Origin of the sequence: Mesorhizobium sp. B263B2A (assembly GCF_020165775.1) — a bacterium.
GTDB lineage: Bacteria > Pseudomonadota > Alphaproteobacteria > Rhizobiales > Rhizobiaceae > Mesorhizobium > Mesorhizobium opportunistum.
In genome coordinates, this window is the sequence record NZ_JAIUIU010000009.1 from 57,672 (window position 1) to 224,044 (window position 166,373).

At 62.6% G+C, this 166,373-nt stretch carries 147 protein-coding genes (1 of these 147 only partly in view); 62 read left to right on the forward strand and 85 right to left on the reverse strand.

Features of this window, described 5'->3' with window-relative positions; translation table 11 throughout:
• The 4 genes from LB568_RS16255 to LB568_RS16270 form a co-directional block, all read right to left on the reverse strand.
• Positions 1-48 carry the 5' portion of an SCP2 sterol-binding domain-containing protein gene (locus LB568_RS16255; RefSeq protein WP_013529756.1) on the reverse strand. The gene continues 237 nt to the left of window position 1, outside the view, so 48 of the gene's 285 nt are visible here — the first part of the coding sequence; the start codon lies at positions 46-48; its stop codon lies off the left edge, out of view.
• Between the two features lie 208 nt (positions 49-256).
• Positions 257-772 (reverse strand): hypothetical protein, encoded by a 516-nt coding sequence (locus tag LB568_RS16260; RefSeq protein ID WP_224730617.1) that lies wholly within the window; start codon positions 770-772, stop codon positions 257-259.
• Positions 773-801: 29 nt separating this feature from the next.
• Positions 802-1,224: a hypothetical protein gene (locus tag LB568_RS16265; RefSeq protein WP_013893173.1), complete on the reverse strand. Its 423-nt coding sequence runs from the start codon at positions 1,222-1,224 to the stop codon at positions 802-804.
• A 13-nt stretch (positions 1,225-1,237) separates the two neighbouring features.
• Positions 1,238-1,849, reverse strand: a complete 612-nt coding sequence (locus LB568_RS16270) for a rod-binding protein (RefSeq protein WP_224730618.1) — start codon at positions 1,847-1,849, stop codon at positions 1,238-1,240.
• 137 nt (positions 1,850-1,986) lie between these two features.
• Between LB568_RS16270 and LB568_RS16275 the strand changes: the two genes are divergently transcribed.
• From LB568_RS16275 to LB568_RS16290, 4 genes are all read left to right on the forward strand, one after another.
• The gene (locus LB568_RS16275; RefSeq protein ID WP_224730619.1) at positions 1,987-3,564 is read left to right on the forward strand and encodes an HD domain-containing phosphohydrolase; all 1,578 of its coding nucleotides are present in this window, start codon (positions 1,987-1,989) and stop codon (positions 3,562-3,564) included.
• A 90-nt stretch (positions 3,565-3,654) separates the two neighbouring features.
• On the forward strand, positions 3,655-3,927 hold the full coding sequence (locus LB568_RS16280; protein WP_010910579.1) for a hypothetical protein: 273 nt from the start codon (positions 3,655-3,657) through the stop codon (positions 3,925-3,927).
• A gap of 72 nt (positions 3,928-3,999) precedes the next feature.
• Positions 4,000-5,133: a substrate-binding protein gene (locus LB568_RS16285; RefSeq protein WP_224730620.1), complete on the forward strand. Its 1,134-nt coding sequence runs from the start codon at positions 4,000-4,002 to the stop codon at positions 5,131-5,133.
• A gap of 328 nt (positions 5,134-5,461) precedes the next feature.
• A complete protein-coding gene (locus LB568_RS16290; RefSeq protein WP_224730621.1) occupies positions 5,462-5,953 on the forward strand; it encodes an anthrone oxygenase family protein in 492 nt (163 codons plus the stop codon).
• 182 nt (positions 5,954-6,135) lie between these two features.
• Here the strand turns inward: LB568_RS16290 and LB568_RS16295 are convergent, their stop codons facing one another.
• The 3 genes from LB568_RS16295 to LB568_RS16305 all read right to left on the reverse strand — a co-directional run bounded on the left by LB568_RS16295 (position 6,136) and on the right by LB568_RS16305 (position 9,273).
• On the reverse strand, positions 6,136-6,480 hold the full coding sequence (locus LB568_RS16295) for a hypothetical protein (protein ID WP_224730622.1): 345 nt from the start codon (positions 6,478-6,480) through the stop codon (positions 6,136-6,138).
• A 304-nt stretch (positions 6,481-6,784) separates the two neighbouring features.
• Positions 6,785-7,072 carry a hypothetical protein gene (locus LB568_RS16300; RefSeq protein ID WP_013893181.1) on the reverse strand — a complete coding sequence of 96 codons (288 nt, stop codon included), beginning with the start codon at positions 7,070-7,072 and terminating at the stop codon, positions 6,785-6,787.
• A 215-nt stretch (positions 7,073-7,287) separates the two neighbouring features.
• Positions 7,288-9,273 carry a BTAD domain-containing putative transcriptional regulator gene (locus LB568_RS16305; protein WP_224730623.1) on the reverse strand — a complete coding sequence of 662 codons (1,986 nt, stop codon included), beginning with the start codon at positions 9,271-9,273 and terminating at the stop codon, positions 7,288-7,290.
• A gap of 151 nt (positions 9,274-9,424) precedes the next feature.
• Between LB568_RS16305 and LB568_RS16310 the strand changes: the two genes are divergently transcribed.
• Genes LB568_RS16310 through LB568_RS16320 form a run of 4 tightly spaced genes read left to right on the forward strand, consistent with a single transcriptional unit; the run spans position 9,425 to position 12,115 of the window.
• Entirely contained in the window at positions 9,425-10,423 is a 999-nt protein-coding gene (locus LB568_RS16310) for a DMT family transporter (RefSeq protein ID WP_224730624.1), read from the forward strand.
• Positions 10,407-10,538 carry a hypothetical protein gene (locus LB568_RS33495; RefSeq protein ID WP_263497038.1) on the forward strand — a complete coding sequence of 44 codons (132 nt, stop codon included), beginning with the start codon at positions 10,407-10,409 and terminating at the stop codon, positions 10,536-10,538. Before LB568_RS16310 ends, LB568_RS33495 begins: the two co-directional genes overlap by 17 nt.
• The gene (locus LB568_RS16315; RefSeq protein ID WP_224730625.1) at positions 10,535-11,230 is read left to right on the forward strand and encodes a hypothetical protein; all 696 of its coding nucleotides are present in this window, start codon (positions 10,535-10,537) and stop codon (positions 11,228-11,230) included. Before LB568_RS33495 ends, LB568_RS16315 begins: the two co-directional genes overlap by 4 nt.
• A gap of 39 nt (positions 11,231-11,269) precedes the next feature.
• Positions 11,270-12,115: a DUF1194 domain-containing protein gene (locus LB568_RS16320; protein ID WP_224730626.1), complete on the forward strand. Its 846-nt coding sequence runs from the start codon at positions 11,270-11,272 to the stop codon at positions 12,113-12,115.
• Positions 12,116-12,210: 95 nt separating this feature from the next.
• Here LB568_RS16320 and LB568_RS16325 read toward each other — a convergent pair whose 3' ends face one another.
• Genes LB568_RS16325 through flhA form a run of 3 tightly spaced genes read right to left on the reverse strand, consistent with a single transcriptional unit; the run spans position 12,211 to position 15,432 of the window.
• Positions 12,211-12,594 carry a hypothetical protein gene (locus LB568_RS16325; RefSeq protein ID WP_224730627.1) on the reverse strand — a complete coding sequence of 128 codons (384 nt, stop codon included), beginning with the start codon at positions 12,592-12,594 and terminating at the stop codon, positions 12,211-12,213.
• 1 nt (position 12,595) lies between these two features.
• Positions 12,596-13,348, reverse strand: coding sequence for a flagellar biosynthetic protein FliR (fliR, locus tag LB568_RS16330; protein ID WP_023778482.1), 753 nt, complete (start codon positions 13,346-13,348; stop codon positions 12,596-12,598).
• Positions 13,345-15,432, reverse strand: a complete 2,088-nt coding sequence (gene flhA / locus LB568_RS16335; RefSeq protein WP_013893189.1) for a flagellar biosynthesis protein FlhA — start codon at positions 15,430-15,432, stop codon at positions 13,345-13,347. Before flhA ends, fliR begins: the two co-directional genes overlap by 4 nt.
• 116 nt (positions 15,433-15,548) lie before the next feature.
• Between flhA and LB568_RS16340 the strand changes: the two genes are divergently transcribed.
• Positions 15,549-15,848 carry a putative quinol monooxygenase gene (locus LB568_RS16340; protein WP_224730628.1) on the forward strand — a complete coding sequence of 100 codons (300 nt, stop codon included), beginning with the start codon at positions 15,549-15,551 and terminating at the stop codon, positions 15,846-15,848.
• A 130-nt stretch (positions 15,849-15,978) separates the two neighbouring features.
• Positions 15,979-17,760, forward strand: a complete 1,782-nt coding sequence (locus LB568_RS16345; RefSeq protein WP_224730629.1) for a chloride channel protein — start codon at positions 15,979-15,981, stop codon at positions 17,758-17,760.
• Between the two features lie 15 nt (positions 17,761-17,775).
• Here LB568_RS16345 and LB568_RS16350 read toward each other — a convergent pair whose 3' ends face one another.
• From LB568_RS16350 to LB568_RS16500, 31 genes are all read right to left on the reverse strand, one after another.
• Positions 17,776-19,419 carry an MFS transporter gene (locus LB568_RS16350; RefSeq protein WP_224730630.1) on the reverse strand — a complete coding sequence of 548 codons (1,644 nt, stop codon included), beginning with the start codon at positions 19,417-19,419 and terminating at the stop codon, positions 17,776-17,778.
• 335 nt (positions 19,420-19,754) lie between these two features.
• Positions 19,755-20,021, reverse strand: coding sequence for a flagellar biosynthesis protein FliQ (fliQ, locus tag LB568_RS16355; RefSeq protein WP_013893193.1), 267 nt, complete (start codon positions 20,019-20,021; stop codon positions 19,755-19,757).
• Positions 20,022-20,033: 12 nt separating this feature from the next.
• On the reverse strand, positions 20,034-20,429 hold the full coding sequence (gene flgD, locus LB568_RS16360) for a flagellar hook assembly protein FlgD (RefSeq protein WP_031250183.1): 396 nt from the start codon (positions 20,427-20,429) through the stop codon (positions 20,034-20,036).
• An 11-nt stretch (positions 20,430-20,440) separates the two neighbouring features.
• The gene (flbT, locus tag LB568_RS16365; protein WP_224730631.1) at positions 20,441-20,884 is read right to left on the reverse strand and encodes a flagellar biosynthesis repressor FlbT; all 444 of its coding nucleotides are present in this window, start codon (positions 20,882-20,884) and stop codon (positions 20,441-20,443) included.
• Positions 20,881-21,228: a flagellar biosynthesis regulator FlaF gene (gene flaF, locus LB568_RS16370; protein ID WP_013893196.1), complete on the reverse strand. Its 348-nt coding sequence runs from the start codon at positions 21,226-21,228 to the stop codon at positions 20,881-20,883. The genes flbT and flaF overlap by 4 nt, the downstream gene beginning before the upstream one ends.
• A 28-nt stretch (positions 21,229-21,256) precedes the next feature.
• Complete coding sequence (locus LB568_RS16375) at positions 21,257-22,300, reverse strand: flagellar hook-associated family protein (protein ID WP_013893197.1); 1,044 nt, start codon at positions 22,298-22,300, stop codon at positions 21,257-21,259.
• A 4-nt stretch (positions 22,301-22,304) separates the two neighbouring features.
• The gene (gene flgK / locus LB568_RS16380) at positions 22,305-23,759 is read right to left on the reverse strand and encodes a flagellar hook-associated protein FlgK (protein WP_224730632.1); all 1,455 of its coding nucleotides are present in this window, start codon (positions 23,757-23,759) and stop codon (positions 22,305-22,307) included.
• Between the two features lie 27 nt (positions 23,760-23,786).
• On the reverse strand, positions 23,787-25,043 hold the full coding sequence (locus LB568_RS16385; protein WP_224730633.1) for a flagellar hook protein FlgE: 1,257 nt from the start codon (positions 25,041-25,043) through the stop codon (positions 23,787-23,789).
• A gap of 79 nt (positions 25,044-25,122) precedes the next feature.
• Positions 25,123-25,791: a response regulator transcription factor gene (locus LB568_RS16390; RefSeq protein ID WP_013893200.1), complete on the reverse strand. Its 669-nt coding sequence runs from the start codon at positions 25,789-25,791 to the stop codon at positions 25,123-25,125.
• Positions 25,792-26,012: 221 nt separating this feature from the next.
• Complete coding sequence (locus LB568_RS16395; RefSeq protein ID WP_049802348.1) at positions 26,013-26,600, reverse strand: lytic transglycosylase domain-containing protein; 588 nt, start codon at positions 26,598-26,600, stop codon at positions 26,013-26,015.
• Positions 26,530-27,921, reverse strand: a complete 1,392-nt coding sequence (locus LB568_RS16400; RefSeq protein ID WP_224730634.1) for a flagellar hook-length control protein FliK — start codon at positions 27,919-27,921, stop codon at positions 26,530-26,532. Before LB568_RS16400 ends, LB568_RS16395 begins: the two co-directional genes overlap by 71 nt.
• Complete coding sequence (locus tag LB568_RS16405) at positions 27,918-29,285, reverse strand: chemotaxis protein MotC (protein WP_224730635.1); 1,368 nt, start codon at positions 29,283-29,285, stop codon at positions 27,918-27,920. The genes LB568_RS16400 and LB568_RS16405 overlap by 4 nt, the downstream gene beginning before the upstream one ends.
• The gene (locus LB568_RS16410) at positions 29,282-30,682 is read right to left on the reverse strand and encodes a MotB family protein (protein ID WP_013893203.1); all 1,401 of its coding nucleotides are present in this window, start codon (positions 30,680-30,682) and stop codon (positions 29,282-29,284) included. The genes LB568_RS16405 and LB568_RS16410 overlap by 4 nt, the downstream gene beginning before the upstream one ends.
• Positions 30,679-31,305, reverse strand: coding sequence for a hypothetical protein (locus tag LB568_RS16415; RefSeq protein WP_013893204.1), 627 nt, complete (start codon positions 31,303-31,305; stop codon positions 30,679-30,681). The genes LB568_RS16410 and LB568_RS16415 overlap by 4 nt, the downstream gene beginning before the upstream one ends.
• Before the next feature lie 3 nt (positions 31,306-31,308).
• Positions 31,309-32,958: a flagellar basal-body MS-ring/collar protein FliF gene (fliF, locus tag LB568_RS16420; protein WP_224730636.1), complete on the reverse strand. Its 1,650-nt coding sequence runs from the start codon at positions 32,956-32,958 to the stop codon at positions 31,309-31,311.
• Positions 32,959-33,089: 131 nt separating this feature from the next.
• Positions 33,090-34,163 carry a flagellin gene (locus LB568_RS16425; protein ID WP_013893206.1) on the reverse strand — a complete coding sequence of 358 codons (1,074 nt, stop codon included), beginning with the start codon at positions 34,161-34,163 and terminating at the stop codon, positions 33,090-33,092.
• A gap of 282 nt (positions 34,164-34,445) precedes the next feature.
• A complete protein-coding gene (locus tag LB568_RS16430) occupies positions 34,446-35,432 on the reverse strand; it encodes a flagellin (protein ID WP_013893207.1) in 987 nt (328 codons plus the stop codon).
• A gap of 353 nt (positions 35,433-35,785) precedes the next feature.
• On the reverse strand, positions 35,786-36,517 hold the full coding sequence (gene fliP, locus LB568_RS16435; RefSeq protein WP_013893208.1) for a flagellar type III secretion system pore protein FliP: 732 nt from the start codon (positions 36,515-36,517) through the stop codon (positions 35,786-35,788).
• On the reverse strand, positions 36,514-37,008 hold the full coding sequence (locus tag LB568_RS16440) for a flagellar basal body-associated FliL family protein (protein ID WP_041164049.1): 495 nt from the start codon (positions 37,006-37,008) through the stop codon (positions 36,514-36,516). Before LB568_RS16440 ends, fliP begins: the two co-directional genes overlap by 4 nt.
• Positions 37,009-37,024: 16 nt before the next feature.
• Positions 37,025-37,735 carry a flagellar basal body L-ring protein FlgH gene (flgH, locus tag LB568_RS16445; RefSeq protein WP_013893210.1) on the reverse strand — a complete coding sequence of 237 codons (711 nt, stop codon included), beginning with the start codon at positions 37,733-37,735 and terminating at the stop codon, positions 37,025-37,027.
• On the reverse strand, positions 37,732-38,316 hold the full coding sequence (locus LB568_RS16450) for a MotE family protein (protein WP_224730637.1): 585 nt from the start codon (positions 38,314-38,316) through the stop codon (positions 37,732-37,734). Before LB568_RS16450 ends, flgH begins: the two co-directional genes overlap by 4 nt.
• Before the next feature lie 3 nt (positions 38,317-38,319).
• Positions 38,320-39,561 (reverse strand): flagellar basal body P-ring protein FlgI, encoded by a 1,242-nt coding sequence (locus LB568_RS16455; RefSeq protein ID WP_013893212.1) that lies wholly within the window; start codon positions 39,559-39,561, stop codon positions 38,320-38,322.
• Complete coding sequence (gene flgA, locus LB568_RS16460) at positions 39,558-40,106, reverse strand: flagellar basal body P-ring formation chaperone FlgA (protein ID WP_224730638.1); 549 nt, start codon at positions 40,104-40,106, stop codon at positions 39,558-39,560. Before flgA ends, LB568_RS16455 begins: the two co-directional genes overlap by 4 nt.
• Positions 40,107-40,108: 2 nt before the next feature.
• Complete coding sequence (gene flgG / locus LB568_RS16465; RefSeq protein ID WP_224730639.1) at positions 40,109-40,897, reverse strand: flagellar basal-body rod protein FlgG; 789 nt, start codon at positions 40,895-40,897, stop codon at positions 40,109-40,111.
• Between the two features lie 10 nt (positions 40,898-40,907).
• The gene (locus LB568_RS16470; protein ID WP_224730640.1) at positions 40,908-41,231 is read right to left on the reverse strand and encodes a flagellar hook-basal body complex protein FliE; all 324 of its coding nucleotides are present in this window, start codon (positions 41,229-41,231) and stop codon (positions 40,908-40,910) included.
• Complete coding sequence (gene flgC, locus LB568_RS16475; protein ID WP_013893216.1) at positions 41,228-41,644, reverse strand: flagellar basal body rod protein FlgC; 417 nt, start codon at positions 41,642-41,644, stop codon at positions 41,228-41,230. The genes LB568_RS16470 and flgC overlap by 4 nt, the downstream gene beginning before the upstream one ends.
• Before the next feature lie 2 nt (positions 41,645-41,646).
• Complete coding sequence (gene flgB / locus LB568_RS16480) at positions 41,647-42,027, reverse strand: flagellar basal body rod protein FlgB (RefSeq protein WP_013893217.1); 381 nt, start codon at positions 42,025-42,027, stop codon at positions 41,647-41,649.
• Between the two features lie 171 nt (positions 42,028-42,198).
• Positions 42,199-43,044 (reverse strand): hypothetical protein, encoded by an 846-nt coding sequence (locus LB568_RS16485; protein WP_224730641.1) that lies wholly within the window; start codon positions 43,042-43,044, stop codon positions 42,199-42,201.
• Positions 43,025-44,425: a flagellar protein export ATPase FliI gene (fliI, locus tag LB568_RS16490; RefSeq protein WP_224730642.1), complete on the reverse strand. Its 1,401-nt coding sequence runs from the start codon at positions 44,423-44,425 to the stop codon at positions 43,025-43,027. The genes LB568_RS16485 and fliI overlap by 20 nt, the downstream gene beginning before the upstream one ends.
• Before the next feature lies 1 nt (position 44,426).
• On the reverse strand, positions 44,427-45,149 hold the full coding sequence (gene flgF, locus LB568_RS16495) for a flagellar basal-body rod protein FlgF (RefSeq protein ID WP_013893220.1): 723 nt from the start codon (positions 45,147-45,149) through the stop codon (positions 44,427-44,429).
• 2 nt (positions 45,150-45,151) lie between these two features.
• On the reverse strand, positions 45,152-46,273 hold the full coding sequence (locus LB568_RS16500; RefSeq protein WP_224730643.1) for a DUF1217 domain-containing protein: 1,122 nt from the start codon (positions 46,271-46,273) through the stop codon (positions 45,152-45,154).
• Between the two features lie 159 nt (positions 46,274-46,432).
• On the opposite strand from LB568_RS16500, the gene motA reads away from it, so the two are divergent.
• Genes motA through LB568_RS16530 form a run of 6 tightly spaced genes read left to right on the forward strand, consistent with a single transcriptional unit; the run spans position 46,433 to position 51,267 of the window.
• Positions 46,433-47,308 carry a flagellar motor stator protein MotA gene (motA, locus tag LB568_RS16505; RefSeq protein ID WP_013893222.1) on the forward strand — a complete coding sequence of 292 codons (876 nt, stop codon included), beginning with the start codon at positions 46,433-46,435 and terminating at the stop codon, positions 47,306-47,308.
• Positions 47,309-47,340: 32 nt separating this feature from the next.
• A complete protein-coding gene (locus tag LB568_RS16510; protein ID WP_224730644.1) occupies positions 47,341-48,288 on the forward strand; it encodes a FliM/FliN family flagellar motor switch protein in 948 nt (315 codons plus the stop codon).
• An 18-nt stretch (positions 48,289-48,306) separates the two neighbouring features.
• The gene (gene fliN, locus LB568_RS16515; RefSeq protein WP_013893224.1) at positions 48,307-48,693 is read left to right on the forward strand and encodes a flagellar motor switch protein FliN; all 387 of its coding nucleotides are present in this window, start codon (positions 48,307-48,309) and stop codon (positions 48,691-48,693) included.
• Positions 48,694-48,739: 46 nt separating this feature from the next.
• Positions 48,740-49,750: a flagellar motor switch protein FliG gene (locus LB568_RS16520; protein ID WP_224730645.1), complete on the forward strand. Its 1,011-nt coding sequence runs from the start codon at positions 48,740-48,742 to the stop codon at positions 49,748-49,750.
• Positions 49,751-49,753: 3 nt separating this feature from the next.
• Positions 49,754-50,836 carry a flagellar biosynthesis protein FlhB gene (flhB, locus tag LB568_RS16525; protein ID WP_013893226.1) on the forward strand — a complete coding sequence of 361 codons (1,083 nt, stop codon included), beginning with the start codon at positions 49,754-49,756 and terminating at the stop codon, positions 50,834-50,836.
• Complete coding sequence (locus LB568_RS16530) at positions 50,833-51,267, forward strand: hypothetical protein (RefSeq protein WP_013893227.1); 435 nt, start codon at positions 50,833-50,835, stop codon at positions 51,265-51,267. The genes flhB and LB568_RS16530 overlap by 4 nt, the downstream gene beginning before the upstream one ends.
• Before the next feature lie 45 nt (positions 51,268-51,312).
• Here the strand turns inward: LB568_RS16530 and LB568_RS16535 are convergent, their stop codons facing one another.
• A complete protein-coding gene (locus tag LB568_RS16535; protein WP_224730646.1) occupies positions 51,313-52,083 on the reverse strand; it encodes a helix-turn-helix transcriptional regulator in 771 nt (256 codons plus the stop codon).
• Complete coding sequence (locus LB568_RS16540; RefSeq protein WP_013893229.1) at positions 52,080-52,790, reverse strand: helix-turn-helix transcriptional regulator; 711 nt, start codon at positions 52,788-52,790, stop codon at positions 52,080-52,082. Before LB568_RS16540 ends, LB568_RS16535 begins: the two co-directional genes overlap by 4 nt.
• 497 nt (positions 52,791-53,287) lie before the next feature.
• Between LB568_RS16540 and LB568_RS16545 the strand changes: the two genes are divergently transcribed.
• Positions 53,288-54,481, forward strand: coding sequence for a TMEM43 family protein (locus LB568_RS16545; protein ID WP_224730647.1), 1,194 nt, complete (start codon positions 53,288-53,290; stop codon positions 54,479-54,481).
• 63 nt (positions 54,482-54,544) lie between these two features.
• Here LB568_RS16545 and LB568_RS16550 read toward each other — a convergent pair whose 3' ends face one another.
• Together LB568_RS16550 and LB568_RS16555 are read right to left on the reverse strand one after the other, a co-directional pair.
• Positions 54,545-55,576, reverse strand: a complete 1,032-nt coding sequence (locus LB568_RS16550) for a histone deacetylase family protein (RefSeq protein ID WP_013893231.1) — start codon at positions 55,574-55,576, stop codon at positions 54,545-54,547.
• Positions 55,577-55,599: 23 nt separating this feature from the next.
• Entirely contained in the window at positions 55,600-56,253 is a 654-nt protein-coding gene (locus LB568_RS16555) for a TetR/AcrR family transcriptional regulator (RefSeq protein WP_013893232.1), read from the reverse strand.
• Positions 56,254-56,511: 258 nt separating this feature from the next.
• Here LB568_RS16555 and LB568_RS16560 point away from each other — a divergent pair, with 258 nt between their 5' ends.
• The 8 genes from LB568_RS16560 (at position 56,512) to LB568_RS16595 (ending at position 67,118) form a co-directional block, all read left to right on the forward strand.
• Positions 56,512-58,191 carry an amidohydrolase gene (locus LB568_RS16560; protein ID WP_224730648.1) on the forward strand — a complete coding sequence of 560 codons (1,680 nt, stop codon included), beginning with the start codon at positions 56,512-56,514 and terminating at the stop codon, positions 58,189-58,191.
• 142 nt (positions 58,192-58,333) lie between these two features.
• Entirely contained in the window at positions 58,334-59,428 is a 1,095-nt protein-coding gene (locus LB568_RS16565) for an ABC transporter ATP-binding protein (protein WP_013893234.1), read from the forward strand.
• Positions 59,428-60,348, forward strand: a complete 921-nt coding sequence (locus LB568_RS16570) for an ABC transporter permease (RefSeq protein WP_013893235.1) — start codon at positions 59,428-59,430, stop codon at positions 60,346-60,348. The genes LB568_RS16565 and LB568_RS16570 overlap by 1 nt, the downstream gene beginning before the upstream one ends.
• Positions 60,341-61,141 carry an ABC transporter permease gene (locus LB568_RS16575; RefSeq protein WP_013893236.1) on the forward strand — a complete coding sequence of 267 codons (801 nt, stop codon included), beginning with the start codon at positions 60,341-60,343 and terminating at the stop codon, positions 61,139-61,141. The genes LB568_RS16570 and LB568_RS16575 overlap by 8 nt, the downstream gene beginning before the upstream one ends.
• A gap of 23 nt (positions 61,142-61,164) precedes the next feature.
• On the forward strand, positions 61,165-62,199 hold the full coding sequence (locus LB568_RS16580) for an extracellular solute-binding protein (RefSeq protein ID WP_013893237.1): 1,035 nt from the start codon (positions 61,165-61,167) through the stop codon (positions 62,197-62,199).
• Between the two features lie 66 nt (positions 62,200-62,265).
• On the forward strand, positions 62,266-63,462 hold the full coding sequence (locus LB568_RS16585; protein WP_013893238.1) for a serine hydrolase domain-containing protein: 1,197 nt from the start codon (positions 62,266-62,268) through the stop codon (positions 63,460-63,462).
• A gap of 28 nt (positions 63,463-63,490) precedes the next feature.
• Positions 63,491-64,669, forward strand: coding sequence for a serine hydrolase domain-containing protein (locus LB568_RS16590; protein WP_013893239.1), 1,179 nt, complete (start codon positions 63,491-63,493; stop codon positions 64,667-64,669).
• 127 nt (positions 64,670-64,796) lie between these two features.
• The gene (locus LB568_RS16595) at positions 64,797-67,118 is read left to right on the forward strand and encodes a Tex family protein (RefSeq protein WP_013893240.1); all 2,322 of its coding nucleotides are present in this window, start codon (positions 64,797-64,799) and stop codon (positions 67,116-67,118) included.
• Here LB568_RS16595 and LB568_RS16600 read toward each other — a convergent pair whose 3' ends face one another.
• Positions 67,119-68,030, reverse strand: coding sequence for a LysR family transcriptional regulator (locus LB568_RS16600; RefSeq protein ID WP_224730649.1), 912 nt, complete (start codon positions 68,028-68,030; stop codon positions 67,119-67,121).
• Positions 68,031-68,133: 103 nt separating this feature from the next.
• Between LB568_RS16600 and LB568_RS16605 the strand changes: the two genes are divergently transcribed.
• The 9 genes from LB568_RS16605 to LB568_RS16645 all read left to right on the forward strand — a co-directional run bounded on the left by LB568_RS16605 (position 68,134) and on the right by LB568_RS16645 (position 81,981).
• Complete coding sequence (locus tag LB568_RS16605; RefSeq protein WP_224730650.1) at positions 68,134-69,330, forward strand: acyl-CoA dehydrogenase; 1,197 nt, start codon at positions 68,134-68,136, stop codon at positions 69,328-69,330.
• Positions 69,331-69,439: 109 nt separating this feature from the next.
• Positions 69,440-72,802 (forward strand): DUF2126 domain-containing protein, encoded by a 3,363-nt coding sequence (locus tag LB568_RS16610; RefSeq protein ID WP_224730651.1) that lies wholly within the window; start codon positions 69,440-69,442, stop codon positions 72,800-72,802.
• A gap of 6 nt (positions 72,803-72,808) precedes the next feature.
• The gene (locus LB568_RS16615; protein WP_224730652.1) at positions 72,809-75,220 is read left to right on the forward strand and encodes a circularly permuted type 2 ATP-grasp protein; all 2,412 of its coding nucleotides are present in this window, start codon (positions 72,809-72,811) and stop codon (positions 75,218-75,220) included.
• 56 nt (positions 75,221-75,276) lie between these two features.
• Entirely contained in the window at positions 75,277-76,161 is an 885-nt protein-coding gene (locus LB568_RS16620; RefSeq protein ID WP_224730653.1) for a transglutaminase family protein, read from the forward strand.
• Between the two features lie 146 nt (positions 76,162-76,307).
• Positions 76,308-77,246 (forward strand): glycosyltransferase family 2 protein, encoded by a 939-nt coding sequence (locus LB568_RS16625; RefSeq protein WP_013893246.1) that lies wholly within the window; start codon positions 76,308-76,310, stop codon positions 77,244-77,246.
• Positions 77,247-77,442: 196 nt separating this feature from the next.
• Positions 77,443-78,534, forward strand: coding sequence for a DNA topoisomerase IB (locus tag LB568_RS16630; protein WP_224730654.1), 1,092 nt, complete (start codon positions 77,443-77,445; stop codon positions 78,532-78,534).
• Between the two features lie 106 nt (positions 78,535-78,640).
• Positions 78,641-79,015, forward strand: a complete 375-nt coding sequence (locus tag LB568_RS16635) for a YciI family protein (protein WP_013893248.1) — start codon at positions 78,641-78,643, stop codon at positions 79,013-79,015.
• Entirely contained in the window at positions 79,012-80,286 is a 1,275-nt protein-coding gene (locus tag LB568_RS16640) for an RNA polymerase sigma factor (protein ID WP_224730655.1), read from the forward strand. Before LB568_RS16635 ends, LB568_RS16640 begins: the two co-directional genes overlap by 4 nt.
• A 180-nt stretch (positions 80,287-80,466) precedes the next feature.
• The gene (locus tag LB568_RS16645) at positions 80,467-81,981 is read left to right on the forward strand and encodes an aldehyde dehydrogenase family protein (RefSeq protein WP_013893250.1); all 1,515 of its coding nucleotides are present in this window, start codon (positions 80,467-80,469) and stop codon (positions 81,979-81,981) included.
• Between the two features lie 374 nt (positions 81,982-82,355).
• On the opposite strand, the gene LB568_RS16650 is transcribed toward LB568_RS16645, so the two are convergent.
• From LB568_RS16650 to LB568_RS16710, 13 genes are all read right to left on the reverse strand, one after another.
• Complete coding sequence (locus tag LB568_RS16650; RefSeq protein WP_140570755.1) at positions 82,356-83,267, reverse strand: hypothetical protein; 912 nt, start codon at positions 83,265-83,267, stop codon at positions 82,356-82,358.
• A 611-nt stretch (positions 83,268-83,878) separates the two neighbouring features.
• Positions 83,879-84,193 carry a hypothetical protein gene (locus LB568_RS16655; RefSeq protein ID WP_224730656.1) on the reverse strand — a complete coding sequence of 105 codons (315 nt, stop codon included), beginning with the start codon at positions 84,191-84,193 and terminating at the stop codon, positions 83,879-83,881.
• A gap of 207 nt (positions 84,194-84,400) precedes the next feature.
• The gene (locus LB568_RS16660) at positions 84,401-87,295 is read right to left on the reverse strand and encodes a nitrate reductase (protein WP_224730657.1); all 2,895 of its coding nucleotides are present in this window, start codon (positions 87,293-87,295) and stop codon (positions 84,401-84,403) included.
• Between the two features lie 2 nt (positions 87,296-87,297).
• The gene (nirD, locus tag LB568_RS16665) at positions 87,298-87,627 is read right to left on the reverse strand and encodes a nitrite reductase small subunit NirD (RefSeq protein ID WP_013893254.1); all 330 of its coding nucleotides are present in this window, start codon (positions 87,625-87,627) and stop codon (positions 87,298-87,300) included.
• A 217-nt stretch (positions 87,628-87,844) separates the two neighbouring features.
• Positions 87,845-90,295, reverse strand: coding sequence for a nitrite reductase large subunit NirB (gene nirB / locus LB568_RS16670; protein ID WP_224730658.1), 2,451 nt, complete (start codon positions 90,293-90,295; stop codon positions 87,845-87,847).
• 4 nt (positions 90,296-90,299) lie between these two features.
• Complete coding sequence (locus tag LB568_RS16675) at positions 90,300-91,097, reverse strand: ABC transporter ATP-binding protein (RefSeq protein WP_224730659.1); 798 nt, start codon at positions 91,095-91,097, stop codon at positions 90,300-90,302.
• Between the two features lie 10 nt (positions 91,098-91,107).
• Positions 91,108-91,998 carry a nitrate ABC transporter permease gene (ntrB, locus tag LB568_RS16680; protein WP_023778436.1) on the reverse strand — a complete coding sequence of 297 codons (891 nt, stop codon included), beginning with the start codon at positions 91,996-91,998 and terminating at the stop codon, positions 91,108-91,110.
• Positions 91,999-92,101: 103 nt separating this feature from the next.
• Positions 92,102-93,418, reverse strand: a complete 1,317-nt coding sequence (locus LB568_RS16685; RefSeq protein ID WP_224730696.1) for a CmpA/NrtA family ABC transporter substrate-binding protein — start codon at positions 93,416-93,418, stop codon at positions 92,102-92,104.
• A gap of 355 nt (positions 93,419-93,773) precedes the next feature.
• Positions 93,774-95,012, reverse strand: a complete 1,239-nt coding sequence (locus tag LB568_RS16690) for a CmpA/NrtA family ABC transporter substrate-binding protein (RefSeq protein WP_224730697.1) — start codon at positions 95,010-95,012, stop codon at positions 93,774-93,776.
• A 2-nt stretch (positions 95,013-95,014) separates the two neighbouring features.
• A complete protein-coding gene (locus LB568_RS16695; protein WP_013893260.1) occupies positions 95,015-95,617 on the reverse strand; it encodes an ANTAR domain-containing response regulator in 603 nt (200 codons plus the stop codon).
• Positions 95,618-95,717: 100 nt separating this feature from the next.
• A complete protein-coding gene (locus LB568_RS16700) occupies positions 95,718-96,053 on the reverse strand; it encodes a hypothetical protein (protein WP_224730660.1) in 336 nt (111 codons plus the stop codon).
• Positions 96,054-96,129: 76 nt separating this feature from the next.
• Positions 96,130-96,984, reverse strand: a complete 855-nt coding sequence (locus tag LB568_RS16705) for an endonuclease/exonuclease/phosphatase family protein (protein WP_023778433.1) — start codon at positions 96,982-96,984, stop codon at positions 96,130-96,132.
• A 125-nt stretch (positions 96,985-97,109) separates the two neighbouring features.
• Positions 97,110-98,573, reverse strand: coding sequence for a phospholipase D-like domain-containing protein (locus LB568_RS16710; protein ID WP_023778432.1), 1,464 nt, complete (start codon positions 98,571-98,573; stop codon positions 97,110-97,112).
• A 517-nt stretch (positions 98,574-99,090) separates the two neighbouring features.
• Between LB568_RS16710 and LB568_RS16715 the strand changes: the two genes are divergently transcribed.
• From LB568_RS16715 to LB568_RS16755, 9 genes are all read left to right on the forward strand, one after another.
• On the forward strand, positions 99,091-99,285 hold the full coding sequence (locus tag LB568_RS16715; RefSeq protein WP_224730661.1) for a hypothetical protein: 195 nt from the start codon (positions 99,091-99,093) through the stop codon (positions 99,283-99,285).
• 752 nt (positions 99,286-100,037) lie between these two features.
• The gene (locus tag LB568_RS16720; protein ID WP_224730662.1) at positions 100,038-100,460 is read left to right on the forward strand and encodes a helix-turn-helix transcriptional regulator; all 423 of its coding nucleotides are present in this window, start codon (positions 100,038-100,040) and stop codon (positions 100,458-100,460) included.
• Between the two features lie 196 nt (positions 100,461-100,656).
• Positions 100,657-105,561, forward strand: coding sequence for a beta strand repeat-containing protein (locus LB568_RS16725; protein ID WP_224730663.1), 4,905 nt, complete (start codon positions 100,657-100,659; stop codon positions 105,559-105,561).
• Positions 105,562-105,568: 7 nt separating this feature from the next.
• Positions 105,569-106,126 (forward strand): invasion associated locus B family protein, encoded by a 558-nt coding sequence (locus LB568_RS16730; protein WP_224730664.1) that lies wholly within the window; start codon positions 105,569-105,571, stop codon positions 106,124-106,126.
• A 14-nt stretch (positions 106,127-106,140) separates the two neighbouring features.
• Positions 106,141-106,809 (forward strand): hypothetical protein, encoded by a 669-nt coding sequence (locus LB568_RS16735; protein WP_224730665.1) that lies wholly within the window; start codon positions 106,141-106,143, stop codon positions 106,807-106,809.
• 35 nt (positions 106,810-106,844) lie between these two features.
• Complete coding sequence (locus LB568_RS16740; protein ID WP_224730666.1) at positions 106,845-107,306, forward strand: DUF4189 domain-containing protein; 462 nt, start codon at positions 106,845-106,847, stop codon at positions 107,304-107,306.
• The gene (locus LB568_RS16745; protein WP_224730667.1) at positions 107,291-107,839 is read left to right on the forward strand and encodes an invasion associated locus B family protein; all 549 of its coding nucleotides are present in this window, start codon (positions 107,291-107,293) and stop codon (positions 107,837-107,839) included. Before LB568_RS16740 ends, LB568_RS16745 begins: the two co-directional genes overlap by 16 nt.
• Before the next feature lie 398 nt (positions 107,840-108,237).
• Entirely contained in the window at positions 108,238-108,942 is a 705-nt protein-coding gene (locus tag LB568_RS16750) for an SDR family oxidoreductase (RefSeq protein WP_224730698.1), read from the forward strand.
• Between the two features lie 15 nt (positions 108,943-108,957).
• A complete protein-coding gene (locus LB568_RS16755; protein ID WP_224730668.1) occupies positions 108,958-109,998 on the forward strand; it encodes a proline racemase family protein in 1,041 nt (346 codons plus the stop codon).
• Between the two features lie 42 nt (positions 109,999-110,040).
• Here LB568_RS16755 and LB568_RS16760 read toward each other — a convergent pair whose 3' ends face one another.
• Positions 110,041-110,832, reverse strand: a complete 792-nt coding sequence (locus tag LB568_RS16760; protein WP_140570724.1) for a helix-turn-helix domain-containing protein — start codon at positions 110,830-110,832, stop codon at positions 110,041-110,043.
• A gap of 160 nt (positions 110,833-110,992) precedes the next feature.
• Between LB568_RS16760 and LB568_RS16765 the strand changes: the two genes are divergently transcribed.
• From LB568_RS16765 to LB568_RS16795, 7 genes are all read left to right on the forward strand, one after another.
• On the forward strand, positions 110,993-113,122 hold the full coding sequence (locus tag LB568_RS16765; RefSeq protein ID WP_224730699.1) for a hydantoinase/oxoprolinase family protein: 2,130 nt from the start codon (positions 110,993-110,995) through the stop codon (positions 113,120-113,122).
• Positions 113,123-113,136: 14 nt separating this feature from the next.
• Positions 113,137-115,341: a hydantoinase B/oxoprolinase family protein gene (locus LB568_RS16770; RefSeq protein WP_224730669.1), complete on the forward strand. Its 2,205-nt coding sequence runs from the start codon at positions 113,137-113,139 to the stop codon at positions 115,339-115,341.
• Positions 115,338-115,829 carry an acetone carboxylase subunit gamma gene (locus tag LB568_RS16775; RefSeq protein ID WP_224730670.1) on the forward strand — a complete coding sequence of 164 codons (492 nt, stop codon included), beginning with the start codon at positions 115,338-115,340 and terminating at the stop codon, positions 115,827-115,829. Before LB568_RS16770 ends, LB568_RS16775 begins: the two co-directional genes overlap by 4 nt.
• 96 nt (positions 115,830-115,925) lie before the next feature.
• On the forward strand, positions 115,926-116,753 hold the full coding sequence (locus LB568_RS16780) for an SDR family NAD(P)-dependent oxidoreductase (protein ID WP_224730671.1): 828 nt from the start codon (positions 115,926-115,928) through the stop codon (positions 116,751-116,753).
• Between the two features lie 265 nt (positions 116,754-117,018).
• Entirely contained in the window at positions 117,019-117,246 is a 228-nt protein-coding gene (locus LB568_RS16785; protein WP_224730672.1) for a hypothetical protein, read from the forward strand.
• A 101-nt stretch (positions 117,247-117,347) separates the two neighbouring features.
• Positions 117,348-117,548 carry a hypothetical protein gene (locus LB568_RS16790; RefSeq protein WP_041164058.1) on the forward strand — a complete coding sequence of 67 codons (201 nt, stop codon included), beginning with the start codon at positions 117,348-117,350 and terminating at the stop codon, positions 117,546-117,548.
• Between the two features lie 229 nt (positions 117,549-117,777).
• On the forward strand, positions 117,778-118,209 hold the full coding sequence (locus tag LB568_RS16795) for a hypothetical protein (protein ID WP_013893282.1): 432 nt from the start codon (positions 117,778-117,780) through the stop codon (positions 118,207-118,209).
• Between the two features lie 69 nt (positions 118,210-118,278).
• On the opposite strand, the gene LB568_RS16800 is transcribed toward LB568_RS16795, so the two are convergent.
• Entirely contained in the window at positions 118,279-118,638 is a 360-nt protein-coding gene (locus LB568_RS16800) for a hypothetical protein (protein ID WP_224730673.1), read from the reverse strand.
• Positions 118,639-119,688: 1,050 nt separating this feature from the next.
• Between LB568_RS16800 and LB568_RS16805 the strand changes: the two genes are divergently transcribed.
• Together LB568_RS16805 and LB568_RS16810 are read left to right on the forward strand one after the other, a co-directional pair.
• Positions 119,689-119,970 (forward strand): hypothetical protein, encoded by a 282-nt coding sequence (locus tag LB568_RS16805; RefSeq protein ID WP_013893284.1) that lies wholly within the window; start codon positions 119,689-119,691, stop codon positions 119,968-119,970.
• 1,432 nt (positions 119,971-121,402) lie between these two features.
• On the forward strand, positions 121,403-121,699 hold the full coding sequence (locus LB568_RS16810; protein ID WP_013893285.1) for a hypothetical protein: 297 nt from the start codon (positions 121,403-121,405) through the stop codon (positions 121,697-121,699).
• Between the two features lie 119 nt (positions 121,700-121,818).
• Here the strand turns inward: LB568_RS16810 and LB568_RS16815 are convergent, their stop codons facing one another.
• On the reverse strand, positions 121,819-123,777 hold the full coding sequence (locus tag LB568_RS16815) for a DUF4838 domain-containing protein (RefSeq protein WP_224730674.1): 1,959 nt from the start codon (positions 123,775-123,777) through the stop codon (positions 121,819-121,821).
• An 890-nt stretch (positions 123,778-124,667) separates the two neighbouring features.
• Positions 124,668-125,288 (reverse strand): protein-serine/threonine phosphatase, encoded by a 621-nt coding sequence (locus tag LB568_RS16820; RefSeq protein ID WP_013893287.1) that lies wholly within the window; start codon positions 125,286-125,288, stop codon positions 124,668-124,670.
• Positions 125,289-125,855: 567 nt separating this feature from the next.
• Between LB568_RS16820 and LB568_RS16825 the strand changes: the two genes are divergently transcribed.
• From LB568_RS16825 to LB568_RS16840, 4 genes are all read left to right on the forward strand, one after another.
• On the forward strand, positions 125,856-126,272 hold the full coding sequence (locus LB568_RS16825; RefSeq protein WP_013893288.1) for a MucR family transcriptional regulator: 417 nt from the start codon (positions 125,856-125,858) through the stop codon (positions 126,270-126,272).
• Positions 126,273-126,328: 56 nt separating this feature from the next.
• On the forward strand, positions 126,329-127,924 hold the full coding sequence (locus LB568_RS16830) for an FAD-dependent oxidoreductase (protein ID WP_412033912.1): 1,596 nt from the start codon (positions 126,329-126,331) through the stop codon (positions 127,922-127,924).
• A gap of 484 nt (positions 127,925-128,408) precedes the next feature.
• Positions 128,409-129,182, forward strand: coding sequence for a LuxR C-terminal-related transcriptional regulator (locus tag LB568_RS16835; protein WP_013893290.1), 774 nt, complete (start codon positions 128,409-128,411; stop codon positions 129,180-129,182).
• 220 nt (positions 129,183-129,402) lie between these two features.
• Complete coding sequence (locus tag LB568_RS16840) at positions 129,403-130,077, forward strand: Crp/Fnr family transcriptional regulator (RefSeq protein WP_041164064.1); 675 nt, start codon at positions 129,403-129,405, stop codon at positions 130,075-130,077.
• A 58-nt stretch (positions 130,078-130,135) separates the two neighbouring features.
• Here the strand turns inward: LB568_RS16840 and LB568_RS16845 are convergent, their stop codons facing one another.
• Positions 130,136-131,320 (reverse strand): acyltransferase family protein, encoded by a 1,185-nt coding sequence (locus LB568_RS16845; RefSeq protein WP_224730676.1) that lies wholly within the window; start codon positions 131,318-131,320, stop codon positions 130,136-130,138.
• A 451-nt stretch (positions 131,321-131,771) separates the two neighbouring features.
• Between LB568_RS16845 and LB568_RS16850 the strand changes: the two genes are divergently transcribed.
• Complete coding sequence (locus LB568_RS16850; RefSeq protein WP_224730677.1) at positions 131,772-133,847, forward strand: acyltransferase family protein; 2,076 nt, start codon at positions 131,772-131,774, stop codon at positions 133,845-133,847.
• A 72-nt stretch (positions 133,848-133,919) separates the two neighbouring features.
• Here the strand turns inward: LB568_RS16850 and LB568_RS16855 are convergent, their stop codons facing one another.
• Genes LB568_RS16855 through LB568_RS16885 form a run of 7 tightly spaced genes read right to left on the reverse strand, consistent with a single transcriptional unit; the run spans position 133,920 to position 140,859 of the window.
• On the reverse strand, positions 133,920-135,020 hold the full coding sequence (locus tag LB568_RS16855; RefSeq protein ID WP_224730678.1) for a NeuD/PglB/VioB family sugar acetyltransferase: 1,101 nt from the start codon (positions 135,018-135,020) through the stop codon (positions 133,920-133,922).
• Positions 135,021-135,026: 6 nt separating this feature from the next.
• The gene (locus tag LB568_RS16860; RefSeq protein WP_224730679.1) at positions 135,027-135,959 is read right to left on the reverse strand and encodes an alpha-ketoacid dehydrogenase subunit beta; all 933 of its coding nucleotides are present in this window, start codon (positions 135,957-135,959) and stop codon (positions 135,027-135,029) included.
• Positions 135,960-135,962: 3 nt separating this feature from the next.
• Entirely contained in the window at positions 135,963-136,970 is a 1,008-nt protein-coding gene (locus LB568_RS16865; RefSeq protein ID WP_224730680.1) for a thiamine pyrophosphate-dependent dehydrogenase E1 component subunit alpha, read from the reverse strand.
• The gene (locus tag LB568_RS16870) at positions 136,970-138,145 is read right to left on the reverse strand and encodes a DegT/DnrJ/EryC1/StrS family aminotransferase (protein WP_140570700.1); all 1,176 of its coding nucleotides are present in this window, start codon (positions 138,143-138,145) and stop codon (positions 136,970-136,972) included. The genes LB568_RS16865 and LB568_RS16870 overlap by 1 nt, the downstream gene beginning before the upstream one ends.
• A 22-nt stretch (positions 138,146-138,167) precedes the next feature.
• The gene (locus LB568_RS16875) at positions 138,168-138,845 is read right to left on the reverse strand and encodes a PIG-L deacetylase family protein (protein ID WP_140570698.1); all 678 of its coding nucleotides are present in this window, start codon (positions 138,843-138,845) and stop codon (positions 138,168-138,170) included.
• On the reverse strand, positions 138,842-139,504 hold the full coding sequence (locus LB568_RS16880) for a sugar transferase (protein WP_140570696.1): 663 nt from the start codon (positions 139,502-139,504) through the stop codon (positions 138,842-138,844). The genes LB568_RS16875 and LB568_RS16880 overlap by 4 nt, the downstream gene beginning before the upstream one ends.
• A complete protein-coding gene (locus LB568_RS16885; protein ID WP_224730681.1) occupies positions 139,501-140,859 on the reverse strand; it encodes a polysaccharide biosynthesis/export family protein in 1,359 nt (452 codons plus the stop codon). The genes LB568_RS16880 and LB568_RS16885 overlap by 4 nt, the downstream gene beginning before the upstream one ends.
• Positions 140,860-141,077: 218 nt before the next feature.
• On the opposite strand from LB568_RS16885, the gene LB568_RS16890 reads away from it, so the two are divergent.
• Together LB568_RS16890 and LB568_RS16895 are read left to right on the forward strand one after the other, a co-directional pair.
• On the forward strand, positions 141,078-142,226 hold the full coding sequence (locus LB568_RS16890; RefSeq protein WP_224730682.1) for a glycosyltransferase: 1,149 nt from the start codon (positions 141,078-141,080) through the stop codon (positions 142,224-142,226).
• Positions 142,227-142,364: 138 nt separating this feature from the next.
• Positions 142,365-143,426: a glycosyltransferase family 4 protein gene (locus LB568_RS16895; protein ID WP_412033913.1), complete on the forward strand. Its 1,062-nt coding sequence runs from the start codon at positions 142,365-142,367 to the stop codon at positions 143,424-143,426.
• Positions 143,427-143,452: 26 nt separating this feature from the next.
• Here the strand turns inward: LB568_RS16895 and LB568_RS16900 are convergent, their stop codons facing one another.
• A complete protein-coding gene (locus tag LB568_RS16900; protein ID WP_224730683.1) occupies positions 143,453-145,693 on the reverse strand; it encodes a GumC family protein in 2,241 nt (746 codons plus the stop codon).
• Positions 145,694-145,995: 302 nt separating this feature from the next.
• On the opposite strand from LB568_RS16900, the gene LB568_RS16905 reads away from it, so the two are divergent.
• Positions 145,996-147,354, forward strand: a complete 1,359-nt coding sequence (locus LB568_RS16905; protein WP_224730684.1) for an O-antigen ligase family protein — start codon at positions 145,996-145,998, stop codon at positions 147,352-147,354.
• An 82-nt stretch (positions 147,355-147,436) separates the two neighbouring features.
• On the opposite strand, the gene LB568_RS33685 is transcribed toward LB568_RS16905, so the two are convergent.
• From LB568_RS33685 to LB568_RS16950, 9 genes are all read right to left on the reverse strand, one after another.
• On the reverse strand, positions 147,437-148,885 hold the full coding sequence (locus LB568_RS33685; RefSeq protein ID WP_224730685.1) for a pectate lyase: 1,449 nt from the start codon (positions 148,883-148,885) through the stop codon (positions 147,437-147,439).
• Between the two features lie 17 nt (positions 148,886-148,902).
• Entirely contained in the window at positions 148,903-150,924 is a 2,022-nt protein-coding gene (locus LB568_RS16915) for a nucleoside-diphosphate sugar epimerase/dehydratase (RefSeq protein WP_224730686.1), read from the reverse strand.
• A gap of 378 nt (positions 150,925-151,302) precedes the next feature.
• Entirely contained in the window at positions 151,303-152,151 is an 849-nt protein-coding gene (locus tag LB568_RS16920; RefSeq protein ID WP_013893307.1) for a sulfotransferase family protein, read from the reverse strand.
• A 17-nt stretch (positions 152,152-152,168) separates the two neighbouring features.
• Positions 152,169-153,377: a glycosyltransferase family 4 protein gene (locus tag LB568_RS16925; protein ID WP_013893308.1), complete on the reverse strand. Its 1,209-nt coding sequence runs from the start codon at positions 153,375-153,377 to the stop codon at positions 152,169-152,171.
• Positions 153,378-153,383: 6 nt separating this feature from the next.
• Positions 153,384-155,315, reverse strand: a complete 1,932-nt coding sequence (gene cysN / locus LB568_RS16930) for a sulfate adenylyltransferase subunit CysN (protein WP_224730687.1) — start codon at positions 155,313-155,315, stop codon at positions 153,384-153,386.
• Positions 155,315-156,280, reverse strand: a complete 966-nt coding sequence (gene cysD / locus LB568_RS16935) for a sulfate adenylyltransferase subunit CysD (RefSeq protein ID WP_023768899.1) — start codon at positions 156,278-156,280, stop codon at positions 155,315-155,317. Before cysD ends, cysN begins: the two co-directional genes overlap by 1 nt.
• Positions 156,281-157,654 (reverse strand): lipopolysaccharide biosynthesis protein, encoded by a 1,374-nt coding sequence (locus LB568_RS16940; protein ID WP_412033915.1) that lies wholly within the window; start codon positions 157,652-157,654, stop codon positions 156,281-156,283. It abuts the gene before it with no gap.
• A gap of 487 nt (positions 157,655-158,141) precedes the next feature.
• Entirely contained in the window at positions 158,142-158,990 is an 849-nt protein-coding gene (locus LB568_RS16945; protein ID WP_224730689.1) for a sulfotransferase domain-containing protein, read from the reverse strand.
• Positions 158,984-160,177: a glycosyltransferase family 4 protein gene (locus LB568_RS16950; protein WP_224730700.1), complete on the reverse strand. Its 1,194-nt coding sequence runs from the start codon at positions 160,175-160,177 to the stop codon at positions 158,984-158,986. The genes LB568_RS16945 and LB568_RS16950 overlap by 7 nt, the downstream gene beginning before the upstream one ends.
• A 189-nt stretch (positions 160,178-160,366) precedes the next feature.
• Between LB568_RS16950 and LB568_RS16955 the strand changes: the two genes are divergently transcribed.
• A complete protein-coding gene (locus LB568_RS16955) occupies positions 160,367-161,266 on the forward strand; it encodes a formyltransferase family protein (protein WP_224730690.1) in 900 nt (299 codons plus the stop codon).
• A gap of 39 nt (positions 161,267-161,305) precedes the next feature.
• Here the strand turns inward: LB568_RS16955 and LB568_RS16960 are convergent, their stop codons facing one another.
• The 4 genes from LB568_RS16960 to LB568_RS16975 all read right to left on the reverse strand — a co-directional run bounded on the left by LB568_RS16960 (position 161,306) and on the right by LB568_RS16975 (position 165,339).
• On the reverse strand, positions 161,306-162,334 hold the full coding sequence (locus LB568_RS16960; protein ID WP_013893315.1) for an NAD-dependent epimerase/dehydratase family protein: 1,029 nt from the start codon (positions 162,332-162,334) through the stop codon (positions 161,306-161,308).
• Entirely contained in the window at positions 162,331-163,680 is a 1,350-nt protein-coding gene (locus LB568_RS16965) for a UDP-glucose dehydrogenase family protein (RefSeq protein WP_224730691.1), read from the reverse strand. Before LB568_RS16965 ends, LB568_RS16960 begins: the two co-directional genes overlap by 4 nt.
• Positions 163,681-163,938: 258 nt before the next feature.
• Positions 163,939-164,568 carry a peptidoglycan-binding domain-containing protein gene (locus tag LB568_RS16970; RefSeq protein ID WP_224730692.1) on the reverse strand — a complete coding sequence of 210 codons (630 nt, stop codon included), beginning with the start codon at positions 164,566-164,568 and terminating at the stop codon, positions 163,939-163,941.
• Positions 164,569-164,661: 93 nt separating this feature from the next.
• The gene (locus LB568_RS16975) at positions 164,662-165,339 is read right to left on the reverse strand and encodes a hypothetical protein (protein WP_224730693.1); all 678 of its coding nucleotides are present in this window, start codon (positions 165,337-165,339) and stop codon (positions 164,662-164,664) included.
• 518 nt (positions 165,340-165,857) lie between these two features.
• Here LB568_RS16975 and LB568_RS16980 point away from each other — a divergent pair.
• The coding region (locus tag LB568_RS16980) for an ABC transporter permease (RefSeq protein WP_412033914.1) at positions 165,858-166,373 on the forward strand (516 nt) is incomplete at its 3' end.

Consider the following 166,373-nt stretch of genomic DNA (forward strand, 5'->3'; position numbering starts at 1 on the left):
GCTGGCCACGCGTGACTTGATCTTCTCGGCAATCTCCTGAACGCTCACGCTGTTCTCCTGTCTGGTTGCATCTGCTTGTCCGGTTGTATCTGTAGCGCAGGGCATTTCGGTCCGGCGGAAGCCCGTGCCGCATCTTTGGCGATCATGATCGCTGCCGCATATAGCTTTGGATTGACGTTTACGTCAACGCGGTTTGCAGGGGCTGGTTCCTATCGCCGCACATGCCGGCGTCGGCACGAGCAGCACCTTGCGGGGCTCAATGGTCCTTGAACGCCTTGGTCATCTCGCTTGCGGTCTCGCTTTTCTTGCGGCGCAGCCAGTTGTCGCGGATCTCGTCCTTCGACAGGAAGTTGACCTGATCGATCAGGACCTCATGCACCAGGTTCGCACCGACACGGGTGTTGATGGTGTCGCGGATCGCGGCGCGAAAGGCATCGAGGTCGATCGTTTGCTTGTTGGTGAAGTCGATCTGGGGGTTGGAATAGAGATAGGTGTAGACCTGATCGGTGATCAGCGCGTCGGCCGGGATCGACAGCTTCTTTATCTGCTCCGGCTCGACAGTGTAGACGAGCTTGGTCAGGAAGTAGCCGTCGATCGAGGCGTTGTGGATCAGCGGCACCGAAATGATGTCGGTCTTGACGTAGTCCAACCCGCCCAGCATCGGCTTCGGGGTTTCGCCGACACCTTTTTCACCCGCTGCCTGGAACGAATAGAACACCGCGCCGAGCGTGGCGGCGCAGATCCAGACCGCGATGGCAATGACCTTCATCATCGAGAGCCCGAGCCCGAAATCATCGCGCCCTAACCTTTCCTGCCGAATTCAACGGCGGAGTAGGTGCCGTCGGTCTCGGCACGCTGAATGGCGGTCCGCAACAGGCCGGCAACCTCGTTGACGGCGGAGAGATGCGCCAGGATCGCCGCCTCGTTCCTCGCCAGCTTCTGGCGCAGCCGGGTCAGGCCCTCGCGGTGCTGCTCGAGGAATTCGACCTCGCTGCCGCCCTTCATGGCGCGGGTCAGTTCATAGAGATAGCGGCTCTTGCGGGCGTTCGACGCCTTGAGGTCGTAGCTGGTGTCGCTACGGATGCCGGCGGTCTCTTCCTCGACCACTTCCTCGATGCGGCCGATGATGGCGGCCAGGTTTCCAGGCCGTGCGAACTGGATCGGTGTTTCCGATTCTGTCGTGCGCGCCGGCAGGTTTGGGGTGAATTCCGTAATGTCGGCCATGGCGTTTCCCAGTTTAGATCTTGATGTCTGTTTTTGTGGTTATCTCGTCGCCGGTCATCGACCTTGCGGCCTTGCGCTGCAATTCCTGGACGAGCGAAGTGGACAGACGGGTTTGCTGGTCGATCTCGGTCTTCTCCGGTCCATTTGAAACCGGGCCGATCGGCACCTTGCGCTTGCCGTCCATGTAGTGGTCGGCGAGCAGCGACTTGGCGATGCCGATGCCGCCGCGATCGGCCATGACGTCGGCGACACGCTCGGCAAGCTGTGATTTCCACATGTCGCCGGCGAGACCCGTGCCGTAGACGCCTTCGGTGTCCTTGGGCAGCATGTTCTGGATGAAGGTCTGCAAGACCATCGCTTCGAACTTCCTGAATTTCTTGGCCGGGTCGGCTGTCGCGGCCGCCTTGTCGGCCGTGGCGCGCGACAGGATCGAGCCGGCATCGACCGACGCGGCGGTATCGACCGAGAACGTGCCCGCAGCACCGCCGGCGCGCTTCGTCAGCGCGGCGCGGGCAGCCTCGATGTCCGCCGGCTCCGCGGCTCGGGCGACATCCATAACGATGTCGCTGGGTGGAGAAATTGCCAAGAAAGTCCGCCTTTTGCCGGGTTTCCTTGGCCAGACCATGCCTCAACAAGCTTGTGGCAGGCTTGCGAGGGAGAGGGGAGGCGGAATGCAGGCGCGCGTCGATACGTCAAGCTTGCGATTTTCCCTAGGTATTGACGGCCCACGGGGCTAGCATAGAGCTCACTGGGGGGTGTGCGATGACAGACGTCTCGATACGCCGCGCGGACTTCATGATGGTCCTGGCTTATGCTTCCGATCTCGCCACTGGCCATTCTCGCGACTTCGCGCTGAAATCTTGCGTGCTTGCAATGCGGATTGCCGCGCTTGGGGGTGTTTCCGATGAGGTTCGGCGCAATGCCTACCACCAGTCGATGCTGCGCTATGTCGGCTGCAATGCCGACACGGACCTTCTGTCGGCCACCTTCGGCGACGAAATCGCGCTCCGTCAGGATCTTGTCGGTCTTGACATGGGCAATCGGGCGGAACTGGGCAGGGTCTTCGTGCAGGCTTTCAAGCGGTTCTACTACGATCTCGAGCCTGACGCGCAGGCCAGGGCGATCGAGGCCGCGATGTCGCAGGCGCTCGCGGTCGCGCGCCCGGTGCTTACCGCGCATTGCGAGGTCGCGCAGCGGATCGGCCAACGGCTCGGCCTTTCCGAGGAGATTCGGCACAATCTCGGGCAGATCTACGAACGCTGGGACGGCAAGGGCCTGCCGCGTGGATTGAGCGGCGAGGATGTCCTGCCAGCCGTGCGCCTGATTACGCTGGCGCAGGATGCCATCGCGCTCAGCGAAGCCGTCGGCATCGAGGAAATGGCCGAGACCATCGCCAGTCGCGCGGATGGCCCATACGAAGCGGATCTGGCCCGGCTCGTCTCAGCCAACGCGCCGGCGCTGATGGAGGGGATCGGCGCGACGGTCGACCGTGAGACGATACTGGCGCTCGAGCCCGATCCGCCGGTGACGCTGGACGAGGCAGGCTGCGACGAGGCGTTCCTTGCCATCGCCGACATGATCGACATGCGCATGCCGCTTACCTACGGCCATTCACGGATGGTGGCGCAACTGGCCGAGGGAGCCGGGGGACAAATGAAGCTTCCCGCCACCGACCTGCGTGCGCTGCGCTGGTCGGGTTGTATCCACGACATTGGCGAACTCGTGGTGCCGGTGGCGACTTGGATGCGTAACGGCCCGCTGTCTGTCCGTGAGCGCGACGCGGCGCAGCTGCATGCCTATTACGGCGAGCGGGCGCTGGCCTCGTTCGGTCGCGAGGGCGAAGCGATGGCCGCTCTCGTGCTTCGCCATCACGAACGCCTGGACGGCTCGGGCTATCACCGCAAGGTCCACGCCTCCGACCTGTCCCCGGCGGCGAGGATCCTGGCCGCTGCCGAAGCATTCCAGACGTCGCGAGAGGAACGCCCTCACCGCCGGGCACTGTCCAGTGATGCGGCGGCAAGCCAGTTACGCGCCGCCGTTCGCGAGGGCTGCATCTGCCCTGACGCTGCCGAGGCCGTGCTGTCCTTCGCCGGGCAGCCGTCGCGCCGGACGCCGCCCCGGCCGCTGGCTGGAATGACGCCGCGCGAAATCGAGGTGCTGCGCCTGATTGCCGCCGGCCTTACGGCGAAGGAAGCGGCGCGCAAGCTGGATATCTCGCCCAAGACCGCCGACCACCATATCCAGAGCGTCTATGCCAAGATCGGCGTGACCACCCGCGCGGCAGCAGCGCTCTACGCGGTCGAGCATGGCCTTGTCCGGCCAGGCGAGACGCAGACATAGGGAATCCACCCCATGTGCGCCCGCTCCGGGGCGCTCATCGTGATCCTGTCGACGGACCAATGGTGGCCGCGACCGACAGGAGGAAATCCAATGCTTCTCGCAACGACCAAAGTGGCTGATATCGACCACTTCATCCGTATCTTTTCGACCAAGGGCGCCGACAAGCGCCGGCTGCACGGCTCGAATGGTGCGACCGTCTTCCGCGACCCAAGCGAGCCAGACCGCGTCTGGGCGATCTTCGACTGGGACGCCGAGGGCTGGAAGAATTTCGTGTCGGATCCGGAGGTGCCCGCGATCCTGCAGGAAGCCGGCCATGTCGGCAAGCCGCAGGCAGCACTCCTGCTCGGCCACTACGAGGCCTGAGGTCCCTCGCTGAGCGCCGCCTGCCCCCCGGCGGCGGCGCGCCCGACGAACCCCCAGATTTGGAGAGATCAAATGAATCCGAAACCCATCAAGATCGGACTTATCGCCGAACTCACCGGCCCGTTGTCTTTCATGGGCATCGCCAATGCGAACCTCACCACCATGCTCGTCGACGATATCAACGCCAGGGGCGGCTTGCTCGGCCGGCCACTGGAGCTTGTCATCGAGGATGGCGAAACCATCGACGGCGCCGCCAAGGCAAGGACCGCGAAACTGATCGACGTCGACAAGGTCGACCTGGTCGTCGGCGGCATCTACAGCTCAACCCGGCAGGTCATCAAGAGCGAGGCGGTTACGCGGGGCAGGACGCTCTACATCTATACCGAGCAATATGAGGGACAGGAAAACCATCCCCTGATCTTCTGCACGGGACCCGTCCCCGCGCAGCAGGTTGAGCCATTGATACCGTGGCTCATGAACAGCACCGGCGCGAAGCGGTTTTATTTGCCGTCGGCCGATTACATATGGCCCCATCTGCTGAACAAGGCGGCGAGCCGGGTGGTGCGCGCCAATGGCGGCGAGATCGTCGGCGAGGAGTATTTTCCGCTGGACACCGTCGATTTCAGGCGGACTGTGCATCAGATCATGGCGAGCGGCACCGACGTGATTTTCAATACCATTGTTCCGCCGGGCCTGACACCGTTCTTCGAAGAGCTGTACAAGGCCGGTTTCGGCAAACGCGGCGGCAAGATCGTCTGCACCTACTTCGACGAGAACTTCTTCAATCTCGTGCCGTCCGAACAGATCGAAGGCCTCTACAGCTGCCTCGACTACTATCAGGAGCTCGAGGATCCGTTTGGCCGAGCGCTCCTGCATCGCTACCAGGACCGATTCTCCGGCAGCGCCATGTTGACCGCAGGCAGCGGCTGCACTGGCCACTACCGGGCAATCAAGATGTGGGAAGCAGCAGTGAACGAAGCCGGCACGCTCGATCAGGGCGCGGTCATCCGGGCACTCGATCACGCCCGCATCAGCGAGGGCCCGGGTGGACCGGCCGAAATGGTCCCCGGCCAGCACCATGTTCGCATGAACATGTACATCGCGCAGGCGCAGGGCGGTCGCTTCCGGGTCGTCAAGAACCTGGGTCCGATCGATCCCAACGAACGTGTACTTGCCGATGAACTCCACCTCAGCAAAGCTGGCTGAGCCACGGCGTCGATCAGTGTTCCTGGAGGGTGGCGGACGGGTAGATGGTTGCCCTCGCCACCCAACGGCACAGAATTCCGCGGCTACTCCTGACTTCGCTTCTGCGCGATCAAATTCAGCCGTTCGCGGTCTGAGCGTTCGCGTTCGTCTCGGTTGCGCATGTCCTTGCAGGCGCGCTCGACCATTTTGTGCGCGCGTTTGCCATGGCAATCAGGCCGGCCTGTTGCCTGGAGCCAAAAGGTCTCAAATCCAGATGCTACAACGGAACATCGCGTGCCCATCGGCGTTCGCCCCATAGTATTGTCGATGGCGAACCCGGAGGCGAGGAATGTTCAGCCTGCTGCAAGTCGTGGCTGTCGTGATCGCCGCGCTGCCCATGGCGCTATCGGTCGCACACGCCCTGGAGCTTCCAGGCAAGATGCGCCTAGACGAGCGCACATATCGCGCCGTGCAGCACATCTATTATCCCAGCTTTACGATCGGCGGCGCGGCCGAACCGCTGAGTGTCGTCGTGACCGGTCTCCTGCTATTTCTAGTCCCGGCTGGAACCACTGCCTTCTGGGCTGTCCTGCTCGCTTTTTTTGCCCTGCTGGCAACCGTCGCGATCTATTGGCTCGCGATCCACCCGGTAAACAAATACTGGATGGAAGGCGCGCCGGTGGGCGTGCCTGGCGCAGCCTTCTTCGGGGCTGGCGGGAAGCGCGACGGTCCGCAGCCGGATTGGACCGAACTTCGTGATCGTTGGGAATATGCCCATGTAACGCGGGCCGTTCTCACCAGCATCGGCTTGCTGGCTTTGGTGATCTCACTTGTCGTTTAGTCGCAGCCTATTCAACCGTGTGCTCAATTGTGATTCGCGATACGTCATGCCCGTTGCGAACATAGATTCTCAGATTGTGGGCATAGAGTTTTGGCCAAATGCCAAACAAAAAAGCTACCCGCTCGTTCCACAAAGGATGTCTGTTCTTGCCTTTGATCACGAACGATGCGATCACCACCGCTTCAGGTGAGGGTTGTGAAAGCCAGATTTTTCAACCTTACTTCAAAACCTTGGCATTTAAGCCAAACGGAAAAGTCATTTAAGTTCCCAATGTCTGCTAACTGTTTTCTCAGGAACAGCTTTGCTTGCGCCGGATCGGCAATACCTTTCCAAACTAGATACGGATCCTGGTTGCGACCAGGGGGGCAGCGCACGTCCTGCTCTTCTGAGGAGTGAGCCACCGCCAGGCAAAACTGCATGCTGACGCTTACGGCTACAACTGCGGCTCGTTTCAATATGCAGAAGGACCGGAAGCTGTTTCGCAACGCTCCCTCGAAACTCAACAAAAGCTCACTTGGCGCGAACATTGGTCTCTACCGAGATGTTTAGGTCCCAGATATGCTGGTGCTAGGGGCGTAGAGGTGGGCCTCCTGGCCCATCGCGAACAGAGGCCAAGCGGAGAACTGACCCCACCCGCGTGAATTTCAGCAGACGCAAAGGCAACAATGCCAAGCGCAATGCCCGAAGCATTGACAACCTCGGCAGAAGGCAGCTTCGGCTGTCCCGACGTTTGATGGCAACGGATGACGCCAGGGGTGCACGCCACGGCGGCGAGCCCGACACCAGACCGCGGGCGATCGGCGCGACCAGCGCCAACGGCCGTACCTGAAGCTATGTTCCCTTCACGATTCTCGGTTTAGCCGGTCGACGGGATTGAGCCGCGCTCTCGAGGGCCAAAACCAACCGCTTCTCGTCTTCGATGGCGCGATCGACGGCCTCGATTTCCTCTTGGAGCGCCTTCAGTTCGGCTCCGTAGCTAGAGCCGTCGCTGTCTCCGATCTGAAAGCCGCTTGCCCGCATCGCGTCGCGAGTATGGTGCACGTTGCGGACTCCTTCGCGTCGAGTCGCGATCAGGATTTCCCTGAACTCTTCAAGACGTTCAACGTGATTGCGAGTCATTGCGTTCTCCTATTTCATCGTCATCGTCGCCGCCGGCGATTCAGAACGGCTAAAACTTTCGGCGCAGGAGGTTCAAGTGATTACAGGAGATACTCTCGACAAAGCGTGAGTACGGAAGCTCAAATTTGAACGTCTTGGAAGAAACTGGAGAGCGGCAGGAGGAAATTGGCTTGAGACCAACCGATCACAGACCGGCCGCGATTTCTCACCTTGCTCTAGGAACTGGGAAGGCCGGCTCTCGACAACATTTCAAGGAATCTCGAGTGCTGATGATCCTTCACATAACGTGGCACAAAACCAGGGCAGACATTGCCCAGGTTGAGATGTGGAAGTTGTGAGAGGCAATGGTGGATGGCCCGGGACGCCTCTTCGTTGTTTCCGGTTGCCGACGCGGCCGCAGCCCAATATAGGGCGCCTCGAACGAAGCCCGGCTTTGTCCTGACCACCCTGCGGGCGACTTCGAGCGCCCGCTGATCGTCTCCGCCGGCAAACAGCGCCACAACCAAGCCGTGGTGACGCCAGAAGTCGATGACGTCATGCGCCCCGAGCCGAATTGCCTCGTTGGCCTCGCGGACTGCTTCGCTGATCTGTCCGCGGAGGGCAAACAGCATCGCAATATCGCCGTGACCGCTTGGATAGTTCGGGTTGAGGCTGATTGCATGGCGGGACTCGACGACCGCCTCGTCGATACGGCCAGAACTTTCGAGTGCGAATGACAGGATACACCGGGCAATTTCATCGTCCGGCACGGCCCTCACCGCGGCTTCCGCAAGCTGAAGCGCACGCTCGATCAGCCCTTCCTCCCGAGGCAGTGCGCCAAACGCCACGCCCATGGAGGTCACGATCGAGAGCGTCCGCTTTGCACGGGCGTTGTCGGGACCTATCAAGAGGGCCTTCTCGGCAAGCTCAATCCCGACCAACAGCGAATCCTGGGTCATCTCAAAATACTTCATGAGAGCCTCGTTCACCAACCTGCGCACTTCAGGGGGGCCAGGCGGGCTTTTGTCACGGACTTTCCAGTTGGTCAGTTGAAGTTCGAGGATCACGGCCAGAACAACGGACTGCGCGATCCTGTCCTGGAATTCGAGCGCGTTCTCTGAGTTGCCGTCGAATTTCTGGGCCCAGACATGCTGGCCGCCCGCGGTATCGACAAGCTGGATGTTCACCCTCAGCCCATTGCCGGATCTCTGGACACTGCCGCTGAGCAAATATTGCGCCCGGAGCATTCCCGGCGTTTTGTCTTCTTCGCCGGGGCCTTTCTTCTCCATGGACGGAGGCGCGGACAGCACGACGTAGTCGGCTACCTCGGAGAGGGCCGTGGTGATGTCCTGGACGAGCCCCCTGGCGAAAAAATCATCGCCTTGTTTTCCGGTCAGATTGGTGAAATCGGCAACGCTGATAGACGGGCGCCCGAGGCGCTGGCCGGTCGGAATACCATTTGCCGACGGAACATTTGACGCCGTCTCGGCAGCAAGGAGCAGGGATTGCCAAAGCGCCCGCGTCTCTGGGCCAGGTTCGACACCGAACTCCTTCTTCAGCATGCTTCTGCAGGTCTCGTATGTCTTGATCGCCCTGTCGCGTTGGCCACGTGCGAGGAATAATTCCATCTTGAGCCGGTAAGATTCTTCCCGCGTCGGTTCCATGGCCAGAAGGCGATCGGCAAGGACCAGCCCGGTTTCAGAGTCGACAAGGCGAGCCAGTTTTTCGAAAGACACAAGAGCGCGGCCGAGCAGCCTGTCGCGTTCCGATGCGACCCAGTCATCGAACCCACTGCTTCCCAAATAAAGTCCGTCGAGAAATGGGCCGGTGTAGCTCGCCAAAGCCGTATCGAGTTCGTGCGCGGACCGGGCCGCGAGACCCGCTTCGAACTCCTGCACGTCGACCCGAACCAGCTCAGGCCTGAGATTGATGGACTCCGCGCTCGAGTGGATAAGATCCACTCGAGCGCGCGATAGATCCCGGCGCAAGACGCTGAGGGTTTGCCGAAGACTATTGCGCGAATGTTCGCTATCGCTGTCGCCCCATAACAGGTCCGCCAGCCTCTCCCGTGTCGCCGCCATACCCGGACTCAGGGCCAGATAAGCAATGATTGCTGGCCCCCGTTTCCCGGTCAGCCGAAGCGGACCGGCCGTTTCATTATCAATCCGGAACCCGCCGAAGAGTGAGATTCTGTTTGCAGCGCCGCTGTCCTCATTTCGCATTCGCTATCCCAGCCTGACGAAATCCTAACTCGAAACTAACGTTTCGCCGCCGTTGGCCCCCGCGCTCAAATGCTGCCGTAACGGCAAGTAACTTAGGCTTTCCTAAATTAGGTGGGCCAAGTCAACGGAAGACTTGGTTTGGGGGGGGCGAGTGTCCAGGACAAAAGCCAATTTGCTGCTGCTATTTGCAGCCGCTTTGTGGGGCTTCGGCAATGTCGCGCAAAAGACGGTGCTTGTTCATCTCGACGCGCTGAGTGCGGTAGGCCTGCGCTGTCTGATCGGTGGGCTTCTTGTGCTGCCCTTCATCATGACCGAAAGGCGGCTGCCGGTTGGGCTGGGCTATTATTCCAGCTTGGCCAGGGTGGGGGCGTTGTTTGCAATCTCCATCACGCTTCAGCAGCTTTGCTATGTCGGCGCCTCCGTCACCAATGCAAGCTTCCTTGTGAGCACGGCAACGGTAATGACGCCACTGGCCGCCTGGTTGCTCATCGGCGAACGCCCGACAGCGAGCCTCACAGTCGCTGCCGGGCTGACCGTGGTTGGAGACCTGCTTTTGTCGGATGGGATCACCGGCCTCAGCGGCGGCGATCTAACCGCCATCCTTTCGGCTGCCTGCTATGCGCTCTGGACCATCGAATTGGGCCGGCACATGCAGACCCACGCGCGACCGTTCACCGCCGCCGCGACACAGTTTCTTGGCGCCGCGGCCTTCGCCCTGCCGCTCGGGGCAACGCAAGGCAACCTGTCGCTGGCCGCTGCATTCGCAGCCGCCCCGGAGCTGGCGGTCCTCGGCCTGTTCTCCACCGCAATTGCCTTCGGCATACAGACGGCTGCCCTCCGCTTCACGCCGGCGAGCCACGCCGCCGTGATCGTCAGTGCCGAATGCGTTTTCGGGGCACTGGGCGCGGCGATCTTTCTCGGCGAGCGTAACTCATCGGCGAGCGTATTGGGTGCCGGCATCATCCTGGGTGCGATCCTGTCCGTCGCAATGTCGAACCGAACGCCGCAGGCAGGCGGGCCCTTGCGGGTCGCTTCGAATGATCCCTTGGACACGGCTTCTGCCTTTGCAGCCGTGCCTGCAACCTGGGCAGGCGATCGTCCCCCCAACAGTTCAGGTCCAGTGGAGGAACGCAATGCCCCTTGCCGTTGATGCCAACTTGTTCCAGATCCGGCTGCCGCCCGGTACGGCGCCGATGATCTTGATCGGCCAGGCGGCGTTCGCCCTGTCGATGGCGGCCGGATTTGTCGCGAGGGTGCCGTGGTGACCGCGCCGGCAAACCTTGTTCCGCTCGCACAATTGGTATCGGCGCTTCGCGCCCGCATGAGGGGACCCGGCGGCTACTACAACAGCGGCAACGCGCTCGGCCTCGTCGTCGGTTTTGCAATCCAGATCGCCGTCGCGCCTGTCGGCTTGCAGGAGGGAAGCGCTGTCATCACGGCGATGATGGATCATTTCGCTGGCAGCCGTGGCACGGTTGCGCTGACCTTGGCTACTCTGGTCTTCTTCTGCGGCGGCGAAGCCTATCACCGAGCTTGGGCAAGGCCGGATCCTCCCGATCTCGCCCTCAACCGTCTCGGCGACTTCCTGTCAGGCCTGGGCGCGATCGGGCTCGGCATCGCCCTGTTGCTGCTCGGCGATCCTCTGCTTGCGGCGACGTCCGGCCTGCTGCACGCCCTGGGCAAATTCGGCAGCACCTTCCACACACCGGGCACTCAGGTTCCGGTGTGGCCGGCCGCCTGGCCCGATCCATTCCGCAGCGCGGTGCTTGCCAGCCGGTTGCCCGCGATCTTGGCGGCGGCCGCCGCCCTGGGCTGGGCCTTGCAGGAGGTCAGGTCGGGCGGATCCTTCGCGGTACTCGCCATGCCGCTGACCTTGCTTGGTTGCTACGCTCTGTGGACCAGGGCCGATCTGCTGCTGTTCGGCGTGGGGATCCCTCGCCAAATTTCCACATGCTGAAAATGGCCGCTTTGAAACGGCTGCTCGATGGAGAATGACATGTGCGCAACTGTGCATCAGGACGTAACTGGCTTGTCTGTGACAGGCTCCTTTCACGAGCAGCCGCGGATGAGAGGGAAGGGCATTCCGGAGCCGGCGAAGCGATCGGTCAGGTGGCCGGCAAAGCGGGTTAGCTCGTACTTTGGACTGGCGGGGGCACTTGCCGCTTCGATGTTTTGGGGGCCGCAAGCACATGCCGCCGATGTCGATGTCGCCATCGTATTCGCGGTCGATTTCTCATCCTCGATCGATCCGAAGATTGCCGACCTGCAGCGCGAGGGTCATGCCGCCGCGCTCACGTCGCCAGAGATCATCGCGGCCATCGCGCGGAACTATGTTGGCTGCATCAGCGTGGCTTACTTTGAATGGTCGAGTCCCGGACACGCACGCACTGTGCTTCCGTGGACAAACATCTGCGGGCTGGAAGACGCCAGAGCGGCAGCATCGGTGATCAGCAAGAAAGGCGATACCGGAATTACCCGCAGAGGACGCAGAGGAACATCCGTTTCCTCAGCCATCGACATCGGCAGTCTTTTGCTCGACCAGTTTCCTGGAAAGGCGGCCAGGAAAGTAATCGACATCTCTTCCAATGGCGAGAACAACGATGGGCTTCCTGTTCAGCCGAGAAGGTTGAACGCCATTGCCAAGGGATACACGATCAACGCGATCGCCATCCCGATGGAAGATGAGAACCCCGACAATACGTTGGCATCCTATTTTGCCAAATCGGTCATTGGCGGTTCCCAGGCCTTCGTCATAACGCCGAAGGGGCCGGACGACTATGTCATGGCTCTTCGCCGCAAGCTGGTCACTGAAGTAAGTATGAACGTCGACCACCCGCTGTGAAGGCTAGGCGGTGCGCCGGGAGATGGCGCAGCAGCAATCTCTAGTATGGTCGCTGCCAGCGTCAGCTTGCAGGATCATAGACAGAATTCCCTCGGCTACTCCTGGCTTCGCTTCTGCGCGATCAAATCCAGCCGTTCACGGTCGGAGCGTTCGCGCTCGTCGCGGTTGCGCACGTCCTTGTAGGCGCGTTCGACCATGTTGGTGCGCGCGTTTGCCGTGGCAATCAGGCCGGCCTCTTGCCTGGCGCTTTCCAGGCTTTCTTCCTGGCGCACGACGGCCTGGGCGATGCGCCGGTGGTAGAGATCGGGGAACAGGCTGGAGAGGGAATTGTCCTGGTCGAAATGGCCGATCAGCTCCTTGGCCTCGGCCTCGGCGGCGTTTGCCGCGGCCAGGAAGGTGGCGTGGCGGGTCTCGTGCAGCGCCTTTAGCTGTTCCTGCACCTTGACCAGTTTCCGCAGGCGGTCCTTGCGCGTACTCATGTCACCTCGCCAGCGTCAGGTCGACGAAGCCGTCGACAAACAGCGACAGCATGGTGCCGATGGCGAAATAGAAGATGATCATGCCGCCAGCGATGACGAAGGGCTGCGAGATGAAGTAGATCGGGATCTGCGGGGTCAGCTTGTTGACGAAGCCGATCGTCAGGTTGACGAGAAGGGCGTAGGCGACAAAGGGACTGCCGAGGCGGATGACCAGGAAGAATGTGTCCGACACCGTGTCGGCGACATCGACGAGGGCCGCCTGCGGGTTGAAGAAGATGTTGACCGGCGCGACCGTGTAGGACGTCACCAGGGCGCGTATGATTTCGTGGTCGAAATCGAAGACGAACAGCATCAGCAGCGCCGAGAACGAGATGATGGCGGCAAGGGCTGCCTGCGGTTCGGGCTCCTCGATCGCCGGTCCGCCGGAGCCGCCATAGCCGATCAGCATGGCGATGGCCGAGCCCATGAAGCGCAGCGCTTCCATGTAAAGCCTGGTCATGGCGCCGATCAGCCCGCCGACCAGAAGTTCCGAGATGATCATCGGCACCAGGATTTGCGGGCGCGCATCGACGAAGGGAAAGATCTTGTCCCACAGGAACGCGAGCAGGCCGCCGGTGGCGGCGACTGCCACGAACAGCCTGACCTGGACCGGCACGCGGGCGCTGGACAGGCCCGGCATCAGCATGAAGCAGGCGCCGATGCGACAGAAGGCGAGGAACGCCGCGATGACGACGCTCTGCGAGAGAACGCTCACGATATGGTCCCGAGCACCCTGATCTCGACGCCCTTGGCGATTTCGACGTGGGAGAGCACCGGCAGCGTGGTGAACAGGCGCTCGATGATCATGCGCACATAGGGGCGTGCGTCGGGCGCGGTGACGAGGACGAAGCGCTCGCCGGCTTCGAGGAATTTCTTGATCGCCTTGGTGGCGTCCTGGCCGAATTCCTCGAGCTGGCGCGGATCGATGTCGAACTCGCGCACCTCGCCCTTGGCGTCGCGCTTGAGGCTCTGGTGGAAGGCGAGGTCCCAGCGGTTGCCGAGGCGCAGCACCTTGAGTACGCCGCCCTCCGAGAGATCGCCGCAGATCTGCTGCGCCATGCGGATGCGAACATGCTCGACGATCTGCTCGGTGCGGCGCACATGCGGCGCGATCTCGGCGATGGCCTCGATGATCAGATGCAGGTTGCGGATCGAGACGCGCTCGGCGAGCAGCAGCTTCAGCACCGCCTGCAGGCCGGGATAGGAGATGTGCGTGGTGCAGATCTCATCGGCGAGCTTGCGGTATTCCTGGTCCTGGCGCTCCAGCAGCGCCTTCATGTCCTTGTAGGACAGAAGCTGCGGCAGGTTGTTGCGGATGACTTCCGAGAGATGGGTGAGCAGCACCGACATGTTGTCGGCGAAGGTGTAGTTCTCGCGCTTCAAATCCTCGGCGAAGGTTTCCATGACGGAATAGGCGCGCATGCCGAAGGCAGGCTCGCGGATCTCCTCGCCAGGTATTTCAGGCACGTCGCGATTGCCGAGCAGCACCATGATCTCGCCGACCCGCATCTGGTATTCGGCGACCACTGTGCCGTGCACCTTGATCTGGTAGCTTTTCGGCGGGATGGCGAAATCGTCGGCGACGCGCACTTCCGGCACGACGAAGCCGTATTGCTGCGCGAATTTCTTGCGCATCTTGGACATGCGGAAGACCAGCTCCTGGTGCGATACCAGGAGACGGGTCGAAAGCTGCTTGCCGATGAGAAGCTCGATCTCGGCGGTGGCGAGCGAGGCCTTGACCGAGTTCTTCTCCTCCTCGACCTTGCTTGCCTTCTCCTTGTCCTTCAGCGCCTCGGCCTCGGCGAGGACCCGGTTGGCGCGCATTGGGATGATGTAGCCGAGGCCGGCCATGCCGCTGGCCAGCGCGAAGAACGGGAAGAGCGGCAGGCCGGGCATCAGGCCGAGCAGCACCAGCAGCGCCGCCGCGACATAGAGGGCTCGCGGATGGGCGCCGAGCTGGCCGAACACGGCCTGGTTGGTCGAGCCGCGGGTGCCGCCCTTGGAAACGAGCAGGCCGGCGGCGAGCGAGACGATGAGCGCCGGGATCTGGGTGACGAGGCCGTCGCCGACCGACAGCTTGATGAACACGTCGGCGGCCTGGCCCATACCCATGCCGTGCCTGATGTAGCCGATGGCGATGCCGCCGACGATGTTGATGGCGGTGATGATGAGGCCGGCGATGGCGTCGCCTCGGACGAATTTCGAGGCGCCGTCCATTGAGCCGAAGAAGGAGGACTCCTCCTCCAGTTCACGTCGCCGCAACTGCGCGGTCTTGTCGTCGATCATGCCGGCGGAAAGGTCGGCGTCGATCGACATCTGCTTGCCGGGGATGGCGTCCAGCGTGAAGCGGGCGCCGACTTCGGCGATACGGGTGGCGCCCTTGGTGATGACGATGAAGTTCACCACGATCAGGATCATGAAGACGATCAGGCCGATGACGAAGTCGCTCGCCATCACCAGCTTGGAGAAGCCGGCGATGACATAGCCGGCGGCGTGCGTGCCCTCATTGCCGTGCGACAGGATCATGCGCGTGGTGGCGATGTTGAGCGACAGCCGCAGCATTGTGGCGATGAGCAGAACGGTCGGAAACGAGGAGAAATCGAGCGGCCGCTGGATCCACAGCGCCACCATCAGGATCAGCACCGAAAGCGCGATCGAGAAAGCAAGGCCGATGTCGATGAGAAAGGCCGGGATCGGCAGGAACAGCACGGCCAGGATGACGACGATGCCGAGCGCGAAGAAGATGTCGCGGCCATTCTTGGCCACCGCGCCCGGCTGGATGCTTTCGGTGATCGCCATTGAAGTCCTCGAACCATGTGCTGCCGCGCATGCGACAACCCGGCGAGGGTAGCTGGCCAAGCTTGCGCGAGGGTGGGAGAGTGGCCCGCTCCGACGTCTCGCAAAAAGGAAGACCCATGCTCGTCATCATCGGCACGATCCGCCTGCCGCCCGACAAGTTCGAGGAGGCTAAGTCCGCGATGGAGCGCATGATATCGGGCAGCCGCGCCGAGGATGGCTGCCTCGAATATTCCTATGCACGAGATGTGCTCGATGCCGGGCTGATCCGCGTCACCGAGGTGTGGCGCGACAGGCCCGCCCTCGATGCGCATTTCCGCTCGCTGCACATCGCCGAGTGGCGCTCGACCTGGACTACGCTTGGCATTGGCGAGCGCAATCTCGTGCTCTATGAGGCCGGCGAGCCGATGCCGACCTGAGCGCTTCACGCAATGAGCGGCCTCTTGGCCACAACGGCGCCTTCCATGTCGCCATTGTGGTTGCCATGCGGTGTCGGCGGGCGTATCAGCGGCTTTCCGTTGCCTTTTCCGATATCGGCGAGCCGCCCCGGTGCTTTCCAGAAACCAACCGCAAGTCTACGCCCGCCGGCTGCGCGCGGTGCTTTTGAGGTCGATCCCGCTGCTCGAAGCACGCGGCATCGCGGTGGTCATCCTGGCCGGCATCATCGGCGTCATGGCGGGCATATTGGTCACCGCGATGAGCCAGATCGTGCAGGATATGCATGGGCTGTTGTTTGGCGTCCAACCAGGTGGCCGGCTTTCCGGCATGTTCTCGCTCGCCAACCCGATGCAGGCGCTGACCCCGGCAATCGGCGGCATCCTGCTCGGGCTGAGCGTGATCTGGCTGAGAAAGCGGAAATTCCGCACACCGGTCGATCCGATCGAGGCCAACGCGCTCTATGGCGGGCGCATGTCGCTGACCGACACCTTCATCATCGTCGGCCAGACGATGATCTCCAGCGGCTTCGGCGCTTCGGTCGGCCTGGAGGCGGGCTATACGCAGGTCGGCTCCGGCGTGGCGTCGCGGCTAGCGCGGATGTTCAGGCTGCGCCGCAACGATGTCCGCATCCTGGTCGGCTGCGGTGCCGCCGGTGCCATCGCCGCCGCCTTCGACGCGCCGCTGACGGGGGCGTTCTACGGCTTCGAACTGGTCATCGGCATCTATTCGGTCGCCAACGTCGCGCCGGTCATGACCGCCGCGATCTCGGCTTCGCTGACGGCGGAAATGTTCGGCGGCGTGCCGTTTCCGCTGGAACTTGCCGGCCTGCCGGCGCTCACCCCCAGCCAGTATGTGCCGTTCCTGATGCTTGGGCTGCTCGGGGGTGCGGCCTCGATCGCCATCATGCAACTGGTGACGCTGATCGAACGCGGGTTCAACAGGCTGTCCATCGATGCCTCGCTGCGCCCTGTCATCGGCGGCGTCATTGTCGGCCTGCTGGGACTGATCACGCCGCAGGTCCTGTCCAGCGGCCATGGCGCGCTGCATCGCGAATTCGCCATGAATTACGGTCTGGCCGTTGTCGCCAGCGTCTTCGTGCTGAAGCTCGCGGCATCAGCCGTCTCGCTAGGCTCTGGTTTTCGCGGTGGCTTGTTCTTCGCTTCGCTGTTTCTCGGCGCGCTGCTCGGCAAGGCGTTCGCCGGCGTGATGGCGCTGGTCTCGCCGGCGACCGGTATCGACCCTTCCGTGGCCGCCGTCGTCGGCATGACATCGCTGGCCGTCGGTGTCGTCGGCGGTCCGCTGACGATGACCTTCCTGGCGCTGGAATCGACCCGCGACCTGACACTCACCGGCGTGGTGCTGGCCGCCTCGATCATGGCGGCGATCCTGGTGCGCGAGACCTTCGGCTATTCGTTCTCGACATGGCGCTTCCATCTGCGCGGCGAGACGATCCGCAGCGCCCACGACGTCGGTTGGATGCGCAGCCTCACCGTCGGCTCGATGATGCGCAAGGACATCAGGACGATCGATGCCTCGACGACGCTGGACGTCTTCCGCAAGGAAATCCCGCTCGGCTCGGCCCAGCGCGTTATCGCCGTCGATCCGGGTGACGAGTATGTCGGCGTGCTGATCGTGGCCGAACTGCACAGCGATCAAGCCGGCGGCGAGGTGCCGGTGCGCGATCTTGCCCAGTACAAGGATGCCGTCCTTGTGCCCAGCATGAACGTGCAGGCCGCCGCCGAGACGTTCCAGCGTGCCGGCGCCGAAGAACTGGCCGTGGTCGAGGATTTCACCGATCACATCGTGCTCGGGCTTCTGACCGAGGGCCATTTGATGCGGCGCTACGCCGAGGAACTCGAAAAGGCGCGCCGGGACCTGTCGGGCGAGGGTTAGGGCGCAACTTAGGCGTCAGTGCTCGATCGGTCCTTTGGCCATCACGAGCGCCGTGCCGGCGGTCGTCGGACGCTCGATCACACGACGCACGCGCGGCGGCTCGTCGCCGCTGTGCAGCGCCCGCAGGCGTTCGCCGACCATGGCGTCGGCATGGGTGATGCGGCTATTGTGCCTGACATATTCGAGCCAGGTCGGCGTGTGATAGTGCTCGATCCATATCGTGGGATTTTCGAGATCGCGCGCCAGCGTCCAGTTGCGGGCGCCGTCGCGGCGGCGGATGCGTCCGCGTTCGGCCATGGTGGCGAGGAATTCCGCCTCGTCTTCGTGCCGGATCACATATTCGATCATGATGGCGATGGGGCCGCTGCGCGGCTTCAGGTCGAGTGCCAGATGTGGCTCCTTGAAGCGGTTGAGCGGGTCGAGGTTCAGCACCTGCTGCTGCGGCAGCGGCAGCACAAGGCCGATGGCGCCGCCGGCCAGCATGGCGATGGCGGCTGCGATCAGCGCCGTCTCGGCGCCATGCGCATCGGCGACGACGCCCCAGATCCAGCTGCCAAGCGCGATGCCGCCGAAGGTCGCGGTCTGGTAGACCGATAGCACCCTGCCGACCACCCAGCGCGGCGTCGCCATCTGCACGGTGACGTTGAAATGCGAGAGCGCGATCACCCAGCAGGCACCGCCAACCAGCAGGCCAAGCGATGTCTGCCAGGCATGCTGGCTGATCGCCGCATTGGAGGCACAGACGGCGAAACCGGCGAAGGCGCAGCGCACCATCGTCTCGCTGGAGAGCAATTGCCGCAGCCGCACGCTGATCAGCGCGCCGCCGACGGCGCCGATGCCGAAGGCGCCGAGCATGATGCCGTAGGTCAAGGCGTCACCCTTGACGACGTCGCGTGCCACCAGCGGCAGGAGCGCCAGGACAGCGCCAGCGCTGAAGCCGAAGGCCGCGCCCCTGACCAGCACCTTGCCGATGTTGGGCGACATGGCGACATAGCGCAGGCCAGCGCCCATGGCCGCGCCCAGCGACTCGCGCGGCAAGGTCGATACCGGGACATCAGGCTTCCAGCGCGCCATCACGACGATGAGGCCGATATAGCTCACCGCATTCGCCGCGAAGGCGGCCGCGGCGCCAGCTGCGGCGACGATGATGCCGCCGATCGCCGGGCCGACGCTGCGCGTCAGATTGAAGCCCATGGAGTTCAGCGCCACGGCGGCGGGCACCTTGTTGCGCGGAACCATGTCGCCGACGGAAGCCTGCCAGGAGGGGCTGTTGAGCGCCGTGCCGCTGTCGATCAGGAAGGTGAAGGCGAGAAGCGTCCAGGGCGTCAGCAAATTGTAGTAGGTGAATACGGTCAGAAGCACCGAGACGACCAGCATGAAGCTCTGTGCGACCAGCATCACCTTGCGCCGGTCGAAGCTGTCGGCAATGGCGCCGGCGACGAGCGCGAACAGCATGATCGGCAAGGTGGTCGAGGCCTGGACCAGCGCGACCTGATAGGGCGAGGTGGCGATCGTGGTCATCATCCAGGCAGCGCCGACGCCCTGGATCAGGCCTCCGAAATTCGAGACGAGACTCGCGGCCCATACGGCGCGGAAGATGCCATGCCGGAAGGGCGCCAGCGCCGAGACGCCTTCGCTTTCCGGTTTTTCGTCGATCATGGATGGGTTCCTGCCACGGCGTGCTGATCCTTGCGCTGATCCGTTTCCCCGGATGGTTTGCCGAAACTATGGCATCGCGCCGCAAAGGGCGAATGTCTTGCGCGGAAGATCATGGTCCAACAAGGGGATAGCAAAGGGCCACGTTTCCGCTGGCTTGCCGGATGCCTTATCTCAACGCGCCTCGCGGCATGCAGCATCTCGGGAGGTGGCCCGCGGTCTGGCCGCCGGCATGCAAGTGAAGGAAAAGCTCCATGCCGACCCTCGCAAACGCCCTCCTCAAAGCGCAGCAAGAATGGGTCCCTAAAACCCCTTGATCAAAACGGATACTTCCAGGCTCAGAACCCGTTCTGGATGCGCTCGAAGATGACGTTGGTGAAGGCCGATATCTGGCCGCCGATGAACGGGCCGGTCAGCGCCACCACAAGCATGATGGCAACGATCTTCGGGACGAAGGTCAAGGTGATTTCCTGGACCTGCGTCAGCGCCTGGATGAGGGCGATGCCGATGCCGACCGCCATGGCGACCAGCACGACCGGAGCAGACGCGGTCAGCACCGTCCACACCGCATACTGGACGATGTCGAGTGCGTCGGCCTCGTTCATGTGGCGGTTGGCCTAGCTTGCCGGCTTGATGGACACGCCTGCGCCGACGGGAACCTGGGTGCCGTCCTGCAGCACAGCGATAAGTCCGTTGCTGGCGAGCGTCACCGAAGCCACCGTTCCGGTGGTCTTGCCGTCGGCCGAGGTGATCGTGCGGCCGATGATCGCGTCGGCCTGCGACAGTGCCGAGGACTGCATGATCTGCTCGAGCTTGGTGTTTGTCTGAACCGACTGCTCGACCTGCGAGAAGGTGGCGAGCTGGGCGACGTATTGCGTCGAATCCATCGGCTTGGTCGGATCCTGGTTCTTCATCTCGGCGATCAGAAGCTTCAGGAAGGACTGGTAGTCGACCGCTGTCTTCGAGGTCGACGTGGTGGTCGAATTGGAGCCAACCGGTATCGTCGTCGTCATGTCCACGGTCATTAGCAGCGTGCTCCCACGGCAAGCGGGCGCGACGCGCCCGGAACATCGTCATTGCCGCCAAGCGCGCGGCGTTCGAGAGGATAAAGCGAACGGATCGCCTTCAATGCCTCGTAGATATGGTCCTCGCCGACCATACGGTCGATCTGCTTCAGCGTGCCACGGATCTCGGCGTCCTCGAAGCTGGCCAGGAATAGCGGCAGGGAGCGGCGGAACATCTCGCGCGCTTCGTCCGCGCCGGCCGGGTTCATCAGCATGACCTGCAGGATGAAATACAGCTGCCTGAGCGGTGTCGAGGCCTCTTCGGCCTGGATCACATGGCTCTCGAGCAGGAACTGCACATCGTTCATCAGTTCGACGGTGACCTTGCGGTCGACGCGGATGACGGCGCCGTTGATGTAGATCTTCTCGTTCGGCTTCAACGAGATCTTCAGCGTGTTGGTCATTGAATGCCGTCGCGGATGATCTGGGACACTTCGATCAGCCCTTCGAAATTGTCGGTGCGGCCCTGGCGGATATCCTCCGCCTCGCGCAGCAGCCACAGGCCGATGGAAATCAGGTTGGCGCGCAATTCCTTGGGAAGCGCGTTGTCACTGGAGCCGAGATCCTCGACGAAGGTCGTCCAGACACGGTTGGTGAAATGCAGCGCCTCCACCGCCTCCATCGAATCCTGGCCGGCGGCGGCGGCCGCCGACAGCATGTCGATCGAGCGGGTCAAAAGCTCACGCTCACGGTCCTTGGCGTCCGAGACGGAGGTGCTTTGGACGTCGGCGTAGGAGAATTGGTACATCGTTGGCTCTACCGTTCCGCTGGAGTTGTCAGGTCAGGTAATTCAACAGGCTGAGCTGCTGCAGGCGCGCTGTCAGAGCAAAGGACGTCTCGATATGCTGCGTCAGATCGGCGACGCGGGTCGCGGCTTCCGCCGGGTCGACGGCTTCGAGATCGAGAATGTGCCGTTCGAACAGGTCGACCTGCGTCTTCATGCGGTCGCTGGCGTCCGAGACGCGCTTCTGGACGATGCCGGTTTCCGACTGGACCTGGGCGATGCCGCTCAGCGCCTCGCCGACCAAGATCTGCGAGCGGCTAACGATCGTATCTTTCGCAGCCTGGCTGATGTTGGTGGACATCAGGCTGCTGACCATGGCAGCGGCCATGGCAAGCTTCTTGATGCCGTCGCTGTTGGCGCCGGTCGAGGTCTCGGTGGTTTCGTTGAGCGCGATGCGGCTGACGATCTGCTGGTCGGTGGCATTCGACATGTTGGTCTGCCAGCCAGAGCCGAGGAACTGCGGCTCGACGTCGTTGGTGATGAAGTCGTCCATCTGGGCGGCGGTGATGTTGGCCGCGAGCGGGTCATTGGGCGGGAAGCCGAAATTGGCGACGAAAGAGGCGTCGAAGGCGGCCTTGGCGGGTGAGCCGGGCGCGGTGAAATCGTTGATCGGCTTGACGTCGGTGTTGGTGCCGGCAAACAGGTATTCGCCGTTGACGCTGGTGTTGAGGATCGAGGCAAGCTGCTGGATCGTCGTCTGGCCGGTCGACTGGGTCAGGCTGTCGGAGTTGTCGCCCGACGATGCCGTGGTCAGGCTGGACAGGAAGGTCTGCGCGACGCTTGAGAGCTGGCCGAGCGAGGTCTGGGTCGATGAAAGCCGGGCCGCGACCAGTCCGTTCGAATCGACAATGACGTTGAGCCGGTCGAGATCGCGCGAAAAGGTGACGGACTGGGCGGTGCGTCCACCCAGCGCAAGTCCAACATCGGCGATCCTGCCGGTCGAGGATTCTTTCGTGGCTTTGACAAGATCGGCCTGCATGCGCATCTGCTGATAGCGCGCGGCGTTCGAAAGGGCGGCAGAAGAGACGGAAGTCATGGCTTTATCCCACCGCGCTCAACAGCGCCGTCATCATGTCGTCGACAGTCTTCATCATCCGGGCCGATGCTTGATACGTGTGTTCGAGATCGAGCATCAGCGACATTTCCTGGTCGATATTGACCCCGGTCGCGTTGGACAGCGCGTCGGCGCTGCGCTGTGCCAATGCCTCCTTGGCGTCGGCGGCGGTCGAAGCCTGCTGGCGCACGCTTTGGAGCCAGCCGATCGAATTGGCGGCGTAGTCGGAAACACTGGACGTTGCCGAAATACCTGCCGCGGAATCGAACGTCATCGGCTTGTCGAGCTGGTCGCCATAAGCGATCAGGAGGTTGGAATAGGAGGCGCCGCCCGTGGTGTTCGCGACATAGGCCAAACCGTTGGCGCCGCCATCGCGCAGCAATGTCGGATTGCCGCCGACGCTTGGATCCATCGCGGCATTGATGCTGATCGTGCCGGCAAGGCCGTTGACGAGCGTGCCTGCCGCCGGTACGGCCGGCGCGCCAGACCAGGTGAACAGGCCGGCGGCGTTGGGCATCGACGGTGCGGTCTCGGCAAAGGCGGTGATCAAGCCGCGCGCGGTTTCGTCGAGCTGGCTCTGCATGGTCGAGGCGACGCCGTCGCGCAATTGCAGCAGACCGGCAAGCGTGCCGCTGGCGGTTGTGTTGCCACCGGTTCCCGCCGAAATCGGCACGTTGTCGATATAGACGGTGTTGCCAGCGGCTCCGGCGGCATAGCCGGCCGCCGGCGTGAAGCTCACCGTGCGCGGTATCGTCTCGAATAGCGTCGTGCCGTCGCCCGTGGTGATGACCATATCGTTGTCGCCGCGCGTGAAGGTCGAGATCGGAACATAGTTCGAGATCTTCTTCAGCAGCGCGTCGCGCTGGTCGAGAGCGTCGGAAACATCGGTGCCGGAACGGGTCCCGGACATGACTGCCTGGTTGGCGTCCTGGAACTGGCCAAGCAGCGAGTTGAGGTCCTTGATCGCCGTGTCGATCTGGCCGTCCGTCTGGGTTCGAAAATCCTGAATGGCCTTGGAGCCTTCATTCAGGGAGCGCACGACCTGCTTGGCCGCGTCGATGACGCTCGAGCCGAGATTCTGATTGGACGGCGATGTGGCGTAGAGCTGCAGCGCCTGCTGCAGATTGGCGATCGCCGTCGAGGGCGAGGACGCGTTGTCGACACCGTTGACCGAAACGTCCAGCTGATCCATGCCGCTGTAGAGCGCGTTCTGACCGCTGTACGCCGACAGGGCACCGAGGTTTTGGCGGAACAGCAGGTCGTTGGCCGCACGCTGGACATCAACGAAACGAGCGCCGGGCGCCGTGCTGGTGATGACGGAGATGCGGCGCGTGTAATCCGGATTGGAAGCGTCGGCGATGTTGCGCGAGACAACGCTGGTCTGCCGCGCGGTATTCATAAGCGCCGATTGGGCGATACTCAATGCGGAGGATAGCGACATGCTGGTCTTTCACGGGCGACGCCCGGTTTATCTCTTCAGGTTGACAAGGACGTCCATCAGGTCGGAACCGGTCTGGAAGACTTTCGAATTGGCGGTGTAGCTGCGCTGCGCCGCGATCATGTCGGTGAGTTCCTCGGCGATATCGACATTGGAGTTTTCGAGCGCGCCGGAGATGATGGAACCGGCCTTGCCTTCATTGGCGAAGCCGACACGGACCGCACCGGAATCAGTGCCCTGGGCATAGACGTTGCCGGGAAGGGCCTTGAGCTGGTCCGGGCTCTGAACGTCGGCCAGCGGTATCTTGTAGAGCGGCTTGGAGGTGCCGTCCTTGTATTGGGCGTAGATGGTGCCGTCTTTGCTGATCTGGACCTTGTCGATGGTGCTCGGCGCATTGCCGTTGACCTGGGCGTCGGAAACGGTGAAGCCGGTACCGAGCTGCGTCAGCGTCGACAGGTCGAGATTGAGGCTCGCGCCGCCCGGCACGGTGAATGAAACGCTGGTGGGCGTGCCGGTGAGTTTGCCGGTGGTGGTGTCGAAGGTCAGGTTGGCCGTGCCGAGTGCGCCGCCGGTGTAGGGGAACGATGTTCCAGCCGTCGCCTTCGACTGGTCGAAAACCGCCACCTGCCAAGTGCCTGTACCCGTGTTGGTGAAATAGACATCGAGCAGCTTCTTGTTGCCGAGGTTGTCATAGGCGACCATCGACGATTTCGAGGTGTACTGTGCGGTGGCCGCGTTGGCGCCGGGCAGGTTGGCAGTGGCGACCGCTGTCGCACCTGCAGGCAGATTGCCGCTGAAGCTACCCGCGGTGCTCGGAGTCGCGGTCAATCCCTGGTCGGAGATGACAACCGGCTCCAGACCTTCGAAGCCGTTCACTGTCGCAGCCGGCGTGCCGTTGGCGTAGCTGTAGGCCATCAGCTGGAAGCCGCCCGCGTTGACCAGGCGGCCCTGCGCGTCGGGAACGAAGGCGCCGGCGCGGGTCAGATAGGGCGTACCGCTCGGGTCCTGGACGACAAAGAAGCCATCGCCGCTGACGGCAAGGTCGGAGACAGACGTGGTGTACTGGAGCACGCCCGGATCGCTGACCGCCTGCCGGATCGTCGTGGTGACGCCGCCGGAATTGTAGGCGCCACCCGTCGACGGCATGATCAGCGTCGAAAATTCGGCGGAGGACCGCTTGTAGCCGGTGGTATCGGAATTGGCGATGTTGTCGGCTGTCGTCGACAGGCGGTTGGCCTGTGCGTTCATGCCGGAAACGCCGGTCCGCATCATTCCGTAGAGGCTCATCGAGATGTCTCCGCAATATCCATGCCACTGGCGGCGAGGCTACGCGCCTTGTCTTGCGCGAAGCTGGCGCGATACGGCATCAGAACACCAGCCGGTAGCCGAGGAAACGTTTGGAATCGATCGGGTCAGTGCCCAGCTTCTCGCGCAGCTTCTTGCGCAGTTTGCTGATGTGGCTTTCGACCACGTTCTCCTCGACCTCTTCGTCGAAGATGCCATAGATGGCGTTGAACACCTGGGTCTTGGTGACGCGGCGGCCGCGGTTGCTCGCCAGATATTCGAGAATGCGGCGTTCACGGCGCGGCAAGGGCAGCGGCTGGCCGTCGATCTCCGGATCGCGGCCGTCCATGAAGATGCGCATGGCGCCGATCTCGGTGTAGGCGACATCCTCCTGGGCGCGGCGGCGGATTGCGGTGATGCGGGCTAGGATCTCTCTGATGTGGACGGGCTTGCGGACGACGTCGTCAACGCCGCTCTCGAACAACCGCAGCGTGTTTTCCAGCGAATGCTGTTCGCTGAGAGCTATGACGGGAGCTCCGGTGCGGTCGCGGATCTGGCGTGGAGAGATCGAGCCTTCGCGGCAGTCGCCGATAAGGAAGGCGCGGACCGAGCGCAGATCGGCGTCGGCGGCCGAGTTCACCCACTCGCCGAACTCGCCGGGCGCGAAACCTGCGCAGGCGACCCCCTCGCGGTCAAAAAGTGAGTTGTATCCCTCTGTTACGAGCTCTCGCTCGTCAACGATAACGATCATCGGCCCCGCCTCCGAATCAGCACATTTGCCCCGTGGAAAGAGGCGTAACCGGTGGCGGGAATCCTGAACACGGTCATTTCTTGTAACTAGTTTCTTGGGAGTCTGGAATCGTGCCGGTTGCATTAGCGTGCAGCCAGATGTGCTTGGGAGGCCAAGTCTTGTCGAAGTCAAAATGACGCCCCGGTGCGGCGCGGCGGGCATATTGGAGGTTGAAAATACGCCTATGGGTTGCAGAAGGAGCGGGCGTTGGTTGTCCATTTGCCAAAACCGGTGGCAACCATGTTGGCGATGACCCGGCAGACATAGACCTTCTGCGCCGGATCGTTGTCGGGACCGGCATGATAGCGCGCGACGGCCATCGACCAAGTCTCGTGGCGGGCATGGAGATCGGCCAGGAAACGTGCCGCGTAGTCGACATTCTGGCGGGGGTCGAGCATGTCCTCGACGCTGCGGAAATGCGAGGCGTGGTAGTGATGATTGATCTGCATGCAGCCGAGATCGATCAGCGTCTTGCCCTCGCGCTGGGCGTTGGCGAAAGTGGCAAGTGCCTCGGTACGGCTTTTCGGGAAGACTGCTTTTCCTTCTATATTCAATGCGTTAGGCTGAAGGCTGCCTTTCTTGCCGGTCTCTGTCAGGCCAACCGCGTAGAGGATGCCGGCAGGTATGCCGTAGCGGTCGGCGGCACGCAGGATCTCCGGCTCGCAGGGATTGGTGGCGGCAGCGGCGCCGCCCGCAAAGCTAGATAAAGATATCGCCGCCAGCGCGCTCGCGAGAAGGCGAAACGGCGCGGCCGTGTGCTTGCGCGTCATCGTGGTTACCCCTTGCGGATTGCTGGCCCGGTTGCTGGCCGCCGGCTCCGCCATTGCCGCCGCTGGAATTTCCGGGCTGAAAGGACGACTGGTCGCGGCCAGGCACCGCGGTCATCGACGCGGTTGCATCCGTCCGGGTTGCAGCCGCAACGGCCACCGACGGTTGCATGATGGTGACCTTATCAACCTCGAAGCCCAGGCCGCGCAGCGACTTGACGATAGCCTCGCTATCGCTGGAAAGCCGACGGTAAGCGTCGTGTGTTTCGGGCTTCAGTTCAATCGTGAGTTGTTCTCCGGAGAGGCGAAGGTGTGCCGCGACCATGCCCAGTTCGGCCGGGTGGAGTTCGATCTTCAACACATGTGTCGGAACGGCAACAGGGCTGGCCAGTTGGGTAGCCGCGGAAGCCGTCGAATGCACCTGCCGCGGGCCGCCATCGGCGGTTATGGCGCCGATCACGCTGAGCGCTGCCTGGCTCATCGGCGCCTGCGGCGGGGCAGGGAAGCTGCGCTCGGAAACCACATCGATGCGCCCCGCCGTCGAGAGCCGTTTTCCCGGTTCGGAACGCAACGAAGACTGAACGTCGGCGATAGACTTCAGCCGTGGCGTCGCCTGTTTCGGATCCACGCCCGGCACGTCGGCCGGGGTCGTCTCCGGCAATGGGCCGGCGGCGATCGCATTGGCGCGCCGCGGCGCGCCAGCAGCGGCGTCGCGCGCGGAAGGCTCGTCAAGTTTCGTCAACGGCCCGTCGACGAGCGACGCCCGCTCAGGCTTCGACATAGGTTCGACGTTGCCATTGCTGGCGGCCGACTTCGGCCGGTAGCCCTTCGGCAGAACCTGCCCCTCGACAGCGGCGTCCTGGCCGGTTTCGCCGACGTCGGCCGACTTGGTCGATGTCGAGAAATGGCGCAGGTCATGAAATGCCATCAGAAGCGGCAGATGATCGTCAAGCGGCGTTGAACCGGCATCGGACACTGGTGTTTCAGCGTCGGTGTCCTTGGCAGCCCGGGCATCCTTGCCGTCCTTCGTGGATTTCGCCGCCGTCAATCCGGTCGGTGCGGCCCGTGCGGCCCGAGCTTTGCCGTCCGGCATCGGCTTGTCCTCGCCCGCCTGCGCCGCAAGGCCAGCGGCGAGCTTGCTCCAGCGCGGATCGCGCGACCCGGCCTCTGTCGGCGGCTGCTTTTCCGGGCGGGCCGGGTTCGCGTCGGCGTGCACCATCTTGCCGAAACCGTCATCATCCTTCTTTCCCGGCGCGGCCGGCTGGTCCGCCGTGGTGCGCGCGGCGGTAAATCCTGGCAGGCCTGGGCCGAGGCTGGGTGTCATTTCGGGGCGGCTCCAAGCATCTGGTCGATCAGGTCGAGCTGTCGACGGGTTTTCATCATGGCGGCGTCGGTTGGGTCGGTCTTGTCAGGGCTGGCCGAGGCCGCGGGCGCCGAGGCCGGGAGGACGGTTGCGGTTTCGGCCGAAGGAACCGGCGCGCTTGGCGCAACGGTCGCGACGCCGCTGGCTGGCGTAACTGCGGGCTGTTCGGAGGCAGCGCCTTCGACGGGTGGCAACCCGGCGGCGTCGGCGGCCTGCGCGGCGGTAACTTCGGGTTGCGTCGGCGCAGCTGCCGCGGGCGCCGGACTTGCGGCTGGAAGAGAAGCGGGTGGCGCCACCACTTCACCGGCGATGGCCTGTGCGGCGTCGAGCAGGTCGCGGTCACCATCCGACAGCTTGCTGCGATCGATCTTGCCGAGCTTGGTGCGCACATCCTCGATGGTGTCCGAGGTCACGGTGGACAGGCTGGAATAAAGCAGGGCGCGCGGATCATCCTGATTGGTGTTGCCGTCGCGGCCCTGTTCGGCTCGCGTCGAGGCGAAGGCCGACAATTCGTTCAGGCCGTCGATCGCGGCACGGCGGGCGATGCGCAGATAGATCACCTTCTCGCGCTCGGGATCCATCATCGAGGTGATGTCGGCCAGCTTGTCCTGGCTGATCGACATGTGCAGTGCGATGACCCCGGAGACGAAAGAATCCGCGAACTGGCTGGCATAGGGCGAATAGAGGTAGCGCTCGACATACTGCGTGGAAGCAAGCGCGAAACGCGCCGCGTCGCCTTGCGCCACGGCAATGCCGACCGAGCGCCGCAAGGCCGCTTCCTCGACCAGCGTGCCGGGGCTGAGCAGCTTGGCCTCATCGAGCAATTTGAGTGCCGCCGCTGGATCGTCGCCGGCTAGAAGCGATCCCTTGACCAAGGCCAGGAATGCGCCGAGATCGCCGGGCAGCGCCATCGGATCGATCGGCCCGAGGGCTGTGATCGCGTCGCCGGGCCGGCCATTCAGATAGTCGATCACGCCCTTGGCGATGGCCAGGTCACCCGGATCGGCGGCGGCACGTGACACGGCTGCCTCGACAGTCACCGGATTGCCGCCGCTCATGCCGTAGACCAGGAGCGCGCGAAAGTTCTTTGGGTCCTCGAAATCCTGCGCATCCGCCTCGCGCAGACGCGCATCGGTCATCTCGAGCAGCTTGGCCTGCATCGGCATGGCGGCGTGATCGCCGGCGGCGATGCGGTCCTGGATGAGCTGCAGCGAGCGCACCAGCTGATAGGGCTGCAGCGCATCCTGGGCGAAGCCGGACGATGGATGTCCGGCGGCCAGCAGCAACAGGCCCATCAAGCGGCTGGTGACGGCCACCCGCCTCATCCGCCGGCCGCCATCAATATCTCGATGCGACGGTTGACCGCCGCCATGGGATCGGCCGGATCCTTTGGTTGGCGGTCGGCGAAGCCTGCGACTTCGGTGATGCGGCGTTCGTCGACGCCGCCGCGCACGAGCATGTAGTAAGCGGAATGGGCGCGCGCCGTCGACAGCCGCCAGTTGTCGTAGCTGTCACTGCGGAAGGGGCGTGCATCGGTGTGGCCGTTGATGCTGATGGTGCCCTTCTGGCTGTTGACGATGCGGCCGATCTTTTCCATCGCCAGCACCAGTTCGCGGCTCGGCAAGGCCGAGCCGACTTCGAACATGCCGAAGTCGAGCCGATCGGTGATGGAGATGACGACGCCCTTGTCCGTGGCCTCGACCGAGACGCCATCGTGCAGCTTGTCGCCGGGCTTGAAGGCATCGGCCAGCTGCCGCTTGACATCGGCCGCCGCCTTCAGCGCGGCGGCGGTCGGAGCTTTTTCCGCGGCTTCGGGCTTCGCGGCTTCGGGCTTCGCGGCTTCTCGGCTGGCAAGGGTGGCGTCCGCCTTGGCCGCTTCCGCGGCGTTGCCTTCTCCAGCCTTTGCATTGCTGGCCTTGGTATCGCTGGCCTTGGTATCGCCGGCCTTGATATCGCTGGCCTTGGCCATCGTCGCGGCCGCATCCTTGGCCAAGGGCTCGAGGGGCGCGTCCTTGAGAGGCGGTGCCGGCGGCACGGCCTTGACCTTGGCGACCTGTGTCTCGGCGGCCTTGTCGCCCGGCTTGACCGGGTCGCCTTCGATCCTGGGGCGCTGGGCACTCGCCTCGGCGCCCGGTGCCGCGACCTGCTGCGACCAGAAATCCGGCTCGAAGGGATCGCGATAGGACGCGCCACCGGAGGCGCCGGTCGCCGGGCCGGCACTTTGCGCGCCGCCGTCGCCCTTCTGGCTGACGTTCTGCATGACGCCGGTGTCGGTGGCGATCTCCGAGAGCACCGCGTAAGGGTCGGCGAAGAGATGCTCGTCGGACCTCTCCGACTGCTGTTGTTCCTGCTTGTCCTGTTTGCGTTCGGATGTGCCCGCGCCACCGGTGCCGTCCTGCCCGCTCTTGCCTGTCGCCTGTTGCGGGCTTTCGGCGGTCGCGCCGATTGCATTCGGACCGTCACCAAGGTCTTCCAGGCCCTTGCGGCTCGAGTTGCGGTCGACCAGCTTGACGGGGTTGAAATAGCTGGCGACAGCCGCCTTGGTCTGTTCGTTGGCGGCGTTGATCAGCCACATGACCAGGAAGAAACACATCATCGCCGTCATGAAGTCGGCGAAGGCGATCTTCCAGACGCCGCCGTGGTGACCTTCGTCGTGGTCGCCATGCGCATGCCGCACGATGATGATCTCGTGCCTGCCGTGATCGGCTTCAGCGACGCTCACGACAGAACCTCGGACAGAGTTTCCGACCACTCGGCCATGCGGGTCTCGAACACCGCTTCGTCGATGTTGACGGTCAGGTCGAAGCCGGGCGCCTCGGTGAAGTCGAGATTGGCAGTGCGCGGCCCGAGCGATGCCTTCAGTGTTTCGAATAGCGAGAGCGGCCCGCGCACGGCGATACGCACCGCTTCGCTGTCGCCGACAGCTTCACGAACCGCGCCGGCAAGCGCTTCAAGCGAACGCTTCTGCACGTCGTCGCTGACGACGCCGCCAAGGATGCGGGCGACCGTGGCGGCGACGAGATCGGTGACACGCGCCTCCATGGCGTCGATGCGCGACGACACGGCGTTGCCGACATCGCCGCCGAAGCTCTCCAGAAAGATTCTCGCTTCCTCGGCATTGGCCTGGCGCTCCGCTTCCAGCGCGGCTTCATGGGCGGCCGAGAAGCGTTCCGTGAGTGTGGCCTCCGCCTGGGCAACCGCCTCGGCGATCAGGGTGCCGATATCGGCCTGGGATGCCGCCGGTTCAGGGGCCCGCCGAGGGTCGACCGTGGCCTGAGGCGGGCTGACGCGCTGCGCGCGCGTACCGAAATCAGGGAGGAGATCGAAAAGGGTTGCGGAGGGCATGGTCTAGGCCGCGACTTCCTGGGCCGCCCATTTGCGCAGGATCTGCGCGGTGCGTTCCTCGTTGATGTCGACCATGCGGGCAAGCCGCTCCTGCGGCGCGGGCCTGATTTTCTGGCGAAGATCGTCGAGCGGGGTGGCGCCGGGCCTTGCACTGGGCAAGGCGCCGACGGCGGCATTGGCTGAAGCGGCTGCCTCCGGTGTCGGCAACGAGCGCTGGACCTCATCGAAGTTGGGGCCGGATATGGCGGGCGTCGGCGTCGCCTTTGCCGTCAGCGCGGCCGCCATCGGCCGCAGGCCGAAGAAGGCGACCAGGAATACCACGACGATAAAGGCACCGGCATTGATCAGCGTGCCGGCATGCTGGCCGATGGAATCGAGCATTCCAGCTTGCGGAACCGCCTCGCCGTCCAGCCCATCGATGAACTCGACCGCCGAGACGTCGATGACGTCGCCGCGCTTGTCGTCGAAACCGGTGGCCGAACTCACCATCTTCTGGATCTCGGCGACGCGCTTGGCGATCTGCTCCGGCGTTGCGTCCTTGCCCAGGATCGTTTTCAGCCGCTCCTGGTTGACGACGACGGCGATCGACATCTTGGTGACGGTGTAGCCATTTGAGACAGTGGCGATCTTCTTGGAGTTGATCTCGTAATTGGTGATCTCCTCCTTGCGGTCGTTCGCCGAAGAGGTCTGCGGACCCTCGGTGCTGGCCGCCTGGGTCTCCGGCAGGTTCTGCTCGACGCTGGCCGGGGTCGAAGCCTGCTTCTGGTTGCTGTTTTCGTTGGCCCGCACCGACTGCACGGAGCGTTCGACGCGGGAATTCGGGTCGAAAATGGTTTCTTCGGTCTGGCGGGTGTCGGTGTTGACCTCGGCCTTGACGCTGGCGCGGAAATTGTCCGGGCCGAGATAGGGGGTGAGCGCGCGGCGGATGTTGTCGCCGATCTGTGCCTCCACCGTCTGCTCGACGCCGAGCGTGCGGGCAGCACTGGTGTTGGACGGATCATCGCCCGCGGCCAGCAAATTGCCGTTGGAATCAAGCACCGTCACCTTGTCGGCCGACAGGCCCGGCACGGCGGCGGCGACGAGATGGCGGATCGACATGGCGCTTTTCTCGGCGTCGATGCCGGCATAGCGGATGACGACCGATGCCGAGGGCTGTTGCTCGTCGCGGCGGAAGTTGGCGCGTTCGGACATGACGATGTGGACGCGCGCCGCCTTGATGCCTGCGATGGACTGGATGGTGCGGGCGATCTCGCCTTCGAGCGCACGCACGCGAGTGATCTGCTGCATGAAGGAGGTGAGGCCCATCGCGCCGACATTGTCGAACAGTTCGTAGCCAGCATTGGCGCTGGTGGGCAGGCCCTTTTCGGCGAGCAGCATGCGTGCCTGCGCCGTGGTGCCGGCCGGCACCAGCACGGAGGTTCCGTCGGCACCGACGTCGAAGCCGATGCCGGCCTCGCCCAGCACCAGCCCGATCTGGTTCACGTCGGAGCGATCGAGCCCGACATAGAGCGTGTCGTAGGCAGGGCGGTTGAGATAGACCGAGGCGATGCCGATGACGCCCATCACCAGCACGGCGATGCCCGCAAGCATGGCGAGGCGCTTCACACCAAAACCGCGGAGATTCGAGATGATGCTCTGGATCTGTTCCGGCACGATAGAGCGACTCCCAGCATGACTGTTCCGCCGGAACACTAATCTCCGAAGCTTGTGCGAAAATGAAATCGGGCCGCGCTTGCGGCGCGGCCCGTGAATTGGAGGTGGGGTATCCGTCAGCTACGGCTGGATTAGCCGTTCTTGAAGAGCGACAGGATCGACTGCGAGGAGCTGTTGGCGATCGACAGCGACTGGATGCCGAGCTGCTGCTGGACCTGCAGCGCCTGGAGGCGCGTCGATTCCTTGTTCATGTCGGCATCGACGAGCTGGCCGACGCCGCGGTCGATGGAGTCCATCAGGCTTTGCGTGAAGGTCTTCTGCAGATCGATTGAGCTCTTGGCGGCGCCGAGGATGGTGGCCTGGTCGGTCAGCTGGCTCATGACATTGTCGATCTTGCCGATCATCTGGGTGATGATGTCATCGGTCACGCCGGAAGCCGTAATGTCGAGATTGAAGGCGGAAACATTGTCGATCTTGGTGGGCGTCGTGTTCGTCACGGCGGCCTGGCCGGCGGCGTTGGCGGCGATGTCGGTGCCGCCGGTGGCGAGCGCGGCCGCATAGGCGGAGTCGTACTGGGCTTGGTCGGCGGCGGTGGAGTAGACGGAGGTCTGGCGGTCGAGCGTGCCCTGGTTCTTGACGTCGGCGGCGAGGCCGGAATCGAACAGCTTGGTGCTCTCGACATTGATGTCGATCGTTCCGAGCGAGATGGCGCCCGACGAGGAGCGATTGAACGAGGACACGATATGGGCGTCGGGCTGGACGCCGTCATTATTCCCGGCGACCTGCTTCGACGTCACCGAAAGGAAATTCGAGCCCGAGAAGGTTGCGGAATCGGCAAAGGATTTCATCTGCGCCTGGAGCGCCGTGATTTCGGTCTGCGTCTTTGCCTTGGCGGCATCCGTCTGGCCAACGGTCGAAAGCAGCTTGGTCTTGATCTTGCCGATCGCATCCAGCGCATTGTTCATGCCCGTGTAGGCGGTGTCGACCTTCGAGGCGCCGAGACCGAGCGCATCCTGAACGGTCGACAGCGCCTGGTTGTCGGAGCGCATCGTCGTGGCGATCGACCAGTAGGCGGCGTTGTCGGAGGCCTCGGAGACCCTGTAGCCCGTCGAAATCCGCGACTGCGTCTGCTCGAGCGACTTGTTGGTGGCGTTAAGGCTTTGAAGTGCTGTCAACGCCGCAGCGTTTGTCATGATGCTCGCCAAGAAACTCGCTCCTTTTTCCCGAGCCGGTCTCTCAAAACCGGCATTGCCCTCGCGAGCCGCTGGCCCGCCCATGGATTGCCATCGTGCCGACCAGGCCGATTCGCCAATCCGTTGTAAGCTAATGGTTAACCATGACTAGCGCGTTATGGTTAACGGCCTGTTAATGGCTCGCTTTCGAGGGTTAAGGAACGAGCGTTGCGCGGGGCTGGAGCAAACGCAAATCGGGGGGCGCTTTTTGGCGCGGCCCGATATTCTAGTGCTGTTCGTGGTTGGTGAGAGCGATCAGCCGCGGAAGAGCGACAGGATCGACTGCGACGAACCGTTGGCGATCGACAGCGCCTGGACGCCGAGCTGCTGCTGGACCTGCAGGGCCTGGAGGCGGGTCGATTCCTTGTTCATGTCGGCGTCGACGAGCTGGCCGACACCGCGGTCGATAGAGTCCATCAGGCTCGAGGTGAAGGTCTTCTGCAGATCGATGGAGCTCTTGGCGGCGCCGAGCTTGGTGGCGGCGTTCGTCATGTCCTTGAGCGCGGCATCGACGACGGTCATCATCTGCGCGATCTGGGTGTCGCTGGCGGCCGTGGTGCCCGAGAAGATTTTCAGCGAGGCGACCGAATAGGTATCGGTGGCCGCCGCGGCAGCGCCGAGGGTCGGGGCCGAGGCCGCTGCGGCAACACCGCTGATGCCGAGGCGGTCGGTGTCGAGGATACCCTTGGCGGTCGCCGAAGCACCGGCTTCATACAGCTTGATGCTTTCCACGTTCACGTCGATCGTGGAGATCGAAACCGCGCCGGCGGAGCTGCGATTGAAGGCCGAAACGACCTTGACGTCGGCGGCCGTGGTGGCCGTGCCGCTGTTTACCGACAGCATGTTGGTACCCGAGAAGGTGGCGCCGTCGGCGTAGGCCTTCAGCTGCTTCTGAAGAGCGGCGATTTCGACCTGGGTCTTTTCCTTCGACGCATCCGTCTGGCCGTAAGATGCAGTCAGCTTCTGCTGGATCTGGTTGATGGTCGTGATCGCGCTGTCCATGCCGGTGTAGGCGGTGTCGACCTTCGAAGCGCCGAGGCCGAGCGCGTCCGAAACGGTGGACATGGCCTGGTTGTCGGAGCGCATCGTGGTAGCGATCGACCAGTAAGCGGCGTTGTCCGAAGCCTGGGAGACGCGATAACCCGTCGAGATGCGGGACTGGGTGGTGTCGAGGTTCTTCTGGGTGGCGTTCAAGCTCTGCAGCGCGGTCAACGCAGCGGCGTTCGTCATGATACTGGACATGGCTACTCGTACCTTGTTTTTACAGGTGTTTTTTTGACATACCGGCTTTCCCGGTATGACGGAGCGGCATCATGCCAATGACCGTTGTTTCGATCACCCGCCATCTGCGAGCGAATATGGCGGCAAGTCCCTACCAAAGGACTAAACCTGAGGGTTAACCGAAAATAATTTGGGAAATTTCGACGATGCCGCGCACCCCGTCCAGCCTCTTCGGCGGACGGTGCTTCTAGAGCATTTCACTGTTTCACGGAAACGGCGAACCGCTCTATCTCTTTGTTTTTACGCAATTCCGGACGGAAACCGTGTCACACTTTTTCTGGAATTGCTCTAGCGAGGCGTTACGGTGCGGACGATCAGTTGAACGAGCGCACCAGGCTGCCGACGAGCAGGTTCCAGCCGTCGATCAGCACGAAGAACAGGATCTTGAATGGCAGAGACACCACGGTGGGCGGCAGCATCATCATGCCCATCGCCATGGTGATGGTGGCGACGATCAGGTCGATGACCAGGAACGGCAGCACGATCAGGAAGCCGATCTCGAAGCCGCGCCGGATCTCGGAAATCATGAAGGCAGGCACCAGGATGCGCAGGTCGACGGTGTCGCGCGAAACGGTCTGCCCACGCTCGCGGGCGAGGTCGGCGAAAAGGTCGAAATCCTTATCGCGCACATTGTGCAGCATGAAGGTGCGGAACGGATCCGAGATCTTGTCGAAGGCCTCGGTCTGGCTGATCTGGTTGTCCATCAGCGGCTTGACGCCGGTGTTCCAGGCCTGGTCGAAGGTCGGCGCCATGACGTAGAAGGTCATGAACAGCGATAACGAGATTAGGATAAGGTTTGCGGGTGTCGATTGCAGGCCGATGCCGGCGCGCAGGATCGAGAAGGCGATGACGAAACGGGTGAAGCTGGTCACCATGATCAGCAGGCCCGGCGCCACCGACAGCACGGTCAGCAGGCCGAACATCTGGATGATGTAGCCGACGGTGGTGCCGTCGGCCTTGCCGATGCCGCCAAGGTCCAATTGCTGGGCCGCGGCAATCGATGTGGTGGCGCCGATCAGCGCCGCGGCGAGAAGGAACTTTCTCATTCGAGCAGCAATGTCCTGATGAGTACTTGCTTGGCATGTCCCTGACTGCGGATCGACGCGCGTTCGTCGAGATCTGCCTTCAGGTGCTGGTAGCCGCTGGCGCCCTCGATCTGGTGCATCTTCAAGGTGCGAACGAAGGCTAGAAGATCCTGATGGATGTCTTCCGACATGGCCGGCGGCTGCGGCGCGTCATAGACCACCGACACTTCCATCCTGAGCCAGGTTTCCGCAGGCGAGGCGATGTTGGTGGTGATCGGCGCCAGTACAACGAGCGTCGATCCCGTGCCAGGTTCATGCGTGGCGGCGGGCTCGGCCGTCTTGCCCTCATTCTCAGGCGCAGCCGGCACCGATGACGGTGCGCCGACACCCTTGAGATAGCCGCCCGACATCCAGCCCATGCCGATGGCGGCGGCCGTCACCACCAGCAGCATGGCGCCCTGGACGGCAAGGGAAGGACCCTTGCGAGGCTGAAGCTGTTCGACATTGGCCACGTTTTGCTTCCCAATCCTAGAACGGAAGAACCTGGTCGAGAACCTGCTGGCCGTAGGCGGGTTGCTGGACCTCGGTGATACGGCCGCGTCCGCCGTAGGAAATGCGCGCTTCGGCGATGCGTTCGTAGGGGATCGTGTTCTCGGCGCCGATATCGGCCGGCCGCACGATGCCGGCGATGGTCAGCACCCTGAGTTCGGCGTTGACACGCACTTCCTGCGAGCCTGTGATCATCAGATTGCCATTGGGCAGGACGTCGGTGACGATGGCCGCCACGTTGAGTTCCAACGTCTCGGATCGCTTTATCTCGCCATCGGCGGTCGTGTCGGTTTGGGAATTCAGTGCTCCAGCGCCTTTGCCGGCAGTGCTGCCGATCTTGTCCCATTGCGCGCTGATATCGAAGCCGAGCTTGCGGTTGGCGGTACGGCTCCTGTCATTCTGGTTCTTGAAGTTGGCGCGGTCGTTGATCTTGATCCTGACGGTCAGGATGTCGCCCTGCGACAGTGCCCGTGGGTCGGTGAACAGCCGGCTCTGGCGATCGTCCCACAGCGAGAATTTCTTGACCGGCGCGCGTGGCGTCTCGGGATATTTGTAAAGGGAGCCGGTATCGCCGCCGTCTATGCCCGAGCCGACCGGAGAGAGCGCCGGTTCCTTGCCGACTTCCTTGAGGTTGGTGCCGCAGCCGGACAGCGCCGCGACCGCGCACAGGACAAGCATTCTGCGGATCATGACGGATCTACCCTTCGAGCTGCGCTGGCCATGATGCCGGTGAGCGCCGCCGCCGCCTTCTGGTCCATTTCATTGAGGATGACGCTGGCCTTGCGTGAATCGAGCTTCATCAGGATGGCCGCGGCGAGGTCTGCGTTGACGATTGCCAGACGCTCGGCCGCGGCATCGGGCTTCATGCCTGCATAGATCTTGACGACGCCGTCTTCTGCCCGGGCCAGGAAGACCTCGCGCCGCTTCAGCCAGGTCTCGTATTCGGCCTTCTTTGCGTCCAGAGCCTTCATGCGCTCGTCGATGCCGGCCTGGAGCTGCTTCAGCTCCTCGGCCTGCAAGGCATAGCGGCGGTCACGGGCGGCATCGGCTATGTTTGAGCAAAAGCGCTCGATCTCGCTTTGGTCCGGTGCCTTCTGCCGTGTCAATTGCTGTGGCGCCACGGCGGGCTGCGCTCCGGGCAGAATCTGGCGAACGGTGTCCTCGCCGCGCGCGCTGCCGGCAAAGGACATGGCCGCAAGGGCAGCTGTGGCGAGCAGGATCGCGCCGGAGCGGCGTCTTTCATGGGGTGAGAGGGAAAGGATCATCGGCATCGCCTATTGGAGAACCAGATCGGCTTGCAGGGCGCCAGCCGACTTGATGCCTTGCAGGATGGCAATGATGCCGTCCGGCTTGACGCCGAGCCGGTTGAGGCCGGAGACGAGGGTCTGCAGGTCCGGCCCGTCCAGCACGGCGACACGCGCGTCCGGCCGGCTGGCATCGATGGCGGTGAATGGCTCGACGGCGGTTTCGCCCTTGGAGAAGGGTTCGGGCTGCACGACGCGCGGCGCTTCGGTAATGCGCACGGTCAGCGTGCCGTGGCTGATGGCGACACGCGAAATCTTGACGTCGTTGCCGATGACGATGGTGCCGGTGCGCTCGTCGATGACGACGCGGGCCGGCGTGTCGGACTCGACCACCAGATTCTCGATCTCGGCGTAGAAGCGCGCCGCCGAAACATTCTTCGGCCGCCTGATCTGCACGGTTCGGGAATCGCGCTCGCCCGCCACGCGCATGCCGAAGCGCTGGCTGGTGTAGTCGTTGATTGCGTCGGCGATGCGGATGGCCGTCGAAAAATCGGGATTGCGCAATTGCAGCGTGAGGATCGCCTGGTCGTCGAACTCGGCTTTCACCGAACGCTCCACGATGGCGCCGTTCGGCACCCGGCCGGCGGTCGGCACGCCTTGCGTCAATTGCTCGGCCTGCCCCTGGGCGGTGAAGCCCGAAACGATGACCGCGCCCTGGCCGACGGCGTAGATCTCCCCGTCCGCCGCTTTCAGCGGCGTCATGATCAGCGTGCCGCCGGCAAGCGAGGTCGCGTCGCCCATCGAGGAGACGTCGATGTCGATGCGCGCGCCCGACTGCACATAGGGCGGCATGTTGGCGGTGACGATGACGGCGGCGACGTTCTTGGCGCGTGCGCTGCCGCCTTCGGTGGCGATGCCGAGGTTTTCGAGCATGGCGCGGATCGATTGTTCGGTGAACGGCGAATTCCGCAGGCTGTCGCCCGATCCGGCAAGCCCGATGACCAGGCCGTAGCCGACGAGCTGGTTGTCGCGCGAACTCTGCAGCTGGGCGATATCCTTGATGCGCGAGGCGACCTGGCCAGGCGGCAGCGAGCTTGGCCCGGGCGAAACGCGGAACATGCGGGTGGTGGTGGCCGGATCATATTCGGGATCGTCGTAGACGCCGCCATTCCTGGCCGCGAGTTCGCGCTTGGCCTTGGGCGTCAGGCCGTCAGCCAGCGCCGGCTGCAGGCCGAGCAAGGCCGCCAGCAGAAGGGCAAGCGGACGCATCATGAAGCGCTGACCTGGATGGTTCCGTCGGCCATAACCGTGCCGGAGAGGATCTTGCCGCTGTCGCTGTTGCGAACCTTGATGAGGTCGCCGGCGGAACCTGGCTGCAACGTCACGGCTGTGGCCGATATCGTCAGGCCGCCCGAGATGAAGAAGACCTGCACTGCAGCGCCCTGTTCGACCAGCCACGCGTCGCGAATGGCCGTCGAAGGAATATAGCGGCCGGGCAGCAGCGTGCGCTTGGCGACCTTGCCCTGGAGTTGCTCGGCCACCGTTGCCATCGCCTCGGGCTTGTGCTTGCCCGGGATCAGGGTCACCTGTTTCAGGGCGGTGAGCTCGATGGTCTCGCCGGGATAGATGACCCGGTTGGGGATCAGCACGACCTCGCCGACGGCTTGATTGCTGGCGATCTGAGTGGCTGATTGATTTGCCGATTGACCTGCCGATTGGTTTGTCGATTCCTGGGCGAAAGCCGGCATGCCGCCGGTCACCAGCGCAAGGACGAGCGCGGTGCGGCGGAATGCGGAGCAGGAGATCGGCATGGCCATCGTTACCTGATGTTCTTGGAGACGACGGAGGCCATGTCGTCGGCGGCCTGAATGACCTTGGAGTTCATCTCATAGGCGCGCTGCGCCGAGATCAGCTCGGTGATTTCCTTGACCGGATCGACGTTGGAGGCTTCGAGGTAGCCCTGCTGGATGGTGGCGAAGCCGGGGTCGCCGGGGACGCCGACATTGGCCGGGCCGGAGGCGGTTGTTTCCTGGAACAGATTGTCGCCGAGCGGGGCGAGGCCCGCCTCGTTGGCGAAGTTCGCGATCTGAAGCTGGCCGAGGTTCTGCAGGTCGGTCTGGCCGTCGATGCGGGCGAAGACCTGGCCGGTCTTGTTGACGATGACCTCGACGGCATCGACAGGCACGTTGATGGCCGGAATGACACTGGCGCCGTCCACGGTCACCAACTGGCCGGTGGCGTTGGTGTTGAAGGCACCGGCGCGGCTGTAGAGCGTGCTGCCATCGGCGCCCTCGATCTGGAACCAGCCCCGGCCGGTGAGCGCCATGTCGAAACTGTTGCCGGTGCTGGTCAGTTCGCCCTGGGTGTGGACGTTGCGCACGGCCGTCGTCTTGACGCCGAGGCCGATCGAGACGCCTTCCGGCACCAGCGAGGCGTTGGAGCGGTTGGGCACGCCTTGCGTGCGGTCGACCTGATAGAGCAGGTCGGAGAATTCGGCGCGTGCCCGCTTGTAGCCGGTGGTGTTGATGTTGGCGATGTTGTTGGCGATGACTTCCAGATTTGTCTGCTGGGCATTCATGCCGGTGGCGGCGATGGCGAGTGCTTTCATGACCTACTCCTCAGATGCCCATACGACTGACTTCGAGATAGGCCGAAACGACCTTGTCGCGGATGGCGACGGCGGTCTGAAGCGCCTGCTGCGCGCTCATCACGGCATCGACGACCTGGCGGGTATCGGCGTCGCCCTTGAGCGCCTGCATCGACACCTGCTCGGCATTCTGCATCGTGCTGACGGTCTTGGAGGCGGCCTGGCTCAGCGCTTCGGCGAAGGACGTGCCAAGGTTACCGGGCGCCGCGGGCGCAACGCCGCCTTGAAGCAGGTCCGTCGCCGTGTCGCGCAGCCCAGGCTTCAGGTTCAGCGCGCCGATGCCGTTCACGATCATTGGTTCCTCATCAGGTCGATGGTCATGGAAATGAGGTCGCGCGCCTGCTTCACGACTTGCAGGTTGGCCTCGTAGGAGCGGTTGGCCTCGGTCATGTCGGCCATTTCGATCAGCACGTTGACATTGGGCATCTTGACGTAGCCCTTCTCATCGGCGGCTTCGTTGCCGGGCTGGAATTCGACGGGAAAGTCACTCGGGTCGCGGTCGATCGAGTTCACTTCGACGGTCGAGCTGCCCGAGGCCCTGTCGAGTTCGGAAACGAAGCTGATGGTCTTGCGGCGATACGGGTCGGAGCCGGGCGTGGTGCCGGTCGACTGGGCATTGGCGAGGTTTTCAGAAACAACGCGCAGGCGCTCGGACTGGGCGCCAAGGCCGGATGCTGCGACTTTCAGGGCTGCGGTCAGCGCGTCCATGGTCAGCTCTTAACCGCCATCATCATCATCGAGTGGAACGCCTTGACGATGGCCGTGTTGAGCTCGAAGGAACGGCGCACCTCGCCGGCCTTGAGAAGTTGGTCTTCGAGCACCACCGAATTCTTGGACGGCATGACAACACCGTCGTCTTCCTGCGGCTTGATGGCGAAGCCGGCATTGGTCGCGGCGCTGCCGAGATGGCCGGCCTGGGTGGCCTGCAGCGACACTGCGGCACGGTCGAGCACCTTTTCGAACGGCTCGACATCGTTTGCCGTGTAGCCCGGCGTGTTGGCATTGGCGATGTTGCCGGCGATCGCCGACTGGCGCACGGCCAGCCACTGCGCTTGCTTGGCGGCGAGATCGAAAAGGGAAACGGGCTCCATGGGAATCTCCGGGCAGATGCCCCAGAGACTAGGCCGCCAGTCTTGCGCGGACCTTGCGGACGACCGCTAAAGCGGGATGCTCAAAAGCGTGACTCGGTTTTCTCGGACAAACGGGCACCGTTTGTCCAGGCATCAGGCTTTACCCCTTTGATTTAGGGCAAACCGCGTCGACTACCTGGAAAGCTCGATCACCTGATTGGTGCTGGTGAGCATGACCCATTTGCCGTTGCGCTGTTCGATCGCCGACACCTTGCTGGAATCGGGCAATTTCGAGCCGCGCTGGACGAGCCACAGGCCGGTGTCGTCCTCGATCATGGCGCGGCCGTTGGCGACGTGGACCATACGGAATTTCGCGACGTCGGCCGGAAAGGGCTGATCGCCAGGCGGCGATGCCGGCCTTGAATCGTCCTGCACCGTTGCCGTGGCAAACAGGTCGAGATTGGCGTTGGGAACGTCCTTCGCCGTCAGCGGCGCACTGCGTTCGGCGACCATGCCGCCACCCTCGCGCCCCGAATTGGTGCCGGTGCCGCCGAACTTGATCGCCTGGACGCCGAACTGGTCCTGGTTGAAGAAGATGTACCAGGGAAACAGGGCGCAGGTGAGACCGAGCGCAATGCCGAGCGCGGCAATGACGACATCGCTTCGCCGGTCGGGCTTCTTGCCCACCCTGGGAAATTGCGCCTTTGGCGGCTGCGGCCACTCGGTGACGCGGAACAGGTCGTCGATCAGCAAGTTGCGGCTGGCCTGCGCCATCTCGGCAGCCTCTACATGAGGAACCTCGTGAAGGGTGGGCTCGACAACCCTGGGCGCAATAGGCTCGGCTCTGCCAGCCCGGGGCAGGATCGGCTTGACAGCCCTGGCCAGAACAGCCTCGGCCTTGGCGGCTATGGCGCGAGCGGCTTTTGTCTTGGCCGCATTCGCTTCCCGTGTCCTGGCTTCCTCCGCGGCGTTCGCGTCGGCGATCATCTCGCGCAGGACGCGCTCGGTGTACTGTCGTTCACTCTCCTGGTTCGGCATTCTGCTTTCCCTTGAGATGACGGGCAAGGTCGGAGAACGGATCGGTCGAAGGACGGTCCCTGGGCGACTGCGTCAGCGCCTCGTAGATCAGCGGCACCTGGCGCACGGCGATGTCGAGCTCGGCATCGACGCCACCCTGATAGGCGCCGAGCAGGCGAATGTCGCGTGTGTCCTCGAAGCGCGAGATCATCGACTTCAGCCGGGTCACCAGGGCGCGCTGCTCGAGGCTCCACGCCTTGCCGGCTAGACGCGATATGGACGACAGCGGATTGACCGGCGGATAGCGGCCCTGTTCGGCGATCGCGCGGTCGAGCACGACATGGCCGTCGAGGATGCCGCGCACGGAATCGGCGACCGGATCGTTGTGATCGTCGCCATCGACCAGCACGGAAATGATGGCGGTAATCGAGCCTTTTCCCTCAGCTCCTGGCCCGGCTCGCTCAAGCAGCTTCGGCAGTTCGGTGAAAACCGAGGCGGGATAGCCGCGGGCGACCGGCGGCTCGCCGGTTCCCGTCGCCACTTCACGCAACGCATGGGCGAAGCGGGTGATCGAATCCAGCACCAGGAGCACGCGGTGGCCCTGGTCGCGAAAATGCTCCGCGACCCGCATGGCGGTGTCGGGTGCGCGCCGGCGCATCATGGCGCTCTCGTCGCTGGTGGCGACCACGGCCACGGTCTTGGCCATGCTGTCGCCGATCGTATCCTCGAGGAATTCGCGGACCTCGCGGCCGCGTTCGCCGATCAGCGCCACGACGACGGTGTCGAAAGCGTCGGCACCGGCGAGCATGGCAAGCAGCGTCGACTTGCCGACGCCGGAGCCGGCAAACACCCCGAGGCGCTGGCCTAGGCACAGCGGCGTGAAGATGTCGATGACCTTGACGCCGGTCATGAACGCCGTGCCGACACGCTGCCGGGCCATGGCACCGGGCGTGGTGGCGCTGGCCGCCATGTCGTCACCCCTGACGAGCGGCGGGCCTCCGTCGATCGCCCGGGTCAGCGCATCTATGGTGCGGCCGCGCCACGAGCCGTGCGGAGCCACGGCGAGCGGGCCGCGGCGGAAGACGGCATCGCCGATACCGGCATCGGCACTGCGTTCGAAGGGGGCTACGACAACCTCGTCGCGGCTGATCTTGACGATTTCGCCGCGGCGCGCGCCGGCCAGGCCACGCTGCTCGACGATATCGCCCAACCGAGCGAAATCGGAAAGGCCGCGCACCTTGTAGTGCGTGGGCGTAACTTCGGTGACGAGGCCGCCACGCTTGACCAGCCCGTCGGCGCCGCTGAAGCGGCGCCATACACGCTCGAGCGCGGCCAGACGGTCTTCCGGCGCCGGCTGCGGCTGTCTCTCGGGTGCGCGGATGGATGGCTGTTCGAGCGACATGCTACTTCGAGCCGAGCGTCTTGATCGCCTCGTCTGTGGAGGAATCCGTCTGCCGCATCAGGGCCGCGGTGTTTTCGAAGGCACGCTGGACCATGATCAGCCGCGTCATCTCCAGCACCGGATTGACGTTGGACTCCTCGACGAAGCCCTGGGCGATGCCGACATCGGAGCGATCGGTGACCGGTTCGGGCGTGCGTGCCGGCACGATGCCCGAATTGCCGTAGCGCACGAAGTTTACGCCCGGATCGAAATTGTAGAGGCCGATCGAGCCGACAAGCTGGTCGTTCTGGCGCAGCGAGCCGTCGGCCCCTGCCTTGGGCGGGCCGTTGCGCGGGTCGAGCTGGATCGGCGCCCCGCCGGCATCGAGCACCGGATGGCCCTCGATCGACATCAGCTCACCATTCTCGTTCATGGAAAACCGGCCGTCGCGGGTCATGACGGGGCCGGCGGGCGTGTCGATGGCGAACCAGGCGTCGCCCTGGATGGCGAAATCGAATGGGTTGCCGGTCTCGTTCAGGGGGCCGTGGGCGCCGGAAAGATAGGTCTTGCCGGACGAAGCGAAGGAGACCGATTTCTGCCCGGTGCCGGACACCACGTCCTCGAATTTCACGCCCGTGGCGCGAAACCCGACGGTATTGGCGTTGGCGACATTGTCGGCGATCGTGTCGAGCCGGCGCTCGAGCGCCATTTGCGCGGAAAGGGCGACGTAGAGACTGTCCCGCATGGTCAGAACTTCAACTTCTGCATGGCCATCATCAGGTCGGTGGAGATGCCCGACGTGACCGGCTTGGCGAAGAGCACGCTGATCGACGACACCGTGGTCGAGGTCGGGTTGTTGATCTCGTACATGCTGGTGAAGCGGGTCAGGAACTTGGTGAGCTTCGCGGGATCGGTGAAATCCGTGAGGTCGAGCTTCTGCTCGAACAACTGCGCCTGCTTGTCAATATTGGCGGTGGCGAAGGAATCGGGCAGGCCGAGCGCGGTGCGCACGACGCTGGCAAGAGCCGTGTCGGCCAGCACGTCGTACCAGCTGGTTATGTCAGGCGCCTTGCGTTGGAAATAAAGGGCCAGCCGCACGCCCTGATTGGTCTGGCCGGCATCCTCTTCGAGCGTCTGGCGCAGATACTTGTCGACAGTTGGCTGCTGCGCCGGATTGATGGTGGTGGCGTTCTCGCCATTGGCTTCGAAATTGAAGGCCAAAGCCAGTCCCGCGTAAGCTGGGTTCGTCTGCTTGTTGGCGACACTGTCAGGATCGCTCACCTTGCTTTGCAGAACCTGCTTGATCAGGTCCTTGTCCTCGGTCGCGGAGTCTAGACCATATGCAGCCAGCGCGTAGGTGTAGAGCCGGCTGTTCGACATCAGATCGTCGACGGACTTCACCTTGGTGATGTTGGCGAGATAATAGGTCGTCTCGCCCTTCACATAGTCGGAATTCGGATCGAGACCGGCGATCTGCGCCTGCGTGGCGTAGTTCTTCGTCACCAGCTGCTGCGCCTTGTTGTAGATCGTCGCATCGGCGCCGTTGGCGGCAAAATTAAATGCGCTGACGAACTGGGCGTAGCGCTTGTCGGTCAGCTTGTTGGCGAAGCTGTCGGGATCGGTGACGCCTTCCTTGAGCGCCTTGACCATGAACGCCTTGGCGTAGTCCATGTCTTCAAGCCCGTAGGCCTTCATGGCATATTTGAACAACCGATCGTTTTTGACGAAATCGTCTATCGATTTCACCTTGGTGATGTTGGCGAGATAATATTGCGTGTCGCGATCGACCGTCGGCTGTTTCTCGATCCGGTCGATCGACTTCGAGATGTCTCTGGTGATCAACTGGTAGCTGGTAAAGGTATTGAGCAAGGAAGCGCCTCCGGCCGAAGCAATGCCAGCACAATAGCGCCACTTCCTTGCGCGAAACTGAATCGCCTCAATTCGGTTCCGTGACGGCTCCGATTCAAGCCTCACACAAGGCACGGGGACTATCCCTTGCACCTGATGTGAAATGCGGAAGGACCTGTCGTGGGCATTCTGATTGGACTGGTGGTAACGCTCGGCTGCGTCCTCGGCGGCTTCATGGCCATGGGCGGGCATCTGCACGTGCTGGTCCAGCCGTGGGAAGCCGTGGTCATCTGCGGCGCCGCACTGGGCACCTTCCTGGTCGCCAACCCGATGAAGACGGTCAAGGATACCGGCAAGGGCATCCTCGAGGCCTTCAAGCAGGCGGTGCCGAAGGAACAGGATTACCTGGAGACGCTCGGCGTGCTGCACAGCCTGATGCGCGAGCTGCGCTCGAAATCGCGCAGCGAGGTCGAGGCGCATATCGACAATCCGGAAGAATCGGCGATCTTCCAGGCCTTTCCGACCGTGCTCAAGAACCACGATTTGATGGCCTTCATCTGCGACTACTGCCGCATCATCATCATCGGCAATGCCCGCTCGCATGAGATCGAGGCGCTGATGGACGAGGAAATCCAGACCATCAAGTCCGACAAGATGAAGGCCTATCACGCGCTGGTCGCGGTCGGCGACGGCCTGCCGGCGCTGGGCATCGTTGCTGCTGTGCTTGGCGTGGTCAAGGCGATGGGCGCGCTCGACCAGTCGCCGGAAATCCTCGGTGGCCTGATCGGCGCCGCCCTGGTCGGCACGTTCCTCGGCATCTTCCTGTCCTACGCCGTGGTCGGGCCTGTGGCCACCAAGATCAAGACGGTGCGCGAGAAGAAGAACCGCCTCTATATCATCGTCAAGCAGACGCTGCTCGCCTACATGAACGGCGCCCTGCCGCAGGTGGCGATCGAGTTCGGCCGCAAGACCATCTCGTCCTATGAGCGGCCGACCATCGACGCCGTCGAGCAGAGCACGATGAACACCGGCGCCGCCGAGAAGAAGGCCGCCTGAGCGATGCACGACAGATCGGTGCCCACACGGTCATGACCAGTCCAGGCAGCCCCGCGCAAGCGCGCTCGCTGATCATAGAGCGTCTGGTCGGTGACAGCGGCGAGGCCGATCAGGTCATCGACGCCGGCCGTGCCATGGCCGAACGCGCCGTGCCGCTGCTGCAGAAGGGGCTGTCGAGCGGGCTTGGCGTCCCCGTCATCGTCGATCTCAAGGCGGTCGAGGTCAGCCGCGTTACCGAGGCGCGCTCGCGCGCCGGCGACAATTTCGCCATGACCGTGGTCGGCTCGCCGGCATCGTCGGACGCGATGACACTCGTCATCGACGCAGCCGCGATCGCGATCATGGTCTCCACGTTGTTCGGCGGCGACCCGGACATGCCGGTGTCGCCGATCGAGCGCGACCTGTCGCCGCTCGAGGCCGATGTCTCGACCATGGTGTTCCAGGAGGTAGCGCAGGCGCTGAACGGATCGGGGCAGCGCTCGCTCGAACTGCGACTGCCGGCCCCGCGGGCCATGTCCGGCATCGAGGCCAGGCGGCATGTTTTGCGTGACGGCGCGGCAATTCGCATCGTCCTTGGCATCTCGACGCCGGTCGACAGCGGCAGCATCACGGTGACGATGCCGCAGCGTATCGTGCTGGCCGGCCGCGACGGCATCGCCAGCGCCAGCGAGGCCGATCCCGGCACCAGTTGGCGCGCACGCTTTTCTGAAGAGGTGATGCGCTCGACGGTGGCGCTCGAAGCCACCATGCCGCTGGCGCGGCTGACGCTGGGCGACCTTGCGAAGCTGGAAGTCGGCCAGGTCATCGATTTCGAGGAAACGGCGCAATCGCGGGCTCGCCTCAGTGCGCGCGGCCAGACGCTGTTCGTATGCGAGTTCGGCAAGCTGGGGCAGAATTACACCGTCCGGATCAGGCATCCCTTCGATGCCGGGCAGGACTTTATCGATGGGTTGATGCCGGCTGGCGCCGGGCGCGCCTGAGCATTTTGGAGACGATTGATGGCCAAGACCAAGGCAGAACCAGACCTCGACCAGCCGGACGAGCAGCTCGACCGCGCCATCGAGGAATTGCGCGGGGTCCTGCATGAAGAGGAACAGCGCCCCGACGCAGCCTTCCGGGCCGCGGCAGGAGCCAATTCCAGCGTCATCATGAACATCCCCGTCGATGTCCAGATCATTCTCGGCAGCACCGAGATGGCTGTGTCCGACCTGATGGCGTTGCAGAAAGGGTCGACGGTCGCGCTCAACCGCCGCATCGGCGAACCGGTCGACGTCGTCGTCAACGGCCGCAAGATCGCGCGTGGCGAGATCACGGTGCTGGAAAGCGATCCCTCGCGCTTCGGCATCAGGCTGACCGAAATCATCGCCGGTACGAAGGGCGCCTAGACATGGTTTGCGGGGCTTGCCGGTGGCAGCGGAGGCGAGAGGCAATATGACGACGCCGGCGACCCTGACACGCGCACAGAAGGCGGCCGCCATCCTGGTGGCGATGGGCAAGCCGTCGGCCAGCCGTCTCCTGAAATTCTTCAAGCAGGAGGAGCTGAAGGCGCTGATCGAGGGTGCGCGGCTGCTCAGGACCATTCCACAGAGCGATCTGGAGCGCATCGTCGCCGAATTCGAAGCCGAGTTCACCGAGGGCGCGGGCTTGCTCGATTCCGCCGATAGGATGGACACGATCCTCAATGAATCGCTCTCGCCCGAAGAGATGAGCGCGATCATGGGCGACAAGAAATTCGAGGTCGCTCCGGAAGGCCCACCACCGATCTGGCCCGAGCTCGAGAAGCTCGAGCCGGCGCGGCTGGGTACGTTCCTGACCGGCGAACATCCGCAGACGGCGGCCATGGTGCTGTCGAAGCTGGCGCCGCAAACGGCGGCGGGGGTGCTTTTGACCCTGACCAAGCCGATGCGTGGCGAAATCATCAAGCGCATGGTGACCATGGCCAATGTTCCGGATGCCGCGGCCAGGATTGTCGAGAACCGGCTGCGCACCAGCGTGCTGGCCGAAACCTCGACCAAGGACACGTCGGTGGGGCAGGCGCGCGTCGCCAGCGTGCTCAATGAACTGGACAAGCCGCTGCTCGAGGAGGTCATGCAGGATCTGGAAGCCGCCGGTACGCCTGATCTAGACGGCGTGCGCGCGCGACTGTTCGCTTTCGACGACCTGCCGCTGCTTACGCAGAAGGCACGCGTGCTGCTGTTCGACGGACTGTCGACCGAACTTGTCACGCTGGCGTTGCGCGGCACGTCTGCGGCGCTCGCCGAGGCGGTGCTGTCGGCGATCGGCGCACGGTCGCGACGCATGATCGAGGCCGAACTCGGTGAGGGGTCGGAAGGCATCCCCGCCGCCGACATTACAGCGGCACGCAAGACCATCGTGACGACGACCATCCGTCTGTCGCGCGAAGGGGCGTTCGAGCTTCCTTCGACGCAGGACGCCGCCTAAGGCATGTCCGACGCCGTCGACAAGGATTCGAAAACCGAAGAGGCGACGGAAAAGAAGATCCGCGACACCATCGAACAGGGCAAGCTGCCCCATTCGAGGGAAACCGCGCTTCTCGCCTCCTTCGTCGCCATACTGGTGTTCACCGTCTTCTATGCCAAGGATGCCATCATCGACCTCGGCATGTTCCTGGCGACATTTCTCGAGAAGCCGGAAGCCTGGCCGATGGACACCGAGACCGATGTCATCGCGCTCTACAAACTCGTCATGCTGGAAGTGGGACGCGCCCTCGTCAGCCTGCTGGTGCTGCTGAGTGTCGCCGGCATCGGCGCCTCGGTGCTGCAGAACATGCCGCAAATCGTCGGCGAGCGCATCAGGCCGCAGTTTTCGCGCATCTCGATCGTCAAGGGCTGGAACCGCATGTTCGGTGTCCAGGGCTGGGTCGAGTTCCTGAAATCCCTGGGAAAGGTCGGCTTTGCCATTGCCGTGCTCTCCTTCACGCTGTCGGAGGATCACCGCAAGCTGCTCGCCGGGATGATCACCAATCCCGTTGCCTTCGGCCTCGTCATCCGCGGCATCGCGGTCGACATATTGGTGGCGATCGTCTTCGTCATGGGGCTGATCGCGGCGATCGACATCGTCTGGTCGCGCTTCCACTGGAAGCAGGACCTGCGCATGAGCAAGCAGGAGGTCAAGGATGAGTTCAAGCAGTCCGAGGGCGACCCGATCGTCAAGTCGCGGCTGCGCTCGCTGGCGCGCGACCGCGCGCGCAAGCGGATGATGACGGCGGTGCCGCGCGCGACGCTGATCATCGCCAACCCGACCCACTTCTCGATTGCGCTGAAATATGTGCGCGACGAGGATTCGGCGCCGCTTGTGGTGGCCAAGGGGCAGGACCTGGTGGCGCTGAAAATCCGCGAGATCGCCAGGGAACACAACATCCCGATCTTCGAGGACGTGGCGCTCGCCCGCTCCATGTACAAGCAAGTTTCGGTCGATAATGTGATCCCGTCGCAATTCTACCAGGCCGTCGCCGAACTGGTGCGGATCGTCTACTCGAAAAAGGCTGAGCGCAGACAGATTTCATGAACCGCCAACCGCACGCAAAATCCCGCGAGATCATCGTCGCCAGCGCCATCGAGCAAGTGGTGGGCGAACTGAGGCTGATCGATGTCGCCGACTATATCGCCTTCATCCGGCTGGAGCATTTCGCCTGCCTGTCGGATCTGGTCGATTCAGCGGCGGAGCTGTTCTTCATGCCCGGCACGCTCAGGCTCGGTCATGGCGGCGAGGCGCATGTCGACTGGAGCGGCAGCCCGCGCATCGTGCTCGACCTGGAACTGCGGCCACCCGGGGCGACGGTCTATTTCCAGCTGACGCTGAGCGAGAACGGCAACTCGGTCGTGGTCAACTACGTCTCGTTCGAGAAGCCGGGCGAAGATCCCGAGCACAACACGGCCTTGCTCGAGACCGTGATCGAAGAGGCGCGTATCCGCAGGGTCGAGCCGCTGGCCTTCTGATATCTACTTGAACCTCAACAGACCTCGACCGCTCTGATCGTTTCACTATTCGATCAAACCGAGCCGCAGCGCCTTGGCCACCGCCTGGTTGCGGTTGACGGCGTTGAGCTTCTGCGTCGACTGGGTCAGGTACTGGTTGGCGGTGTGCACCGACAGTTTCAGCAGCCGCGCGATCTCTTCGCTGGTGTTGCCGTTGGCGGTCAGCTTCAGGCATTCGAGTTCGCGCTTGGAGATGGCGCGCATCCTGCCGGCATCGCTCGGAAGGATCCGCGCGACAGCGGCGAACAGCGAAAAACAGCGGGCATGGATTTCGTAGAGCGTATCCTGGGGGAGGGCGATCTCCGATCCGAGGAAGACGACAAGACCGCACTGGCCGCGATCGGCATGGACGGGCAAGGCGATACCGCTGGTGCCGGGCGCCAGCGGCGCCATCTGCTCGGTCCAGGCGAGTTTACCGAACATCTCAGCCATAGCCGCGACGCCGTCATCCGCCCACCAGCGCGGCTCCGTCGAGTTTCGGGTGTGACGCACGATCTCCTCGCCATTGGCGCCCGAGATGAACTTCGTCGCCACCGCGACGCCGGGATAGTCGGAATCGAAACACGGGACCAGCCGTGCCCGCTCCGGTGACGGGCTGACGAAGAACAGGCCGAAGGCCGAGGCGTTGATGTCGACCGATATCCAGCGGCAGCGACGCACGGCATCGGGAATGGTGACCGCGTGATGCGTTTCGGAGCCGAGCGAGAAGGCGCCGAACGGGTTGCGCTGCTCGTTGAAAAGGGCTTCGGCTGCTTCCTTGATGTCGGCGTTTTTCAAATGATGCCACTCCTGATCGCCGTGGCGATGGCCATCGCGCGGTTGCTGGCGGCAAACTTCTGGATGGCGTGGGTGATGTAGCTGTTGACGGTGTTGGACGAGACGCCAAGGATGACGGCGACCTCATCTGTGGTCTTGCCCTCCGAGACCCAGAACAGGCATTCGCGCTCGCGGTCAGACAGCGGATCCTGCATGGCGGCGGCGGCGATCAGCTGCGGAATGTGCGAGAGCGCATAGCAGCACTTCAGTTGCGCCTTCATCAGTGCCGGCTGGTCGATCTTGCCGGCACTTGCCGCCGAGAACAGGGCGAACAGGCGCTGACGACCGACATTCAGCCGCAGCGAATAGATCTCGGCATGGCCGAGCACGTCGAGCAGGCGGGCCTCTTCGCCGGAGACCAGTCCATCCGCATCCGGCGCCTGCGCCGCCACCAGCGGTCTTGGACGGGTACCGGGCGCAACGGTGAGCGTGCCCTGGGCAAGGCCGGCGATCAGCCGCTTGCCGATCAATTCGATGGCGTCGAAGATCCAGTTCGAGGAGACGATGCGCGCGTCGTTGCGGTCCTGGTCATGGACCATGGCGACCAGCATGTAGCTGTCGGCGCCGATCTCGGCGGTCAATTCCATGAAAAAGCTGGTGAGATCACCGCGCGACGTCAGGCGCGAGCCTAGTGTGTCGGATTGAAGAAGCGCGGCGGGACTGCTCATCTGATGCTTTTGGCCGGAATCGATTCTGATGTCCGGATGCTGGAGAGCCAGCCGCCGAACCCGAAAACGCGTTACTTTTACGAGACACACACGAGGCGCGGGGCCGCGCCCAATCAGACGGAATCCATTCAGGGAACGCGAAGCCGTCCGCGTCTGGCGCCGGAAAATTTCCGGAACGTGAGACTTTGGGTGGTCGCCGCGCCCCCCGAGGACCGGCTGATTCGGTTCTAATCTACCCGCAGATGAATCCGACATCAAACGCGATTTGACAAAATCGAATCTGATGGACTCAGGTGCGACTCAGGAGGCGATTTTCGTAGCCTTCGAGGCGTGAAAATGTCGGGACTGTGCAAGCCGGCCATATCGGCGGCCGGCCCGTTGCGATAGATTCGAAAATGCCGAAGGGATGGGCATCTCCGGCAATCGAGCCTGTAGACGGCATGACTCACGAAGTCGTTACACAGGCTGATGGCATATTTGGGTTTCGGGGGGAAACTATGAGCGATTCATTTCGGGAAGTTACGTCCGTCTCGTGGTTCGGGCGGATCAAACGCGCGGTCGGCGGGGTCATATTCGGCCTGCTTCTCGTCGTGCTGATGGTGATCGGGCTGTTCTGGAACGAAGGCCGCGCGGTGCAGACGGCGCGCTCGCTGGCCGAGGGCGCCGGCGCCGTCGTCTCCACGGGCGCCGACAGTGTCGACGCCGCCAATGACGGCAAACTGGTGCATGTCAGCGGGCCGGTGACAGCCGATAGCGGGCTGTCGGATCCGGATTTCGGGATCGCGGCGCAAGGCCTGCGCCTGTCGCGCAGCGTCGAGATGTATCAGTGGAAGGAAGACTCCAAATCCGAGACCACCAAGAAGCTCGGCGGCGGCGAGGAGACGGAGACGACCTACAGCTATTCGAAGGTGTGGGACGACAGCCAGATCGACTCGTCGGATTTCAAGAAGCCGGATGGCCATCAGAATCCGCCGATGGCGATCCACAGCCGGACCTTCCAGATTCCGGAAGGCAAGCTCGTCGCCTTCGATCTCGATGCGCCAGTGCTGGATCGCATCGAGGGCGACAAGGATCTTTCGCTATCGCCAAGCCAGTCGGCCGCGATAAAGGCCGCCTATTCCGGGACGAAGCCGCTCAGCATCGTCGACGGCAGGATCTATCTCGGTACCGACAACACAACGCCGGCGCTCGGCGACTACCGCATCGGCTACGAGCTTGCGCCGCTCGGCGTGATCAGCATCGTCGCGCGCCAGGCCGGCAGCCGGTTCGAGCCTTACCAGACGGAAGCAGGCGATGCGCTGCTGATGGTCGATACGGGCCAGGTGCCAGCCGACAAGATGTTCGCCGAGGCGGTCAGCGCCAACACGCTGATCACCTGGCTGCTGCGTGCCGCCGGCCTGCTGCTTTTGACGATCGGGTTTGCGCTGTTCCTCAGCCCGATCGGCGTGATCCTCGACGTCATCCCGTTCCTCGGCAGCATGGCGCGGATGGGAACCGGCATCATCGCCTTCTTCCTGGCGATCCTGGTCGGCACGACGACGATCGCGATTGCCTGGTTCTGGTATCGGCCGGTTCTGGCGGTTGGCATCCTGGCCGCCGGCGTCATCGCCGCGGCGGCGGTCTATTATCTCGGGCGGTCACGCAAGCCAGTGGCGCCGATGGCCGCGCCAAGCACTGGCACCGCCGCGTAGCCTGCGAAAAGGGCGGCCACGCGCCCTTTTCTTTCGTGCCTGTCGCTGTGCTTGCGAGAAGGTCTACCGATCCTCGAAACCGGTCAGCACGCCGACGGCGTTGATGCCGATCTCCTCGACGGCATAGCCGCCTTCCATGACGAACAGCGTCGGCAGGCCGAGTTTGGCGATGCGGCGCCCGATCTTGGGATAGTCGGGGCTGGTCAGCTTGAACTGGCTGATCGGGTCCTTCTCGAAGGTGTCGACGCCGAGCGAGACGATGACGATGTCGGGCGCGTAGGCGGCGAGCTTCGCGCAGGCGTCCTCCAGCGAGGCGTTCCAGGCGTCCCAGCCGGTGCCGAAGGGCATCGGATAGTTGATGTTGAAGCCTTCGCCCGCGCCGGCGCCACGCTCGTCGGCGTGGCCGAGGAAGAACGGATACTCGACCATCGGGTCGCCATGCAGATTGAGAACCTGTACGTCGGCGCGATCATAGAAGATCTCCTGCGTACCGTTGCCGTGGTGGTAGTCGACGTCGAGGATGGAGACACGGCTTGCGCCCTGGTCGCGGAACCATTGCGCCGCGACGGCGGCGTTGTTGATGTAGCAATAGCCGCCCATGAAGCCGGCGCCGGCATGATGGCCGGGCGGACGGCAGAGCGCGAAGGCGGACCTTTCGCCGGCCTTGACCAGGCCGGCGGCGGTGAGCGCCACGTCATAGGACGACTTGATCGCCGTCCATGTGCCTTCGACGAAGGTGGCGCCGGCATCGAAGGAATAGTAGCCGAGCAGCGCATCGACACGCTTCGGCGGCACGTCGCCGCGCAGGCCGCGCGTCGGCCAGGTGAAGGGCATCGCCGTGCCCTCGTGACCGGAAGCCACCCACTGCGGCCAGACTGTCGGCAGGAAGTCGATATAGTCCGATTTGTGAATGCGTTTGGCGGCCGCAAGATCGTGCTCGAGCGGCAGGACGATCGGACCGAGCTTCTCGCTTTCGACCCGCGCCTTGATGAATTCGGCGCGCGAGGGCTTTTCAAAACCCGGCACGATCGCTGATGTGACCAGTTCCATCTGGCCGGCATGGCCGGCATGAAGCGGCGAATAGACAGTCTTCATAAAATTCCTCTCGAAATGCGAAATCAGTCAAGGTTGAGGTAGGGGGTCACCAAAGCGAGCCACATTCTTTCCACATCGTCCTCGATGAGGTCATATGTCTTGCGATCTCTTTTCAGCCCCACGAGCCGGCAGGCGTGCCCGACGTCCATCATCAGCACGCCGAGCCGGCTGGCGATCTCGTCTTCAAGGGCTGGATTCACATGCTGCAGCCATGCGGCGTACAGCGCGATGATCTGCTCGTCATATTCGTCCTGGATCGGCCTGAGGTCGGCGTTGCCGGAAATGGCCTCGATCACCGGCATCAGGGTGGCGTTGTCGCGATAGAGCGTGGACGTGTCGATGAAGAGCTTGCGCACTTCCTGGCGAAACTCGTCGCGGTTGGTGGGCGGCACGACCTCGATGCGCCTCGCGATCACCTCGGGAAAGGAGGACAGCCAGCGCCGGGCGAGGTCCAGGAGAATGGCTTCCTTGTTGGGAAAGTATTGGTAGACCGAACCGACCGACAGGCCGGCGCGCCGGGCAATGGCGAGCGTCGTCGGCGCCTTGGTTCCCTGCTCCCGCGTCAAGACCAGCGCCGCGTCGAGAATCCGGTCGACCACCTTGCTCGACCGCTGTTGCCGCGGCTGCTTGCGCGGTTCGAGCGCCATCCTGGTTTCGCGGCTGAGACTGCGCTTCACTGCTCGATGTCCTCGTTCCCTGCCGGGTCTCAATACGGGTGCAGGTGCTGTCCAATACATTCGAAATTCGGTACGTTGACAAACGCGAATAATTAGTCGCATTCTTTTATCCACGCTGTTTTCAGGGATCACAAGGGGAATTTCCAGAGACAGCGCACTGGCATCATTTTTCGTCCGATAGCGCCGCTGCGGTGACGTGGCAGGTTGTCGGACAAGAGGATTGCCGGTCTCAGTCAGTCGTCAAAGCGCGGAGTCGCGATGTCTGTCACAGGTGCGGGTCACAATGCGGATCTGATCGTCATCAATGGTCATGTGCTGACCATGGACGATGACAATCCCACCGCCGAGGCCGTTGCCGTCAAGGACGGCACCATCATCGCCATCGGCGGCCGTGCCTCCATCGAAGAGCTCAAAGGTCCGGTCACAAAGGTGATCGACGCCAAGGGCGGTTCGGTGATCCCGGGCTTCATCGAAGCCCACATGCATCTGTTCTCCGGCGGGGCCGAGCTCGCGCATCTTCAGCTTGGCGGTGTCCATGGCTTCGAGGCGTTGCAAAAGGCGATCCGCGACTATGCGCCGACACGGCCACATGCCACGATGCTGGTCGGGCAGGGCGTCGACTACACCGTGCTTGGCAGCGAGCGGGTGACGCGCCACCATCTCGACCAAATCCTGCCGGACCGGCCCTTCTGCATGGCTGCGCCCGACCATCACACGATGTGGGCCAACACCAGGGCGCTGGAGATGGCCGGCATCCTGCACGGACGCACGCTTGGTCCGGGCAACGAGATCGTCATGGGTGACGATGGGCTGGCAACGGGTGAATTGCGCGAGGGCGAGGCCTTCGGTCCGGTGCTCGACCTTGCCGGCGAGAGCCGGGTGCGGCTGGGGCTGGCGACAGGCGGCGAGCCGGACCCGATGCCGTCGGCGGAAGAACGCGCCGCCGACCGCGACATCATGCGGCGTGGGCTTGCCTGGTGCACGCGCCACGGCATCACCTCGATCCAGAACATGGACGGCAATCTCTACCAGCTCGAGCTGCTGGCCGAAATCGACGCCGCGGAAGGCTTGCCCTGCCGCGTCCAGATCCCGTTCCACTACAAGAATTTCATGACGCTCGACATGCTCGACAAGGCGTTCGTGATGAACGAGCGCTACAACAGCGAGTGGCTGTCTTCGGGCATGGTCAAGGTGTTCTACGACGGCGTGCTCGATTCCTGGACGGCGGTGATGGTCGAGCCTTATGCCGATCGCACCGACTGGGTCGGCGAGCCGCTGTTCACGCCGCAGCAGTTCATCGATCTGGCGGTTGCCGTCGACAAACGTGGACTGCAGATTGCCGTGCACTCGATCGGCGACGGCGCGGTCCGCGCCGTGCTCGACGGCTACGAGGCGGCGCAAAAAGCCAATGGCAAGCGCGACAGCCGGCATCGCGTCGAACATATCGAGGTCACAACCGCATCGGACGTGCCGCGCTTCGCCGAACTCGGTGTCATCGCCTCCATGCAGCCGCCGCATCCGCCCGGCGCCATGGATTTTCCGCTGGAGCCGACCGTGTCGCGCATCGGGCCGGCCCGTTGGCCGCTGAGCTATGCCTGGCGGACCTTGAAGAATGCCGGCGCGCATGTCGTGTTCGCATCGGACTGGCCGGTATCGCCGATCGATCCGATCCTGGGCATTCAAGCGGCAGTGATGCGCAAACCATGGGCAGAAAGCGACCCGGACCAGAGCTTCTCGCTGCATGAATCGCTTGCCGCCTACACGGTGGAGGGTGCCTATGCGGAGTTCGCCGAGCACCGCAAGGGTATGCTGAACCCAGGCTATTTGGCCGATCTGGTGGTTTTATCTGCCGATATCGAGAAGACGGCGCCGGCCAATCTGCACAGACTGCGGCCGGTGACGACGATCTGCGGCGGCAAGGTCACCTATCAGGCCTGACAATGGCATGCGGCTTGCTAGCCGAATGAATGACTACTGAACTGTGATTCAATGCCGGACTTGCCAACCTACCGGCCGTGTGGTCACATCCAACAGGGGAAAAACCTCGCCAGCAAGAGCGGGGTCAACAGTGAGGCGTATCGTGCCGGAAAAACCGGATCGGAATGCAATTGAAGTCGTAAACGTCAGTAAAATTTTCGGATCAGGGGAAGGGCAGGTCGCTGCCCTCGACACGGTCTCGGTAACCATCCGCGAAAACGAGTTCTTCACGCTGCTGGGACCATCCGGCTGCGGCAAGACCACGCTGCTGCGGCTGATCGCCGGCTTCGATTTTCCAACCGCCGGCGAGATCCTGCTTTACGGCCAGGACATCGCACCGTTGCCGCCCTTCAAGCGGCCGGTCAACACCGTCTTCCAGTCCTACGCGCTGTTTCCGCACATGACGGTGGCCGACAATATCGGCTTCGGCCTTGAAATGCTGGGCAAGCCCAAGGCCGAGATCAAGGCACGCGTCGCCGAGATGCTGAAGCTGGTCAAGATGGAAGCGCTGGCGGGCCGGCGCACCAGCCAGATCTCCGGCGGCCAGCAGCAGCGCGTGGCACTGGCCCGGGCGCTGGCGCCGCAGCCCAAAGTGCTGTTGCTCGACGAACCACTATCCGCACTCGACTACAAGCTGCGCAAGGAGATGCAGATCGAACTGAAGCGGCTGCAGCACGAGACCGGCATCACCTTCATCTTCGTCACCCACGACCAGGAAGAAGCGCTGACGATGTCGGACCGCATCGCGGTGATGTCGTCGGGCAAGATCCTGCAGGTCGGCTCGCCCTGGGACATTTACGACAAGCCGGCGGAACGCTTCGTCGCCGACTTCATCGGCGAAACCAACTTTCTCACCGCGGCGATAACGGGCATCGGCAACGGAAGGGCTCGCGCGACGCTCAAATCCGGCACGGCCATCGAGGCGACCATTGCCGAAGGCTTCCAGCCAAAGGACAACGCCACCGTGGTGGTGAGGCCCGAGCATGCCAAGCTGACGAGGGACAAGGGCGACCTCGCGGGCACGGTCGAAAACATCGTCTATTTCGGCACTGACACGCATATCCATGTCCAGCTCGACAGCGGCGAGGCCTTCACCGTGCGCCAGCAGAACACGCGCAGCGCCGGCTGCGGTTTCGAACGTGGCGACAAGGTCGGCATCATGATCGGCAACGACGCCGCGCAAGTGCTGAGGGACTGATGGCCACCGCGGAAGAAGTCGCCAAGGCAGCGGAGCGGCGCGATGTGCGTGACCGCTGGCTGTTGTCAGCACCGGCGCTGCTGGTCATTCTGTTTGCCGCGACCGGCCCGTTGCTGATCGTGCTTGTCTATTCGTTCCTGACGCCAGGCGCCTATGGCGACGTGAAATGGCAGTTCTCGTCCGACGCCTGGACATCGGTGCTGCTGGAGCGCGACATTTTCGACGATACGCTTTCGCTCGCGGCGGCGCATGTCACCATCTTTTGGCGTTCGATAAAGCTTGCGGTGGTGACGACGCTCGCGACCTTGGCGCTCGGTTTCCCGACCGCCTATTTCATGGCGACGCGCAGCGAAAAGACCAGGGATCTCTGGCTGTTCCTGATCACTATCCCGTTCTGGACCAACCTCCTGATCCGGACCTTCGCCGTGCTGCAGATCATTCGCAACGAAGGCATCATCAACACGATCCTCTTGAAGCTCGGCATCGTCTCGGCGCCGGTCCAGATCCTCTACACCGACACGGCGATCCTGGTCGGCATGGCCTATGTCTACCTGCCGCTGATGGTGCTGCCGATCTATGCCAGCATGGAGAAGCTCGATTTTCGTTTGGTCGAGGCGGGCTATGATCTCTACGCGACACGCTTCAAGGTGCTGCGCAAGATCATTTTCCCGCTGGTCAAACCCGGCGTCATCGCCGGCTCGATCCTGGTTTTCATCCCCGCACTTGGCGCCTATGTGACGCCGAGCGTGCTTGGCGGCGGCAAGAACATGATGCTGTCCAACCTGATCGAACTGCAGTTCGGCCAGGGCCGCAACTGGCCGCTCGGCTCGGCGCTGTCGATCACGGTGATGATCATCGTCATGGTGGCGCTGCTGGCGTATGTGCGCAATGCCGGCAAGTCGGGGGTGCGTCATGGCTGACAACTTCTCCATCAAGCACCAGCCGGGGTTCACGGCGATCGCCGCGACCTGCTTCGTCGTGCTCTATCTGCCCATCATGGTGCTGGTCATCTACGCCTTCAACGCGGCCAGCTCGACATCGGAATGGGGCGGGTTTTCGTTCAAATGGTTCCAGTCGGCGTACCAGAACACGCAGGTCATCGATGCGACGCTGCGATCCTTCCAGATCGGTTCCATCGCGGCGGTGCTTTCGACCATCTTCGCCACCATGGCCGCGCTCGCCACCACGCGCACGGCATCCTATCCCGGCCTCACCTTCAAATACGCGGCAATCAACCAGCCGCTGATGGTGCCCGAGATCGTCACCGGCGTGGCGCTGCTGATCTTCTTCTCGCGCATCAAGATCTTCACCGGCTATTCGGGGATAGGCTACCTGGTCGCCGCGCATACGGCGTTCTGCATTCCCTTCGCCTACCTGCCGATCCGGGCGCGGCTGGAGAATATGGACCTGACGCTGGAACGTGCCGCAGCCGACCTCTACGCGACGCCGTGGAAGACCTTCCGCCGCATCACGCTGCCGCTTTTGTGGCCCGGCATCCTGGCCGGACTGATGCTGGCCTTCGTCATCTCGCTCGATGACGTGGTCATCACCGAGTTCGTCAAATCGGGCGGCCAGGACACGCTGCCCACCTACATGCTCGGCCAGATCCGCCGCGGCATCACACCCGAGATCAACGCGATATCGACCGCTTTCCTGCTGCTTTCGGTCGCGATCGTCACGTTGTTTTTCTTCGTCAGCAGGAAACGAGACTGAAACCTGAAATGGGAGTTAGAACGATGAACTGGAAGACAACAGCGACCGCCATGGGGTTGGCGTTGCTCGCATCGACGGGGCTTGCCCGCGCCGAGGGCGTGCTCAACATCTACAATTGGGGCAACTACACCAGCCCCGACGTGATCAAGAAGTTCGAGGACAAATACAAGGTCAAGGTGACCATCACCGACTACGATTCCAACGACACCGCGCTTGCCAAGATTCGCCAGGGCGGCACCGGTTTCGACATCGCGGTTCCGTCGCAGACCTATGTGCCGATCTGGATCAAGGAAGGTCTCGTGCTGGAGACCGATCCAGGCAAGATGGAGAACTTCAAGAACGTGGCGCCGGAATGGGCCAATCCTGAATTCGACCCTGGCCGCAAATATTCCGTGCCATGGGCCTGGGGCACGATCGGCGTCGTCGTCAACACCGATGCCTACAAGGGCCCGGCCGACACGTGGGGTATTGTCTTCAACACGCCGGACGAACTGAAGGGCAAGGTCAATGTCGTCCCGGAAATGGGCGACGTCATCTTCGCGGCGATCAAATATGTCGGCGGCCAGCAGTGCACCGATGACAAGGCGGTGCTGAAGAAGGTGCGTGACCTCTTGGTGGCGGCCAAGCCGAACTGGATCGCCATGGAATACAACACCATCGAAAAGATGGGCGCCGGCGACTTCAAGGCAACCAGCGACTGGAACGGCTCGGCGCTGCGCCAGCGGCTGGCCAACCCGGCCATCCACTACAATTATCCGAAGGAAGGCTTTGGCCTGTGGAGCGACAACGTCGTCGTCCTCAAGGAAGCCAAGAACGTCGAAAACGCCAAGCTGTTCCAGAACTTCATCATGGATCCGGAAAACGCGGCTGGCCTCTCGGCCTTCCACCGCTATGCCAACGCCATCACCGGCTCGGACAAGTACATGCCGGCCGACATGAAGGACGCACCGGAAGTCGTCATTCCGGCCGACGCCAAGCCGAAAGGCGAATTCCAGAAGATGTGCCCGCCTGAAACGCAGGAACTCTACACCAAAATCTGGACCGAGCTGCAGAAGTAATCGCGACGCGACGGACCCGGCGGTACACGCCTCCGGGTCTTTTTTTTTGTTCCGGGAATGGCTTTCATGGACTCCTATCGCAACAGCGATCCGCGGCCGCCGATCATGCAAGGCTCGCCGCCGGCCATGGTGCCGCCGAAGCTCGACTGGGACAGGCCGCCATGGAACCGCTGGGCGTTCCAGCACATCAGGGAAATTCTGCCGACCGCCGAAGTCTGGCGCGGCAATGGGCATCGCCACCGCCTCGAACGCGCCGAGGTCGATCTCGACGGGCTGCCGGTCGAGGGCAGCGAGGGTCTGCCTTCGACGCTCGCCGGGCTGCTCGACGAGACCTACACGGATGGCATCCTGGTGCTCAAAAACGGCAAGGTCGCCTATGAGCGCTATTTCAACGGCATGGACGAGCGCACGCTGCATCTGTCGCAGTCGATGGCGAAGTCCGTCACCGGATCGGTGTTCGGCATATTGGCCGACCGTGGCCTGATCGATCCAGCCAAGGCGGTGACCGACTACCTGCCAGAGCTGAGGGCAACGGGATGGGCCGGGGCCAGCGTCCAGCATGTGCTGGACATGACCACGGGCGTGCGCTTCTCCGAGGAATACACCGACCGCTATTCCGACATCGGCCAGGTCGATGTCGCGACCGGCTGGAAGCCGGTGCCGCCAGGCAGCGATCCGGATTTTCGCTGGCCTTCGCACATGTTCGAACTGATCCTGGGCTTGAAGGACACAATCCGTCCGCACGGAGCGAAATTCGAGTACCGCTCGATCGAGACCGACGTGCTCGCCTTCATCATGGAACGGGTGACGGGCAAGCGGCTGGCGCAGCTGGTCTCGGAAGAACTTTGGCAAAAGCTCGGCGCCGACGAAAGCGCCTGCTTCACCGTCGACAGCGCCGGCTATGCGCTCGCCGATGGTGGTTTCAATGCAACGTTGCGCGACTATGGCCGCTTCGGCCAGATGATCCTCGGCAATGGCAGCGGCATCGTGCCGGCCGAATGGATCGAGACGACACGCAATGGCAGGCATGGCCCCGATTTTTCCGCCAGCCTGCCGGAAGGCAGCTACCGCAACCAGTTCTGGATCGAGGATCCCAGCTCGCGCGCGCTGATGTGCCGGGGCGTGTTCGGGCAGATGATCCATATCGACTGGAACACGGGAATGGTCGTGGTGAAGCTGTCGAGCTATCCGGACTTCAACAACCTCGCCTACTCCATGGCGACATTGAAGGCCGTGCATGCCATCGCCGCCGCGTTGAGCTGAGCCCCCCTAGACTCCAAGAGGAAACGCCATGACCGGTACGACCGTGTTCGAGACCCGCTACGGCTTCCGTCGCAACGAGGTGCTGCTCGCCAACTGGCGCGAGAGCCCGTTCAACCGATGGTCGTTCCAGAACCTCGGCGAACTGGTGCCGACGGCGCGCGTCACGGCGGCCGGGGGCATCGAGGCCCCGATGCAGGATCTCGGTGGCCTGCTTGGCGAAAAGGTCTCGGTCGCCAGCGCGCCGGAAACGGTGGCCGAATTTCTCGTCCGCTCCAGCACCGATGCGCTGACGGTGATGAAAGGCGGCAGGACCATTGGCGACTGGTTCGCGCCGCACATGGATTTCGGCGCCCGCCACATCATCTTCTCGATCAGCAAGTCGGTGACCGCCATCGTTGCCGGCATACTGGAAGCCGAGGGGGTGTTCGATCCGGAAGCGCCGGTGACGCACTACATTCCGGAAGCCGCCGGTTCGGCCTATGGCGATGCCAGCGCACGGCATGTGCTCGATATGAGCGTCAGTCTCGATTTCGAGGAAGCCTATCTCGATCCGGAAAGCGCCTTTGCCCGCTATCGCCGGGCGACGCTGTGGAACCCGGGCGGCGGCACCGAAAGCCTGCGCGAATTCATCCTGACCTTGCAGCGGCTGGCCGAGCCGCATGGCCAGACCTTCCGCTACCGTTCGCCCAATTCCGACCTGCTCGGCCTGCTGCTGGAGCGCGCCTCGGGCCAGCGCTTCAACGATCTGATGCGTGAGAAGCTCTGGCTGCCGCTCGGCGCCGTCAGCGAGGCTTCTATCGGCGTCGACATGGAAGGCACGGCACGCACCGCCGGCGGCATTTCGGTGACGCCGCGCGATCTGGCGCGCATCGGCGAATTGATGCGTCAGGGCGGGGTGGCCAATGGCCGGCGCATCGTGCCGGAGGCCTGGGTGCGCGACACGACCAGCACCGGCGGCAGTGCGGAAGCCTGGCAGCGCGGCGCCATGCTGCCACTGTTCCCTAGGGGGCGCTATCGCAACAAATGGTACCAGACCGGACACGAGAACGGCGCCTATTGCGGCATCGGCATCCATGGCCAGTGGCTCTATATCGACCCCAGGACCGAAGTGGTGATCGCCAAGATGTCGTCGCAGCCGGAGCCGGTCGACGATGCGCTCGATCTCGAGCTTGTGGCGTTTTTCGAAGCGCTGAGCCGGATGGTCTAAGCGCCTCCTGCCACCAAATTAGCGTGCGCTTTCCTGTGGACCCGCCGGGCTGACGAAAGCGCGGCGGTTGGCGGACCGGATGTCAGCGCCTATGGTCGCCGCTCTTTTCGAAGCGAGTGGGAATGACATGGCATCCGACATCAAGCGCATCGCAGCCATCATCGCGACCGAGATCGCCGCGCGGCCCGAGCAGGCGGCAGCGGCGATCGAACTGCTCGATGAGGGCGCTACTGTGCCGTTCGTTGCGCGCTACCGCAAGGAAGTGACCGGCGGGTTGGACGATACGCAGCTACGCGACCTTGCCGAGCGGCTCGCCTATCTGCGCGAACTCGATGCACGGCGTGACACGATCCTGGGCTCCATCCGAGAGCAGGGCAAGCTGACCGACGAACTCGAGGGCAAGATCATCGCCGCCGCCACCAAGGCGGAGCTGGAAGACATCTACCTGCCCTACAAGCCCAAGCGCCGCACCAAGGCCGAGATCGCCCGGGAGCGCGGGCTGGGGCCGCTGGCGGAGGCCATCCTCGCCGATCGTTCGCTCGTGCCTGCCGAACTGGCGCTGGCCTATGTCAGCCAAGAGGTGGCCGATGCCAAGACCGCATTGGAAGGCGCGCGCGACATCCTGTCGGAACAGTTCGCCGAAAATGCCGATCTGGTCGGCAAATTGCGGACCTACATGAAGGAACGCGCCTTTATGCGCGCCAGGGTGGTCGACGGCAAGCAGGAGGCCGGCGCGAAATTCTCCGACTATTTCGACCATGTCGAACGCTGGGCTAATGTGCCGAGCCACCGCGCGCTGGCCATGCTGCGTGGGCGCAATGAGGAGGTGCTGTCGCTCGATATCGAGGTCGATGCCGATGACACCTCGCCGGTGAAGCCGGTCGAGCGAATGGTCGCCAATGCCTATGCCATCGGCGGCAGCCTGCCGGGCGACCGCTGGCTGATGGAGGTCGCGGGCTGGACGTGGCGGATCAAGCTTTCGCTGCACCTGACGCTCGATCTGATGCGCGACCTGCGCGAACGGGCCGAGGAAGAGGCGATCCATGTCTTTGCCCGCAATCTGAAGGATTTGCTGCTCGCCGCGCCGGCTGGCTCACGGCCGACGATGGGGCTCGACCCCGGCATCCGCACCGGCGTCAAGGTGGCGGTGGTCGACGGCACCGGCAAGGTGCTGACGACGATGACCGTCTACCCGTTCCCGCCGAAGAACGATGTGAGGGGCACGCAGGCGGAACTCGCCAGGCTCGTTCGCCTGCACAAGGTCGAGCTGATTTCCATCGGTAACGGCACCGGCAGCCGCGAGACGGAGAAGCTGGTGGCGGATATGCTGTCCGACATGCCGTCGGATGGCGGGCCAAAGCCGCTCAAGGTGATCGTCAGCGAGGCGGGCGCCTCGGTCTATTCTGCATCGGCGACGGCGGCGGCTGAATTCCCCGGCCTCGACGTGTCGCTGCGCGGCGCGGTGTCGATCGCACGGCGGCTGCAGGATCCGCTCGCCGAACTGGTCAAGATCGAGCCGAAGTCGATCGGCGTCGGCCAGTACCAGCACGATGTCGACCAGTACCGGCTTGGCCGGTCGCTGGAAGCGGTGGTTGAGGACGCGGTCAACGCGGTCGGCGTCGATCTCAACACGGCTTCGGCGCCATTGCTGGCGCGGGTTTCGGGCCTTGGCGCATCGCTGGCCGATGCCATCGTCGCGCATCGCGACGCGACCGGCCCCTTTGCCAGCCGCAAGGATCTGCTGAAAGTGCCGCGGCTCGGACCTCGCGCGTTCGAACAGTCCGCCGGCTTCCTGCGTATTGCCAATGGCAGCGAGCCGCTCGATGCCTCCTCGGTGCATCCGGAAGCCTATGGCGTGGCCAAGAAGATCGTCGCCGCCTGTGGGCGGGATGTCCGCGCGCTGATGGGCGACAGCGCGGCGCTCAAGGCGCTCGACCCACGCGTCTTCGTCGACGAGCGTTTCGGCCTGCCGACGGTGCGCGACATCCTGGCCGAGCTGGAAAAGCCCGGCCGCGATCCGCGTCCCGGCTTCAAGACGGCGACCTTCGCCGAGGGCGTCGACGACATCAAGGATCTGAAGCCCGGCATGCTGCTGGAAGGCACCGTCACCAATGTCGCCGCCTTCGGCGCCTTCATCGATATCGGTGTCCACCAGGACGGGCTGGTGCATGTCTCGCAACTGGCCGACCGCTTCATCAAGGACGCGCATGAGGTGGTCAAGGCCGGCGACGTGGTCAAGGTGCGCGTCGTCGATGTCGACATCAAGCGCAAGCGCATCGCGCTCTCCATGCGCAAGGATGGCGGCGAGGGCGGCGCATCGAGAGGGCCACGCGACAATGGTGGCGGCAAGCCGGCGCCACGTTCGCCGCTGCCGCAGCGCCAGCCGGAACGGCCGGCCCAGCAAGGCGCGTTTGGCGCCGCGCTGGCGGATGCGCTGAAGCGGAAGTAGCTACCACGCCAGAACAGGCGGCTCCTTTTCGAGCTGGCCCAGCAGCCAGTCGCGGAAACTAGCGACGGGCATGTGGCCGCGCTTGCCGTGCGGGACGACGAGATAATAGGCGCTGCGGCTTTGCATGGGCTGGCCGGGCGCCGGCACGAGCTGGCCGCGCTGCAATTCGCCGGCGATGAGGATCAGCGGCAACAACGCGACGCCGAGCCCTGCCATGCACGCCTGGGCGGCCGTGCCGAACTGTTCGAACTGCATGCCGGGTCCGGTCGGGGCGCTCAGGCCCTGGTGCTCGAACCATTCGGTCCAGGCGCCGGGTCGCGTCGCCATGTGCAGCAGCGGCAAGCGGCCAATATCGGCCGGCGTGGCAATGGCTCGGCCGGCGAGGAATTCCGGCGACACCACCGGCGCCACCGTCTCGCGCACCAGGAGCGTCGAGTCCGCCTCCGGCCAATCCGGCAGGCCGTAGTGGATGGCGGCGTCCAGCCTCTCCCGGGCGAAGTCGAAGCGGCCGACGCGGGTGACGAAGTTGATGGTGATATCGGGATTGTTCTCGACGAAATCCGGGATCATCGGCATCAGCCAGCGCGTGCCGAACGTCGGCAGAATCGCCAGGTTCAGGATACCACTATGCCGGTTGCTCATCAATCCAAGGGCTGCGTCGCGCAACTGGCCGAGGGCCGAACGCACCGCGTCGGCATAGATTTCGCCCGCTGTCGACAGCCTGACGTTGCGGCTGTCGCGCTCGAACAGCCGGCGGCCGAACTGATCTTCGAGTAGCTTGATCTGCCTGCTGACCGCGCCCTGCGTCAGATCAAGCTCCTGCGCGGCGGCGGTGAAACTGCCAAGCCGGGCCACCGCCTCGAAGGCGGCAAGGGCGCTGATGTTGGGCAAAAGGCGGCGCTGGGCACTCATGATCCATTCCTAACGCTCATTGATCGGTGAAGCAATTTCGTTTGATTTTTTGGGATCACGGGCCGATAAGCCGGACTTCACCCGTTTTGAGGATCGAGACGCCATGGCCGCCGACAAGAATGCATTCGTCTGGGAAGACCCCTTCCTGATCGAGGGCCAGCTTTCGGAAGACGAGCGCATGGTGCGGGACGGCGCGGCGGCCTTTGCCGCTGACAAACTCGCGCCACGCATCGAGGAGGCGTATCTCGAGGAAAAGACCGATGCCGGCATCTTTCGCGAGATGGGCGAGGCGGGTCTGCTCGGCATCACCATCCCAGAGGAATATGGCGGGCTCGGCGCCAACTATGTCACCTACGGGTTGGTCGCGCGGGAAGTCGAGCGTGTCGATTCCGGCTATCGTTCGATGATGTCGGTGCAGTCGTCGCTGGTGATGTATCCGATCCATGCCTATGGCTCGGAGGCGCAGCGCAAGAAATACCTGCCGAAGCTGGCGTCGGGTGAATGGATCGGCTGCTTTGGCCTTACCGAGCCTGATGCCGGCTCGGACCCGGGCGGCATGAAGACGCGCGCCGAGAGGACCGCCAATGGTTACAAGCTCACCGGCTCCAAAATGTGGATTTCCAACGCGCCGATCGCAGACGTGTTCGTCGTCTGGGCGAAGTTGAAGGGTGACAACGGCAAGGACGAGATCCGCGGCTTCGTGCTGGAAAAGGGCATGAAGGGGCTGTCGGCGCCGAAGATCGGCGGCAAGCTGTCGCTGCGCGCGTCGATCACCGGCGAGGTGGTGATGGAAGGCGTCGAGGTCGGCGAGGACGCCTTGCTGCCCAACGCCAAGGGCCTTGGTGGCCCGTTCGGCTGCCTCAACCGGGCGCGCTACGGCATTTCCTGGGGCGCCATGGGTGCCGCCGAGGATTGCTGGCACCGGGCGCGCCAATACGGCCTCGACCGCAAGCAGTTCGGCAAGCCGCTCGCCGGCACGCAGCTGTTCCAGAAGAAGCTCGCCGACATGCAGACCGAGATCGCGCTTGGCCTGCAGGGCTCGCTCAGGGTTGGGCGGCTAATGGACGAGGGCAAGATGGCGCCGGAGATGATCTCGATCGTCAAGCGCAACAATTGCGGCAAGGCGCTCGACATCGCCCGCCAGGCCCGCGACATGCACGGCGGCAATGGCATCCAGATCGGCTACCACGTCATGCGCCACGCGCAGAATTTGGAGACGGTCAACACCTATGAGGGCACGCATGACGTGCATGCGCTCATCCTGGGACGGGCGCAGACCGGGATACAGGCGTTTTTCTGAGCCGGGACCGTTGCTTAAATTAGGTGCACCGCAACATCTCTGCTTGGAGAATGGCCGCCTGATGTGTCAGGGTCTAGCGTTCGTTTGAAACGCTGAATTCCGGGGCCCTATGGCAATTCTGGCAGCCGTCTATCACCTGACCCATTACAAATACGACCGGCCGGTGGTGCTCGGTCCTCAGATCATCAGGCTGCAACCGGCGCCGCATTCCCGCACCAAGGTGCTGAGCCATTCGCTGAAGATCGAGCCGGCGAACCACTTCGTCAACCTGCAGCAGGATCCCTACGGCAACTTCCTCGCTCGCTTCGTGTTTCCGGAACCGGTGAGCGAACTGAAGATCGAGGTCGATCTCGTCGCCGACATGACGATCTACAATCCGTTCGATTTCTTCGTCGAGCCGTCCGCCGAGGCATTTCCGTTCGAATATCCGGAAGAGATCCGCGACGACCTCGCCATTTACTGCACGCCGGAGCCAGCGGGACCGCTGCTCTCGGCCTTCCTCAACACCATCGACCGCAGCGCGGAAAATACGGTCAATTTCCTCGTCGATCTCAATGCCAGGCTGCAGCGCGAGATCGCCTATATCGTGCGCATGGAGACCGGCGTGTTCTCGCCGGAGGAGACGCTGGCCGCGGCCAAGGGATCGTGCCGCGATTCGAGCTGGCTGCTGGTGCAGATCCTGCGCAATCTGGGCATCGCCGCGCGCTTCGTTTCGGGCTATCTGATCCAACTGAAGCCGGATCTGGTGGCGCTCGATGGGCCGGCCGGCACCGCTGTCGATTTCACAGACCTGCACGCCTGGTGCGAAGTCTATCTTCCCGGCGCCGGCTGGATCGGCTTCGATCCTACCTCGGGCCTGCTCACCGGCGAGAGCCATGTGCCGTTGGCGGCAACGCCACATTTCCGCAATGCAGCACCGATTTCCGGCATGGCGAGTTTCGCCAATGTCGAGTTCGGCTTTGACATGCGGGTCGACCGCATCGCCGAGCATCCGCGCATCACCAAGCCGTTCTCCGATGAAAGCTGGCAGGCGCTCGACGCTCTCGGCAACAAGGTCGATGCCGCACTGGCGACGGGGGACGTACGGCTGACCATGGGCGGCGAGCCGACCTTCGTGTCGATCGACGATTTTGAATCCGCCGAGTGGAACACCGCCGCCGTCGGGCCGACCAAGCGCGAAAAGGCCGATGCGCTGATCCGAAGGCTGCGCGAACGCTTTGCGCCCGGCGGCTTCCTGCATTATGGCCAGGGCAAATGGTATCCCGGCGAAAGCCTGCCGCGCTGGACCTTTTCGCTCTACTGGCGCACCGACGGTCAGCCGGTATGGAGCGACCCATCGCTGATCGCGCACGAAAAGAGCGCGGCCGATAATGTCGGCCCGCAGCAGGCGGAAAACCTGCTGACGGCGATCGCCGATGAGCTTGGCATCGACACGTCCATGGTCAGCGAAGCCTATGAGGACCCGGCCGAATGGCTGCTCAAGGAAGGCAAGCTGCCCGAGAATGTCGATCCGTCGAACTCCAAGCTGGAAGACCCGGAAGAACGCAGCCGCATGGCAAAGGTGTTCGAGCGCGGGCTGACCAAGCCGTCTGGCTACGTGCTGCCGGTGCAGCGGTGGAACAGCCAGGCCTCGGACCCTCGCTGGCGATCCGAAAAATGGACGACGCGGCGCGGCCGGCTGTTCCTGGTGCCAGGCGATTCACCGGTCGGCTATCGGCTGCCGCTCGGCACGCTTCCTCACGTGCCGCCGGCGCAGTTCCCCTACATCGTGCCGGTCGATCCGTCGCTGCCGCGTGGACCGTTGCCGACGCGTGAAGCCATGTTGCCAGGGCCCGCGCCAGCCGAGCTTGAAGGCGCCGACGAGATGGCGCGGCGCCAGCAGGCTGCCTCATTTACCGCCGCGACCGGACAGCAGGACCGGGTCGAGCAGGAGATCACCGAGATCGGCGGCGCGGTGCGCACGGCGCTCTCGGTCGAGCCGCGCGATGGACGGTTGTGCGTCTTCATGCCGCCGGTCGAGGCGCTGGAGGACTATCTCGAACTGGTCGCCGCAGCCGAGAATGCAGCAAAGGCGATTGGTCTTCCCGTGCATATAGAGGGCTATGGCCCGCCGCATGATCCTCGCCTCAACGTCATCCGCGTGGCACCCGATCCGGGCGTCATCGAGGTCAACATCCATCCAGCTGCCAATTGGCAGGACTGCGTGGCGACAACTACGGCGATCTATGACGAAGCGCGGCTGACGCGGCTTGGCGCCGACAAGTTCATGATCGACGGCCGCCATACCGGCACCGGCGGCGGCAACCATGTGGTGGTCGGCGGCGCGACGCCCAATGACAGTCCGTTCCTGCGCCGGCCCGATTTGCTGAAGAGCCTGGTGTTGCAATGGCAGCGGCATCCCTCGCTGTCCTATCTGTTCTCCGGCCTCTTCATCGGTCCGACCAGCCAGGCGCCGCGCTTCGATGAAGCGCGTCACGATTCGCTCTACGAGCTCGAGATCGCCATGGCGCAGGTGCCGCATCCGGACACCGGCTCCGCACCTCTGCCGTGGCTGGTCGACCGGCTGTTCCGCAATTTGTTGACCGACGTCACCGGCAACACGCACCGCTCGGAAATCTGCATCGACAAGCTGTTTTCGCCGGACGGTCCGACAGGGCGTCTTGGGCTGGTCGAATTCCGCGGCTTCGAGATGCCGCCCAACGCGCGTATGTCGCTGGCACAGCAATTGCTGGTCAGGGCGATCATTGCTCGCGCGTGGAAAAACCCGCTCGACGGGCGCTTCGTGCGCTGGGGCACCTCGCTGCATGACCGTTTCATGCTGCCGCATCATGTCTGGGCGGATTTTCTCGACGTGCTGGACGACCTCAACCTCAATGGCTTCGAATTCCGTCCCGAATGGTTCGACGCCCAGCTTGAATTCCGCTTTCCCTTCTGCGGCGAGGTCCAGCATGCTGGCATCAAGCTGGAGCTGCGGCAGGCGCTGGAGCCGTGGCATGTGATGGGCGAGCAGGGCGCCATCGGCGGCACCGTGCGCTTCGTCGATTCCTCGGTCGAGCGGCTGCAGGTCAAGACCGAGGGTCTCAACCCCGAGCGTCATGCGATCGTCTGCAATGGCCGCATCGTGCCGATGAAGGTTACCGACAACCGCGAGATCGCGGTGGCGGGCGTCCGCTTCAAGGCCTGGCAGCCGGCCTCCGGCCTGCATCCGGCGCTGCCGGTCAACACGCCGCTGGTGTTCGACATCTATGACCGCTGGTCCGGCCGGGCGGTCGGCGGTTGCGTCTACCACGTCGCCCATCCCGGCGGGCGCAATTACGACACCTTCCCGGTCAACGGCAATGAGGCGGAGGCACGGCGGCTCGCCCGCTTCGAACCGCGCGGCCACACGCCATCGGGCTATGTGCTGCGCGAGGAACAACCGGCGGAAGATTTCCCGATGACCCTTGACCTTCGGCGGCCGGCAAGACTCTGATCAGCGATGGCAAAGGGGAATCACAGAAGGGTACGCGGCAAGCCGCAGACCCACAGCTTGCTGGAGCACTACCAGCCGATTGACGGCGTCGTCGACGAGATGGTCGATGCGTCGGGCAATCCCCGCCCGGTCTGGAAGCATTTCATCGAGGCGCTCGACGAGCTCGGCGCCGAAAAGCTCGGCCAGCGGTTCGCCCGCGCCGACCAGTATCTGCGCGATGCCGGCGTCTACTACCGCGTCTATGACAAGGCCGGCGCCAATGAACGCGAATGGCCGCTGGCGCATGTGCCGCTGCTCATCGAAGACGCCGAATGGGCCGACATCAGCGCCGGCCTTGTCCAGCGCGCCGAGCTGTTCGAGGAAACCATCGCCGATATCTATGGGCCGAACCGGCTCGTCGAAAAGGGCATCCTGCCGGCGGGACTGATTGCCGCCAGCCCGGAATATTTGCGGCCGGTGGTCGGCACCAGGCCGGCCGGCGGCCATTTCCTGCATTTCTGCGCCTTCGAGCTTGGCCGTGGACCAGACGGAAGCTGGTGGGTGCTGGGCGACCGCACGCAGGCGCCGTCCGGCGCCGGTTTCGCGCTGGAGAACCGCGTCGCCACCACGCGCGCGCTGTCCGACATCTATGGCGAGATGCATGTGCACCGGCTCGCGGGCTTCTTCCGCCGCTTCCGCGATGCGCTGATCGGCATGGCCAAGGAAACCGACGGCCGCGTCGCCATCCTGACGCCGGGGCCGCTCAATGAAACCTATTACGAACACGCCTATATCGCCCGCTACCTCGGTATCATGCTGCTCGAAGGCGAGGACCTGACCGTTTCGGGCGGCAGGCTGATGGTCCGCACCGTGTCGGGCCTGATGCCGATCAGCGTGTTGTGGCGACGGCTCGATGCCGCTTTCGCCGATCCGCTGGAACTGAGATCGGATTCGCAGATCGGGACGCCGGGGCTGGTCGAGGCGATCCGCCAGGGTGCGGTTGCGACGGTCAATGCGCTCGGCTCGGGGCTGATGGAAACGCGGGCGCTGCTCGGCTTCCTGCCCAAGATCGCGCGCGAGCTGCGCGGGGAGGAACTCAAGTTGCCCAGCGTGGCGACATGGTGGTGTGGGCAACAATCGGAACGCGCCCATGTGCTTGCCAATATCGACCGCATGGTGATCGGCCCGGCACTGTCGACGAGGCTTGCCTTCGAGGATGACGGCCAGACCAGGCTCGGCTCGGCGCTGTCGGCCGGCGAGCGGGCGGAGCTGGTGGCGCACATCGAACGCGAGGGCGCCGCCTTCGTCGGCCAGGAAGCGGTGACGCTTTCGACGACACCGGTCTATGTCGGCGGCTGGCTGGAGCCGCGGCCGGCGAGCCTGCGCGTCTATCTGGCCCGCACGCCCGAGGGCTGGACGGTGATGCCGGGCGGTTTTGCCCGCATCGGCCTGTCGCTCGACCCGACGGCGATAGCCATGCAGCGCGGCGGCCAGGCGGCCGACGTCTGGGTGGTCAGCGACCGGCCGGTGGAGCGCGAAACGCTGCTGCCGCAGGAGGGCGACAGCTTCAACCGCACCAGGCCAGGCAGCCTGCCCAGCCGCGCGGCGGAAAACCTGACCTGGCTCGGCCGCTACATCGAACGCTCGGAAGACACGGTGCGCATCCTGCGCGCCTATCATGTGCGGCTCGCCGAGACTTCCGATCCGGACATGCCGCTGCTGGCCGACATCAGGGATTATCTCGAACCGTTCGGCATCGACGTCGAAACGGCTATACCGTCGGGACTGATCGGCACGCTGGACAGCGCCGTCTATAGCGCCGGGCAGATCCGCGACCGCTTCTCGCCGGATGGCTGGCTGGCGCTCAAGGACCTGTCGAAGACCATCCATCAGTTCGCAACGACGGTGTCGCCGGGCGACGACGCGACGCGGGCAATGACCGTCATCCTGCGCAAGCTTGCCGGCTTCTCCGGCCTGCTGCACGAGAACATGTACCGCTTCGCCGGCTGGCGCTTCCTCGAGATCGGCCGGCGGCTGGAGCGCGGCATCCAGATCGCCCGCACGCTCGCCCGGCTGACCAGCACCAAGGCGCCGGACGGCGCGCTCGACATGATGCTGGAGATCGGCGACAGCGTGATGACCCATCGCCGGCAATATCCGGTGCAGGCCGGCCGGCGCACGGTGATCGATCTTCTGGCGCTCGATCCGCTCAATCCGCGCTCGATCCTGTTCCAGCTCGAAAGGCTGAAGGCCGAGATCGGCCTGTTGCCCTCGGTTGGCGGCGAGGGGCATATGTCGCCGGCGGCGAAGGAGATCCTGCAGCTCAACACGGCCATCGCCATCAAGGAGCCGTCGGACATGACGGCAAAGGCTCTGGATGATCTCGCCAGCGAGATAGGCGGCCTCTACAGCAGCCTTTCGAAGGCCTATTTCGGCTAGGCCCGGATCGCACGGTTTTGCGACCGGAACCCGAGCCAAGACAAGAAAAGTAGGGCATGCTTTACGACATCAGGCTTCATCTCCATTACGACTACGCAGCGGCGGCCGGCGGCGGCCGTCATCAGATCCGTGTTCTGCCGTCGACGATTTCCGGCGTGCAGCGCGTCATTGCGGCATCCCTGTCCTTTGCGCCGGCGCCCAACGAACGGTCGGATTTCTCTGACTTCTTCGGCAACAGCGTTACCTCGATCGCCTTTCGCGACGCGCATGACGCGCTCGACATCAGGATGAGCGCACGCGTTTCGGTGTCGCGGCCCGAGCCGGGGCTCGATGTGTCGCCCGATATCGGCCGGCTCAGGCAGGAACTCGCCGTGGTGCGGTCGTTGGCGTCTGCCTCGCCGCATCACTTTCTGACTGCCAGCAGCCATGCGGGCATCGATGCCGCGATCACCGCCTATGCGCAGGACAGCGTCAGCAATTCGGCCGCCGGTACTGCGATGACCCTGTGCAACCGCATCCATCGCGATTTCACCTATGATGGCGAGGCGACCACGGTGCGGACCCGGGCCAGCGATGCTTTCAAGCTGAAACGTGGCGTCTGCCAGGATTTTTCGCACATCATGATCGCCGGACTGCGCGGGCTCGGCATTCCGGCCGGCTATGTCAGCGGCTTCCTGCGCACCATTCCGCCGAAGGGGAAGCCACGGCTGGAAGGCGCCGATGCCATGCACGCCTGGGTCAAGGTGTGGTGCGGGCGCGACGCTGGCTGGCAGGAGTTCGACCCGACCAACGGCATGCGGGCCAGCAACGACCATATCACGGTCGGCTTCGGCCGCGATTATTCGGACGTGGCACCGATCGTCGGTGTGTTGAAGACCACCGGCGGGCAGGTCGGCGAGCAGGCTGTCGACGTCATTCCGGTCGCCCTTGAAAAGGCGTGAGGCGGACCGAAACAGGAGGCGCACCCTGTCGCTGCAAATGCGGTGGATGAAGCGGCTTCTCAAACATCGAAGGGGCCGCTATTCTATGTTCGTTTCGAGGGCACAGCCATTATACTGCTAGAGCGCGCAGGCGCGGGATTTTGTAATTGAAAGCGGTCAGCGTCGTCATTCCTGCCCACAACGCGTCGGCTACCATTGGGACAACGTTGGCGTCGCTGCGGGGCGAGGCCGAGGTCATCGGCGAGATCCTGCTGGTCGACGACGCATCGACGGACGACACGGCGGCGGTCGCAAGGCGGGCGGCGGCGCAACTGTCGCTGCCGCTACGCGTGTTGCCGGCCGACTGCCGCGATGCCGGTGGCGCCCGCAACGGGGCGCTGGCGCAGGCGCTTCATCCCTGGGTATATCTGATCGACGCCGACGACCTGCATCTTCAAGGTGGATTGCGCGCGCTGCTGCGGCAGGCCCAGAGCCAGCCGAAAGCCGACATGATCGTTGGCGCCTACCGCCGACGCGTGAATGGCCAGGACCGGCAGATCAAGGTGCCGAACGGCTATCAGGACGCCTGCCTCGCAAACGCTTCGGCCTATGTCAAAGGCGATATACGTTCGGTGGCCGTTGGCAGCGTGCTGGCATCTCGGCGCCTGATCGGCGAAACACGGTTTCCGGTCAGCCTTGCCTATGACGAGGACACGCTGTTCTGGGCGCGGCTGATGAGCAAGGCGTCACTGGCCATGATCCCGCAGCCCGTCATGGTCTATGAGGTTTCGCCGGCCCGTTCCGACGATCGTTTCGCGATCAACCCGGTGCGGCGCTTCCTGGAGTGGCGCCGGGAATTGCGCACGCTCACCGATTGCAACATCCCGGTCTCGGCGCTGAAGACGAGGGAGGGGCTTGTCGCCCTCAAGATCGCGCGCGTCCACTATGCACGCGGCGACCTCGACACCGCCGCGCGCTTCCTGGCGGTGGCCGCAGCCGCGCCGAAGCGGCGGTCGGAAGCGTGGCGCTGCCTGCGCTACAGGCTGAAGCTCGCCGTACGGTGCCGTCTGTCGGCACCACGGATAGAGCTGCAAGGCGCCCTCTAACTCTTTCTTTTGACGCAACTCCCAAGGGGAAAGCGCTGCGCTTTTCCCGGGAAACCGTTTCATATTTTTCCTCGAATTGCTCTGGATTCCCTGCATCTCGCCGGCCGACGGATGTCGGTTACCATCGACTTTGCGGCCGGCGGTGGAACCAGCGGTCAGCCAACGGCTTATGTACGGGTATTTGCGTGGAGCCGTCATGCTGCGGAGATCCGGATTATCGCGCGGCATGTCGGCCGGCAGCTGCGCTGCGCCGAAGAACGGGGCGCAAACCTCGGCCGAGCACGCTGCGCTGACCTATGTCAGCGATGCCGAGCCCGGTATTCGCCGGCTGAAGGCAGGCAAGGGATTTTCCTACGAGCGACCGGACGGGCGACCGGTCTCGGATGCCACCAGGGCACGTATCGAGGCTATCGTCATCCCGCCGGCGTGGACGGATGTCTGGATCTCGCCCGACGCCAATGGGCATATCCAGGCGACCGGAAGGGATCAGCGGGGGCGCAAGCAGTATCGCTATCATCCGCAATGGGCCGAAGAACGCGACAGCGCCAAATATTCGAGCCTCGTCGCCTTCGCCGAAAGCCTGCCGGAATTGAGGCGCAGGATAGACAGCGACCTGCGCCGCCACGGCCTGCCGCTGGAACGCGTCGTCGCCGCGGTCGTATGGCTGCTCGACAACACGATGATACGCGTCGGCAATGCCGCCTACGCCCGCGACAACAAGAGCTTCGGACTGACGACATTGCGGGATCGGCATGTCGACATCAAGGGATCGAGCCTGCGGTTCGCCTTCAAGGGCAAGTCCGGGAAGGAATGGAAATTGAAACTGGTCGATCGCCGCATCGCCGGGATCGTACGGGGCGCGCAGGACCTGCCTGGCCAGAAACTGTTCCAATACCTGGACGAGGACGACAACAGACGGCCGGTCCGTTCGGAGGACATCAACCTCTATATCCGGCAGGCCGCGGGCGACGCATTCACTTCGAAGCATTTCCGCACATGGGGCGGCACCATCCGTGCCGCTTCGCTGTTTGCGCAGACGGAATTGCCCGAAAGCCAGGCGCAGCAAAAGCGTGTGATGAACAGCGTCATCGACAAGGTGGCCGAGCGGTTGGGCAACACTCGCGCCGTCTGCCGAAAATGCTATATCCACCCGCGGGTCCTCGAAGCCTGGTCACAGGGGCGCCTACTTGCCGAAATAGCCGAAGCCAACAGGCACAAGCGTTCCATCGACGGTCTCGACGAGGAGGAAGCGCTCGTGCTGAGATGGTTGAGGGCACATGAAGGTTGATTGCGGTTGCCAGCGGCGCCAAATCCAAAGCCGTCGGATTTTTTTATCGACGTCATGTCGGGATCGGCCTTACTGTTTCGTCCTTTGATACAGAAAAGGACCGCCCATGCTTTATGCCATCCTCTGCTATGCCTCCGAAGACGTCGTCTGCTCCTGGAGCAAGGAGCAGGACGACAAGGTCATGACCGATCTCCTCGACGTTCAGCAGAAATACGCCAACGCCGGCCGGCTCGGCCCGGTAGCGCGGCTTTTGCCGACGACGGCGGCGACGACGCTGCGCAAGGTCAAGGGCGAATCGGTCGTCATCGACGGGCCGTTCGCCGAGACCAAGGAACAGTTCCTCGGCTTCTACACGCTTGATTGCGCCGATCTCGACGAGGCGGTCGAATTCGCGCGCGAACTCTCCGAGGTCAACCCGAGCGGCGGTTCCTACGAGATCCGGCCGGTCTCCATCTTCAATCCCACCAGGGTTGCCGTATGACCGAACTTGCCTGGATCAGCTCCGCGATCAGCGCCGCCCGCCCGCAGGCGATGGGCGCGCTGCTGCGCTATTTCCGCGATCTCGATACCGCGGAGGAAGCTTTCCAGGATGCCTGCCTCAGGGCATTGAAGAACTGGCCGCAGAACGGGCCGCCGCGCGACCCGGCGGCCTGGCTGATCTTCGTCGGCCGCAACAGCGGCATCGACGCGGTGCGCAAGCGCGCCAAGCAGGCGCCGATGCCGGAAGAGGACCAGATCTCCGATCTGGAGGATGCCGAAAGCGATATCGCCGAGCGGCTGGACGGCGCGCATTACCGCGACGACATCCTGCGGCTCCTGTTCATCTGCTGCCACCCTGACTTGCCCGCGACACAGCAGATCGCCGTCGCGCTGCGCATCGTCTCCGGTCTCACCGTCAAGCAGATCGCGCGCGCCTTCCTGGTCGGCGAAAGCGCCATGGAACAACGCATCACCCGCGCCAAGGCACGCATCGCGGACGCCGGCGTGCCGTTCGAGACACCGGGCGCGGTCGAGCGCTCGGAACGGCTGGCTGCGGTGGCGGCCATGGTCTACCTGATCTTCAACGAAGGCTATTCGACCAACAGCGGCGAGGCGCCAGCCCGTGCACCGCTCTGCGAGGAGGCAATCCGGCTGGCTCGGCTGCTGCTCAGGCTGTTCCAGGCCGAACCGGAGATCATGGGCCTGACGGCGCTGCTTTTGCTGCAGCATGCGCGCGCGCCGGCCCGTTTCGACGAAGACGGCGAGATCGTGCTGCTCGAGGACCAGGATCGCTGCCTGTGGAGCCGCAAGATGATCGACGAAGGGCTGGCGCTGGTCGACAAGGCGTTGCGCCATCGCAAGCCCGGTCCCTATCAGGTGCAAGCGGCGATCGCGGCGCTGCACGCCCGGGCTACGAAGGCCGAGGATACCGACTGGGTGGAGATCGACCTGCTTTACGGCCTGCTCGAACAGATGCAGCCATCGCCGGTGGTGACGCTCAACCGCGCGGTTGCGGTCTCCAAGGTGAGCGGCCCGGAAGCAGCCCTTGCCATGATCGAACCGCTGGAGCCGAGGCTTTCCGGCTATTTCCACTTCTTCGGCCTCAAGGGCGGGCTGTTGATGCAGCTCGACAGGGGCGACGAGGCGCGCATCGCTTTCGACCGCGCCATCGCGCTTGCCAATACGGCGGCCGAAGCGGCCCATATCCGCATGCATATCGACCGCCTGATGAAGGACGGCGCCGTGCGCGCGCCGGCAAAAAAGGCCAACTGAGCTCCGTCTGCCTGGCTCAATCGTGCAGGTTGGGCTTGGACCATGCCGGGGTGGCGATTTCCCCCTGAAACGCGTAATGCCACGCCATGACTGTGCCCGAGATGCCAGCCGGCAGGCGGGTAACTGGGCGCGAAGCTCTGACCGAAGCCATTTGAGCAACGGGATCTGAAAGGGACAAAAATGACCATAGCGAAGGAAACGGCCGAACTTCTGGCGAAACTGGGTGTCGCCAAGGACGCGCTTGTTGGCGGCGACCTGATCGTGCGCAGCCCGGTGACGGGCGAGGAGATCGCGGCGCTGAAGACCATCTCGCCGACTGAGGCGGCCAAGACCATCGATGCCGCGCACAAGGCATTCCAGTCCTGGCGGCTGGTTCCGGGTCCGAAGCGAGGCGAACTGGTGCGCCTGCTTGGCGAGGAACTGCGTGCGCACAAGGCCGAGCTCGGCCGGTTGGTGTCGATCGAGGTCGGCAAGATCCCGTCCGAGGGCCTCGGCGAAGTGCAGGAGATGATCGACATCTGCGATTTCGCCGTTGGTCTGTCCCGGCAATTGTACGGCCTGACCATCGCCACCGAGCGTCCGGGCCACCGCATGATGGAGACCTGGCATCCGCTCGGCGTCGTCGGCGTCATTTCGGCCTTCAACTTCCCGGTCGCGGTGTGGTCGTGGAACGCAGCGCTGGCGCTGGTCTGCGGCGACGCGGTGGTGTGGAAGCCGTCGGAGAAGACGCCGCTGACCGCACTTGCCTGCGAGGCGATCTTCAAGCGCGCCGTCAAGCGCTTCGGCGCGGACGCGCCGCAGGGCCTGGCGCCGGTGCTGATCGGCGATCGTGCGGTCGGCGAGATCCTGGTCGACCATCCCAAGGTGCCGCTGGTTTCGGCCACCGGCTCGACCCGTATGGGCAGGGACGTCGGGCCACGCCTGGCCAAGCGCTTCGCGCGCGCCGTGCTGGAGCTCGGCGGCAACAATGCCGGCATCGTCTGCCCGACGGCGGACCTCGACATGGCGCTGCGCGCGATTGCCTTTGGAGCGATGGGCACCGCCGGCCAGCGTTGCACGACGCTGCGGCGCCTGTTCGTGCATGACAGCGTCTATGACGCCCTGGTTCCACGTCTGAAGAAGGCATACGAAAGTGTTTCGGTCGGCAACCCGCTGGAGACCTCTTCGCTGGTCGGGCCGCTGATCGACAAGGCTGCCTTCGACAACATGCAGAAGGCCTTGAAGGAAGCGGTGTCGCATGGCGGCAAGGTGACTGGCGGGGCGCGGCTCGAGAACGGTCATCCGGACGCCTACTACGTGCACCCGGCGCTGGTCGAGATGCCGAAACAGGTCTCGCCGGTGACGGAAGAGACCTTCGCGCCGATCCTTTATGTGATGAAATATTCGGATTTCGATACCGTGCTCGACGAGCACAACGCGGTTGGCGCCGGCCTTTCGTCGTCGATCTTCACCCGTGACCTGCAGGAATCCGAGCGCTTCCTCGGGGTTGACGGTTCGGACTGCGGCATCGCCAACGTCAATATCGGCACGTCGGGGGCCGAGATCGGCGGTGCTTTCGGCGGCGAAAAGGAAACCGGCGGCGGCCGCGAGAGCGGCTCCGATGCGTGGAAGGCCTATATGCGGCGCGCCACCAATACGGTGAACTATTCCAAGGCGCTGCCGCTTGCCCAGGGTGTCTCGTTCGACATCGATTGAGACAGTCGGGGCTTACCCTAGATCAGTGTCGGTGCTCGGCGAGCATGAATCGACACAGGTGGAGGGCGTACACAACGCCGTAACGCTGGACAGTCTTTCGCGCTTGTCCGGCGTTGGCCTTTCGTAGCGTCTTTTCATGCGGATTTCTCACCGACGGTAACGCCGCACAGGCGGCGGCAATCAAAGTGTCTACCTGCCATGCCGGATTTGTGCATCTCCCGTATGGGGGATGCCGCCCGGATCATCCGCCTGCCGGAGAGGTGACGCAAGCGGTTCAGCGTTCCACGAAAACGCCGAACCGCATGATCTCGTTGGTTTGTGGGAGGGAAGCCGTCTCACACTTTTCCTGGAATTGCTTCGATGCCCGGCATTGCTCAATTGCCTTGCGATGGCGGGAAGCAAGCTTTGAAGGCATCGTCGACGACGGCCAGCTTGGCGGCCTGGACGGTCATGTATTCCTCGTAGAATCCGTGTGATACCCACATCACCGAATGGCCTCGCTGGCCGAGCCAGCCGATGCTGCCGAGTTCCTCGGCGGTGCGCAGTTTGCGGCCGAGATGGGTCCGCGACAGCTTGAGCCATTTGGCGAAGTCGCCGATCGAAACCACGCTGGTCGGAATCCGCTCCAGGTCGGCATGATCGGGATCGATGCCTGACATCAACCAGTCCATGACGATGCCGCCATTGTTGAGCCAGATGAACAGGGAAAAGGTCTGGTTGGGTTCGCGCACTGGCTTTGAGGCAAGCAGGCCGTCAGCCACCAGGGGCTGCAACGTGGCAAGCATGTCGGGCCGGTCCAGGTATCTGGCCAGCCGGTCGCCGCCGTCGATATGGTCAAGCGTGCGCAGATGGGCGATCACCCAGCCGGTGAATCTCTCGATGGTGGCCGCCGTCGGTTGCAGGGGATGGGTGCGACCGTCTCCACCCGCCACATACTCGGCGATGTTGTAGTGCAGCATCTCCTTGATGAAAGCGTCTGCCGTGTTGCGGCTGGCTACCTCGTTCTTGTGCACAACCTCGATGAAGCGCGATACGGTCAGTTCCTTGCGGCGGTCGTTAGGGTCGCGCCTGAAGTGCATGGCCAGACCGGCATGACCCATCAGCCAGCGCTGCTGCGTGGCAAAAATGGACGCCAGCCGCGGGCTCTCCTCATAGATTCGGATCAGCGCCTTCGACTGTTCTTGAACGTAGCGGTGCAGGGCCGGATGTCGGGCTATGTCTTCCAGATTCAGCGCTGGTCTCCTGATGCTTGAATCAAACTCGCATGGCGAAGTTACGTTTCCCATTTTTCAGTCTTCAACACTTCTGTCCAGACGTACCAATTGTGGAGAACAGGCCAGCCAAGGCATGGAGCTACGGCGATGGGGCATGGTCCAGTCCGCTAACTGATTGCTATGGCTTGGAAAACCCCTCCCAATGATAGTCGGCCGAACGGCCCCCCGTTGAATTGACCTTCATCAGGGCCAGGCATAGTTTCCGCGTCATTCCGAGCGGCGGGGGCACGCCTTTCGGACATGAGTGCAGGCCGCGTTCTACTCCGAAATGCGAGTGACTGAGTGGACTATCGAAAGAAGATCGTGATTGGCAAAAATGCCGGCGACCTGCTTGTTCTTGGCGGGCCGCCGGCGCGTGGAACATGGCTGATGCTGCTGGCCGCTTCGGCATGTTTGCGGTTCAGGCCAATGCCTTCGCAGAAACCGCCAGCCAGATCACGCCGCCAAGCTTCCGGCCGCCACCGCAGACCAACATGACTGAAGTTTCGATTCCAGAGGGCTGGAGGCTCCAAAGCCGACGCCACCGAAGTTCACCGGAGGCGCCGCACATTCCTTGGCGGCCTGCGTCAGCCGTTCGGGTAGTAGCCGCCATCGGCGCCGTCGCCGATGTAGAAGCCGCCGCCCTAATCGTTTTGCAGCTGCTGGTCCAGCTTCTCGATCTGGCTGAGCAAGACCCGGTAGTCGCTGCCGGTCGCCGAGCGTTGAATGCTATCGGCCTGCATCATCAGGTCGTGCTCCTGCTCAGGGGTGATCGCTTTTGCAACCCTTGCCTCGACAATCCCCTGCTTGACGCCCTGCAACTGATCCAGGACCACTTTTGCCTCGACGGACATGCCGCTCGGTTCGACCCGGTGGCGATGCACCGCGTAGGCACTCGATAAAGGCATCGCCGCCAGAAGAGATGCGATTGCTATGATCTTCGGTGTGAAACTGCGCATGGTCGCGCCTCCCTTCAGCGGAAAAAGCGGTAAAGGTATCGCTTTCCAATCGCGGGCCATCCACTCCGTCGCGTCGCGATGATCCTCTCATCGCCGGCGGTTCGTGGCCCTGTAATCCACATAGAGGGCGTTCCAACTCGTTAGAGGGCAAGGAACGCAAAGTTGACAGATTGTGATCGGCGGCCGGTCAAACGCCTTGGACGCAGCTCATTCGGCGGCCTGGACGCGGTTGGCCAGGATGATGGCGCGGATCTCGGACCGGCAGGAGCCGCAATTGGTGCCGGCCTTCAGGGCATCGCCGATGGCTTCGACGGTCGTGCAGCCGGCCGCCACGGCAGTCACGATCTGGTTGACGCCGACGGTGAAGCAGGAGCAGACGGTCGCGCCGGCATCGGGCCGTTCGGCGCCGGCACGACCGGCGACGATGCGGAAGCGTTCGCGTTGGCCGGCGTGGGATGTTTCCAACTGTTCAGCCGCCCAGCCGCGCGACACAGCGACCGGACCTGGCGCGACGAACAAGGCGCCGGCGAGGTGCTCGCCATCAAAAGCGGCAATGCGATGCTGGCCGGCCTCGCGGTCGTGATAGGCAAGCATTTCTGCTCGCGGCTCCAGACCAAACAGTGACCGGGCAAAGCCCGTCCAATCGACCTCGGCCCCGGCGAAAGCAAGCTCGACCCGCCACCCACCCTTGCAGCGGGCTGCCGCCCAATAGGGAGCGGCTATTGCCTGGGGATGTTGCCGCGTCACCGCGAAACCAAAGGCCCTGGCCGCAAATTTCTCAATATGGGCCGCGACGTGTTTCAGCGCCGGCTGGCCCGAGATTGGATCGGTGAGCGGCGCGGTAAGCGTGTCGAGCCGTCCTTTGGCGGCGAACTGATCGGTCCAGTGCATCGGCGCGAAGAGGCTGCCACGGCGCTGGCGGGCCGTGATCAGCGCACGCGCGAACACTTCGCCGCGCGGGCTGGAGATGCGCACGATGTCGGCATCGCCAATGCCATGGTGTTCTGCATCCGCCGGATGGATTTCGACGAAGGGCTCGGCGATGTGCTGGGACAGACGCGGGCTTTTGCCGGTGCGCGTCATCGTGTGCCAATGGTCGCGGATCCGGCCGGTGTTGAGGACGAGTGGGAAGTCAGGTGTGGTGTGGATTTCCGTGGTGGCGCGGATGGCGATGAAGCGCGCCTTGCGGTCGGGGGTATAGAAATTGCCGTTGGCGAAAAAGCGGGTGTTGGAGGGGGGGTGCCTGGTCTGAATGCCCTCCTCGGGTCGAGGCTCAGGGTCCTTTTCTGACCGATGTCGAGCTTGAACACCCCCCTCTGTCCTGCCGGACATCTCCCCCGCAAGGGGGGAGATTGGCAGCTTCGACGCCGGCAGGTTTCCTGCGTCGCTGGTGATTGGCGAAGGCCGCGACAATAGGTGATCTCCCCCCTTGCGGGGGAGATGGCCGGCAGGCCAGAGGGGGGTGCCTGGGCTCGGCGCTGGCCATTGGAAAGGCGCCAGCGCGTCGTATTCCTCCGCATCGACACCCCCATAAGCACCAATATCGAAATCCCGCGCGCCATCGTTCTCGAAGCCCGACAGCGCGGCATGCTCGCCAAAAACCGCCGCCGGCGTCTCATGCGCAAACGCTTCGCCAAATCCCATCCGACGCGCCACCTCGGCAATGATCCACCAGTCGGGCCGCGCTTCGCCGGGCAGGCTGAGAAACGCGCGCTGGCGCGAGATGCGGCGCTCGGAATTGGTGACAGTGCCGTCCTTCTCGCCCCAGGCGGCGGCCGGCAGCCGGACATGGGCGTGGCGGACGGTGTCGGTGCTCACCAGCACGTCGGAGACCACGACGAACGGGCAAGCCTTGATCGCGGCCTCGACGGCATCGGCGTCCGGCATCGAATCGACCGGGTTGGTGGCTATGATCCACAGCGCCTTGATGCGCCCGTCGGCCACGCCTTGAAACATCTCGACCGCCTTCAGGCCAGGCTTTTGCGCGACAGCAGGTGCATTCCAGAAGCGCCGCACGCGGTCACGGTGTTCGGGGTTCTCGATCTCCATATGGGCGGCGAGCATGTTGGCCATGCCGCCGACCTCGCGGCCGCCCATGGCGTTGGGCTGGCCGGTCACCGAAAATGGTCCGGCGCCCGGCCTGCCGATGCGGCCGGTGGCGAGATGACAGTTGATGATGGCGTTGACTTTGTCGGTGCCGGAGGACGACTGGTTCACGCCCTGGCTGTAGACGGTCACCGTCTTGGCGGTCGCGGCAAACAGGCTGTAGAAACGGACAAGCTCGTCTTCGCCGAGGCCCGTCGCTGCGGCAACGCCCGCCAGATCGAGCGCCGAGGCGGCGAAAAGCGCTTGTCCGAAGCCGGTGGTGTGCGCGGTGATATAGCCGCGGTCCAGCGCATTGTGCTGGCCGAGCCAGGCGAGCAGACCGGTGAACAAGGCGACGTCGCCGTCCGGCGCGATCGCCAGGTGCATGTCGGCAATGTCCGATGTCATGGTGCGGCGCGGGTCGACCAGCACGATCTTCATGTCCGGCCGCTTTTCGCGGGCCGCGGCGATGCGCTGGTAGAGGACGGGATGGCACCAGGCGAGGTTGGAGCCGACCAGCACGATCAGGTCGGCAAGCTCGAGATCGTCGTAGTTCCCCGGCACGGTGTCGGAGCCGAAGGCGCGGCGGTGGCCGGCGACCGACGAGGCCATGCAGAGCCGCGAATTGGTGTCGATGTTGGCCGAGCCGACAAAACCCTTCATCAGCTTGTTGGCGAGGTAATAGTCCTCGGTCAGCAACTGGCCGGAGACGTAGAAGGCGACCGCATCCGGTCCGTGCTCGGCGATGGTTTGCGAGAAGGTCGACGCGACAAGGTCGAGCGCCTCGTCCCAGCCGGCGCGGCTGCCGTGGATTTCAGGATGAAGCAGCCTGCCGTCGAGGTCGATGGTTTCGGCCAAAGCCGAACCTTTCGAACAGAGCCTGCCGAAATTCGCGGGATGGTCGGGGTCGCCGCGGACGGACACTTGCCCGTCCGCGGCAACCTTCGCCAGCACGCCGCAGCCTACCCCGCAATAGGGGCAGGTGGTCCTCACCTCGCGCGCTGCTTCAATGTCCATGTTCAGGCCGCGCGGCTGGCCAGCGCTTCCAGCGCGATGAACAGATGTTCGCCTTCCCGTTTCACCGGGATGGTGCGGACCGCGCCCTCGTCGGCGCCGAGCGCCTTGCCCGTCTCCAGCGAGATCACCCAATTGTGCAGAGGGCAGGTCACCGCGGCGCCATGGACGATGCCCTGGCTAAGCGGCCCGCCTTTGTGCGGGCAATGGTCATCGATGGCATAGACCTGGTCGTCGGCGGTGCGGAAGACAGCGACCTTGCCTTCAGGCGTGGCAACGCAGCGCGCGCCACGGCGCGGGATGTCGGAAAGGGTGCCTATTGCGATCCAGTTCATGTGGGCGCTCCCGGCTCTGCTTGATGTGTAAATGCCCAGGCGCCCCCCTCTGTCCTGCCGGACATCTCCCCCTCAAGTGGGGAGATTGGCAGCTTCGACGGTGGCATCCAGCTGCCGGCTTTGGAGATTGGCGAAAACCGAAACGACATCCGATCTCCCCCCTTGCGGGGGAGATGGCCGGCAGGCCAGAGGGGGGCGCCTCGCGCAAACATCTCCATCACTCCGCCGCTTCGGCAAACCCGACCGAAGCCATCGGCCGGAATTCGTGCTTGTCCTTACCCGAAACGCGCTCCGACCACGGATCGACCTGGGCGAATTTCTGCGAGAAGACGAAGCGGTCGTAATAGGCCTTGCGCTTGTCCGCATCATCCATGATCTGGCGCTTGATCTCGGGGATGCCGATGCGCTTGGCCCATTTGTAGATGCGCTCGAGATAGCGGCCCTGCTCGCGGTACATCTGCGTCAGCGCCACGATGTGCTCCAGCGCCTCGTCTTCAGTCTTCACGAGGCCGAGCACTTCGGTGCCCTTGATGTCGAGGCCGGCGGCCCCAGCGAAATGGATTTCGTAGCCACTGTCGACGCAGATGACGCCGACATCCTTGCAGGTCGCCTCGGCGCAGTTGCGGGGGCAGCCCGACACTGCCATCTTGACCTTGGCCGGGGTCCACGAGCCCCACATGAATTTCTCGATGCGGATGCCGAGCCCGGTCGAATCCTGCGTGCCGAAGCGGCACCAGTCGGAACCGACGCAGGTCTTCACCGTGCGCAGGCCCTTGGCGTAGGCGTGGCCGGAAACGAAGCCGGCCTGGCCGAGATCGGCCCACACCGCCGGCAGGTCCTCCTTGCGGATGCCCAGCATGTCGATGCGCTGGCCGCCAGTGACCTTGACCATCGGGATCTCGAACTTGTCGACGACATCGGCGATGGCGCGCAGCTCGGCCGCATTGGTCACGCCGCCCCACATGCGCGGCACCACCGAATAGGTGCCGTCCTTCTGGATGTTGGCGTGGACGCGCTCGTTGATGAAACGCGATTGATAGTCGTCGGCGTACTCGTCCGGCCAATCGCAGACGAGGTAGTAGTTGAGCGCGGGCCGGCATTTGGCGCAGCCGCAGGAGGTCGTCCACTCCAGTTCCTGCATGACGGCGGGAATGGTCTTCAGCCCCTTGGCCTTGATCAGCCGGCGCACCTCGTCATGGCCGAGCGTGGTGCAGCCGCACATCGGCTGTACGGCGGCCGGGTTGTAGTTGTCGCCGATGGTCAGCACCATCAGCTTCTCGACCAGCCCGGTGCAGGAGCCGCAGGAGGCCGACGCCTTGGTGTGGGCCCTGACGTCGTCGAGCGAGGTCAGGCCCTTGGCTGTGATCGTACTGGTGATCTTGCCCTTGCAGACGCCGTTGCAGCCGCAGATTTCCGCATCATCCGGCAAGGCTGCAACGGCCGCCATAGGGTCCAGCGGGGCACCCCCCTGGTAGGACTGGCCGAAGATCAACGTATCGCGCATTTGCGATATGTCGGTCTGTTTCTTCTTGAGGTCGTTGAACCAGGCGCCGTCCGCCGTCTCGCCATAGAGCACGGTGCCGATGATGCGGTCGTCCTTGAGCACCAGCCGCTTGTAGACGCCGGCGGCGGCGTCGCGCAGCACGATCTCCTGGCGATCCTCGCCTTCGGCGAAATCGCCGAGCGAGAACAGGTCAATGCCGGTAACCTTGAGCTTGGTTGGCGTGTCCATGTGGACGAAGGCAGCGGCTTCGTCGCCGGCGAGCTGGCTTGCGGCAACGCGCGCCATCTCGTAGAGCGGCGCCACCAGCCCATAGACCATGCCGTTGACCTCGGCGCATTCACCGAGCGCGAAGATGTCGGGGTCGTTGCTGCGCATGCCGGCGTCGACGACGATGCCGCGATTGACGGCAATGCCCGCCTCCTTGGCCAGCGCCGCATTGGGCCGGATGCCGACCGCCATCACCACCAAAGTCGCCGGGATGACGGTGCCGTCGGTGAGTTCGACTTGCTCGACCTTCCCGTTGCCGGTAATTGCCTGTGTATTGGCTTTGGTGACGACTTTGATGCCGCGTTCTTCGACCGCACGCTGCAGGAGATAGCCGGCGGCCGGATCGAGCTGGCGCTCCATCAGCGTCGGCATGACGTGCAGCACGGTGACGTCCATGCCCTGGGCGCTCAGGCCCGCCGCGGCCTCGAGGCCAAGCAGGCCGCCGCCGATAACCACGGCCTTGGACCTGGACTGGGCGGCAAGCATCATCGCCTGGACGTCGTCGAGGTCGCGATAGGTGAGCACGCCGGGCAGATTGTGGCCCGGGACCGGGATGATGAACGGCACCGAGCCGGTGGCGATGACCAGTTTGTCGTAGGGTTCGGTGACGCCGTGGTCCGAGGTGACGGTCTTCGCTGCCCGATCGATAGCGACGATCTTGTGGCCCTTGTACAGCGTGATGTTGTTGGCGATGTACCAGCCATCGCCATGGATGATGATTTCCTCATACGCCTTTTCACCGGACAGCACCGGCGACAGCATGATGCGATCGTAGTTCACCCTGGGCTCGGCGTTGAAGATGGTGACCTGGTAGCGGCCCGGCGCTTGCTCCAACAGGTGCTCCAGCATACGCCCAGGGGCCATGCCGTTTCCGATGATGACGAGTTTTTCGGTCATTGGCCTACTCCGCGGCTTCGACGAAGCGGTGGCGTTCGTAGAGGAATTTCAGCACCGCCTCGCGGCAGCGCAGGAAGGTGCGATCCGAGGCGAGTTCGATGCGCCGGCGGGGGCGGGCCAGCGGCACGGGAAGAACCTCGCCGATGGTCGCGGCCGGGCCGTTGGTCATCATGACGATGCGGTCGGAGAGCAGCACCGCCTCATCAACATCATGGGTGATCATGATCGTCGTCGAGCCGAGCCTGGAATGGATGTCCATCACCGCGTCCTGCAGATGGGCGCGCGTCAACGCGTCGAGCGCGCCGAACGGCTCGTCGAGCAGCAGGATCTTCGGCTCCATGGCCAGCGCGCGCGCGATGCCGACGCGCTGCTTCATGCCGCCCGAGATTTCCGCCGGCCGCTTGTCCCTGGCATGCGCCATCTGCACGAGGTCGAGATTGCGCATGATCCAGTCATGCCGCTCGGCCTTGCTTTTGGAACGGCCAAAGACTTTCGACACCGCCAGGTTGATGTTCTCGTAGACCGTCAGCCACGGCAAAAGACTATGGTTCTGGAACACCACGGCGCGCTCGGGTCCGGGGCTGTCGACCTCCTTGTTCTCGAGCAGCACGGCACCAGCGGACACAGTGCTCAGCCCGGCGATCAGGTTGAGCAAGGTCGACTTGCCACAGCCTGAGTGACCGATGATGGAGACGAATTCGCCCTTGTCGATGGTCAGCCGGATGTCCTTCAGGACCTCGCTGACCTGGCCGCCGCGGGCGAAGGACTTGTCGATATGGTCGAGTTTCAGATAGGCGGTCATCACGCTCTCCTCACTTTGCCGTCGTGCCGCGGGTGACGAAGACGCCGACCGCGGCGACCAGGCGGTCGAGGCAGAAGCCGGTGACGCCGATATAGGCGAGCGCGACGATGATGTCGGGCAGCCGCGACGAGTTCCACGCGTCCCAGATGAAGAAGCCGATGCCGACGCCGCCCGTCAGCATTTCGGCGGCCACGATGGCGAGCCACGACAGGCCGATGCCGATCCTGAGGCCGGTGAAGATGTAGGGTGCCGCGGCCGGCACCATGATCTTGATGAAGAATTCGAGCGGGTTGAGCCGCAGGATGCGGGCGACGTTGCGGTAATCCTGCGGGATGTTGCGCACGCCGACGGCGGTGTTGATGATGATCGGCCAGATCGAGGTGATGAAGATGACGAACAGCGCCGACGGGCTGGAATCGCGGAACGCGGCCAGCGACAGCGGCAGCCAGGCGAGCGGCGGCACGGTGCGCAGGATCTGGAACACCGGATCGAGGCCGCGCATCGCCCAGATCGACTGGCCGACCAGCGCGCCAAGCGCAACGCCGACGACCGCCGCCATGCCGAAGCCAATGGCAACACGCTGCAGCGAGATCAGCACCCGCCAGGCCAGCCCGATATCCTGCGGGCCGTTGTTGAAGAACGGATGCGCGATGAGGTCGTAGGCCTCGTTCCACACTTGGCTGGGCGGCGGCAGGCTCGATGTCGGCGACGAGCAGGCGATTTGCCAGACGACGAGCATCAAAGCGATGACGACGACCGGCGGCACCAGGGTGCTCGCCAGCTTTCCGACGATCGCGACCGGATCGAAGCGGCGTCGTGCCTTGACCGTGAAGGCGATGACTTCGGCCGGCTTGGCGGGAAAGGCCTTCACCTTGGTGTCCTCGATCGTCTGGATAGACATGTCTGGGAAAAACTCCGTGGGCAGATGGTGAGGGCCAGTGCGACGGCACGAACGGTGCCGTTGCGCTGGGGACGATAACGGCGCAACGCGCCGTTTGCGCTGGTCAGGCCGAAGCCTTGATCTTGAGGCTGTCGAGATAGGCTGACGGGTTGGCCGGGTCGAAGACTTTGCCGTCGAAGAAGGTCTCGACACCGCGCGAGGAGGACGCCGGGATATCGGCGGTGGCAATGCCGAGATCCTTGGCCGCCTCGCGCCACAGATCCTCGCGGTTGACCTGGTCGACCAGCGCCTTGATGTCGGTGGTCGGCGCGAATTTGCCCCAGCGTATGTTCTCGGCGAGGAACCAGCTGTCATGGCTCTTGAAGGGATAGGAGACGCCGCCCTTCCAGAACTTCATGTAGAGATCGGTGCCGGTGGCGACGCGGCCATTGCCGTAGTTGATGTCGCCCTTGAGGCGGCCGATGATGTCGGCGACCGGCACGTTCATCCATTGCCGTTTGCCGATGATGGCGGCCATCTCGTCCTTGTTCTCCGTGGCCTCGCACCATTGCTGGGCTTCCATGACGGCCATCAGGATCGCCTTGGTGGCGTTCGGGTACTTGTCGATGAACTCGGCGCGCAGGCCGAGCGCCTTTTCCGGATGGCCCTTCCACAACTCGCCCGTCGTGGCGGCGGTGAAGCCCACGCCCTGGTGGACGAGCTGCTCGTTCCACGGCTCGCCGACGCAGAACACGTCCATGTTCCCGACCTTCATGTTGGCCACCATCTGCGGTGGCGGCACGACGATGGTCGAGACGTCCTTGTCGGGATCGATGCCGCCGGCGGCGAGCCAGTAGCGCAGCCACAAATCATGGGTGCCGCCCGGGAAGGTCATGGCGGCCTTGATGTCCTTGCCGGCCGCCTTCTTGGCCGCGAAGACGTCCTTCAGCTTCGAGGCATCGAGGCCGACGCCGGTGGCGGCATATTCTTGCGCCACCGAAATGCCCTGGCAGTCGTAGTTGAGCCGCGCCACGATCGCCATCGGCATCGGCTGGTTGTTCTGGGTCACCTTGCCGGTGTGCATGAGATAGGGCAGCGGCGTCAGTGTATGGGCGCCGTCGATGCCGTTGGCGGCGCCGCCGAGCATCAGATTGTCGCGCGTCGCGCCCCACGAGGCCTGTTTCAGCACCTCGACATCGGGCATGCCGAATTTCGCGAACAGCCCTTTCTCCTTGGCGACTATCAGCGGTGCGGCATCGGTCAGCGCGATGAAGCCGAGCTTGGCGCCAGTGACTTCCGGGGCGGAGGTAGCGGCATGGGCGCCGGACGGAAAGAGCTTGCGGGCGGCCATGAACAGGCCGGCCGTCATCGCGCTGCTGACCAGAAAATCACGACGTGTCACATCCCCGAGCGTTGTGCCGGTGCCGATTAATTTCTTCATTGTCTTCTTCATCGTCGTCTCCGGTTGAACGCGATCCGCGCCGTCGATTGACCCAAAAACAAAAAAGCCGCCGGCCAGGTCGTCGCGTCCGGGAATCCGGATCGCGTCTTGACCTGAGCGGCAGCTTTGCCTGTAGCGCCCGCCATTGGACGCCTGTTCCGTGACCCGCGAAGGGCCTGATTATTTCAAAGCAGGAACCATGCCAGTTTGACGATGAGGGAAAAATATCAATGAAATCATCGATAAACGCCGGTCGTCGACGCGTCAGGCGCTATGGCGAGCAGACCAAAGATTGTTCAGTAGAGCAATCGCGCGCACAATTTTTGTGCAATGCACAAGAATGGCGCGGAAACGATCAAGCTTTCGCGCGGGCCGATTTCTGCTTCTCGACATACGCTTCGATCTGGTCCGGATCGAAGATCTGGCCGTCAAAGAAACCGTCGGGGCCAAGCACCAGGCCCGCCCCGGTCGCGCCGACCGCGGTTGCGGCCTTGAGCGCGCCCTCGACCTTCGAATTGGCGCCCGGCAGCGCCACGCCCAGCGGCTTCAGCGCCGAACGGTAGAGGTCGGGACGGTAGCAGTCGCGGGCAATGGCGAGATTGTCGGGCGTGTGCGCGACATGCCCCCAGCGCACCATCTGCGTATAGAACCACAAGGCATGGCTCTTCCACGGGAAGTTCGCCGCCTTGTCGAAGGGCACGAAGAAGTCTTCGATATCCAGGTCCGCCCCGCCACCCAACTGGAGATGGCCGGTGAGGATCGGCATCTGGACAGCCGGCGGCAGGCCGAGGAAACCAGCTTTGGCCATCACATCGGCCAATTCGGTGCGGTTCGCCGGATCCTGGCACCAGCGCGCCGAATAATGCAGTGCGCGCAAGAGCGCCGCCAGGGCTTCGGGGGACTGCTCGGCCCAGGCTTTGCGCACGCCGACCACCTTCTCCGGGCTGTTGCGCCACAACAGCGCCTTGACGGTGACGATATGGCCGGTGCCGGCCGCCACCGCGGCACTGTTCCAGGGCTCGCCGACGCAATAGCCGTCGATGCGGCCCGCGGCCAGCGCGTCGGCCATGAACGGCGGCGGCACGATGACGATCTCGATCTCGCGCTGGGGATCGATGCCGCAAGCGGCCAACCAGTAGCGCAGTTCGTAATTATGCCCTGAATGCGGGTGCACGACTGCAAAGCGCAGCGGATCGTGGCCAGCGGCCGCGCGTTCGCGGATAAGCGCGCCAAGTGCCGCACCCGCGCGCGCCGGATCGAGATCGGGCGCCGCGCCGTGCGCCGCCATGCCTTCCCACACTGCATTGGAGATGGTGACGCAATTGCCGCCGAGACCAAGCGAGAACGGCACGATGGTCTCGGAAGCGAGCGGCGTCAGCCCGAGATTGCAGGCGAGCGGCATTGGTCCCAGCATATGCGCGAGATGGAAGTGGCCGATAGCGATGCGGTCCCGGATATTGGCCCAGGAGGTCTCGCGATGCAGCGTCAGGTCGATGCCTTCGCGCCTGGCGAAGCCAAGCTCGCCGGCGGCGACCAGCACGGCGCTGTCGAAAAGCGGCATGAAGCCGGCGGTGATCTGGTGCTCGGCGCCCATCGTCATTCGTCCTCCGCCGGTCCCAGCAGCCCGGCGGCAGTCACCAGGCTCTGGGCGATGTCGCCGATCTTGCGGTTCTGGTTCATCGCGGTCTTGCGCAGCAGCGTGTAGGCGGCTTCTTCCGTCAGCCCGCGCGACTTCATCAGGATGCCCTTGGCACGGTCGATCACCTTGCGGCTCTCCAGCTCGCTGCGCGCCTCTTCCAGTTCGCGCGCCATGCGCGAGAAGGCGTTGAAGCGGCTGACGGCCATGTCGAGGATTGGCTTGACGCGTTCTTGCCGCAGGCCGTCGACGACATAGGCCGAAACGCCGGCATCGACCGCGGCCTCGATCGAGGCCTGGTCGGAGCGGTCGACGAACATGGCGATCGGGCGCTTTACGGCGCGCGACAGCTGGAACATGTTTTCCAGCATGTCGCGGTTGGGGTTTTCGAGGTCGATGACGATGACGTCAGGCTCGATCTCGGCGATCCGCCGCGCAATGCCGGTGACATCGTGGATGACGGTGACCTGCTGATGGCCGGCCTCGCGCAGGCCGGCCTCGATTATCGAGGCGCGGATGCGATTTTCATCGATCACCAGGACGGCTAGAGCGGGGCGGATCATGCCTGCATTGTGGGCAAGGCCGTCAAATTGTGCAATGCGGCATAGCCATGTCCATCAATTAGACCGCAGCCATGCGCGTCATGGCATTCGCCGCACGAGATCAGCCGCAGACGCGAATGTCTTCAACCACCTTGTGGTGGTGGCGCCAATGCACGACCGTTTCGACGTGGCAGCGATGGTGCCGGTGGTGGCGCCGGTATGCGCGATCCCGGTAGTCGCTATCACTGTCGTACTGGACGCTCTGGTCGTCATCATACTGGTTGTCATAATGTCGATTGTGGTGACGGCGAATAACAATTCCGCTGTCGGAATCATCGTCCGATGAATATCGGTTGCCGTCGTCGGACTGGATAGTCACGCTTGCGGCTCGCGTTGGTGCAGTCACTGCCGCTGTCGCGGCAAATGCCAACATGGAAGCCAAAATCAGTTTTTTCATCCCATCCTCCTGCCTGTCCAAAACGTATGAACTCGACCTATAAACTCATGGAAGAACCGGGCGTTCCTCGTCAAATCTACACGCTTTGCGACGCCGGAGACATCATGGCGTTATCAGCGGCGGCCATACGATCAAGGCGAACAAGCGCCGTGAGCGGCAGATGGTCGGAAGCAACGCGCGAAAGCGGCGTATCGTGCGCCTCCACCGCCGCGATCATTCCGTGCCGATTGGTCATGATCCGGTCGAGAGCCAGCAGCGGCAGGTTTGACGGGAAGGTGGGAACCGCCGGCGGCTGCGGACCGAACGTCGCATGCAGCGTGTTGAGCGCCGAGCGGTTGCCGAGCCGCCATTCGTTCAGGTCGCCAAGCAGTAAGGTCGGCTTTTCGTCCGGGCTGTTCATGAGATCGAGCACGACACGTGCCTGCTGGGAACGCGAGTGGCGCAACAGGCCGAGATGAGCGGCGATGACGCGCAAAGTCTGGCTTCCATCCATCTCGATCTCCGCCACGACGGCACCGCGCGGCTCCAGCCCCGGAAGCTTGATCTGATGCACGTCGCGAACCACGCCCTTCTTGAACAGCAGGACATTGCCATGCCAGCCATGGCCCTTGCCGGTAGCCGAAATCGGCACGGGAACAAGGCCGGTTTCCCGTTCGAGCCGGGGCAGGTCGAGAAGCCCGTCACGGTCGCCGAAACGATTATCGGCTTCCTGCAAAGCGATGACATCGGGATCGATTTCGCGGATGACGCGGCTGGTGCGCTCGGGATCGAATTTGCGGTCGACGCCGATGCATTTGTGGACGTTGTAGGAGGCGACCAACGTGCCGGTGGTGCCGGTCGTCTTGTGCGCGGCGGCGTTTGCCTTCTGCATCCGACGGTCGCGGATGGACAAAAGCATGCTTGCTGGCAGGCTGCGTCCGTTCATCCGCATCGCGTGCCCGCCATTTCAGCCGCTTTCATCATGCACATCAAATAGAGTCTTTCGGTCTGTGTTCCATGATCGGCGTCAAACTATCTGGCAAACACGTCGTTTTGTTAAAGATAGGGCAAACCCATCTAGAGATAGGGTGAACCAAGCCAAAGGACCCGGTCGAACAGCCTGATGAGGAACGGCCGGGCGCGCAAGGCATCGAGCGTCACCGGCACGGCGGAGGTCATTGCCGATCCGATCCGCGCTTCGATCTCACGCGCAAAGCCTGCGTCGAGGATCTCCAGGTCGATCTCGAAGTTGAGCCGCAACGACCGGGCATCGAGGTTGGACGACCCGATATAGGCCCATGCGCCGTCGATCGACAGCAGCTTCGAATGGTCGAACGGCCCTTCGGTGCGCCAGACGCGGCAATAGTGCTTCAGCACCTGATCGAATTGCGCGGTCATGGCGCGATCGACGAGGAAAAGGTTGTTCACCGCCGGCACGACGATGTCGATTTCGACGCCGCGCCGGGCGGCGGTGATCAGCGCACTGACCAATTCGCGGTCGGGCAGGAAATAGGGCGACATCAGGCGGATCGACTTGCGCGCGACGGAAAACGCGCCGATCAGCAGCTTGTGGTTGGTCTCGTTGCTGGCGTCCGGGCCGGAAGCGACCGCTCGCACCAGCATCGGGACGCCGGGCGCCGGCGACAGTGACGCTATGCGCCATGCATCGCCCTTCAACGCCTCTTTGGTGACAAAACGCCAGTCCTCGGCGGCGACCGAGAAGAGATCGGCGACGACTGGGCCGGTTACCCGGAAATGCGTGTCCCTGGCGCTCTTCGAGCCAGCGAACTCCGCGGAAAAACCCTTGCGGATGTTCATGCCGCCGGTAAAGGCAACCGTGCCGTCGACCACCAGGATCTTCCGGTGGGTCCTGAGGTTGGCGTAGGGCAGCCGCAGGCCCATGACGATGTTGCCGTTGAAGAGATCGACGGGAATCTTCGCGTCGCGCAGGTGCCCCAAAATGCTGGGGACCGAGTAGCGGGCGCCGACGGCATCGATCAGCACGCGAACGGTAACGCCGCGCCGGACGGCATTGGCCAGCGATTCGACGAAGAGCAGGCCGACGGCGTCATTGTCGAAAATATATGTCTCGAGCAAGACGCTGCGCTCGGCGCCATCGATGGCCGCGCACATGGCGGCGTAGGCCTCGTCGCCCGTCTCCAACACGTCGATTGCATTTCCCGGGTTGAGCGTGCGTCTCGCCACCCGGTCGCCGAGCGTTCTAAGACCCGTGAAGCGCTGTCCGTAGCGCTCGACGATCAGTGCCTCCTCGGCGACGAGGTCGCGCTCATGCTTGGCTGACACCGCATCGCCGGCAAGCGGGCGCTGTGCGCTGATCGTGGCACGACGGATGCGGTTTATGCCGGCGACGGCATAGATCAGCACGCCGAGGATCGGCGACAGCACCATCACGCCGACCCAGCCGGTGGCAGCGCGGACGTCTTCCTTGGTCATGACGGCGTGGGCGATGCCGACGGTTGCCATCGCCACTGAGATGATCGCCAGGATTGTGGTCCCGTGAGTCGCAATAGTCTCGAACATTGCCGGGACTATCCAGCGAGCGATTGCAGAAGGCAATGCATCAGCTCATGCCTCGCAGCCCGATGGCGTGGTATCGCTGGCCAAGGATTTGAACCGAGGTCGGCCAGGCGGCGACGCCAGAGCCCGCACGAGATGGTACGCCTGGCCGAACGAATCCTGCTGCAGCAACTCGACGGAGGCAAACCGGGCAGCGCGATAGAAGGGATGCCTTCCCTGGCGCCATTGCGATGGCACGCGTGATGTTGACGGGGCTTGCAGGGCTGCCAAACGGTATGCGGTTCGACTGAAGAATACCATCCTTCACGTCAGAGAGTGAGCCGACCAAGCTCCGATAGAATGTCGTCGTGCAAAGCCCTCCCTGACCTTGGGTAAAGCATAGAACTGGCGCGATCCGGCATCGTCCTGAGCTGTTTTGATACTCCAGGGCTTCCTGTACTTTGGTGCCACATCTATTGTATATCAAGAGGAATGAAATTAGCGATATAACACTTTGATCGGAGGCGAGGGGGAGCGCCGAATGATGACATTCAACTTCAAGGGGCCTCCCGTGGGGGACGGCGACGTGTCGGCCGAATGCCAGGGCCAGCTGCTGCCTTTCGTTTGTGAAATCGTCCAGGCAGCGGTCGCGGCGGGGTGGAGCCGGGACGATGTTCTTCTGGCTTTTGTGGAACTCTCCTGGGATCTCTACGAGAAACGTCGCGGTGATCTGTAAAATTACGCCTCAGTTTGAAGTTCGCAGCGGCCAGGGGCGTGGTTTTACCCGTGTTCTTGCCACAGGCCGCTATTGTCGGTCAGCCTAGCACTGGACGTCACGACGCCAGCTTAGGCGCAGCAGGCCCTGTTTGACAATCAATGAGAATCGCGGAATCGCTCTCGCCAGGCTGATACGCGGAACTCGCGCATGGCGAAGGCTCGCCATGCGGCGGAAATGGAATGCTCGCCAACTTCCTCCACCGGTCACTTCTTTGTTTTCTCGAACAAAAATTCTTCTTTGCACGTGGAAGTTCTTTCCTATCCAAGGCCTGTGCGTTACGCTGGTTGCGGGTCGGGCAAGGGGATTTCAAGCTACAGCAAGACGGCTGAGGCGGCATGCATGAACAAAGCGGACGAAGCTCGGGAAAGCGGCGTTTCCCGGGGCGTCGATCGGACAGTCCGATACCTCTTGGACATCATTCCGGAAAGTGCCGGTCCCCGGCATACCCCGGCGCGCGGGAGCGTTACCTCCGCGGGGCGTCATCCATTGTGTCCGCGATCCCGGGCCGCAGAAGTTCCTGCCCCCGGCTCATGAGGTCGATTTCCCCGATACATCGCTTCAGCCGCCCCCGTTCGGCATGGATGAGCTGCAGATCGTTGAGATGAGGTCGGCCAGCATTACCGTTCGATCCATCACGAATTGTTTTTCAGGGGAACAGGGAGGGCAGCCTAGGGTTGAGTTCCAACTGGGACGTATCAGGAGGCCGGAGCATGCGGCGGCGTGATGATGATCCTGAGGGATCGGCTCCCGGGACGGGTTCCGCACAACAGCCGGCGCTGCACGCAAAAGGCGGGCTTTCCGTCCGCAGCGCACGCAAGGTACAGGAATTCCTGGATGAGAACTTCACACGCAAGCTGGCGCTTGGCGAGATGGCCGCGGTTTGCGGGCTTTCACCCTATCACTTCATGCGAGCCTTCTCCAGGACGTTCGGAATGCCGCCGCATCAGTATGTGCTCGACCTCAGGCTGGACTTCGCCGAAAGGCTGCTTGCCGAGAGCCGGATGACGATCGCCGACATCGCCCATCTGGCTGGATTTTCGAGCCAGAGCCATTTTACCACCGTCATGAAGAAATACCGGCAGGTGACGCCGCTGCAGGCAAGGGTGGTCAAGCTTAACTCAAAGGTTAGATAAGGCTGTACTTTCGGCATTGTTTGATTACTTTGTTTTAAAGCGCTGGCTAACGTAACGAGTCGTTAGCCTCTGTCGGTTTGCTCAACTTTTTTCTCACGACGCAGCAATTTCGTGAAATACTGCGATTGGGAATCATGTCTTTCTGCTGTGGAACGGAATTGTCAGACATTTCGTGCCGGCCAGCGGAGAGGGAACCATGACCGACAATCGCATTTCGAGCGGCTCGCTTGTTCAGCATCGCGCGGCGCATTTCGCTGGGCAGTGGATCGCGGGGGCCGATCATGGTTCGCGCTCGGTTCGCCGCCGCCTGATGGCGGTGCTGCGGATGGCGCATCGCGCGCTTAGCATGGGGCGTAAGCGCCTGGGTTTGGGAACGTTGGGTGCCGGCGGCAGCGTGCGTTCGGCTCTGGCTTGCGGCGTCAGCCTGGCCAACATCGTCGGCGGCCTGGCGGCGATCGCGGCGCTCGGCCTCGCCACACCGGCCCAGGCACAATACCAGGCTGGCGGCGGGTCCGCGACAGGCGGCAACGCCGTCGCTATCGGTAACGGTGCCACGACGAATGGCAATAACGCCGTGGCGTTGGGCACCTCCAACAGTGCAACGGGCGACGCTTCGATCGCCATCGGCTATTCGATGAGTGTCAATGGCCTCAACGCCATCGGCATAGGTGTCTTTGCAAGCGCGACCGGCATTAACGCGCTCGCTGTGGGCGGAAACGCCCATGCTAACGCCGGCGGGGCAAGCGCCTTTGGCGTCAACAGCACCGCAAATGGTGCGAATGCGACTGCCATCGGCTCCACGGCTACTGCTGGCGCCGCCGCGACGGCCGTTGGCGTATCGAGCCAAGCGACCGGCGGCAATTCCGTCGCTATCGGCAGCGTAAGCCAGGCTTCGGGGAACAGTTCGACCGCCCTCGGCACGGGGACCGTCGCCAACAGCTTTGGTACCGCGGTTGGATCGACCAGCCAAGCAACCGGCGGCAACGCGACCGCAATGGGAGCGGGTAGTAACGCAAGCGGCGGCAATTCGATAGCGCTGGGAGTGGTCAGCCAGGCAACCGGCGGCAATTCTCTCGCCGCCGGGAACGGCGCCAACGCCAGCGGAGTCTCGGGCGTCGCCGTCGGCAACGCTGCTAGGGCGACCGGCAACAGCTCAACGGCACTCGGGGTGCAAGCGGTGGCGATCGGCGACAGCACGGTTGCGGTCGGGCAGGGTGCGGGTGCCGGCTCGACCACCGCCAATAACAGCTCGGTCGCGGTTGGCATCGCGGCCGGGACGCTGGTGAGCGGCGCGCAGAATACTGCGCTGGGCGGCGGCATCCCCAGCGTGATGCGAGGCGCCGGTTCCGGTGTCACGGGGACGCGCAACGTCGCGCTCGGGACCGGCGATGGCGGTGTCACCTATGACGGTACGCTCTCTGCGTCCGCGGGCAATCTGGTCACGGGCAACGACAACGTCGCGATCGGAACCAATGCCGGTATCGGCGTCGCCGCCAGCAACACCGCGTCGATCGGCCACAACGCTCAAGCCAGCCAGACCAATGCCGCCGCCATTGGCACCGGATCCATCGCAAGCGGCGTGAATTCCATCTATCTGGGCGCACGCTCCGCTGCCGGAACGGGGGCTCTCGCTCAGAGCGCGATCGCTATCGGCGTGGACGTGACGGCAAACGTGGCTGATGCCACGGCGATCGGCCGTACAAGCGTGGCATCGGCCCAGTTCGCCGTCGCAATCGGGGTAAATTCCCGTGCGACGGGGATAAGCTCGTCAACGCTCGGCCCCAACGCACTCGCTTCAGGCAATTTCGCATTGGCTTTCGGCAATGCCGCTCTGTCGAGTGGAATCGGCTCGGTCGCGATTGGGTCGGGTGCCCAGGGCACGGATGTTGGCGCCGTGGCGCTCGGCAATGGCTCCCGTGCGACCCTCGCGCGCGCAACGGCGCTGGGCGTTAGCGCATCGGCGAGTGGCGCGAGCGCGCTGGCGATGGGCGATACCGCGAACGCGAGTGCCCAGAACGCGATCGCCGCCGGAACGAACGCGGTCGCAAACTCCGCCGATGCCGTCGCCATCGGTACCAGGGCGAATGCGACCGGCGGCAAGGCCGTCGCCATCGGCGCCGACAACGTCGCTTATGGAGACGGCGCGGTCGCCATCGGCGATCCGAGCTACGCCAGCGGCACCGGCGCCTTCACCGGCGGTGCCAACAACATCGCCAACAGCGACGGCACGGCGACCGCCACCGCGGCCAATATGGCCAACGGTGCCGTCGCCATCGGCAACAGCAACAAGGCCATCGGACAGGGCTCCGTTGCACTGGGCAACGGCTCGACCGCCGGTGCCGCCGGCCTGGCAGGCAATGTCGCACTTGGCGATGGCGCGACGGCGGCGGCAAGCTCCGGCGATGTGGCGCTCGGCTCCGGCTCGGTGACCGCCACGGCGGTCGGCACGCCCAATGCGGTGATCAACGGCACCACCTACGCCTTCCAGGGCACCAACCCGACCTCGACGGTGAGCATCGGCGCGCCCGGCGCGGAGCGCACCATCACCAATGTCGCGGCAGGGCGGATCAGTTCGACGTCAACCGACGCGATCAACGGCTCGCAGCTCGCCGCCACCAACCAGGCGGTCGACGCCATCGGCGCCGTCGTCAACAATCTCAATGTCGGCAGCGGCATCAAGTATTTCCACGCCAACTCGACCTTGCCGGACTCCCAGGCGCTGGGCACCGATTCCGTCGCGGTCGGACCGAACGCGGTGGCCAACAATGCCGGCGATGTCGCGATCGGCCTGAATTCGACGTCGGGCGCAACGACCAATGTCGGCGGCGCCACGATCGGCGGCACCGCCTATACCTTCGCCGGCGGCACGCCGGCGGGCGCCTTCTCGGTCGGTTCGGCGGGCGCCGAACGCCAGATCCAGAACGTCGCGGCTGGACAGTTGAATGGCGGCTCGACCGATGCGGTCAACGGCTCGCAGCTCTTCGCCACCAACCAGCAGGTGACGCAGAACACAACCGACATTGCCAACATCGGCAGTGGCGTGACCAATCTCGGAAACACGTTCAACACCATCGCCGGCGACACCTCGACCGCCTATACCGACGCCAACGGCATCGGTATCCGCTACGCCCGCACCAACGAGGCCGGGCTGGCGCAGACCGATTCCTTCGCGCAAGGCGTCGGCTCCACCGCCGTCGGCTACCAGGCGACGGCGACCGGCGACAGCGCGCTGGCGCTCGGCCGCGCCACACAGGCCAGCATCGACGGCAGCGTGGCGCTCGGTTCCGGCTCGGTCTCCGATCGCGCGATCGCTCCCGCTTCCGGACAACTGCCCGCCGGCCCGTCCAATTTCATCCAGTACAACACTACCGACAAGACGCTGCTCGGCGCCGTTTCGGTCGGCACCGCCACGTCCTACCGGCAGATCACCAACGTGGCTGATGGCACGCAGGATCAGGATGCGGTGACGGTGCGCCAGCTCGCTGGCGCCATCTCTTCCGTGTCGGCGACGTCGACCAAGTATTTCCATGCCAATTCGACGGCGGGCGATTCTCTCGCCCTCGGCGCCGAGTCGGTCGCGGTCGGCCCGACGACGGTCGTCAATGGCGATAATGGCGTCGGCATCGGCAATGGTGCCATCGTCGACCAGACAGCACCCGGCGGCACCGCCATCGGCCAGAACGCGCATGTGATGCTGGCCGACGGCCTGGCGCTCGGCACCAATTCGCTGGCGTCCGGCATCCAGTCGGTGGCGCTCGGTGCCGGTGCCCAGAGCACCTTCATCAACAGCGTCGCGCTCGGCGCGCAGTCGATCACCAGCATCGGCGCTCAGACCGGCTACACGGGTTTTGGCCTGACCGCCCCGCAGACCTCGGTCGGCGAAGTGTCGATCGGCTCCGCCGGGGCCGAACGCAAGCTCACCAATGTCGCGGCGGGCTCGGCCGATACCGATGGCGTCAACGTCTCGCAACTGCGCGGCGTGTCGCAAAATATCAGCAACCTGTTCGGCGGCGGCACCACGGTCAATCCCGACGGGTCGATCACCGGACCGACTTACACCGTCCAGGGCAACACCTACACGACCGTCTATGACGGGCTCACGGCGGTCGACAACGCGCTGACCAACATTACCAGTGGCGGCGGCATCAAGTATTTCCACGCCAATTCGACGCTGGCCGACTCCATCGCCAGCGGCACCGACAGCGTCGCGATCGGTCCGGCCAGCGTGGCGAGCGGCACCAACAGCCTCGCCGCCGGCAATGGCTCGACGGCCACCGGGCAGGGCGCCGTCGCGCTCGGGCAGGGCGCCAAGGCCAACAATGCCAATGATGTGGCGCTCGGTTCCGGGTCGGTGACGCAGACCGCCGTCGGCACCGCCAGCACCGTCATCAACGGCAAGACCTATGCCTATGCCGGGACGACTCCGGCCGGGACCGTCAGTGTCGGCGACGCCGGCGCCGAGAGGACGATCACCAATGTCGCTGCGGGCCGCGTTTCTTCCGACAGCACCGACGCCATAAACGGTTCCCAGCTCTTCGCCACGAACACGGCGATCGAGGATCTGAAAGCCGGCGTCGGGGGTCTCACCCAGAATGCGGTGACCTATGATACCCAGGGCGGCGCCAAGACGAACACCATCACGCTGCAGGGCGGCGACGTCAACGCGCCGGTCGTCATTTCCAATGTCGGCCCTGGCGTCAAGGGCAACGATGCGGTCAATGTCGACCAGATGAACAACCGCGTGGATTACGCCATCAACACCTCCAACTCCTATACCGACAAGGTGGCCGGCACGACCTTGCAACAGGCCAACGACTATACCGACCAGAAGCTCAGCCAGCTCAACACGGACCTGGGCGGCATACGCGACGAAGCACGGCAAGCGGCCGCGATCGGGCTCGCTGCTGCCTCGCTGCGCTACGATGATCGTCCCGGCAAGCTGAGCGTCGCGGCGGGTGGCGGCTTCTGGCGGGATTCGAGCGCCTTGGCCTTCGGCGCCGGCTACACCAGCGAGGACGGTCGCATCCGCGGCAACTTGTCCGGTACTGCCGCCGGTGGGCATGTCGGCGTCGGCGCCGGCATCAGCTTCACCTTGAACTGAGGCAGGAATGAAAGGACTTGTTGCCCTGACCTGCCTAGCGCTCTGCGGCGGCCTCGTGCCGGCCGCCGGGCAGGTTACGTCGCCCTACAGGATCAAGCCCTCGGACGTGGTGGTGCCTCCCGAGGCAAAACTGGGGGAGTACCAGCGCACCATCCGTCCGTTCGAGAACTGGACGCTGATCTGCGACGAAAACCTCAAGGCCCGCAAGAAGGTTTGCAACGTCTCGCAGATCATCGAGGACGCGTCCGGCAAGATGGCCTTCAGCTGGTCGCTTGCCGCCACGCAGGACGGCAAGCCCTACATGATCCTGCGCACCGCGCCGAATGCCAGGAGCGACGGTCTGGTGTCGCTGAAGTTCGATGGACAGGCACAGCCGATCGACGTGCACCTGAACGGCTGCAACGAAATGGTCTGTGTCGGCATGCTGCCGGTGGGACCGGTGATGCGCCAGCAGATAGCGCGCAAGGCGACGCCTGCGATCTCCTACCCGACCGTCGACGGCCAGACGATCACCGTGACCGCAACGCTCAAGGGGCTGACGGAAGCCCTTTCGCCAGTCAAATAAAGGGGGCAGCACCAATGAGCCAGCAGGACCAGTTCATGTCCGCGAAACGCAGCAACCCGGCCGTCGAGGCGGATCGGCAAAGGCTCGTCGAGCCATGGCGGCGGCGGTGGCCGCGCGTCGTCGGATTTTCCCTGTTGGGGCTGGTGGTGGCGGGCGTAGGCTTCGCCGCCGGGAATTATGCCGCGATCGCCAATCTGGTCGGCGGCGCGACCGCCGCACAGGCTTCGACGCCGTCGCCCGCGCTTCCGGACACGCCTTTCCTCGAGCACGTCAAGCAAGCCGGCGTGCAGGCCTGCTCGACCGTCTATCCGGTGCTCGGACAGATCCTGACGACAGGCACGAAATACAGCGTCAAATCGTTGTGGAACGACCAGGCCGCTGACAAGCATGCCGTCCAGGCCTTTGTCGGCATGGACTATGCGTCGGAACGCTACAACGGGCCGGCCGCCGGCGTGGTCTTCGCATCGCCCACCGCTTCGGGCTGCGAGGGGGCGATGGTGCGGGTGGCGCCATTCGCCAGCCCGTGCGCCGACATCCCCGCCATCTTGCCGCAAGGCAGCAAGATCACCGACCATCTCGGGCAGGTCGAGGTGTATGAGCTCGGAGGCAACGCCGGTGAAGCGCTTCTCCTGCCGACTGGCAAAAGCTGCGTGGTGATCTCGGTCGCTTCGGCGGCGAAATAGGCGAGCGAGTGGGATCGAGGAAAGGGGTGCCGACCATGAGATTGCAAGCTTTGGCGGTTTTGGGTTTGACCTTGTTGTGGAGCGGACAAGTCGTCTCGGCCGACCTGGTGGCGCCGCCGGAGTCGCAGCAGGAGGAAAAAGGCATCTGGGCGGCCATCGCCTATTCGCAGGCCGATAGCAAATACGGTTTCTTCTGGGGCGCCGACAAGCGGCAGGAGGCGAAGGACATCGCGCAGAAATATTGCGAGAACGCAGGTGGAAAAGCCTGCAATGTCGTCACCGTCTTCCGAAACCATCGCCATTGGAACGATGACGACAAAACCGGTTTTCCCTACAAGCACTGCGGTGCGCTCGCACTGGCCGACAAAGTCGAGAACCGGTTCACGCCGTGGGGCGTGAATTCCGCCGAGACCCGCCGCGAAGCCGAGGACCTCGCCTTGAAGGCCTGCGAGGCGACGGGCGAGAAATGCAAGATCCGCGAATGGGTCTGCACATGAAGCGTGGCCTCAAGGCAGTCTCGGCATGCGGGGCAATTCTGTTTTCGTTGATGGTGCCCGCATCGGCACAGCAACAGGTGGCGGCTGTTGCGGATGGCCCCTCATCGCTGCGCGAAGTCTACCAGGACTGGAGCGTGGCTTGCTCTGTCCAGGAGAATGCGAGGGTCTGCTCGCTTTCGCAGGACCAGGTCCAGAAGAACGGCCAAAGGCTCCTCGCCGTGGAGATACAGAGACGCGCGGACGGCTCGACGACGGCTACCCTGCTTCTGCCTTTCGGCATCCTGCTCGATTCCGGTGTGACGCTGCAGATCGACGATCAGCCGCCATCGTCCCAACAGCGTTTCAGGACCTGTTTGCCGACGGGCTGCCTCGCCGTCTTTGCCATCGATCGGTCCTTGGTTGGAAAGATGCGGGGAGGCACGGTGCTGAAGCTCAATGTCACGACGGATGCCGAGACCCTGCTGACATTTCCGGTGTCGCTGCACGGGCTTAGCGCGGCGCTCGATCGCATGGTCGCGTTGAGCGCAAAATGAGGAGAAGGCGGCTGCCTTCGATGCCGGCCGGATCTCATGGAACGTTGCTGTGCCGAAGGTCGTTTAGTCCGGTGCTACTGCCATCGGATAGCGATCATGAAGAAGAAAACCTACGTCAAACCCACGCTTGTAAAATGCGGAAAACTGACGGAGCGCACGGCGCAGATCATGGCATCCGGGGTCATACTAGGCGAGTGACCGCCTACGGCTATTTTTCCCGCATTGCTCGACGGAAGTTGGCGCGGATGCCCCGAGGCGATCCCTTCAGCCATTTGAGTCATTCGATAATTTTCCTATTGGGCGATGGCCGATTTTCTGTTTAGCCATACCCACGGCGATGTGTCAGACTTTGCCGCATTTCGCAAAATGCACGAGAGTTGGTAGCCGAAGGAAGTACGATGACAGGACAAAAAGTTGCGTTGGTTAGCGCTGGCGGAAGCGGCATGGGCGCGGAGACTGCCCGTCGACTTGCCGCGGACGGCTACAAGGTCGGGATTCTCTCGCCCTCAGGTAAAGGGGAAGCGTTGGCAAAGGAGCTCGACGGCTTCGGTGTCACCGGCTCGAACCAATCCAATGACGATCTCAAGCGGCTGGTCGATGGCGCTGTCGAGCGGTGGGGTCGCGTCGACGTGCTTGTAAACAGTGCTGGCCACGGCCCACGAAAGCCCATCCTCGAGATTACCGACGAGGATTGGCATGACGCAATGAACGTTTATTACCTGTGCGCCGTTCGTCCGACGCGGTTGGTCACACCAATCATGCAGAAGCAGAAATCGGGCGTCATCGTCAACATCTCCACCGCCTGGACGTTCGAACCGAGCCCGATGTTCCCCACCTCTGCCGTCTTCCGTGCCGGACTGGCTTCCTTCACGAAGATCTTCGCGGATACCTATGCCGGTGACAACATTCGCATGAACAACGTTCTTCCAGGTTGGATCGACAGCCTGCCCGCAACCGAGGAACGTCGCGACAGCGTGCCGTTGGGGCGCTATGGCACCAGCCAGGAAATCGCCGCCACGATCGCTTTCCTTGCGTCGGATGGCGCGGCCTACATCACCGGCCAGAACATCCGCGTCGATGGCGGCATAACGCGCGCCGTCTAGAACAGGCATTCAACAATGCGCACCAAAGCCAGCATTCGTGTCGTCGGCTGTCACGCCGAAGGCGAGGTCGGCGACGTCATCGTGGGTGGCGTGCTGCCGCCGGCGGGCCGCACGATGATGGAGAAGATGATCACGATGGAACGTGATCACGACCATATCAGGCGCATGCTGATCTGCGAGCCGCGCGGCAGCGTCGCGCGCCATGTCAACCTGCTCGTGCCATCGACGCGTGACGATTGCGTCGCCGGCGCCATCATCATGGAGCCGACGGAATACCCTCCGATGTCCGGTTCCAATACGATCTGCGTCGCCACGGTCCTGCTGGAGACCGGCATGGTGCCGATGCAGGAGCCCGAGACGCGCTTCAGGCTCGACATGCCGGGTGGCGTCATCGACGTGCGCGCCGAATGCCGTGACGGCAAATGCGTGTCGATCACCTTGCGCAATGCGCCTGCCTTCGCCGAACGTCTCGATGCCAACATCGAGGTCGAGGGGCTGGGAACGCTCACGATCGACGTCGCCTATGGCGGCATGTTCTACGCGATCGTCGATGCCGAGGCGCTCGGCTTCTCGGTCGCCCCCGACGAGGCTCGCGAGCTGGCGGTGATGGGCGAGAAGGTTCGACGGGCCGCGCGCGAACAGCTGGATGTCGTGCATCCGGAATTCGAACATGTGCGCGGCGTGTCGATCGTGCAGTTCGCCATGCCGTTCCAGGGTCCCGGCAATGTCACCCGCAACACCTGCATCGTCTCGCCGGGACGCTCCGACCGCAGCCCGACGGGAACCGGCACGTCGGCCCGCATGGCCGTGCTGCAGGCCCGAGGCCTGATGGGAGTTGGCGACGTATTGATCCACGAATCGATCATCGGCTCGCGCTTCGCCGGCAAGATTGTGGAGCTGAAGGAGATCGGCGGCCGCAAGGCGATCGTTCCGGAAATCACCGGCCGAGCCTGGATCACCGGTGAGCATGCCTACTACCTCGATCCGACGGACCCATACCCGCAAGGCTACGTGCTGTCGGACACATGGGGGACTTCCACCTCGGTCAAGCAATAGACGTGCAGCGGCGTCGAAACAGGTTCGGTCTAGGCCGAAACCTCAGGGACCATTCAACCGGGATGCCCGCGATTGAAAGAACTGCAGGAACAATTCGCGCTCGGTGGTGATGTCGAGTTTTTCGTAGATGCGGCGGCGGTGATTTTTGACCGTGCCGACCGCGATCCCCAGCCGCTCGGCGATGCTGGCGGTCGGATGTCCGGCCAGGACGAGCTGGACGAGTTCGCGTTCCCGCTGTGAAAGCTCCGGCCAGAGACTGGCCGGAATGCTGGGCTTCTGCTGCGGCGAAGCGCCGGGCCCTGTCGGCATCGATGTGCGGGAGAACTCGTTTCCGCGCGCGGTTATGTCGAGTGCGTGCAGGGCTGCGAACACCGGCAGCCGCTCTTCCAATCGCGCGATCTCGCTGTCCTTGAAAGAGGCGCTCGAACGGTCGAGAAAGATGCCGAGACACCAGTCGCCGCCATCCGCCAGCATGATGCCGACTTCGTCGCAGATTTCCGACTGCGCCAGGAAGCCAGCTATGTACTGGCCGCGCTTGGCCTCGTCGTCGGCAAGCCGTTTCAGCGGCATGATGCCAAGCCGCCGCTCGCGCCGCCACGAGGCATAGAACGGGTCGAACACGTAGTAACTCGCGAGATAGCGCTGCACCATCTCGTCCGAGAAGCGCCGGTGCTTGACGAATTCCGGTGTCTGCGTCGCCGAATAGCGCGTCACCGTGACGAGGTCATGCTCGATGTCGGCGCCGATCAGGTCGATCAGGCAGTCGACATGCCTGTCCGTGCCGGTGGCGGCGATCGCCTTGGCGAGCGGCGCCCAGATATTGCCCATGCGCATGCCCTTTTCTCGGCGATCCCGGCCCGACCGTCATTGTGTCTTTTGGCATATGGCGCGAGGCCGCCCAAGGATTCTAGCCTTGCCTCAACCTAGACCACATTCCGAGGCGCCCGTGACCCAACCCAATCCCGTCGGCCCGATCGTCGGCACCCCTCCGATCATTGGCAATCCAATCGTCATCGGTATCGACGCCGGCGGCACCATGACCGACACCATCCTTGTCGATCAGGACGGCCACTTCAAGATCGGCAAGTCGGCGACCACGCCGAAGAACGAAGCCGAAGGTTTCCTGGCCTCCGCCGAAGACGCGGCCGATGCCTGGGGCATCTCGCTGGAGCAGCTCTTCTCCGGTGTCAACGTCGTGCTCTATTCCGGCACCGGCATGCTCAACACGCTGTTGTCGCGTACCGGCCGCCGGCTCGGGCTTATCACCACCAAGGGCCTGGAGGACATGATCCTGATGGGCCGCGGCTTGCAGGCCTGGGCCGACTATTCCTATGCCGACCGGCTGCATGCGGTGACCCATCATCATCCCGATCCGCTGGTGCCGCGCCGCCGCACCCATGGCGTCACCGAGCGCATCGACCAGTTCGGCGACATCATCCTGCCGCTCTATGAACATGAGGTGGCTGCCGCCGCCAGAAAGCTGATCGCCGACAAGGTCGAGGGCATCTGCATCATGACGATCTTCTCGCACGTCAATCCCGTGCACGAGAAGCGCATCGCCGAGATCTGCCGCGAGGAGATCGAAAAGGCCGGCGCCGAGATCACCGTCTACACCAGCCACGAAGTCCGCCCGGTCATCCGTGAACAGTCACGGCTGAACTCGGTGCTGATCGAGGCCTACGCGACGTCGCGCGGCCGCAAGCAGCTCAAGGGTATCGAGGACGTCTCGAAGAAATACGGCTTCAAATATGGCGTGCAGACGCTGCTGTCCTTCGGCGGCCTGACCTCGATCAACCATCCGCGCCTGCACGAAACCATGATCTCCGGCCCGATCGGCGGCATTCTCGGCGCGGCCTATGTCGGCAAGCTGATCGGCAACGACTCGCTGATCTGCTCGGACATGGGCGGCACCTCCTTCGACATGGGCGTCATCACGCGCGGCCAGACGCGGATCGAGAACGAGCCTTTGATGGACCGTTTCAAGCTCAACGTGCCGACGCTGCATCTCGACACGATCGGCGCCGGCGCCGGCATGATCCTGAAGGTCGATCCCCTGACCAAGAAGGTCTCGCTCGGGCCGGAAAGTGCGGGCTCGGATCCCGGCCCGATCTGCTTTGCCAAGGGCGGCACCGAACCCACCATCGCCGATTGCGACGCCATCCTGGGCCGCCTAAACCCGCATTATTTCCTTGGCGGCAAGGTCGTTCTGCAGGTCGAGAAGGCGAGGGCAGCCTTCGAGGAAAAGTGCGCGCGCCTGCTCGGTGTGGGCGTCGAGGAGGCCGCCGAGGGCATGATCGACATGCTGGAGGCCGACGCCAACAATGCATTGCGGCGCGTCATCTCCGGCCAGGGCATCCACCCCTCCGAATTCACGCTGCTCTCCTATGGCGGTTCAGGCCCGCTGCATCTGGCCGGCTGCTCCAGGGGAATCGGCTTCAAGGACATCATCACCTTCCAGTTCGCCGCCGCCTTCTCGGCCTTCGGCTGCACGACGGCCGATTTCATGCGCCGCCATTCGGTGTCGACGCAGCATGACATCGGCGCGCGCGCCAGCGATGAAGAACTGATGGCCTTCGGTGCGAAGGTCACCAATGTCTGGGACGAACTCACCAAGGCAGCCGTCGACGAGATGATCGAGGACGGCCATGGGCGCGACAAGATCAAGACCGTGCCGTTCCTGATGATGCGCTATACCGGCCAGCTCGAGGATGTCGAGGTGATGGCGCCGCTCTCGGCCATCCGTTCGGCCGACGATATGCGCGGTGTCATCGATGAATTCGAGGCCGTCTATGCCAAGGTCAACCACCGCGTCTCGCGTTATGGCGAAGCCGGCTTCTCGATCACCGAGCTTGGCCTGATCGCCACCGCCGACAAGGTCAAGCCGGTGCTGCTCAGGCGTCCGCTCGGCAAGTCGGATCCGGCAGCCGCCCACAAGGGTGTGCGCGAGGCCTATATCGGCGGCCGCTGGCACAAGGCCAATCTCTACGAGATGGATCTGTTGCAGCCCGGCCACGAGGTCACCGGCCCGGCTATCATCGAGCATCCCGCCACAACGCTCGTCGTTCACCCGCAGGACCGTGTCCATGTCGATGAATGGACGCTGCTGCACTACACCCACGCTTGAGAAGGGCGAACGCCATGCTGGACAAACCCGCCTCCGCGCTCCGCATCCGCGAACGGCTGATCGAATCCGAACGGCTCATGGAAGAGACCGGCTGCTACGACGGCATCACGGAACTTTCGCTGCGCAACCAGGATCCGCTCAAATTCGAGACGCTGCACACCAAGCTGCGCGCCTATTGTGTCTCGGCCCGCGAGATGGCCCGCCGTATCTCCGCCTCGCCCGGCGTACGTGAGGTCGGCGAGATGGTGGTCGCCATCTACACGCCGGAAGGCGATGCGATCGCACTCTCCAACGGCATCATGGTGCATGTGCACACGATGAGCCGCTTCATCAAGTGGATGATCAGACAGGGCTATGAGGAAAACCCCTGCATCCGCGACGGCGACATCTTCGCCAACAACGATGCCTTCATCGGCACCGTGCAGGTGCCTGATGTGATGGACGTGGTGCCGATCTTCCACTCGGGCAAACTGGTCGGCTGGGCGGGCGCGGTCTGCCACGAGCTCGAGGTCGGCGGTATCACGCCCGGTGGTGACGTGGCGCTGGCGCAGGAGCGCTTCACGGAAGGGCTGTTCGTCTGTGCCGAAAAAATCGGCGAGAACGACGAGATCCGCCGCGACTATGTCATCCGCTGCGAGCGCAACCTGCGCATGCCGATCTATTGGGTGCTCGACGAGAAGGCCAAGGTCGCCTCCTGCATCGACATGCGCGAAAGCGTCAAGGCGCTGATCGACGAGATCGGCTTGGACTACTGGATGAAGGTGTCGAAGGAGTTCATCGAAGAAGGCCGCCGCGCCCAGCTCGCCCGCACGCGCCAGCTCACCGTGCCCGGCATATACCGCGGCCACACTTTCTACGGCCACGTCACAGCGGGCAAGCCCGGCTACCAGCCGCTCGGCGACCCCGACTGGCTGTACAACATCCCGATCGAGATGGAGATCACCACCGACGGCAAGATCATCATGGACTTCGAGGGCACGCAGCCCTGGGGCTACCATTCGATGAACTGCACTCCGGCCGGCATGGATGGCGGCATGTTCGTGACGCTCACCCAGCACATGAATTTCGAGGGGCTGGTCAATGATGGGGCCTGGATGGCGACCGAACTGAAACTGCCGCACGGCACATGGACCAACCCGGACAACGAAATGGTGGCGACCGCCACCTCATGGGCCCTGCTGCTTCCGGCCTATGGCGTGTTCCAGCGGCTGTTGTCGCGCTCCTTCATCGGACGCGGCTTTGTCGAGGAAGCCTTCGTCGGCCAGGTCAACAGCCCGATGATCGAGATGGGCGGCACCAGCCAGTACGGCAAGCTGTTCGGCATGGCGCATTTCGAATGCGCGGCCGCCGGTTCCGGCGCGCTGGCGATCAAGGATGGGCTCGACACCGCCTATGTCGGCTGGAACCCGGAATCCGACATGGGCAATATCGAGATCTGGGAACAGAACATGCCGATGGTCTATATCGGCCGCTCGATCGTTCCCAATTCCGGCGGCGCCGGCAAGTATCGCGGCGGCTGTTCCTTCCTGTCGACCTGGCTGGTCAGCAAGACCGACCATCTCAGGCTGGTTACGTCCGAGCATTCGTCGCGCGTGTTCGATAATGGCGGCATGTGCGGCGGCTATCCGGCGCCGACCTGCCAGAAGCATCGCGCGGTGCGCAACTCCAACATCTTCGAGCTTGCCGAAAAAAGAGCGCCGCTGGCGCACCACACCGGCACCAACCCGCATCGCTCGGAGCTTGAGCTGCGGCTGCAGGGCGAGCATGTGACGATGGAGGGCCCCTACATCACCGCCCCGCACAAGACCGGTGACGTCTTCACCCATTCCTACAATGGCGGTGGCGGCTATGGCGACGTGCTGGAGCGCGATCCGCTCAAGACGGCGTTGGATGTCGAGAACGGCTATCTCACCAAGGAAGCGGCCGAGGGCATTTTCGGCATCATCCTCGACGAGGATGGGGATGGCTATCCCGTTGCCAACATCGAGACCACCAAGCGTCACCGCGCCGAGATGCGCGCCAGGCGGATCGCGCAGGCGAAGCCGGTGTCGGAGTGGATCGCCACCGAACGCGACCGTGTCGAAAAGGCCGACTTCGCGCCCGAGGTGAAGAAGATGTACGCCAGCGCGATCGGGCTTTCCTCGCGCTTCACCAGGGAATTCAGCGATTTCTGGAACGTCGACGCTAAATCGATCTTCATACCGGGAGCAAAGCCATGACCTCGTACAGCAAGGAAGTCATCGCCGATCTGGTCGCGGGCACGCTGTCCTGGCCGCAGACGCGCCGCGTGATGAGCGCATACAAGGACGACGATCGTTTCTTCAAGTACGTCGCGGTGCTGCAGGACCGCGTCGGCTGGAAGGATCCGATCCTGCTGCCGGTCTCGGATCACCTGTTCATCTGCCAGAGCGGTGATGAGCGGGTGACCCGTTGTGAGTGCGGCCACTCCTTCGGCGACTATCGCAAGAACTGGAAGCTGAAGGCGGCGATCATCGTGCGCAACACCGAGGAGACGCTGCGCGAAATCTATCCCAACAGCGATATTCCCGATCCGCAGTGGATGGAGATCCGCGAATTCATCTGCCCGCAATGCGGGACCATGCACGAAGTGGAAGCGGCCGCGCCCGGCTACCCAATCGTGCATGATTTCGAGCCGGACCTCGAAGGCTTCTATCGCGAATGGCTGGGCAAGCCGCTGCAGCCTTGACCGGGCCGGTTGCCAAGCCTTGGATAGGTTCGTCGCGGCTTCCGAAATGGCGGTTGGTTGCGACGCCTTGTGATTTGATTGCGGAGATCCAGTTCGATGACCAATCTCTCGGGCCGCGGGGCCATCGTCACCGGCGGTTTTTCCGGCATGGGCTTCGCCATCGCCACCGCGCTTGCCAAGGCCGGGGCCAATGTCGCCGTCGGCTCCTACGTGGCCGCGCCGGGCCTGGGCAGGACCGATGCCGCCTACTATCCGGGCGCCAGCGAGATCGAACGGGTACGTTCGGCTTTGGCGGCGCATGGCTCAAGTGTCCACGCCGCGCATCTCGACGTGCGCGACAGCGATCTCAGCAATCGTTTCGTGGCCGAGGCGGAGGCGGCGATCGGGCCGGCCGACATTCTCGTAAATGCCGCCGGCACCACCGCCGAGCAGCCGGTCGTGGGGCATTCCGACGAACTCTGGGACAAGATCGTCGACACCAATCTTACCGGTGCCTTCCGTGTCACACGCGCCGTCCTGCCGGGCATGATCGGACGCGGCTGGGGCCGCATTGTCAATATTGGCTCCACCGCGGCCTCGGTTGGCTGGAAGGACAATCCTGCCTATTGCGCCTCGAAGGCCGGCCTTCTCGGGCTGACGCGCTGCGTGGCGCTGGAAGGGGCCGAACACGGCGTCACCTGCGTCATGATCAGCCCGACCTGGGTGGAGACGGAACTGATGCGCCGCAACGTCGCGCAAGTGGTCGAGCGTGAGGGCAAGGGCCGCACGCCAGAGGAAGCCATGGCCGAAATCGTTCGCGGCAACCCGCAGCAGCGCATGCTGCAGCCGGAGGAAATCGCGGCGCTCGCGGTGTTCCTGTGCTCGGACGCCGCCAGGGGCATAACCATGGAGAACATCCAGGTGACCGGCGGCGCTTTGTGGTAACGCCGACGCGAGGATCCAATCGAATAATCTTGGGTTGGCGGTTTGCCTGTAGATAGGCAGCATGACGACCGCCCGAAAAGAGTGACTATCACCAGCCCGTAGCCTCGCCGGACAATTTCGCGCGGGCAACTTTCGCGACACCCAAACCAACGACCGGCCGATGTTGCCTTCTTATAGCTGAGCGATTTTGTACGGAATCGTACCATCGATTGATCGGCGTCTTGGACAAGATCAAGATGAAGCGGAGGGTGATGGGAGGAACCGCATGAGCATCGCCAGATGGGCAATAAGACCCGTCGGTACCGCTGGGGAGTTTCTGGCATCAGAGCTTCGAAGTGCGCGATATGGCGATATCGTCTCGGTCAAAGCGGCAATAGAGGCCGCTCGCAGGAATGCGCCCTATTTGCAAGATACGGATGACGAGTTGACGGAGAAGATCGTCGATCTGGCACGGGAACTGGGGCTAGCCGTCCTTTTTGACTCTCGCGAGTGATCGATGGCCGAAGGGCTTGGCGCTGGTCGATGCTCCTTGGTACGAAACCAACAATTGGCTCATGGCTGAAAATGCGCAATCCTTGGAAAATGGAACGCCGATTGGACGACAAGCTCGATTGCAAGGCATGCGGGACTATCCAGATGGACATTCCCGACGACGCCGAGGAGTCGACGCCAATTCACTGCAGCAAGTGCGGTGCCTTTCTTGGCGAATGGGGCGAACTGCAGGATGATTTCCATCGCCAGGCCCGCGGTTCCGAAGCCTTCGACCTGCGCAACGGAAACATTATCAAGAAGTAGCGGCAGTCGCTGGATTCATACAGCTCGGTTCTGGGCAGCTCGGTTCTGGGCAGTCTGGTTCTGGGCAGTCTGGTTCTGGATTGCTGGCCGATGCCACCGACCCGCTCCGCGAATGCCTTGTGGACATTTACAATCCTGACCGCCTCAATCTCCCGCTCTTGTCGGGGCATCACCGCGCGATAATTTCCCTGAAGGCGTGGGTGCTTCTCACTCTCGACAGGAGCCTGCCATGAAACATCAGACACTCGACCAACTGTACGCCGTCGCCAAGGTCGAATCCTCGGCGGCATATTCGGAGATGACGCGGAACCAGCGTATCGAACGTTGGGCCGAACTTCTCGAACAACATCCCGAGCGACGTCTTGCAGCGTTTACAGGCACCGAATATCTGCGCCTGGAGGAGCGTGACAGCGTGCGTGGGGAAGGATCGGCAATTGCTGTCGCCCTCGAAGATCCGGTGCTGCGCGCATCGGGCCTGAAAGACGACACCTATGGTGAGGCAAAACGCTTCTTCGGGCTGAGCGACTGGCAACTGCACGACATCGTCTGCGATTGTCACGTCGGCGCTACGATGAAGGCGGGCTGGGCTGCCAACCGGGTCCGCGCAACGATTGGCGGGAACAGGTTTATTGCCTGGCTAAGGCAAAGGATAATGCACTGAATGCAAGAGGGGATCGCAGCCTGCCACAGCACGATCCCCTGCCTTGCTCGACGCCCGAGTCAACTCTAATCAGGGTTTGGTCGCGGGAGAGCGCCGCCGCTTTTCCCCATACTCCTCAAGCTGCCGGTTTCGCTGCCGCGGTTGCCACGCGGCGCATCCCCAGTCACAAATCCGGGCAGGGGTTGCCGGTCCGATATCCAGCGTTGTGAGGGGCGTGAGATCCTTCAACCGCAGGGCCGGGCGGCCAAGCATGGGCTCCGCGATAGCTGTTCTGTATCGAAATTTCGCATTGGCCAGAACGGTCAGATGCTCTGCTTCTTCGCGCGAGAGGCCGTAGAGCACGTTGCAAGTGAATTCCGCCGGAACCTCAGAATGTAGATCATACACCATCCAGTTGTCGGCCGGATCTTGCAACGCGATGAACCTCAAGCGGGCCTCCATGGTTAGCTAGGCCCAATTTAAACGAGATGCGTTTTGTTCCGCCTCTCCATTCGGACAGTGGGCTTCCGCCATGGGGTGAAGCTCAGCGACCGAAGGGCTGAGGAACTCGCCACGTCATTCTCGCCACGTCATTCAGGACATGACGGGAGCTTGGCGACCGCAAGCACGTGCAGCCACCCGCTTGGGCCCAAGAACTGAAAAGCCATGATGGCGGCGGCCACGCGCGAGGCTCTACACCTGCAGAATGCGGTCTCAAAACTCACCGCGCGCTGGCTGCGCCACATGACGCCGCTTCGCTCGTGCGATGATGAATCGTCAAAAACGTACCATCGCGATGGCCATGGAACATTAGGGTCATCTAATGGTTTTGGTGCGGCAGGGACCCAACGCCCGGCAAGTCCCAAAAATCCCAGGGGCGGCCCGTCGCTGCCGTGAATGGGGCGGCGGGTTTTTTTGGACTGGTCGCCTGGCGAACGCGGAAGGCAACGGGCCTCCGTGACGACAGGTTACCCGGCAGAATGGGGGCCGACACGATACTGCAACAAACTCTGGGCATCATTGTTGTCTCAACTTTCAAGGAGCCGTGACGAGGTCGATCAAATGCGAAATGATGGAGAATTGCTTGCAAGAGCATGCGCGTTGGGCATCAACATCTATCAACGCTCAAAAACAGTTTGGGTGGCCAGGGGAAGCTATCGTGGCCGTACTTTCGAGGTGAAGGGGCGTGCTCCAAAGCCAACGATCGCTTTGTGGAAGGAAGCGACACGTTATAGAGGTTCGGCGTTTTAAGCTCGAGCATCCACAGCCGCGAGACAGCTCAAGCTCGGCGGCTCGCCGCAGGGACCAGAAGCGCGAAAGGTCTGTCCCTGTTGCCGGGACGCGCGGACCTGGCCTGGGTTGTGAACAGTTTTCTTCGCCGGTTGACTTTACGGGTTTTGCACGAAACCCTAAAAGGAGTGCTGTCGTTAGCAAATATTATGGGCGCTAGCGCTTGGGAGCCATAGACTTACTCCTGCCCCACACGGAGGCATTGGAGCGATGTCCCAACAATCCGAAAATATTGCATCGCTGTTGCGGCAATTGCGGATGTTGGAAGAGCCCGCCGAAATCACATGTGCCTATGCCGAGGTGATACGGGGTGCTGCCGATGACATCGCCGATGAATTTCCATTCGACGATGTCGAAACGTTGGCAATGCTGATTGAAGACGATATCGACGACAATGAAGAGGCAGCGCGTACTGCTCGCGCTATTTCCCTGGAGCTCCGTCGACGATTGGCCGCTGGTGTAAGAAAATGGCCAAGGCTGAAGATTATGTGATGAAACGAGACGGCAAGTCTTGGCTCCGTTTAGTCTTCGGCCGATTGAGCGTCCCATCGTCGATATGATCGGCTTGGCTTGCGTGTCGGCTGCTTGGATCGGCTCCGGACCTTGCTCGTGCCGTCACGGGTCCGCGCCGCTCGCGCCATCAAAGTGCAATCTGATCCAATCTGATCTCTTTGCGGCCTATCGACAACTCAGGTCTTTGGGTGGCAAGCAGATCGATTAGGCCACGCGGTGTCGTAAGGCGTCGCAGTCGAGATGTCATTGTAACCGTTTGACGACAAACGCGCGCTTTGGGAACCAATGGCCGGTGCGGCTGCGCTGCGTTGGGCAGCTTGATTTGCGCCACACCGGCCACTGCGGGTTGGTTTGGGTGTCCCCCGCACTGCTCAAATTATAGACATATTAGCAATAATGCAAATAAGACTGAAGTCCCATGGGCGATGAGGGTGCGGCAGGCCGCTACCTACCAGGATCATGGCGTTGCACGGTCATAGCGACTGTTGGGATGCTATGACGGATTCGTACGAAGCGGGCATCTATGTCAAATGCAAATGACAGCGCCCCAATATGAACGTAGACCAAGCTATGGTTTGCCAATGAGGGAGCACCTTCGCCCGTAATTCTTAGGAGCCAAAGGCCAGAGCAAATGCATCGCGATCACGACGAGATTTTCCATCGGGCGGATGCTCTTGGGGTTACGATCCTTCAACGTTCAAAAACAGTGTGGGTGGCCACGGGAAGCTACCGAGGCCGACTTTTCGAGGTGAAAGCCCGCTCGCCCGCGGTTGCACTCACGTTGTGGATGGAAGCCGCTCGATATGCTGGTCAGCGGATTTAGTGACGGGATCTCCGACGCCCAAGCATCCATTCGCAGCCCCAGGCGCCGGCCATCCCGGCTCATGCGTGGTCGGCCCGATTGACCTGTCGATCATCGGGCACAAGCCTTAAGATCGGGACGGATAGACGGAATTGCTATGTGCCTGCCCAAAGTGCAGCATTGCACGCAACCATCGCCACAACATTGTCAGATAGTTAACAAATGGTTGCCCCTGAACTTTGGGGTTTGTCGGTCCGGACGTCAAGAATGCGACGAACAGTCAAACCGAGCTGACGATCCAACTCCCCGGAGTTTTAAATAGATACGTCATTTTCTACTTGGCGGCGCCACGCCGGGGCGCTCGCCCACGCGATCGATGCAGGCGACTGTTGCGACCGATCACATTGAGTTGCAAGTTTTGGGCAGATATCCAAGAAATCGCTAATACGCATATTTTGAAAGAGAAATGAGTAAAATTTCGTCTGAAAATTTTTTCACTAATTATAAAACATGCCGACGGGCTCATCCTCGAACAAGACTCGATCTTCCCGGAAAAATACACGACAAGATCCTCCGGGGCTGAATGTCACCCTGTTAAGGAGGCTTATCATGATCATTCGCATTCTTACCGCAATTTCTCTTGCTGTATCTGTCGCATCCGTCTCGACGACTAGCTTTGCCGAATCGACGACCAAAATTAAGTCTGTGGAAGCAGGCAAGGCAGGTCGCGCCGCAGAACCCGGAAAGGCAGGGCGCGCTGCAGAACCTGGCAAAGCCGGCGGTGCTGGCGAAACCGGTGGCAAGGCCGGCGGCGCCGGTGAGTCCGGCGGCAAGGCTGGCGGCGCTGGTGAGTCCGGGGGAAAATCCGGCGGCGCTGGAGACGGTGGCGGCAGCAAGGGCGGCTGACCGCCCTGCCGATCCTGCCAGGTCGTAAAGAGCGCACCCTTGCCAGCGTGCATGCTGGCGGGGTGCCTTCGCTGTTGGTGACCGAAGACCAGGCTGGAAGTTTCGCTGCTTGAAGAAGATCACTCCGGATCGGGCGCCTGCAATTGGACTGCAGCGCCGGGAAGGGCCCAGCTGGTGCTCTCGACCCACGCGCAGTGATTCATGTTGGAGACCCACGTGCGCTCGTGCGCTCGTCGAAATTCCAACAGCGCTTGCAATTCCACCTTGCCTCTCTCGTAGCTGGATTCCGGATCGCCGAGCGTAAGCTTGGCGGCAACCAAAGAGCACAATTTCGCGTGCTGCAATCCCAATTGAAGGAATTGCACCCGCCTTGACGCTTGCTGGTCTGCCGCCGCGGAGGAGGCTGCCTTGTCGAGCAATGCTTCGGCCGGCGCAAAGCTCTCCTCTGGATAGATCGCATGCGCCGCTTTCGCCCAGCTTCGCCAACGCGAAGCCCCAAGAGCCTCGAAGGTGTCACGCAGCCGGGCACGCCCACCGGACGTATACGCCTCCCAGAAGTCGAAATATTTCCTCACGTCAGCCGCCGCGGGTCCGAAGGCGGAGTAATATTCTGACAGCAGGGAGCCGGCAGGCATGTCGGGGTGGATCTGCAAGCGGAGCAACAGGTAAAGGTTTGGGCCTTGTGTCGCCCAATGACCTGTCAGCGAATCGAAATCGGTCCCGATCATTCCGTTGTTCGCGGCGCTCTGAAACTCGTCGGCGAACTGGCTGGAAAATATGTGCGGCATGCAATATCCGTCCAGAAAATAGTTCGTCCGCATGAAAAGCCTGGCCTCGGTTTCCGCCCATCCTCGCCACTGGGCTTTCATCCAATCCTGCTCGTCGCCGCTTCGGGGATAGAACCAGGATGACGGGCAAAATCCGATCATGATGTTCGGCCCCAGTTTTATGCCCGAGGTCGGAGCGGCGAAGTAGTTCATGTAGGCGTAGCCCACGACAACCGAGTTCGAATTGTATTTCGCGGCGATCTGCTGGATGGCTTGCCATGAACGCGCATATCTGTCGGATACGAAAGGCTTGCTGGCGATCTTTGATTTCGGCGGAATGAATTTTCGATAATCCGGTGGTTCCGGGCCATCGAGCGCCTTGCATGCATCGCATTCGCATTGGCCAGGCACGTCATTCTCGACAGCATTGACGAAGGTTGGAAGGTGTCCGGGGGTATCGCCTCGATGCTCGCGCCACTGCGCGACAATCTCTTCGCGCAGACCCGGATTGGAAATGCACATGGAGAAGCGCGCGCCCAGCCTTGAAGGGCCTCGTTTGCCGTTGACCAGTTGAAACCATTCAGGATGCTCGGCGCCATACTGCCGCCACCAGTCCACGAAGGCATGGCCGTACTTCGCCGGGATTCGGCGGCCCATGCGGTTGCGACGCAGAAATGTTGCCTGCGCGTTCATGTATTCTTCAGCCGCCGCGGCGGTGAAGCCCAGCTCGGGATGATCCTTGGCCTTCAAGCCCGCAGCCGAGCGCACGTGGCGCTGCATGAATCGAGGCGTTACGACATGGTCTTGAAGAGGAACGACCACGGACTCCGCTCTTGGAACAAACGTTCCCAGTTCGCCTGGCCATAGCCACCGAACCGCGAAGTAGCGATCGAGAAGTTCGTATGCGCCGAAGAGCGTTCCGGCGGAGGTGTCCTCATCAAGAGGGCTGCCGCTCGTGTCATGCCCCGCGATACAGAGATGGCGGCCGACGGTGCGGATTGCACACGACTCCGGCTCCAATGCGCCGGAATCGATGCCGGCCTTTCGGGCAAACCGGGTATCGCCCAGAAAGATATGGGCTTTGCCCAGGCTTGCCGACGTCACTTCGCTTTCAGTCGCCATGGCAGGCTGGAAGCCGGTCGCTTTCTCGATATGCCAGCCGAGCTCCACGGCAGCATAGTGGACGGAGTCCTTCGGGCTGTCCGGGATAACCAGCGTGACGGCGGGTCTGCCTCCCGCCACCAACGTCACACCATCGCCTGGCTGAGCGTACGCGCCGGCTGCCTTGCCAGCGCCCAGCCAGTGCAGCAAGCCGAATATGGCTCCCTGCCCAAACGTCCTTCGCGACAGTGCCCGCATAGCAAGACCTTACCTACGGCCGATCATCCAACAAGGTGGACCTTCTTCTGGACAAGGACGGTGCAGGCTTCCATGAATCGCGGGGGACGCTGTCGGTCCCTCCGGAGATGAAGAGGGCCAAACCGCGCTGAATTCTGCCCGAAGGAGAAGGGACTTTTGGCGATCCAGGCATGCGCACCATCCGATGAGAATTGCTCGCAGCATGTTTGGTGCGGCGGGCGATCAAGCGTTGCGCACCAAGCGAAGCGGCTGCTGTTACGCGCAGATCATGAGGTGCATGGTATCGCCGCTAGACCCAACGATCCCAGACAGGCTTTTGGGTGTTCTTGCTAGACTTTTGGTCGGGGGAGTGCCTGGCCCCTTGGTGGCTTGCAATGATCGTCGGGGACCGGATCGATGCCGCCGCTCGCGCCAGCGGCGGGGTTGTTTCGATTGCCGAATGGGAGGTTCGGATCGGCAAGTGTTAAAATGGTCACATTCCTTGGAACTCCAATCTGGCATCCCTCGTTGCTTCTTACATGGCGCGGGGGCTGGAATGTATGAATGCAAATGATCCACAATGGCGAACGCTCGCCGGCGCTCTAGGCGTCACTGTTTATCAGCGCTCAAAAACAGTTTGGGTCGCGGCCGGGAAATACAGAGGTCAAGATTTCGAGGTGAAAGCCCGTTCCCCACAGGTTGCGCTCGCCCTGTGGAAGGAGGCCGCGCGCTATGCCGGTTCGGACTGGTGACCGGTGATGGGACTTGGTGCTCGCGCGGATGAATTGCGCCAGTTGGTGGACACGGATGCCGATAAGGGAACAACCATTACCGGCACCCGATAGTCTCAAGGTTTTATCGGCCTAGCCAGCGCCACCGCTGCCCTTGCCGCTCTCGCCGGCGCCCCCGCTGCCCTTGCCGCTCTCGCCGCCAGCCTTGCCGCCGGTCTCGCCAGCGCCGCCAGCCTTGCCACCGGTTTCGCCAGCGCCGCCAGCCTTGCCGCCGGTTTCGCCAGCGCCGCCAGCCTTGCCGCCGGTTTCGCCAGCGCCGCCAGCCTTGCCACCGGTCTCGCCAGTGCCGCCAGCCTTGCCGCCGGTTTCGCCAGCGCCGCCAGTCTTGCCGCCGGTTTCGCCAGTGCCGCCGGTCTCGCTCGACGCAGCGCTAAGGGTAGTGGCCGTACCGCCGGTCTCGCCAACCTTGCCGCCGGTCTCGCCGGCGCCGCCAGCCTTGCCGCCAGTCTCACCAGCACCGCCAGCCTTGCCACCAGTCTCGCCAGCACCGCCGGCCTTGCCGCCAGTCTCGCCGGCACCGCCAGCTTTGCCGCCAGTCTCGCCGGCACCGCCAGCTTTGGCGCCGGTCTCGCTAGGCGAGCTTACCTGGACGCCAGACTCCCCGGCTGCGCCGGCATTGGAAATCCCTATGGTTCCCAGAGCAAAGAACGCCCCCACCAGCAACTTCGCCGTAGTTGTAACTTTAATGGTCATATCGTCTCCTGATATCAAAGCTCCCCCGCGTACTTAATAATCAGATTCTCGAAGAAAGTTTATTCACAATCATGATCGAGTCAGACACATTTAATGACAGTTTGACACGAGATTATACCTGTAAAATCTCGATTTCTATGAAGTAGTAAAAAGCCAAATGCCATCATGCCTCTATCGTAATTGTGTAGCAGTCGGCCGTTGTTAAAATGGGCGACACCTAGGATGGTGGAAATATGCATCCGATATTTCAATCTCCGCCGTGTAGAAGGCGCATCGGTGTTGGCGATCTTCAAGAAAACATCAAGCAAACGCAGCACGACGGGCCGCGATGCCAACGGATGGGTCGCATTGGCTGTCACTGCCGGTTACCACTTTTGGGTGGATTCAGCGCCGCCAAGGGCAATTGACAGAAATGGCCCCTGCGGATGCCATTGAAGGGTTCCAAAGGCGGGGAGGATCAGGAGCATCTGCTCCCGATTTGATGTTGGAAAGTTCGGCAAACGAGTGATCCAAACGGGCCCCGCATTTGGCCACGGACGATAACCATCGTCAGTCGAGAGCGGATCCATGGCCACTGACCCCGTCCATCACCTGGAATCAACTGCCAAGATTGTTTCGGCCTTTGTCAGCAGGAACCGGGCCTCGCCTTCTGATCTGGTGGATCTGGTGGAGAATGTCGGCCGCGCTTTGCAGGCCCTCGCGGGAGGCACGGAAAAAAGCAAACCAAAGATCGTTCCCGCCGTACCAATCAGCAAATCGGTGACTCCGGATTTCATTATCAGCCTGGAGGATGGACGCAGGATGAAATCGCTGAAGCGGTATCTGGCGTCGCTTGGAATGACACCGGCCGACTATCGCAGGAAATGGGGTTTGCCGCCTGACTACCCGTTGGTGGCGCCGAATTTCACCGCACTGCGTTCGCAAGCGGCAAAGAGGATCAGGCTTGGACAACGGACCGCCAGTGATCAGACCTCACGAACCTGACCGTATGGTCCTACCGATGACGATTTTGCCGCTCCTGCTGCCCGATCAATGTCGCCATGATTGAGGATTGCGATGGCGTTCGCCAAGGCGCTTGTCTGGAGGCAGATCTGTGCATCGTGGGCGCAGGTGCGGCGGGCTTGGCGCTCGCCTCGCAGTTCGAAGGAACACGGCATCGAATATGCATCATCGAAAGCGGCGGTCTGACATACGAACACCGGCGCCAAAGACTGTCGCGAGGCCGCTCTGTAGGCAGACCCTATGAGGCGCTGGACCTTTGCAGGATCCGCCAGTTCGGCGGAAGTACCGGCAGGGCCGGTTGGGGTGGGTGGTGCAAGATGCTGGACCACGCCGATTTCGAGCCTCGGTCCTGGATTCCGATGAGCGGATGGCCTGTCGATCGCAACTCGCTCCTCCCCCACTATGAGGCGGCCGCCGGTTTGCTGGGCATCGACGACTTGCAAGCCGAATGGCCTGCCTCCGCGGCTCTGCCTATGACCGGGCCGCTGTTTTCCGAACGATGCTTTCTCAGTCCCGTCCCGGATTTGGGGGCGACATTGCGCGCCAGGCTGCAAAGGGCAAAAAACGTGCAGGTTTTCCTGCACGCCACGGCCTTGCGGCTAGACACCGACGCCTCGGGAAGATGGGTTCGCTCCATCGAGGTGGCCAGCACGCCAAACCGGCGCTTCCGGATCCAGGCACGGTCCTTTGTTTTGGCCTGCGGCGGGATCGAAAACGCGCGCCTGCTCCTGGTTTCAAACCGGCAGATGCCGAATGGCATAGGCAACCAGCACGACCTGGTCGGCCGCTATTTCATGGAGCATCCGCGCGTAAAATGGGGGAGCCTGCAGGTCGGCCATCCCGACACCGCGCTGGCCCTTCATGTGCCATCCATTGTGGCGCGAAGGCCTTATTTGTCGGAGCAAGAGCACTGCGGCGTGAGCGGTGCATTCGGGCTGGCGCTGCGCCCGGAGATTCGTGAAAGTGAACGCCTTCTCGGCTCCCGGACGTGGATCAAGCCGGGGCCTTGCGCCAATGATCTGGGTGGCTCCGAGGCGTTGCATTATCTTGCTTTCTGGCTGCGGAAGGGACGCCTCCATCGCGACCTTATCAAGAGTGGCCGCACCATCCTCAGACATCCCGCAGCGTCGGTCGCGTCGGCCATCGAGCGCCTTGGGCACTCACGCGGGCGCGTAAGACATTTTCATTTTGACACGATCCTCGAACAAGAGCCGGACCCGGAAAGCCGGGTTACGCTCGATACAAGACTTGACGAATTCAATCTTCCGCGCGTGAAGCTGGAATGGAGAGTGGGGCCTCTCGTTCGGCGTACACTCGAGCGCGTGCAGACAATCATCACCGACGAGATGCGGCTGCTGGGCCATAGAAGCGACGTTCAATTAAGCGCCCACGAGACCCCGACTTGCGGAGACGATATCCCATACCGATGGGTGAGGCACCACATGGGCACAACGAGGATGAGCGCCGATCCGAGGACTGGCGTGGTCGATGCCACGTGCCAGGTTCACGGCCTCGGGAACCTTTTTGTCGCCGGGAGCTCCGTTTTTCCAACCGGGGGAAACGATATGCCCACCCTGACGATCGTCGCGCTTGCCATTAAATTGGGCCGACACCTGCGGCAATGGCTCGAGTAGAGGTCAATTCCATATTGGAGGAGCTCACGGAGGCCGCTCGGAGGCTTGACCAGCCTGGCGGCTCGTTGCTCGGAGTCCGGCACGAAGTGTCTCCCAAGATACACCTTTACTTCACAATGGCATAATTTCAGATTTACTTTACGTGCTTTGGATACGGACGCGAGAAATTACAGTTTTAAAAACGACGTCACGTTAAATCCTCTTTTGCAATTCGTTATAGATTGCACGCGGCTCAGCCCCCGGCACCCTTTTCGTTGAGGATACACCTTTTGGTGGAGGCAGCCTTGACACTACGCATTTAGCGACCTGGGGTCTAATCCTGCCAAAAAATGCGATTATATTCACGGTGTGCGTTTTGTCACACCGCCTCGCCAACCCACAAGTTATTACTAATGCATTAAGGAGGTGGGTCTTCGAAGCGAATTTCTCCGTTGGGGTGATTTTCGCGGGTGTTAGAGTTGAACCTTTGGGTTGGGGAAAAGCTATGACAATTCTGTCCATTAACGATCAGCCGGTCAAAACCGACTTGGCTCCCTATTCATCTGTCGCAAATGCCAATCATATCGGACCTGCTCCCTCACGGGAGGAGATGGAGATAGCGATCATCGATGACAGACCGCTGATGTGCGACTGTTTCGCCAGAAGCCTCGAACTCATCGAGCCATCATTTCGTATCCAACGCTATCCTACGGTCGAAGCGTTCGACGCTGCCAGCCCGGAGGAGACCGAACGCGTTTCGACCGTCTTGCTATGCGTCATGTGGTCGAATTCTCAGGCGGACTATCATCTGTCGCGGATTGCCCATCTCAAGGCAACCAGACCCTCTCTGGGAATCGTAATGCTCTCGGATATCGAAAGCTTTGATGATATTGTCAAAGCAGTGGAAAGCGGGACACGCGGTTACATCCCAACAAGCGTCAGCTTGCAGGTTGCTGCAAAGGCTATTCAGCTTGTCGCGGCAGGAGGGACTTTCGTACCGCCGAGTGTCCTCTTTAGTTCGGGCCAGGCGGTCAAGGACAGCCAGCCCGCCAAGCAGCCGCAGGGCGACAATGTTTTCACGTCGCGCCAGATGGCGGTGATCGAGGCGTTGCGGCGGGGCAAGGCAAACAAGGTGATCGCGTATGAGCTCAACATGTGCGAAAGCACGGTCAAGGTGCATATTCGCAATGTCATGAAAAAGCTTCGCGCGAGAAATCGTACCGAGGTAGCCTACATCCTCAACACAACGCCTTATGATGGTGTGAGCATACGGAATTGAGGCATGGCTGCCGCCTCGGTCAAAAAATGATGATTTCTTTTGCCCGCGGCAACCGTGCCGGTTGGGGTTGTCAGGCCCTCGAATTGGAGGGCCTGACAAAGCCTCGACATTTTGCAGGGTGCGAGGAAAGTTGAAACAGCCGCCAGATCGATATGCTGTTCCACAGACGGAGAGGGGGACCACTCCCGCAGCCGAAAGGAACACATCGCAAAGCCCGGACTTGAGCGATATCGAGCATTTCCACGCCGTTCGCCCTTCCACGCTGGCCGAGATGAACCGACGCTGTCATTGGTTCCATCTCGAAGACGGCGATGTCTTGATTCCGGCCGGTGAAAGGGTCGATCGAGTATTTTTTCTTCTGGAGGGCGAGCTTCGCTTCCCTGTCTATACCCGCACAGGCAAAATTGTATGGCTCCCATCGGCGCACGAGGGATCACTCGTCAATGAAGTGGCTCTAAGCGGGGACCTTCTTGCGGTGCCTTATTCGATCGAAGCCGCGGGACCGTGCACCATTGCCTCCATCGGCAATCGGGCCTTCCTGGATATAATCAAGGACGATCCCGAGGCGCTTCAGGCCATTATCCAAATGCTGGTCGAGCGCCAGCACTCGTTTGTCGAGCATATCGTTGAACTCTCGACACTCAGCGTTCGATCGCGCGTGCATAGCGAACTGCTGCGCTTGTGTGTTGAAAGTATCGACACGGACGGTTCGGCGATGATTTCTCCCATTCCCACCCATACGGATCTAGCCAATCGCATCGGCACGCATCGGGAAGCGGTGGCCCGGGAACTCAGTTATCTGCAGAGTGTCGGGATTGTGCTGCGCCGCGCAAAGGAACTCTTTGTGCCCGACGTGTCTCGCTTGACGGACCTGCTCTCCAAGTCCGACGATTAATCAGCCATGGCCTCATGATCGGCCATGGTCTCAGGCCATAGACCGGCGCAGCCCTGCATTATCCCCGCAGCCATGCGAAGCGTTTGGTGCCTAAGCCAAGCCACGTCCGAACGGCATTCTGCTGCGGTGTCGAGCGGTAGATCTTCTGATGATAGACCAGCTCATAGGGCCACAGTTCGAGGCTGCGGTTCGCGAGATGCGTGAGTATCCAGGTGATGGCGCTTGCAGCGACAATGAAGGCGCCCATCGAGACCACGACATTGGCGGTGAAGAGGTGAGCGTGCGAAAAGATGGAGCGGGTCAGAAAATACGTATAGGGGTGCACTAGATAAAGGCTATAGCTGACCGTCCCGAAGTAGCGAAGAAGCCGATTGCCGAGAAGCAGCGAAGTCAAGCTGCTTCGCGATACCGCCAGGCCGAAATAAAGCGCCGTCGCAGCGACCAGCAATGGCACTTCGGCATTCTGGAAATCGGACCAGTGATAGTCGTAGTGGCCGCGAGTGGATATGAAGACGCACGTTGCCAGCGCCGCGCTCTCGGCCAGCCGATGGCGACCGACACGCATCCAATCATATCGATCGTAGGCGAGACGGATCAGGCCGCCGGCAACGAAATACAGCGCAATCGGATATCTGGCCATAAAGAGCGCCGCGAGGAGACCTAGAACGGCCAACCCAAGCTTGTTGGGGCGACGGATGGCGAAGAACACGAAGGCACCGGTGAACACATAGAACCAGACTTCGAACGTCAGGCTCCAGGCATTCGGCGTCAGCTGCTCTGTGTGGGCGAAAAGATTCAGGAACGTCAGTCCGGCGAGAATTGCGGTGAGATTGTTGGTCTCGGGATAAAGGTTTGTCGCGGCGTTCAGCGCGACGTAGAGCACGCTGAGAACGAAGAACAGCGGGTAGACGCGCAGGAACCGTCGGGCGGCAAACTCACGGGGACTGTAGTGCAGCGCACTCGGAAGGATCACGAAGCCACTGATGGCGAAGAAAAGACACACACCGAAGGTGCCGAAATTCCAGAAAGGCCCAATGGCCGCTACATAGGCGGAGTTCGAGGCGTAGATATGCTCCGCCGTGCCGCCCAGGAGATGCGCGAAGAACACCATAAGCGAAGCGACACCACGAAGCCCGTGCGCAGCCACATTGAATGACTTGTCGGAAACTGGTTTCGCGGATGCGTCGCGCAGGACATGCGGTGCGTCCGATGGTTTCAGGGAAGGGGGATGCGCAACAGCCATTTGAGCCTTCAAATTGGACCCCGCAGACCATTCCAACCTACACCGATCCAGATTTTGCAATGCTCAGGAATTCGAAGGACACCCCTGCCCAAAAGTAGTGGGCTGGCGTGGGAAAACTCCACCCGATGATCGAGCAGCCGCGTTGCGGGATCGCGGACATTAACGGGACCCGTCTTCGCCGCAGGCGAGGGCTGAACCGCAGCCGGGGCGGGGCGTGACCTACACCGGATCGGAATTGGCGGGCTTTTCGGCAGCCAGGATGCCAAAACGGCCGCAAGTCGCCACGTCGAACCGCTCCACTCGGGAAAAGCCCCGGACCTTCGCGCTTCCCTCTTGTTCCAGAGGCCATTTCGATCATGTTCGCGGGGCCACGGCGTAGTCCGATTTAGCCGCAGGTTACCTCCTATTGCGGGCGGACAGCGGTTCGAGAGTGCCGTTATACAGCATCGGTATGTCACGCTTTCAGGCTCATCGGCTCAGCCTCGCTGCCGGCGTGATGTTGGACGGTCGAAAACCCTCTCGTCCGGCATCGCTCCATTCAGCACAGGCGGCTCCAACCTATCGAGCCGACATCGATGGTTTACGTGCCATTGCTGTCGTGTCGGTTGTGCTGTTTCACGCCGGTTTCACCAAGGTCGGCGGCGGCTATGTCGGTGTCGACATTTTCTTTGTCATCTCCGGCTACCTGATAACGCAATTGATCGCCAGGGATCTGCAGGCAGGCGAGTTCTCGGTCTGGCATTTCTACGAGCGGCGCATACGCCGCATTTTTCCCGCGTTGTTCGCCATGCTGGCGGTCTGTACGCTGGCATGCGCCTTCATCTTCTTACCCGATGACTTCAGACGTTTCGGCCGCAATTCCGTCGCCACGGCTCTCTTCTCGTCCAATATCGGGTTTTGGCTGAAGACGGGCTATTTTGATGGAGAAACGTACGACCAGCCACTCATCCACACCTGGTCACTGGCGGTGGAAGAGCAGTTCTACATCCTGTTTCCGATATTCCTTGTCTCGATCTGGCGCCTGGGAACCGGCAATATTCGCAGTCTCATTGCGAGCCTCGCTGGAATTTCGTTCATCGCAACCATCGTGGTGATGCAGTACGACGATGCTGCCGCTTTTTACCTGACCCCATTCAGGGCGTGGGAGCTTTTGTTGGGCAGCCTCATGGCGCTCGAAGCCTTCCCACGCGTCACCAAGCGCTGGCAAAGTGAGGTGGCGACCTGGGCTGGACTGCTCCTGATCGCCGCCGCCGTGCTGGGTTATTCCGAGACGACTTCATTTCCTGGTATCGCGGCGCTCCTTCCGTGCATCGGAGCTGCCCTTGTCATTCACGGAGGACGTGAAGCGAGCTGCTGGGTCACGCGGCTGATTTCGACAAGGCCGTTCGTCGGCGTGGGCCTGATAAGCTACTCCCTGTATCTTTGGCATTGGCCGCTGATTGTCCTGGGCAGTTACCTGGCAATCGACGAGCTGAGTTCGCTTCAGTCTGTTGGCCTGGTGACTGCCTCGTTCACTCTGGCGCTCCTGTCCTGGCGATACATCGAGCGACCGCTCAGGGTGCCGTCGCGCGTAAGCCGCCCCGTGTCCGTCTTGGCTGGAGGTACTTTGGCCATCGTCGCCGTGGTGCTAACCGGTGCCGTGATCTACCATGACAATGGCTGGCCGACGCGCTTCTCCAAGGACGTGAATGTGTTGTCCAGCTATGCTTTCTCCGCCAACCCTGAAGCGGATAAATGCGCAAACGTGTTGCTTCAGCTTGCGGCAAAGTCTCCCTGTACAATAGGCACCTCTGAAAATGCCCGCATCTTCCTGTGGGGGGATTCTCACGCCGGAGCGCTGTTCGGCGCGATGTCCGAGTTGGCTGCGAATGGCGCAAGTACGGTCTACGGCGCCACTCCCCGCTGCCCCCCTCTGCTTGGTGTCGGAAGCGACGGAGCGTGCATCCAGGGAAACGATCTTCGGCTCAAATACGTCCTCGGCCGCCCAGAGCTGAAGACCGTTATAATCGCTGCCAGGTGGTCTCTCTACCTGGAGGGCCGTGCCGTCGAACTTGGACCGGCAGAACGCAACGGCGACCTTCCCCAGTTGCAGGACCGCAACGGCGTTCAATTCGACCGCTTCTCAAACGAGGCGCGCGAGGCATTCGAGATATCCCTGAGAAAAACTGTGCGTCGGCTCCTCGAAGCCGGCAAGAACGTGATCATCGTCTATCCCGTCCCAGAAGTGGGTTATGACGTCCCCTCCACGGCGGCCCGACTCGTAGCGCACGGACATGATCTGTCTGGCTTCAACGTGTCGGAGCGCCTCTACCGGGAGCGGCAGCAGATTGCGTTTGGCGTTCTGGACAGGCTGGGCCAACATCGCGGCCTCGTTCGGGTGTATCCAACGCAGGCGCTTTGTCCGCAGGAACGGTGTGTTGTCATGATGGGCGGAAAACTGCTGTATTTTGACAGCCACCACCTCAGCATCCCAGGGTCCGAGGCACTTGAGCCATTGCTTGCAAGAGCTCTGCGACAAGGCGCCTGAAGTTCCGAGGCTCAAAGCGCGTAGCGTTTGACGGAAACGCAGAAAGCCGTCTTGCACTTTGCTGGATCGCTTTTAGCGGAGGTGCCGGCGGCCCTGAGCGTCGACGATGGTGTTGTCCGCGACGTTTGCACTGATGTGCGCGCCGTTGTGGATCAGGCAACCGGCACCGATCTGGACGCCCAGCAGCACCGTGGCGCCCATGCCCACGACAGACATGGCCCCGACGCTCACCCCGCCGGCGACGATGGCGCCCGGGGTCAGATGCGCATGGTCCTGCACCACGCTGTCGTGGCAGACGATACTCCCCTGGTTGACGATCACGTTGTGGCCGATCGTACAGCGCGGGCCGATGCTCGCGCCGGCCAGAATATGGCAGCCATCTCCGATCCTGGTCGCCTTGGAGACGATCGCGGATGGGTGGATCACAGGCGGCAGAATGAAACCCATGGCCGCGGCGCGTTCGAACATGGCCCGCCGCGGCTCGCTTGACTGGGCTCCGCCGATGCCGATGAAGGCGTAGCGGGTACCCTCGGCGAGCAGACGCTCCAGGCTCTCTTGCGTACCGATCACCGAAATGCCGGCGCAGACGTAGTGGCCAACGGGCAGGGCCTGGTCGGTGCAACCGAGGATCTCGTATCCGGAGCCATCGAGAGCATCGATCAAGCAGGCGGCGTGGCCGCCGCCGCCGATGATGACCGCCCGTCGCGTGGACGCGGAAGGAACGGCAGACTGCGCCCCGTGCGAACCTGCAACTATCGCCTCGGATCGGCAGCTGGCCGCCGCGCGCACCTCGGCTTCGCCGATGCGGCCGTTGGAGGGCCTGACATCCGCCAGATCGATCCCGAGCTCGGACGCGGCCTTGCGGGCCTTGGCCGTTATCGCGACCTCTTTGACAGCGCTATCGACTGGGCTGGCCGCTGCGGATGCGCTCGCATTTTCGTCGACGATCTCGCACAGCATTGAGCCAACGGCGACGAAGTCGCCGATCTTGACGTCGAGCCGGCCGATTACCCCTGCCTCGGGGGCATTGACCTCAACGGCAGCCTTCGTGGTCTCAAGGACAAAGAGGAGAGCCCCTTGCTCTACGCCTTCACCCTGCACGACCTTGATCTCGATCAACTGAAGATTGTCCTCGTTGGCGTTAACCCGCGGGGCCTCGACAAGCACAGTCATGAAAGCTTAGCCTTTCTTGAACAGATCGATGCAGGCCGCCTGGATGGCGTTCACACCTGGCAGCAGATCGTCCTCCCATTCGCGGCTTGAGGGAATAGGGTGGTTTGGCCCGGCCAATGCGCTGAAGTGCTTGACCCGACCGATCAAGGCGCGCGCGCACTCGGACGCGAAGCCCCAGCCAGGAGAGCCTTCCTCCACGACGAGAACGCGGCCGCACTGGCCGACCTGGCTCAGGACCTCCTCGCCGGGAAAAGGCGACAGCTGTTCAACGGCCACCACGGTGGTTGCGATTTCCTCCTCTTCGGCGAGCTTGTTTGCCGCAGCAACCGCGTGCTCGACGCAACCTCCATAGGTCAGGATCACGATGTCCGAATCCGCCGGACGTGGAAGGGCGGCCGCGCCGAGTACGGGCCTCGAATACATGACCTTGTTTTCGATTATCAGGTGAGGGGACCGAGAAGCGAGGGCCCGGTGCAGGAGCGCCCCTGGATCCGCATACTCATGCGTTGCAAACACGGTAAGGCCCGGCACGCCGCAAAAATGCTTTTCCAGGCTTTGCGAGTGCGTCGGTCCATAGCCGCGCCGTCCACCCATGGGCGCGCGGATGATGATCGGCACCTCGACCTGATCGTTGTACATCCAGCGAAACTTGGCTGCGTGGTTGATGATCTGGTCGGCGGCAAGGGCGATGAAATCTCCGAACATGAGTTCGACGATCACAGGCCTGCCCTTGAGGGCCATGCCCGCCGCCATGCCGACGATGCCACCTTCGCTGATCGGCGTCGTCCAGACACGATCCTGATACGCCGTGGACAGGCCCTTGGTCACTTTGAAGGCGCCGCCATAGGGGTCGAGGACGTCCTCGCCCATCACTACCAGCCGTAGATCGGCTTGCATGAGATCGTGGAGCGCGCGATTGATCGATTCGACGACGCGCATGGGTCAGCCTCGCGCCAGGGTTGCGGCAGCCGCGGATTCGACGGCGCGATCCACGGCAGATCGACAAAAGGCGTCGATCTCCTCGAACTGCGCGACGCGCTGGCGCATCGGGGGGATCGGATCCCGGGCTCGAGCCTGTTCAAGCCGCAAGGGCGACCGGGTATCATCTCCCTTGCTGTGGGGACCGATCCGTTCGGTCCGCAGATAGAGCCAGCACGGGCGGCCCTCGGCGCGAATATAGGCTACAGCCTCCTGGGCAAGCTCACATATCTCGACGGGGTCGTTGCCGTCATAGGCGAACGTGCGGATGCCGAAAGGTTCGGCCCTGGCGATGATCGAACCGGAAACGGTGAGATGTTTTGGGGTGGTTTGGGCGATGTCGTTATCCTCGACCACAAAAAGCACGGGGGCACCGAAAACCGAAGCGAGGTTCAGGCTCTCGTAAACCGCCCCTTCACCCATCGTTCCATCGCCCAGGAAAACCACTGCCACGGCGCCCTCGTCCTTTCGTGCCAGCGCGCAGCCGACCGCCACGGGCGCTATGCCGCCTTGGATTCCATTGGAGTGGAAGTTGCGGAAACACAGGTGCTGACTGCCGCCGCGCCCCCCGCAAATGCCGGTTACACGCCCCATGATCTCGGCAATCAGGCCCTCGACTTCACCCGAGTAGGCAATGAAATGACCGTGGCAGCGGTGGTTGCTCCAGACAATGTCGCGATCCCGGTCAAGAGCGTTCACCACCCCCACCGCATTGGCTTCCTGTCCGATGGATGTGTGCGTGGTGCCGAACAGCAGCCCTTGGGAAAACAGCTCCAGCAAGCGCTCCTCGACAAGCCGGATGAGGATCATCTGCTGATAAAGCCGGGCTACGGTCGGCAATTCGAACCCAAGTAGCGTCCTTTTTTCCTGAGGAAGGGTAAGGTTCTGCAATGCTGAAGACGGCACCAATTTCAGCTCTCCAAAGGAAGACGCCGGAATGGCTCCATCTTTCCTGATGGCGTGCTCGTTCATCAGGCCGCCTCGAGCTGGCGCGAAGCCGCAACAAGGATGGACCGCGTCGTCGACGCTGCCGCCGCCGTTTCCTCGATCGTCCAGGACGGGTCGACCAGGAACGCGATGCTCGTTTCACCAAGCTGCCGCGCGACGGGCAGTCGCTCGGACGGCGCCACGCCGGCATCGGCGAATGCATGCTCGAGATAAATCTCGGAGCAGCTGCCCGAGAAGCATGGAACGCCTGCCGCGTTGACGGCCGCGATCAGCTCGTCCCGCGACCATCCCGAAGACAACATCTCCGGCTTGATATAGAAATAGCATCGATACCAGGCATGCCTGTGTGCCGGATCGAGCCGGGGCGTGTACAGCATCGGCAAATCGGCAAGCGTGTTTATCCAGATGGCAGCATTGCGCTCGCGTTGGTGAATCCAGTCGGGCAGGCGTTCGAGCTGCCGCAAGCCAAGCACGGCCTGGATGGACGTCATGCGCCAGTTGGTGCCGATGCTGTCATGCAACCAGCGGAATCCGGTCGGCCGATGAGGGGCAAAGACCACATTATAGTTCTTGCCGTGGTCCTTGAGGCTCCAGGCGGCAAGCCACAATTTCCTGTCGTCCATCGCGACAAGCCCGCCTTCGCCGCCCGTCGTGATGATCTTGTCCTGGCAGAACGAAAATGCCGCTATGTCACCGAAGGAGCCGATCGGCCGTCCGTTGTATTCGGCTCCATGCGCCTGGGCGCAATCTTCGATCACCTTGATGCCGCTGCGCTTTGCAAGTTCCATGATCGGCGCCATGTCGCACGGCCATCCGGCGATATGCACGACAATGACGGCCTTTGTCCGCGCCGTTATCTTCGGCGCGATCGTTTCGGCGGAAAGATTGCCCGAGGTCGGGTCGACATCGGCGAAGACAGGTGTCGCACCGGCAAACATGACGCAAGCGGCCGACGCGACGAAACTGCGGGGCGTTACGATCACCTCGTCGCCGGCGCCGATGTGGAGGATCTTCATTGCAAGATCCAGCGCGAGGGAGCCATTGGCCAGCGCCACGGCATGACGTCGGCCGAGGCTGCGCGCGTAAGCGCGTTCGAAGCTCTTCACATGGTCGCCGGTCCAGGCGTTCACCCGGCCAGACCGCAGAACGTCCACGACATCGGCTATCTGTTCTTCGTCGTAAATCGGCCAGCGTTTCATCTCGGAACACTCCAGCTAGAATTCAGATGACATTTCTAAGAAGGACAAAGGCCTCGGCCGCCCTCAAATGGACGGCGGTGCCCCTAACGATCGCCAGCGCCCGTAATGTTTCGATCGAACGCTCGTGCGGGAAATTCTTGATCTGCGAAGCAAACATCGACGCAGCTTCGAGTTTGCGGTCGAGTGTCGCCTGGATGTCTATGAAGACATTCGGCACGAAGCTCGGCGTGACATAGGGTGCATTCCAGTTCGTTTCAGACACCGTCTCGTAGGCCATGATCGTCCGCGGGTAGTGCGATTGGGTGGGACGGGCGGCAACCAGCGACGACAGGAAGATCAGCTGGTGGTCCATATGAACATCGCCGACGAAGGGTATAAGCAAGGTGTCCGGCTTGACCGCCTGCAGCAGAGCTTGCAATGCCGCATTGACGGTCGAGTGCGGTGTCTGGCCGAGCTGCGCGGCGGGCAGATCAAGCCAATGCGTGTGTCGCACGCCCAGGCCGGCATGAGCCGCCTTCGCCTCACCGCGGACCTGCTGCGTCATCTCCTCGGTGAAGGCAGGCGGACAGCCTCGCGTAACAACCGCGACATGGACTTCCCCGCCTTCCGCGGCGACCCGGGCTATCGTGCCGCCACACCCCAGAACCTCATCGTCGGGATGCGGCGCGATCACCAGGAGCCGACCAAGGGCCGAGCTCATGACAGAACCGTCCCGGCGGGCATCGCCTTCAAAGCGTGATCGACATGGCGGCGGTCAATGCGTTCGCCCAACAGGGCCACCAGGACGGTCAGGATCAGTATCTGCAGATCGAGCCAGAGATTGCGGTTGCGCACATACCAGAGATCAAGCGCCAGCTTTTCACCGTTGGTGAGACGAGTATTGCCGTTCACCTGTGCCCAGCCAGACAGGCCCGGACGGATCGTGCAGCGAATACGTCCCAGGTCGCCGAAGTCGGCGATGGTGGCTGGAAGCAACGGGCGCGGCCCTATGAACGCCATGTCGCCCTTGGCTATGGAGACAAGTTGAGGCAGCTCATCGATACGGATGGCGCGCATCAGCCGGGTGGCGGGCGTCTCGCGCAAGGCGTCGGGCAGCAGCACTCCATCCGCATCGCGCCCTTCATGCATCGTACGAAACTTGCAGATGACAAAGGGGCGGCCTGCCAAGCCGCTGCGGGTCTGGCGAAAGAACAGTGGACGACCGACACTCGCCCAGACAATTGCGGCAGCCACCATCCATAGCGGCAGGCTGAGGATCAAAAGCACCACCGCGGCGAGACGGCTGGGCATCGCCCGGCCTATCGGCACGCGAGCGGTCAGTTCGGGAGACCGGGCCATCGGATTGCTGAGACCGATCATTGTGACGGCCCCACCTGGACGGGAGGCGGTGCCGCGACAGGAGCGTCAAGACGGCTGGCCAGGTCCAGGGCATTGTCCAGACGGTTTATCGACACCAGGATCGTGTCTCCGGCTACAATCGGATCGTCGAGGGTCGCCACCTTGGTGGCTATCTGGCCGTTCTGCTTGCGGCGGATTTGGTAAGTGAACGCGATGGTGTTGTTGGTGCGTGTCTGTTCCGCCGCCAGTGTGCTCAGCAGCAGGATCTGCTCCTCGGTCGACTCGCGAACCGAGACCAGGCGCTCGATTTCAGAATTGTGGGCCTGAAGCTCCGTCAGCGCTGTGTGCGTCCAGGTCTGGGTGGCGTCGTCCAGGTCACGCTGCAACTGGCTCAATTCCCGGCGAACCGTCGACGCCTGATTGTAGATTTCAAGCAGATGCGACTGCTGCGTGGTCGCCTCGCGCTCGGCGTTCGAGAGATCGGTAAGGGTGACGATGCCTTTCTTGTTGAGGGCCCTGACACGCTCGAGATCGGCTTGCGACGAAGCGATCACAGTCTTCTGTATGTCCGATAGCTGTTCAATATTGGCGAGGGCGATGTTCACTTCGTCGATCCCCGCCAACAGCTGCTTGCGACGTGTGGTCAGTGCGTGTTGATCCGTTTCAAGGATCCGCTGTTCCGTCGGAAGCAACGTTGCGAGCAGATTGGCATTCATGAGGCCTCTGATCTTGGGAGGCAGATCCTGCTCCGAGATCTTGTCGTTGTTTGCCAACTGAGCCTTGATGCGCGCGGCGGCGACGGCTTCCTTGGCAATCTGCACCACGCTTTCATCAAGGGTTCCGCGCAGCCGGGCGCGCGTTACCACGCGATCCTCGGCAGTGGCTCCGCCCGTCGACTGACCACCGGCAAGCGCCACCGCCTGCTCCACCGTCAGTGCTGGCTGGTACGGAAACGAGCCCGGCGCCTTGACATCCCCAAGGACAAAGATCGGACGGAAGCTGACCACCGCCAGTGCTATATGCGGGTCATTGAAGAACTCACGGTCGATGAACGCCTTGCGGATATGCTTCAAAGCGTCAGGCACCGTCAGGCCGCCAACTTCAAAGCTGCCGATCAGCGGAATGTTGACCGCGCCATCGCTGGCCACCGTCAGCTGTTCGGCAGGAAGCGCGTCGTCAATGAAGTCGAACGAAACCACATCGCCGACCGAAAGCTTATAGCCGTCGTCAGCCGCGGCCGTGGCAGCGATCGGGCAAGCCAGGATCGCCACAACAGCGGGGACCGTGATCCGGGCATGTTTCAACGCTTTCGCGAGGATACTGGTCCACGAGCCTATCGATCGCCCGCTCCGTGCCGGATTGCAAAAAGACGCCATGGAAGCCCACCACAGAAATTTCCTGTGAAGACCCTAGCGACACCTGTGCGCGGACAATGAGTCATACATTTGGTGGAGCAGTGACAACCTTCGGTCTCGTGCCCACCCAATTTGGCTAACTGGATGTCGATCGTAACCAACGTATGGTGCGGCTGGATACTGTCGGCCGATTGAACGCTTCCTTGTGGCGGAGCGCCGCAGACAGCTGGGAAGCTTGCGTGCACACAAGTGTTCTTCACACGATCACCAGTCTCGACGTTGGCGGCGCCCAGGTCATGCTTGCCCGTTTTCTTGGCCGGATCGACCAAAACCACTTCTCATCTTCGGTTTTATCGCTGCTTTCCCCTGGGCCATTGGCCGCACAGGTGAAGCATACAAATTCCGGGCTCGTGTCGATCAGCATGACGGAGCGGCCGCGGCCGCGCGATGTCTTTCGGCTGACCCGGTCGATAAGCAGGGCAGCGCCCGATCTTCTTCACGGATGGATGTATCACGGCAACGTCGCGGCAACGCTCGGCTCGGTGCTGGGGCTCAACTTCTCGCCGGTTATCTGGAGTATCCATCACACGGTTCGCGACCTCGCCGACGAGAAACCGTTGACACGTCGGCTGATCCGGCTCTCGGCCCGGCTGTCGAGCCGCGCCAGCGCAATCTCATATTGCTCGCGCGTGGCCGCCGACGATCACGAGCGTCTGGGTTTTGACCCGCGCCGCAGGGTAGTCATACCGAACGGAACGGATTGCGATCAGTTTTCTCCCGCCGCCGACGCCGGTGCGAAATTGCGCCATCTGTTCGGCTTGCCGCCCGGACGGCTGATCATCGGCCATGTGGCACGGTTTCATCCCATGAAAGACCAGATCAGCCTGGTTCGGGCCATCAGCCGTGTGCTGGCGCAGGGATACGACGTTCAGGGCGTGTTTATCGGGGAGGGGCATGCCGACGGGCCGGTGCGGCGCGCCGCCCGCGATCTCGGCATAGACGACCGTATTACAACGCCGGGCATCCGCAGTGACGTTGCCGATCTCATGCCGGGCTTCGATGTCTACGCGCTTTGTTCAGCGTGGGGCGAGGCTTTTTCCCTTGCTGCCGGCGAGGCGATGGCAAGTGGCGTGCCGGCGGTGGTGACGGCGGTCGGCGACTCCGGCTGGCTCGTCGGCGACAGTGGAGTGGTCGTTCCGGCCCGGGACAGTGAAGCACTGGCCGCCGGCTTGATCAGGCTTGTCGGCCTTGAGCCGGCCCAGCGGCGCGCTCTGGGCCAACAGGCGCGTCGCCGCGTCATGGAGAACTTCTCACTATCGCTTTACGTCGATCGGCACCTGGAACTCTACGCAACAGCTCTGGGGCGTCGTCGCCTTATCTCGAGCTGACAGGAGTGACTGGTGGTTGTCATGCACGCGAATGGTCGAGATCATTTTCCCGCCGGCGGGGACGATGCGATGCGCCGCAAGCGGATCGTCGTCATCGCAAGCCTGACGCGTTCGCTCGTCAATTTTCGCCTCGAATTGTTGAAAGCCATGGTCGCCGCCGGGCACGAGGTCATCGCGCTCGCCCCCGACAATGACGAGCAGGCCATCGCCAGGCTGGGTGCGATCGGCGTCAGCTTCCAACAGATTCCGATGGCCAGGACGGGTACCAATCCGCTGGCCGATCTGCGAACGCTCAAGGCGCTCTACCGGCTGATGCGTCGCCTGGCTCCCGACATCGTCCTGCCCTACACGATGAAGCCGATCATCTATGGCGGGCTGGCGGCGCGGCTTGCCGGAGTGCCTCGGCGGTTTGCCCTCTTCACGGGATTCGGCTTCATATTCAGCGGCAGCGTCACGGGCCTGCGTGCAACTGTCCTGCGCCGGTTGAGCATTGGCCTCTACCGCTCGGCCCTGATGGGCTGCGAAGCCGTTTTCGCCTACAATGAAGCCGATGCTCTCGACATCCGGCGCCACAGGATGGTTTCCGCGACCACGCCGGTGATCAAGGTTGCGGGTTCCGGGGTGGACCTGACACTGTTTGCAGCCAGCCGCCCCCCGCCCGGGCCGCCCATCTTCCTCCTGATTGCTCGCTTGCTGCGCGAGAAAGGGATTGCCGAGTTTGCCGCCGCCGCGCGCATCCTGAAGGCCAAGCACCGTACCGCGCGTTTCCAGATTCTGGGTCCGTTCGATCCCAGTCCCCTCTCCATCTCGAAAGCCGAAATGGACCAGTGGACCAGGGAAGGAGCCGTGGAGTATCTCGGCGAAACGCACGACGTCAGCCCGTACCTGACCGCATCCACGGTGTTTGTGCTGCCGTCCTACTATCGCGAGGGCATTCCCCGCAGCGCGCTGGAGGCCTTGTCGACGGGCCGGCCGATCATCACGACCAACGCGCCCGGCTGTCAGGAAACGGTTATCGACGGCGAGAACGGGTTTCGGGTCGAGCCACGCGACGTGAATGCGCTTGCCGCGGCGCAGCGGGCTTTTCTCGAAGATGAGGAACTCGCCGCCAAAATGGGCGCCAACTCAAGAAAGCTCGCGGAAGAACGCTTCGATGTGCACAAGGTGAACCATACCTTGCTCGAGGCGATGGGGCTGTAACAGGGCGCCCGTGATCGTCTGTGCGGTCACGGGCTATCGGCGAAGAAATAACGCCGGATCTGCTGCCGCCTCATGTAGGCCTTCCGCAGGGCGCCGCGAGCCTGTTGGAAAGGGTCGACGCGGTTGAACACCCAGCCAATCGATGGGCCGCCGGCGAAGCGCAGGCGCTCGACAACCTGGGAAAGGGCTTCTTGAGTGGTGCTGTCGAACGCGGCCACGACGACGATTGTGTCGACCGAGGCGGCAATCCTGATTGCGTCCTCAACAACGAGCACGGGCGGTGCATCGATGATCACCACATCGTACTCAAGCCGGAACGCCTCCAGCAATTTGGTGAGCTGGCCGGAGTTGAGGAATTCCGGCAGCGTCTGGTCGTCGGCGGACGGCGCCAGAATATCGAGCTGCGGGATATCAGGCAGCGTCTGGACGATTTCCGCCAGAGCGCAATCGCCTTGCAGATAGTCGCCGAGTGTCCTGCTGGCGGAGCCCAGCTCCATGGCGGTGTGAAGGCTGCGGGTTCGTAAATCCAGATCGATCAGGGCGGTCAGCGCGCCATCCATGCCCGCTGCCATGGCAAGGCCCATGGCTGTCGTCGTCTTGCCTTCCTGCGGCAAGCCGGAACTGACCAGAACGACATGTTTGCTCCGCCCACCGTTCATCCGGGCGCAGGCATTGTAAAGCGATCGGAAAGCGTCGGAGAAAGCAGACCGCGGCCGTGACAACAAGGTTTCGAGAGGGGGCAGGGCGGGGCGCAGGAACTTCTGAGGCAACCGCGGAATTGATGCCAGCAGGGGAGCGCGTATCAGCTTCGATGCACGCCGCAAGTCCCGTATCCGAACTTCCATGCTTTCAAGTGTCAGCACCAGAATCAGCGCCAGGACAAGCGACGCGGCCAAACCGCCCGCAAGCATCAAACGAGGCTTGGGAAAGGAAGGGCTCGTCGGGATCTCGGCCATGGAGACGGTTCGCACGCCGGGTTCGACGGCTTCCGAAAACGGATCGAGACTGCCAAGTTTACCGGACACGAGGTCGTAGAGCTTTTGCTCGGTCGCCAGATTGTTGTTCAGTTCACGCAGCTTGGCCTCCGCCAGGCTCCTTTGACGCAGCTCTTCGTTGGAGGCCTCCAGGCTTTTGACAAGTTGGTTCACCCGGCCTTCGTCGACGCGCACGTCATTTTCCAGGACTGCGATCGTTCGCAGCATCTCTTGGGAAATCATCGCACGGACGGCCGCTACTTTCGCATCGGCCTCCTGGACCAGGGGATGATTGCGGCCGTAATTGCTGGCCAGCTGCGCGCGATCCCTCATCGCTGTCGCTTCATCGTTGCGCAGCGACGTCAGGAAGTCCGATGTGAGCAACGGGTCGACGCCGGCCCCGGTGTCACCGTTCTTGGCCGCTAGCCTGACCTGGGCAAGGCGCGCCTGTGCTTGCGTGTATTCACCCCTGGCGATGCTGAGCTGTTCATTGGCCTGCTGGATCGAGGCGCGCAGCAGATCATCGCGTGGATCACTGGAGACGCCATGCTCGGTCGCGTATTTGGCGATCTGCCCCTCGATCGCGGCAATCCGCGACGCGAGCTCGGTCGATTGCTGCCTCAAAAAGCCGACGGCATCCTTGATGTCCTGCCGCTTGTTGTCACGAGACCATTCCACGAACAGTCTGGCAGTTGCATTGGCAATCTTGGCCGCGGTCGCTGCGTCATCGTTGAAGAACGAGATCGTCATCGCCGCGCTTTCACCCGAGCGATCGACTGACAGGTTCGCCAGATAAGCCGAAATTGCCCGGTCTTGCTGAACATCCTTGGGCGGCAGAGATGTGGCATCCTGCGGGCCCGAGCCGGCGACCAGCGAGAATAGTTTTTGCGGTATCCAGACAATCAGGCCGACTGCCTGTGACAGCACACCGCCACTCGAATCCAAAGTTCCTCCGGCGGCGGCTGGCGGCAGATAGGTGTTGAAGTCCGGATCCTGGATCAGGTCTAGCCTGTCGACCACCAGGCTGGCGAATACGCGAGAGGCGATCAGATCCGCCTCGGTGTCCATCCGCGACTTGTCAGGCTGCTGGTTCGGCTGCGCCTGCGTGGTGTCGAGAGGATTGGGATCGTCGGTTTCGACGACGATCATGGAACGAGCCGTATATGTCTTGGGAAGTTCCATTGCGGTGATGAGTGCGAGTGCGGTGCCGGCAATGACGATCGCAACGATCAGCAGCACGCGTCTGCGGAAAAGACTGTAAAGTTCGCGCGCGCCGAACGTCCGTTCTTCCAACGGCTCGGGCGACTCCTGAAGAAATGGCCCCAGTCGGTTCCATACACTGTTTTCGTCTACTAAGCTCACTGATCGCGCCCCTGTTCCTATCGATCCCACCGGGTCTTCAAGCCGGGTTCGAGACCCAACCCAAGCGAGAAGTTTTTAGCACGGATGCACGGACGCCAGCGCGTTCAAGAGGCTTAGTCGCGGCCATGGGATTATCCGAAAGGATAGCGTAGTTGGCCGCGGGCATATCTTGGCATATGCACCGAACTGCACGTCCATGGAGGCTGGTGAAAAGATAGTTTTCAGGAGTGACGATGAATCATGCCGGGGTCCCTCGCGGGTACTGGGCAAAGCCCGACCGCAGGCCGGCTGCGGCGTCGTTGTCGAATGGGACCGGCAAGATCGGCCTCTGGCTCGCAATGGCCTCCGTCTTTCTCACCCCCTGCAACATCCTGCGGGTCGACACGTTCTACTTCACCGCCAGCGATGCCTTCGCCCTGGCCGCCGTCTTTGCCATGGTCCTGGGGAAATCCCTTTCGCCCGCCCCCCTGGCAGCCGGGACGCTTCTCTGGAACACCGGGGTGGCGCTGCTGTGCGGCATGCTGCTGCTCAGCAGCCTGATCAATGGTGATCCGCAGCGAGGCTTCATCATCTCGGCGCAGTATCTGTATGCCTATTTTCTCCTGGCCTTCATGCTCGCGTCGAGGCCCTGGAGCGAAACGGTTCTGCTTACGAAGGCGCTTATCTGCTCGATCGGCTTGATGTGCATTCACGGCATTGTGGTCATCGACATACTCAAGCAACAACACACCTACCTCACCAGCGGCAATGGCCGCTTTATCGGCTGGGTCGAACGCGAGAATGAATGCGCGACGCTGATTGCACTCGCGGTCCCCCTGCTGTTGTGGCTGGTCGCATCAGGGGGTGCCCGGCCCCGCTGGGCCTGGATCGGAGTGCCGCTCTTTGCGTATGGCATTGTTCTGACTGGTTCCAATACCGGGCTGATCGGGCTTGTCGTCGCGCTCACCGTCTTCGTTGCCATGACGGGCTCCTGGCGCCGCATCATCCTGTTGGCGGTGTCGTCGCTCGGCGCGTTCTTTGTCGTCGTCACGTGGGGCCGCGACTTCCTGCCCCCCATCTTCCAGCGCCGCGTGCTGAATGCGCTGCAGAGTGGCGACATTGACGAGGCTGGCACGTTCGCGGACCGTATGCGGCTTATCCGCGAGGCCATCACCAAGGCGGACAGCAGTTCGCTGCTTGGCATCGGTGCCGACCAGTATCGACATTTCAGCGAGCTGCATGCTCCAGTCCACAACGTCTATCTCTTGATATGGGTCGAGGCGGGACTACTTGGGCTGATCGGCTTTCTGCTCATGCTGGTCGCCGGAATAATCATCGGCATGCTCGCCGCGCGGCTTCGCCAGGGACGAATATCCGCCATCTGCACCCTGACCACGGTCCTTCTCTTCGCCGCGTTGGCCAACGCGCTGCCGCATCTCTACAGCCGGTTTTTTGTCGTGCCCCTGTTGCTTGGGATTGCGCCCAGCGTTGCGATTTTGCGCGGGGGGGCCAGTGCCAGGAGCGGTCGCGGGCTTCCTTCGGAACGCCCGCTCCACGCGTGGCCGGCTACAGCTTCTTCAACGCGGACCAAATTAGGGGTGCACAGCGGCTGAGTTTTGCCAGCCTGACAAGGCCGATCGGCGCTCGCGAAAGCCCGGTCGGAATCTCCCCATGGATAGAGCGGACGACGGGCAGCTACTTCCCCGGCGCGGACGCCTGCGGGGAGATAAAACGACCGAGAGCGAACACGCCGTCGATGAAGTCCTGTCCCATTACAAACCGGCCCTCAACCCAGCGTCCCTGGGCGTCCTGGCTGTCGATGAGCTGACGCACCTTCGAAGTCAGGTCGCCGGCGCTCAACGCATCCATGCCACTGATCCACAGCTGTTGGCGGGAAACCGGCAAGCCGCGCCTGGCAAGCTCCAGCCGGGCGAATACAGGCTCGATCTCGGCACCGGTTTTCATCCCGTAGTGGTGCAGGAGGTTCTTGTCGTCGAAGGTCACCTGGTCATCATCGTCGATGTAGACCGGGCGGTTGGTGTTGAGTTCATAGAAACGGGCCCACTTGCCGTCGGGCAGGCGTGCCGCTTGCAACCATTTGGCCGCCGATTCCGCCGCGTCCAGCAGCCGTGCATCCTTGTTCTGCTCGTTCAACTCGATCAGGTAATCGATATTGCCGGCGGTTTCGCGCGAGACGACGCCTGGCGGCTCGAACTTGCGGCCCCACACCGGCTGCATGGAACGATCGTACCCTTGGGCCCAGCCCTGTTGCGGCGCAGGAAGCTGGGCCGCGAGGAGAAAATCGCCGACCTTTTCCGCTGCCTTGAGATATGCGGGATCACCATATGTACGGTAGGCGTTGAGAAAGAGGCGGCCCATATCGCGAGGGAGATTGTCATTGACGATGAAGTAGGGCGGACGATCGGGCTTCTGCCACTCGTGCGACCAACTGGCCGGAATACTCGCCTTGGCGGCCGTCTCCACATCCGCACCCGGCGCGGCTCCTTTGAAGAAGACCGGAAAGGCCCCGTTCGAATACTGCACCCGCATCAATCGATGAAGCGCCTTGTCGATGCAGGATCGGACATCCGGATCCGAACCGCCGCTCGCCCGGTCGAACCACATCAGGAAATTCAGCACGCTCTGTGTGTTGTTGTCGTCGAGAACGGTCTCGTTGCGATGCGGATTGTCCTTGATGTCGTGACAGGCGTTTCCATCTGTCTTCAGTGCGCGGTAACACCACGTGGCCGCCTTTTTCGGGTCGGTCTCGATGCTGTAAAACCACCCGCCGGACTCCAGCTGCGTCTTGACCAGAGCCGTTGCCACGAGTTGGGCCGACTGAAGCCATTGCTTGTCGCCGGTAACCTCGAAAATGCGCAGGAAGGCAGCTCCGACCGCCGGCGTCCCAGGCGGTTGCACCCAGCCAACGCTTGTCGGCACGGCACCGCCTTCGCCCACTCTCCTTTGGCCATCGAGCGAATATTTCCATACATAGGTTCCGGCCACACCGAGGTGATCGCGGAAGTAGGCGCCCGCGCGCTCGATCGCGCCCCGTGCCTCGGCGACGGTCGGTTGAGGCTCGCCGGCCAAGGCGGTGCCGCAGGACAGCGCGACAACCAGAGCTGAGGCGATACGTCTTCGCACGGCCGCTCCCGCCGGCATCAGGCAGCGGCTTCGCGTTGAGGCGTGGCCGCCTTGGCCGAGCCGCGGATCACGTGAGGCACGAATGGCGTCGCCGCCGCAGGTTTTGTTTCCTCTCTGTGGTAGCTGGGAAGCAACCGGGCAACAAGGTCCAGCACGCCCCCGGTGTCGCCAGCTTTCGCCAGGCGGCGCAGCTGCGAGAATTCCTTGCGAAGGGTCTCGAGCGGCACCGGATTGGGCACCGCGCCCAAGACTCCGGAGATCGGAACGTCGACACGTCTTTCTCTTTCGTCGAAGAGTTCCTCGAACAACTTTTCTCCGGGCCGGCAACCGACAATCTTGATCTTGATGTCTTCATCCGGCCGAAAACCGGCGAGCTTGATCATGCGACGCGCCATGTCGATGATCTTGATTGGCGCCCCCATGTCCAGAACGAAGATCTCGCCCTGTCCCAGGCTTTTCTCCAGGCCATGGGCCGATGCCTGCAAGGTGAGCTCAACCGCCTCCCTTATCGTCATGAAGAAGCGCTTCATCTCCATGTCGGTTACGGTCAGCGGGCCGCCATGGGCGAGTTGGCGCTTGAACAGCGGGATCAGCGATCCACTCGAACCCAGGACATTGCCGAAACGAACGGTCATGAAGCGGGCTGGGGTTTCGCCGGCGACGAAGGCCAGGTCCAGGGACTGGCAATAGAGTTCGGCCAGGCGCTTGGTGGCGCCCATCACGCTGGTCGTGTTCACGACCTTGTCCGTGGAGATCTGGACCATCGCCTTGGCACCGCAAAGGCGGGTCGCCTCTGCCACGTTCATCGTACCGATGACGTTGGTGAGAATGCCCTCACAGGGATTCAATTCGACCATCGGCACGTGTTTGAGTGCCGCTGCATGGAAGACCAGGTCGACGCAATGCCGTTGGAAGATCTCGCCCAGGCGAACCGGGTCGCGTACATCGCAGATGTATGGCTTGCGGTGCACATTCGGGAACTTCTCCGCCAGTTCCAGATCGATGGCGTATAGATTGTATTCGCTGTTATCGATCAGGATCAGTTCCGCCGGACCAAGCGCGGCAATCTGCTGTGTGAGCTCGCCGCCGATCGAGCCTCCGGCGCCGGTGACGACGATGCGGCTGTTTTCGATCATGCGGGACAACGCAGCTTTATCGAGCACTGTCTGGGGCCTTTCCAGCAGGTCGGTAAGCTCGATCGGGCGCAACTCGAAGCGGCTCTCGTGCTTGGGATTGCGCAGCTCCAGGACGGGCGCCGGCCGCGAGACCGCGATGCCCAGGCGTTCGGCCCGGTCGATCAGCGCTTCGAGCGCCGGGTCGACGAGACCAGGCATCCTTTCGGTAAAGATCACGTGCCGGGGCTTGATGCCGCGGACTTCCAGGTCGCTGATCACCGTGTCGAAGTCTTCGATGCTGCCAAGGACCGGCACGCCGCGCAGGAAATACCCCTCCGTCGTCGCGGCATTGTCGAGCAGACCGACCGGCCAATGGGGTGCATCCGGATCCCGCTGCAGTGCCCGGATATAGTGATCGGCTGCATCACCCGCACCGATCAGCAGCACGGGAACCATGTCGCGTCCGTTTCTCGCCCTGTTTGCGGCCGGGCCAAAACGGCCTGTCTCGACGAGCTTGGAGCGGATGCGGACCGAAATGAGCAACGGCACGAGCAAGAGGACCTCGATCACCATCACCGAGCGAGGGATCGAATCGAGGCGTGTCGCCACGAACATCATGAACACGAAGGCGAGCGATGCGACGATTACCGCGCGCAGGATACCGAGCATGTCGCCGACGGAAGCATATCGCCAATTGCGGGTGTAGAGGCAGGTCACCGGGAAGACCACGGCGCATGTAAACAGGAAGCAGGGAAGTGCGAAAAGCAGCGAATGGTAGCTCTCCGGACTGGTGACCTCTCCATCAAGGCCCAATCGCATGAATGAAGCAAAGGACAGCGCCGCGAGCGCCATGGCCAGATCGATGATGTAGAGATGAAGATTCTTGCCGACGGCCTTGGCGCGCCCGACCACCCTGCGACGCAAGTACGACAGAACATGAACGATGGTACGCGGTTTGCTGACAAGACGGCCGACAGCGATTGCGGTGGCTATCAGAAGCGATTGGCCTCCGAGCGGACCGATTGCTTCAAACGGCTGATCTAACTGGCTCATCCTAGGACCTCGACAAAGCTTAGCCGCCGCGCTCTGGGAGAGCACGTCAAGATTATCGGCTGTTTGCACCCCGCAGACACAAATCCGGGCTTGCCAAGACCTTGTTCAATCAAGAACAGGTTGGCCTGCTATCGTTCGGATTCGAGGCTACGATTTATCGTTGCTATGGAGCGCCTTGCCTGCTTTTGGCGCAACACCTGCTTTTGTGCAGGGAGTAGCTATCGGAACCGCGAGAGGAACTTTCCCGAGTTAATCCAAAGAGGTACTTCCGCCAGTCTGGACAAGCCAGCCAGACAGGTCCCGCTGCACCAGCGTGCCCAACTGCTCGACATCGGCGGCGTAAAAGTCGACGAGCTGGGATCGAAGTCTTGGGGGGAAAGGCGGATAAGCAATCTTTCCCGCCAGGGCACCCCGTGCCGCCTCGAAGAGAGAGGTGTTCCGGAACGGACGAACCAGAGGTTTCAACGGCTTCATCATGTTGCGCAGCTGCGGTCCGACCATAGCTTCGCTGCGGTCCTTCACTTTTTTCGCCACCGGCAAAGCCACGTCGCTCTCAGGGAGGTTCAAAAACGTCCTGACCTTGCTCAACTGTTCGACAGGCCTTGCGACTGTTTCCTCGAAAAACAGAACCAGCAGCCGATCCTTCGGATAGAGATCCAGATAGGCCTGCAACTGTGCGCTATAGAGGCCGCCGGCGAGAAAACGCCCAGGCGAATCCCTGCCCACGTCAAGGTAGGATTCTATGTCGCGGTCGACCTCGCCGCGGCGAAAGAGCATGCAATAGTCCGAGTACGCACGCTCGACCGGGTTGCGAAGCTGCACGATCAGCCTGACATGGGGGAGCAGCCGGTGAACCCGTTGCGGTGCCGACGGAGTGTCCAGGTAGGAGTTCGACTTTTCACCGACGAGCTGTCCAGGACGAGTTTTATGAAATTGGCGGAAGTACCAGTCGTCGCCGCGATCGTAGTGGCGACTGAAGTAGTGCAGCTCGGGATCCGGCATGCTGACGTCCGGATCGGCCTGCAGCGACTGCTGCAGCCAGGTCGTGGCGCATTTCGCAGCGCCGATGATGAGGAAGTCGATATCCTCTGCCTGCATTTTAGAACCCTCTTGGATCATTTGTCACCTGTCGTACTGCAAGCCAACCTGGCCGCCGCCGGAGCGCGGAGCGCTTGCCCATAAACTTCCATGACCTTTTCGACGTGCTGCTGCGTGCTATAGGAAAAGCAGGCTTGCTTGCGGGCCGCCTGGCTGATGCGTGCCCACAGCGAAGGATCCGAAAGCAACCGTCGCAGCGGCTCCATGAAAGCTTTGGTGTCTTCCGGAGCGACCAGAAATCCCGTCCGTCCATTCTCGATGGCTTCCGGGTTGCCGCCGTGATCGGTCGCAACCACCGGCGTGCCGAGAAACATCGCTTCGATCAGGGTCCTTCCAAAAGGCTCCCCTATCGCGGGAACGACCAGAACATCCGTCGCCGCCAGGAATGGCTCGATAGGGCTGCGAAAGCCCATGAAACGTATAATCCGATCCAGCCCGCGCTCGACGCAAAGCGCGCGCGCGGCAAATTCAAGATTATGCGAGCCTGCCGGCGAGTTGCCGAACACGCAGCCGACGATCGGGATGTGCGGATGCTCGCGTCGGAAACGTTCAATGATGTTGATGAAGAGAAGCGGACGCTTTCGCTCGATCAGGCCGCCAATGAAACTGAGAATGTGCGTTCCTGGCGCGAGGCCGAGCTCTTCCAGAAGCTTTGCCTTGGCCGCGGCCCTGTCAGGGATGTCCAATGGGTGGTCGAAGGGGCTATGGATAACGCTGAGGCGTCCGTTGAGGGATCTGATCGGATGCTTCGGCCGCGAGAATCGCGACACCGTCACCATGCGATCCGCAATGAACGGCCCGAGAATATTGGCGCCTTTTGCATCGGGATCGCCGCGATGATGCCACACCAGCCGGGCGCCCGCAAACCGTGCGGCAATGCCCCAATTGATATGCGTTCTTCCATCATTGGTATGAATGATGTCGAACCTCTGCTCCCGGATGAAGCGGCTCAAATGCGGCAGCGTGCTGGTCAAATAGGTAGCGACACCTCCCCAGGTCGTTCCTTTCGCGGGCAATGTCGTCAAAGGAGGCAAACCCATGAAGGGCTGGCCCTCCATCTTCAGAAAGTCTGCGAGCGGCCCCGTGATGTCCTGAAGCACCAGGACCGGTGCGACCCTTGAGGTGTCGAGATTCTGGACAAGCTTCAGTGCCGAGATGTGACTTCCGCCGACATCGTCACCGACAAATGGAAAGCAAACCCGAATTCGACCGGTCTCAGCACTCATCGCCTGCTACCCGGTTGCGCTTCCAAGATAGCCGCCACGATCAAGGTAGCTGACGATCAGTTCGGCAGCCTCCTCGGCGCTCGAATCTGGGGTGATCGTGATATGAGGAGCCTCGGGGCGCTCATAGGGACTGCCGATGCCGGTGAAGTTCTGTATCAACCCGTTTCGGGCGCGTTGGTACAGACCCTTCGGGTCACGTCGCTCCGCTACTTCAAGCGGCGTATCGACAAAGATCTCGATAAACTGCCCTTCGCCGAAGAGGTCGCGCGCCATCCGGCGTTCCGCCCGGAATGGTGAAATGAAGGAAGCCAGCGCTATCAACCCCGCATCGACCATCAGCCTTGCGGTTTCAGCGACACGACGAACGTTCTCGACGCGGTCAGCGTCGGTAAAGCCGAGATCCCGGTTCAGGCCGTGGCGGACATTGTCGCCATCCAGAAGGTAGGTGTGCTTGCCGATCGCGTGAAGGCGCTTCTCAACGAGATTTGCGATCGTCGACTTGCCGGCGCCGGAGAGGCCGGTGAACCACAGCGCCGCCGGCTTTTGGCCCTTGGCGATCGCGCGCGCGTTCATGTCCACGTCCAGCGCCTGCCAATGAATGTTGCTTGCCCTGCGCAGGCTGAAGTCGATCATCCCGGCGCCAACCGTGTGATTGGTCATCCGGTCGATGACGATGAAAGCACCAGTCTCATGCACCCGGCTGAAAGGATCGAAAGCAAGCGGCGCCTGTGTCATCAAATTGATGACGCCAACTTCGTTCTTCTCGAGCGTTTTCGTGGCGAGCTTTGCGAAATTGTTGATGTCCAGCCTGTGTTTGATGTGCGTGACGCTTGCCCCCACGACGCTGGTGGCAAGCTTGATGAGATAGGGACGGCCGGGGATCAATGGCTCGTCATGCATCCAGAGCAGATGCGCGGCAAACTGGTCGGAGACTTCGGGTCGCTCGGCCGCGGCTGCCAGAACGTCACCGCGGGAGACATCGATCTCGTCCTCGAGCATCAGCGTGACCGCCTCGCCGGCGCCGGCTTCGGAGAGGTCGCCATCGAAAGTGACAATTCGCTTCACCAGGCTCGTGACGCCTGAGCGCGCCACCGCCACGCGGTCTCCAGGCCTCACTACCCCGGCCGCGATCGTGCCGGCAAACCCACGAAAGTCGAGGTTGGGGCGATTGACCCATTGCACCGGCATCCGGAACGGGGCTGCACGGCGGTCGCTGTCGACCTCGACGGACTCCAGATACTCGACGAGTGTCGGGCCCTGATACCAGGGTAGTTTCGCGCTTCTGGAACGAACATTGTCGCCATAACGGGCAGACAGGGGGATGGCCTGCAACGAGACGAAGCCGAGCGGTTCCGCAAAACTTCGATAGGCCGCCTCGATCTCATCGAACACGGCTTGCGAATAGCCGATCAGGTCGATCTTGTTGATCGCCAGAACGACGTGCCGGATTCCGAGCAGGGAGACGATGAAGGAATGCCGGCGGGTCTGGGTGAGGATCCCCTGCCGCGCATCGACAAGGATGACCGCGAGGTCGGCGTTAGATGCGCCGGTGGCCATGTTGCGGGTGTATTGCTCATGGCCAGGTGTGTCGGCGACGATGAACTTGCGCTGCTCGGTGGCGAAGAAGCGATAGGCCACATCGATCGTAATGCCTTGTTCGCGCTCACTGGCGAGGCCGTCCACCAGAAGCGCGAAGTCGAGATCGTCGCCAGTCGTGCCGTGTCGCCGGGAATCGGCCGCAAGGGCCGAAAGTTGATCCTCCATCAGCAGCTGGGTGTCGTAGAGCAGCCTGCCGATCAGTGTCGACTTGCCGTCGTCCACGCTGCCGCAGGTGAGAAACCGCAACAGGCTTTTCCGCTCATGGGCATGAAGATGCTGGGAAGCGGCCTGGCTCTCCAGGGAAGCTTCGAGATCCGCGATTTGAGCAACACCAAGCATCAGAAGTACCCCTCACGCTTTTTCTTTTCCATCGATGCCGCCTCGTCGTGATCGATCAAACGGCCCGACCGCTCGGATGTCCGGGTGGCAAGTGTTTCCTGAAGCACCTCGGGAAGAGTAGCGGCCGTGCTTTCGGTGGCCGCGGTCAGCGGATAGCAACCAAGGGTGCGGAAACGCACAGAACGCATTTCGGGCACCTCGCCCGGGCGTAGCGGCAGACGATCGTCGTCCACCATGATCCACTGTCCGTTGCGCTCCACCACCGGGCGCTTTGCGGCAAAGTAGAGCGAGACGATGGGGATCTTCTCCCTCATGATGTATTGCCAGATATCGGTTTCGGTCCAATTCGAGAGGGGGAAGACGCGAACGGATTCGCCGGGCCTCAGGCGGCCGTTGTAGAGGTTCCACAACTCCGGACGCTGGTTCTTCGGATCCCAGCCATGGTTCTCGCTGCGAAGCGAAAACACCCGCTCTTTCGCGCGGCTTTTCTCTTCATCTCGCCGCGCCCCGCCAAAGGCGGCATCGAAACCGAACGAGGACAGCGCCGATTTCAACGCTTCCGTCTTCATGATCTGCGTGTAGATCGATGAGTTGTGGGTAAACGGCGTGATGCCCTCGGCAAGACCGGCTTCGTTGCGACGCACCAGCAGGTCCAGACCAAGCCGCGCGACGGTTTCGTCGCGGAAGCGGATCATTTCCTTGAACTTCCAGGTGGTGTCGATGTGGAGCAAGGGAAACGGCAGTTGCGATGGGTAGAAGGCCTTCATCGCCAGATGCAGCATCACCGCCGAGTCCTTGCCCACGGAATACAACATCACTGGGTTGCGCAATTCGGCCGCCACCTCTCGAATGATGTGGATCGATTCAGCCTCGAGCCGCTGCAGATGCGTGAGGGTCGGCGATGACGGACCAGGGCGTCGCGACGCTATGGGCACGGTGGTTGAAGCTTGGGTTGCAAGGGTCATCTAGATTGCCTTTGAAGGAGAAAGATCTGCCTGATCGAGGCTGTCCACCGGCCGTGTCAGCCTGTCGGAGTGGGTGGTCTTCAACGCTTGTTTCAATGAAAGCGCCAAGCCCGCGGTCCACAATATGCCCAGTACGATGTGGGCGATGTTGCCGCCCATCGCACCGATGCGCGGGATCAGCAGAAGTGCCGTGATGTGGAAGGCGGCCGTCGCAACGACAACGATCCGCAACACCTCGCGCTGTTTGCCCATGGCCAGCAGTGCGGAGCGGGCAGCGGAGCCCGAAAGCACGAACGCGACCGCCACCATCTGCACGATGACGAGGTTGGCCGCGCCGAGAAAAGCCGGCCCCGCGGTCCACATGAGCAGAGGACGGACGAACGCCGTGACGATCAATATGCAGACGATGCCAAAGCCGAACAGCATGGCTTCGGCTTGAAAGACCGCGCGTTTGAATTTTCCGATGCTTCCCTGCGCCCAAAAGCGGGCCACGTCGGGATAGAGAACATTCTGGACCTGTGGACCGACCTGCTGGCCGACGCGTCCTATGCGCTTGGCGATTTGGTACAAGCCCGCTGAAGCCGGGTCGGCCAGGAACCCGACCAGCAGCGTATCGAGTTCCTGAGCGCTCACGCGCAATGTGAGCGAAATGTTCGAAGACCAGGCGAAATTCCAGATGCCGGGAAAGCGGCTTGTGATTCCGGCCAGAGGCGCGCGCAGGATCTTGCGAACGCCCTGCCTGTGCAGGGCGCGCATCGTCAGGGTCAAGAGTGTCAGGGATCCGAGGATCTGTGTTCCCGCCCAAACCGCGGTGAAATAGGCGAGATCAGCCTTGAGCAGCACCCCCAGCAAGCACAGCAACACCCGCAAAACCGCATTGAGCAGCTGCCCGTAGGCCAGGAGGCGGAAGTTGCCGGCCATGCGCTGCACCGCGACCGGAACGCCCGAGATCTGGAACAGCAGGACGCTGGAATACAGGACAAGAAGTTGCACGACTTCCGCTGACCAACCGAAGAACGGCGCGACGAGAAGTGCGGCGCCCATGGCGATGACCCAGGCGCAAACGGCGGCGCCAACATCGATAAGCAGGCCAAATTTCATGAGAACGCGCAGTGCATCGCGATCCGAGGACCCGTCCAGGCCCGCCGCATATTTGATGATCGGCTGCCACGACTGGAAACTGACAACGCGCTCGACCACGCGGGTGAACGCGATAATCAACGCAAGCTGGCCATAGTTCGCCACGCCAAGGGCTCGCGCCGAAAGCGCAAATGCCACGAGCCCGAGCAATGAACCGAGAAAATTGCCCGTCAGAAGGTGTGCGATATTGGCCAGGCGCGTGCGGCCGGCGCTCCTGCGTTTGAGGGCCTCCATCGCACGTCCGATCAGGCCTGTGGTCATCGCAATGGTTGCCAAACTCACCCCACACTCCGTCCTTGCGGAGCAATGCAGATCCAGGATTCGCGCCAGATCGCTGCTGGCGTCACCCATCATCGGCGGAAAAGAAGAGCCCGCCACAACCAAGTTTGGCTCTGTAGCAACCTCAATCAGTCAGCATCTGATCGCTGCTACGACTGATGGCCTAGCCCATTAGCGGTAAGGAATCCCGAGCGCGCCGGGTGTGGTCATGTATCGGACCCGCGTGGCGTGTCTCACCGCAGATACGCCGGCACGATGCGCGGCGTGCCCGCCAGCCTTGCAGATCGAACGATCGTGGGGGTGAATGACGAACACGAAGTTGAGACGCTGAACCAATGCAGAGCGCTGAAGACTGCCGTCTTCGCTGCAGGCTGCGGCAACCGCGACCCGGACGATCCCGGGGGCGAGGCAGGCTCGAACTGACGAACTTAGGACAAAGTCTTCAATTGTACCGCGAGAAGTGGATTCCACCGCGGCAAAGCAACTCCTTGGCGGCCGAGGTCAACCACTCGGAGCAGGTCCGCTCAATCAGTTCGGCTTGCGCGTCGGTGAGGTAGTCGGCGAAACCTCCGACCTTTCCGCGGCGCATGCGCCGGCTTTCGGCATCGCCTCTGTCATACACATGCGCCGGCAGGCCCCCCGCCACCTCATGTTCACGCATCGCTTCAAAACGAGAAGCCTGGATGGCCTCCTCGAGGTCAGCTGCGGACGGATCGTGCCGTAGGAATCTCAGAATGCGCGAGGACGTGCCGACAGGGTCACCGGTCAGTTCCTCATAGCTCAAGACGGCATGCCTGTGATGTTTCAGGCCCTTCGCCCAGCTGTTCAGATACACGATAAGAGCCGGCAGGCCCTGCTGATAGTCGCAGATGAAAGCATCCATATCGCCTTCGAATCGATGCTTGTGGCGCGTCGCGTGGAAATAGGCCGACACCACAACGTCGCGAGGGTCGCGAACCATGAAAATGACCGGCCGGTGCAGGAACAGCATATGCCTGTAGTTGAGGTGCGAAACGAGGATAAGCGGCACCCGGGAGCGCTGTTCAGTGTAACGGAAAGCTGGAATCCCACGCTCCGGATCGAGGTCGAAGTTCGGAAGGACTTCGAACATGCGAAAGAGATCGACATTTCCGTCGTGAGCCGTCCGACTGAAGTAGTCCGACAGGATATGCCTGAACCAGGTCCGCCCGGATTTCGGATAGGAGACGAGGAACGCGTCCGCCCCGGAGGCGGCCCAGGTCATCTTGATGCGCGTTTCCATTTTGCGCAGGGCGCGCTGGGTGGTTAGCATGGCGAGAGCTCTTTATTGCCGCGCGCCGCCAGGACGGCGTGAATGACCTGGTCCCAGTTCTGCATCACATATTCAGGCGTGAACCTTGCAGCACTTGCCGCTGCGGCCGCGCCGAGTTTTTTGCGGAGTGTTTCATCGCCAAGCAGCCGCCGCAGGCCCTGCGCGAGCGCGTCGACACTTCCGTTGTCGACGAGAAGTCCGTCCTTCTCATTATCGACCATCTCGCGAGGACCCCACTGGCAGTCGAAGGATATGACGGGCAGGCCGGCCGCCATTGCCTCCAGCAGCACAATCCCCCAACCTTCGTAGCGGGACGAAAGGACAAAGGCGTCGGCGGTCTCCACCCAAATGCCAGGCCGGCTGGTTACCCCGGGCATTTCAACGCAACCCTGCAGGCCCAGGCGATCCCGCTCGGCTTCCAATTCGGCACGGTCGGGACCTTCGCCCCAGATGACCAGCTTCCATTCGGGAAAATCGCGGCGGATGTCGGCGAATGCCTTCAGCAGCAGGTCGAAGCCTTTCTGCGGGACCAGGCGGCCGACAGCGACGAGCACGGCGCCGTTCCGGCGCGGTTTGCCTGTTGCGGGAAGATCGACAGGATTGGGAATAACCCAGCTTCGCCTTCGCATGGCAGGGCTGAAGTAGTTCAGCGCGCCAGTGGTCATGGTGACCAGTCCGAAGGCGGATGGATAAAGCTTTGCCCGCAGGAACCGCCAGACCGGGCCCACGTCCTGCAGCGCGGGATTGTTGCGCTCCGAAACCACGACGTCGAGGCCGAGGCCCCGGCTTGCCGCCAGCGACATCACGTTCGTGCGCGTGAGAAAGCTCAGGATCACATCCGGAGCCAGTTTCCTGAGCGTTCGACGCAGGAGAAATATCCGGCGTGCGCCGGCGCCAATTGCCCCCAGCCTGGACCGCTTCATCTGCGGCAATCCCAACCGCTCTATCCTGACCGCGGCATCGAAATGATAGTAAGGCGGGGGACCGGGGGCCTCGAATGTAACCAGCGTCACATGCCAGCCCCTTGCCGCCCACTGATTGGCGAGAACATTGACGACATGTTCGGTGCCGCCGGCGCCCAGTCCAGGCAGGACGATCACCACATGCGGCCGGTTGGAGCCGACGCGCAAGGATTCACCCGCGACGGCATCGCGATCCAGAAGTGTCAGGCCCGCGCCCCAGTCCATCAAACGTTCCAATCTCAACTCCGATCCGCCCAACTATCCAGCTTTTTGCCGCTGCGAAGAGTTGCACATTGGGATGCATCGGAGACGATCGGTTACCTCTAAAGTTGGACTTGGGCGTAGGATCGAAGCGCACAATAGAAAGGGTCAGTGTCTCACTGTCGCCGCGGCACTGTATTGGAGTCCGAATTCATGCGCATAGCCTTTGTCGGTGCGGTGGAGGGGTCCCGTGTTGCGTTTGACGCCCTCGTCGAAGCGGGCATGACGCCCTCGCTGCTTGTCACCTTGGCGGACGACGCTTCCGCACGCCATTCCGATTTCGTCGATCTGTCAGGTCCGGCGCGCGCAGCGGGAGCCTCGGTCCATCTGACCAAGAATATCAACGCGCCCGACACAATCGCCTGGCTCACGGAAGGGCGCCCCGATTTGACGCTGGTCGTCGGCTGGTCGCAGATCTGCCGGGCCGAATTTCGTGCGATCGCCCGCCTTGGATCGATAGGCTTCCATCCGGCCCCACTGCCGCGCTTTCGGGGCAGGGCGGTAATCCCGTGGACGATCATCGCCAACGAGAAGGAGACCGGGTCCACATTTTTTCGGCTCGACGAAGGCGTCGATAGCGGTCCCATTGTAATGCAGAAGCTTTTTCCCGTGGCCGAGGACGAGACCGCGCGTTCACTCTACGAAAAGCACAAGCAGGCCCTGCGGGAAATGACACCTCTCGTGGTCTCGGCGATCGCTCGCGACAACAACGTGGGCATTTTGCAGGACGACTCGCTCGCCAGCTACTGCGCCAAGCGCTCGGCGGACGACGGATCGATAGATTGGACGCAAACGGCGGAAAGCATTCTTCGCCTTGTCCGCGCTGTCGGCGACCCCTATCCAGGCGCCTTCACTCTCGACGGGGGGAGCAAGATCTTCGTCGACCAGGCACGCATGTTTGCGGGGCGAGGGCGCTACATAGGGCTGAGCGGCCAGGTCCAGGCTCACACCGGCAGCGGTTTTGCCGTGCTTTGCGGCGACGGAGAAACCATCGAAGTCACATCCTGGCGCGGTACCAAGCCCAAGGTACATGCCAAGCTGGTGTCTGCCTGAGAGGGCTATGTTCGCTGGCTGCTTGGAGCGAAAAGATGCCTAGGCTGCGATTGTCGGGCGCGATGGCCGTTCTTGCAGATACCAGCGCACGAAGGCAGCCACCCCATCCTCGACGCTGGTCTCGGGGCGAAAGCCTGTCAGGGTCTGCAGGAGGCGCGGGTCGGCATATGTCACCGACATATCTCCTGATTGCATCGGCAGGCTTTTCCGGATGGCGCGTTTGGCGAGGCAGTTCTCGATTGTCTCGATGAAAGACAACAGCTCCACCGGCTGGCCGCCGCCTATATTGACCACACGCCATGGCGCCACGGGTGACAGCGTATCGACGACATCAGGGCCCGACACCGGCTGGCCGCAAACGGGCGCGCATCCGATGAGCCGAACGATGGCTTCAACAAGATCGCCGACATAGGTGAAGTCGCGTCTCATCGCGCCTTCACCATAGATTTCAATCGGGCGACCGTTCTCGATGGCGTCAACGAATTTGAAGAGCGCCATGTCGGGTCGGCCCCAGGGGCCATACACGGTGAAGAAGCGGAAGGACGTCGTTGGAACCTGGAAAAGATGCGAATACGAATGGGACATCGCCTCCACCGCCTTCTTGGTGGCGGCGTAGAACGTCAGCGGCCAGTCGGTCTGGTCGGTCTCGACGAACGGGGTCGTTTCATTCGCGCCGTAGACCGAGCTGGTGGAGGCAATCAGCAGATGCCGTGGCTTTAGATCGCGGGCAAGCTCAAGCACGTTGAAGGAACCGACCAGATTGCTGTCGGTGTAGCTTCGCGGATTGTCGATCGAGTATCGCACACCGGCCTGCGCGGCCAGATGGACAATCACATCGGGGTTCGCCAAGTCTGCCGCCCGCCGCAGGGCGTCCATGTCTTCCAACTGTCCGATGTGGAAGCGAAAGGCGCCGTATCGCTGCAATAGGGCATGTCGGGATTGCTTCAACGTGACGTCGTAATAAGGCGTCATCCCGTCGAAGCCGGTCACGGAGTGACCTTCGTCCAACAGACGGCGCGCCAGATGAAATCCGATAAATCCGGCGGTTCCGGTGACGAAATACCTCATTCGGCGGCCGCGGCAAAAACAGATATGTCCTCTGCCACACCCTCGCCTATGTTCACGTACTCGAAGCCATGCTTGCAGACCTCTTCGCGCCTGTAGATGTTGCGAAGGTCGACCACGACCTGCTTCGACATGGAGCGTGACAGGCGTTCAAAATCCAGGGCGCGGAACTGGTTCCACTCGGTGACGATCACCAAGGCATCGGCGCCCTTGGCACATTCGTATACTCCCTTCGCGTAATCGACGGTCGCACCGAGCATGAGCTTGGCCTGTTCCATGCCTTCCGGGTCATACACGCGGACATGCGCCCCAAAATCGATCAAAGCCTGGATGATCGAGAGGGAGGGTGCGTCACGGACGTCATCCGTGTTGGGTTTGAATGTGAGGCCGAGCACGGCTATCGTCTTTGCGCGCACGTTGCCGCCGCAGGCGAGGACGATCCTGCGGGCCATTGTGCGCTTTCGCTGGTCGTTCACGGCGACGGTTGTTTCGATCAGCCGCAGCGGCGCACCGCTATCTTGCGCCGTCTTGACGAGAGCCAGCGTGTCCTTGGGAAAACAGGATCCCCCGTACCCTGGTCCTGCATGCAGGAATTTCGAGCCAATGCGATTGTCGAGCCCGATACCTCGGGCCACCTCCTGCACGTTCGCGCCCACGTTTTCGCAAAGATCCGCGATTTCGTTGATGAATGTAATCTTGAGCGCCAGGAAGGCGTTGGCCGCATATTTTATCAGTTCTGACGTGCGACGTCCGGTGAACATGATCGGCGCCTGGTTGAGATAGAGCGGCCGGTAGACTTCCGCCATCACCTCGCGGCTGCGTTCGTCCGACGGCAGGCCGATAACGATCCTGTCGGGGCGTTTGAAGTCGTCGATGGCAGCCCCTTCGCGGAGGAATTCCGGGTTCGACACAATTGCCACATCCGCCGCCGGATTGCAGTTGCGGATGATCCGTTCGACTTCATCTCCGGTCCCCACCGGCACTGTGGATTTGACACAGACCACCGTGAAGCCGCGAACCGCGGCCGCGATTTCCCGCGCCGCCTCGTAAATATAGGAAAGGTCGGCGTGACCGTCGCCTCGCCGCGAAGGCGTCCCGACAGCAATGAACACCACATCCGCGTCTGCGACCGCTGGCGCAAGTTCGCTGCTGAAGGCGAGCTGCCCGGTCGCGGAATTCTTGCTGACGAGGTCTTCGAGACCGGGCTCATAGATCGGCATTCTTCCAGCCTGAAGATCGACAATTTTTGCTTCTGCCTTGTCGATGCAGACGACTTTGTGACCAAAGTCAGCCAAGCATGCTCCAGACACGAGACCGACATACCCTGAACCGACAACCGCAATGCGCATGAACTCGCCACCCCTGATGATGATACCGTTCGATTAAGCCTGCAGCGATCAAGAAAATGGAGCGCGAAATCGGGTATGGCATTACCTCTTCCGAGACCGCCGCGATCTGAAAACGTTGGCCGGCACCGTCTGACTACGCTTAATGTGGATGGTCTTGTCGCTGGACTGGACCCGAGCGATACCTCCCCGCCAGAACGTCAACGAAGGACAGGTGTCCAGTTGCCTTCGGCGCCCGTTCGCAAACGCTGTTGAAATGGTTCACTGTTGTCCGTCTCCGTTCAATGCCTTCACGAGAGTGCATTGAGACGGGCGAAATTTCGCGGTCGATGCAGCGGCGAACGCTTGGTCCATGGCTGATTTCCGGCTCAAGCCATTGTGCAGGAACATCTGCCCTTTCTTTCGAAAGAGACCTTGCTGCTCACAAAAAACGGCAGCAGACCACCCTGGGCCGCTCCGATCTACGGAATTGGAGACGTACGAACAATCGTCGGGCCGAGACGATTTCTTCTGGCACCCCGCCAAAGCCTTTTTGGCTGCTTCTACCCCCGAGCGATGTCCCCAAACCGCGATCCAGGTCCCGTCCGTTGATCCGGATATCGCTTCCCAAGCGTGTTTGCCGGGATCGAAACGCATCAGCTGATCGAACTCTTTCTTCGTCAATTCCGCGGTCTGCGGCCGCTTCGCCTGTCGCTGCCAGGCTCTCAGAGCGTCCAACGTCCGCTGACCAATCCTGCCGTCGGGAATACGAGTCAGGAAATTGCTCTCGAACAGCCGCGCCTGGGCCCGATAGATTTCTGCCTGGCTCAGTTGGGACTGCGCGATGGAGTGTTCCGACATCATCATCAGCGCCAAGCACAGTGCGCCGGCCCTGGCACGGTGACTTTTCATCGATCTCTCCACTCTGGCGGTATTGGTTGGAGGCCCCCTCATTTCCGTGGCCGCAATGGAGACCTGCCGTCAGGCCCGGCTCAGGCGACGAAGTCAATGCGCGTAGTTGGGAGCCCGGTTTGTCTTCGAACCAGCAGTTGCAATGGTGGCCGGTTTTGCGAAGAGGAAAGCTCCATCCTGGGAAAACAGATCCACCGGCATCATTTGGAATTCGCGCTGCGAGTGCGGTACGTCCAATTCCCTATCGACAATACGCCAGAGGTTGTCGAAGAACGACCCGTCGGCAAGCCGTACACTTCCTCCCTTCAGCGGCTTGGTGGAGGAGAAGACCGTTGCGGGATTGGCCCACATGTCGGCAATTGCCACGTCATAGTAACCAGGATGGGTGGCGTTGGGCTTGATGATGGCGAAGGGCGTGTTCTTTTCAGGCCAGCCTATCCGTCCGACAGTCAGGCATTCGCCTGGCTCGGGCAATCTTGCCTTCACCAGATAGGCCAGCGCCGCATCGATGCCGCCGATTTCGGAAACGACGTGTGCCGTCAATCCCGCCCGGGCCAGGTGCATCAACTCTTGCGCCTGTCGCTCATAGATATCGGCCAATGTCAGGAAAGCCAGCCATTGCTGGTGTGGGCAGTCGTGCTTGGCCTGGCAGAGAAGCCGCCCCGCCTCCAAGGCGGATTCGATCCTCCTTTTATCCGCTTCAGCGAACGCTTCCCGCGCCGGGCGGATGTGCTCTGCCAGTTTCGTCAGTTCTTTTGAAATGCTCTCCATTTCCTTCTCCTCCCCGATCGATATCCAGCCAGCCCCTTATTATTACGTTGGCTTGGCCTTACACAGAACTCCTCCAAGGGTATTGCCAGAAATGCTATTAAGGCTCACCCCGCCTATTCTGTTGGGGATGGCTATACTTTCGGCTTCACCTGCATGTTGGCTTTCACGCCGACATTCGACAGCGGAGCGCTGCACATCGGGCATGGTGGTCCACGGCAGGACACTCTCGAAATATCGCGCCGGATGCCGGCGCGTGTTCCAGCGGTGGAGTATGAGCCGATTGAAAATGGGGCCGACCTTATCATTTCGGGGAGGGGGCCTACCCGGCCTGATCCGATTATCCGCTCACTAAGTGGTAGCTGCACGACCGCAAAGATTCCGAATGGCGGCGGAGGCGAAATTCCACTGAGCGAATAGACGTAGTGGCAGGGATCGTTCAAACAACTTGCGCACGCCAACCTCTTGGAGCCTTTAGCGGGAGCAATCCTGGTTGAGCGGGAGGGACTCCCCTGAACTCGATGACCGCAACATTCGCGACCACAGCACCCGCGCAGGCGGGGTGGCGGTTCAGGCAGCCGAGTGTCATTCCGGGTTTCGGATTGACGCTCGGCTTGTCGCTTGCCTACCTCACCCTCATCATCCTTATCCCGCTGTCCGGGCTGATCTGGCGCTCGGCCGCGCTTGGCTGGGCCGATTTCTGGGCGATCGCCACCGACCGCCGCACCATCAATGCGCTGGAGATCAGCTTCGGCACCGCCTTTGTCGCGGCGATCGTCAATGTCGTGTTCGGCACGCTGGTCGCCTGGGTGCTGGTGCGCTACCGCTTTCCCGGCCGCCGCATCGTCGATGCCATGGTCGACCTGCCCTTCGCGCTGCCGACCGCCGTCGCCGGCATCGCGCTGACCACGCTCTATGCGCCGAATGGCTGGATCGGCAAACTCCTGATGCCGCTCGGCATCAAGGTCGCCTACACGCCGCTCGGCATCGTCATCGCCCTGGTCTTCATCGGCCTGCCCTTCGTCGTGCGCACCGTG

Excerpts from the sequence above, each read along its gene's own strand:
- LB568_RS16260 (WP_224730617.1), bottom strand. The coding sequence starts at position 772 with ATGATGAAGGTCATTGCCATCGCGGTCTGGATCTGCGCCGCCACGCTC.
- LB568_RS16265 (WP_013893173.1), bottom strand. The coding sequence starts at position 1,224 with ATGGCCGACATTACGGAATTCACCCCAAACCTGCCGGCGCGCACGACA.
- LB568_RS16270 (WP_224730618.1), bottom strand. The coding sequence starts at position 1,849 with ATGGTCTGGCCAAGGAAACCCGGCAAAAGGCGGACTTTCTTGGCAATT.
- LB568_RS16275 (WP_224730619.1), top strand. The coding sequence starts at position 1,987 with ATGACAGACGTCTCGATACGCCGCGCGGACTTCATGATGGTCCTGGCT.
- LB568_RS16280 (WP_010910579.1), top strand. The coding sequence starts at position 3,655 with ATGCTTCTCGCAACGACCAAAGTGGCTGATATCGACCACTTCATCCGT.
- LB568_RS16285 (WP_224730620.1), top strand. The coding sequence starts at position 4,000 with ATGAATCCGAAACCCATCAAGATCGGACTTATCGCCGAACTCACCGGC.
- LB568_RS16290 (WP_224730621.1), top strand. The coding sequence starts at position 5,462 with ATGTTCAGCCTGCTGCAAGTCGTGGCTGTCGTGATCGCCGCGCTGCCC.
- LB568_RS16295 (WP_224730622.1), bottom strand. The coding sequence starts at position 6,480 with ATGTTCGCGCCAAGTGAGCTTTTGTTGAGTTTCGAGGGAGCGTTGCGA.
- LB568_RS16300 (WP_013893181.1), bottom strand. The coding sequence starts at position 7,072 with ATGACTCGCAATCACGTTGAACGTCTTGAAGAGTTCAGGGAAATCCTG.
- LB568_RS16305 (WP_224730623.1), bottom strand. The coding sequence starts at position 9,273 with ATGCGAAATGAGGACAGCGGCGCTGCAAACAGAATCTCACTCTTCGGC.
- LB568_RS33495 (WP_263497038.1), top strand. The coding sequence starts at position 10,407 with ATGCCCCTTGCCGTTGATGCCAACTTGTTCCAGATCCGGCTGCCGCCC.
- LB568_RS16320 (WP_224730626.1), top strand. The coding sequence starts at position 11,270 with ATGTGCGCAACTGTGCATCAGGACGTAACTGGCTTGTCTGTGACAGGC.
- LB568_RS16325 (WP_224730627.1), bottom strand. The coding sequence starts at position 12,594 with ATGAGTACGCGCAAGGACCGCCTGCGGAAACTGGTCAAGGTGCAGGAA.
- flhA (WP_013893189.1), bottom strand. The coding sequence starts at position 15,432 with ATGGCGATCACCGAAAGCATCCAGCCGGGCGCGGTGGCCAAGAATGGC.
- LB568_RS16340 (WP_224730628.1), top strand. The coding sequence starts at position 15,549 with ATGCTCGTCATCATCGGCACGATCCGCCTGCCGCCCGACAAGTTCGAG.
- LB568_RS16350 (WP_224730630.1), bottom strand. The coding sequence starts at position 19,419 with ATGATCGACGAAAAACCGGAAAGCGAAGGCGTCTCGGCGCTGGCGCCC.
- fliQ (WP_013893193.1), bottom strand. The coding sequence starts at position 20,021 with ATGAACGAGGCCGACGCACTCGACATCGTCCAGTATGCGGTGTGGACG.
- flgD (WP_031250183.1), bottom strand. The coding sequence starts at position 20,429 with ATGACGACGACGATACCGGTTGGCTCCAATTCGACCACCACGTCGACC.
- flbT (WP_224730631.1), bottom strand. The coding sequence starts at position 20,884 with ATGACCAACACGCTGAAGATCTCGTTGAAGCCGAACGAGAAGATCTAC.
- flaF (WP_013893196.1), bottom strand. The coding sequence starts at position 21,228 with ATGTACCAATTCTCCTACGCCGACGTCCAAAGCACCTCCGTCTCGGAC.
- LB568_RS16375 (WP_013893197.1), bottom strand. The coding sequence starts at position 22,300 with ATGACTTCCGTCTCTTCTGCCGCCCTTTCGAACGCCGCGCGCTATCAG.
- flgK (WP_224730632.1), bottom strand. The coding sequence starts at position 23,759 with ATGTCGCTATCCTCCGCATTGAGTATCGCCCAATCGGCGCTTATGAAT.
- LB568_RS16385 (WP_224730633.1), bottom strand. The coding sequence starts at position 25,043 with ATGAGCCTCTACGGAATGATGCGGACCGGCGTTTCCGGCATGAACGCA.
- LB568_RS16390 (WP_013893200.1), bottom strand. The coding sequence starts at position 25,791 with ATGATCGTTATCGTTGACGAGCGAGAGCTCGTAACAGAGGGATACAAC.
- LB568_RS16395 (WP_049802348.1), bottom strand. The coding sequence starts at position 26,600 with ATGACGCGCAAGCACACGGCCGCGCCGTTTCGCCTTCTCGCGAGCGCG.
- LB568_RS16400 (WP_224730634.1), bottom strand. The coding sequence starts at position 27,921 with ATGACACCCAGCCTCGGCCCAGGCCTGCCAGGATTTACCGCCGCGCGC.
- LB568_RS16405 (WP_224730635.1), bottom strand. The coding sequence starts at position 29,285 with ATGAGGCGGGTGGCCGTCACCAGCCGCTTGATGGGCCTGTTGCTGCTG.
- LB568_RS16415 (WP_013893204.1), bottom strand. The coding sequence starts at position 31,305 with ATGCCCTCCGCAACCCTTTTCGATCTCCTCCCTGATTTCGGTACGCGC.
- LB568_RS16430 (WP_013893207.1), bottom strand. The coding sequence starts at position 35,432 with ATGTCCAGTATCATGACGAACGCCGCTGCGTTGACCGCGCTGCAGAGC.
- fliP (WP_013893208.1), bottom strand. The coding sequence starts at position 36,517 with ATGAGAAAGTTCCTTCTCGCCGCGGCGCTGATCGGCGCCACCACATCG.
- flgH (WP_013893210.1), bottom strand. The coding sequence starts at position 37,735 with ATGATCCGCAGAATGCTTGTCCTGTGCGCGGTCGCGGCGCTGTCCGGC.
- LB568_RS16450 (WP_224730637.1), bottom strand. The coding sequence starts at position 38,316 with ATGCCGATGATCCTTTCCCTCTCACCCCATGAAAGACGCCGCTCCGGC.
- LB568_RS16455 (WP_013893212.1), bottom strand. The coding sequence starts at position 39,561 with ATGATGCGTCCGCTTGCCCTTCTGCTGGCGGCCTTGCTCGGCCTGCAG.
- flgA (WP_224730638.1), bottom strand. The coding sequence starts at position 40,106 with ATGGCCATGCCGATCTCCTGCTCCGCATTCCGCCGCACCGCGCTCGTC.
- flgG (WP_224730639.1), bottom strand. The coding sequence starts at position 40,897 with ATGAAAGCACTCGCCATCGCCGCCACCGGCATGAATGCCCAGCAGACA.
- LB568_RS16470 (WP_224730640.1), bottom strand. The coding sequence starts at position 41,231 with ATGATCGTGAACGGCATCGGCGCGCTGAACCTGAAGCCTGGGCTGCGC.
- flgC (WP_013893216.1), bottom strand. The coding sequence starts at position 41,644 with ATGGACGCGCTGACCGCAGCCCTGAAAGTCGCAGCATCCGGCCTTGGC.
- flgB (WP_013893217.1), bottom strand. The coding sequence starts at position 42,027 with ATGGAGCCCGTTTCCCTTTTCGATCTCGCCGCCAAGCAAGCGCAGTGG.
- LB568_RS16485 (WP_224730641.1), bottom strand. The coding sequence starts at position 43,044 with ATGCCGAACCAGGAGAGTGAACGACAGTACACCGAGCGCGTCCTGCGC.
- fliI (WP_224730642.1), bottom strand. The coding sequence starts at position 44,425 with ATGTCGCTCGAACAGCCATCCATCCGCGCACCCGAGAGACAGCCGCAG.
- flgF (WP_013893220.1), bottom strand. The coding sequence starts at position 45,149 with ATGCGGGACAGTCTCTACGTCGCCCTTTCCGCGCAAATGGCGCTCGAG.
- LB568_RS16510 (WP_224730644.1), top strand. The coding sequence starts at position 47,341 with ATGACCAGTCCAGGCAGCCCCGCGCAAGCGCGCTCGCTGATCATAGAG.
- fliN (WP_013893224.1), top strand. The coding sequence starts at position 48,307 with ATGGCCAAGACCAAGGCAGAACCAGACCTCGACCAGCCGGACGAGCAG.
- LB568_RS16520 (WP_224730645.1), top strand. The coding sequence starts at position 48,740 with ATGACGACGCCGGCGACCCTGACACGCGCACAGAAGGCGGCCGCCATC.
- flhB (WP_013893226.1), top strand. The coding sequence starts at position 49,754 with ATGTCCGACGCCGTCGACAAGGATTCGAAAACCGAAGAGGCGACGGAA.
- LB568_RS16530 (WP_013893227.1), top strand. The coding sequence starts at position 50,833 with ATGAACCGCCAACCGCACGCAAAATCCCGCGAGATCATCGTCGCCAGC.
- LB568_RS16540 (WP_013893229.1), bottom strand. The coding sequence starts at position 52,790 with ATGAGCAGTCCCGCCGCGCTTCTTCAATCCGACACACTAGGCTCGCGC.
- LB568_RS16545 (WP_224730647.1), top strand. The coding sequence starts at position 53,288 with ATGAGCGATTCATTTCGGGAAGTTACGTCCGTCTCGTGGTTCGGGCGG.
- LB568_RS16550 (WP_013893231.1), bottom strand. The coding sequence starts at position 55,576 with ATGAAGACTGTCTATTCGCCGCTTCATGCCGGCCATGCCGGCCAGATG.
- LB568_RS16560 (WP_224730648.1), top strand. The coding sequence starts at position 56,512 with ATGTCTGTCACAGGTGCGGGTCACAATGCGGATCTGATCGTCATCAAT.
- LB568_RS16570 (WP_013893235.1), top strand. The coding sequence starts at position 59,428 with ATGGCCACCGCGGAAGAAGTCGCCAAGGCAGCGGAGCGGCGCGATGTG.
- LB568_RS16575 (WP_013893236.1), top strand. The coding sequence starts at position 60,341 with ATGGCTGACAACTTCTCCATCAAGCACCAGCCGGGGTTCACGGCGATC.
- LB568_RS16580 (WP_013893237.1), top strand. The coding sequence starts at position 61,165 with ATGAACTGGAAGACAACAGCGACCGCCATGGGGTTGGCGTTGCTCGCA.
- LB568_RS16585 (WP_013893238.1), top strand. The coding sequence starts at position 62,266 with ATGGACTCCTATCGCAACAGCGATCCGCGGCCGCCGATCATGCAAGGC.
- LB568_RS16590 (WP_013893239.1), top strand. The coding sequence starts at position 63,491 with ATGACCGGTACGACCGTGTTCGAGACCCGCTACGGCTTCCGTCGCAAC.
- LB568_RS16595 (WP_013893240.1), top strand. The coding sequence starts at position 64,797 with ATGGCATCCGACATCAAGCGCATCGCAGCCATCATCGCGACCGAGATC.
- LB568_RS16600 (WP_224730649.1), bottom strand. The coding sequence starts at position 68,030 with ATGAGTGCCCAGCGCCGCCTTTTGCCCAACATCAGCGCCCTTGCCGCC.
- LB568_RS16605 (WP_224730650.1), top strand. The coding sequence starts at position 68,134 with ATGGCCGCCGACAAGAATGCATTCGTCTGGGAAGACCCCTTCCTGATC.
- LB568_RS16610 (WP_224730651.1), top strand. The coding sequence starts at position 69,440 with ATGGCAATTCTGGCAGCCGTCTATCACCTGACCCATTACAAATACGAC.
- LB568_RS16615 (WP_224730652.1), top strand. The coding sequence starts at position 72,809 with ATGGCAAAGGGGAATCACAGAAGGGTACGCGGCAAGCCGCAGACCCAC.
- LB568_RS16620 (WP_224730653.1), top strand. The coding sequence starts at position 75,277 with ATGCTTTACGACATCAGGCTTCATCTCCATTACGACTACGCAGCGGCG.
- LB568_RS16630 (WP_224730654.1), top strand. The coding sequence starts at position 77,443 with ATGCTGCGGAGATCCGGATTATCGCGCGGCATGTCGGCCGGCAGCTGC.
- LB568_RS16635 (WP_013893248.1), top strand. The coding sequence starts at position 78,641 with ATGCTTTATGCCATCCTCTGCTATGCCTCCGAAGACGTCGTCTGCTCC.
- LB568_RS16640 (WP_224730655.1), top strand. The coding sequence starts at position 79,012 with ATGACCGAACTTGCCTGGATCAGCTCCGCGATCAGCGCCGCCCGCCCG.
- LB568_RS16645 (WP_013893250.1), top strand. The coding sequence starts at position 80,467 with ATGACCATAGCGAAGGAAACGGCCGAACTTCTGGCGAAACTGGGTGTC.
- LB568_RS16650 (WP_140570755.1), bottom strand. The coding sequence starts at position 83,267 with ATGGGAAACGTAACTTCGCCATGCGAGTTTGATTCAAGCATCAGGAGA.
- LB568_RS16655 (WP_224730656.1), bottom strand. The coding sequence starts at position 84,193 with ATGCGCAGTTTCACACCGAAGATCATAGCAATCGCATCTCTTCTGGCG.
- LB568_RS16660 (WP_224730657.1), bottom strand. The coding sequence starts at position 87,295 with ATGGACATTGAAGCAGCGCGCGAGGTGAGGACCACCTGCCCCTATTGC.
- nirD (WP_013893254.1), bottom strand. The coding sequence starts at position 87,627 with ATGAACTGGATCGCAATAGGCACCCTTTCCGACATCCCGCGCCGTGGC.
- nirB (WP_224730658.1), bottom strand. The coding sequence starts at position 90,295 with ATGACCGAAAAACTCGTCATCATCGGAAACGGCATGGCCCCTGGGCGT.
- LB568_RS16675 (WP_224730659.1), bottom strand. The coding sequence starts at position 91,097 with ATGACCGCCTATCTGAAACTCGACCATATCGACAAGTCCTTCGCCCGC.
- ntrB (WP_023778436.1), bottom strand. The coding sequence starts at position 91,998 with ATGTCTATCCAGACGATCGAGGACACCAAGGTGAAGGCCTTTCCCGCC.
- LB568_RS16685 (WP_224730696.1), bottom strand. The coding sequence starts at position 93,418 with ATGAAGAAATTAATCGGCACCGGCACAACGCTCGGGGATGTGACACGT.
- LB568_RS16690 (WP_224730697.1), bottom strand. The coding sequence starts at position 95,012 with ATGGGCGCCGAGCACCAGATCACCGCCGGCTTCATGCCGCTTTTCGAC.
- LB568_RS16695 (WP_013893260.1), bottom strand. The coding sequence starts at position 95,617 with ATGATCCGCCCCGCTCTAGCCGTCCTGGTGATCGATGAAAATCGCATC.
- LB568_RS16700 (WP_224730660.1), bottom strand. The coding sequence starts at position 96,053 with ATGAAAAAACTGATTTTGGCTTCCATGTTGGCATTTGCCGCGACAGCG.
- LB568_RS16705 (WP_023778433.1), bottom strand. The coding sequence starts at position 96,984 with ATGCGGATGAACGGACGCAGCCTGCCAGCAAGCATGCTTTTGTCCATC.
- LB568_RS16710 (WP_023778432.1), bottom strand. The coding sequence starts at position 98,573 with ATGTTCGAGACTATTGCGACTCACGGGACCACAATCCTGGCGATCATC.
- LB568_RS16715 (WP_224730661.1), top strand. The coding sequence starts at position 99,091 with ATGATGACATTCAACTTCAAGGGGCCTCCCGTGGGGGACGGCGACGTG.
- LB568_RS16720 (WP_224730662.1), top strand. The coding sequence starts at position 100,038 with ATGCGGCGGCGTGATGATGATCCTGAGGGATCGGCTCCCGGGACGGGT.
- LB568_RS16725 (WP_224730663.1), top strand. The coding sequence starts at position 100,657 with ATGACCGACAATCGCATTTCGAGCGGCTCGCTTGTTCAGCATCGCGCG.
- LB568_RS16730 (WP_224730664.1), top strand. The coding sequence starts at position 105,569 with ATGAAAGGACTTGTTGCCCTGACCTGCCTAGCGCTCTGCGGCGGCCTC.
- LB568_RS16735 (WP_224730665.1), top strand. The coding sequence starts at position 106,141 with ATGAGCCAGCAGGACCAGTTCATGTCCGCGAAACGCAGCAACCCGGCC.
- LB568_RS16740 (WP_224730666.1), top strand. The coding sequence starts at position 106,845 with ATGAGATTGCAAGCTTTGGCGGTTTTGGGTTTGACCTTGTTGTGGAGC.
- LB568_RS16745 (WP_224730667.1), top strand. The coding sequence starts at position 107,291 with ATGGGTCTGCACATGAAGCGTGGCCTCAAGGCAGTCTCGGCATGCGGG.
- LB568_RS16750 (WP_224730698.1), top strand. The coding sequence starts at position 108,238 with ATGACAGGACAAAAAGTTGCGTTGGTTAGCGCTGGCGGAAGCGGCATG.
- LB568_RS16755 (WP_224730668.1), top strand. The coding sequence starts at position 108,958 with ATGCGCACCAAAGCCAGCATTCGTGTCGTCGGCTGTCACGCCGAAGGC.
- LB568_RS16760 (WP_140570724.1), bottom strand. The coding sequence starts at position 110,832 with ATGCGCATGGGCAATATCTGGGCGCCGCTCGCCAAGGCGATCGCCGCC.
- LB568_RS16770 (WP_224730669.1), top strand. The coding sequence starts at position 113,137 with ATGCTGGACAAACCCGCCTCCGCGCTCCGCATCCGCGAACGGCTGATC.
- LB568_RS16775 (WP_224730670.1), top strand. The coding sequence starts at position 115,338 with ATGACCTCGTACAGCAAGGAAGTCATCGCCGATCTGGTCGCGGGCACG.
- LB568_RS16780 (WP_224730671.1), top strand. The coding sequence starts at position 115,926 with ATGACCAATCTCTCGGGCCGCGGGGCCATCGTCACCGGCGGTTTTTCC.
- LB568_RS16785 (WP_224730672.1), top strand. The coding sequence starts at position 117,019 with ATGAGCATCGCCAGATGGGCAATAAGACCCGTCGGTACCGCTGGGGAG.
- LB568_RS16795 (WP_013893282.1), top strand. The coding sequence starts at position 117,778 with ATGAAACATCAGACACTCGACCAACTGTACGCCGTCGCCAAGGTCGAA.
- LB568_RS16805 (WP_013893284.1), top strand. The coding sequence starts at position 119,689 with ATGTCCCAACAATCCGAAAATATTGCATCGCTGTTGCGGCAATTGCGG.
- LB568_RS16810 (WP_013893285.1), top strand. The coding sequence starts at position 121,403 with ATGATCATTCGCATTCTTACCGCAATTTCTCTTGCTGTATCTGTCGCA.
- LB568_RS16820 (WP_013893287.1), bottom strand. The coding sequence starts at position 125,288 with ATGACCATTAAAGTTACAACTACGGCGAAGTTGCTGGTGGGGGCGTTC.
- LB568_RS16825 (WP_013893288.1), top strand. The coding sequence starts at position 125,856 with ATGGCCACTGACCCCGTCCATCACCTGGAATCAACTGCCAAGATTGTT.
- LB568_RS16830 (WP_412033912.1), top strand. The coding sequence starts at position 126,329 with ATGATTGAGGATTGCGATGGCGTTCGCCAAGGCGCTTGTCTGGAGGCA.
- LB568_RS16835 (WP_013893290.1), top strand. The coding sequence starts at position 128,409 with ATGACAATTCTGTCCATTAACGATCAGCCGGTCAAAACCGACTTGGCT.
- LB568_RS16845 (WP_224730676.1), bottom strand. The coding sequence starts at position 131,320 with ATGGCTGTTGCGCATCCCCCTTCCCTGAAACCATCGGACGCACCGCAT.
- LB568_RS16850 (WP_224730677.1), top strand. The coding sequence starts at position 131,772 with ATGTCACGCTTTCAGGCTCATCGGCTCAGCCTCGCTGCCGGCGTGATG.
- LB568_RS16855 (WP_224730678.1), bottom strand. The coding sequence starts at position 135,020 with ATGACTGTGCTTGTCGAGGCCCCGCGGGTTAACGCCAACGAGGACAAT.
- LB568_RS16860 (WP_224730679.1), bottom strand. The coding sequence starts at position 135,959 with ATGCGCGTCGTCGAATCGATCAATCGCGCGCTCCACGATCTCATGCAA.
- LB568_RS16865 (WP_224730680.1), bottom strand. The coding sequence starts at position 136,970 with ATGAACGAGCACGCCATCAGGAAAGATGGAGCCATTCCGGCGTCTTCC.
- LB568_RS16870 (WP_140570700.1), bottom strand. The coding sequence starts at position 138,145 with ATGAAACGCTGGCCGATTTACGACGAAGAACAGATAGCCGATGTCGTG.
- LB568_RS16875 (WP_140570698.1), bottom strand. The coding sequence starts at position 138,845 with ATGAGCTCGGCCCTTGGTCGGCTCCTGGTGATCGCGCCGCATCCCGAC.
- LB568_RS16880 (WP_140570696.1), bottom strand. The coding sequence starts at position 139,504 with ATGATCGGTCTCAGCAATCCGATGGCCCGGTCTCCCGAACTGACCGCT.
- LB568_RS16885 (WP_224730681.1), bottom strand. The coding sequence starts at position 140,859 with ATGGCGTCTTTTTGCAATCCGGCACGGAGCGGGCGATCGATAGGCTCG.
- LB568_RS16905 (WP_224730684.1), top strand. The coding sequence starts at position 145,996 with ATGAATCATGCCGGGGTCCCTCGCGGGTACTGGGCAAAGCCCGACCGC.
- LB568_RS16920 (WP_013893307.1), bottom strand. The coding sequence starts at position 152,151 with ATGCAGGCAGAGGATATCGACTTCCTCATCATCGGCGCTGCGAAATGC.
- LB568_RS16925 (WP_013893308.1), bottom strand. The coding sequence starts at position 153,377 with ATGAGTGCTGAGACCGGTCGAATTCGGGTTTGCTTTCCATTTGTCGGT.
- cysN (WP_224730687.1), bottom strand. The coding sequence starts at position 155,315 with ATGCTTGGTGTTGCTCAAATCGCGGATCTCGAAGCTTCCCTGGAGAGC.
- cysD (WP_023768899.1), bottom strand. The coding sequence starts at position 156,280 with ATGACCCTTGCAACCCAAGCTTCAACCACCGTGCCCATAGCGTCGCGA.
- LB568_RS16940 (WP_412033915.1), bottom strand. The coding sequence starts at position 157,654 with ATGGAGGCCCTCAAACGCAGGAGCGCCGGCCGCACGCGCCTGGCCAAT.
- LB568_RS16945 (WP_224730689.1), bottom strand. The coding sequence starts at position 158,990 with ATGCTAACCACCCAGCGCGCCCTGCGCAAAATGGAAACGCGCATCAAG.
- LB568_RS16950 (WP_224730700.1), bottom strand. The coding sequence starts at position 160,177 with ATGGACTGGGGCGCGGGCCTGACACTTCTGGATCGCGATGCCGTCGCG.
- LB568_RS16955 (WP_224730690.1), top strand. The coding sequence starts at position 160,367 with ATGCGCATAGCCTTTGTCGGTGCGGTGGAGGGGTCCCGTGTTGCGTTT.
- LB568_RS16960 (WP_013893315.1), bottom strand. The coding sequence starts at position 162,334 with ATGAGGTATTTCGTCACCGGAACCGCCGGATTTATCGGATTTCATCTG.
- LB568_RS16965 (WP_224730691.1), bottom strand. The coding sequence starts at position 163,680 with ATGCGCATTGCGGTTGTCGGTTCAGGGTATGTCGGTCTCGTGTCTGGA.
- LB568_RS16970 (WP_224730692.1), bottom strand. The coding sequence starts at position 164,568 with ATGAAAAGTCACCGTGCCAGGGCCGGCGCACTGTGCTTGGCGCTGATG.
- LB568_RS16975 (WP_224730693.1), bottom strand. The coding sequence starts at position 165,339 with ATGGAGAGCATTTCAAAAGAACTGACGAAACTGGCAGAGCACATCCGC.